The sequence below is a fragment of the Shewanella sp. LZH-2 genome (assembly GCF_016859145.1).
Classification (GTDB): domain Bacteria; phylum Pseudomonadota; class Gammaproteobacteria; order Enterobacterales; family Shewanellaceae; genus Shewanella; species Shewanella xiamenensis.
Genome location: NZ_CP069350.1, coordinates 633906 through 864591 on the forward strand (window position 1 = coordinate 633906; position 230686 = coordinate 864591).

The following is a 230686-nucleotide window of genomic DNA, read 5'->3' on the forward strand; positions in this document are numbered from 1 at the left end:
TGCGCTGGCGCTGGAGCGCGAGGGGCAAATCGCTAAGGTCGAGCGCCTGAATGCTCAAGTGGCCTTAGACAACGCTAAGGTCAATTTAGGCAGCGCCCGCCGCCAGCATGAAATGGCCGTTATCGCCCTATCGCGTATGTTGCAAAGGAGTGATGTCAGCACTAACTCGCCACTGTTTGTGTTACCGCAGGCGCCGTCATTGGGGGACTTGACCCAAATGACCTTAAATCAACACCCAGCGCTTAAGCTACTTGAGGCTAAAGAGGCGCAGGCGAATGGTTTGGTTTCCTTAGAGAAAGGTAAATATCACCCGACTGTGTTTCTCTTTGGTAATTACACCTTATACGAAGATGACAGCTTGTTTTCTAAGGTAGAACCGGACTGGATGGTCGGTGTCGGTGTAAAAGTGCCCTTGCTGAGCCGCGATGGCCGCAGCGGTAAAGTGGAAGCGGCTAAGAGTGCCTTGCTGCAAGCCCGTTACACTAAGGCGCAGACACGCCAAGACTTAAGTTTGCTGCTCGACCAAAGTTACCGCCAGTTATTACAGGCCGAAGAAGAGTTCAAGGCCCTGAATACCTCACTCGAACTGGCCACCGAGAACCTGCGTTTAAGGGAAATCGCCTTTAATCAAGGGCTTTCAACCTCTATTGATAGGGTCGATGCCGAATTAAAACTGAGCGCCGTTAAAACCCAGCAGCTCGGTGCCAGTTATCGCTATGTGCAAGCCTATGCCAGATTAATGGCCATCAGTGGTCAATTAGATGAATTTATCGGTCGCAGTGCCACAGGCACTCAATCGCAGGAGACTATCAATGCGCGCTAACAGAATTCTTGCTCTCACGGCGTTGGTGGCATTAGGCCTTATTTTAGCCTATGGGCTCAAACTGGCTTATAGCCCAAAGCCGAGTGTGTTGCAGGGGCAGATTGAAGCCCGCGAATATAACGTATCCTCTAAGGTGCCAGGACGGGTCGAACAAGTGCTTGTGCGCCGTGGTGATAGTGTCAATGAAGGTGATTTACTGTTTGCTATCCACAGCCCTGAGCTAGATGCCAAGTTGATGCAGGCCGAAGGTGGCCGTGATGCCGCTAAAGCCTTGCAACAAGAGGCAAATAATGGTGCCCGTAGCCAAGAAGTGATGGCAGCTAAAGAGCAATGGCTCAAGGCGCAAGCGGCGGCAACACTGGCAAAAACTACCTATACCCGCGTCGAAAACTTATTTGCCGAAGGTGTTGCTGCACGGCAAAAACGCGATGAAGCCTTTACCCAGTGGCAAGCGGCAAAATACACAGAACAAGCGGCGTTAGCCATGTATCAAATGGCTGAAGAAGGCGCGCGGGTCGAAACCAAAGCCGCTGCGGCGGGGAATGCGCGTATGGCCGAAGGCGCGGTGAAAGAAGTCAGTGCCATTATGGCTGATAGCCAAATGCGTGCGCCTAAATCTGGGGAAATTAGCGAAGTATTATTGCAAGCAGGTGAACTGGCGCCGAGTGGTTTCCCTGTGGTGAGTCTGATTGATATGCAGGACGCTTGGGCGGTATTCCAAGTACGTGAAGATCAACTAAAGCGTTTTAAAAAGGGCGATAAACTGCAATTAACACTGCCAGCGCTGGATAAAACGGTAGAGTTTACTGTCTCCCATATCAGTGTGATGGGGGATTTTGCGACTTGGCGTTCGACCGAAAGCGGCCACGATTTTGATATGCGCACCTTTGAGGTTGAATTACGCCCAACGGCGCCAATTGCTGATCTGCGCGTCGGTATGTCTGTGTTGCTCAGTGCAGAGTAACGACTGTGACCAAGTTACCGAGCGAGCCTAAGCCATTGAGCGAGCATGGCACTAACGCCGATGCGACAGAGTCTGCCTCCGTAGGCTTTATGGCGTTGTTCATGGCATTGGTGCGCCGCGAGCTTAAGGCGCTATGGCGCGATCCTTGGCAACTAGCCCTTATCAGTTACATTCCGTTACTGGGGATTTTGTGCCTGTGGTGGTTATTTAGTGCGGGTTTACCGCGGCAGTTACCCGTGGCGATTGTTGACCAAGACCATAGCCAACTCAGCCGGATGTTGACCCGTCAACTCAAAGCCAATCCTGTGACCGATCCCCAGAGTTTTTCCGATCTCTCCTCGGCCGTCGAGGCTATGCAGCAGGCGCAGGTCTATGCGGTGGTAGTATTTCCCTATGATATGAAAAAGGATTTGCTTACCGGCCATACACCCACAATCGATGTGCGCTACAACAGCCAGTTTTTGCTGGTGGGTAAGCTGTTGTCGAGTCAAATTCAGTTGAGTCTCGGCGATGGGTTGTTGCAGGTCGCAGGCCTTAAGCAACTGATGACTGGCACGCCAAAATCACAAGTGGCGGTGAATTTAAGCCCGGTCAAAAGCCAGACCACGGCATTGTTTAATCGTAACAATAACTACATTGGCTTTTTAGTGCCGCCGGTATTGGTAGCCCTTTGGCAGTTGTTATCTATGCTGGTGATGGCTAACAGCTTAAATCGCGAGTTACACCTTAATGCCGCACAGTCAGAGGAGGGGATCTCCAATCAATTGACCGAGCATTTTTGGCCTAAGGTGTTGGCTAAGATCCTGTTGTTTACGCCTATCTTGATGTTACAGGGTGGGTTTATCCTCGCTTGGTTGTATTTGTATCTGGCCCTGCCTTTTGCGGGCAGTATAGCGCTGCTGCTGTTTGCCCAGTTGATCATGCTGTTGGCGGTATGGAGTTTGGTGTTACTGGTGTTTGTGCTGATGCGTGATAGCGCGCGGGTCATCAGTTTTTGTACCGCATTATTCGCACCAGCCTTTGCCTTTATGGGGATCACTTTTCCTACCCACGAAATGCCACAACTTGCCCAGTGGTGGCGGCTCATTATGCCATCGAGCCATTATATTGAGTCCCATGTGAGTGTGGTCAGTTACGGTGCGACTTGGTCAACGATGGCGCAGCAATTGAGTAGTTATTGGGGATTTATTTGCCTGCTCCCCGTGATTTATGCCTTGGCGAGCAAACTATTGCCGATAACGGTAACCCCCAATTCGGTAGCGGCTGACACCGATACATCTCTATCAGTGAAGGGGCAATAACATGAATTTATGGCAGTTAGTGCTCACTGAATTAAAGGCGATTGTTAGCGATAAGGCTATCGCTGTGACCCTATTTGGCGGTGTGCTGTTTTATTCGGTGCTCTATCCCTTGCCTTATTTGCACCAAGTCCCAACAGAACAGCAGCTTATCGTGGTGGATTTAGACCATTCTTCCCTGAGTCGTCAACTTATTCGCCATGCGGATGCCAGTGCAAAAATCCAAGTGATAGGCCAAGTCGGCTCTATCTCCGAGGCGAAACGCTTTATCGAAACGGGTAAGGCGCACGGTTTATTGGTGATCCCCGAAGGATTTCGCCGCGATTTGTTGCTTGGTAAGGGCGTAACCTTAAGCTACGGCGGTGATGCCAGTTACTTCTTGATTTACTCCGCTGTGGCCGAAGGTCTTGTCAGTGCGGGGATGGATGCAGGTAAGCAAATACAATGGATTGGTATGCTCGCTCAAGGGAAAAATCCTAAAGAGGCCGAACAGAACCTCAACTCGCTGCACTTAAATAGTGTTCCTGCGTTTAACCCAAGCCTAGGCTATACACCTTATGTCGTGCCGGGATTATTTTTACTGATCCTGCATCAAACACTGCTGATCGGTACTGGCATTTTAGGTGCAGGCCAGTGGCGCCATCAGGGCTATTGGCAGCAGGTGTCGCCGCTGCAATTGGTTTGCGGTCGAATTATGGCGTTTATGTTGATTTATATGGTGTTTACCAGCTTTTATGTGGGCTATTGCTATCACTGGTATAACGTCAGTATTCAAGCGAGTTTTGGCCTGGTCGCACTGTGGCTATTACCGTTTTTATTGGCGACGGCGGCGGCCGGAGTCGCGATGAGCACCTTGTTTACCCGCCGCGATTTGCCGACTCAAGTATTGCTGCTCATTTCAATGCCAATTTTGTTTGTCTCCGGCTTTGTCTGGCCGATTGCCTTAATCCCTGAGCCGCTTGTGCTGGGCTCGCAGATGATCCCTGCCGTTCCGGCCATTATGGGCATGTTAGAACTCAATCAAATGGGCGCTAGCTGGGCGAGCGTGTTACCAAAGTGGTTACAGCTTTGGGGCTTGTTTGCGGTATTTTTTGGCTTAGCTCTCTTAGGTATTCACCGCCGGGCGCGGGCTTGGGTTTAGCTTGTGAACTGGTGGCGAGAGTGTGCTTAGGAAGATTTTTAAGGGCGAAATTTTACTTTGGTATTGAATTGCTTGTGAGATGAATCCAAAGATTTGCCCTTTGGCATCACAAGATGCCGCAGGGCTTGTTGTCAAAGTAATATGACCGCAACGCGAGTATTAATGCTTAGTCCACGCATCTTGCCAAGCGCTGCCAGTGCCTGGGGCATAGTAAGGCGCTGAGCCGCTACACCATCCGCTGTTTGGCCAAGGTCGGCATTGGTAAACGCCACCTGCGTTGGTAACAATATCACCGGCTTGGTATTGGGTACCTGCACTGTATGCTGGGTATTCTCCGGGCTCGATACCGCCGTCATCTGCAACTAAGGACAGGGCAAACTGTTGTTTGAGGCTGTTATCTTTGTTGCTGATGATGAGCTGATAAGCTCCTGCGTCGAGTGATGCTCCCTGCAATACCATGGCGCCATTACCATTAATGTTAGCTGTGCTGCTCGCGTGGATGCGCTCATCCTGCACAAGGCTAGCCGTTAATTCCATCGCTTGATTGGTATTGACGTTAAAGTTAATGCTAACTTGCCCTTGGGTGAGTGGGTAGCTCGAGGCTAAACCGCTTATCGTAAAGTTCGGCGTGATAACCGGAGGCAAGCCTGAATCGCAATCACTGTCACCTTGGGATTTCCACACGCCCCATTGACCGGCTAAGTCTGGTTGCTCACCTTGAGTCCACCAACCCGCTAACCAGATTTTGCCTGCGTAGCTAACCGTATCACCGCCTAAGTAAATCTTGCTTGGATTCCATAAATTTTCGCACACTGCACCTTGCTCTTTGACGGTTACGATACGCACTGCGCGGGATTGCTCGCCAGCACTGTCAGTTACGCTGTAGACCAGCTCATATTGGCCGATACGGTCGCTATTGACTTCACCTTCAATACGGATGCTATGGGTCAGATCGCCATCTTCGGCATCGGTGGCGCTAACGCCTGCCATTGGATCGAAGGGGGCTGAGACTGTGATGCTAGTATTATGGATGCCACTCAACTCAGGTTTAGTGTTATACACCTCAACAGTGCGTACTTGCTCCGTAGTGTTGTTATCTGAATCGGTGACTTTATACGTTAGTGGATAAAGGCCAAGTTGCTGAGTATTCACATCACCAGTCACTTGGATGTCGGCCGTCAGATCTTTATCTTCGGCATCATAGGCGCTAACGCCATCCAGTGGATTAAATACGCCACCTAATTTGACCCGAACATGGCCTAGGCCGCTGAAAATGGGTTTGCCGTTTTCTGGCTCTGGTGGGGTAATGTCTTGATTGTGGATGAAGGGCCCGTACGCCTTAATAAATGATTCATTATAGGCTTGGCCTGCAGCATTTTTCCCCATATCCCAGTTGATCGACCATGTCATTACGCCACGGAGTGGCTGCCCTTGATTTTTTAATTGTTCGAATGCGGCAAACAGTTTTTGTGGATCGCTCACATAGCCTGTGGCTGCCGCATCAATATTAGTCGGGATGCCAAAGACCAGTTTGTCATGGGGAATTTTTGTGAACCCATGGCTGCCATTGGCGAGTGCATTAGCGATATGGTAGATAAACTCTTGTTTTAAATTGTCATTATTTTGCGCAATCCAGCCTATACCATCGATATAAATACCATCGCCACCTTGGTTATAAAATTGCGGGTTAATCCAATCGTAATAGCCCTCAAGGGCGTTGATATAAGGTACATATTTCCCGCCGGTGGTGAGGTAGGGGAATTCAGGCGCCATAGTGATTAAAAAGTTTTTCTGCTGCTTACGGTAATGATCTTTAACGATCCTTAGCGCCGCGGGAATGACGATTTGATTGTCTGCAGCGGTGACTGCGGCTTGTTCGAGGTCGATATCAAGCCCATCAAAGCCATATTTTTCAACTAACCGAATGATTTCATTTGCCAGATCTTGCTCTTGGCCATTGCGCAGTTCAATGTGAGCATTCGCGCCACCTAAGGCGATTAATACTGCTCGGCCTTGACGATTGAGCTCACTAATTTGATCAATAAATTGTGCCTCAGTTAACCCAATTGCGGGGTCGAGTTTGAAGGTCGGAATGCTGCCGTTGGCACCATAGCTTTTCATAAATGAAACATCGACAACGTTATATTGCGGATTGACCTGCGCTAAGGTCACACAGGGGGCGATACCACCTTTATAACCTGCGCCATCACACCAGTTATGCCAGTAACCCACGACAACGCCTGCTTGCGGGTTGACCATTGCAGAACCCTCTGCGCTTGCAGGGGCGGCCAACACAGCGGTGGTAAGTGCTATGCAACTAAACAGGGTATTGAATTTAAAAGATTTCATTGAGTCTTGCCTTTTTATCGATAAAAACAACCAAAATAGCCTAAGGTGCTTAAGTTGTGTTTAGTTTGGTGAAAAAACAGTGTTAATTCTGATTAACTGGTGGTTTAAGTGAGCTTTTATTGTTTTTATATGCTTTCTTAGTTCATGGTTATTATGCATAAAGTCTTAAAAATTTATATAAAAAATGATTTTGTGGTTTATTTTATTTGAAGTTCGCATTTATTAGTCATTTGTTTGGCAGTGTCAATTTTGTGGTAAATGTGACTTTTGGCTTTTAGTGTCATCAATGTGATTTAGCAAAGACGTGAAAAGCCAATTTTTGAGACAAAGATAAGGACTGTGAAGCAAACTATGGTTTTTTGCTTGTCTTCCTGCTTGTTTAAGGCGAAAATGCGCGCCGAAAAAATAACCGAGGTATTCAGTGCCTCGGTTATTTTCTTTTTGAATGTATGGGTTTTAAACCAATAGAGGCCGGTAAACATCCGGAAATGATATGAGGTTCGTTTGAACCTACTTTACTGAGGATAATTCAATGGGGCTGTTGTTTACCGGATTTTCGGTCGTTGCCGTCAATCAACATGTTGCGTTAGTCATTCCACCTACTTTACTGGGAGGTGGTGTATGAGCCAACAAAAACCGGGCTTAAAGCAAAGCCTTAATCTGTGGCAGGTGGTTGTGATGGGGCTTGCGTACCTCACGCCTATGGCCGTGTTTGACACCTTCGGAATTGTCTCTGAGATCACCTCTGGCCACGTGGCCACCTCTTACTTGCTCGCATTAGCGGGTATCCTGTTTACCGCTTTTAGCTATGGTCACTTAGTGCGTAAATACCCCTATGCGGGGTCGGCTTATACCTATGCCCAAAAAACCTTTAGCCCAAATGTCGGTTTTATGGTGGGTTGGTCATCGCTACTCGATTACATGTTTATGCCGATGATCAACATGTTATTGGCCAAAATCTACCTTACTGCCATGTTCCCCAACGTTGAGCCTTGGATTTTCATCTTTGGTTTAGTCACCGTCATGACAGTACTCAACCTGAGAGGCATTGATTTAGTTGCGAATTTTAATGGCGTTATCGTATTTGCTCAGATAGCCATTATCTTAGTCTTCATCGGTTTAATGGCCCATAGCTTGTCCCTTGGCGAAGGTGAAGGGGTCATTGCCAGCGTGCGTCCATTCTATTCGGAGCAGATAACCTTAGCGCCGCTCTTTACCGGTGCAACCATTCTGTGTTTCTCCTTCTTAGGCTTTGATGGCTTAAGTTCATTGAGTGAAGAAACCAAGGACGCTAAGCGAGTGATCCCCCGCGCCATTGTACTGACAGCGCTGATTGGCGGGGTGATTTTTGTGAGCGTGTCCTATTTCTTACAACTCTATTTCCCTGATATTTCCCGCTTCCAGCAGTTAGACGCTGTGCTGCCTGAGATTGCCCTGTATGTGGGCGGTAATTTATTCCAGTCTATCGTGCTGGTGGCGACAACGATTGCGGTGCTAGCATCGGGCATGGCGGCTCATGCGGGGGTGGCGCGCATCCTCTATGTGATGGGGCGCGACAATATGCTGCCCAATAAAGGTTTTGGTTATGTTCACCCTAAATGGCGTACTCCGGCATTTAACGTGATTCTGGTGGGGTTACTGGCGCTTTCGGCGGTGTCATTTGATTTAGAAATGGCCTTGGCTTTGGTCAATTTCGGTGCCTTAGTGGCTTTTACCTTCGTTAACCTGTCGGTGATAGTGCAGTTTTATATTAAAGAAAAACGTAATCAATCCCTTAAGGAACATTTGCAGTATTTCATCTTGCCCCTGTGTGGTGCGGCGACCATTGGCGTGCTGTGGATAAACCTCGAGCCTCAGTCCTTAGAACTTGGCTTAATTTGGGGAGCTGTAGGGATGTTGTATTTGGCGCTGCGCAGCCTACGTTTGCGCAAAGCGGTAGAGTTGCAGAGTTAACTAAGGTATTGACTCATAAAGTAACAGCACTGAGGTATGCTAATGTCGTTCGCTTAAGAGTGAACGACATTTTTTTACGCTGACTGGAGACGCCATGTTGTTCGTTTGCAAAACTCGTGGATAAAATTTTCCCAGTTTTGTTGACCCATAGAAAGCAAGGTTAGAGACATTAACTTTTGCTAAATCGCGCCTAGCGCCTAAGGCAATATTCCGAAGTGCGGGGATTGGGGCGTGTTGACTTTCAGGGTTATTTTGCAGCCATATGCTGGCCAAGAGGGTGTTCTGGCAAGCTCTTACTCTTACTTTTAATCATAAGAGCCGCCCGTCATTTGAGTTGAATAACGGTGTGTTATCCCTCGCTTCGCGAGCTAGAGCTTGCTTGAACAGTAAAATGTAATCTCAAAAACTCAACACGCTAGTCTTGGATTTCGCTGCGTAAATATTTAAACAGCTCTTTTGAGGATTTAGACTCAGGACCTTTTGCCAGCTCTTTGGTTGCTTGGCGCACTAAGGTACGCAGTTTTTGTCTGTCCAACTGTGGGTAATGTTCCACTAAGGTTTGGATTTCACCGTCGCCTTGGGTGAGTAAACGCTCACGCATTTTCTCGAACATTTGCAACTTGGCGGTTTCGTTGCTGTTTTTGTTAAGCACGACCGCGAGCGACGCCTTGATAGGTTCAATATCGACGTTACGCATCAGCTTGCCGATATACTGCATATGGCGGCGATAGGCTTCGGTCTTTGGCTTAATCTTATGAGCTTGCTGAATGCTGTCGTACAAGTGCTCGTCCAGCTCGATTTTATCTAGCTGGGTTTTGCTGAGTGAGACCAGTTCCATACCGACTTTTTGAGCCGCTTCGCAGTCACGCTTATCCTCAGTTTTACTGACATAATCGTCGTTACTGTCATAGGGCTGTTTAAAATGTTCTGAATCACCAACAATCTTCATATAGATAAAACCTCAGTTAAATAACGCGCTAATAATAACATCTCCCGCCAAAATTCGCCTAGTTAAAGCGCGATTCAATCAGTAAAGCGCGCAATAAATAATGAGAATGGGATAGGTGTTTGTTATGCTAGCGCCATTGCCTATAACGAAAGAGTTGCTTTGTGTCTTTGAACAGAATCGATAGTGAATTGACCGCGCTGAAAGATGCGGTTGCTGTGGCCCTCGAATATGCGAATAAATTAGGGACAAATGCCGCTGAAGTGGCGATCAGTAAACAACAGGGATTATCGGTTTCAACCCGTTTAAAGGAAGTTGAAACGGTAGAGTTTAATAAAGATGGCGCCCTCGGTATTACGGTTTATCGCGATGGTTGCAAGGGCAGTTCATCTACCTCAGATCTCAGTCCTGAAGCCATTGCTCTTGCGGTTAAAGCGGCAGATGATATCGCACGTTACACCTCGGCCGACCCGTTTAGCGGTTTAGCCGATAAAGCCTTAATGGCGACCGAGATCCGCGATCTTAAACTCTATTATCCTGAAGATATTTCCCCCGACGAATTAGCCCAATTGGCCATTCGCGCCGAAACCGCTGCGCTCGATGCCGATCCACGCATCAATAACTCTGACGGCGCCAGCGCAAACGCCCATACGTCGGTTAAGGTTTACGGTAATAGCCACGGCTTCTTAAATGGTTATTGCAGCTCGCGCTATAGCTTAAGTTGCAGCGTGATCGGTGAAGACAGCGACGGCAATATGCAGCGGGATTACGATTACACTATCGCCCGTAAATTCAATGAGATGCTTTCTCCTGAATCGGTGGGGCTAAAAACCGCTGAGAAAACCGTGAGCCGTTTAGGGGCACGTAAGATTGCCACCACCCGTTTGCCAATATTACTGGCGCCAGAGATTGCGACTGGCTTAATCGGTCATTTGATTGGTGCCATCAGTGGCGGTAGTTTGTATCGTAAATCAAGTTTCTTACTCGATGCCATTCACACCCAAATCTTCCCTGACTGGTTCAATATTGAAGAACAGCCGCATCTATTAGGCGCACTCGCCAGTGCCAACTACGATAGCGAAGGCGTGGCGACCCAAGATAGACGCATTATCGATCGCGGCATATTAGAAACCTATTTACTAACCAGTTATTCGGCGCGCAAATTGAGCCTACCTAACACAGGTCATGCGGGCGGGATTTACAACTGGACGCTGGCGCACACTGGTCAAAGTTTTGATGAGCTAGTCAAAGGCATGGGTACGGGCTTGATTGTCACTGAAGTGATGGGCCAAGGTGTGAATATGGTAACGGGGGATTATTCCCGCGGCGCCGCTGGTTTTTATGTCGAAAATGGTGAAATCCAGTTCCCCGTTGAAGAAATTACCATTGCTGGCAATCTTAAGGATATGTTCCGTGGGATTCAGGCGGTCAGTAAAGACTTCGATTTACGTTCATCTATCCGCACCGGCGGAATTTTATTATCCGAGATGAAGGTCGCGGGTAACTAGCCAGCGGCATATAACGGTTCAGTCAATTGAAACACAAAAGGGCAAATGCAGCTGCATTTGCCCTTTTTGATTTAACTGACCCGCCCTAAATTGCATCACCACTTGTTAGCGGCGGTGCTCATTAGAATTTGTAGCTGGCACTTAATTCAAATGAGCGACCCGAACCTGCGACTTGGCTAAAGCCACCAGTACTATCGGCCTTAAATTCGGCAAGGTTGACACCACCCAGTGGTAGTTCGTAGTAAGTATCAAACAGGTTGTTGATTGCAAGGGTTAAACTCAGCTCTTGCCATTTAACACTGCTGCTTAAATTTAACAGCGAATAGCTGTCGGTCTCATTTTCTAAACGGCGCTCATCGACTTTATCCTTAGTCGCTACCCATTGCCATGATAGGCGGTTTTCCCAATCACCCAGTTGATGGCTAAGGGCTAACTCGGTTTGTAGCGGTTTGATTTGATAAAGTGGCTCATTACCCTCATTACCCTCATCACGCTCGCCGCGGGTGATATCGATCTTACCCAGCATCTGCCATTTTCCGCTGTCGGTATTGGCTAATAGGTAGACCGCACTAAACTTAGCGCCATATAAATTGGCATCTTCGTTGGTGAATTTAAGGATATTGCGTTTACCGCTGGCAAGGCCTGTACGGTTAAAGCTGCCAATCACCTCGGCATCAATATAGTCGGTTACAGCGCTATACCAAGCTGTGGTCGAGAATTGCCATTCATCGCCATTAAACTTGTAGGCCGCGCTCAGAGTATGCGCCGTTTCAGGCTTAAGATCTGGGTTGCCGACATAGCCGTTACCGTCGCCATACCAGCCAATCATAGTGGTTGCCATCACGCCGCGGCCCCAGCTGTAACGCTCGTACAGGTTTGGTGCGCGGTTTTTGCGGGCTAAGCCAAATTCCAATTGTTGTTTGGCCGACAATTGATAACGTGCCAGCAATGTCGCATCGATTAGGTTGTCGTCACGGCTTCTATCCATGGCATTAAAGGCTTTTGCCGCCTCGGCATCCACATTGGGCATGCCCATCATTGGCATATTGCTGTAAGCCTGCACTTCGCCCGTATCTGTGGTGACATATTCATAGCGCACCCCAGCGGATAACCACCAGAGTGGCGTGAGATTTTGCTGCCACTCGCCATAAACTGCGGCGCGGCGGCGCTCACCGTCGTTGATATTGATATAGTCATTGGGGGTCATCATAGTGCCTGGCACCGCTGGCCAAGTATCATCGAGTTGATAGTTATAAAATTCCTGGCCGATGAGTAGCGTGCTGTTATCGCCCATGGGTAGGCGCCAATGCAGTTGGTAGCTGTAATCGCTACCCTCTGTATTCATTGGCATCTTGCCGGTTTTTTCTGGGGTGAAGAAGCCCATTTCATGCTTCACACTGTGCCAGTTTAACTGGGCACTAAACTCGCCGTCGTTGTCTAAATCCCGCAGATAGCGGACTAGGGCACCGTAGCTCTTGTTATCCGTCATATCCATGTATTGGTTAGGAAAACCTTGGAATGGAATTGCTTGGTGCGTTAGCTTAATCGCCAGTTGTTGTGTGTCATCGCGCCATGCCGCTGTTAACGCATGGTTTTGGGCGCGATAAAGGGTGTCTAGTACTTTATCGCCGTGACCATCGTGGTAGCTATTGGCGTCTTCATAGGCGCCTTGATAGCTGAAACTTAGGTCCTTACTGGCAATCCCAGCCTTCGCGCCGAGTAGGAATGCATCGCTGGTGCTGCGGTATCCCGATGAAATCTCGCCGCTTTCGAAGCTGAGGTTGTCGCTGTCGTTAAATTTAGGATTCAGGCTATTAACCTTAATCACCCCAGCGATATTGTCACCGCCCGCACTGACAGGGGACACGCCCGCGACCACTTCGACCGAGCTGATTTGGTTAGCGGAAACATAGGAAAGTGGTGGGTTCATTTGGTTAGCGCAGGAGGCGGTGATATCCGCACCATCGACTAACACTTTAATGCGATCGCCCATCATGCCATTGAGCACAGGCAAGGCGGAAACGCCGCCCGCTTCGGAGAAATCGACGCCTTGGTCTTTCAGCAAAGCATCGGCCGAGCCTAAGGCATTACGGCCAATACTCTGTTCGCCATGGACTTGAATACGTTCAATTTGAGTTTGATTTGTCTCGTCGGCCATGGCCTGTGAGGCAACTGAAGCGCCTAATGCTAAGGTCAGCGCGCTGGCGATTGCGGAGCATTTAAAGCCGTGGGGAATAGTTGAAGCGTTTGCAGCCATCTTATTGTCTTCCATTCACTTAGATAAATTGCGCTGCATTATAAAGATCATCTAAGTGTGACAAGTGCGGCATATTGTCGCAGTGCTTATAAAGATAAAACTGAAATAGCGGCTTTAGGTGCTTGCTAGCGCCAAGATAAAGATAAGCTAGCAGCAAGGTGAGGGTAACAAGCGGCGCGGTTTAACACGCTTTTGGATTAACCGAAGTGATTAAAGTAGATCCGCTGGGTTTCCCCTTCTGCATCCATGGCGGCGAGTGCTTTGGCAAATTCATAGGCCTTTGAATCTTCAGCGAGTACGCTTGGGCTGTTATTCGGACTTAAGGGAAGATCGGCGCGATAGTTAGGGTTATGTTGCCCACGAAAATGGCGGCTTTTTTTCGAAAATCCCAGATACATAGCTTGAGGTTGCTGGCAGCAATTAGGGTGTAGCTTAAATTGGCTTGTATCTCGATTTTTAAGGTAATAACTGATGGTTGCTTGATCGTAGATAAAAAAGTCCCCTTGGCCACTAATAAGGTAATCTAAGGCCTTAGGCACATTGAGTTCAGGCGGTTTACGGACCGACATAGTTTCGGATATGCCATTAAAGTCGTAGCTGCCCGGGGCAATTAATAGCGTCATACCGCTCTGTGATAACTGCTCTAATGAACCAACATTTGCCGCACCCGCTCGGCTAATTCCAATAATGCGCTCCGACAGACCATTAGGAATAAAATAGGTAAATTGGGCACGTTCTTCACTAAAATGCAGCCCAGGATAAAAATCGATATTTCCGAGTTTGAGATCCCGCAAAATACGCAGTTTAGGTGCTCGAATTACCCGTAATTTACATCCCACTCTTTCGGCCGCGACTTGGTAAATATCGTAGTAAAACCCTTGGTTATTAGGTTCCTGTTCGATAAAGGGACGGCGTTCACTGGTGCGATAGCCCATGCTAATAACACACTCTGAGCTTGAAAAAGCCTGCGCTAGGCTGGGGGATAGGATGAGTAATAGGCAAAGTAGGCTCAGTAATGGCCGATAAATCACTGCAAACGGCAAAATTAATCACTCCCTATCCTGTGATTACAAAGGGTAATCGTATCGCTAAATAGCGACTTTAAATGAAGGCTTGTTAGCCTAATGTATTATTTTTGTTGGATTAATCTATCATACTTTTTGATAATAAAAAGAGCGATTCTTTGCGGTTTTGCACAAACTCTGTACATCTTTTTAGATTGGTTTATAGTGTCGCCGCTGGCTGAGAATGATTAACTTGGCCCTTGACCAATATAGGATGAATTGAGGATTAATTGAGGAGTCATTATGACGAAGGTAAATGTGGCAAAAGTAACAACCCTGAGTGCGCAAGAGCATGAAAATGGTCGCGGCACCATTACAGACAATGCACTTAAGGCGCTGGTGACCAGTCCGTTATTTCGGATGCGTACCGAAAAGCCGAAAAAGGGCAAAGGGTCTTATAACCGTAAAGCAGCAAACCGAAAGGGGTATCAGCACAGGGGCGATACCCCTTTCGACTTTATGGGGATGATGTTTTAACGTTTTTGCCGAGTTAGTCCTGATCATTTAATCCCTGCTAGACTCCTCCCTCACATTGCCTTGCGATTTCCTCCTCAATCCCTTTTGTCGCACTATCTAGCCTTCAACTATTGAGAGTTAACCTTCACTTATTGAGAGAATTAGTCAGATTTTGCCCATAAAAAAACGAGCCACAATTGAGACTGTGACTCGTCTTATTAAAGCTTGAATGATTTGAAGGCTTAAGCTTCGACTTCATCCTCTGCATCGGCATCCACTAACTCGGCCCACAGATCGTGCTCGTCCGAGTGAGTGATCACCGCGCGAACTAACATGCCGGGTTCGAGTTCAGTTTCACCGTTGATAAATACCATGCCGTCGATTTCTGGGGCATCGGCGAAGCTACGGCCAATGGCGCCTTCTTCGTCTACGTCATCGATCAGAATATCCATAGTACGGCCAACGAAACGCGCTAAACGCTCAGCGCTGATCTCGGCTTGGACTTCCATAAATCTGTGGTATCTGTCTTCTTTGACGTCTTCACTGATAAGTTCTGCTATGGTGTTGGCGACAGCGCCTTCCACTTCTGAGTACTTGAAGCAGCCAACGCGGTCGAGGCGCGCTTCACGCAGGAAGTCGAGCAGCATTTCGAAGTCTTCTTCGGTTTCACCTGGGAAGCCCACGATAAAGGTTGAGCGGATCACCAAATCTGGGCAGATTTCGCGCCAACGTTGGATGGCTTCTAACTGACGGTCAACACGGCCTGGGCGCTTCATCATCTTCAGGATGCGTGGGCTGGCGTGCTGCATTGGAATGTCTAAGTAAGGCAGAATTAAACCTTCGGCCATTAATGGGATCAGATCGTCAACCCATGGGTATGGGTAGATGTAGTGTAAGCGTACCCATGCGCCCATCTTGCCCAGTTGGCGAGCAAGGCTGGTGATGTCTTGCTTAACTGGCATACCGTTCCAAAAATCGGTGCGGCCGCCCTTGTCTTTACCATAGGCAGAGGTGTCTTGGCTAACGACTAAAATTTCTTGTACGCCAGCTTCAACTAAACGTTTGGCTTCATCTAATACGCTACCTGCGCCGCGGCTATCTAAATCGCCACGCAGTGCAGGGATGATGCAGAAGGTACAACGGTTGTCGCAACCTTCTGAAATTTTTAAGTAAGCGTAATGCTTAGGCGTTAACTTAACCCCAGTTTGTGGGATTAACGAGGTAAATGGGTTGTGCTCAGGTTTTGGCACGTACTTGTGAACGTGCTTTAACACGGCTTCGTAGCTGTGTGGGCCAGTAATTTCGAGCACATCTGGGTGCACTTCACGGATTTGGTTTTCTTTAGCGCCTAAACAGCCCGTTACGATTACTTTGCCGTTTTCTTCTAGGGCTTCGCGCACCGCATCTAAGGATTCTTCAACCGCCGCGTCGATAAAACCACAGGTGTTAACGATTACCAGATCGGCATTGTCGTAGCTGTTGGTGACTTCATAGCCGTCGATGCGTAACTGGGTCAGAATGCGCTCTGAGTCCACGAGGTTTTTTGGACAACCTAAAGACACAAAACCGATGCGATTGCCTGTGGCAGCATTGCCCGTATTAACAGAGTCAGCACTGGCGGCTTCCAATGTTTTGGCAGGGGTCTCAAGCGTGGTAGTTTGCTTAGGATGAAAAGTTTCAACTGTCATGGTGTCTCGCTGATGCTGATAAAAGAGCGCCGTAAAAAGAGCGCGGATTATACCTGAAGTGATTAAAAGGTACAGTGTCTTTGGGTGAAAAGTGTACAGCTAAGAGCGCGTTTCTACCAGTTAGGGACTGACTGGCTTGTATGCGTGCTCGTATGGAAAGTCACAACTGTAGCTTGAGTGCTTGTGGAAGAGGATTTTAGCGATAGGCTGATAAGTTTTGCCAATTTAAAAAGTTTTAAAAAAATTAACCCTTTTTATGTTTACCCGCGTTTATAGGGATAGTTTGTATGATTCGTTTGTATGGCTAGCAGATGGCGAGTCACACTTTTAGCTGATAGCCATCGCATTAGAATCAAGGCAGTCTCGCCTTAAATGATTTAGTTGGAGTTAATAATGAAGCATTCTCTTTTAGCTGTATTAGTGGCTGGTGGTCTTTTCTCTGGTGTATTTACTGCCACCGCAGTGGCTGCCGATGTGGACTTTCCCCATATCGAAACCATGGGCGTAAGCCAAATTCAAGTCGAGCCGGATATGGCTGAGCTTAATGTCGAAGTGGCTGTTACCGAGAAAGACGCTAAGGCGGCTAAAGATAACTCGGATGCGGCGGTGGCGAAATTTATCGCCCGTTTGACGGCCGCGGGGATTACCAAGGAGCAGATCCAAAGCGCCAACTTAAATCTGCAACCCCAATATGTGTATGCGCAGGATAAAGCACCTGAGCTAACTGGTTACACCGCGAGTCGCCAAGTCACTGTGACTATTAACGATTTGGCACGTTTAAATACGATTTTAGACTCCGCCTTAGAGGAGGGGATCAACAGGGTTAATAATATCGCCCTTAAATCGAGTAAAGAGGCCGAGTATGTGGCCAAGGCGCGCCAAGCGGCGATTGTCGATGCCAAACAAAAAGCAGAATCCTTAGCCAAGGGATTTGGGGAAAACCTAGGTAAGATTTGGCAAATTCGTTATTACGATCAACGCCCAGTGCAACCGGTGATGTTACGTATGAACGCTAAGGCCGATGCCATGGGCGCCGCCGAAAGCTATCAATATGGCCAAGTGACTATCGAAGATAGAGTCGAAGTGGTTTATAAACTCAAATAAGTCATAACGAGATGCAATGGATGAGGATTCTTTGGCTCATCCATTGCTGTTATGGGGCGCAATCGGTTAATTCTGAGTCAACATATTTACAATATTGCATGTTTTAACAGAGCAAAGGCACTAAACGCTGGCAAAATTAGCGATTTATCCCCACACTGAGAGAGGATAAGGTTATGGAGACCTATGATGGATTTTCCCTCTCGAATCAAGCAACAAACCTGTATGGACTGTTTAAGTGGTAAGTCACTCGGATTTGAAATTCGTATGGCATTTCAGCCCATTATCGATTGGCCAAATCAGCAGATTTATGGTTATGAAGCCCTAGTGCGCGGCCCAAATGGCGAAGGTGCGGCTTGGGTGTTTGAGCGTATAAACGAAAGCAATAAGTACTACTTTGATCAGGCTTGTCGGGTCAAAGCCATTGAAACCGCCGCTAAGCTTGGCCTTGATAAAATATTAAGTATCAACTTTTTACCTAATGCGGTTTATAACCCTGAAACCTGTATCCGCGCCTCGATTGAAGCCGCCGACCTCTTTGGTTTTAATATTCATAACATCATGTTTGAAGTCACTGAGGGTGAACAAATTGTCGATAGAGCCAAATTGAGCCGTATCTTTGACAGTTACGCTAAACGGGGATTTATCACCGCCATCGACGACTTTGGCAGTGGTTTCGCTGATTTGAGTTGGTTGGAGTTTTTGCGCCCTCAGGTATTAAAACTCGATATGGAGTTGATCAGAGATATCCATTTAGACAAACAAAAACAGTTTGTTATCGATGAGGTGCTCGGGATTTGTCGCACACTTAACACTCAGGTGTTGGCCGAAGGGGTCGAGAGTAAAGCGGAGTTAGACTATCTTGTTGGCCGTGGAATTAACTATTTTCAAGGTTACTACTTCGCCAAACCCCAACTCGAGTATTTAACTACCTTTGACGCCTTAGATTGTTATGCTGCGCTGTAGCATTGTTTTATTGAATTAATGTGCTCCAAGTGCCTTGCACTCAGATTGGTTGTGGAATTGTGTGTATCGGTTCTGGGCTAACTGATATATCATGCGCCACCCTTAATTGCCCATGCCTTCTCTTTGCTGCTATGTCTTCTAACGCGCTTTATACCGATCTATCCGGTTATTACGATTTAATGTGCTCCGATATTAACTATCAACAACAGAGTGCGAGCATCCATCGATTGCATCAGTTCTTAGGGAATAATGGTAAACAACACCTTGATTTAGCCTGTGGCACTGGCCCACATGTAAGGCATTTTATCGACCTTGGTTATCAGTGTAGTGGCCTAGATATTAATCAGCCGATGCTCGATATGGCCATGCGTCGTTGCCCTGAGGCCCAGTTTAATCTGCAAGATATGACGGCCTTTTATCTTGAGCAGCCAGTGGATTTAATTACCTGTTTTTTATATTCCATCCATTACAGTGCGGACATAGAGCGCCTAAAAAGTTGTATCGCCAGTGTGCACAGCGCCCTGAATGACGGCGGGATATTTTGTTTTAACTCGGTTGATAAGCACCGTATCGATAACCGCTTATCGATTAAGCATTTTGCCGAGTTTGAGGGGCATCATTTTGCCTTTGAATCTGGCTGGCATTACAGTGGTCAAGGTGAAAACCAGTCGTTAAATCTAAGCATTGCAAAGCGTCAGCAGCCGTTTACTCAACTCACTGATTTCGAAGCCGATGCCGATACCTCTGCGCATCAGACTGAGTTATGGCAAGACCAACACACTATGGTCGCCACCAGTTTTGCGGAGCTGCAAGCGTTACTCGCGCCGTATTTTGAAGTGCATATCTTTGAACACGATTATGAAAAAATCGTCCCATGGGATTTAAGCTCGGGTAATGCGCTGTTTGTCTGTGTGAAGATTTAACCTTGGGTTGAAGGTGTGACAACTTTCTTTACTTCCATCAGTCTTCTTTAGCTTATTTAGACTGTTGATGGTTTCTTGATAAATTCAAAGTCAAAGTCGTGGGGCTTCATCTCACACTTGTTTATGTAGATGTATTGTCATTGCGGCCTAACGGCCGAGGTGAATCAAAGTCGTGGGGCTTCACCCCACACCCGACCAAAAGGGGAAAAACGCCTGTTCCCCTTTTGGAAATCCCCCGGCGTCCCTAGCGAAGTTACATGCATTGATGAGTGGCTTCGTGCTTATTCGAAAATCGCTAACGCTTCCGATGGTACATCCTGTACCCCGAAAGCTAGCGAGGCATCCATGCCTCGCTCACGCGCTTTTCTTCAACGCCCTTCAGCAACTTCGCCGGGGAGGTGAACTTCTGTGATCTCGGTGTTTGCTGTTAACCCTCAAAGATATGTGCCTGCACCATTTTTAACTCTTCTATCCATATAAAAGATCAAACCCTGGAAGTTCCTTCTGCTTGTTTTTAAATTTTAAAAAAGTGGATTTTATATATTCAGTTATGATGTCACTATTTTCAACGTTGAGTAATTCGTCGAATTTTTTAATGAATTCATTGGTGAATTCTTTATCGTTAAAAATTTGAATTTCATCATTGTAAATAATATTGAGTGAAAGAGATTTTAATGGACTTTTTAGTGCGTGTGAATTTTCATCATGCCATATAATTATTTCAATAAGCTCTTTAATTCCATTTATTTTACTTTTAAATGAAATCGTCCCGCTGGATGATGCGGTGATACTCTTGACGAAATTTATTCCAGCACTAGAATTGATTTTTTCTAATTTATCTAAATTTTTAATGTTGCTAAATTGGGTAATTAAATTGATGATATCAGCTGTCTGGTGCATTATTTTGTTAATTGAAAATGGGCTGTAGTCAAGTTCTCTAGAATCGACGGTGATCCTTAATATATCCGATGGTGATTTATACCAAATGCATAGTTTATCTAGTAACTCAGATATTTTTAACATTACATCTTCGCAACTCACAGAGGGTTTATTAATTTCATTAATGAGTATGTTGTAATATTTTATTATATAAGGCAGTGATGAATCTTGGTTTTCACTGTTTGATTTAGATACTGTCATAGTTGAGCTGTTGGTTTTAAATATTTTATTGTATAACTCTGTTGTTGACTTAAAAGTAATTGTGTTCTTGCTTTTTCTTTCAATATTGATGAGTAAATTCTCAAAAGCTCTAGTATGCATTTGATATTTTTGAAAGCTGATGATGTCGTTCTCATTATCCCACTTGGCTTGCTGTCTATCTTCAAATGATTTTTGGTTTTCAGCTTGTTTTGCAATCTGATCTTGTTGGACTTTGAATTGTTGCATCCCCATTAAAAGGATGCCTAAGGTGCCAAAGCCTGCGACCATTGAAAAAACGCCAGATAATAAAGAACCAAAAGTACTCCAATCTTCGTTATAAGTTGATAGACGGCAATTTAAATCATGTGGATTTGATAATAATGAAAAACAGCCCATCTTATATGCGTAAATCGCCAAGATGATCAATGCTATTATTAGTCCGATACACCCAAGAATCGCTAACGCTAGAAGCCAAAAATTTAATGTATATTTATTGCTAAATTTATTCATGTAACATCCTTATTCTACAATTAGTTAGCGAATTTTGATCATTTTAGTCTGATCGACTTTAGATGGTCTACACAGTTGCATGATATTTATTATCAAAGATGGAACACGCATATCTTTTTTTAGTAAATCACAGACAACACTAATCCGGCAGGGAGTTCACCATCCCCTCGGAGTTGCCGCAGGGCATTTGCGTTCGTTGCGTGAGCGAGGCATGGATGCCGAGATAGCGTCAGTCGAATCAGGGACGAGCGTCTGACGCGATAGCATAAGGACGCTAAATGCCCAAGGGGCTTTCAACTCCGTTAGGGGCGTCTTGGAGCATCCAAGGAGGATAGGACGAGCAGTCCTCCTTGGTCGGGTGTGGGGTGAAGCCCCACGACTTTGATTTTACTTTCAAAACAATCAGACAAAGTTTGATGAAAACAAAAAAGGCGCCTAAGCGCCTTTTCTACATTCTGGGGTTAAGGAAAAACTCCCTACCTCATCGAAATCTGATTAAACAATCAGATCATACTCTTCACGTAGGATCTTAATAATATCTGCCTTTGGATTGGCTGGCAGCGGGATTGCCGCGCCGGTCACCTTCTCGGCGATGCCGGTGTAAGTGCGTGACACTTGCATCATCGCCTCTAATGGCAGGGCATTATCACGGGCGAGGGCTTCGCGCTCTGGCATTCTGTCCTTGTTGAGCAGAATATCCGGATCGGGGAAATGATTTAACAGGAACTGACGGAAACCTTCCTTAGAGTTTTCAAGGATTTTACCATCGCGGTAGGCGGCGCCGTCCCAAATGCGGGATGAATCGGGGGTGCCTACTTCATCCATGTAGATCAGTTTTGAGTTACCGTTTTTATCGGTCACATAACCAAACTCGAACTTGGTATCCACAAATACTTGGTCAAGGTCGGCCAGTGCTTTAGCTATCACCTTAAAGCCATCTTTTAACAGCTTCTCGTACAGGTCGATATCTTCTACCTTTTCAAAACCAAAGGCTTGGTAGTTGGCTTCGATATCGCTGCGGCTGATGTTCACATCATCCTGCGCGGGTACACCGGGGATCCCAGTTAAAATACCTTTGGTCGAAGGGGTGATCAGCAAATCTGGCAGTTTTTGATCTTTCTCTAAGCCTTCTGGCAGTGTGATACCGCAGAATACGCGCTCGCCCTTAGAGTAGGCGCGCCACATGGAGCCAGTAATGTATTGGCGGCAAATGGCTTCAACTTTAATTGGGCGGGCTTTTTGGACTATCCAAACGAAGGGATGCGGAATATCTAAAATATGGCTGTCGGCTAAACCGTTGTCGGCAAATAACTTAAACCAATGATTAGAAATGGCATTTAATGCCGCGCCTTTACCTGGGATGCCTTTTAATCCGCCTTCACCGTGGAAGATGCAGTCAAAGGCGGAGATGCGATCGCTAATCACCATAATGGCAAGCGGCGTATCTTCGGGCACATTGTAGCCCTTGGTGTTGATTAAACGGCGGCTGTCGGCGTCGGTTAGCCAGTAAACGCTACGTACCTTGCCGCTATGAACTGGACTATCGGTGCGGATGGGCAAATCGTTGTTTACGGCTAATACGGAATCAGCAAGACTCATGACGAGTATTCCTTTGGATAGAGAGTGTAGGGACGAGTTTTTTATTCGTTGCGGTGTGCTTAAGCATAAGATGCTTAGCCACCTTTTTATTATTGACCAATAGCTTATTGCTCAGTTTGCGTAAAGCCTTGGTGAAGGTTAAGCGTAAAGCGAATAGTGGATTTTCGGGCGATGGGGAGAATAACGTTTGTCTAGATATGGGGTGAAAATGAAACGCAGAGCAAGGTTGGCGCCAGAGTAATACTGGTCTGCTCAAGCGGGGAAACCCCGTGCCATTTTGCTCGAAAAGGCTAACCATTAATCCCAGAGAACCTTGTTAGACAGCCGCGAAAAGTGGCGCCATTTTACCTTTATTCGCAAAATTTTCCACGGCTATTTGTGCGCATCTGTGCGGCGTGTCGGCACAAAGTGAAGGCTGGTAAAAGTAAAAGCTGAAAATGCCTAAAGCGGGAGCGTCGCTCGCAAGCGTTTGAAGCTAGATTGTGGAGCTAGGTTGTTGAGCATAAGTGCTAAGCCTATATTCGATTTATGCCAATTTAGCCATGTAGTGAGTGGCGTTAATCGGGGTATTATCTGCGGCTATAGTGCATCAGCTTGAGGCGCCGCTTCTCGCTTTAACAGCTATTTGTTGTAGATTCAAAAAGACAATTTGCCTATCAGGACGTGCCTAAGCCGTGATGGGGAGTATGGAGCGAGTATGACGACAGATGCAAAAATGCCAATGATGGCGCGCGTAGCCTCACAGGGGCGGTATTTTTTCTCGCAGCAATTTATCGCCTTAGCCGAGAGCCAAAGCCAGTGGCTGGACCTTGAGTTTGAAGAATGCGAGTTCCACGATTGCCAATTTAGCGACAGCACATTCCGTAACTGCAAGTTTATCGATTGCCGTTTTGTGGGTTGTAATTTGAGCTTGCTCAAGGTGCCCTTAAGCCAATTTAACGGTGTGAGTTTTGAAGAATGTAAATTGGTCGGCATAGACTGGACCCGTGCTGCTTGGCCTAGATTATCCTTTGCGGCACCTTTTAGCTTTAGAACCTGCATCTTAAACGACTGCTCTTTTATGGGCCTTAAGCTCGATGAAATGGTGCTTGAGGGCTGTAAGGCGCAGGATGTGGATTTTCGTGAGGGCAAGTTTAATCGCGCTAACTTTAGTTACAGCGATTTTCGCCACAGCTTATTTGGCCGCACCGAGTTAATGGAGGCGGATTTCTCCGAGGCAACCGATTACGACATTGATATTTTTAATAACAAAATTAAAGGTGCCAAGTTTAGTCGCGATGAAGCGATTCGGCTGTTAAATGGCTTAGATATTACCTTGGTGGATTGACCTTATACCAACCTCATACTGACCTCATATCAGCACCTGTTCGCGCTAATCGGTGCTGGTATTTTATCCTTTTAAATTAACGGGTTTATTGTGACAGCGATATCGCGGTATCACTTTTTAACTTATTGTTTTTAAAATTGCTTTTAGGTTTTTTGATAACTTTTTATTGTGGTGCGTATTGTAAAAATACCTCAAGCGTACGCATCGATACGGCCAATCAACACTATTGATCTTATTCACGAATTTTTAGAACAATTTTAACTTTTAGTTGCCACAGATCACACTCAACTTGCCTATGTGGTTTACCACAATATCCGCCTACTCCTTAAGGGATAACAATCACTCCGGAACAGCAAAATGCCAGCGTTTCTTAAGGCATTGGCATTAATAACTAAAAACCTGTGAGCAAATTTAGTGTTTCACCGCAGTGGTGACCCAAAGCCTAAGTTTGCGTGTGCCAATTGGCGCATAAGGGTGGATGAGTGTGATGGAGGTAACCATGATTGAGCTTAATAGGCGAACTTTTTTAAAGGGCGCAGGGGCCAGCGGTGCAACATGTGCATTAGCTAGCTTATTGCCGGGCAGTTTAGCGGCATTAGAGAGCAAGCAGCTTAAGGGCATGGGCAAAGAAATTGCCAGTATCTGTGAGATGTGCTCGACCCGCTGCCCGATTTCAGCGCGGGTGATTGAAGGTAAAAACGTCTTTATCAGCGGTAATAAGGCGGCTAAATCCTTTGGCGGTAAAGTCTGTGCCCGCGGCGGTGCTGGTCATAGTTTGCTGTACGATCCACAGCGGATTGTTAAACCGCTAAAACGGGTTGGCGAGCGTGGCGAGGGTAAATGGGCTGAAATCAGTTGGGATGAAGCCTATCAACTGATTGCCGATAATCTCACTAAAATCAAGCAAGCTCACGGCCCAGAGGCGGTAGCGTTTTCCTCTAAATCTGGCTCGCAAGAAAAACACTTATTCCACCTCGCCACGGCGTTTGGTAGCCCAAATACCTTTACCCATGCATCTACTTGCCCCGGCGGTTATGAAATTGCTGCTATGGCCATGTTTGGCACTAAGGTGAAACGCGATTTAAGTAACTCAAAATACATTATTAACTTCGGCCATAACCTGTACGAAGGTATCAACATGTCCGAAACCCGTGGCATGATGGCGGCGCAAATGGATAAAGGCGCTAAGTTGGTGGTGTTCGAGCCAAGATTCTCTGTGGTTGCCGATAAAGCCGATGAATGGTACGCGATTCGTCCTGGTACCGACGTGGCCGTCGCTTTAGCCTTATGCCATGTATTGATTGAAGAAAACCTTTACGACAAGGCCTTTGTTGAGCGTTATGTCGAAGGCTTTGACACCTTTGCCGCTGAAGTAAAAGCCTATACCCCTGAGTGGGCCGAAACGATCTCCGATGTGCCCGCCAAAGATATTCGCCGTATTGCCCGTGAATATGCGGCTAAAGCGCCCCATGCTGTAGTGGATTTTGGTCACAGAGCCACCTTTACCACCGAAGAGTTTGAAATGCGCCGCGCGCTTTACGCTGCCAACATCTTGATTGGTAATATCGAGCGTAAGGGCGGTATCTACCTTGGTCAAAAGCCTGGTGATTATAACAAGCTCGCGGGTGAAGATGTGGCTCCTGTGCTGGGTAAGCCCGGCGTAAAAGATATGCCAAAGCCTGCGGCAAAACGTATCGACCAAGTGGAAGAACAGTACGCCATGATGTGGTCTGCGGGCGGGATTTATCAAACCGTCCTCGATGCGACCTTAAGCGCGGTGCCTTATCAGTTACATGGCTGGGTGATGTCCCGTACTAACCCAATGCAAACCATGACCGACAGAGCGCGAGTGGTCGAAGCCTTGAAAAAGCTCGACTTTGTTGCCGTGTGCGATGTGTATATCAGTGAAACCGCGGCCTATGCCGATGTGATTTTACCTGAGTCTACCTACCTTGAGCGCGATGAGGAAATCGCTGACAAGTCAGGTAAAAACCCTGCCTACTATGTGCGCCAACGGGTAGTCGAAACCCTAGGCGACACTCGTCCGTCATGGCAAATCTTTAAGGATATTGGCCACAAACTGGGGCTGAGTGAATTCTATCCATGGGAAAACATGGAGACCCTGCAACTGTTGCAGGTAAACCGCGACACAGAGCTGCTGCGCCGGATCAAAGACGAAGGTTTTGTCAGCTTCGGTAAGCCGATTATGTTGCGCGAACCTAAAATGGTGGCCGAATTTACCAAGGCCTATGCCAATGCCAAACCTGCGGATGAAGACGGCACCTACGGCAGTTTACTCAGCTTTAAAACCCCAAGCGGCAAGATTGAATTGACCTCCGCCAAGGTTGAAGCCATGGCGCCAGGACGTGGTGTCATTAAATTCCGCGAAGTGCAGCTTAAAAAGCCAAATGAACTCTACTTTATCCAAGGTAAGGTGGCGGTGCATACCAATGGCGCGACCCACAATGTGCCCATGCTGGCAAATTTGATGTCGGATAACGCCGTGTGGGTTCACCCAGATACCGCGAGCAAATTAGGCATCAGCAATGGCGACCCTATCCGCTTAACCAGCAGTGTAGGTACAGAGGAAGGCCATGCGTTAGTCACCCCAGGCATTCGCCCCGATACCGTGTTTGCTTATATGGGCTTTGGTTCTAAAAACAAAGAGTTGGTTAGAGCGACAGGCAAAGGTATCCACTGCGGAAACTTACTGCCCCACGTTACCGCACCTGTGTGTGGTATGACGGTACACACCACTGGCGTCACGCTGGCAAAACGCTAATTGGAGGCTCAAATGACGAAAAGATATGTGATGGTGCACGATGAGAACAAGTGCATCGGCTGCCAAGCCTGTAACGTGGCTTGCCGCAGTGAAAACGGCGTTCCAGAAGGGGTGACCCGTTTGCAGGTGAGAGTCGAAGGACCCTATGGCGAAATGCCCAATCTGCACTTTAAGTACCATAGGGTGTCTTGCCAGCAGTGTGAAGATGCGCCTTGTGTGAAGGTGTGTCCAACGGGCGCGGCCTACGTGGGCGAAGATGGCATTGTTTCCATCCACGGCGACAAGTGTGTGGGTTGTATGTACTGCGTGGCGGCGTGTCCCTACAAAGTGCGTTTTATGAATCCCGAAACCAAAGTGGCTGACAAGTGTAACTTCTGTAAGGACACGCGTTTGGCCCGGGGTGAAGAGCCTGCCTGTGTGACTGTGTGCCCGACCGATGCCTTGGTGTTTGGCGATGCTAACGATCCACAAAGTGAAGTGGCCACACTGCTCAACACTAAGATCACTTACCAAGATAAGACCCATTTAGGCACTAAACCTAGGGTATATCGCGTTCCTACCAAAAGAGGGGGGATTTGATTATGAACAATACTTGGGGCGATATGGCGCAATATGCTCCCGTCACTTGGCACTGGGTCATCGCCGTGTATCTATTTATGGCGGGTTTATCCGCCGGAAGTTTGCTGATTGGCATTGGTTTGCGTTGGTTCAATCAGGAACAAACGCAAGTTGAGAGCAATATCCTCAAGGCCGCGGCGATTATTGGCCCTGTGGCAATCAGCTTAGGCTTAGCTTGTTTAGTGTTTGATTTAACTAAGCCTTTCCACTTTTGGTTGATCTTAATTAACTACAACTTCCAGTCCGTTATGGCGATTGGGGTATTAGCGCTGCTGGCTTACTCACCCTTGGCATTTGCCTACGCGATTTTAGTACTGCGTGACGATTTGCCAAAGTGGGGCTTAGGTTTCCTCGCGCCTATCGCTAAGTTGCTGATGCCCTTTAGAAAGCTGATTGAAGTGCTATTGTTTGTCCTCGCCATTGGTGTGGGCGCTTACACTGGCTTCTTAATCTCGGCGATGAATGCCTATCCGATGCTAAACACTGCGGTATTGCCTGCACTGTTCTTGGTATCTGGTTTATCAGCGGGTGCGGCGGCCAATGCGGTGCTGGCGCTGGTGATGTTCAAAACCGATAGCCACGACAAGACCTTAGCTAAAATGCATGGCTTAGAGCTGCCAGTGATGGCCATCGAAATCATGTTCCTGTTTATGTTGTTCTGTGCCTTGTACTTTAAAGGCGGTGCGGCGGCTGCGGCGCTGGCATCACTCACCTCTGGCGTGTGGGCAAGCGTATTCTGGATTGGTGTCGTCGGGATTGGCTTTGGTGTGCCATTGCTGTTTATGCTGCTTCCCGCAGCGACTCGCCACACTAAGGGCGCAATGATTATGGTGGCCTGTGCCAGCTTAACTGGCGTGCTCGCCCTGAGACACTTTATTGTGTATGCAGGCCAAAGCTACCTGAGCTAAGTGATGTTAGCGAATGCTCTAACCCATGGCATTCAAACTAGCGCAACAAATATGAGTATTACTTTAATACGATTAAGTGATACTCAAATGGGTTACAACACGCATCCCTGCAAGCAAAAAGCACCGGTAACGGTGCTTTTTTATGGCGGCAATTGGCAGAGGATTATTGCGGTAATTATTGCGGCAATAGCTCAATCACAGATTTCACCGTAAGCACTAAGGCGCTGATAGCGCAGAGGGCTAAGGTCGCCATCTTGGTCTTATGTTTATCAATACTGCCTACCAGTTTGCCCGCCACGAGATAGCCTAAAAAGACCGAGGGCAATAGCATTAGCGACAGCCAAAAGTGCTTGATTTCGAGTAAGCCCGTCACCCCAAGAATCGCCAAGGCAATGGTCGAACTAAAGATAAAGAAGGCCGATAACGCTGCGCGAAACTGCGAAGCATCCTTACCCGCCAATAAAATCGCCATCGGAGGGCCACCAATGGCGGCGATATTGCCAAAGATCCCCGAGACGACTCCCGCGCCAAACAGAGTCGCTTTGTTCACCGGCAGGCTGAATTTATACAAACTGAGCACCACGGCGACCGCCACAATGGCCGCAATCGCCAAACCAAGAATCGGCTGCGGCGCAAACAGTAATAGGCTAGCACCGATAAAACCTCCGGGTACTCGACCGATGAGCGCGTATTGCAAGCCATTGAATTCTAAATGGCCGCGTTCACGCAATAGGGTGAGTAGCGCGATGGAAAATCCCATCACAATCACGGGGGCAGGCACTAATTGGGGATCGACGATATACAGCAACGGACTGGCGACCACGGCTAAGCCAAACCCAATCAGACTCTGGGTGAGGGCACCTAAAAACACAATCACAGACGCGATAGCAAGCGTTTGTGGATCGATCAAGGAGAACATAGGATTCCATCAAAACAAAATAGGGATCGTTACTTTAACCCACCACGCCGGATGAGCATTAACGATCCCTAATAATTAGTTACGGCAGGATTATGGACGCTTAAGCGTTATTCCATGTCTTCCCACTCGATCCCCATTTCGTCCATCAACCGCTTCGCTTCAGCGGGGATGCTGTCTGGGCACTCTTTCGACAGATCGGCATCATCAGGCAGAGGCTGGCCGGTGTAGGCATGCAAAAATGCTTCGCACAACAGTTCGCTATTCGTTGCGTGGCGCAGGTTGTTGACCTGACGACGCGTACGTTCATCCGTGAGGACTTTTAGCACTTTGAGCGGAATAGACACAGTAATTTTCTTTACTTGTTCATTCTTCTTGCCATGTTCAGCATAGGGGCTGATGTATTCCCCATTCCATTCAGTCATTGACTCACCTGTTATAACGCTAAATTCGGGGCAGATTTTAAACCCTTACAGATTACAGTCAAATTATTGCTACTATTTCTTAGTGATTGCAAACAGATTTCTTTATGTTTAGACGTCTAAACGTCTTAACGCCTATTGACGATACCACTGGGCTTAGGTACATTTAGACGTCCAGACATCTCTATCAGTCTACCGAATTTAGGAGTCCACCCATGGCAGAGCGTCAATTAGCCACACTGGCAGTGCGTCAGGGTATCGAAAGCGATACTCAATATGGCGCAGTTGTGCCACCGATTTATTTGTCGACTAATTACGCCTTCGATGGTCATAAAAATCCTCGCGAATTTGATTACAGCCGTTCCGGCAATCCTACCCGCAGCATCTTAGGCGATGCCTTAGCTAAGCTGGAAAAGGGCGCAACCGGTATCGTGACTTGTACTGGCATGGCAGCCATTACCTTAGTGACCACTTTACTGGGCCCAGATGATTTACTGGTGGTGCCCCACGATTGCTACGGTGGCTCTTACCGTTTATTCACCAACCTCGCGAAAAAAGGCCAATTTAAACTGCTGGTGGTCGATCAAACCGACAGCCAAGCACTTGAGCAAGCGATTGCCCAGCAGCCTAAAATGGTGTGGATTGAAACCCCATCCAACCCATTACTGCGGGTGGTTGATATCGAAGCTATTGCCAAGGCAAGCCACGCCGTAGGTGCGTTAGTGATAGTGGACAACACTTTCCTCTCGCCGATTTTGCAGCAACCGCTATTGCTCGGCGCCGATATCGTTATCCACTCCACCACTAAATACATTAATGGCCATAGCGATGTGGTGGGCGGCGCGGTGATCGCCAAAGACCCTCAACTCGGTGAGATCTTACATTGGTGGTCGAACACCTTAGGCTTAACCGGTTCTGCCTTTGACAGTTATCAAACCCTGCGCGGCCTGCGTACTTTAGCTGTGCGCATTCGTGAGCACCAAAGTAATGCCGAGCGGATTGTGGAGTTACTGAGTAACAGCCCCGTCGTGAGTAAAGTGTATTACCCAGGTCTTGCGGATCATCCCGGCCATGCCATTGCCGCCAAGCAACAAAAAGGTTTTGGCGCTATGCTGAGTTTTGAGCTTAAGGGCGGCGAGGCCGAAGTGGTCGCCTTTTTAGATGCGTTAAGTTTATTCAGCGTGGCTGAGAGTTTAGGTGGCGTTGAGAGTCTCGTAGCCGTGCCCGCGACCATGACCCACAGGGCGATGGAGCCGCAGGCGCGTTTTGAAGCTGGCATTAAAGACACCCTATTACGTTTGTCGGTTGGTATTGAAGATGCCGACGACTTAGTTGCAGATATTCAAGCAGGATTGGCCGCCGTAGCGGCTTGTCAGTAGAGGAATAATAGATGGCACGTTGTCACTTACATAAATTTGGTGGTTCCAGCTTAGCCGATGCCGATTGTTACCGCCGAGTCGCCCATATTCTGTTAACCCATGGCCATAGTGATGATCTAGTGGTGGTGTCTGCCGCGGGTAAAACCACTAACTTTTTATATAAATTATTGTCCCTGCGCGATAGCAACCAATTATGGCAAGAAGAATTACAAGTCCTTATCAGCTATCAGCAAGGCTTGATTGAGCAATTATTATCTAACGAGCAAGCGCGGGATTTACGCGAGCGTTTAACCACGGATAAAGCTCAGTTAATCAGTCTATTATCTTTAGATGTACGCAACGATTACCAAATTAACCATGTGGTGAGTTTTGGTGAGCGTTGGTCGGCGCGCCTGATGGCAGCGCTGCTGCGTGAATCGGGCGTGGCCGCAAGCCATGTGGATGCCTGCTCGATTTTAGTGGCAGATGAGGCCGCCGTGCCGCAAATCCGTGTGCAAGAATCCCGCGCTAAAGTACAAGCCTTACTGGCCGCACACCCTAACGAGCGCCTAGTGATCACCGGTTTTATCTGCGCCAACGAGCGTGGCGATACCTTGCTATTGGGTCGCAATGGCTCTGACTTTAGCGCCAGCTTAATTGCCAGCCTTGCCGACATTGAGCGCGTGACCATTTGGACCGACGTTGAAGGGGTATTTAACGCCGATCCGAATAAGATCAACGATGCGAAATTACTCAAGAGCATGTCCCTCGCCGAAGCCGACCGCTTGGCGCGTTTAGGCTCGCCAGTACTCCATTCACGCACCTTACAGCCGCTGTTTAACACTGAGGTGAGCCTAGCCGTGCGTTCAAGCTACGCCTCCCATACCGACTTTACCCTGATTGCGCCGCACAGCTCCTCGGCGAGTGCGCCCGTGGTGACCAACCTCAATGCTGTGGTGTTATTTGGCTTTAAGATTGCGGGTGATGTGGCCAGTCTGCTCGAGCAATTGGTGGAGGCGGGATTAACGCCGCTGGCACATTGGGTATCGGCGCATCAACGGCTTGAGCTTGCCTATACCGCTGAAAACCAAAAACAAGTACAAAAATTATTGGATGCGCAGGCCGAAGCCCTCGGCATTAAAGATCTGCAAATTAATACCGAACTCGGTTTAGTGGCGTTGGTGAGTGCCGATGCCGAGCATTATCGCCGTAGCTTTGCCCGTTTACTGAGCCGCGACGCTAAGCCCTTGTTCAGTGGTGACTTAAGTTTGGTGACTTTAGTGCCACAGTCGCAGGTTAATCTGCTGACGCAAAAAGTGCATCGCCGCTGTGCTGGCCCGCGTAAACGCATTGGCGTATTGCTGCTGGGTGTGGGCAATATTGGCGAGGCGTGGGTGAAGCTGTTTAAGTCAGTTTCTCCCTCGTTAAATCAAGAGCTTGAAGCGCAAGTCGAGTTAGTCGGTCTGGTTACTTCCAGTAAAGCCCTGATTAAGTCTACGGGGGTGGATCTGGAAAGCTGGCAGCAGGAATTTGATACAGAAGCGACTCCTTGGCAGTACGAGCATCTATTTGAACAATTAGAACAACTTAACTGTGATGAACTGATTGCATTAGACATCAGCGCCAGCGCCAGTTTAACCCTGCAATACCCAGAGTTTTTCGAGCGCGGCATTCATATGGTCAGCGCAAACAAACTCGCGGGTTCTGGCCCGCTGCCTTTTTATCGGGAATTGAAGGAACAACTCGGTTATCGCCGTCTATTCTGGCGTTATAACGCTAGCTGTGGCGCGGGCTTACCTATTCAGCACGCCTTAAACGATTTGCGTAACAGTGGCGATAGCGTTGAAGCCGTTGGCGGGATTTTCTCTGGCACCCTGTGTTGGTTATTCGAGAAATACGATACCAGCAAACCTTTCTCGGAATTAGTGATTGAAGCACGTGGCCTAGGGATTACCGAACCCGATCCTCGGGACGATCTTTCTGGTCGCGATATGCAGCGCAAGTTGCTGATTTTAGCCCGTGAAATCGGCCTAGAAATCGAGCTTGAGGATATTGAGCTGCGCTCTTTAGTGCCCGCCCATTTAGCGGATATTCCACTGGAGCAATTCCTTGCCCGTATCGGTGAGCTGGATGATGAATTGCTGCAACAATACGGCGCAGCGGCGGAGCAAAACAAGGTACTCAGATATGTCGCCTCCTTGGACAATAGCGGCGCGACCCTAAAAGCCGAGGTGGGATTACAGTGGATTGATGCGAGCCACCCCTACGCCAACCTCACGCCCGGTGACAATGTGTTTGTGATCCGCTCAGCCTTCTATCAAGGTAATCCTTTGATTATCCGTGGACCTGGTGCGGGCCGCGAAGTGACGGCAGCAGCTGTACAATCGGATCTAACACAGATCTGCCGCGATCTGCTGCAAGAATAGATTTAAATTCAAAAGCTTAAAGGACTCATTTGAGTCCTTTTTTATTGGCGAAGATAAGGACTAAAATCAAGGTGATCAACGAGGGATAAGAAAATGCCAAAAATGGGGATTTTTTGGCTTGACTTAACAGCCAGTTTCTCTAGTATATGGACATATAGACGTCCAAACGTCCATATGGATTAAACTACTGCATTAATAGTCGTACCAGTCGCGATAAGTGTCGCACTCGGGCGGTTGAGGAAATACACATGGCTTTTCATCACGCACAACATTCACATTCGCTAAACCAAAGTTTGTCTGAACTTAATGGCGATATTAATGTTTCTTTTGAATTTTTCCCGCCATCAACCCCCGAAATGGAACAGATCCTGTGGAACTCTATTCGTCGTTTAGAGCCGCTGAATCCTAAGTTTGTCTCAGTAACCTATGGGGCAAACTCGGGCGTGCGTGACCGTACCCACGGCGTAATTGAACGTATTCAACAAGAAACCAACCTAGTTGCTGCGCCGCACTTAACCTTAGTGGATGCGAGTGATGAAGAGCTGTTAGATCTGGCAAAGCATTACTGGAAATCGGGTATTCGCGATATTGTGGCGCTGCGTGGCGACTTGCCAGCGGGTAGCCCAAAACCGACTCGCTTTGCGGTGGATCTAGTGCGCCTGCTGCGCTCAGTGGCCGACTTTGATATTTCGGTCGCCGCTTACCCAGAAGTGCACCCAGATGCGGCTAACGCTCAGGCGGATTTGATTAACCTTAAGCGTAAAATCGATGCCGGTGCCAGCCGCGCTATTACTCAGTTTTTCTTCGATGTGGAATCTTACCTGCGTTTCCGTGACCGCTGCGTTGCGGCAGGGATTGATGTCGAAATCGTACCCGGTATTTTACCCGTGACTAACTTTACCCAGTTAAAGCGTTTTGCGGGCATGACCAATGTGAGCTTACCAAGCTGGTTACATAAGCAGTTCGATGGCCTTGAAAATGATGCCGGAACCCGTCAGCTGGTGGGCGCTAACGTGGCGATTGATATGGTGAAAGTGTTGTCCCGCGAAGGGGTGAAGGATTTCCACTTCTACACCTTAAACCGTGCGGAATTGACCTATGCGATTTGCCATACCTTAGGGGTTCGCCCAAAGGCGGTATAACGTTAACAGCATAAAAAAACGCCGCTATTTAGCGGCGTTTTGTTTTGCTTGAATCCTAAATCCTAAATCCTAAATCCTAAACTGAGCGAGAAGTGTGGTTAAGCGCATCGACAACTGTGCTAACTCGTCTCCCGCCCGCGCCGTTTGCTCGGCACTCTCGGTGGCATTGGTCGTAATATCATTAATATTATTGACGTTTTTATTGATTTCCGCCGACACAGCACATTGCTCGTTGGCAGCGCTAGCGATTTGAATGTTCATTTGACTAATGGTGGATACGGCCTGGGTAATGGCTTCGAGCGCTTCCCCCGCCTCGTGCACCAACGAAACACAGTTTTGCGTGGTGGCGGTACTGGTATTCATGGTACTGACGGTGGATTTGGCACTCTGTTGCAAGGCTTCAATCATCTGCTGAATTTCGCTGGTTGAAGCTTGAGTACGGCTGGCGAGCGTACGTACTTCATCTGCCACCACCGCAAAACCACGGCCTTGTTCACCCGCACGGGCGGCCTCAATGGCGGCATTGAGGGCGAGCAAATTGGTTTGATCGGCAATATTACGGATAACGACTAATACCGAGTCAATCTGCGCGGTATTACGCTCAAGTTCGTTGATGGCCGTGGCGGCATGGGCTATTTCATCCGCCAGCAGACTTATAGTCGAAATGACCTTTTCAACCAGCAACTTACCATGTTCAGTTGACTCGCTGGCGTGGGTTGCTGCGTCGGCGGCATCAGTCGCATTGTGGGCAACTTCTTGTACTGTTGCCGCCATTTCATTCATGGCGGTGGCGACTTGTTCGGTCTCGAGGTGTTGCCGTTTTGCCATTTGCTGAGTTTCATGGGTAATGGCAGACATTTCTTCGGCCGATGTCGCCAGTAAGCTGGTGGAGTCTGATACTTGAGCAACGGTGGCGTGGATCTTTTCGGCAAAGCGGTTAAAGGCAAGTGCAAGCTGCGCGATTTCGTCTTTGCTCTTCACTTCAATCCGGCGGGTTAAATCGCCTTCACCTTCGGCAATGTCATTGAGCGCATTGGTTGTTTCGGCAATCGGGCGGGTAATACTCTTAGCGATAAACCAGGCAATGGCGGTGCCAATTAGGAAGGCGATAAAGCCTATCAAAATGAGTTTAAAGCGAATATCGGACATCGCTTGCTCAGAATGGCTTCTGTCCAGTGCAATATCCAGCACACCAAAGGTTTTGCCCGAGTAGTCTTTCATCCCATGACGATACAGGGCGTAGCTCTTGCCGTCTAAATCGATGGTGCGAATCACTTCAGTACCTTGCATTACCTTGTTGAGTTCGCTGGAGGCGCTGGTGTCGGTGGTAAAGGTGCCACCAAAGGGGACAAAGTTGCCATCCTTAGGCAGCAAAAGAGTTATCTCTGCTTGGTAGGCATTTTTAAAATTGTCGAAGAAGGGCTGTCCAAATGACATACCAAACTCCACCGAGCCCGTATGTTGTCCTTGGTAATTCATCGGCACGAGGCCGCGGATACCTAAGCCCTCAACCCCGTATTCTAAGCCGCTGAGGGGCTGCTTTTGGGTGTTGGTTTCGACAATGGTTTTACGGATTGCGGTGAGGTCATCACCAAATTTTTCAGGGCGATGTAGGCGTAAAAACGAGGTCGCGGGTGGGATGTGAAACTGAAATTGCTGCACGGCAAAATCTTGTTTAAGGCGCGTAAATAGCGGTTGGGTGCGTTGAAGTAGTGCTTCACGGTCACGCTCGGCAAAGTTACTTTGGATCTCAGGTGTGAGTGAGATTAAGGTTGCCATCGCCTGTGCTCTTTGTCCCGATGAGACGATATTTGCCACCGCGGTTTCGTATAACTTATGTAATTCCCGTTGCTCAGACTCCCTTATTTGGCGACTGAATTCTGATAGCACCAGCGGCATGATAAAGCTCATCACCGCAAATAGCAGTAGGCTGATGCCTAACACTATCCGAGTGCTAATGTTTAAATTCTTCACAGTAAACCTCCCAGTATTCGTATGTCTGTCTGAATATCTTTTTGAATATTATAGAGATACTGCTTTTTATATTTGCGAGCGGGTGAACCTTTTTCAGTTGTTTTTCGGTTTTTTGCGGATTTCGTGGCAGCGTGCACAGATCTTTTCTGAGCAGAAAATATTTACTTAGCCTGCTAACTAAGTATAATGCTTAGCAGGCTAAGTAAATGAGTAAGCATCATGTATAAAGAACTCGAGCGCTTAAAGGAGTTATCCCTCGCGGAACATTTAGGTCGCCTGCACCGCTTATGGCGTACCGTGGCGGATGTGGAATTAGCACCACTTGGGTTAACCCATCCTCGATGGACCGCGTTGTGGAAGTTATTGCGTCTAGGTGACAACGTGAGCCAAAAGGTGTTAGCGGATGCGCTGGAAATTGAATTGGCTTCTTTGATGCGTACCTTAGGGCAACTTGAGGAGCAAGGTTTAGTCGAGCGTCATTGCTGCACTAAAGATAAGCGCGCCCGAATCGTGTCGCTAACACCCGCCGGTAAAGACGTATTAAAGCAAGTAGAAGCGCGGATTATCCATGTGCGCGGTGAATTATTAGCGGGCATTAGCGCCACTGAGCTTGGCGAGTTTGAACGCATCATTAGCCTAATTAGTGAAAACGCCTTAGCCAAGTTGGCTAAGAGCACAGATATTCTTGAGTGAGAAATAAGATGACACCGGATCAACAATTTGCCCGTCTTGTCAAAATCGCTATGCTCGGTTTTGTGGCCGTGTTTGGCTATTTTATGTTTGCCGACACTATGATGCCATTAACCCCACAGGCTATGGCAACCCGTGTAGTGACTAAGGTGACTCCACAGATCAGCGGCAAGATTCAAACGATTAATGTGAAAAATAACCAAGTGGTCGCCAAAGGCGATTTACTGTTTCAAGTCGACCCAGCGCCCTTTGAGTTGGCTGTGTCACATGCCAAATTGGCCCTAGAACAAGTGCGTCAGGATAATGCCGAACTTGATGCTGCACTCTTAGCCGCTAAAGCAGAAGTGAATGCGAGTGTGACGACTGCACAACAAAAACGCCGTGAAGCCAAACGTTTAGATGCGCTTTATGCGACCCATGGCGTTTCGCAGCAGTTGCGTGATCAAGCCGATAGTGATGCGGACGCCGCCGAGGCGAATGTGTTAGCCGCTAATGCTCGCCTCGATAAACTCAAAGTGAGCCGTGGTCTCTATGGCGAAGATAACCTTAGAGTTCGCCAAGCGATGAATGCGTTAGAGCAAGCTGAGTTGAATCTGTCTTACACCCAAATCCGTGCCGACCAAGATGGAGTGGTGACCAACCTGCAACTTGAAGTGGGCAGTTTTGCCGCTGTGGGCCAACCACTACTCGCCTTAGTCTCTGATAAATTGGATATTATTGCCGATTTTCGCGAAAAAACCTTAAGGGGTGTGAATGCTGCTTATCCCGCATTAATCGCCTTTGACGGTGAGCCTGGTCGTTTGTATCACGCCCAAGTGAGCAGTGTCGATGCAGGGGTGAGTGCGGGGCAGTTTGATGCCAATGGTCGTTTAGCCGCGCCGCAGGAGTCAGACCGTTGGGTGCGTGATGCGCAGCGCCTAAGACTGCATTTAGTCTTAGATGACAGTGTGTCAGACAACAGTGCAATGAATAACCTACCCGCAGGGGCGCGCGCCACTGTGCAATTGCTGCCCGACAATACGCTATTTAGCCTGCTAGCCAAGGTGCAGATTAAGGTCATTAGCCTGCTCCATTACATCTATTAATATCAAGGCAATTTGCATGTTGTTACGCCACAATCCATTAACCGCCAATGATTTACGCCAGTGCTTGCGCATTGCCACTGGCGGTACCATTGGTTTTACCCTGTGTAAGCTCTTTGGTTGGAGTAATGGGGTGTTTTTTACCGTAACCCCAATGTTATTACTGGGTTTAGTCCCTGTGATAAGTGGCCATGCGGTAAGGCAATTATTGGCATCATCTGCCATTGCGGGGCTTGAAGTCGGCCTGCTCGGAGGCTTCTTCGGTAGCCACCCAGGCATGATGACACCTATTGTTTTCCTGCTGTTTTTGTATCGTTTTGCGGCGATGTCCCGTGGTAGCCTGTTCCTCTTTGGTGCCAATGGCGTGCTGAGTTTAAGCATTATGCTGCACTTTGCCAGCTATCCGGGCACAGATCTGAATGATCTGATTTTTAGTAACTTTTGGGCGACAGGGCTATCAGTCATCATCGCCTATTTAATGACTGCACTTTGGCCGGATGTTGAACCCCGCGCCGCCTATCAACCCGGCCCCAAAGCGCCGCACCGTATGCGCCATGAGGCGTTGCTCGGTGCCAGCATTGCCACGCTCTCTTTCTTAGTGTTTCAGATTTTCAATCTGCGTGATTCGATGTCGGCGCAGGCAACCACCTTGCTACTTTTATTCCCCATGCATTGGAACGGGGCGTTGGATTATGCCCGTAAACGTGCCATTGGCACCTTGCTTGGGGTGTCTTTTGGGGTGATGGTGCAACTCTTTCTCTACGATTGGTCAGGATTGTTGATCCTGATTGTACCGCTGCTGTGGCTTGGCCTTATGTTGTTTGCGCAGGTCCATGTGAAGGAGGCGAGCGGATCGGGTGTCGGTTTTGGCGCCATGACGACGTTAGGGATTTTGTTTGGGCAATATTTAACTCCAGGTAACGACTTAATTTTTAGTGCCCTGTATCGGGTGAGCAGTATTTTTGTGGCGATAGTGGCGACGTTATTCCTCTGTTATCTGCTGCATAAGTTATTGAATAGCTTTGAAGCAACCCGATTTGGTTACTAAAAGGTTAATATTAGATTTTTTTAATGCTTGTTCCGCTTCCGTGCAAGGAGTATGGTGTTTCGATACGTTTAGTGTGAGCTAAACGTAGAACGCACCACTCAATTATCTCTTTTTTAACGACCTTGTTTTAGCCGTTAACGCGGTTTTTCAAGCGTTTTCGTGTGACTCAAGGTTTGTTCAAGGATAGAAAATGAATAATAAAATTAAAACATTAGCCAAAAGCATCGCGCTCATTAGCGGCTGTGCCTTGACCTCTGTCGCCATCGCTAACACGGCAACTATCCCGCCAGCGGGACAAATCTGCGTGACTTGCCACGGCGTCGAAGGTGAGGGCATTGAGCCACTTGGCCCTCGCTTGGCCGGACTCTCAAAAGAATATATCACCACCCAATTGCAGCATTTTCAGGCGGGTGTACGCCAAAACGCGACCATGATGCCGATGGCGATGACACTGCAAGGTGATGGTATTGAGCAAGTGGCGAGTTATTTCTCCGCCAAATCTCCTAAGACTGAGATTAAGCCTGTGCTTAGGGGCGAACAAATCACCTTTAGTGATGATACCGCGCGCTTAGCCTATCAAGGTGATTGGTCTCGCGGCTTACCAGCCTGTGTCACATGCCATGGCCCCTCTGGATTAGGTGGCGGTTTGTTCCCGCGTTTAGCGGGTCAGCAGGCCAGCTATATCAAGACGCAACTGTTGGCGTGGCAAGCTGGCACACGTAAGGGAGATGTGGACGGCATGATGGCCAATGTGGCTAACAAGCTGACCGCCGCCGAGGTGGATGCCTTAGCGAACTACTTTGCGAATTTGAAATAAGGAGCCGGCCATGAAATCTTCTGCCATCTTACTATTGGTCGCAATGGGCGTGCTGACAACTCAAGTGCAAGCGGCGCAAGAATTACCTGATAAACAGGCGCCATTGCCCTCAGTCCCTAAAAACCCAGATCAAACCTATCTTACGCCTAGACCCTTAAGTGCGATTCCCGAAGGTGCCTTTGGCGATAAAGTACGCTTGGGTTATCAGCTATTTGTGAATACCCAGCAGTTAAGAGATAAGTATGTGGGTAACGAGCTTAACTGTGCTAACTGCCATATGGATGCGGGCCGTAAGGCGAATGCGTCACCGGTATGGGGCGCCTATTTTGCGTATCCCGCGTATCGTAAAAAAGACGATAAAGTAAATACCTTTCAAGAGCGGATACAAGGATGCTTTAACTATTCCATGAATGGTAAAGCCCCCGCTGCGGGCAGCCCCGAACTGGTTGCGCTATCGGCATATGCCTACTGGTTAGGGATGAGTGGTTTAATGGATGCGGCGAACCTCGATGGTCCAGTGCCAGAACTTAGCGATACCGAATTGGTTAAAGGCGCCAAACGTGAGGATTTCTCGCTGCCAGACGCCCTAGCCAAAGCCATGACAGTGGAGCAACGCGCGAATCTGCCCGGCCGTGGTTATCCTGAGATCCCAAAACCTGAACTTGCGTTCTCACCCGAGCGCGGCAAAGCCGTGTATACCGCCCATTGCCAAGCGTGCCATGGCGCCGATGGTCAAGGCCAAGCGATTGCCGGTGTTTACTCTCTGCCACCATTATGGGGCCCAATGAGTTACAACTGGGGCGCGGGGATGCACAGGGTCAATACAGCCGCATTCTTCATTTATGAAAACATGCCTTTCGGTAAGAGCATGCAGTTGACTAACCAACAAGCTTGGGACGTTGCCGCTTACATCAACTCCCATGAACGGCCACAGGACCCCCGCAATAAGGGCGATGTGAAACAAGCGCAGGAAAAATACCATAATGACAACGACTATTACGGTGTCGACGTCAATGGCAAAGTGCTTGGCACCGCCTCTTATCCGGTATTTCCGAAAAAGTCCTAGTTGAGTCGCTTTGATTCCGTGCTCGCGTTATGAGGTAAACCGAGTCACTAGATTAGACAGAAAAGCCAGCAAGCTTAAAGTTTGCTGGCTTTTTTATTGGTCAATTGTACCGGGTCATTTGGGTTTTACGTTGAAGGGGTCTTAGTATTTGCAGGTATTAACGTATAGGCTTGTCATGGCATTCGCTCGTCGACTCGCAGCCAGTCCATCCTTGGATGCTCGACCGCCCCGTCCTTGGGGCGGACGGTCGCCTCGCTAACCACCATGACTCGTCTTTCGGGCATCGGTGTGGTCTCTTGGTTACTAGCTAGGTGATTTGTTGAGTTGGTTTATTAAACTGTAAGCGTAATTATTTGGAAAATTGATGTTTTAATATTATTTAACATGTCGCATCATTTTAATTCTTAGTTAGATAAGTTTTCGTCATGCTGGTTCAGATTGCATTTTGAAGCTAGTTCATTGTAATTTATTGATTGTGTTTAATATTCAGTATATTTAACACTTTATTACTTTTGTGTAGGGTTTCAAGGACAGATCTAGGTAATGGGCCGTTATACATACATTCGGCACAAGGAGCTTTTATGGATGCGATTAGTTGGGGATTTATCGGTACTGTTGTAGGTGCAATTGTAGGTGCGACAGCAAGTATTGTTACTACGGCAATAACCACTTGGAATACATATAAAATTTCAGAGAATTCTAAAGTCCAAGATAGAGAGGAACGTGCTAGATCATTTCAAAGAGAAACATTACTTGAGCTACAAATTGTAATGCGAAATTATATGAGGGCTAGTACATTAGTGTATTTTGCTGATAGGAAAAATTTTCAAGAGTCTGGTGAATGGGGAAAGTATGCTTTGCCTGATGAGTTAACAGAGCAATTGTTAGATTTAAATTCTGAAACATCGATTCTGATACAACGAATTTCAAATGATGAGTTACGAAATAACCTAATTGAGTTAAAAGATGTCGTGACTAAGAGTCAACTTGCTAATAGTGAGATAACTGCAAGCCAATATCATGAAGCATGTGTAACACTATATGAAAATGTTAACAATGAGTTGGGAAAAATCTTACGATGCTCATATTAAAGTATCTATTGTAAGGTATTGAAAACCATATTTTAATTTAGATGTTGTATGACAGTTCTACCGAAAGGGGATTACCGAGCCTCAGCCCTTACCCGAACCTCAGTTCAATGCCGCGCAGCTTTGCCCTCTATGCCAAGGGGCGAATCAGTGTGCCATGACTCTTGGGGCAGATATCAGTGACTGTTGGTGTGCTAAGCAGGCGTTTCCGAAGTTGACTCAATTACTGTCTGGCGATTTGGTGGTGGGGTTATCGACCGGCGATGCAGTAGGGCTAAGTGCTGATAAGTTAGCGCAACTATTATCGCAGCCCGCGACGGCTTGTATTTGTGAAGCTAGGAAAAAGTTGGGACAGGCACAGATTTTTGGGGATTAATATAAGACCAAGGCCAGTCTCTAATGCATGTAACTTCGCTAGGGGCGTCTTGGAGAATCCAAGGGCGAAGGTCAACGGCCGTTTTGAGCGCGAGATAGGGATATCGAGCAGGTAGTTTAATATGGACGTTTTTGATACGACGAGCAGTCCTCCTTGGTCGACTCTTTATTAAAAAATCAGGGGGTGAAACCCCACGACTTTGATTCACCTCGGCCGTAAGGCCGCAATCAATAATCATTGTGCTAAACAGAGCCAATATGGAAGCCCCACGACTTGTAAACTAAAGCATTCAAACGCATAGTTTGGAAAGCTATAAAGTCTAACTTTGGTGTAAATCAACTCAGCTTGAGTTGCAAAAAACATTATTATTTCTGCGTTATCACTCCGATGCCATAAGGATTACCGTGCCTAAGCACTTACAAGACGTTCAGTTCGATACCGCGCAACTGTGCCCTTTATGCCAAGGGGCGAATCAGTGTGCAATGACTCTTGGCGCCGAGATCAGTGACTGTTGGTGTGCTAAGCAGAGGTTTCCTAATCTGACTCAATTGCTATCTGGCGATTTGGCGGCAGGCTTATCAACAGACGCTACAGTAGGGCTGAGTGCTGATAAGTTAGCGCAACTATTATCGCAGCCTGCGACGGCTTGTATTTGTGAGACTTGTTTAAGCCGGATAAAGCGAGGGCTAGTTGCTTCAGTTACTTCAGAAAATAAAAACAGCCCATCGGGATTAGGCGATGGGCTGGGATATGAGGTGAAGTAACTGATTAAGACTTATCGGTGAAATAGTCTATACGCACAGTCGTTTGTGCTGGCACGGGCTTGCCATGTTCAAACTTAGGCGCATAGCGCCATTCTTCGATCATTTTCAGTGTGGATTTTTCAAATAGTACACCGCCTTTGGATTCGAGCACTTCAGGATTTTTCACAAATCCCATCTCATCAACTGTGAAGTTAAGGGTCACATAGCCACTTTTACGTTGCATGAGGTAGGACTTAGGGTATTTGGGCACCGTGCGAAATAGCGGTTGCTGTTCCTGCGTGTCGGCCCAAGGGCGCATTTTGCCGATGGCGATACAGTGGGCGGTGGACTCGTCACGCTTTCCTTGGCGCTCATACAGTTCGACTAAATAAGCGTGGGCGCTTAAGGCATAGGGATGGCTAAAGTTAAGGGCGTCAAACTGCTTAACCACTTCTAAAAGCAACGGAATCGCCTTGTCATCATGCTTTTCGGCATATTCAACGGCACCGACGACATAGGTGGCTTTGACTCTGTCGAGGGCATTTTCGGGCAGGATTTCTTTGTAAGTTTCATAGGCCTCGAAGGCATAGTCTCTTACCTTAGCAGTGTACAATTCTGTGTTGCTGAGACGAGTAAAGGCTGCCATTTTTATATTCGCCAACAGCTTTTTATTTGCAGTTTTTTCAGCAATTTCAATAGCATCTTCAAAAACCCCCTTCGCCACAGTCAGCTTAGGTGAGGTTTCCGCTGCGCCGAGTAGTGGGTCGATAAGCTCAGCTGCATGCTCGCCGTAATGCTTTTTATAATTGCTTAATGCGAGTTGATATAACTCATTCGCCTTAGCTGTTTTTGGCAAATTCTTTTCTTCAAATGGGTAAGGGGCGACTTGCTTCTCTATCGCTCCTGCCCAGTTCATGGCGAGGTTAGCTAAGTCGACACTGTCCTTGGCATATTGAGCTTCGCCCAATTCGAAGGCCCTTTTGGCACTGGCTTTTATTTGGTCGTTATCACCTTGTTTGAGTGCGGCTTGGTAGTCACTGTAGGCTTGGTAAAAGCTGTTTTCCGAGGCGGTTAAAGGTAACGAAGTACTTAAGGCTAAAGCAAATAGACTGGCTAAGGGTAATATTTTTCCGTCTAACATCTTGTATATCATTATGTTTAGTTTCTTCGGATAGTACAAATGTTTCACTCTTGATACAAGTTTGTTTTCGGCAGTTGGTCGCTTGGGGGGCGCTAAGAAGGTAAGCCTTTGCCTACCTTCTTACTTTGCCGATGGGCTTGGCACCCTTTAGGCAGAGACTTATTTAGTCACAAACTGCAAATCAAACTGGCCTAGCTCGCCGTAGTGGAATTGGCAGGTTTGATTGAGTGGCAAATCTAATACCCCCGCATAGGAGCCAGTAATCACATATTGTCCTCGGGTTAAGCCAATCCCTTGGGCGGATAAAAAGTTAACTAACCAATAAAGCCCAGCCTTAGGGAAACCGTTCGGATGAACAGCGGCTTTTTGCAGTGTTTCGTTCTGTTGCTGCTCGTTATGGGCAATTGCAACGCTTAGGGCGAAATGGGTTGTTTCTATCTTGGCTGGTGCAAGTAGTTCTGGCCCTAACCATAGACCTTGATTGACTAAGCCATCGGCGAGGGCGTCGAAGTGATTGGCTTCGCTTGGGTTTTGGTAGCGACTTTTGATAAGTTCTAAGGCGAGGCGGGTTTTACCTAGGGCGGCGTCGATTTCTGCCTCAGAATAGGGCGTGGCACGTGGCGGTAAATCGCTGCCGATTTCAAAGGCGAGCTCAGGCTCGACACGGGCTAGCCCTTTGCTTGAAGGATAAAGCGGGCAATCGGCGGTTTCGATATACACATCGTGTTGATAGATGGGCGCCACTACGGTTTTTTCTGCCGTTGGGAGTAGACACTTCCAACCCGCAATCGGGTTGCCTTGGGCGCTAAATTGCTGGGCAATCGCTTGTTGGATGGCAAAGGCGTGGGGGAAATCCTTGGGCCTTAACGCTTCTTGCAACAGGGCGCCCGCTTCACCTTTAGCGCGGCGCTGCGCGAGTTCTTGTGCTGCGGTGTTAATGGACTCAAGCTGTGCTTTCGTGTCTATTGGTGACATTTTTTATCCTAACTGACTTATTTTTAAAGACTTATACAGAGTGGTTTATGCCGCAATAAATGTGCACATAAGGTATCAATTGACTCTATAAATCCAATCTGGGCCAAAAAAGAAATTGTGCTCAATATACCTTTTTGTGTCGGCAAAGGCTTGATAAAACTTATCTTCAAATGCTGAGCATTTATCGCCGAGCAAGATTGATTGAGTGTCAGCTTAACTATCCAATCAGGCTGATAAGTTAATCGCTTTTTAGGCTAGATCTTAGCGCGGTGCGGTGCCAGAATGGCGTTCCTTTCTGCTGTACTACTGGGACTTTTCCGTGAATCAAAGCCACTCTGGATCCTTGGCAAATAACCATGCTCAATTGGGGTTATTGTTTATTTCTGTTGCCGTGCTGTTTTGGGGGATTTTACCTATAGCACTTAAGCTATCGGGGAGTTTTATCGACCCGGTGACGTTGACTTGGTTTCGGTTTTTGGTGGCGCTCTTGGTCAGTATTTTGGTGCAGTGGAGTGCCGGGAGTTTGAAACAGTTTGCGGCGCTCGATGCCAAGGTTTGGCTCAGGCTTATCCTCGCCGGACTGTTTTTAATGCTTAACTATGTGTCATTCGTCTATTCCCTCGACTATTTAGCCCCGGGCGCGGCGCAGCTTAATTTTCAAACCTCGCCATTTTTCCTCGCTTTTGGCGGCGTGTTATTTTTTAAAGAACGCCTCAATGCGGTGCAGCTCAGTTGTTTTGCCGCTTTAGCCTTAGGGATGTTAATGTTTTTCCATCCCTTTTTAGATTTTTCCGCCACCGATAATCATGAGATCTGGCTTGGGGTGATGATAGTGCAGTTTTCGGCATTGTCATGGACCACCTACGCACTGCTGCAAAAGTCACTGTTGAACCGTTTGTCTCCCGCCAACGTACTCTTGGTTATCTATGCCTTAGGTATTTTTGCGATGGCGCCCTTTAGCGACTTTAGCCAATTTGCGCAAATGGATAGCTTTGACTGGCAAGTGGCGCTGTTTTGCGCCGCCAATACCTTGATTGCCTACGGTTGTTTTGGGCAATCGATGAAGTATTGGCCGACGGCACAGGTGAGCGCCATGTTGGCGTTAACGCCAGTATTTAGCTTTAGTGCCACGGCGTTAGTGGTGAGTATCGGTTGGTGGCCTGACGTGTTTAAGGCCGATGAGTTAGATGCTTTATCGCTCTTTGGCATAGGTGTGATTATTGTCTCTGTGATGGTGGTGCAGTTGCTGCCCCTGTATCGCCAGCGCCGCGCGAGACGTTTACAACCCATTTAACTGGCAGCTGAATAGGTATCCTAGTGATCACACGCCTGACCGATATTGAATTAGAACAGATCCGCGGGGTTATCTTCGATCTCGACGGTACGCTTGCCCATTCAAACCCTGACTTTAAAGGCTTAAGAGCGGCATTAGGTATTGGATCGGGTACCGATATTCTCGAGCATATACATAGTCTCGACACCACTATGGCCAAGATGCAGGCGCTGGAAATTGTCCATGACTATGAGCTTGCCAGCTCGCGCCAAGCGAGCTGGATTGAAGGCGCGCAGGCGTTGATTGCGTTTTTAAAGATGCGGCAACTGCCTCTCGCGATTTTGACCCGCAATATGCCCGAGGCGGCCAAAATCACCATCGAAAAACTCGGTATTGATATCCACTTAGTGCTGACCCGTTACGATGCCGAGCCTAAGCCTCACCCGCAGGGGATCCACTTGATTTGCGAGCAATGGCAGTTGAATCCGGCGGACATCTTGTATGTGGGGGATTATCTATTTGATCTGCAAACCGCGCAAAACGCCGGTAGCCGCTGCGCCCTCTATTGCCCAGAAGACGTGCCGGACTATGCCCACGCGGCGGATTTACTCATTGGCAATTATCAGAGTTTTATTGAAGCTTGGGCAGTGGCAATCCCAAAAGACTAAGTGCACACGATGCCAGATTGATAAGGTTTTATATCACTTTATGTCAATTCTCACTCGATGTGTTTGCGGTTAGGGAATCTTGCTTATCTTGTTTTAGCCCAAGCCGAATACTGTCGACTAATGCCACTAACCAGCAGAGTAAAAAGCCATAGAGCAGTTCATTGGCATTGGCAATTGTGGTCTGGGTTTGTTGGGTGATTTCGGCAGAAATCACCCCGATATCAAGCGATAAGGTGCCGTTTTGAATATCTAAGGCGATGACTTGTGCCACTTGGTAGATTTGCATGAGTAGCAGCACAAGGCTCACGACCGCTAAGCTAAAAAACACCAGTGCAGTGCGTTTAAGTTTTAGGTAAAAATGGCCGCTGCCGGGGGCGACAAAGGCGGATAAAAGACCAGCGCTAAGAGCTTTTTTCATCGAAATACACTAATTGTATTGCTAAAGACTACGCCGACACTAATAGACATGCTGGCTTAAGTGCAAGTTAATTTGCCATGGCGACTAACAATCCAATAAACCCCGCAAACAGGGTACAACCGACGAGCACCATGATTAATAAAGTCTTATCTTCGCGGCATGACTTAGCGAGCTCGGGCAGTGCCGAGATAAATGGGTAAGTTATCAGTGCTAAAAAATCCATTTTTGTCCTTAAGTTAGGCATCCACGTATTGACTATAACTGCTCGAAATATCAACTGGCCAGTGAAGTTTGAGCAGAAGCGATTTTTAGATAACAAAAAAGGAGCCGAGGCTCCTTTTTTATGCGCTTGACCTAAGGGTTTAGGTTTGCGGATTACTCTTCGCGTGGTTTACGTGGTCTGCGCTCGCCTGCTGGCTTGTCTGAACGAGGTTTGCGGTCAGCAAATGGCTTGTCACCCGACGCTGCACGTGGCTTACGATCACCGGCTGGGCGGTCGCTACGTGGACGACGGTCGCTACGGGCACCACGGCCAGAGTCAACAAAGACTTGGTCGCCAGCTTCACGGATATTCAATGGCTTACCACACACACGCACTTTCTTCAGGTGTTGTAGTACATCTTTTGGCATGCCGTCTGGCAGGTCAACAGTTGTCACTGAATCATAAAGTTGGATTGCACCGATATAACGGCTGTCGATATTGGCTTCGTTTGCGATAGCACCAACGATATTGCCTACACCTACGCCATTTTCACGACCTACGTCGATCACATAACGGCACATTTTCAGGTCTGGATTGTCTTTTAACGCTTCAGCGCTGCCTAAGCTTGCTGGCATTGGACGAGATTCACGGCTGCGTCGTTCGCCACGGTCAGCACCGCGGTCTGAACTACGTTCGCTACGCTCACTGCGTTCATCACGAACACGTTCTTGAATCGCAGGTAATTGCAGTGGACGTTCTTGCTGAACTTGGTGCAGTAGGGCCGCTGCGAGCAGATCGGTATCTACTTCAAGTTGCTGGCATAACTGAGCAACGGCTTCACGCATAAATTCGAGATCGTTGTTCATAGTTTGAGCAAGCTGCTCACCTAAGCGTGACAGGCGACGTTCTGCAACGGTTTCTGGGCTTGGTACTTTCATTGGCGAAATACGGCTGTTAGTCGCACGCTCGATAGTGCGCAGCATACGCATTTCACGGCTAGTGACGAACAGAATTGCCATACCATTACGACCTGCGCGGCCAGTACGACCAATGCGGTGAACGTAAGCTTCTGTATCGTATGGGATATCGTAGTTTACTACGTGGCCAATACGCTCAACGTCTAGACCACGGGCCGCAACGTCAGTCGCGATCAGGATGTCTAGCTTGCCGTTTTTGAGTTGTTCAACTGCACGCTCACGGGCTTGTTGGTTCATATCACCATGTAAAGGTGATGATGCATAGCCACGGGCTTCAAGTTTTTCAGCTAATTCAACGCATGAGTTACGAGTACGAACGAAGATGATGATACCTTCAGTATTTTCAACTTCTAACACGCGTACTAACGCTTCTAATTTATTGTGCTGTGATACCTGTACGAAACGTTGTTCGATTGACTCAACTGTCGTTTGGCTAGACTCGATACGCACATGCACAGGGCTACGTAAATGCTGGTTAGCAACACGTTTAATTTGCTCTGGCATAGTGGCCGAGAATAGTGCTAATTGGCGCTCGCTTGGCGTGTGCTCAAGGATCCATTCGATATCATCGATGAAGCCCATTTTTAGCATTTCGTCGGCTTCATCGAGCACGAGTGCTTTTAATGAATCGAGTTTTAACGTGCCACGACGCATATGGTCCATTACACGACCAGGCGTACCCACGATAACTTGTGGACCACGTTTGAGGGCATTCAACTGTTGTTGCATGCTTTGACCACCGTAGATCGGCAGTACATGGAAATTCTTAATAAATTTGGCATAGCTACTGAACGCTTCAGCAACTTGAACCGCAAGTTCACGCGTTGGCGCTAATACTAAAATTTGTGGTGTGGTTTGGCTGGTGACTTTATTCAGCAGGGGCAGCGCGAAGGCGCCAGTTTTACCTGTACCAGTTTGCGCTTGACCTAAAATATCTTTGCCAGCCATAAGTGGATCAATACTGGCTGATTGGATTGGCGTTGGTTTTTCATAACCTAGCTCGTCAAGAGCACGCAACAAATTCTCGGATAGGCCGAGTTCACGGAAAGTTCTTTCATCGGATGACATTGAGTTGTAGCCTTGTGGATGCGCGCGGATTGGCGCTTAAGTTTCACAGACAGAAAATCAACCCCGTGTCGATTTCCCGCGAACGACGGATTATAGCAGCATATAAGCCGCTTTACCAATCCGGATAAGGATAAATCCACCGTTTGAGAAGGTTTTTTCGCAAAAACTGAGCAAGAAACGCGCCACTTCGGCTAATTTTTCAAAAAGTTGCCATCGAGTTTAATTAATTCAAAAGCCGATTCCGCTACAGCGGCGAGAAAAACATAGTCCAAGGTCTCGTAGGTATCCTCCGGCGTATGATATTGCGGATGGGTGGGCACACCAAAATATAGCCAAGGGATTTTAGCCTGATGAAAGGGATAATGATCCGATGCTCTTAGCCAATTGGTGCTCTGGATACTTCTCCCCACAGGCTTAGGGTGACTGAGTTTGATGCACAGGCCGTTAGATTGATTCAACATTGGCCTAAATTGAGGAAATTGATAAAAGTTGCGGCTGCCCTCAAGGTAAATCGCGTAAGGGCGACTTGGGTGGCCAATCATATCCAGATTGAGCATCAGTTCAAATTGCGCTTCAGGCATTCGCTGCTTGAGTTGCTCCACTAAGGCAGTACTGCCAAACAGTCCAGGTTCTTCGGCATCGGTCGCGACAAACATTAAGTTAATGTTGGGGAGTGAGTCGGGTGCAGCGCGTTGCCAGTGGTTGGCGATGGCGAGTAATGCGGCAACGCCGGAGGCATTGTCATCGGCACCGTGGTAAACCTTGCCGCCACTCATGCCGAGATGATCATAGTGGGCGACTACAATACGCCATTTATCCGTAGGTTGTCGCGCTGGCGCTAAGGCGACCAGATTGCTTCCCACCTCTTGGCTAAATAGGGTGGAATATTCGAATGGAACCTCGAAGGTTGTTCCCCAAGGTTTAAGGCCTAGTTGTTGAAACTGGCGGTTTAAATAGTCGCGCGCCTTGGCTGCGCCTTCTGTTTGGGTTTTACGCCCCATTAATTCTGCTGAGCTGAGTGTTGCTACTGTTTGCTTAAGATCTGCGGGGGCTGCCCAATTCAATCCAATCGCCTCAGGTGAGCAAGTATATTCGGCAGGTTGGCTAGTACAGGCCATGAGTCCCATACATAGGCTAAGGGTAAAAAAGCGCAATAAGCCCGTGCATGGAGACCAAGAGCGGATGATTGCAGTGAGTGCGTGTGCCAAATTGCCCATGATTATCCTTAAGGTTGGCAATAGGAACGATCATTCCTAAGCCTAACAGGGATTTAGCTAGAGTGCATGGGCCCTAATGTGGATTTAATCTAATACCTGGATCTCGGGGGAGAGCGCCGCCTCTTGGTGCGGGCTTAAATTAAAGTGCTCTAAGCCTGAGACCAAATGTGTGCGCGAGCACAGGGTGACCTGAGTATTTTTGGTGAGTCCACCTTGGGCAAGCGTGGTGACTCGGCCATCGGGTAATGCCAGCAGGCTATTTTCTGCGGTGCTATTTAAGACAGTAACTTGTAAGCGTGTGGGTTGACCGATAATCGGATCGATAGCCGCGATAGCAAGTGCGAATAGCATTAGTCCTAAACAGGTAATGAGCATGACATTAACGCGACTTAAGCTGGTTAAGTTGGGGCGATGTTCTAACAAAATATCCTCCTCGATGGAGTGCGCCTTGGGAGTATTTCCCCAAGGCGTCGTTGAGGTTGAAGCCTTACCTGATTATGACTGCGTTGCTAGTTGTGCATCCCGCTCCAGCAGCGGCTTTAAGAAGCGTGCCGTGTGTGAGGTCGGATGCAAGGCTACTTCTTCTGGTGTGCCTGTGGCGAGGATTGTACCGCCGCCACCGCCGCCTTCAGGGCCTAAGTCGATAATCCAGTCTGCGGTTTTAATCACATCCAGATTATGCTCAATCACCACAATCGTGTTGCCGTGGGATTTGAGTCGATGCAGTACATCCAGCAGCAATTGGATATCGGCAAAGTGCAGGCCTGTGGTTGGTTCATCCAATATATACAAGGTCTTACCGGTATCGCGTTTAGAGAGTTCCTTGGCCAGTTTTACCCTTTGGGCCTCACCGCCAGATAGCGTCGTCGCGCTTTGACCTAACCGCACGTAAGACAAACCCACATCCATTAGGGTTTGCAGTTTGCGGGCAATCGCAGGCACGGCATCGAAAAATTCGCGGGCATCTTCCACCGTCATTTGCAGCACTTCGTGGATGTTCTTACCCTTGTAGCGCACCTCTAAGGTTTCGCGGTTATAACGTTTGCCCTTACAGGCATCGCAGGGCACATACACATCGGGCAGGAAGTGCATTTCGACTTTAATTAAGCCATCGCCTTGGCAGGCCTCGCAGCGACCACCTTTGACGTTAAAGGAGAAGCGCCCGACCTGATAACCACGGGTACGGGATTCCTGCGTTCCGGCAAAAATCTCCCGAATTGGGGTAAAGATGCCAGTATAAGTGGCGGGGTTAGAGCGTGGTGTGCGGCCAATCGGGCTTTGGTCGATATCGACCACTTTATCGCATTGCTCCATGCCGACAATGCGATCGTAAGGCGCAGGCTCATCGACGGTGGCGCCGTTGAGTTGTTTGTGGGCAATTCTAAAGAAGGTGTCGTTAATCAGCGTCGATTTACCTGAGCCCGATACTCCAGTCACACAGGTGAATAATCCCACAGGGATGGTTAAATCTACATTACGTAGGTTATTGCCGCGGGCGCCGTAGAGCTCAATCACTTGTTTCGGGTCGAACGGCGTACGTGGAGTGCTGATATGAATATTGCGTTTACCCGAAATGTACTGCCCAGTGACGGACTCGTCGCAGGCGATAATTTTCTCAATCGGACCGTCGCAAATCACTTCACCACCATGGACGCCAGCGCCTGGGCCGATATCGATAATATGATCCGCCATACGAATCGCGTCTTCATCGTGCTCTACCACAATCACTGTGTTGCCTAAATCCCGCAGGTGGATCAGAGTTTGCAGCAGACGCTCGTTATCCCGCTGGTGCAAGCCGATAGAAGGCTCATCGAGCACATACATTACGCCGACAAGCCCGGCACCAATTTGGCTGGCTAAGCGAATACGCTGCGCTTCACCGCCCGAGAGGGTCTCGGCCGAGCGTGATAGGCTTAAATAGTTAAGGCCGACATTGACGAGGAAACCTAAACGGTCGCGCACTTCCTTGAGGATTTTTTCAGCAATTTGTGCTTTTTGGCCGTTGAACTCGAGTTTGTCAAAATAATCTAGGGCTTCACCAATTGACCAAACGGTCAGTTTCGGCAAGTTAAGATCGCCAATAAACACGTGACGGGCTTCTTCACGCAAACGCGAGCCGCCACAGCTTTGGCAAGCTTGGGTGTTGATAAACTTGGCCAACTCATCGCGCACCGCGTTACTTTCGGTCTCACGGTAACGCCGGTCCATATTATTTAAGATGCCTTCGAAGGGATGATTGCGCACCACCACATCACCACGGTCGTTGATGTATTTGAAGGCGATGCTGTCTTTACCTGAACCGTAGAGAACGATTTTTCTCACCTTATCCGACAACTGTTCGAAGGGAACTTCGACATCGAACTTATAGTGGTCGGCCAGCGAACTTAGCATCTGGAAGTAATAGAAGTTACGTCTATCCCAGCCGCGAATCGCGCCGCCAGCCAGGGATAACTCAGGGTTAGTGATCACTCTGTCAGGATCGAAAAACTGTTGTACCCCTAAACCATCGCAGGTTGGGCAAGCACCTGCTGGGTTGTTAAAGGAGAAAATCCGTGGCTCAAGCTCCGCCATCGAGTAACCACAGTGCGGGCAAGCAAAGTTGGCCGAGAAGATTAATTCTTCAGTGGCGCCTTCATCCATGCTGGCGACCACGGCAATCCCACCCGAGAGTTCGAGCGCGGTTTCAAAGGATTCGGCGAGGCGCTGCTGGATATCGCTGCGGACTTTAAAGCGATCGACCACCACTTCGATGGTGTGCTTAACGTGTAAGTCGAGGGTTGGTGGATCGGTTAAATCGCAGACTTCACCGTCGATACGGGCGCGGATATAACCTTGAGCGGATAAACCCTCGAGTAATTTAACGTGCTCACCCTTACGGCCGTTGACCACGGGCGCCAGCAGCATTAAGCGGCTATCCTCGGGCATTTCTAACACTTTATCGACCATCTGGCTCACGGTTTGCGCCGCCAGCGGTTGGCCATGAGTCGGGCAGCGCGGTTCGCCCACGCGGGCAAACAGCAGACGTAGATAGTCGTAAATTTCGGTGATTGTACCCACAGTCGAGCGTGGGTTATGGGAGGTTGATTTTTGTTCGATGGAAATCGCCGGGCTTAAGCCTTCGATATGGTCGACATCGGGCTTTTCCATCAAGCTTAAGAATTGGCGGGCATAGGCAGAAAGAGACTCAACGTAACGTCGTTGGCCTTCGGCATATAAAGTATCAAATGCTAGGGAAGATTTGCCTGATCCCGATAACCCTGTGATAACGATTAACTTATCCCTTGGGATAGTCAGGTTGATATTTTTGAGATTGTGGGTCCGTGCGCCGCGTATTTCAATCTTATCCATCTATCGCTCAAGTCTTATGCTTAAAAAAATGAGCCTAAGTATCGCACAGTTCGGCGGCTGAGTTTAGTCGATTCTGTGATCTCTATTCTGGGTTGGCGGTAAGCCAATGCTTGGCCGTGGTCGATATAATCGTGATGAACCTAGCGAATTAACTAAGATTAATCCAAGTATGAGGGCAAGCCTAAGCTTATCTCTGTAAGTATCAAGTTAACTATTTGTAGCGAATCGACTTTTAGATAAGCCTTTAAAATAAAGACCTAAGGCCGTAACCGTGCCTTTTAAACGGCGTCGCGATGGGGCTGGACAACCCGTTAACTACGAGTGCTTAGGACGGTTTTTCCTTTTGAGCAAATGCTTTGTGGTGTGCTAACATGCGCCCCCTAAAAGACTTCAATCCAAGGCAAAATCATGGGTAACAACGGACTTTCAGGAACCGAGACAAGAGTCGCGTTTTCTTTAGCCAGTGTATTTGGTTTACGCATGATGGGCTTGTTTATGATCATGCCCGTCTTTGCACTTTATGGTCGGCATTTAGAAGGTTTTTCACCCCTTTGGGTGGGCATTGCCATCGGTGCTTATGGCTTAACTCAGGCCATTTTACAGATCCCTATGGGGATTTTATCAGACAAATATGGCCGTAAACCTGTCATTCTTGCAGGCTTAGTGGTGTTTGCCATCGGCAGTTTAATTGCCGCCAATGCTGAGACTATCTATGGCGTGGTGTTTGGCCGTGCTGTACAAGGAATGGGCGCGATTGCGGCCGCTGTGCTGGCGCTTGCGGCTGACTTAACACGGGATGAGCAACGTACCAAGGTCATGGCGATTATTGGTATGTGTATCGGTGGCTCGTTTGCACTGTCGTTACTGGTTGGCCCGATTGTGGCGCAGCATTTAGGCTTATCAGGGTTATTCTTTTTAACTGCTGGGCTTGCGGTGTTAGGCATGTTGATTGTGCAGTTATTGGTGCCCAATCCCATTTCCCACGCACCTAAGGGCGATACCTTAGCGGCGCCCGCGAAGCTTAAGCGCATGTTGACCGATCCGCAGCTGTTTAGGCTCGATGCGGGGATCTTTATTCTGCACTTAGTGTTAACCGCCGTGTTTGTCGCCTTGCCACTCGACTTAGTCGATGCGGGTCTGGTGAAAGAAAAACATTGGATGCTGTATTTCCCTGCGTTTGTGGGCGCATTCTTCTTGATGGTGCCGTTAATCATCATCGGGGTGAAGCGCAAGAATACTAAGGCGATGTTTCAAATTGCTTTAGTGATCATGATGTTTGCCCTTGCGGCCATGGCGATTTTTTCGAACAACCTCTGGGTATTGAGCGTGGCCGTGCTGCTGTTTTTTACTGGCTTTAACTACCTTGAGGCGTCGCTGCCGAGTTTGATTGCGAAATTCTGCCCCGTGGGTGAAAAAGGCTCGGCGATGGGTGTTTATTCGACCAGCCAATTCTTCGGGGCCTTTTGTGGCGGTATGCTCGGTGGCGGTGCGTACCAATTAGTCGGTGCCGTGGGCGTGTTTATTGTCGCGTTGGTGTTAATGGGCATTTGGTTATTGCTCACCTTAGGGATGGAAAATCCTGTACTGCTTAAGAGTTACACCTTAGAGGCTGCCGTTAAAGACAAAACCCAAGCCCGTGATATGGCGGCGCAACTGTCACAATTGATGGGTGTGGTTGAAGCGATTGTGGTGCTAGACGAGAAAGTCGCTTATCTCAAAGTTGACGAGCATTTCGATTTAAGAGAAGCCCGAGCTGTGTTAGGCTCTGCTCAATAATATGTGTTATTGCCGCGAATACTTAGGGATGCGGATTTTCCCTTGCGGCAACAATTATAAACAACATACTGAATTAACAGATTATTTAAAGAATCGCAGGAGATTTCAATGGCCAGTCGTGGTGTTAACAAGGTAATTTTGGTTGGCAATTTGGGACAAGATCCAGAAGTGCGTTATATGCCAAACGGTAACGCAGTCGCAAACATCACCGTTGCGACCAGCGAATCGTGGAAAGACCAACAAGGTCAACAGCAAGAACGTACTGAATGGCACCGTGTGGTTCTGTTTGGCAAGTTGGCTGAAATTACGGGTGAGTACCTGCGTAAAGGTTCACAGGTTTACCTCGAAGGTAAATTGCAAACGCGTAAGTGGAAAGACCAAAGCGGTCAAGATCGTTACAGCACTGAAGTGGTTATCGACCAAAGCGGTAGCATGCAAATGTTAGGCGGCCGTAACCAAGGTCAAGGCCAAGGTGCCCCAATGGGTGGTATGCCACAAAACGGCGGTTACCAATCAGCCCCACAACAAGCTGCTCCTGCGCAAAATCAATACGCGCCAGCACCGCAAGCGGCTCCAGCTTACCAAGCACCAGCGCCACAACCTCAATCTGGCTACAATCAGCAGCCAGCTCAGCAAAGCTATGGTCAGCAACAGGCGCAGCCTCACGCTCAGCCACAGCAGGGCGGTTATGCGCCTAAACCGGCAGCTCCAGCGTATCAAGCGCCAGCTGCACCTGCGCAGCGTCCAGCGCCACAGCCACAACAAAACTTCACTCCAGATTTGGATGATGGTTGGGACGACGATATCCCGTTCTAATTTTCCAACTTTTACAGTGGAAACATAGTTTTTTAAAAGCCCTGCAATATTTTGCAGGGCTTTTTGTTTATATGTGGCTTATCTTTCTTTGAATAATTTTATTTACTTAATTGTTAACAGTTGTTGCTGTTTAGGGTAGATTGTTTGAGTCCGCTAAAGGGCTTGAACTTTTGAAAATAAATTAACGTTATGACGACTACTAAAAGAAAGGAATTCTTCCATGGAAGATGTAATAAGTCAGGAAAATAATCCATTAAAGAGCGATGAAAAACAAATAACAGTAGATAGCAATATTCATAGAGTACCACTGTTTCATGTTTCACTTGCTAAATTTGTTATTATGTTTTTTGCTACCTTTGGTCTATATCAAATATACTGGTTTTATAAGCAATGGCAGGCATTAAAAGAGTATTATGATTTAGATGCATGGCCAATTGCTCGATGCATTTTTACGGTATTTTTTACACACTCTTTGTTTGTTTATGTTAATGAATATATTAAAGAAGATAATAGAAGTTATCGTTGGAATCATTCTGCTTTGGCGACAGTTTACGTTTTACTTGTCGTAGTCTCTAGTGTTCTCAATCAAATTGAGACTTTACCGACATCTTTGATTTTAATTTCTATTGTTATACCTTTAGCCGTTTTGTATCCATTGTATGAAGCTCAAAAAGCAATTAACTTTGCGCTTGAACCTTTAGACTACGAGGATAATTCAAGTTTAACTTGGTTGAATTGGGTTTGGATTGTTCTTTTTGGTTTTTATTGGGCTATGGTTATCTATGCATTAACTGTGTTAATCAGACTAGCTTAATTTAGAATAGAACAGGCTTTAATTAAGCCTGTTCTGAATTAACAATATGCGATAGAGGAATATCTTTTTATAAAGTTAACAACGAGTTTTCCCTCATATACTTTCAATTTCTAATGTCGTTTTCTCTATTAATGCATGTTTTTTGATATTTTAAGTACGCTGTAAGGTATTGATTTTGTGACTTAAAGCGTTTTTGTGGTTATAGTAAAAAGTCAATTTATCAGTATTGAGGTAAGCATTTTCTCCGGTTAATGAATCGAATGTTGGAGAGAAAGTGAATTTTTATGAGCAATTTCAAGAAAATCCAGTTTAAACGCCTATGGCTATGGCTGCTATTCATCAGTGTGGCATTACCATTAAGTGCAACTGAAGCGCCTCTGTGGTCTGAGTCGGCTAACCTGCCTTTAAGCGAACGAGTGCACAGTGGCACGCTTGCTAATGGGATGCACTACCTGTTAGTGAACAACAAAACCCCTGAGCAAGCCGTGATTGTCCGTATGCGGGTGGATGTAGGCTCGGTGATGGAAACAGATGCCGAGCAGGGTCTGGTGCATTTTTTAGAGCATATGGCGTTTAATGGATCTACGGGACTCGCGGCGGGGGAGATGATCCCTACCTTACAACGCATAGGTTTAAGTTTTGGGGCTGATACCAATGCGGTGACTGAATTCCAGCAAACGGTTTATCAGTTTAATTTACCGAGCAATAGCCAAGATAAAGTCGATACCGCTTTGTTTTTAATGCGCGAAATCGCCAGTAATTTGTTGCTTGACCCCGCGCTAATCGAGCGCGAAAAAGCGGTGGTCTTGTCTGAACTGCGTGAACGCAGTAGTGCCGATTTAGAAAACTATCGCCACCAGTTAGCCTTTTTAATGCCGCAAACCTTGCTGTCGCAGCGCTTTCCTGTGGGAGAGGCGACGAGCATTCAAAATGCGAATCGTGAAACGTTATTATCCCTCTATCAGCGTTTTTATACGCCATCGCGTACCACCTTAATCGTGGTGGGTGATATCGATGTCGGTCGTATCGAGCAAAAGATCAAGCAGCAATTTATCGACTGGAAAGCTGCGCCACAGGCTGCAGGGGTTAAGGCACAATCCATAGGTGTGGTGCAGGCTAAAACCGCTGTTGAGGCGGCGGCATTTTTTGATCCAAGCCTGCAAACCTCGGTTTCGTTAGGCATGTTAACACCTCAAACACCGCAACCAGATACGCCTGCAATGCGTGAGCAGGAGATGTTATTAGATATTGCCCACGGCATTTTGTATCGTCGTTTAGAGTCACAGTTGCTCCATAGCCAAGGTTTGTATGGCGTAAGCTTACAAATCGGCCCGCAATACAATATTGCCTACGGCACGCAAATGACGCTGGGAACGCAGGAAAACAACTGGCAGCAAGGGCTTACGTTGTTGGAACAAACACTACGTCAGGCGCTGGAATTTGGCTTTAGCCAACAAGAAATCGATCAGCAACTTAAACGAATTCACAAGGGCTATCAGCTCAGTGCCGCAGGCAGTAACACTATCCACAGTGTGAACATTGCCGACAGCTTAGTGAGTGCAGTAGCGAGCAGGCGCGTGCCTGTAGAGCCAGAGTGGCAATTGGCGATGTTTGAAAAACTAATGCCGAGTATTACGCCGCAAAAACTGCATCAGTTGTTTAAACAGACTTGGGAAGGGACGCCTTATCTGTATCTAACCAATAACAAACCCATTGAAAATATTGAAAAGCAACTCTTAGCCGCCTACAACGCGAGCCAAAAGCAAGCCGTAAAAGCGCCCGAAACCAAGAGTATTGCCGAGTTTGGCTATAGTCAATTTGGTGAGGCCGGACAGATTGTGGCCGATCAGCGCGATGCCACAACTGGCATACGAAAGCTAGAGTTTGCTAACGGTGTGCGTCTCAATTTAAAACCTACATCCTTTAATCAGGGGCTGACGTTGGTGAGTCTCAATATCGGCTTTGGTGAGGTGCCATTCCCCGAGCTAGATGGTTTGTCTTACCTGTTTAATAGCGCCTTTGTGCAGGGCGGTTTGGGACTTCACGATTTAGACAGCTTGCAGGAGATTTTTGCAGGCCAAGATATCTCGGTCAGTTTGAGTTTACGTGAGCAGAGTTTTGGTGGCGAGATCAGCACCAATGCAGCAGAGCTTCGCACTCAATTAGGGGTACTGACGGCCTATTTAGTCGACCCGGGGATGGATAAGCAAGCCGAGCAGTTATTCCGTGAGCAAGTGATTGCCGAGCAGCAGAGCATTCATAGCAATCCACAACTGGAGTTTTCGAATCAATTTGCGCGAATTGCCCATAATGGCGACAAACGTTATGGCTACGGCAACCCTGATGAAATCCTCAAGCGTCAGTTTACTGAACTCGCACCCAGCTTCCATTCTGCGGTGCAGCAAGGGGCGATTGAGCTGGCCATCGTGGGTGATTTTGATGAGGACAAAGCCATTGCTGAGGTTGCACAAACCTTAGGAGCGATTTCCCGTCAGCCGATCCCTAAGGGGCAGACTATCGTGCCTGTGTTTCCCAACGTGCCAGCACAAATGAGCCTGACGCATTATGGTCAGGTCGATATGGCGGCGCTGGCGCAGGTGTGGCCGACAGCGGATATGAGTAATCCCCGTGAGTTGGTGGGTTTAGGTTTGCTCGAGCAGGTACTAAGTATCTTACTTACCGAGAATGTGCGTGAGAAAGCGGGGGCAAGTTATTCGCCTTCTGCATTCTCATATAATGATTTAAATCCAACGGGATATGGTTATCTCGGCCTATTTAGTGTGACCACCACTGCCATGTTGCCTGAGGTGGCTAAGCATTATGCCGCCGCAGTTAAGCAGGTTAAAACGCCTTCGGGGATCAGTGAGGATTTGCTCAATCGCGCCCGTCAGCCGGTGCTGGAGTGGATGCAGATGGCGCCGCAAAGTAATAACTTCTGGTTAGATTTGGCCTCAACCGCCCAAAGCCAGCCGGAGCGTTTTGCGACCTTTAACCAACGCTTGGCGTTGGTACAGCAGATCTCGCCCGCCGAGTTAAGCCAATTGGCGCAGAAATACCTCAAGGATGATAAGCGGTTAACTATCGAAACCTTACCTGCACCCGTCACGGCTCCGTGAGCCATTAAACCGCAATTTATCTGAAGACCTACCTCCTGTGATACTCGTGTCACAAGAGGTTTGGTTTTTATTGGTGATTGAAATATTTGTCGGTCGCAATTGGAAAAAACAGTTGTCGAAAATGCCACTCACGCTTAAGCGAAACCCGCATTAGGCTAAGCGCCATATTCTTGTAGAGTGGTGATGTGAGTGGTGATGTGATGTTTCGATATCTGTTATGTAGTTTTGGCTTGGTCCTAATGTACCCGACGGGGATCGATATGTACTTAGTCGGGTTGCCGCAAATTGCTAATGAACTCGGGGCGAGTGAGGCGCAGCTGCACATTGCTTTTTCTGTGTATCTTGCTGGCATGGCGACGACTATGCTGTTTGCGGGCAGTTTAGCCGATAGGATTGGGCGTAAACCCATTACACTTTTTGGCGCCTTACTGTTCGCGCTAGCCTCCTACTTTGCGGCGGGCTCACAGACCAGTGATCTGTTTTTAATCGCGCGCTTTGCGCAAGGCATTGGTGCGGGTTGTTGTTATGTTGTCGCGTTCGCGATTTTGCGTGATGTCTTAGACGATAAACGCCGAGCCAAAGTGCTCTCAATGGTGAATGGCGTGACCTGTATTATCCCTGTGATCGCGCCTGTGATTGGCCACTTAATCATGCTTAAGTTTCCATGGCCTAGCCTGTTTTACACTATGGCGGCGATGGGATTACTGGTATTCGCTCTTTGTCTATTGGTATTGCGTGAAACCCATTCTAAAGCAGCATTTCACACGCAAGCTTTGCCAAGTGCGCAAAGGGAATCCTTTAAACAAGGCTTTTTTATCAGTCGCCTGGTCATAACAACCTTAGGTGTGACCACGATTTTAAGCTATGTGAATGTGTCTCCAATGCTGATTATGGGGCAGATGGGGTTTGACCGTGGCCAATATTCCAATACCATGGCAATGATGGCATTGGTGAGTATGTTAGCCTCATTTTCGACGCCCTTTTTGCTTAACCAGTTTAAAGAAAAATCATTAATTTTGTTCTCCCAAGGGTTATTCGTTGCGGCCGCCTTAGTGTTTATCTTGACTCAATTGGGCGGGGTTAGTCATTCATTTAACCTCTTAGGGTTTGCTTTTGTTTGTTCTGGTTTTTCAATTGGATTTGGGGTGACCATGAGTCAGGCGCTTAGCCCATTTGTGGCTCGGGCAGGAGTGGCCAGCTCATTACTGGGGATTGCCCAAGTGTGTACTTCAGCTTTGTATATTTGGGTGATGGGTCTGCTCGAAGTGAGCGCGATTAATATATTATTAGCTATCCTCAGCGTTGGTGCGCTGGTAAGCATCACGCTAATGTTAGCGGTGCCTAAAATGTCGGAAATGGTAGTTAATGAGCAAATCCCTGAGTCGGCTTGACCTCAATCTGTTGTTTACTTTTCAGCTGCTATCGCAGGAGCGGAGCGTGTCTAAGGCCGCTAAAAAGCTCAATGTTACGCCATCGACCGTGAGTAAATCCTTGGCGAAATTGCGTGATTGGTTTGACGACCCACTATTTATTAAAACGCCCCAGGGATTGCAGCTCACGCCATTGGCCCAAAGCATGGAGCAAGACTTAGCCGATTGGTTACAAATGGGCAAACAGCTTATGGGCAAGCGCGGGGACGATATGGCAAAAGGGCTCAGTTTTGAGCTAATGCTTGAGTCACCTTTATCGCTCATTATGCTTAATCAATTAACACAGGCGATTTACCAACACTACCCTGATGCAAAAGTAAAAGTACGAAATTGGGATTATGATTCACTAGAGGCCATTATTCGCGGTGAGGCAGACATAGGTTTTACTGGCCGAGAAAGTCATCCTCGCTCCAAGGAGTCCCTTGATTTATTGCCTTATTTTATCGATTTTGAGGTTTTATTTACTGATCTTCCTCAGGTGTATTTACGCCGCGATCATCCCGCCTTGCAGGAAGAGTGGAATATAGACACTTTCTTAAAATACCAGCATATCAATATCTTGTGGGAAAAGAGTGAAACCTGGGCCTTGGATGATGTGCTTATTGAGCTTGGGTTAAGTCGCAATATTGTGCTGACCTTGGCCAGTTTTGAGCAGTCATTGTTTGTCGCTGCAGAGCCTCACCACAGCATGCTGGCAATAGCACCGCAATATTGTGAGCAATATGCCCGCCAATTACACCCTGACTTAGTCACTCGCCCGATCCCGATAAGTGGCGAATATCTTAATAAACTCGCCATTCCTTTTACTTTGATTTGGCATAAGAGAAACAGCCACAACCCCAAAATTACTTGGTTGCGAAGCAAGATAAAAGCGATTTATCAGCCGCATGCGCGTGATTAAGGCTGTTATTTACTGTATTAACTTTGTTGGGGGGTACCCAATTGCTGGCAAATATATTGGATGCACAGTTCTCGCTGTTGGCACCATAGCCCGTAGCTGATGGGGATAAGTTTAATCCCCGCGCGCTGTAACAGTTTATACAGTTCAATCTCGAAAAAGTCCGCCCAAGGCCCTGGGTAACCGATTAAATCTATTGCTAAATATTGGTTACCATAGCGACACAGAATGTCCAGTTCTAGCCCTGCCATATGGTAGGCGCGCCAGACTGTTATGCCTTTTGCTTCAATCGCCTGTGCCACCGACTGGCCGAAGCTATCGAGGGAGTCGACATAATTGTGCGCCGCTTGAAATTGGCCCGCCGATGCTAAGTAAGTTGCCAGTAAATTATTGTTGGGGAGCTCATGCGCTTGTACCGATAAAAATAGCCACTGCATTTGTTTAGCGCGGGTGATGGCGACATTGAACATATCTTCGCGATTTAAATACACGGCGGCGCGGCTGTCGTTGGCCGTAATGCTAAACGACAGCAGCATAATATCGCGCTCTTCCCCTTGAAAACCAAAGGGCGTGGCAATCCGTAATTGATGACGTTCTATTTGCTGCGTGCTAAAACGCGTGAGGATTTGCTGGGATAAATACTCCGTCTGATTGCGAAAACAGGAGAGCACTCCAATGCTGGCGGGCACTAATGCATTCTCTTGTTCATCAATCAGTTGAGCTAACTTTTCAATTAATGCCTCCGCTTCTATGGCGTTAATTCCTTTACTATCACGGCTGCCAGTCACCTGGACTCGGTGTAAGTGCCCTGAACTTGTGCAGGGTCTGTGCTGCATAATCTTCAGCATACCTTGATAAAACTGCTGATTACTAAATTGGATCAGCTCAGGTTTACTCCGAAAATGCTCATTTAAAAACACCACTTGGGATTGGCTCGCGAGGGATTGCGATACTAAGTCGAGCATACTGGCATCACGGTAGCTCATTAGGCCGCGGCAATCCGCAGCAAGTCCGAGTTGCGTTTGGATTTGGGTTTGCTTTGCGCGGGATAAAAACGAGAAATGGCGCAGCTGTTTGCTGTCGCCCACCACCAGTGCTGCTTTTGCCCGCTGCAAGGCCGGTAAACAGGCGGCAATATTGGCTTGAGTGGCTTCATCAATAATCACTAGATCAAACATTTGCTGCTCCATGGGCAGCACTTTATGCAAGCTGGCAAGGCTCGATAACCAAATGGGAAAGGTTTGTTTTAAGGCATCAAAATCTGTCTTGTAGAAACCATCGAGTTGCTTAGCGGATTGCCGAGCGCGAAGTGCACTGGCAAAACTCACCAGCGTACTGCGCTTATGTTTGAGCAATTGGTTTAATCGATAGTTAGTGGCCAATTGTAAGTATTTGAGGCTTAAGTCTTCTTTTTGGGCGATGAGGGCGGTTAATTTATCGAGCACATCCCATTGCTGAGCAAACTGTTTGATCCCGGCACGGTAAGCCCAGTTGTAAAATCCTAAGCGCCAGCGCGATTGTCCTTGTTGTAAGGTCGCCAGTTTTTGGCCGCGACGTATGGCGTGGCGGCAATGGTGTATAAAACCGGCTTCCATTTTGGTTTGCGCGCGAGTCACAGTATTAAGTTGCTGTTTTGCACTTAATAGCAACCTATCCGAGATGGTTTCATCAGTCGCAGGATGCTGACCATGAAGCATTTCATCTATCTGGTTTTTAAGGACTTTAATAAACTGCGGTGAGCCAGCTCGAATAAGACTGCTCCCAAGCTGGAATTGTTGCTGCAACTTGTCGGCAATCACATCAACGGCAACGTCGGTGTGGGCGACGATGAGGACAGATTTGCCCCTTAATACCTGCTCCGCCGCCACTGTGGCGATGGTGTAACTTTTACCCGTTCCCGGAGGGCCCGATATTTGCCCCAAAGTATGGTTGGCCGCCACCTTTAAGGCTTGAATTTGCGCGCGGCTTAATAGCCCTGGAAGATAAGCCTCTTGTGTCTCTATACTGGCGTTAACGTTATTGATGCCAGTTGGGGGCGTGTCCGCAAAGAGTGCTTGAAGCGGTGCAGAGAGTGAGGGTGCTGTAATGAGATTGTCGAGTTCGTGCAATATGCCGCGACTGGCCTGCGAACGCTCTGCAAGAATAATTTGGCTGCGACTAACCATAAACTGCCCACGTTTACGGCTAAGCTGAGTGAATTCAGCCTCATCGATCAGCTTGGGAAAATGCAATAAATGACTGGTATCAACATCGGCTTGGCCTGCCCGCAGCCAAGCTATCCAGCCACTGACATCCGTTGGATTATCGCGTAACTCTTGGCTTAGGCTATGTCCTTCAACGACTAATTTTTCTAACAGGGCTTCGTTGATGGTGAATAGCCCGCCGCCAGAGAAGCTGTTATTAGATTCGAGGTAAATGTTATCGCCATCGGCCTGTAACTGGCATTCACGGTACAGCAGTGGCGTCACGACTTTACGTTTTTCGCCATTAAGCTCGATTGTGCCGCAGAAAAACAGACAACAGTGCAATAATACTTTTTCACGTAGATACAAGGCACTACGCGCCATTAATGCCGAGGCAGGAGCAAATGGCACCGGCAAGCGAGGCAGAAAGCCACTGCTTAACTCGTCTTCACCTTGGAGCAATAGCTTTTCTTGCTCAGCAAGTTTGTGGCTAGACCAGAGATTGATTTCGGCACTATCGTGTTGAAAACATTGTTTGTAGTAGTTGAGAATCCCTTGCAAACCCTATCCATCCCTAAGGCTTAATTGGCGATGCGAGAGTAACCCAATCGTATAAGACGAACAAGGTTGTCACGTATCTTGGGATGGAGCCAAAGCAGGTTAAAGTCCGAACGTCTGTGCTTCAAGCCAAATAATTTTTAGCGTAAAAGAAGTTATTTGAGTTGTAAGTAAACGTATCGCAAAAGGTATTTGTATCAATTCAGCGCCCGAAAAATGTGATTTGTATCAATATTAGCCTGGTTGCTGAAATGTTTGTTAAGTGTTTGAGTTTGTGAAATATTTGTTTTTGTTTTGAGTGGAAATTGCCATTGTTGTCATTGTATAACTGCGTAGACTGAACTGAAATTTTGTCTGCAAATGAGGGATACAATGCTTAACAATAAACTCAAAGGATTCGCAGTAATGACCTTCGCCTGTTTAGGGGTTACCGCTTGTGGTGGCTCTGATAACGACAAGGATGAGGATACCTCTAAAACTGATACCTATGTGCAATTTTACAACGCGACAGTTGGCAGCACTGATACCGCGCTGAAGATTGGCGATAAAACCTATGAAAGTGTGAGTTACGCCGATGCGATGCCACGCTTTACATCAACTCCCGGTGTGAGTGCGGTAGAGGTGATGGGTAAGGATGCGGCAAATAAAGATATTTCGCTCTACAAAGAGAATATTGATTTAAAAACGGCAACTGATCATTTCTTTGTATTACATGGGGATTTTGCCTCGCCAGCCCTTTTGAATATCAATTACTCGCGTACCGAGCTCGATAACCAAAACGCCGAAGCAGACAAGAGCAAAATGCAGCTGTTGATTGCCCATACCGCAACCAATGCTCCAGCGTACGATGCGTATATTGCCAAGGCGGATAAAGGCTTTGCCGATGCGGTGATGCTTGGTAGCGTCTCCTATGGTGAGGTTTCAACGCCACAAATTTTGGATACCGGCGACTACAAAATTTATCTGACCGCGGCGGGTACGACCAATATCAGCTACACCACGGCGAGTATTAACTTTAAAACCAAGGTGCCCTATAAGTTGATTTTAAGGGAAAGCTTTGGCGCATCAGCGGCTAAAATCAGCTTAGACAGCGTCGACTCAACCACCAATGTGCGTAACCATGTCGCCCTCGAAAGCAGTGTTGATTTCAGAGTATTCAATGGCTTGGCTGCACATAATGTTGATGTGAAAGTGGTGAGTAGTAAACAAGAAGCGCTATTTAGCAATGTGGCCCCCTTTGGCGTAACAGCCTATAAAGGTGCCGAGTTTAATGACTTTGGCGTGAGCGTATTTGACCATACTAGCCAAGCGAAATTGCTCGATAATGTGCTAATCACCCTTAATCAAGATGATATTAAAACCATCTTTATTTACGAGCAGGGCAGCCAAGTGAAGGCGATGGAGATGAAACAAACTCAAACGCCAAGTCCCTACAGCTTCAAGTTCGATATCGTCAGTTTTGCCGATAAGAGTAACTTGACTTTGTACTTCTTAAAGGCGAACGACACTATTGATACGGCAACCTATAAAATCAGTGCGGTTAATCCGACAGCACCGCAATCATTAGTGGTGCCTAAAGGTGAGTATTCTATCAAGGTCATCTCGGTCGAAAATGGCTCAAAAACGGTGGTTTACGCCTCTGATATGATCGATTTTAATAATCAAGATAACGTCACTATGGTGCTGAATAAGGATGCCTCAACTAGCTTTGGCTATAACCTAGTTAAGCTTTAATCGCAGCGGTTGAGCTGTAAATAAATTGGGCAATAAAAAAGCACTACCTAGGTAGTGCTTTTTCGTTTTAACAGTCTCTATTCTGACAGTTTTAGCTCTTGGCCGGGTTTAATAATGCTCTTGGCATTGAGCTGGTTCCACTTCATTAAATCGGCGAGTTTCACCTTGTTTTTACGCGCGATTTTATCCAGTGAATCCCCTGATTTTACTTTGTAGGTTTTGGCTTTAGCCGCTGGTTTCTCGGTCGATTTTGAGGTGGCGGCTTTAGTGCTACTCGCATTCGCTTTGGTCGATGATTTGTCGGTTTTAGCCTTAGCTTTTGCGGGCTCTGGCTCATTATCATTAGCCGCCATTGGCGTTAATAGCGTGAGCTCTTGGCCGACTTTTAGGCGATCAGAGGTCAGATTATTTGCCTGTTTTAACTCTTTGACTGATAAATCAAATCTAGCCGCGATCGAACCTAAGCTATCACCGGATTTCACGATATAGGTTTGGCTGTCGTAACGTTTTTGAACATAGAGCTTGTGCTGATTTTCTTGATAGTGGCCAATGTTTTCAATCGGCAGGGCAATTTGGTATTTGCCTTTACTGGGGATCACGTTTTGACGGTATCCTGGGTTATAGGTTTTGAACTCCGCTTTAGTGAGTCCCGCAGCATTGGCGATTTGGCTTATTTCAACGCCATTGGGAGCGGGTAAGCGTTCCAAAAATGGGCGGTTTGCAATTGGCATTACTTTGAGATTGTAATGGCTTGGGGCGCGGATAATTTGGATAAATGCCAGCCACTTAGGCACGGTTTGTACTTGGCGAGCTGGAATATTCAGCGACCAGAAATCCGTAGGTTTGCCTTTAGCTTTGTTTCTATCGATAGCGGCTTTAATCACTAATTCGCCACTGTTGTAGCCCGCAACGGCGTTAATCCAGTCGTTACCTAAGGTGTCGTGTAAATGCTGTAAATAGTCGAGTACGGCATCGGTCGAGGCCAATGCATCTTTGCGACCATCGTAGGCTGAGTTGATCGTTAGGCCAAAGTTTCGGCCCGTAGCGGGGATCATTTGCCAAAGTCCGGCGGGGCCATTTGCTTGCGCCAGCGGGTTATAACCACTTTCGACAATTGGTAATAGTGCCAGTTCTAGTGGCATATTGCGGGCTTCGAGTTGACTCACAATATAGTATAAAAATGGCTCGGCACGCTGGGTCACCTGAGTCATAAACTTTTGCTTGTCATCGAAAAAGTTACGCTGTTTGCGCACTTCTGCATCGTCATGCACATCAATAGTACGGGCGTGTTGAATTTTCTCCCATACATCGGCATAGCGCTCGTCGACAACCTCTTTTTTATCATGATGAGATTGTGTGGTATCTCCGCTATCACCTTCAGCTTCTGGAGCTGTGGTGGCAAATTCCATGGGCGAGGTTTGCGCCGACGTTGTCGCACAGCCACTGAGTTGGGCTGTCAACATGGCGATCATTAGCACTGCTAATGCACTCGGTTGGCGAAAGGTTTTCCGCATGATTATCCTGTCATTTTTGCTAACTTGGCGTTATACCCAAACAGCCTAACTCGATGCAGGCTTCTGTGTTTAAGACTGCCGAAACGGAGTGTTTGTGTACGCCATTTCTGTATTGCAGCAATTCAAAATGTGGTCGACATTTGTCCTTGATGCACCTTGAATGAGAGCACCCTAGGCGCTCTGAAACTGATATCTTTAGGTTGCTTGGGTATAGATAATGTTGCACATGCTAATCTGTTTTGCGGTTTCTGGATAGCTTTGCTGATAATTTGACCACCTAGGTCACATTTAGATTTACCACTAAATAAGCTAACATAGCAGCGATTTTTCATTGATGTGGGTTAGAGTGTGCAGACGTTAACGCAGTTAAAAGCAGGGCAATTACAAGGGGTTACTCGATTACAGTTGGTTGAAAACCTCACTGAATTTCCGCAGGAAATCTTTGATTTAGCCGATACGCTGGAGATCCTCGATTTATCCAATAACCAGTTAAGTTCACTGCCCGATGATTTATATCGTTTAACCCATCTAAAGATTTTGTTTGCCTCCAATAATCGTTTTGAAGTGCTGCCAGAAGTGTTAGGTCAGTGCCCCAAACTGGAGATGATTGGCTTTAAGGCTAACCAAATTCGTGTTGTGCCAGAGGCATCGTTGCCCCCACAAACCCGTTGGTTGATTTTAACGGATAACCAAATCACCGCCTTGCCCGAGCGTATGGGGCAGTTGCATCGTCTGCAAAAATTAGCCTTGGCTGGCAATCGCTTAACTTCGCTGCCCGCATCTATGGCCCAATGCCATAACTTAGAATTAGTACGTTTGTCGGCTAATCAACTGCAAGCGCTGCCAAACTGGGTGCTTAAGCTACCCAAACTCACTTGGCTGGCGTTTGCGGGCAATCCTTTTAGCCATACTTTGGTTGATCCCCATGCCGATGTGGCGAGTATGCCAAATGTGACATTAGCGGACATTGAGCTCGGTGAAAAACTAGGTGAGGGGGCTTCTGGCATTATTTACCAAGGTCGTTGGTTAAATCCTGCTATGGTGGCTGCTACTGGGTGCGAACATATTGCGGTTAAGTTATTTAAGGGAGAGGTGACCAGTGATGGCTATCCTGCCGATGAGCTGGATTGTTGTTTAACTACGGGCGCACATCCAAATCTCATCAAAGTCTTAGCGCATATCAGTCAACAGGATCAACTTGGTTTAGTGATGGAACTGATTCCTCAAGGATTTAGTAACTTAGGTTTACCGCCATCCCTAGCGACTTGTACCCGAGACACCTTTAAAGCGGGGACCGAATTTAGCCTGAAGGGCATAACTGAAATCGCTTTGCAATTAGCTGACACCCTAGCGCATATGCACGGGAAACAAGTGAGCCATGGTGATGTCTATGCCCATAATATGATGGTTAATCAGCAAATGGCGCTGTTGTTCGGTGACTTTGGCGCCGCCTCAAACTTAGCAAAATTGCCTACATCGGAACGTGATGCCATGCAGGCTATTGAGGTGCGGGCCCTAGGGTGTTTACTTGATGACTTATTGCCCTTCGCCGATAACGATGAAGGCGACGCGCTGCGAGTTCAACTGCGGCAGTTAAAAGCACTCTGTATGCAGCCGGCGTTATCTTGTCGCCCACGCTTTAGTGATATCGTGAAGACATTAGCTGCACTGCGCTAAGTTTACGTATGTGGCATGCAGCAAATGCAAGGGATCATGGGGTGAAAACCAACGCAGAGACATTTAATCAAGAGCGACTAAATCTCATCAGCAATGGAGAGCTGGCATTATGAGTTCGATTTCAAAACTGGTTTGGCTAAGCTTATGCTTAAGCTCGTTTCTCTCGGCGCCCGTTTGGGCTGGATTTTGGGATAGCCTGTGGCAGCGAGAGTTGCCTGTTGACCAAACTACACCACCCAAGAATGCACAGCGTTTTGAGTTTATGGGGAGTTTACCTGCTCATACCCAACTAGAACTTGTGGGTTATTACACTTCCTCTCTTTGTACCCGCAAAGAAATCCGTTTCCCGAATGGTGATATTGCCAATCCCTATCGCGCCACACTGAATAAAAGCTCGGTATTGCGTCAATCGCTTGAAAGTGGCGCTGTCGCTAAACCATTCACCCTTACGTTAGCCTTGCAAGGGGGCGGAGATTGCGATTGGCAGTTGGAGGACTTAGTCCTTGACCTTAACTTGATGCCAAGTCATCCCATATGGCAAAGGGTTAAGTCATTAAAAGACAACTATTTACATACGTCACCATTATTAACATCGAGCGAGCCACCGGCCAAAGCTTCGCCCCATGATGGATTTTATTTAAGCCAAGAGCTAACTATCGAACCCATACTTGCTGGCAGTGAAGAAGATACTAATCTGGTTGCCGAGTTACCGCTTACCCTTAATCCTGTGTATTACCCAGTGGTTATCTATAGCCCCAAAACAGATAGCCCCTTTGAGGTAAAGCTTAAGAGTAATTTGCAGTCGACCAGCAGTTTATGGTCGAGCAGTGCAACGCAAATGGTGCGTTTCGATAAAGAGGCTGTGCTGCGGGTGCAGTTTAATCCAGAGGTTTTGCCTGATTATCAAGTGAATGTGTGGCGCCAAGCTGACGATATTTCGGTGCATTACCCCGATGGTACCGAATATCGTTATCCGCGTGGAGATGTGCATCTCTATGCCTATGGTAAGCCTGAATCTATGCTCAATACCTTAAGCGCAAGCACCAAGGCCGAAGATAAGCGATTGCTAGCGCACATCTATTGGGCAGGTCATGCACTGGCGCAGGATAAAGAAAAAGCGCGTAAATTCTACCGAGAGGCGGCCGAGGGTGATGACTTAATTGCTATTCAGTGGATGCAATCACAGGCCGCCTATGCGGGGGAGGTTGAGCAGAGCCAATATTGGTTACAACGTGCGGCTAGGCTTGGGGATATGGATGCCAAAATGGCACTTATTCGTAAGCCCTTTGAGACCATACTGCAAGGCAAGTCAAATACCGCCGAGGCAAAAAGCGCAGAAGTTAAGGCTTGGGAGCAGTTAAAACAGTTGGTTAGTCAAGGTGTGCCAGAGGCTATGAGTATGATGGCTCTCTACCAAGTATTGCCTTGGTCGCCCTACCATGATGCAGCGGCGGCATTAGCCAATTATCGCTTGAGTGTGCAGGCTGACCCCGCTTTGGCCCTTAGCGCTGCCAGTGATTACTATTATTGGCTAGAGGATTTTGAACAAAGCCAAGAGTTTTGGGAGATTGCCGCCGAGCGGGATTTGTATGCTGCCGCAGAATATGCCGATATCTTATTGAAACCAGCGCAGCGCAACCCACAAAGAGCTCGTTATTGGCTTGATAAGGTTGCCTCTCAAGGTGAAAAGCAAGGTATTCAACAAGATGTGCTTGGTAAGGCTTATTTTCAATTGGCCAGTTTACTCGATGCTGGAGAGGGCGGCGATGCCGACCCTAAGCATGCACAAATCCTGTACCAGCAAAGTCTCGTATTGGCTGAGCGTTTTTCAAATGATTATGCCGCTCAAGCGAAAGAAAGACTCAAATCCCTTGAAGAGCGCCTGTAGCTAAGTTAACAGGGATAACTCGATAACAGGCTTATTCAAGTCATAGGCAAGACAGGGAGATTAAGCTATGGCTTTTCAATTTGATACCTATCGTTTTAATACCGAAGATGCGATTCAAGTGTGTGTAGGTGCCTTTGCGCTCGCTGTGCCCATCGGTTTTTCTGAAGAGGCATGGCAACTCGGAGAAACCTTACCACTACTGAATTTGCTGATGTTATTTGGTTTGTCGTTGCTGTTTCTCGGAGCGTTTACTTACCAGAGTGTGTTCCAACAGAATATTCGTCACCGCCTGCCGGTATTTATTTTCCGGATTATTATTGCCTATTTGATAAGTGCTTGTGTCGTCAGTTTAGTGCTCTTGTGTCTCGATAAGTTGCCCTTAATTGACGACACCATGACTTCCTTTAAACGGATTATCGTGATTAGTATGCCCGCTTCTATGGGAGCGATTGTAGTAGATAGCTTTGATAAGGAATAAGTTTGGGCTGATGTCATGACTTTTGTCACTGGTGCATTTAGGTTATGTTGCTCATACTGGAACCCAATAGATCGATTGTAAAAGGACGCATTATGAACCCAGCAACCCTTGCATTACTTATCCCGATTTTTGCCATTGTGGGAGGATATGCGGTCGCGATTATGAAAATCCGCGAGCGCGGTAGTTCTGCCAATAATAAGCTTCAGGCAGATAACCAGTTGTTACATATTGAACTTGATAAACTTCGCGAACGGGTTGAAGTATTAGAGCAGCTAGTTACCGATGAGAGTTTTCAATTAAAGCGTGAATTTAAGCGAGTCTAGTCCTAACAAATATGGTCATGGTGCAGCCGAGTGCCATGACTCTAGCTTGTATCTGGTTGCTTAAGTCATCGGGTGAGTAAAATGCCAAAACTGAGGTAGACTCGTGACCATTATGTTGTTAGCCCAATGTTGAGCCATTAAAGAACGAGTGAATATGTTTCTATCGCCTTATTTTTCAAAGCAAAATCAATCAATTTCTGTTTCTGCACAACAAGCCAGTGACTTCGCTAAAAAAATCGCTCAAGACTTTAACCCTATCCACGATGTGGGCGCAAAACGTTTTTGTGTGCCTGGCGATTTGTTATTTGCCTTAGTCTTAACCCAGTATGGGCTAAGCCAAAGCATGAAGTTTACCTTTGCTGGCATGGTCGGTGATGGGGTTGAGTTGCAATTTCCTGAACAAGTGAACGACAGCTTTTCGATTTGCGATAACCGCGATAAAACCTATTTACATGTCACTCGCCAAGGTGATGCTAGCCGTTGTGATGCACAAACCGAATCTTTTATTCGTAATTATGTGGCCTTCTCAGGACACAATTTTATCGACATTCTGATGCCCTTGATGAAACAACATCAAGTGATGATCAATCCTGAGCGTCCCTTAGTCATCTACGAAAGCATGTCATTCGACTTGACGACACTCGACTTTGTTGAAGTAAACCTATCGCTTGTAGAACAAGAGCTTAAGATTGATGGCAAGCGTGGCGATGTGACGCTGCACTTTGAACTGCACAGCGGCGATATCTTAGTCGGTACCGGAATTAAAACCTTAGTGATGAGTGGCCTTCGCCCCTACGAAGAGGCGCAAATGCAGCAGATGTGTGCCGCTTACGAAGGGCGCAAAACCGAGTTTTAATTGAGTCTGAGGCCCGCTTTATCGCTCAGGTCTCTAGGGCGAGATAATTTGGGATAAAGAGTGGTTTGGGATAAGGCTTGAACTTGATCCCAAACCAAGGCGCTTTAATGCTAACTATGCTGCTCATCAATCGACAGTTGGGACACGGTATTTGCCACATTTTCTGCGCCAGTACGAATATTCCCCATCACAGCGGTCACTTCAACGAGTTGTTGTTTACCTTGCTCGGCAATTCGCTCTACCTCGTTCATCATGCTGGTGGCACTCGCAGTAAGTTGGCTGTTTTTGTCGACGACCGCTGCAATTTCACTGGTGGATTTACTGGTTCTTGCGGCAAGCTGACGTACCTCATCGGCCACCACGGCAAAGCCTCGTCCTTGTTCACCTGCTCTGGCAGCTTCGATCGCGGCATTAAGTGCGAGTAGGTTTGTCTGGTCGGCAATGGAGCTAATTGTTGCGACAATCGCTTGAATACTTTGGGATTGCTCATTAAGTTGAGTGATTGATTTGGTCGTTTTTAATGTCTGCTCCGCGATGGAGTTTGAGGTATTTACCGTCGCATCGAGGAGTTTAACGCCTTGAATGGCTTGTTCTACCGTGAGTTGCGATGTCTCAAGTGCGATATCCGCCGCTTGTCGCACGGCTTTGCTTTGCTCAATTCTTTTGGTGATATTACTAGCAAATTTAATGACTTTAACTACTTTGCCATTTTCATTCAACACAGGGTTATAAACGGCTTCTAACCAAACGGAATCTCCATAGGCATTCTTGCGTTCGAATAGCCCTTGTTTATACCTGCCGTGTTTTAGCTCATCCCAAAAGTGCGGATTTTGCTGGTAAAAGGCATCGAAACAGAATATTCGATGATGTTTTCCCACGATTTGCGCTGCTTGATAGCCCATGGTTTTAAGGAATTTTTCATTTACCTGCAAAATAGTGCCATCGGGTTTAAATTCAATGACAGCTTGAGCACGATCTAACGCAGTAAAAATCGCGATTTGATCATCAAGTTTGTGTTTATCTTGGGTGATGTCAGAGGCAATTTTCATAATTTTGATGACTTTGCCGTCCATCTTGATCGGAAAATAAGTAGCCCTTAACCAGACCTCTTCGCCATCTTTACGGAACCGTTGAAAATTGCCTTCTTTAGGTTGGCCTGATTTTAGGCTTGTCCAAAACTGCTGGTAGCTAGGTGAATTGGCTAATTCTGAGGAGCAGAATAATCTATGGTGTTTGCCGACGATCTCATGCAGGCTATAACCTATTTCATTCAAAAATATATGGTTAGCATCAATGACAACGCCTTCTGGCGAGAATTCGATAGTGGCAATACAATCCTTTATTGAGTCAATAGTGGCTTCAGCTTCCTTGCGTTTAGTTTCACTGATTTCAAGGCTTTTACGTAATGAAGAATTAAACACTGAAGTACTCCTAATGAGTTTGGCAAACTCAAAAACGGCTATGCGACATAATGCCCAAAAATCTGAACCACATGGATAGTGTTAAATATAGCTAGGATTTTAGTCGTTGCTTGATTTCTGAGTCATTTATTAACACGTAGAATACTCCCAAAGAGTTGGGTTAGATCATTTTTTATAAAACTGGGCAGGATAAATTGATAGCCAAGGTAACCTCCTTGTTACCTTGGCTTAGGGGTTAAGCGATTTTTTCTATTTTGGCTGGGAGTCCTTGCCGCGCTGAGGCGCCGCTGGCCCAGTCCACCAGCGGATAGCGCCCATGGCGGCTTGGGTCGAACAGATTCAAGTCGTTCATATTGACTCCGACGCGGATCAGCGGATTGGCGGCAATCTTTTTATCATCGATGACTATATCCCGCGCGCCTAACTCCTTATGGCCATAACCGTGCTCGATGGCAATGCAGTCGGGATGTACGCCCGCCACACATTCCACCAAAGCCACCACACTGCCATTAGGCGTGCTGATCTTAACCGTGTCTCCGGTTTTAATGCCAAAACGGGTGGCGGTTTGCTCATTGATGCGCACCGGATTATTGGGGTGTACTTGGCGTAAACGGTCCGAACCTATACTCATCGAACTCATGGTGTGCGACTTATAACTGCTGATCAGCAGCGGCCACTGTGACTTATCGAATGCTTGCTCCAAGGGCGTGCCGTTGGCGATCGCAGGGTGATAACGCCGTGGACAGCCACTCATATATTCGCCGCTTAAGCTATTGCGCCGACTGCCCACCTCTGGGTTCCACAGCATTAAGGGTTTTGGCCAAACCTTGCTGGGGTTGCCCGCCTCGTCGCGACTGGCGCTGATATTCTCAAAGCGGCCGCCACGGGCAAATAAGTAACTGACTTTTTTGACCTCTTCGGGTTTGAGTCTGGCATTGAGTTCCGCTTGAATGCGCCCAACACCACTGAAGTACATATCTTCGGCAGTGATATCGGCAACGGGTTTACCCAGGTAAGCCACGTTTGCCGCGCCGTAGAGCGAAAAGTCAGCCGCGCGAGTCAGCGGGTGTAGACTGCCATCGGCGGCCTTGACCGCATTGGCTCCAAAACCGGGCAGATTAAGTTTTATCGCCACTTGGCTAAGGAAGGATTCCATACAAATCACATCGCCATCGGCGGTTTTGGCGACCCTCGGCTCGACAATCGGCCAGCGGCCGGTGGCTTCTTTGGTGAGTGTGCCGTGCCACGCGGCGCTCCAGCCCCAAGATTCATAGGTTAAGGTGTCGGGCACTATGTAGTCCGACAGCGCAGAGGTCTCATTGATAAAGCTGTCGATACTGATAAATAGCGGTAATACTTTGGGATCTTTTAATTGTTCACCAATGGCTTTGCCGAGACCCGCCTGACCATAAATGGGGTTGCCCATATGGTTGATCCACGCCTTGAGTCGATAGGGATAACCGTGCACCGCCGCGGTTAAATGTTCGCCCAGCAGGGGCGATGAGATGGGGAACCAAGGCTCCTTCGACGGATAGGGCGATTCTCCCGCTTCGATTTTACGGCGATACTCAGAGGTTTTTTCGTAGGGGAACTTAGAGCGGGAAAGGAATACGCCCTTAGGTTCGACCATGCCGTCAAAGTCCTGCAAATTGTACCTTGGGCCAGCACCAAAGGCGGGGAAGGTGCCGCCCTTAGCTATCGCACCGCCCTTAAGATTTAGGTTACCAATCATGGCGTTAAGCATCATGATCGCCCATGCACTGTAAAAACCGTTTGCACTCATAGTGCCGCCGTGGGAGATCACCGCTGCCTTAGTGCCATGGCTAGTAAACTTGTGGGCAAGTGCGGCAATTTGCGCCTCGCTGATATCGCACTCCTTGGCGTAGTCGGCCATCTCGACACTGCGCGCGGCTTCACTGAGTAGCTGAAAACTGGATTTCACGCTCAGCTCACCCTTTGGCGTATTCACGCTTTGCTCAACCTCAAGTTGCGCCTTGGCGCATTGTCCGACTGGTAGAATCTGCCCAGTAGCGGCATCGACAACCAGTGGAGAATCCTGCTCGCCATAGGCTTTGCCTTCGAAGGGCAAGCCGAGATCGCTGGCATACAAATATTGGCCGTATCTGGGGTGATTTGGCGTGCTGATGATTAGGAAGCTGGCATTACTAAAGCCTCGGTAGCCTGCTGCTTTCGCCGCCTCGGCATTGGGCGCGGTTAAAAACGCACTGGCGTAGCGCTGGTTATCGATAATCCAGCGCAGCATGCCCATAGCGAGGGCGGAGTCGGTCGCGGGGCGGATTGGCAGCCAAGTATTGTTACCTGCACAGGGTTGGTTCGAGGTGTTGGGCAGCATGGGCGATACCACCACATAACTAAATTCCCGCCCATCGACCCGAGCGTTGGCCAACTGCCGTGCTTGGCGTTTAAAAGGATTGCCCGACTGCTGTGGCGAGGTGCCGATAAACAGCAAAAACTCGCTATTGTCCCAGTCGGGCTTAAGGTGGGCGTATTTCTTTAAATCGTCGAGCAGGGCACCCGCACCTGCGCGATAGGTAAAGCCGCAATAGGCGCCGTGGTTGGCAAAATTTCGCGTGCCGAAGCTATTGAAGGTAAAGCGTTTAATGATCACATCTCGGCCTTCATCCGAGGCGTTTGACACTAAGAGCTGGTTGGCCTTGGGGCCATATTCAGGATTATGGGTATCGAGTGGCGTGCTGATATCGCGAATTGCCCTTAAGCCTTCGACATGCCCCTCACCAAATAAGTCACCGCCATCGACAACCTCGGTCAGCAGTTGCTCGAAACTAATGCTTTGCCATTGCCCACTGCCGCGCGGCCCGACCCGTTTAAGGCATTGGGTGACGCGATAGGGACTATCTAGTTGTTCTAACATGGCATTGCCACGGGCGCAGGCGGTGGAACGCCCTTGTAAGCCCTGCTCTTGATAGGCGCTTAAGCCGACTAAGGCGGTTTTGATCGGGGTATCGAAGTCGATATGTTCCCGCGCCGAGAGCGGATGATAGGGATTGCCGCTGATGCGGAGAATTTTATCTGTCTTATTATCGATACGGGCTCGCACGCCACACTTGGTCCAGCAGCCGAGACACATGGTATTGGCGATGCGTTGTTCATCGTTGCCAATCAGCTGGCCTGAGGTTAAATCCACTTTATATTCAGGGGCTAGCGAATTGCCATGGATGGGATCTTGGGTGGTTTTTCCCGAACTACCATGCACGACCCCTTTGCCCATTTGCGCTAAGGTATGGCTGTAACCTGCGGCAAATAATCCCACGCCACCCGTCACAGCTGCGCCTTTGATAAAACGACGTTTACTCTTATCCATTACGGACTCCTTAATGCGGTAACTTCTTAATATGGAAGGTGCTGTGGCTCACAAGGCCTGATGGGCTGAGCGAGGTTGATAGCGAATAAATTCAGACACTAACACCATCAATGCGATCCAGAGACCAAAGGTGCCCGCAATACCTAATAGCCCCTCTGGCCCCCAAGGCAGTTGGTAGAAATAAGTGCCCGCGCCGTATTTTGGGTCGGTTTGCGCTTGGATAAGTACAATCCAGCGAAATCCCCATGCCAGATGCACCGCCGTTAAACTGACGACTAATATCAATACCGAGGGGAGGCGGCGTACTGCCAGAACTAAGGCCAGCAGAGCTAGGGTGACTAAGACCCAGATGGCGGCGAGTTGCCAGCTTGGGCTGGTGTCTAATAACAGCGCAGCTTCGTGCGCCGAGCTTTTATCGAATAAGGCCCAGCCGATAAGACACAGGGCGAAGAGACCAAAGCTTGCCCTAACCCATTGCAACAACCTGTCTTGGGTGCTGGCTTGATAACCGTGCAAAACACGATTGAGCAGGGCGAGAGTACCGCAGGCGGCGAGCAGGGCACTGGTTGCCATCAATGGCGGCAACCAATAGGTATGCCAGAGCGGCCGTGCTTTAATCGCCATGGTTTCCATTCCGGTATAAAGCGCAATGGAACACGCACTTAATGTGGCGATTAGCGCAATGGGTTTCAGCCATTTATCACTGCTCCAATTGCCGAACCTGAGCCATTGACCGATACGGCTTAACCAATCCGCTTCTTGAGCAGAATTTGCCAGAGAAGAGTGTGCCTGAGGCAAGTAGGGCCGCAGTAACAACCAAGCAAACACTAGACTCGTGCCCGAAAATATCGGCAGTAAAAAAGCGCCGTACCACATCCACGAATGCGGTCTGATTTGGGCATAGAAATGCCATGCCCGCAGCGGTTGGTGCAGGTCAGCAAGTAGCGCAATAGGCGCGACTATGCCGGCGGTAAGCATCAAACAGGCGCAGAGTTTGAGCAGTCTGGCATCGGTTTGTTTCGCGCTAAATAAATGGATGGTCGCCACCCACACACTGGCATAGGCCAAACCCATCAGAAAAAAGTATTGCACCGCCCAAGGCAGCCAAGTGATGGCAATATCGGGGGTAAAGATTTCTTTAATGACCATGGTGGATCTCCTCGCCAGTGTCAGTCAGTAGGGTGCGAACGGGGGCTTGGCCGTTGATACGATCTTCAAAGGCGCTATTCATGCCGATATAAAATACTCTGGGGGCCGTATTGGCATCGGGCTTGAGTACCTTGATATCTGTCTTATTGGCTGTAAGTAACTGACTGATTTGACTATTAGGATCGTTCAGATCGCCAATCACCCTCGCTTCACCAACGCAGGTTTCGACACAGGCGGGCAGTAGTCCAGCTTCGAGCCTATGGGCGCAGAAGGTGCATTTATCGGCACTGTTGGTCTCATGGTTGATAAAGCGGGCATCGTAGGGGCAAGCCTGCACACAGTATCCGCAACCGACGCACCATTCGTTGTTGACGACCACAATGCCATCTGGGCGTTGGAAAGTGGCTCCCGTGGGACAAATAGGAATGCAAGGCGGGTTCTCACAGTGATTACACAGTCTTGGCAGCATTAAAAATGCGGGTAGCGTGGTAGCATCCTGTTGTGACACTTCGTATTGCTGTACCGTGGTACGAAATTGCCCCAAGGGTGGCAGGTTTTCGAAGGTGCACGCCACGGTGCAGGCTTGGCAACCAACGCAGCGGCGCAAATCGATGACCATACCGTAGCGTTTGCCTGTAGGTGCAGGTTCAGTCTGTTGTGCCTGCACTTGCACGACGGGAATGAGCGCGGCGCCGACACTCACGCTGGCCATTTTTCCGAGAAACTGACGTTTACTCTTGTCCATAGGATTTCCTTCACTCTTACAGATAAAACGGGTCGAAGACCGCGGGTTTAGCGTTAAGCGCATTCTGTAAAAGGGGAGGCGGCATCTCTATAGTGGTTTTCCACATATCGGATAGGGACTTGATCTAGCGCAATAAATATCAGTTAGAATGACCTTTAAGAGTTTAGGGGTTATTGTTTAGGATTGAATCTTAAAGCTTAGGAGAATGGATACAGTGTTGGGTTTTGTCGTATCAACCAATGGCTGGCGAATGGCGGTGAAACTCGTCATCGTATTGTTTAGCCTACTGAGTATCTCAGCCATGGCAGAAGTTTTGGCCACTCAAGATAAGACTGTAGGCGCATTAACTGTTGCTCCCGCGGGAGAGTTGATGGATGAAGCTGGCGCTAACTATCAAGTGGTCGATGTCGGCGTATTGGCTATACGGGGCTATAAGAGCACAGTCAATCGTTGGCAACCTTTGATGGGCTGGCTAGAGTCGCAAATACCTAACAGTTACTTTAGATTGCATCCCTTAAGCCTTGAAGAATTAGCCAAAGGCGTTGAAACCGAAGCTCTTGACTTTGTTATCACTAACCCTGGGCAGTCGGTGATGTTGGCGCGGCAATTTTCCCTGTCTTGGCTCGCTACCCTTCGAAGCCCAATCAATAATGGCGCTGCGATGCAGGTGGGGTCTGCGCTGGTGGTCAAAGCCGATTCGCCCTATCAGACCTTAAAAGATCTTAAGGACAAGCGACTCGGGATTGTCTCTAAAAATGCCTTCGGCGGTTATCTCACTTTAGTTTATGAGGCGCAGCTTAAGGGGGTAGATTTACCCCATTTTGTAGGAGAAATTATTCCCTTAGGTTTTCCACTCGATAACCTTATTTATCAGCTCGGTGCGACAGATAAGCCAAGCGATAAATCCCCCAGTTTAGATGCGGCAATTGTGCCCGTATGTCAGCTTGAGCAAATGCAGGCCGAAGGTTTGATCAAGCTGCAAAATTATCGGGTGCTCGATAATCAGGCGCCTGCGGGGTTTCATTGCCAAGTCTCGAGTCGGTTATATCCCAACTGGTCTATGGCTAAAACCAACCGTGCGACCCAATCCCTCGCAAAACAGGTGACTCAAGCCCTACTAGCATTACCCGAAGACAGCCCCGCCGCTAAAGCCGCCGAATCTGCGGGTTGGACCACGGCCGTGAGTCAACTGGCGATAGATCAACTGCTTAAAGATCTGGATATGCACCCACTGCAAGCCCCTTGGTGGCAGCGGGCATGGCAATGGGTAAAACTGCATCAACATTGGGCTTGGTTTGCGTTGACCATATTGGTATTGCTCAATGTCTACCATTTCTGGCTCGAATACCGCTTTAGCCGCCGCGGCCGAGAGTTAATCAATACCCAGAGGCAACTCAGTGAAAACCGTGCCCTGCTGGAGCACGCTCAGCGCATTGCGATTGCGGGGGAGCTTGGGGCGAGCCTCTCCCACGAACTCAACCAACCTTTGGCGGCGATTGGCCATTATTGCCATGGCGCCGAGGTACGTTTACAGCGTGGGACGAGTCCAGAAGAATTACAATCCGTGCTGACTTTAATCCAGCAAGAAGTCAGCCGCGCCGACAGTATTATCAGCCGTTTACGTAATTTATTGAAAAAGCGGCCTGTGTCTAAGCAGCCTCTGTATTTACATCAGTTAGTGAATGATACTGCGCCGCTGCTCGCCTATGAGCTGGAGCAGCACCATATCCAGCTTTCAACCAATGTGAGCGGCGAAGCCTATCAATTGCCTTTAGATGAAGTGGGCATGCAGCAACTATTGCTCAACCTGTTGAAAAATGCCGCCGATGCCTGTGTGCAACGCCAACAGAGCGAGGTCGATGCATCGAAACCCTATCAGCCCACGATTGATATCGATCTGCGTTACCAAGAACACAAGCTACTGCTCACGGTCACAGACAATGGCACAGGTTTAACTGAGGATGCCAATCTGCTGATGCAAGCCTTTTATTCGACTAAGTCCGAGGGCTTAGGGCTAGGGCTGGTGATTTGCCGTGATATCGCCGAGAGTCATGGTGGCCGTTTTAGCCTCGAAACCGCTTTAAGTGGCGGCTGCCAAGCGCAGGTAGCCTTACCCCGTAAGTTTGATGGAGCACCAGCATGAGCCACGAATTGCCCGTGTATTTAATCGATGATGATGAGTCGGTGCGCCGCTCGCTGCGGTTTATGCTCGAAAGCTATGGCTTGAATATCCGCGATTTTGACAGCGCCGAGGCATTTTTTGCCGCCATCGATTTAAGCCGGCCGGGCTGCGCCTTAGTCGATGTGCGTATGCCGGGCTTAAGTGGGCCGCAGTTACATGCGCAATTAGTGCAGCACAATAGTCCGCTGGCGGTAATTTATTTGACTGGCCATGGCGATGTGCCCATGGCGGTGGAGGCGCTAAAACGCGGGGCGGTGGATTTTTTCCAAAAGCCCGCCGATGGCGCTAAGCTCGCGGACGCTGTGGTAAAAGCCTTGGCGAATGCCAAGTCGCATTATCAAGATAACCAATATCTTCAGACTTATCAGTCGCTCACACCGCGGGAGCGGGAAATCCTTACCCTGATCGCCAAAGGCTATAAGAATCAGGAGATCGCCGATACGCTGTGCATCGCCATGCGTACGGTCGAAATTCACCGTGCGAACTTAATGAAAGGCATGCAGGTCAGCTCGCTCGCTGAGATGATGTTAATCTACGGCCGGATTGCCGATCGCCTTCCCCCCGCATAAAACTCCCCTTTGTTGGGGCGAATTGGCGTATCCTTGGCCGTTTGATGTGAGCTAACGCATTCAGCCCTAGGTGCTTAATTGCCAAGGCTCGACGATTGCCTTATTTTAGGGGCTTAATTTTAAGGCCACGATTTTTAACATCACCATGTTTGAAGTTCGATGCCGCTTTTGGATGACCTTATCGTTCGCTTTTACATAAGGTGCTCCCGTTTGGATAAGGAATGAAATGCCAAGCTTGATTCGTATTGTGCTGATTGATACGCACCTTCCGGGCGTTGTGGAACTCGCCCTCAATGGCCATACCAATATTTGTGGTACTAACGCCTCGGGTAAAACCACGCTACAACGTTTAGTGCCGGTATTTTATGGCGAATATCCTAGCCGCGTGGTGCCTTCAACCCGCGATAGTTTCGAGCGTTGGTACTTGCCACACGATTCAAGCTACATCATTTACGAATACCAAAAGGCCGATGGCTTGCTCTATCAAGCAGTGCTGGCGTCGGCGGGTGATGGCAAAGGCGTGAACTACCGCTTTATCGCCAAGGGTTTTGAGTTAAGTGATTATATTAAATCGCAAAATGGTGACACTATTTTATGTCATAACATGGCAGAACTTGGCCGTGATTTAAAACGCCAGGGCGTAGCTACCACCAACTTGCTTAACACCCGCGAATACCGCGCCATTATTCAAAACGACCGCACCCTGTTGAGTACGGGTAGCAACCGCAGCGAACTGCGAGCCTATGCGCGCCAATTTGCCCTGTGTGACGGCGAGCATTCACTGCGCCATATCGAAAAGCTCGCTAAAGCGGTGCACTCCAAAGAAGGCAAAATGGAAACGGTCAAATCCATGATCGCCGCCATTTTGGAAGAAGACGGGGTAAATCCACCTAGCTCACGCTTAAACCCACAGCGCGTCGAGGCGTGGATCCGCGAGAGCCAGTTAATCCAAGGCTTTGAAGTGATCCGCCCCGAGTTTGAAAAGCTCGAGCAGGAATTTAACCAATTACTCAGCGCCGAGATGCGTCTCTCGAGTCTGTCCCGTGGCTATCGCAATGATGAAACCCTAGAGGCCGATCGGTTAGAGATCCAACAAACCCTGTCTAAGGAGCTGAATTTAAAGCTTCGAATGTTGGACGACGAATGGAAAGAAGTGCGTGACGAGCTTAACCTCGACCTATCCGCCGCCAAGGGTGACGTAGCCAAGTGCGAGTACGAGTTAGATGCCATTGAAGATCAGCACGGCGCCTTTTTAGATGCCAATATCGAGCAAGCTAAGGCCGACCTGGATATGCTGCCAAACTGGCGCGCTGACATGGAAAACTTAAGCGAGCGCCATAAGTTACAAACCGAAAAACACCAAGATATTGAAGCGGCTTACAATGCCCGTCGCAGCAAAATTGGCGAGCAGTTAAACCGCGAGCTTGAAGGTTTGCACGCCGAACAGGACAAACAGCGCGAAGCGCGCGATAAGCAGCGTGAAGTGGCAAGAGCCGATCTCGATGCCCTCGAAGCCCAATGGCGCAGCCAAATGGATGCGGGCAAGGCGAGCTTTAGCGAGCAGGAATATCAATTCAAACTCAATGCCGCCGAGCTTAAGTTACGTGTCGATGGCGTAACCTACACCGAGGAAGAAAAGTTAAGCCTTGCGATTTTCGACGAGCGGATTCACCGCGCCGACGAAGAGCAAGAAAGCTGCAATGCCAAGGTGGAGCGCTTAACTAGCGATGAGCGTAAGCTGCGCGCCAAACGCGACCAAGCCAACGAAGCACTGCGTATCGCCAGCCTGCGGGTTAACGAGCGCCAAACTGCGCTCGATGAACTGCACCATATGCTGTTCCCGCAGTCCCATACTTTACTTGAGTTCCTGCGTAAGGAAGCCCAAGGTTGGGAGCAAAGTCTGGGTAAAGTGATTGCGCCAGAGTTACTGCATCGCACCGATTTACACCCAAGTGTGATGGGCGAGAGTGACACCCTGTTTGGGGTGCATTTGGATCTTAAAGCCATCGATGTGCCTGAATATGCAGCCTCCGAGCAGGAATTGCGTATTCGCTTGAGTAAGGCCGAAGAAGCGCTGCAAAGCGCGCAGGAATTACAGGCCGAGGCCGAATCACAGCTGGTGGCGATTAACGGTGAGCTGGATAAACTCAGCCGCGAACTGACCTTTGCTCGCACGGCTTACAAGAATAGCCGCGATGATTTACGTCGTCTGTTCGATGAAAAACGCGGTGAGCAGGACAAGATCAACAAGGCGCTGGCCGAGCGTAAAGCCTTTGCCCAGCAGCGCTTAACTCAGCTCGATGGCGAGTTAAAGCAGCTTAAGCATCAACATCAGCTCTGGCTCGAAGAGCAAAAAGAGCAGGCGCTCGAAGCGCGGATGGAAAAACAAGCCTACTGGCAGGAAGTCATTGGCGCGCTCGACAATCAACTCGGGCAAATTAAGGCCACTATCGATGCCCGCCGCGAAAGCGCTAAGGCCGAGCAAAAAGCCTGTGAAACCTGGTACAAAAACGAGCTTAAATCCCGCGGTGTGGATGAGGACAATATCCTTAAACTCAAGCAACAAATCCGTGAGCTTGAAACCAAAATCAGCCGCGCCGAGCAGCGTCGCAGCGAAGTATTGCGCTTTGACGATTGGTATCAACACACTTGGCTTATTCGTAAGCCCAAGCTGCAAACCCAGTTAAGTGACGTTAAACGCGCCGCCTCGGAAATCGACCAGCAGCTTAAAGCCAAGACTCAAGAAGTGAAGACCCGCCGTCAACAACTCGAGACCGAGCGCAAGGCCTCGGATGCGGCCCAGATTGAAGCCTCTGAAAACTTAACTAAACTGCGCGCCGTGATGCGTAAGTTGGCGGAGCTGAAACTGCCCGCCAACAATGAAGAAGCCCAAGGTAGCCTCGGCGAGCGTTTGCGTCAGGGCGAAGATTTACTGCTAAAACGCGATTATCTGATGGGCTCGGTTAAGCAATATGTGGAGCATTTCGACTCTGTGATTGCCAGCAAGTCAGGTTCAGGCTTAGCCGAAACCTGGGAGCGTGCCCGCGAAGAGTCGAGCTTTATCAACGACAAAGGTATTCGTCTGCTGGATTACCGCAAGCTTGTGCCGCAGCTTGAACAGCTACTCAATGTTATTGTGCCGCAATCCATTATGGCGCTGCGTGAACAGGGGCGGATCTTCGGTGTTGATTTAACCGCCTTTTACGATGTGCTTGCCGATATCGACCGTCGTATCGCTTCGCAAAGTGCGCGCATTACCCGCGAAGTGGGCGAGGAGTTATTCCTCGATGGCGTGTCCGAATCTGCGGTTCGTATTCGTTCTAAGATCAGTGAATTAGAGTTTTGGCCCGAGCTTGAGCAGTTTGTTAAAGCCTTCAAAAATTGGAAAGCCGACGGCTTTAATGGCTTACCCGATGAGGAATACACCAACAGCATGCGCCGCGCCTTGGATATTATTGGCCGCGCGGCCTTAACTGGCGGCATTTCAAAGCTGCTTGAAATCGAGCTGCGCCTCAAAGAGGGTAATAGCGATTTGATTATCCGCACCGACAGACAGCTGAACGAATCCTCGAGCCACGGCATGGCTTACCTGATTTTATGTAAGTTCCTGTTGGCATTTACGCGCTTGCTACGTGGCCGTGCCGATGTGACCATTCACTGGCCAATTGACGAGCTGGGCACGCTGCACCACACCAACGTGAAGAAGATTTTCGATGCCTGTGGTAACAACAATATCAGCGTGTTAGGCGCCTTCCCGAACCCAGAGTCAGAAGTGCTGAACCTGTTTGAGCACCGTTACATTATTAATAAACAAACTAAGAAGTTGCAGGTGGTGAAGCCCAAAGCCAATCCGATTGCCGATTTGTTGAGTAAACGCCTGAGCAAGGAGGCCATCTAATGAGTGCCATGAATGAGTCAAACCAAACCGTCTTAGTCGGCACGGGCGCCATTATCGAACTCTTGCTCAAGGGCGAATTTATTTGCCGCACCACCAATGAAGATGGCTGGCGCGCATTGAAAAATAACAGCACCCGCGAGCGGGTCGAGGCTTATCTAAATCAAATCAACCGCACCGTGGCCTCGGCCGCCGAGGGTGATGTGTTTTTCTGTGGTTATTTGCAGTTAGGCGAGAGCGAGCGCAAGGTGATTTCATCGCAGTTTAAGGATATTTGTCAGGCACTTATTCCTATGGTGGAGTGGCTGGTATTAGTGCAGGAAGCCAGCGGCCAAGATGCCCCCTTAAGCGAAGGTGCGCCAGTACGGTTAACCGAGCTGCAAAGCCGAATTGAAGATACGCCCGCGTTTCGTGAGCAGTTGGCCAAACTCAGCCAATACCGCTTATTCGGCTCAACCAGTACCAATAGTGATGCGCAAATTAAGTTAGTGTTCAAACGCTTAGTGGAGCTTGGCTATCTGGTGCGCCCCAACGTTGAAAAGCAAATTTATATCGCGACGGGCAAGCTGGATTATCTGTACGAAGTGATCCGTTTTATTGACGAAACTGAAGGCCTAAGCCTAGAGGCGCAGGCGGAAACGGCGACCCAGCGGGATTTACTATGATGCTTTGGACAATCATCTGCGGTGTAAACCAAGGAGGCCGTGATGAGCAGTAACTTACATCAGGCTGGGGTTAAGCTACTCAAGCAGTTAGGCCGCCATGCTGACATCATTATGGACGCCTATTTAGCGGGCTCGCTCAATGAAGATGCCCATGATCCCGCCGTGGTTGAAAAACTCAAACAGGCAGGGATTTTATGGCGCCCAGAGCCAGACCAAGAGCTGCGCCTTAAACGCTCGGTGCGCGCCTTGCTCGAAGAAGGCTTAAGTGATGAGCGCAATCGCCAAATCGACTCCAATGTCGGCTCGGCGCTCGCCACCATTAAAACCTTGGCCGACCACTATAAAGAGGCGCGCCATAGCTCAGATTACAGCGCTGCCGAGGCGTATCTGTCTGATTTAAGTGAGCATGTGTATAGCTTTGCCGACAGTTTGCGCTATTCGATCCGCGTGTTGTGGGGGCGCATCAACAACGAGTTCGGTTATGTCGGTACCATTAACGCTAAGATCCGCGAAAACGAACTCGCCCAGAGCCAAGTGTCTGAATTGCTCAATGGTTTGGAGATGTTCCAGTTTAGCGAATTAGGCGAAATCGCCGGTGATATTCGTGAGCTGCGTAAGCTGCTTGTGACCACCTTGCAGGAAACCATGAGCGACTGCGCCCAGGAGCTCAGTGTGGTGCAGGGACGGTTGCTGGAACTTCTCGGTCGCTTTAGGCAAATTCGTGGTCGTACCCGCTTGCTTAAGGGCTGGTTACTGTACACCGATTTGCATCCGGATTACCGCCCTGCGGACCATGTGTCCCACAAGGAAATCCCGAGTCTTTTCAATCGCGCCGAAGTGTTATTGGCACCAGCGTCTGTGGATGTGCATAACGCCAGCCAAGAGCTTGAGTTGATGAATATCGTCGCCCATATCAAGTCGATTAGTCGTCAGGGCGTGATAGAAACTGTACGCGAGCATGATGTCAGTGTATCGCTTACCCAAAGCGAAGACTTTGATATTCCTGATAATCCACTCAAGCAAGCGGTCGATACTTACTTTGTCGATGTGATTGAGTCGGGCTTACGTCAATCGGCGCTCGATTACTTAGTCGAAAAAGCCCTGCCGTGGGATGCCGAAAGCTGGATTTATCAAGTGATTGGCGGCTACGAAGGCCTGCCCGATGAGCATAAGGCTTACTTCGAGTTAGAGCCCTTAGGCGAACCTCACCCCATCTACAGCGGTAACTTTATTATCCGCGATGTGGAATTATGGCTCGCCTAGGTAAGCAGCAGTTGCAACTCTTGGAGAGCGTTTATCTTAATCGCGCTCCAAGGGTAAAACTTAGCCCGAATTGGCGAACGATTTACCGCGAGTTAGAAGTAGGCGAGCTGGATGGTGCGGAAAAATATTTGTGTTTTGCGCCACGGGATTTTGAGTTGCTGCGCCAAGGCGTATTGGCAAAAGAGGGCGTGGATTTACAGGCACTGGACTTTAATCTAGACCGCATCACCATGTCCGCCCAAAGCCAGAATGAGAAGCTGGCGAACATCCGCCCCGAAGCCGAGTATGTTTTGTTGAAGTATCTCGGTTTTGAATCGCCACCCTTGGGGATGTCTGCACGGGCCTCATTACGTACTCCCTTAGATGAGGCGCAAATCCATTGCGATGAGCTTGATGTTAACGCCATCTTAGTGGTTGAAAACCTAGATATATTCGATGCAATAACCCAAGCGCGCTTACCTGCCGAACTTAGCCGCATTATGGTGATTTACCGTGGCAGCGGCCACCATTCCCCCATCGGTGTGCGGCAGTTTTTACAGGCGATGGCGGGTAAAATGCCGATTATTGCCTTTACCGATCTCGACCCCGCAGGGCTGCAAATTGCCCATACCTTAACGGGCATGACCCATTGTATCGTGCCGCAGTTAGCGCTTTTTGCGCCCAGCGAGTTACTCGCTATCCCACAGATTAATTCCGCTGATGACTTTGCCAAGCAAGCGCCTCAGGCTAAATATTTACAGTCAGCCGACTTAAAAAATTGGCAGCAATTAAGCCGTTGGTTAATTCAGCAACGCATTAGCATTAAACATGTAACCGACCTAGTGATGTGAGAAATCGAGATTAGCCGGGAATGGCTGAAATCACGTGAGCAATTCCCTTTGTTTATGCGGGTTTGACGGGTGTTTAACGAGGCTTTAAAAGATTGGCTAGCTAAATGAGAAATTGAGATGGCGTGCATTCATAATTAGCTGCACGCCGCCTATATGAGAATTACTTCACGTCCTTACCTATCCACACAACCTTGCCCACCACACTCAGTAGACCAAGTTCCGCAACAGGCACTCGCTGCTCTCTATACTCTTTATTGTCGCTAATGATCGTGATGCTGCCATCGATATGGACTTGAACACGCTTAGCAAACAAATCATCCCCAATGCGCAGGACAAAAATACTGCCGTCAGAAAGATTTGCGTCAGTGATATCCACTAGGATCGAGTCACCAGAATGGATCGTTGGTTCCATTGAGTCACCCTTCGCGAAAACCACCCGCAGGTTTTCAGGCTGTAACCCTCGGTAACGCAACCATTTCGATCTAAAGGCTAGCTTGCGCCTTACTCGTTCATTATCCCACTGTGCACCATGGCCTGTACTCACTTGAGTATGGTACCCATCGATAAGTGCATATTCTTCTGAGAACTCTTCAGTCTTACAAATCACACTTTCATATGCCGCAGTTTCGCCTGGGAATTTTGGGCCTTCACCAGTGCATAGCCATTCGAGATTGACATTATAACGGCGAGCAATACGAACCATCTTATCAAACGAGGGCATAGTCGACTGAGTAAACCACTTACGAACACCGCCTTCTGAGGTGTCGATAGCATTGGCAAATGCTCTGAGGCTTTCGTCGCCCATCAGTTCTTTAAGACGCTCTCCAAAGCTTTCTATTCCAGCCGACGGAAAAGAAAGTGCACTTTCTTTTTTAGTGTTCACTTTAAATTTAAATAAAGCGCTTTTCTATCAACGCCTTACCCTCTGTGGCCAATGGGCCGTTAAATAATTCAAAAGAAAGTTACTAAAAGACGTTGAAATGCGTCTTTTAGTATCGTATCGTTCTTATATCGCGCATTTGGCAAGTTGCGCAATGCGCGAGTAATCATGTTAACACGGAAAAATACCATGAAAATAGAGAATGCCAATCACATCCATGCAGCGCTAAGAGCGCAAGGGCTAACAAGCCGTGCATGGGCTGTCTCTAAAGGCTTCAATCCGAGAACCGTTCAGGACTGCATCAAGATGTTTGCACCCTGTAAACAGCGTAAACCAAAACGCGCTTTATCTCGCAAGATAATTGAAGAAATCAGCAAAACCATTGGCTGCGACTTGTTGAGGGAAGAACATGAATAAAGCATGGTTCAGCCCCCAAGAGCTTCTGCAATTACCTGGCATGCCCACAACCGTTCAGGGTATCAGGTTTAAAGCAAAGACAGAAAGCTGGGAGTCCAGAAAGAAAGAGGGTAGCAAAGGATTTGAATACCATCTTGGTAGCCTTCCACCTATCACTCAGGCGCATCTTCGTCAGCAAGCCGTAAAAAATACGACAAGCCGAGAAGTCGCAGCCGCACGCCAATTGATAGCAACGCCAGCAAGTCAGCTGGTTAAAAAAACGGAATTACAACAGCAATTTTTAACGCTGCCTAAAGCGAAACAACAAGTCGCGATGGAGCGCCTGCAGCTACTCAATGATATGGCAAATTTCATCACACCCTTTGTTGAAGCTGGTCGCCGCACCGAAGGTGTCATGGTATTCGCTAAGCAGTGCAATCAATCAAAAGCCACCCTATATCGCTGGCAAAAAGCCTATGACGAAAAAGGATTAATGGGCCTGGTCGATACTCGGGGCGGTGCGCAAGTCAGCGTGATGGAAGAGCAAAAAGACCTGCAACAATTCTTAATTGCTTTAGTCACGGGCAAGCCGCATTTGCTCGAAAAATACAAAGTCCAGCAGCAAGAAGCACAAAAGAAAGCCGCAGAACATGGCTGGATTGTCCCTTCAATTGGCTCAATCCGTCGTTGGATACGTCGCTGGCATAGCGACAACATCGCCGCGTTTACCGCGCTAACCAATCCCGATGCGTACAATAATTCGCACCGCCCACTCTACGGCACTATGTACCCATGGCTCAGTGGCCCTAATCAAGTTTGGGAGTTCGACAGCACACCAACGGATGTCATGCTTAATGCCCACGGCAAACTGCGTCGTTATGCCGTTGTGGCCGCGGTTGATGTGTATACCCGCCGCCCCATGGTTTTAGTCACTCCAACTTCTAACGCCGAAGGCATCTGCCTATTACTGCGTCGCTGCCTACTCAACTGGGGCATGCTGGAAGCTGATGGGGTAGCGCGTACCGACAACGGTACTGACTACGTCAGCCTAAGAGTGAGTGGCATTTTCGATATCTTAGGTATCGACCAATCCCGCACCCGCCCATTTAGTGGATGGGAAAAGCCCTATATCGAGCGTTTCTTCGGCACATTAAGCCGCGCCCTGTTTGAGTTATTGCCTGCTTATATTGGCCATAACGTCAGTGATCGTCAGCAAATCGAATCTGCCAAAGCCTTTGCCCAACGGATTGGCGGCAAAAACAAGGCCGCCAATAAAGAAGAAGCTTTATCAGTGGCCATGACGCCAGAAGCACTGCAAAAGATGATCGATGACTGGATTCAATATGACTACATGCACCAGGTGCATGAAGGCTTTAAAGGCGCGTTAAAAGGCAAAACGCCCTTTACCGTCATGAGCGAAAGCGCCTATGTCGCTAACCGTGTCGCTAATCCCCATGCCCTCGACTTATTACTTAACCATGTCGGCGATGCCACTGTGATTCGCGGTAGCGTGAGTGCAGGCAATATCCGCTATACCGCCCCCGAACTTCAAGAAAGTCTCTGGGACAGAAAACGGGTGCGCGTATTCCTCGATCCTTCCGATGTGGGCCGCGCAACCTTATATGCCCTTGATAACTGGCAGCAATGCGTCGATGCGGTGAATTTAGATCTGATTGGTCGTGATATCGATCCGGCAGCTTTCCGCAAAGCTCGCAATGAAGATAAGAAAGTCCTCGCCAGTTTCCGCCGTGCAGCACGGGAGCTACAAGAAAAATTTGGCATCGATACCTTGGCTGCCGAAGGCTTGGCCAAAGCCGCAGCCGAACGTGGCAGCCTAACCAGTTTTGCCCCTAAACCAACTACCACCGATAACCCCGCACTGGCGGCACTTGCACAAGTAAATAGCCAAGCCAGCAGCGATAGCGATCAGCAACTCGCCAGCTTAAGCCACCAAGCTCAAGCCATTAGCGAGGCAGCCCAAAGGGTTAACCAAAACCACGCTACGGTCATGCGCACCGAACACGAAAAAGCCGAAGAGTTAACCCTAGCAACGCTTGAGCGTGAGCTAAGTGAGCGTGAAAAGTTATGGCTTAAAGAATATCGCCTCAAATACCGCATGTTTGCCGCAAGGCTCGACAGGCAATTAGAGGCTGTAAAAAAAGCCGCCAAGTAGGATTGGCGGCTTTGGGAAGGGACGAGAGAGTCCTATTTAAAACTTTGTTTACCGCTATGGAGTATAGATTATGAAAGAGAAAATTGTCGAAGTTAAAAACGTACTAGCCTGCTTAGAGTTAATGGAAAACCTTAAAGGGCGTTCATCTATCACGCCTGGCATTGGTTTAATCCATGGCCCATCAGGCTTTGGCAAAACCACTACAACTTGCTGGCTTATTAATCAACTAGGGGCGATGAATGCCATTTATGTACGTTGTTATGCCACCGATACCCCATCCTCATTTATTTCGCGAGTCATGGGTGAGCTGGGGGCAGAAATGCTTTATCCACTGCGCAAGAGCGTTGATTTTATCGTCGAGCGTATGAACGAACGCCAGTTACCACTGTTTATCGACGAGGCCGACCATATTGTCGGCCAAAGCAAAATCATGGAAACCATTCGCGATCTCTATGACGCCACCGAACAGCCAGTAGTGCTAGTGGGCATGGAAGAAATCGCCCGCCGTATTAGCCACCGCAAGCAGCTTTTCAACCGTGTATCTGAATGGGTGGAGTTTCAACCCGCCGATTTATCCGACGTCCACACCTTTGCAACCGAACTACTCGATGACCGTATTACCGTCGCCGACGACCTACTTGAACATATCCGCAAACGCAGTGGTGGTGAGGTTCGCCGGATTTTAATCGCCCTTGAGAAAATCGAGCGTCGGGCCATCGCAAATGAAATGGATGTAATCACACTCGACAACTGGGGTGATCAGCCACTGTTCTTAGAATTTAGGCGCTAACCAAACCCACGCCACTTAGAGCAAATACGGGTTTCGGTCATTTTAGGGATAGATCATGACGAACAATACTGAACTAGCTTGGCGATGGGTGCAGCGCCAACCAAGTTTTACTAAGGAAGAGCTAGCCGCAGCCACAGGGCTGACGTTAAAGCAGTGCTCAACCATCGTATATGCACTTCAAAAGCGCGATGACATTAAAGTGATTTCGCAAGAAGAAACCACTAAAAGGGGGCCAAAACCAAAGCGTTACGCCGTTGTTAGTCAAGGCAAGTTTGCCCAGTCAAAGCGCCGCCATGGTGATAGCCAGCAACGTGTATGGCAATCCATGCGTATCTTACGCAACTTCACATACTCGGATTTAGTCGCTACAGCAGAGGTGAGCAAAGGTATTGCTAATTCATTTTGTAACCTGTTGATGCGGTTTGGTTATGTCCGCCAAATCCGTGCAAACCCTACTAACTTACCCGTGCAAGAACGTAGCGGACAGTACGCTGTTTACCGCCTTGTTAAAGATACAGGACCAATTGCACCCAAGAGGCAGGACATCTTCTTGTTTGATGCCAACCTAAAGGAGTACCTACATGCAGTGGCTTAAGGTGATGGCCGAACAGGTCGAACTGTATGGCCAAAGAGCGGTAGCGGAAAAGCTTAAGCTTTCACGCACTACCGTTAGCCTAGTTCTCAACCACAAATACCCAGGCGATATGGCTCGCATCCAAAAGCTGGTGGAAGGGGCATACATGAACAGCACAGTGCTTTGCCCTGTGCTGGGAGAAATTCCATTAAATGAATGTCTCGCACATCAAAGTAATACCCGCACCACGGGAAGCCCCTACCGGATCAAGTTGTATAAAGCCTGCCGAGGAGGCTGTGCGCATTCAACCTTGAATGTCACCCCCGCATTTAGTGTACAGCCCACGCTAATAAATCGCCGAAACGAATATGACGCCGAAGGGGCGATTCGTCGCCTACAGCTGCAGGCGGGGGAGGATAAATCGGTACTGATTAACCTACTCAAAGACGAGCTGAAACACCTTGGAACCAAGTTTAATCGAGTGATGAAGGAACAAAACTGATGAGACACCACAACCCAAAATTCGATGTGATTAGCGCCCTAAGACTACGCGGCATGACGGTGATCCACTCAGGCGTAAAAGTCGTGCAAATCGACAAGCCGAGTGCCGATTTTCGCCGCATGGCCGTGGACATTATTGAAAACATCAAAGGCATTCGTCGCCGCTGCCGAGCGGTGCAATTTAATGGTGTAACCGTTCGTTGGAATGAGGAGTAACAACATGACCAGTCAACAAATTAACCAGCAGATCCCCGCAGGCTATCGCAAAAATGCAGTAGGGGATCTCGTACATGAAGATCGTATTAAGCCCGTAGACAAGCTGCGTGATGAGGTGGTCAAGACCATCGTCAATAACGCCAAGTTGCTGCGCCAATCGATGACTGAATTCAAGCTAACCACCATGGCAAATATCAATGACTTTGTGGAGCTGTCCTCATCGGAGTATGGCACTAAGTTCGGCGGTGCTAAGGGCAATATTCTGCTTACTTCCTTTGACGGCCAATACCAAGTGCGCCGCGCCGTGGGTGAGCACCGCGTATTTGATGAGCGCATTCAAACCGCAAAAACCTTGATTGATGACTGCATTAAAAGCTGGAGTGGTGGCGCGGATACCCGCCTGATGGCCATGGTTGAGCATGCCTTTAGAGTTAACCAGCAAGGCCGCATCGACGTTAATCAAGTGCTCAGTCTGCGCCAGTTGGATATTGATGATCCTAACTGGAAACAGGCCATGGATGCCATTGCCGACGCCATTCAAATCACTGGAACTAGCCAGTATCTGCGCTTATACGAGCGCCAACCCAATGGCAAATACACTCAACTCCCACTGGATATCAGCACGCTTTAGAGGCGCAAGGAGCACAACATGACCCAAGGTATTCAACACCTACTCAACGAGAACCAAGCCGCCTTAGACCGTGTGGCTTTTAAACTGCGGATTGCAGCGCTGTTAGAAGCCAATTACGAAACCCTACGCAGTGAACTCAGTGCCATGGCGGCCGACACGCCCCACCAATGCTTGCTGGTCGGTGCCGCATTGCTTAACGAACTGCGTGGATTTAGCCACGAATTTGCGGGAGAAAAGCGCCGCGTGATTAGCTTTTTTATAAAGCGATCACTTCGGAACACTCAAGCATAACCAAGCGAAACCCGCCCCATTCATGGGGCGCGGTCTGTCTAATGTAGTGATTAGGCACTGATGAGCAGCTAACCCAAGTACACCGATTTAAAGAGCGAGCAAATGACCCCTTACGCAAAACGCTTACTGAAATATGCCATTGCCAACTGTCCAGCCCGGCCAGTGCGTAAAGGTAAAAGCAAAGCCGAATTGCTGGCAGATCGCGAGCAATGGGCGGTGAACTATTTGAACGGGGCATTAGGCCATGGTTGGCCACAACGTAGAAGCCAACCTAAAGCCATTCGCGTGCTAGTGAGTGAATCAGCAACGACAACCGATGAGGATGACGAATAATGCTAGAAATTAATCAACAAGCTCCAGCGCCAGTAGCTCTACATAAGAAGCGCCTAATAACCTTAATCAATGTGGCTAAGGGATCATTGCGGCTTGACGAGGCTATCTACCGCGCCATATTAAAACACGCTACGGGTAAGGATTCCTTAAGGGCTATGAACTTACCCGAGCTTGAGCAGGCGCTAGAAGTGTTTAAACAAAAGGGCTTTAAACCTACGTTAAACAGCCATAAAAAGCGCCGTTTAAGCCCTGCAGCTGGCAGCAGTAAAGTGGCCTCTATCGATAAAATCCGCGCCATTTGGATCACCATGGGCCACCACTTAGTGATCCAGGATAACAGTGAGTCAGCCCTCGATGCCTATGTGCGCCGCATGACGTTACGCAGCCACATTGCCAATAACCAAACCCAAGGCGTGGATGCCACCGCTTGGATGACAGAGCAGCAAGCCTACAAGGTATTAGAAAGCCTTAAAAACTGGCATAAGCGCGTGTTAATTGAGCGCATTATTGCCCGTGGTGAGCGGTTAAAAATGAATGAAAAAGGCACACAGCCAGCCGCCTATGAGTCCATCGTTGCACAGTATGAGGGCCATGGTTATGAGTAAACATAGGCAAGATGCTGTAAGCGTTCCTGATAGCCAGCTGGATTTACTGTCCACCAGTGCCGCCGAGTTGGAACAAGCACTCGAAACCTTAGCCACGCTTAAACCCGATGAGCGCGAGGACTTTATTCGTCGCTGGCCTTCAACCCTGCAAAGTCTATGCGACGTGATGCGCCAAACTCTAAAGCAATATGAAATTGATAATGCCGATAATGTCAGTGAAGCCCTAGCCACTAGCCTAAGTGCCTACCTAGGCGGGCGTGATATTTATATCCCCAATGGCGATCGCCTTAAGGATGCACTGCGGGATATCCGTATTTGGCGCGAGTTTAAGGGCAATAACTTAGAGCAGTTAAGCCGCCAATATGGTCTAACCGAGCGCAGGATCAGCCAGATTGTGGCGGAGCAAAGGGCGGCATTTGTGGCAAGGAAGCAGAGGAGATTGTTTTAGATGGCCATAATGTAACATATTGTTTCGTAAGTGGTAATTGTGATGATGGTATTTTGGCGGTTAAGCTTGGCCAGTTAATATAGGAGAGCATACTTTTTAAGACATAACTTATTGACAGATAAGTCAGTCTTAAAAGCTGAATCTCATTATATTAGGAATATTAAATGCACGTGTTTTTGACTCAGAACTTAAAAGCATTCCAAGTAAAAAATGCTAAGCATGTCATATATGCACATGAAAACCTTAAAGATGAGGTTTATATTGGCCAGAGTAGGTGTATGGTCAATCGTTGGAATGAGCACCAACAAATCGCAAATTCAAAAAATCATCCAGAATACGAGCAAAAATTTAAAAAAGCACTCCGAGAACATAAGCACTGGAGGCACTATATTGTTGCTATCGCCAGCAATCAAGAAGAAGCCGACAATGTGGAATCTGCAGCAATAGCATATTATAAACCTTCCTTAAATTCACATCCTGGGCCAAGTAAAAACACTAAGGATATTTATGGTTTTGTACCATTAAATACCAATGGTCGAGAAATAACCATGGAAGGAAAAGCGATTAAAAGACACATGACGCAAGAACGATTTACAGATAGCGAGCGAAAATCAATACGCTGTAAAGTAATCCGAAAAGTTGGTAAATCTTATGTGAGCTTTGAATGCATAAAAGATGGTTTTAGAGTTAATATTGCTTTTGAAAAAAGAGCTGGTTTCAAACCCGGAGACACAGTCTTGATAAGTCATACAGCAAAAGGTAAAACATTTTATACAACAACTGATCACAGTGACGTGATGTTAGTCTAGTGGCACTAAAGTTAATGGTGTGACAAGGTTATTCTATAGAAGATAATTTTTATGGGCTTTCAGTTTAAGCCCTGTTTTTTCTAATTTATTGACGTTAGAATCAACTAATCTTTACAGGGATCTCAAACAGTTAGGATGTTGATGCATGGTGAAATGGAAATTACTTGGAAGTATTGTTTTACTGTGTAGTGCAAGCGTTAATGCAGAAATTTACAAATGCACAGTCGGTGGCGTGGAGACATTCAGCCAAGTTCCATGCGCTGAAGATGCCCAGCCTATAAGTGTTACTCCTCCGGCAAAACTATCCTCAGATACAGCTAACGAAGCAGAATTGATCGACCAATGCGTTGCTTACTTTAAACGTGCTGGTGATTTTAAAGATCCCGATTCCATCAAGGTCGAAGGTCATTTCTTTGATTGGCTTCAGGATGACAGTGGTGCACGCAGAGTTTTACAGCTAAAGATTAACGCAAAAAACAGCTATGGAGCATACGCAGGTGGAGAGTACCACCCATGCTTTTTGAACTATAGCGGAACTAAGCTGAGTGAAAATCAGCGTTTGATTTATAAATAAAAAAATATTTAATTTTATATAGTTAGTATTTTTTGTGTCGTTCATCTTAAGTCGCTGCAATGGAATGTATTTAACTAAGGACGTCGTTATGGGAACTGGTTCAAGATATGCGTTAGAAGTCGAGGAAGAAAGATACCTTGAAGCTAGATACATATGGGTAAGAGAACAATTAGGTGATGATGCTGATGATGCTAGTGACGAGTGGTTAGCATTGGAAGAAGAATTTCAAGAAGAATATGACAATAAACGTGAAGCTGCAGAAAGGGATTTTGAAGATAAAATGAATAGACAACAATACATACAAAATATTTGTGAACATTTTCAGATCCCTGCTTTAGTTCACTTTACTCAATTAGCTAATTTAGAAGGTATTTTAACAAACGGTCTGCTTTCTAGGGAGAGAGTTGAAGGTATTGCAGAGATAAATGATGAGCTACGACTTGATGGGCGACGAAATTATATTTCTACCTCTATCAGTTTTCCTAATTGCAAAATGTTTTATAGATACCGTCAGCAAAAGGGAGGCTTGTGGTGTGTCTTGCTTATTAGAAAGGAGGTTCTCTGGGAGCTTGACTGTTTGTTTTGTAAGTTCAATGCTGCTGACCACCGCATTTCAGCCCAAGATGCTAACTTTCTTGCGAACCCTGAACAGTTGTCAGGGATGTATGATGAAATTCCAGAATTTGGTACTCGGATTGAAAATAAATTGAAAGTGTTTGATCCCACAGATGTTCAAGCCGAAGTTTTAGTGAGAGAACTAATTTCGAATAATTACATTATGGGTATTGTATTTCCAGATAGGCCTTCTTTAAATAGGTATGCGCCCCTTTGTCAGGGTAAACAACTTTTTGAGCATAGCAGAAATAAAGGTTTTTTTGCTACTCGCAGTTACAATAGAAGATAACTATGGCAATTCGACCAATATTTATCCCCATGTTCGATCGAGTTGGTGTGATGGAGAAACCTGTGGAGTTCAAATGGCACTCAGGTTTGGCACCTTCTCAAAAGAAAAAATCAATTTTAGAGTTGCATTTAAAAGCTGCGGATCTTGGGGTAAGTCGTGTCCTTGAAATATCAAGTAAATCGGAGGCATCTTTAGGAATCAACCTAAGCGCATTTAACTTAACTATAACAACTAGAAAGTATGCTCGAACACTTACAGTTGAGACCGCATTTCAGGGGAGCAAAGTTTTTGAAAAGGGTGGTCCTTATACTGATTTGTTTGGTCTAGATTCACATTCGGCTAAGAAGGACATTCGGTTGCAAGAGTCTGGAAATCTAATTGGATTTAAGTTTTTTGCTTTCAAGTTTCCATTAGTACCTCGAACATTTTTCTACGACTGGTTGTACATTAATGCTCTGATGCAGCATGAAAATTTACGTAATGAGTTATCAGAATACGATGGATTTAGTGATATTGAATTTAATCCAAAGAAGTCAATCAATTGCCAAGCTCATGCGGTTGCATTATACCTTAGCTTAAAGGTAAATAACCTATTAAAGCAATCGCTTAAGTCGCCTGATGCTTTTTTGTATAATTGTAGAGAGCATTATGAAAATCAATCTAGAAATGTAGCCGTTCAGGCCTCTATATTTTAAGCATATAGTTTACTAATCCCGAAACCTTTCCAATCCGCTCCAAACCCTTAAACCGAGACAATGAACCCATGTTCACTGTCTCGGTTTTTTTATGGCCTTCATTTCACACAACAAGGTGCGCAGCGGCGTTAATAGCATGCCGATCGCGAACACGCGACCCTCTGGCTTTCACATCAGTCGCATTCAAAACCGTGTCTATCGGCAATGCGCTTTAGACGGCTTTAATGCCCGCCTTCGTGCTGAGTTAGCAGCGCACTTAGCCGCAGAACAGGCAGGCAATGTGCCTGCAACTAAGGTTACTACCGATCTTGAACAAAAAGTCCCACTTTATAGCCACAGCGCCACCCGCCAGAGTTATTACTCCCAGGGCTGGCATGGCGTCACCTATCTACACATTTTAAAAGCCCGCGAACAACGCAAGGCACAAGCTATAGAGGTGCCGAATGAACAGTAAACTCAAGGCGTTTTTAATGGCCGCAGGCTTAAGCTCGGCGGCGATTACTGGCGCGCAGCTTACCGATAAATGGGAGGGCAATAGCCTAACAGTTTATGTAGATGCGGTGGGCGTTCTCACCGCTTGCCGTGGCCATACAAGCAAAGACTTAAAGCTTGGGCAAATCTTTACCGAGCAGCAATGCATGGAGATTTTTGCCAAGGATATCGCCCGTGCCGATAAGCAGCTGCTGCAACTCACGGCCCCTGTAAATCTCACTGACGGCGAGCACGCGGCTTACCTGTCGTTTATGCATTGGGCGGGATACGGCAACTTTGCCAGCTCAACTCTGCGTAAAAAGTTACTTGCGGGGGATCGTGTGGGAGCCTGCATGGAGTTAACCCAGGCATGTTCTACCAACTCCCCCACGCCTCAACATCCAGCGGGTGAGCGCGTCTGTAATGGTTGGACCTATGGCACCCGCCTAGGTGTCAAAGTGCGCCTAAATGGGCTGATTAAACGCCGAGCAGAAGAGCAAGCGCTATGCCTTAAACAACTGGGCTTAAGCGAGTCGGGCCTCGCGCTATCAGTGGGGAGTGCTCAATGAATCCCTCACAAATCATAAGCACGGTGCAGTGGTTATTTCTGTCGCTTGCCATTGTCATTATTGGGCTTATGTACCAGCAGCAACAAAGCACTAAAAGCCAACTCGCTCAAGCGTTGGCTGATAATGCCACCCTGCAACTGAGTGCCGACACCCTAGCGGTATGGCTGCAAGATGCCAACCTTGAACGCTTTGCCCTTAAAACTGAAGGCGAAACCCTTGCCCAGCAGGTGCAAAGCGTTGAGCAGCAAAAGGCCGCGTTAGCTACCCGCAATCAAGACCTTAATCACCAACTGACCCAGCTACTTGAGGACGCCCAAGATGAACAAACGCAAGCATGGCGTGTGGCTGCTGTGCCTAACGATGTTGTGCGGGTGTATCACAGCGCCGCCCGATGTGCGTTACGTGCCAACTTACAAGACCCAGTATGTGTTGCCGCCCGAAGTACTGATGCGCGAGTGCAACGTCACTCAGGTTCCGCCACAGGTATTGCAGTGCCTGCAAACCCAGAAGGAACAGTGCCTATCCAACTCAAAGTCAGCGGGGCTAATGCTCTCGCTACTCACTGATTTAGGGCAATGCAACCTTGACTGGCAAGCCCTGCACGATTGGCGGCAACGACACCAAACAGACCAAACAAAATAAGCCAAATATTAGGAATAGGCATGGACGAAAACGATTGGGCGAGCACGATGGAAACCCGCGAGCGTGATGCTTGCATTGATGCCGCCCGCCAAAAACAACAGCCTCAGGGCAATGGTATTTGCATTGATTGCCTTGAGGCTGTGGAGCCAGAACGACACACAGCCCAGCGCTGTATCAGTTGCCAACAGGATGAAGATAAGCGCCAAAAGCAGCGCTATGGGACGCGTTTATGATCGAATCGTTATTTGAATTTTTCGGCAAATATTGGGGCTTTATTGGCAGCGTGATTAGCGTTTTATGCGCCCTGTTAATGGCGTGGTTTAGCACCCGCTTTACCCCGCGAATCGAGCACGAAAAGGTGGTCCAAAAGGTGGCCGAAATCGACAAGCGCCTAAGCGAAACCGAAATGCAATTGGAGTACATGCCGACCCGCGACGAACTGCATGCCCTAGATAAAACCCTCGAAGGCTTAGGTGCTCGCTTTGGTGCAATGGAGCAAGGCATTAGGCGACTCGAAACCAAGACCGACATGCTACTCGAAAATGAACTATCTCAAATACCAAAGGGAGGCCATTAATGGCGATGCAGCAAATTATCAATGAGCACCAACGCCTAGTGGTGCTTCGATTACTGACCGAGGCGGGAGCCTTCGCACTCAATGAGTCCATCTTACAAGATGGCTTGATTGCCTATGGCCTCGATATTAGCCGCGACTCGTTAAAGGTGCAGCTGGCTTGGCTGGTCGAGCAAGGGCTAATTAAAACTGAGTTAGTGGGTAAAGTGACCACCGCCACCCTAACAGGTCGCGGCCAAGATGTAGCCACAGGCCGCGCAACAGTGCCAGGCGTTAAGCGTCCACGGGCGGGAGAATAGCCATGGCAGCATTCCATACCGACAGTCCCACTCGAGGCCGCCGCTCAAAGGTGGATTTGCTGCCTGCAAATATCCGCAAACGCCTCGATGCTGGGCTGCGCGATGGCTCTATTCAGCAGACTGAGTTACTTGAAGAAATCAATGCCCTTATCAAAGCAGCAGGGCTGCCTAAGGATAATCTTCTGTCTCGCGCTGGCATTAACCGCTATGCCACCAAGATGGAGGCCGTGGGTAAATCCTTAAGGGAAATGCGTGAGATCACCCAAGTGTGGACGGCAGAACTGGGCGACAAACCCACGGGCGAAGTAACCAAACTGATCCTTGAAATGGCCCGTTCACAGCTATTTAAAGCCCTGTTAAACGAGTCTGAAACGGGCGAAGGTGCCGACGTTGGCATGATTAAAGATGCCATGCTAGCGGTGCAGCGGCTTGAGGCTGCCGCCATGGCCAGCCATAAGCGCGAGAAAGAGATCCGCCAAGCCTTTGCTGCTGAGGCTGCCAATGCCGCTGAGAAGGTGGCCAAGTCAGCTGGCTTGACCCGCGAGGCCGTGGCCAAGCTAAAAAATGAAATCTTGGGTATTGCATAATGACGATTAAAAGCAAAGTTCTCGGTGTGGCCACAGCGGTAGCGTTAGCCATCACGCCAACGGCAAGCAGCTTTGATCCCTCGTATGAGGCAAGTTGCTTAAGCCGCTTCGACCCTAAAGAAGTCCTGCTCGGGTACCAAAAGCGCTGGATAGCCGATGAGTCGCCGCTCAAGATTGCCGAAAAATCCCGCCGCACCGGCTTAACGTGGGCCGAAGCCGCCGACGCGGCACTGACCGCAGGCGCAGCCCGTGGTCAAGGAGGGACTAACCACTTTTATGTGGGTAGTAATAAGGAGATGGCACGTGAGTTTATCGATGCTGCGGCCATGTGGGCCAAGGTTTTCGACAAAGCAGCGGGCGAAATCCAAGAGGAAATGTTTGTCGATGATGGCCAAGATGGCAAAGAGATCCTGACCTTTGCCATTTACTTTGCTTCGGGCTTTAAAATCCAAGCGCTCAGCTCAAACCCATCTAACCTGCGCGGTATGCAAGGCAATGTCACCATTGACGAGGCCGCATTCCACGACCGTTTAGCCGAAGTCCTTAAGGCTGCACTGGCACTGACAATGTGGGGCGCGAAAGTGCGCCTAATCTCTACCCACAACGGTATCGATAACCTATTTAACGAGCTAATTAACGATTCCCGCGCAGGCAAAAAAGACTACAGCATTCACCGTGTTACCTTGGACGATGCCTGCGTCGAGGGGCTTTATCAACGTATCTGCCAAATCCGTGGCATCCCGTGGAGCCAAGCGGCTGAGGATGAGTGGAAAGCAAAGCTACTCAAAGCTACGGCCACCGAAGAGGACGCGCTGGAAGAGTACTTCTGCGTACCTAAATCGGGCGGCGGATCATACCTTAGCCGCGCTTTGATTGAATCGCGCATGGCAAGTGTTGAACACAGTGGCCCTGTGGTTCGGCTTGAGAAAAAGAACGACTTTGGTGAATGGCCTGAGGGGTTACGAACTGCCGAGATCGCTGACTGGTGCAGTAGTGAGCTACTGCCCATACTGCTTACTCTCGACCAGTCACGCCCCCATGTCTTTGGAGAGGACTTTGCCCGCAGTGGCGACTTAACCGTGATCGATGTGGGCGAAATAGCCCAAGACTTGCACATTAAAACCAAGCTGCAGGTCGAGCTTAAAAATATTCCCTTTCGCCAACAAGAGCAGATCCTGTTTTACATTGTGGATCGCCTTCCGCGCTTGCGCGGTGGTGCTATGGATGCACGCGGTAATGGCCAAGCACTGGCTGAGTACGCCAGAGACCGTTACGGCTCCGAGGTGATCGAATGTGTCATGCTGTCGGAGAGCTTTTACCGCGAACAGATGCCGCGCTTTAAGTCCCACTTTGAAGATGCACTGCTCACTATTCCCCGTGATGACGATACCCGTGCCGACTTGCAAGCGCTGGTGATTAACAAACGTGGCACCCCATGCCTTGGTGATGTGCGCACAGGCAAAGAAAAAGAACGCCACGGCGATGCTGCGATCAGTTTATTCCTGATGGTCTACGCCACCACGCTCGATGGTGCGCCCATCGAATTTACCCCTATCCCTAAGAGTGATCACCGCAATCCTAATGCCCATGCAAGTGCCCATGAGGATGATGATCATCAACTGCAGCGAGGTTGCTGGTAATGCAAGAGAAAACAACAGAATCACGGATTTTAGACGTCAGTGGTCGCCCCTTTAAACAGCGTGAGGCCAAGGAGCTACAAACCGATGATGTGCGCCTAGCAGGGCTGCACCGCACCTTTAGCAACCATCCTAGCAGCGGGTTAACCCCCGCCAGTGCTGCCAGTATTTTACTGAGTGCCGAGCAAGGCGATCTTATCGCCCAATGTGAGTTAGCCGAGGATATCGAAGAGAAAGACGGCCATCTATTTGCTGAACTGGATAAGCGCAAACGGGCACTTCTCGGTGTGGATTTTTATCTTGTGCCACCACGCAACCCAAGCGCGCAAGAAAAGCAGGATACCGAGTACTTGCAAGAAATGCTGGAGGAAGGCAACTGGCTTAAGTCACTGATTAAGTCGATGAGTGATGCCATTCTTAAGGGATTTAGCATGCACGAACTTGCCTGGTCGCGTGAGCTGGGCGAGTGGTTTATCGAGGTGCCAGAGTATCGCGATCCCTCGTGGTTTATGACCCACCCCGACCACCGCAACGAGCTGCGCCTACGTGACTCAAGTGTTGAGGGGGCAGAGTTGTGGCCCTTTGGTTGGATCAAGCATATTCACCCCGCCAAGTCGGGCTATGTAAGCCGCAGTGGTTTGGTGCGCCAGTTGATTTGGCCATTCATTTTTAAAAACTACAGCGTGCGTGACTTGGCCGAGTTCCTTGAGATCTACGGTTTACCGCTGCGCATTGGTCAGTATCCAGCGGGAGCCAACGACGCGGAAAAGCGCGCCCTATTAAACGCGGTAATGAGCATTGGCCACAATGCGGGCGGCATTATGCCCAAGGGCATGGTGATGGATTTTCATAGCGCCGCCACAGGCCAAGCCGATCCGTTTGAACTCATGATGACATGGGCTGAAAAGACCATGAGCAAGGTGATTTTGGGCGGCACCTTAACCACCCAAGCCGATGGTAAAAGCTCCACCAATGCGTTGGGTAATGTGCATAACGAAGTGCGCCAAGAGCTACGTGATGCCGACCTTGCGCTGATTGCCGAGACCTTAACCCGCGATTTAATTGCGCCCCTCTATGCGCTTAACTGCAAAAGCTACCACAGCCATCGCCGCCACCCGCGCTTAGTGTTTGATACCACCGAGGCTGAAGATTTACGCGCCTTGGCCTATCCGCTGCGGGCGTTTGTGAGTATGGGCATGCAGATCCCGCAAAACTGGCTACATGAAAAGACCCGTATCCCTAAGCCTGCCAATGGCGAAGCCGTGCTGGTCATTCAACAGGACGATCCTAATGCTGGTAATGAAAATCCGCAGACGGCCTTGGCTGCGCTCTATGCGAAAGAGGAGGCCGCTAAGCAACCGGATGCCTTGTTAAATGAACCTAGCCAAACCGCCTTAGATAAGGCGCTCGATGCACTCACCCAAGGCCAAATGAGTGAAGCCTATATGGCGATGGTAGAGCCATTACTGGCACAACTGCAGAGCGAGCCGGAGCAGCTGCGCGCCCAGTTGGAACAGGACTATCCCAACATGGATACCGAGCAGCTTACCGAAACACTCGCGCGGTTAATGTTTGTCGCAGAACTGTGGGGTATGGCTAATGCCTAAACCCCAAATGCCTACACAGAGAGTGCCTGAAGCCGTTGATTTAAGCATTGCTATTAACCAACCCCCCGCCGATGCAGTGGCTTATTTTCGTGCCAAGGGTTTTGCCATCAGTGACGATTGGCAAGATGTATGGACCCGCGCCCATGCCCGTGCGTTTACGGTGGCCAAGGCTACCCAAATGGATGTGCTCACGGCGATCCGCAATGAGGTTGATGCGGCCCTAAGCCAAGGGTTAACCGCTAAGCAGTTTCAGGCCAACCTTAAACCGCAGCTTGAAAAGCTCGGGTGGTGGGGTAAAAAGGAAGTCGATGGCCGAGAGGTACAGCTGGGCAGCCCTTATCGCTTAAACACTATCTACCGTCAAAATCTGCAAACCGCATATATGGCTGGGCGCTATCGGCGCATGTTGTCGCGTACTAAAACCCACCCCTATTGGCAGTATGTGGCGATAGATGATGGTCAAACACGGCCAGCCCATGCGCGGCTGAGGGGTAAAGTGTTCCGCTTTGACGACCCAATATGGGACATTATCTATCCCCCAAATGGTTGGGGCTGTCGTTGCCGCGTTCGGGCACTTACCGAGGCGCAGGTGAAGGCCATGGGCCTGACGGTGGAAAATGGCGAAGGCTATATCTACCGCTTTGATACCGAGACAGTTGCGCGCGGCACGGGTGAGGTATTGACCGTGCCCCATGCACGGATCGATCTGCCCGATGGCAGCAGCATGAGCCCCGATTTAGGCTGGGCCTATAATCCAGGCGAAGCCGCCTTTGGTACCGATGTGGCCGTGGCTAAAAAGCTTGGCAGTATTCAATCCATCGATACTCGCGCCCAGTTTATTCAAACACTCAATAACAGCCCACTGCGCCAAGCCCAGTTTGCCCAGTGGACGGATGAAGTACTCGCTACTCATCCAGGACAAAAACGGCGTCCAGGCTTAGACGTTCAGGCGTTAGGTTTTATGACGCCCTCTATTCAAGCTGCGGTAACTGCACGTTTAGGGGCAGAACCCACGGCGTTACTTGCCATTGGTGAGAAGCAGCTGGTGCACGCAGATAGCCCGCGTCATATCAAAGAGGGGGTGGCATTAACTCGGGATGAGTATCAGCAATTACCCTTGATGTTGGCACAACCCGAGGCCGTACTGTGGGATAGCAAGAACCAGAATTTGTTGTATGTCTATGCCACTGAGGATGATGGCCGTAAGGTTAAAGTGATCATTAATAGCGCGTGGAAGATGAAGCGCCAGCAAGCAATGGATGCGGTGATCAACGTTTATAAGATCAATGCGCTGGACTTAAAGCACGGACAGTATGAACTGTTAGAGGGCAAGCTGGAGGAATAGCGGACGATATGGTGGGAGTCGAACCCACATACACACGACTTACGCCTAAGCGCTTAATCGAGTCTGCTTTACCAATTAAGAGTACACATCGTTCGCTAGTTCAGTATATCACTGTAGCCTGCGGTTAACAGTGTGAAGGATGAAAAATGAACAAGGTAGAAATCGTCTTAAGTGATTCACCCGTGCTGCAAGTACTCGGGAGTTTGCTGGATAAGCTCGATGACTTAAGCGAACCCATGAACGATATTGCCGCCGTGCTAGAGTCAGCCACAGAAGGCGCATTTGAGGCCGAGGCCGATCCCGTAACAGGTCAAGCTTGGCAATCCTTAAGTGATGCCTACCTCAAAGCCAACCCCAAACGCCAAGGCGGTAAGATACTGCAGGCCAGTGCTGGCGGACTCGCTGCCAGCATCACGGCCGACAGCGGCGACTTTTGGGCGGCGATTGGTAGCAATAAAATCTATGCCGCTATTCACCAGTTCGGCGGCACCGACGATATGCCCGCAGGCCCAGCAGGGATTCCTGCACGGCCATACCTAGGTGTAAGCCGTGAGGATGAACAGTCCATGTTAGGGATCTTGGGGGCCTACTTATCTTAAACAAAGCATCCTAAACATTGCAGTTTGCTCTAACGTCCTAAAACGCGATTTAAGCGGTGCTCTGCTCAACTTTGTATTACGGCTTATCCAAAAACCATTTAAACGATTTAAGAAGGATTTAAACGGGGTTTAAACTGGGTTATGCTCGCTTTGAACAGCTAATAAGCAAAAATTACAGGAGGTTGCATGAACTTGATTAAAACTTTTGAGCTTGAAACTGGAGGGGGAACGACTCAGCCAGATAGTGGAGAAGGCGGTGCAGCCGTGAAGTCAGAGCAGACGACGGTTAACGGAAATCAGCCTGCCACCGCATCTACTAGTCAAAAGGCAGGAGCTGATTTTATTCTCCCGCTGATGATTCTCGTTCTGTTAGCTGTTAAGTGGTGGTTCAATTGCAAGAGAAGTTAAAACATCTATTGGGTGGCATATCTTTCGGTTCTGTTTTTACTAAACCACTATGGATTATCTACTTCATTATTTCTTATGGCTTAGCATTTTGGTTACTTTTGCAAAATGAAGGGTATATAGACAAGCTTGTAAAGTTTACGAATGTTCTCTCAAACATTGCGACGGTAGTTGGTGTATTCGTCGCAGTTAATGTGGCACTAACATGGAAAAGACAAGTTAAGGCTCCAATGAAATACAATCAGCTAGTCAACTTTAGACAGGAATTTGTCCTCGTAGATACTACTTATAGACAAGTTGTAGATACTATTTCAGTACTGTTTCACAGAAAACAATATGACCCAAATTTCACTGCGGACGAGATCCAACTTGATTTTCTAAAAAAGAAAAAAGAAGAATTATCTAAACTAAATAGCAGTTTACATGAGAATGCTAAAGTTATTGACTCATTTTTTTTAACTGAAAATCAATGCCAAGAATCAGTAAGTCTCGCTAGTTTAACGTTCCTGTTCAAGAGGAGGGTTCATTATTATTTTGGTCTACTTGAAGGTAATCGTGGACTCGAGTATATCGATGATTGTAAAAAGGATAGCCTTTCTTGCTTATCTGAGATTAATAAATTGTTAATCGATTATGAAGAAAAAATATAACTTAATTGTCAATTTTTATAACTAGAGAATACCGCTATGGAAAAGGAATTTATCGGACTATTAGGCGTTGTTGTTGGCTTCATGCTAAATCTGGCCTATGGAGCATGGGATAAACGAAACCAGCGAAAACAAGAACAGTACTATCTTGCTGTTATGGTAACTATGCACCTTGATAGATTTTTTGATGAAGCCGTTTTTGTTTGTGGTGATAACGGGCAACCGAATCAAGATGGTTACTATTACCCTAAGGTAGTATCTCCAAAAATCGAGTTACCAAGCAAAGATGTTGATTGGCGTAGTCTACCACAAGAACTCATGAGGGAAATTCTGTGGTTGCCTGAGCGTATTCATGATGCAGAAGGATATATTGATGGTGTACGTGAGCATGCGGCATTCCCTCCTGATTTTGAGGAGTTCTTTGAAGCTAGGCAATATGAATTTGCAAAGTTAGCATTGTTGGCAAATAAGTTATCTATCAAGCTAAGGAAAGTAGCCAAATTACCTTTGAGAACAATTGGGGATCAGTACTATGATCCGGTTACAAGCATGATAAAGCTTGTCGCCGAGATTGATAAACGTCGAGATGACCGTGCCATTACAAGTCGAAGGATGTCTGAACGGATATTAGCAACGAAATCTGCAACTAATTAATCCCGAAACCTTTCCAATCCGCTAGTTAGCTCCACTCGATCATGATGGGCACTCCAATGTTATTGAGAGTGCCATTGTGTTAAAAGCTAAATCCATCAACAAAGCTTAAAGCGTTTCTAAATCGACCAGAATGATGAAGGCGTGGTTGACACTACTATTAATGCGAGCTCGCATCTCTTTCTCTGATTTGTGCATCAATCTCTAACAACAAGGTTTTTATGCTTTCGTTTGGCTGAAAATTATAGAACTTGCTAAGTAGTGTTGTAGCATTTGCAAGGTAAGGTAACGCATAAAGCATTGAGCTAGATTCTTTTAAGTATGCTATGGATAAATGGCCAAGTTGAATTAGTTGTATTTCCAAAGCCTTTCCAACGATCTTAATTGGATTTGGATTATCACTCCTAAAATATTCATTTACATAGCCCATATCTAGTTTAACATTCGTATGACTATTTAATATATTGTCAAAGGTGATGCCTTGCGATGAATCACCGAAAACTGGGGTATGAACATGAGTTGTGAGAAGATCGTTGATAATATCAAGTTGAGCTTTTAACACTCCCTGTAATTCAGTCAGTTTTGCATCTTGCTTTAAATGAGTCACCTGAGCTTCCATCGCTTGACGACTCAATGCTGCTTCTTTTTGGGTTTCTTCCAGTACTTGGCGGGTAAGAGCCAGTTCATCCATCTGATACTTTAATGACCAAACTAGTAGACTAACTGTAGCAAAACCAAGGATTGGGTTTAGCACGCCTCCAAAGTAATCCCCAAAGGCACCAAAGTCACCTTTATCCCCGATACCCCCGTGGAAGTTTAAAAAGTAAAAAGCCACCAAACAAACCGCAACAATAGCCAGAAACACAATGAGCCATTTAAAAGACTTCTCTGTTCGAGGTGTTTGTGCCTGCTCGGCTTGGAGTTGCTTAAGGGGATTGGTGGTCATACGCCGTCCTTGGATATCAAAATGAGGCCATCATTCTAAGTCGATGCCGTTCAAAGCGTAAAGTGCTAAAACGCATTTTAAGAGGGTAGTTCTCAACTTGGTACAGCGGCTTAACACAAAACCACTTAAACGCTTTAACGATGATTTAAATGGGCTTTAAATTGGGTTATGATGCCCCTTTAATTAGGTAGGTATCGGTTTGAAGGGAGTCAGGAATGCATTGGTTTGATATTAAGCGGCCTTTGTATAAAAATGGTTGGACTTGGTTGGCGGTTTTTATTCCGCTATTGGTGGCGTCAGTTATAGCTGCATTAATAAATAATGAAAATAATTTAAATTATTACCCTTCATTCACTAAAGTTGCGCTTGACAATTTTTTTACATATCAAAAATTCCCCTTGGCCATCTTTTCTCTTATTTTCCCTTCAATAGGATTAGTCGTTGCAGCTCACCGCTCAGCATTAACCATACAGCAAATGCAGAAAATCGATGCCCAAATTCAGGCTACTGAAACCCAGAATAAGTTTGCGAATTACTACAAACATCGCGAAGAGTTTTTTAAGTTTTTAGATATGTTGGAGAAGTCGTTTAATGTGGTCTTTAACGAAAGAAATAAATTGTATAAAAACCTATATCCATCAAATAGACAAGAAAACTTAGATGTGAAAAGTCATCCTTGTAAAGATGGGTATTTGATGATGCACTTTCGTTCTGAAATAAATAAGTTAGTATCGTATACTTTCAAATGCATGATGAAGCTAGATGAGATCGAGAATGACCCAAAGGTTTCCACTGGGAATGGTAATTATTTTGCACTGGAGAACTTCTACATCGAACTTATTCGCATATGTGATAAGTATCTCAACTTTAAACCAATCAAGGTCACTGATGAAGACAAATCAAATGTTAAATGGATTCAATTAAACATCCGTAACATTAAACAATGGGATATAGGCATACCCGTTAAGGATAATAACCCATTACATTTTTATGATGATGTTTGTAGTATCTTCGATGAGTTGTTGGTTTTTACATATTTAAGCGAAAAACTCGATCACTTGAGTTATTTTGAGGCTCAGGTACGGGATAAAGTGGAGAAGCAATACAGTATTTTAACTCATAGCTCGAATTAATCCCGAAACCTTTCCAATCCGCTAGTTAGCTCCACTCGATCATGATGGGCACTCCAATGTTATTGAGAGTGCCATTGTGCCAAAGTCCAAACCAAAAACCACTATCGCCATTGGTGTTGCTGCGCTAAGTAGCACCATAGCGATTAACCCAAACACCACGGGCGTTCTGTTCGGTGAAGATGGCTATATTCAGGCATTACCTGATGGCCATTTTGCTGCCGTCGATGGTCGCCCCGATGATGTGCCGGGTGGTAAGTGGTTGATGGATGCAGCGGCCTTTGCGGCCCTAAAAGCGAATACCCCCCATAAAGCTGGTGATCTGGTTATTGACTACGAACACCAAACCCTCAACAAAGAACAAAATGGCCAGCCTGCGCCTGCTTCTGGCTGGTTCAATATCGATGATGTGCAATATCGCCAAGGGCAGGGCTTGTTTATTAAGCCACGCTTTACCGATAACGCTATCGCCTACCTTAACGCTAAGGAATATCGCTATTTCTCCCTAGTGTTTGGTTACGACAAGGCCACTGGCCGCCCGCAATTTATTCACTCCGCCGCATTAACCAACCGCCCAGGCGTTGATGGCATGTTGCCACTCGCATCGCTGGCCGCATTGGCTGCTCTTAATACAAGCCTCAATCCAGACCAACCTAGCCAATCCACCGACACGGAGGAACTCCATGTGAACCCATTACTGAAAAAAATCTTAGCTGCCCTTGGGGTAGATGTGCCCGAGGCTGCAACGGCCTTAACGGCGGAGCAAGAGGTCGCGGCGCTATCTGCGCTCGATACGCTAACCACAGCCGCAAATAGCGTGGATGGCCTTAAGCAAGAGGTTGCTGCCTTAAGTGCCAAATCTCAACAGGTACAGTCGCCAGCCATTGACCTAACTAAGTACGTGCCCATTGCCACAGTGAATGCACTGCGCGAGCAGCTGGTGGCGCTGACTGCTGAAAACGGTGTGCTTACGGTTGAACAAACCGTTAAAGCGGCGATCGATGAGGGCAAAGCCTTTGAGTGTGAGCGCCAATATCTTATCGACCTAGGTAAGCAATCCATGGCGGCACTCACCGCCAACTTGGGTGAGCGTGTGGCTATTGCCGCATTAACAGCCAAGCAAACCACCACAGTTCCCGATCCTAGCAAGGACAAGGACACCAAACTCGCGGCACTGACTGCCGACCAAATCAAACTGGCCGATTCTTGGGGCATGTCGCACGCTGACTTTGCTAAAGCATTAGCCGCTGAACAGGAGCAAAAATAATGGCCGCGATTAATGCTGCAGTATTACAAGCCCTGCGCACTATGGTGCGTAGCGAGTTTCAAAATGCTTTGACCAAGACTGAGCCACTGTATTTAAAAATTGCCTCAGTCGTGCCAAGCAATACTAAGTCCAACACCTATGGCTGGTTAGGCTCGATGCCGACGATGCGGGAGTGGATTGGTGCCCGTGTAATCAACTCCATCAAGGAGCACGGTTACTCAATCACTAACCGTACCTTTGAAACCACCATTGGGATCAGCCGCGATGATGTAGAGGATGAGGTTATCGGTACCTATAAGCCTATGGTGCAAGCCTTAGCGCAGGAAGGTGAAGAGTTTCCCGACGATTTGGTGTTCGAGCTATTAGCCGCTGGTTTTAGCACCTTGTGTTACGACGGGCAGAACTTTTTTGATACCGACCACCCCGTTAACGAAAAGCACGATGGCACTGGGGCCAATGTTTCAGTGGCCAATATGGTCCTAGATGCGGCCTATACTGGGGAGCCTTGGTTCTTACTCGATACGACCCGCCCACTTAAGCCTGTGATCTTCCAAGAGCGCCGCAAGCTGGATTTAAACACCTTGTTTAATCCAACTGATCCTGCGGTATGGACTCACAACGAGTTCCAGTTCGGTACCGATATGCGCTGTGAAGTAGGCTTTGGCTTCTGGCAAATGGCCTTTGCTAACAAGCGCGCCCTCAACGCCACCAACCTGTGGGACAGCATCGAGAAGATGAAAGCCTTCAAACGTGATGGCGGTAAGAAACTCAAGATCCGTCCAACTTTGTTGGTTGTTCCAAGTTCGCTGGAACAGGCCGCCACTAAGTTACTGACCAGAGAGCTTATTGATGAGAACGGCACCACGGTGGAGAACGAGCTGAAAGGCAAGGTCGAGCTGTTAGTGGTTCCGCAGTTGTAAGCGTCAATCGAATCGGCACAGGGACGTGCCACCCAATCACTGTGTTTTCACTTTACGAGGTAGCAATGAAATGGCCCAAGTTTCTGATCAAACTCAAGAGCAAGTTTCAGTCCTTATGGTGGTTAGTCGTCAGCCCAATGGCTATCGCCGTGCGGGGTTGGCCTTCAACAAAGGCGATAACCCTTTGTCGCTGGCCGAGCTGTCGGATGAACAAGTCGCAGCGATTAAAGCTGATATCCGCTTTAAGGTTTTCGAGACCTCAATGGCAGTGGATTCGCCGGGGAGTCTGGACATTCCAAACGGTGATACGTCACTAACCAGCCAAGACACCACAGCGCCAGTGCCGCTCAGTTTTTCCGAGGCGATTACCAAGCTCGACAAGGCAAACAATGAGCACTTTACCTCAAGTGGTAAGCCGCAGTGCAGTGCTCTTGAAGCCTTGATAGGGCAACCCATTAGTGCCGCTGAACGCGATGCGCAATGGGCTGCATTTACCGCTAACACAGCAGGTGAATAACCATGGCGCAAGTGATGTACGCCACCTCTGGCAATATGCTCAGCCGCTTTGGTGAGCAGGATTTAACCCTGCTTACTGAACGTGAGGACAGCGTGCCAGGGGAAATCAATCTCGCTTTGCTGGAGCAAGCGCTGCGCGATGCATCAGCTGAGATTGATGGCTATATCGCGGGCCGTTACGTGCTGCCGTTAACCACTGTTCCCGCCGTATTGGAGCGTAACTGCTGCGATATCGCCCGTTACTTTTTGTATGGCGATAAAGCCCCTGAACAAGTCGAGAAACGCTACAACGCCGTGGTGAAGTTTTTAACCGCAGTGAGTAAGGGCGATATCAGTTTAGGGCTGGCCGAGACGGGCGAAACCGCAGGCCAAAGCGAGCTAGTTATCAGCATCGAAAGCGCGGGCAGTGTGTTTGGTCGCAAGTCTGCTAAGGGGTTTATCTGATGTTTGAGATTAAAGATAACTACTTGGCTGCGGGTGATGCATTAACCCAATTGCTGGAGCCATTAGTCACTAGCCAGAAGCTGAAAAAGGTCTATCAAGCCAATGAGCTAAGCGAAGTGGATGAGCGTAGCCAAATCACCCCCGCCGCCCATGTGCTGTATCTGGGTGATGGCTTGCAAGAGACCGCACAAGGCGGCAACAGCAGCCAAGTTAAGCAGACCTGGCTTGTGGTACTGGCGTGCCGTTTATCCATCCACGAACGCCCCGCAGGTGAGCTGCTAGTCAGCCTATTAAACGCGGTGGTGGGCAAGTCCGCTCAGGTTGATGGCCAGATGCTTGGCCCCTTTGTGCGCGTTAACAGTGCTGTTAAACCCCGTTTCACTAAAAGCCATGGTTATTACCCCATGGCGTTAAGTGTGATTTTACGATTCAAACCTTAACAACCGAAGAGGATTTCACCATGAGTGGATTATTAGTCGCAGGCAACTTCTTTGTTGACCGCTTAAATGCCCAAGGGCAATCAACGGGGATCATTGGCCCCATTAACACCACTAAGCTCACTATCAAAGCCGATGCCGATGAAAAAGTGCGTGGCAGTCGCAAGAAGGAAAGCTACGGCCAAGCCTTAAGCGTGGTGAATATTGCCAAGCCAGTTGAGGTGGAATGGTCGTTCGACGATCAACCCGCCGAACTGATCGCCATGGCACTGCTTGGCGATACCCAAGTGGTCAACTCGGGCAGCGGTACCTTAACCGATGAGGCCGTGACCTTACCTGATAATCAGCGTTGGGTGCAGTTACCTAAAACTAACTTTGCCACTCTAGGGTTTGCGGTAAAGAAAGACGCGACCACCTTAGTGCTGGGCACTGACTATGAGGTTAATTATGCCCTCGGTTTAGTGCGTGCCCTTAAAGGCGGTGCGGTCGAAGCAGGTGGTGCAGTGACTGTATCAGGCCAGCATAACGCGATTAGCGGTACCTTGGTGCGCGGTGGTATTAAGGCCCAAACCCGTGCACGCGTGTTCGGGGAAGGTACCAACTTAGAAACAGGCAAGCCCATTAAGCTCGATATTTTCGATGCCAGCTTAAAACCCACAGCTGCATTGGACTTTGCCGCCAGTGAGTTTGTGAGTGCCACCCTTGCGGGTAAAGCCCAGTTAGTCGCGGGTAAGGACCATCCGTTCGAGTACCTAGAGTTGGATACCTAAGCGGTTTTGCTTAACCCAAGGGCATGGCCGTATTTCGCCATGCCCTTTAATCACCCTTTAACCGCCATTTAAACACCGAATATTTAGATACTAACGAGAGCATTAACGAGATAACCATGGCTGATAAAACCTTAGAACTCGCCCTGCGGATCGTGGCCGAAGCCACGGGCAAGCAGCATATTGCCGCCTTGGTCGATGAGCTTAAGCGCATCGGGGCCGAGTCGGATGCGGCGAATCCTAAGACACAAGCCTTAGCCGATGAAATTGATAGCGTTAGCGACGCCAGTCAAGCGGGCGCGAATCAAGTTGATGAACTCAAAAACAGCCTTGATCCCTTAAGTAATCAGCTCGACCAAGTTGCCCAAAGCGGCCGCAATACTCGCACGCAAACCGAGCAGCTCACTAATGAGCTTAAGCCCTTAGCCACTGGGCTGGATGATGTTGGCGATAGCAGCCAATCGACCAGCCAAAAGGCCAATGCCTTAGCCAATAAGCTCGATGAGCTGGCTAATCAGCAAGACCTAATCAATACCTTTAAGCGCTCCCGCAATGAGCTTGAGCAGCAAGAGCTTGCAGTGACGGCGGCGGCCTTAGCACTGCAGGACTTAAAGCAGCGTGCCAGCCAAACGGATGCCCCCTTTGTGCAGCTGGCCCGCTCCATCGATGTGGCCGAAAAAGAGCTGGAGCAGATGCGCACCGAGTTGGCGCAGCAATCGGCCAGCCACACTAAGCTGCAAAATGCCTTATCCAAATCGGGCATTGACTATAACAACCTCACCACCGCACAGCGCAAGTTAAGTAGCGAATTTGACGGTACTGGCCGCAATGTCGATAAGTTTGCTAATCAGCTAGATAAAGGCAATGCCAGTGCCCGCGATCATGCTGCCAGCCTGCGTGGTGTGATCGGCCAAGTGACCGCCTTGGCGGGTGCATATGTGGGCTTTGACCGCGTAGCCCAAGCCGTTAAAGACATCTTTGCCACAGGGGATCAATTCGAGCGCCTAGGCGTGCAGATGAATGCCGTGATGGGCAGCTTTGAATCTGGCCGCCAAGCGACCGCTTGGGTAAAGCAGTTCGCCATCGATGTGCCACTGCAACTCAATGAAGTTAACCAAGCGTTTGTAAAAGCCAAAGCTTTTGGCCTTGACCCGATGAACGGCACCATGAAGGCGATTGTGGATCAAGCCTTTAAACTCGGTGGAGGGTTTCAAGAAGTCGAGGGGATCACCTTGGCTTTGGGCCAAGCCTGGGCAAAACAGAAATTACAGGGCGAGGAGATCCTGCAACTGATTGAGCGCGGCGTTCCTGTGTGGGACATGCTGGCGAAAGTCACGGGCAAGAATAGCCTCGAACTAGAGAAGTTAAGCAGCCAAGGCAAACTGGGGCGCGATGTTATCCAAGCCCTTATCGATGAGATGGGCCGCGCCAGCAACGGCAGCGCCGCCGCGCAAATGGCTTTACTCAGTGGCCAAGTTTCTAACCTTAAAGATAATCTCACAAACTTTTACGACTTAGTGGCGCAATCGGGCGCGCTTGATTGGCTTAAGGGGCAAATCAGCCAGCTAAACCAAGAGTTTGCTGCCATGGCAAGCGACGGCCGTTTACAGCAATGGGCGCAGCAAATCAGCGATACCATCGTGAGCATTGGCTCTGCGGTGCAAGATGGCGCGGCCATGCTGTACCACTACCGCGATGAAATCGGGTTTGTGGCTAAGGCATTTTTAGCCTTAAAAGTTGGTAGCTATTTTAGTGATGTTATCACGGGTGCTAATGCCGCCATTGGTGCAATGCGCTTGTATACCGGAGCCATTGCAGGCACAACAGTCGCCAGTGAAACTGCCACCTTAGCGGCAGGTAAGTTAAAAGCCGCTTTAGCCGCCGCAGCTAAGGCTGGTTTGTATCTAGCATTAATCAATGAGTTGGTTGAATTGGCTCGGGTGTACCAAGAGCTACTGATCGCCGAAGAAGCCTTGGCTAAATCCAAACGTACAGCAGCGGCTAGCGCAAAACAGTTGGCGTTTTCCCTTAAGGATTTAAGCGAGCAAACGGGCGTAGCTTTTACCACTATGGCCGAGTTCAACAAGGCAGTGGATGACGGCAAGCTGATTTATGACGATGCCAGCGGTAAATGGAAGAACGCCGCCAAAGCTATGGAGGAAGTCAAGCAAACTGCGGTTGAGGTGGTTGAGCCGATTAAGCTGACCGTCGATGAAGCGCTGCGCCTGACTTTAACCTTAAGCGATCAGGTTAAAACCCTTGATGATGTTAAAGGCGGTATGGGCGGATTTATTCGCCAAATTGATGCGGCCTTAGAACCTTTAAAAGCAGCGGGATCAGAGTATGCGGGCCATGTAAAACTGCTCACAGAACTGCGGGCAAAATTTGAGGAGCAGCAAAGCTACCTCGATGCCACGGCCAAAGGGACTGCAGCGTTAGAGCAAGCCTATAAAGACTTAGGCATCACCAGCAGCCAAGCCTTGATTGAGGCGACCAATAAGGCTGAGGCTGCTTTTAATCTTATCCGTAATAACCGCGAACCGCTTGAGCAGCAAAAGGATGCATTTTTAGCGTGGGCAAAAGCCGCGCTCACGGCTGCCGAAGCCACTGGTGCTGTGGTTCCCGAATCCCTAAAGGCGCAGGCGGCAACCCTTGGACTCTCTAAAGAGTTAAGTGATCTGACGGCTAAGCAGTACGGCTATAGCGATAGCATTAAAGAACTCTCACCTGAACAGGCGAAGTTAAGCCGTGCCGTTGCCGAAACCGAAGCGCGCTTAAAACAATGCCGTGATGTGATGAATAGCTCGACGGTATCGAGCAAAGAAAAATCCAAAGCGCAACAGGAACTCATTAACCTGCAGGGCAAGCTGAGTGTGCAAACTCAGCAGCTTAGCGAAGTACAAGCGCTTGAGGCTGCTAACTATGAGCAGATCAAAAGTAAGTATGCCGCAGTGAGTGATGAGATGCTGAGGCTCGAAAAAGCCTATAAGGATGGCGGCATTACTGCTGAGGAGTACCTGCAGCAAAAAGAACGCCTAGTGCAAGTGCTCAACGTACTGCAACGCCTAATGGGCGGCTTGCAAGATGGTGAGCAAGAGACTGACGAACAAGTCAAAGAGACCAACAAAACCTTAGCTGAGCAGCGCCAAGAGCTTGAGCAATTAGAGGAAACCACTGGCCGCGCCACTGAGTATGTCAACCTATTTGCGGGTGCGTATGCTCACCTCAATAAGCAATTTAGCTTTAACCAAGACAGCACCGAAAAGCTTAATGCTCGGCTCGATGAGCTGACCAAAAGCATTATGAACAATATGCGGGTAAATACTGGCTTTTGGGGCGTGCTGGCACAGCTCAGTAACCAAGCCTTTATCCGCGAAAAGCAGATCATTAATGAAACCTTGCTGACGCGTAAGTGGGCTGAGGAGCTTGAAAGCTCGACGATAACCCTTAGTCGGGTGAATCAAATCAGTCGCGAGTCCGGCTATTTAATCCGTGAATTAGGTGATGAAGAACTTAAGCCGCTGCAGTCCGCCATTGATGCAACCCGCAATCGGATTCTTGGCCTGCGTGACGATATCAACGCGACCTTGGGCAGTCTCAAAGATGAGATGGATCAGCTCAACAATAACCAAGCTGCTATCGAAAAGCGCCGCTATGAGCAGCAACAGGCCGAGCTTAAGGCGCAGCTCGATGCTGCCCGAACCGCCCAGGATAATGAGTCCATTGCCAGTGCCCAAGAAGCCCTGCAACTCAGTCAGCAAATCTACGCCACCAAACTAAAACAAATCGAAGCCGAGGCTGCTGAACGTAACGCACGGGCTAAAGATAGCGTATCAAGCAGCGCCAGTACCGCGACGAATTCCACGCGCAGCAATGCCAGCCAAGCGCCAGCGCCATCGGTCAACAATCCAAACACTGGCGGCAGTGTGCAGGTGTATCGACTAGAACTGGTGATGCCCTCGGGTAATGTGCTGAAGGCTGATTTATTGGATGAGTTTAAGCAACTGTTTTTAGGCGAACTTGAACAGATTAAGGCGACATCATGATCACCCTAGACACTATTCAACTACCGCAATTTATTTGGCTTAACCGTATCGGTTATACGCCCTTTGTTTGCACGAGTGAGTTTGCCCTCGATGGTTCGCAGCATATCGAAGTAGCGGCTAAACAGGCTGGGCGTTCCATTGTGTTATTCAGTGATGGCGAATCCATCAACCTATTTGAAGCCCTTGAAAACCACGCCAGCACGAAAGGGGCGACAAGCTTCAATCTGGATATTAACGGCACGGTATTTAACGTGATTTGGGATTACCGCGAACAAGCCATTAGCGGTGCTCCAGCCATTAACTACAGCGACAGCGCCCCCGATGCTGTTGATGCCATCACCCTCAAGTTAATCACTGTTTAAAGGCTATTTAATATGGCAACTTCCCCGACTCCAATTTCCCGCGATAGCTTAAAAATATTCAAGCCTGAACTGTTAGGTTCAAGCAATGAGGCTGGCGGCCAGCGCACGAACAACGCTGTGCAATCAGGGCAGATTAACGAACTGTTTGATGCTATCTCTGATATCGATCATGCCCAATCGAGTATCGAAATAGCCAAGGCGTTCCCCACGCTTTACACCAATGATACGGGCAAGCTTAAGCAGGCCCATGTGTTTTTCAGTGAGCCGCCCCTCGATCCGCTGGTAAACGTGTTTATGATTGAATCCCCCGCGCTTAATGATGCGTCCCGCATGACCGATATGAAAGAAATTATCGAATCATCGGTTACTGCAGGGGAATTAATTCGTGAAGGCGGCCCCGGCTTTCTGGTGAATCAAAACTCGTTTTCCTCCGATTATTTGCAGTCGTCATACCGCTTTAATGACCGCGACTACTGGAAAACCACCTATCTCGCCGTGGGCCAAGTAATTTGTATTACCGTGGAATATACCGGGGTAGAGAATGCCGACTGGCCACGTAAAACCCATTTTTGCAAAGTGATTGGCACTCGAATTGTTAACGGCGAAGTGGGTACCGTGGTATTTTCGCCGCCGATCCCCTTTGCCACCCCTTGGGCATCGCTGTTGGTTAATGGTCAAACCAAGTGTACTAAGTTGCGCTTATCTAACACCGCATCACCGCTTAAGTTCCATGGTGTGACTAAATTAACCGCCGTAGCCAATGGGGTAAATTTGGCCGTGGGGGCGACACAGTTATCCTTGCTGCCAGCCATTACCACCATACTGCCAAAGCCGGGCAATACCATTGTGGGCGGCAGTGAGAATGGGGATGCCACGGTAAGCCAAGTGATCCGCAAAGTGATCACTCAACCCGCCAGTAAAGGCACCTATAGCTATACCTTTACGACCCCGGATTTATTAACTGATGATAATGGCCTAGTTGCCGTTTCCACGGTACCTACGGCGAGTATGGGCGGGTATAACAGCTACATTCAATCGGTGACGGTTGGCACGGGTAATATCACAGTAACATTAAATTCAAACGTAAATTTTAATAATGCGGCAACCGCAAGCCTGTTTTATGTGTCGTCCTATAAGTACAGCATCTATTCAAGTGTTAACCCGTTCCCCGTGAATAAACAACTGACAGTCGGCAGTATTAAGGGCCGTGCGGTGTTTGCTGATGCCAACTATGCCGCCCAAGATGTGTATGAAAGGGTTAGTGGCGATAGCACCATAGGCAAGCTTTATGATGGCACTGAACTCTTAGCCACCATTAACTACTTAACAGGCGCGGTGACTAAGCAAGTGGTTAGCCGTGGCGAGTTTACCTTTACCTATGCCGGATTGGTCGAATCGAGCGCCGCAGCGGCCGCAGGCGACAGTGCCGCAAAATTTACCTTGGCCGTGCCTAATCCCTTATTAGAAAGCTTTTATGTGCAAGTTGAGCGCATCTCAGACCGTGCGCTGATTAGCGCCTCTGCCAATGCTCAAGGTGTGGTTGCGGGTAGCGGCATTACTGGCAACATTAGCAGTGGTATTGTCGAACTGACCTTTAGCGCCCCAGTGGATTTAACCACATTACGTTATGACATTAGCGACCAAGTACGGCAACTGCCACCGGCTGAGATTTACGGCCTTAATCCGCTGCGTATTCCTAACGATGGTATTGTGAATATGTTCCGCCAGTGGGGCACCGTGGCAATCTCACACTCACAAGTGCAGCAAGTTACCGCCACGCCTGGCACTGTTTATAACATTCGCCAAAACGCCGCCTTTAGCGACATTACCGATGCTAATGGGGCGAGCCTATGGACCAGCGGAAATACCCATTTCACTGTTAATAAGGCTGCAGGCACTGTCACCATTAACAGCGACTTTGCCGGATTCGCTGCGCCCTTTGTGTTAACCGATGTGATTAGCGAACTGGCATTAGTCTCAAGCTTTACCCAAAACGCTATCGTTCTGGCCAAACCATTAACCCGTGAATATCCGATAGGGGCCACAGTGGCCAGTGTGCAAATCCTTGGCGACCTGCAGGCCCGTGTAGGCCAAGTGCGCGATATGACCGCATGGGCCAATAACTGGGATGTTGATGGCGACCAAGCCACAGGCAATTACAACGCAGTGGATTACCCGATAGAGGTGAAAAACAACACCGCAGTAAACGAGGATTGGGCATTGATTATGACCAGCCCAACGGCGTTCCGCTGCGTAGGTCGCCGCCTCGGCCAAATTGGTTTAGGTGACACACTCAATGATTTTGCCCCAATCAATCCAGTGACCAATAGCCCGTACTTTGTGCTCAGAAAAGGCGGTTGGGGCGGTGGCTGGCAAACAGGGGAAGTGCTGCGCTTCCCAACCTTTGCCGCCTCAAAACCTATCATGCTGCTGCGTAATGTGCAGGTTGGCCACAGTCAAATCACCAAAGATAAAGCCGTGCTGTCATTCTTTGGCAACGAGTCATAGGAGTAAATGCAATGGGATTACCAGTAACAGTTTATCGCTACACAGACCCAGGTGCACCGCAGTTGGTTAATGCTACCCCCTCAGAGTGGATTAATATTCTTAAAAAATGCCTAGTCGAAGGTTATGGAAATAAAGCCCCACTTGGCTGGACATTAGCGTTTGAGAATGCTGGAACACAAAAGGTAGCTTTCCGAAATTCAATTGCCAATGGTGGTTCTGGTGGCTATTTTCAATTTTGGTCTATTACTGGTGGTAATAACTCACAACAAGGCTGTTATATAAAATGCGCAGGGGATATGTCTGGTTTAGATGTATTTACTAAAGCCTGTGGCCTTAGAGCCACAACACTTTCAAACTCTGGTAAGGGCTGGGAAATTATAGGTACCTCAAGGGGATTCTACTTAATACAGCATAGGACTGATTCAATAAAGATGCAGGTTGCTGCTAACACTATTTATTGGTGTTACTTCATTGGTGATATTCATAGTTTTTACCCTAATGATGTGAACTGTTTTTCACTTATTTCAGGTAATAGCACTGGTGGTGATTTAACTACGATACCCGCTGGTAGTGTTATTGGTTGGAGTGGGACACTTTATGCCCAGTTGTATGCTGTTGATGGTGCCAATGCCAGCAGAATGTATGCAGCGACCCTTCCTTTTTCCAACGGAAGCCAGAATACTTCCCCATTTACTAACGATGCTGAGGCATCGAACCTACAGCATAATTTTGTCATGCCGTATTTAGAAATCTCATACAACGCCAATGATGCTAGTGGGGTTCCTGCAAATATCAGCCCGTCATTGCCTGTATGTCGCGGAACTGCCCCGGGAATGAGTGTGTCATCATTTCTTGGTTACATTAATAATGATTGGCCAGTAGATAGAGTTTTTGATGGGAAAACTTACACTTTACTAAGAGGTGTTTTTGTCAATAAATTATGGATTAATACTGGTGAATGGTATGCCTAAAATTATTGATGTAAAGCCTGCAAAATCATCTGTTTATCATCAAGCCGTGGTAGACATTAAAGTTGATAATAACGCAGAGCGATTAATTGTAATGAATCGCTTAACATGCGAAATTTATTATGTTTTCAATTGCAATCAAGTGAAAGATATTAAACTGATAACGCCATTGGAACATGCGACAAGCAATCTGTTATTGGTTGGTATACTCGATAATGACCTCAACTATAACGCTAAGTTTTTAGATGGTCGGCAAGCCGATTTAATTAACGGTAATCAAGTGACGATCCGCCCATGACAGCCATTGTTATCAGTTTTGATACACCATGGATTGCGGCCGCTTCACCTATTGTTCTTAGTTTTACCGATGAACCTACGCCAGAAGTACCAGAGGTACCCATTAGCCCGGGTACCATTGGCCTTATGTGTGGCATAGGTATTGCGGTTGGGCCCAGTGTTGCACAGCTACTCAGCATCGAGTCAGCCACCCAAAGCCATGCCACGCAAATCAGGCCACAATGGCAAGTTGGCCATGTGGCGCAAATGGTAACGGCCGCGTGGCAAGCTAAGGCATTAATGGGCATTACCGCCTCAGTAGTGTGGCGCTGGAATGACCTAGTGCCATGTAATGTTGATGTGCTGTGGTTGGTCCCAGATTTACATGCGGTGCAAGCTACTAGCCTATGGCTATCGCCAGAAGCGGTGCAAACCCGCGTTGCCATGCCATGGCGACAACCAGCAGCAACAGCGCGAATTATCGCATTGGGTTTACTGCAACGTGAGTTAGTCGCGACTGAGGTTAAGCTTGCCCACACAAATATTCGTGCAGCAGGCGACATGAAAGGAATCGCTTGGGGGCCACATGCGGCGCGGTGGGTGTGCTCGAGTAAGTATCGACCACCCAAAGGCAAAGTCACCATTAACTTTAGTGATCCTTGGAAAGATGCCGCGAGTCCTATTGTGATCAACTTTACCCCTTCACCAAATATTTGTTACTGGGACGATGGCGGCGGCCTGATAGGCACTAACCCATCATTACCCACCATTGATTTTAAGATCTCCATTGAACCGCAAATTAGAAGGAGTTATCTCATGCAGCCGCAAATTAGTTGTATTCGGGTAAGTGACGGTGCTGCGGTGGTGCTGAAATCGGTCTCTATCGCTAAGTCGCGTTCCCAATGGTCGAGCAGTGGCACTGTGGTGTTTTCATCCCGCATCGATGCCGAGCGTGCGGCCAATGAGTTACTAAAAATCAGCATTAACGGTTATGACTTTTATCTGCTGTGTGAGTCCCCTAACGAGTCCAAAGGCTTTGGTAAGCAAAGCTTTAGTGCCACTTGCCGAGGTCGTTTAGCGCTACTTGCCAGCCCACATAAGAAGGCTAGCAATTATGTGAATATGGCCTCCCGCAGTTTTATCGGTTTGATGTCTGACATTGTGGCCAATACGGGCTGGTCGATTGCCAGCCGGATCTCCGATTTTACCATCCCCGCGAATGCCTTTAGTTATGCCGCTAAAACTCCCGCAGAAGCGCTGAATATGATGGCGGCGGGGATTGGGGCCATGCTCGATGTGAATGATGAAACCCAAACGATTACCGTGATCCCCCAATGGCCCGTGGTGCCTTGGAATACCGCAACTGCGGTGCCCGACGTGATTTTACACGATGGCGTGATCCTCGATTTTAGCGAGCAAGTGGACATTCGACCCGATGCTAATGCGGTGTTTGTAAGGGGAGAGCAACAGGGCGTTGCAGCAAAAGTGAAACGCTTCGGGACTGCTGGCGACAACTTTTGTGTTGATATAGTGGACAAGTTAATTACTGATAACCAAGCCGCCAGAATGCGAGGTACCACTGAGTTAGCCAATGCGGGTAATAAAGTGCAAACCTCAATACGCACTAAGGTGTTAGCGGATTTACCACCCATGCGCCCAGGCATGTTGATTGGGGTTCGTAAAGGTGCCGAGGTGTTTAAGTCGGTCTGTGAGGCATGGAGTATTAGCGCGTCGGTGAGTGAATCTACTGGCCAAGTGACAGTGAATCAAATCGTGAATTTACTGAGGAATAAAGCTGCTAGTGGAGTCACCGCATGAGCAATATCTACCAACGCTTAGCGAACCTAAACCCTAAGCCGCAACGCAGTGTGGCGACTGTAGTTAACGTGGCTAATGGCAGTACGACAGTGCAACACGCCGATGGCAGTTATCAAACCGTATTAGGTGATTCAGTTGCCAGCGGCAAAGTGTATATCGTAGATGGGCAGATCCAAGGCCAAGCCGCCGATCTGACTTATGTAGAAATAGAGATTTAAAAGAGAGCGGTCTGGCAATGCTACCAACATTACCAGACCGTCAACACACAGGATAACACCCTGTGAGCCAACCAAGGCTCCCTCACCGCGTCGACACGGCGAACCGAGCCTAGCATAAAAAATCCTAAAAAAGGAGGCTCACATGCCAAAACCGATCATCCCTTGGATGGGTGGTAAGCGTAGATTAGTTAAAGAGATTTTACCGTTATTCCCTGAGCATCATACCTATGTGGAGCCATTCTGCGGTGGTGCAGCGATGTTCTTCAGCAAAGACGAAGCACGGGTCGAAGTGGTAAATGATATGAATGGTGATTTGGTGAATCTTTATCGAGTCATTAAACATCATTTAGAGGAGTTTATTAGGCACTTTAAATGGGCGTTAATCAGCCGTGAAGAGTTCCTATGGCAGAAGAATACTAACCCTGAAACCTTAACCGATATTCAGCGAGCGAGCCGATTCTACTATCTGCAAAAGCTGGCGTTTGGCGGCAAGGTATCTGGTCAGAACTTTGGGAGTTCAGCATCACGCCCAGCTGGTTTGAACTTATTGCGAATAGAGGAAGATCTCAGTATTGCGCATCTTCGACTCGCGAGAACCTATATCGAGCGGTTGGACTGGGTGGAATGTGTAAGACGATACGATAAGCCTGAAACCTTGTTCTATTTAGACCCGCCTTACTGGAGTACCGCAGGCTATGGCGTAGAGTTTGGGCTAGAGCAATATGCTTTGATGGCCGAGCTGGCGAAGACTATCAAAGGCAAGATGGTGATCAGCGTTAACGACATCCCCGAAATGCGAGAGGCATTTGCCGGGTTACAAATGAAGACCCTAGGCATTAAATACACGGTAGGTGGTTCAGGCCGTTCAGGGGAGCAGCAAGAGCTACTGATCTGGAATTGGTAGACATATATAAGAAGGCCCTCTTAATGAGGGCCTTTGCTTTTTCTCATATAGGCAACACCATTTCTCACTTCGGGCGGCGCGCTACAAAACAGCAGCACCTGCTGTCGCATCGGCTTGAGCTAGTGCTACTGGCATATTGTTAGTTGTTATCCTTCCCCATCTCTCTGTTAAGTTCGATATCTGTAGTTTTTAATACTATTTAAAGTATTTATTCAGTTTTTAAATCTAGTCTTATTCGGTATCAATCGATTAATTGTGTTTATTTGGTTTAAATAGTGTTTAATTTTTGATTTTTTAACTTATGTATTAATAGCGTGATTATTAATCGATGATTTTATTTTTCTTATAAATCATAATGTTAAAAATTTTTTGTGATGAGTTTGGCTTAATTGAAAATGAAATAAGTAAATTTATTCATTGAATTTGCTGCCAGCATGTTTCACTATCCCCGCCTGAACTTAAAAGGGAATGGCGATGTTGCTCATTAGGGAAGATGAATATCAAAAGATGAGCTATCTGGGAAAACGATCAGCATGATGAAATCACTTTCGACACGGATCTTTATCGGTCTATTTGCGGGACTTATTCTTGGCACTTTAGTGCAGTATTTTTTAAACGATATTGGCTTTTTTTCAGGCAATTTAGTCGAATTGGCTAGCGGCGTCGGCACTATGTTCGTCAACATGATCATGATGTTGGTCGTACCTCTGGTATTTGTCAGTATCGTTTGTGGTGTGTGCGAGTTGCAGGACTTAAAAAGCTTTGGGCGCCTTGGCGGCAAAACCTTCGGCTTTTACATCATTAATACTGTGGTCGCCATCTCGACCGCTCTGTTAGTGGTGCTACTGCTCGACCCTGGTAAAGGCGTCGATATGAGCAGCACCGATGGTGTCGCCATTACCGCGACCGAACTCCCCAGCTTAATGGCGCTGTTGATTGATATTGTGCCGCGTAATCCGGTAGCGGCTTTTATGTCGGGCAATATGCTACAAGTGATCTTTATGGCGCTGATGTTAGGTGGAGTGATGAAGTCCCTCGGCGAGCATGTGGCTGGTGCGGTACAAGGCTTTCAAACCGCCAATAAAATCATGATGAAGCTGATTTCTGTGGTGATGAGTCTTGCGCCTTTCGGGGTGTTTGCGCTGATGTTTAAGTTAGGTGCTACCTTAGATGCCGCGGTATTTATGAGTGTGCTCGAATACCTAGTGATCATTCTAGCCCTGCTGTTGTTGTGGATTTTTGTGGTCTATCCGTTGGCGGTCGGTATGTTTACACCGATTTCGGCTAAGGCCTTTCGGGCGAAGACGCAGGAGCAAGTGCTGTTTTCACTGTCTACCGCCAGCTCCAATGCCACGATTCCTGTGACTATGCGTACCTTGACTGAAAAACTCGGGGTTAACCGCGCAGTGGCTGGCTTTGGCGTACCGCTCGGGGCGACCATGAATATGGGCGGCGTGGCGATTTATATCACGATTGCGATTTTCTTTGTTGCCAATGCCTTCGGTATGCCAATCACCAGCGAGCAATTGCCATCGCTGCTATTTAGTATCTTTTTATTATCGGTTGGCGCGGGTGGGGTACCCGGTGGCGGTATGGTGATGATTGGCGTGTTAATCCATCAAATGGGTTTACCGATTGAAGCCTTTGCGATTGTGGCGGCGCTGGATCGCATCATCGATATGGTGCTGACCTCTTGCAACGTAGTGGGCGATACCGCGGTATTGACCATAGTCGATCAAACCGAAAAAGTGCATGAGCTTGAGTTAGCCAAGAATTAACGTCCTCAAGCATCTTTTTAAATACTAAAGCCACTGATTAAAGTGGCTTTTTTGTTAAATAAATCAGGATTGATATTGGTCTATTTACTTGCCTTTTGTTGTTGCGACAACAATCAATCCTCTGAGCTTGTTCAGCCTAAATACGGCCTTTATTTGAGCTAAAAAGTAGCTAGTCCCAAGGTGAGTTGTTACAAATCCATAGAGTACTTTTATCAAATTAAAAGTGGCTAAATAAATGAAACTTCAACCATACTGATTTATACGCTTGAATCACTTGGAATATTAGGAGGCACCATGGCTGGATTTTGGCAGACAGTCGGAGGCCGATTACTCAGCATTCCGTTACTCGCATTGTTGGGCTTTGTGGTATTGGGTCTAATGGAGCTAAATACCCTTAACCAGAGTTTGATTAAGGGGAGGGAAGATCGTGTTGTGGCGATTATTGATAGTGGCCTGAGCGTCGTTAAACATTATCAAGCTCTGGAGCAAAGCGGTTCGTTAAGCACTGAACAGGCGCAGCAGCAGGCCATGGCGACCATTAAGGCCATTCGTTATGATGGCGCGGAATATATTTGGATTAACGATACCGGTCGGCCTATACCCAAAATGGTTATGCATCCAACGGTATCGGCTCTGGACGGTACCGTATTGGATCGGCCAAACTTTTATCACGCCACCTTAATGCGTAACCGTGATGGCAGCCAACAACAGCCCCTCAATAATGCTAACTTGTTCGTCAGTTTTGTTGACGTGATCACCCGTTATGGCAATGGCTTTGTTGAATACCAATGGCCTAAACCCATAAAAGGCGGGGGAGTAACCGAGGAGCGCTACGCTAAGTTGTCTTACGTGGCTAAGGATGATAAATGGGGTTGGGTGCTGGGTTCTGGTCTTTATATTGATGATGTTAAGGAGGCCTTTTGGGCGGTGGCTATCCGAGTTGGATTAGTTGTCGTGGTTATTATGGCGCTGACCATAGGTGTGTCGTTATTTATCCGTCGCTGGTTATTACAGGCACTCGGCGGAGAACTGGCGACAACAAAAGCACTGGTACAGCAGGTCGCAGCAGGGGATTTTTCGGTGAACTTTGGCTTGAAAGCGGGAGATCACGATAGCCTGTTAGCGGCATTAAGTGGTCTTATCAAGCAATTACGCAATATTATCGGTCAACAGTCGTCGATGGCAGAGCAATTGGTCGAGCAATCTGAAGCGCTAGATCATACCAGCCAACAGACACAGCACATTTTACAAAATGTGATGGATCAAACTGCCCAAGTCGCCACCGCGGTAAATGAAATGACCTCGACCTGTGAGGACATGGCTCGCAGCGCGACTATGGCCGCTAAAGCGACAAGGGACGCCGACAATGAAGCTCAAAATGGGGTAATGTCTGTCGGGCAAACGATAACAGCGATTGATGCGCTTAAACTGAAACTGGAGCAAGTCTCTGATGTGATCGGGCAGTTATCTAAACGTGGTGATGAAATCGGCGCGGTCACCGATGTTATTGGTGCTATTGCGGAGCAGACCAATCTATTGGCTTTAAATGCTGCGATAGAAGCGGCACGTGCAGGCGAAATGGGGCGGGGTTTTGCGGTGGTGGCAGATGAAGTTCGCACTCTTGCTAGCCGCTCTCAAGCGTCAACTCAGGACATTAATAGGCGTATTCAAGGTATTCAGCAAGACTCTGTCAACGCTGTGCAATCAATGGCGCAAAGCCGAACCGAAACAGAACAGACAATTGCCTGTTCTCAACGGGCCAATGAGGCACTAACGCGTATTAACGCCGCGGTGTCGAGCATTACCGATGTGAATGACCAACTTGCTAGCGCAACAGAACAACTAGCCGTTGTGTCGGGGACGATTAATCAGAATATGGAAAATATTGCGCAGGCGGTAGAAAACACCAATATCAAATCTTCAGAATTATCGACTGCTAGCCATCAACTGCGGAAAATGGCTAGTGAGATGAAAACATCTCTGAGTCGTTTTAGGTTATAAAGGGCTGATAACTATAAATGTTGATGGTGCTGCTAAGTTAATACCAGGTTTTACCTAGGCTGGAGTGAAAGGGGCGGGAACTGATGTTCACTTCCCGCCCGTATTGCATGCTTATTTGCGGGTCATTTTATCCAAATAGCCCATGGCAAAAGCGGATAATACAAAGGTGATGTGAATTAACAGGTACCACATGATTTTGTCATTATCGATGTTCTTCACATCCATAAAGATTTTCAGCAGGTGGATCGACGAAATCGCCACAATCGACGCCGCCACTTTGTTTTTCAGTGAGCCTGAATCTAATTTACCCAGCCAACTGAGCTTCTCACTGTCTTCACCCACATCCAGCTGCGAGACAAAATTCTCATAGCCAGAAAACATCACCATCACAATCAAGCCGCCCACGAGGGTGATATCAATTAAAGACAGGGTCACCAGCACCAGATCCACTTCGGTCATCGTAAAAATGATTGGCAGAATATGGAAGATTTCTTGGAAGAATTTAATGCCTAAGCCCAATAGCACTAGACTCAGCCCTAAATAGATCGGCGCCATAATCCAGCGTGATGCATACATGAGTCTTTCAAATATTTTTTCCATTTGGAGTAAACCCTTAGTGGTTAAAGCACAAAAATCGAATCTATGATGCTAAAACAATAACATACTGGGTTAACGCCGCGCTATCGGCCAATCGCAAAGGCGTGAGGTATATGCAGCTAAGCCCAAGTTGCGGGCTTAGCTGATTTGGTTTTTGCAGTCTTACAGCCAAGGTGAGTTAGGTTAGTGGGGTTAACTATCCCATCTTATCCCTTGCGGCTTCTGGCTAAAGCATTAACTCATTGCCTGCCGCAGGCTTTCGCACTGTTACACCAGTGACTCGCTGTAAATACGTCCCTGTAAGCTCTACTAAAACATCCTGTTTTAGAAGGTCACTGGTGCAACAATGCCAGTTTTGGTGTAACCATTGAGTGAAAAGTTATACTTGTGCTGTTTTTTGATGCCTCGCTCACGCAACGAACGTCAATGCCCTGCGGCAACTTCGCAGGGGATGGTGAACTTCTTTTGCCTTGGTGTTAGCTGTTAGTCCTAAAGATTTGTGCCTGCCTATCTTTCCCCTCTCCTGTTTTTTGAATGACATTTGTCATCCGTAATTGCTGACAACTCACACTGCCGTGATTTAGCGGATGCAGGGATACTTAAGCCATACCAACAAGGAGGCTTAATCATGCAACATCAATCACTGGATCAACAACTTATCGAATACCGCCAAAAACGTGCTTTAGCTATGCCCTTATCAGGCATGATTGTATGGACGCTATTGTTTATCTTGAGTTTTATTCTGCCAGCATCGCAAATGGTGATGACAACATTTATCGGCACGGGTTCTATTGTCTATCTTGCTATGGGAGTCTCGCGTCTTACTGGTGAAAATATCTCCTTCAAGAAAAGCACTGATCGTAATTGGTTTGAGACTGTGTTTTTGGCTGCCATGGGGATGAGTTTTTTAACCTTTAGCATCAGTATTCCCTTTTTTATGGAAAACTATTTAGCCTTGCCCTTCGCCCTCGCCGTGCAAACAGGATTAATGTGGTTGGTTTTCGGCGTTTTAGCGGCGCAAAAGGTGGCGATTGTACATGCAATTGTGCGCACTGTAGCTTGCGTGGCAGCTTTTATGTTGTGGCCTGAGTTGAGTTTTCAGCTTCAACCTTTGATTGTGGTGGTATGTTATGGGTTTTCGATTCCATTAATGGAACGTCGTTGGAAGATTCAGCAAAATCTTTGTGTTGCAAGTTAGTTGGGTGTTTCAGTTTCCACTGACGTGTAGAAGAGCAATACGGCCTAACGGCCGAGGTGAATCAACGTCATGGGGCTTCACCCCACACCCGATAATAATGCTGGTTTGTTTAGTGTTTGAATTGGCAAGGTTATCGCTGTGGGTATGTGAATGATTGCGGCCTTTCGGCCGAGGTAAATCAAAGTCGCGGGGCTTCACCCCCCTGATTTTTTAATAAAGAGTCGACCAAGAGGGGATCAACAGCAATTCCCTCTTGGATCTTTGTTAACAAGAGTCCTTGCCGAACAACGTCCATGTCTAACTGCCAGTTCGCCATCCATGGCTCTCGTTCGTAACGCTGCTATTCAGCACTCACCCTAGCGAAGTTACATGCATTGACTCTCTATTTATAAAGCAGGGCTTCATGCTTATTCGAAAATCACTAACACTTCCGAAGGCTCCGCTTTACATCCATGTAAAGCACTCCAGTTCGGCAGTCCCTGCCTCTCGCTCATAAGCGCAAAAATCACCGATTTTCATTCGCCCATGTACCTGCGAAAGCTAGCTCGCCATCCTTGGCGAGACTCACGCAATTTGTCTATTCGCCCTGCGGCAACTTCGAGGGGAGGGGGAAACTACTGTGAACTCGGCGTTTGCTGTTAGTCTCAAAAGAGTTACGCCTGTCCCATCTTTCGTATCTTTCCTCTAATCCTTAGTGATTCAAGGTCATTTTTTCTAGTTTGTCTTAACTAGATATTTAAGATGGAAAACCAGTAATAAGCTGGTTCTGTAAGAGCAAAGTAGACAATGTGGGCTAATATAAATCCTACTGTGACTATAAAATCAACGACGTGTAATACCACTTTCTGATGTGTGATACGTTTGAAGATTAAATCAAATGTATTCTTGACTGTTGTATGTAAAAAATTATATTCGCAAATAATCTGTTTTTGTTTTCTTTTGGTTTCATAATTCACTGCGTTTAATGTGTGCTTCTGATTTCGAAGCACCAAGTCAATTAATACAACGAAAATCCACACTCCAATCAAAACAGCAGTGTTAATCCAAAACAGGTCGTTAATCTCTCTAGTGGATTTCAACTGTGTGGCGACAATGACTGTTGCCACAGGTATCCCAAGGATCTGGTTCTGAATATCTGAAAATATTTTGTTGATTTTTGCGAGTTCTTCTAGCTTGGTCACTTCAAGTTGATCTACTACTTTTTCGTAAGAAAAATCAGAAGCAAATATTGCGTAACCTTCATCTAGTTGTTTGAAAATGTCCGGAAGTTCATTTAATAACTTCGCGAATCTATGTTCTTCTGTGGTTTTTTTGTACTTTTGGAATATAACTTTTTCAAGAATTCTTAACTTCTGCTCTTTGTGGATAGGACTCTCAAAAAAGCTCAGCAATTTAGATAAAGAATCCTGATTAATTTGTTCAATATCGTTAGTCACATATTGAACGGGCAAAATAAATTTACCGTTATTAACAAATACCAATTGCTGTGTATCTTTGTCCAGATAAGCCGCAACAAGTCCCAGTAGCTCAACTAATTTCAATACAGAAAGGTATTTATCAACTATTGCAGGGCCGTTTTCATCTTCAGAATACCAAGCATTTTCAATTAAGTAGAATCGGGATTTTTGGATTTTACCTTTTCGGAATTGCAACACATCGTCAAAGCTATCAGCTAGAAGCCCAAGTCCTATTCTTGGATCTGATAGCTCCAGTTTAACTCTAGTACCGACCGTTAACGTTTCGATATCAAAAGATTGAAGGAGATGTACACCTGTATTAGTTGAGTCTGCTAAGGCTGATTTGAGTAGCTCTAATTCTCCCGTATCAGCCGCAGTAAAGTATCCTTTTCTGCCATCGAAAAGTTCAACATTTTTGTATAGTTTACTAAGTGTCTTAAGATTCATCGTCTTCATTTTCAGCTGTTTCAGCTAATAGTTCTTCTCTTAAGTCATCAGGAATGTTTGTTAATATAATTCTTTGATTTTTATGGTCATATTCGACATGACCATTTTTGATTGCAGTTCTTGAAAAATTTAGCTTCCAGAACTGAGATTTTCCTTCGAAGTTTACCAATCCTTTTGCTGCTCGTCGATCAGGGACAAATCCATCTGACAAACTAAATTCTTCGCGCGATAAAGTAGCTGTAAGTGCAGAAGGAGCATCTGGCCAACAGTGATTGGCCAGAGCAGTCAAGCTGAGGGGAGTATTTTTGGGTAACTGAATTATAAATTGATGAGCTCTTTCCAAAAACTCCCCTCTAGATTCAACTCCCATTTGTTGCTCGGTTGCAAAAGTATCTAATGCTGTAACGAGCTTCTGAGTCTCAACAAGTGGTTTTAATATGTCGTTGCAACCAATAAATACTTTAAAGTAATCAGCGATATCACTTCGTCCCTTGAGAAAACTAATGTAACGCTCTCCCCCAGCTTGCCAAGCATTCAAGTCTATGCGACCAGCTACACGTAAGTGACTTAAATCAAGATGAACACTGTCAATAACATCTAGGCCATCTGTAATAGCCGTACCTACTGTTTCAGTAACAATTGCTACTAGCAAATAATGAACATCGCCTACGCTAATTTTTGCAAAAAGTACATAACCTCCCGTTGCTAATAGTTCTTCTCCAGCTTTATTGGCTAAGCGTACCATTAGTTTTTCCGATAACGTTTTAAAGTCGTACTTAACTTCTAGGGCGTGATGTCGAATATATCGTTGTACGGGATACTCATCCTCATCTGGTTCGAAACACCCAAATGCTTTACCTGTGCTACTTGAGTAAAGGTTGTAAAGGTGATCTACTAGCCTTTGCACTGACTTGTTTACTGGCAATAATGTTTCGCGTAACTCTTTGTCTGCACCTTTGACGTGTTGTTTTTTTATTAGCTTGTGTACGATACATTCTGTAATAACGTTCTGAACTGTAGCTACATTTTCAGCCATCAATTTTTTCCTTTACTTATCATTATATTTTCGAATCTGTTACACCATATTGGTATTTTGCGTGCGAAAGCTGGGTCACTCACGAATCTCTGTTTATTCTATTTATCATGCGCTTAACCTTTATTTGAAGCTGTAACTTAGAACAAATTTTTTTCCAAGCTTTAAATCACTTGTGAGCTATGACTGCAATCTTGGCAGGTGAGGGTATAGCTTTGGTTGCGTTTTTGTATTTTGATATTTTTGCTTTGGCACTGTGGGCATGCTTGTTTCATTGGCGTGTTTTTGGTGCATTGATTGCATTTTATGTAATAACCAAACTTACCGTACATTGGAGTGTAGTTTGTTGATTCTCCGCAATGTTTACAGCGAAGGATACTGTTTATTGTGGGTTGCTCTATTGCTTGGTTTTTTACTTCTGCCACTTTGTTAACGTCAAAGGAGGCAACAGGCTCTTTGACTTGTCGTGTTTCAGTGGGAGGTATTTCAGTTGTTGCTTGATATGGGTCTATATGTCGATCGATTAAGAATTTAGCAATTGAATTAAGCTCTTCTTGATTAAAATCTGGGCGGGTATCACTCACATTTATCAGTCGGAAGAATTTGCTTTTAAGATTCATGATCTTTTCAAGCTTTTCGACTAAAAACTCTGTCTTAACTAACAGTTCTGAAACTGCCGCAGGCATAGTTTCTCTATTGATCACGGCATCGCTTGAGACCGCGCATAAATGATCCCAGCAACGCATACCAAAGGTTTGTTGTTTTATGCCGAGTAACTTACCGAGAATTTCACTTCGATGCTGTTTTAGCATCTCTTTAAGCAGCGATTGTTGCAGTTCAACTTGCTTAATTGGTGATGCCATACCAAACCAGTGATAGCCGTGACTGCGAGTCCATTCGCCATGTTGGTTTACTTCTACATGACCTTTTATGCTCTTAGACTCAATTAAAACAAAACCATAGGGATAAATAATTAGGTGATCAATTTGCGCGGTTTCGTTGTTAAAGGTGAATCGAAAATCATTGATGACTAACACTTCTGGATGATCTTTGAAAGCGCGGCGCAGATAGAAGGCAACGTCCTGTTCTTGTTTTTGACCCGCAATCGTTTGTGGTGTTTGGGTATTTTGCAGTGTTTTAGTTTTCAGAATCATTTATCAACAGCATCCATTCATAACTTGATAATAATCAGCCTCATAATACTCACTTTGCCATTGAAAGATAAAGACAAAAATCGCTAAACGTTAACGTTGGTCAAAGATGAAAGATCGAATAGGCACAGATTTTTGGGGATTCACCGCCAACACAGAAGTTATAGAAGTTCACCTTCCCCTGCGAAGTTGCTGAAGGGCGTTGAAGAAAATCGCGTGACGCAGACAGGACGTCTGCGTAGCTTTCGGGGGGAAGGGACGCCCCATCGGAAGCGTTAGCGATTTTTGAATAAGCACGAAGCCACTAACCAATGCATGTAACTTCGCTAGGGGCGGCAAGGGAGATCCAAGAGGGAATTGCTGTTGATCCCCTCTTGGTCGGGTGTGGGTTGAAGCCCCACGACGTTAAACTTCTCGGCCGTAAGGCCGCAATTACTCCGGCCGTCAGGCCGCATTTTAAAATGAATGTCGCATTAAGCGACAATAAAAAAGCCACTGTGGTCAGTGGCTTTTATCTGAAAAATCAAAACCTAAGCGATTCGGCTTAGTCTAAATCAGGTTCTTCGCGCTCTTTATTTACGAGAATCCGAACCATGGTAGCTTAGGCAAGCATCCACTTCATTGGCGCTACCAAGGATAACCGCTACGCGTTGGTGAATTTGCGTTGGTTGAATATCCAAAATGGTTTCATAACCGGTAGAGGCTTTACCGCCAGCTTGCTCGACTAACAAGGCCATTGGGTTGGCTTCGTACATTAAACGCAGCTTGTATGGCTTTTTCGGATCTTTATTGTCGGTTGGGTAAGTAAAGATACCGCCGCGAGAAAGTACGCGGTGCACGTCGCCCACCATGGCGGCAATCCAGCGCATGTTGAAGGATTTTTCGCGCGGGCCAATTTTGCCTAGCAGTAAATCGGCGATATAGGTCTGCATTGGCGCTTCCCAAAAACGCTGGTTCGACATGTTAATGGCGAACTCTTGTGTGTCTGGGCTGATGCACATGGCCGCGTTGGTCAGTAAAAATTCGTTGGTTTCTGGGTGCAGGGTAAAGAGTTGCACACCTTGGCCTGTGGTGAGGGCGAGCATGGTTGATGGGCCGTAGAGCACATAACCTGCGGCTAACTGATTGCGGCCAGATTGTAGGAAGCTCGCCTCGGTTAACTCACCCTGTGGTGCGGGTAAAACGGAGAAAATTGTGCCAACAAGTGAGTTGATATCGATATTCGATGAACCATCTAGAGGGTCGAAACATACCAGATATTGACCACTGGCGCTGACTTCAACCACATGATCTTCTTCCTCAGAGGCTAAGCCGCGCACTGTACCGTCGGCTTTTAATGCATCTTTGAGCATATCGTTGGTGATGATATCCAGTTTCTTCTGGGTTTCACCTTGCACGTTTTCCTGTTCGGTCGCGCCTAACACACCGGCTAAGGCACCGTGACGCACGGCATGGCTGATGGCTTTGGAGGTGTCGGCTAAGGTCAAAATCAGTTGCGCGAGGGATTCGTTCACTGCCTTTGAGGTTAAGTGCTGGGCAAGAGTCTGCATGTTAGGTCCTTTAGGGGTTCAACATTGAGGTCAATTTCATTATTTGCCGCGAATAATAACTCAGTTAGTCGACAATTTCAGCGATGTTGCTGTGGGTTTTACGCAATTTAGGTTGTTACCGTTATCTGTTATCGCAAGGCGATGTTAGTTATCTTGAAAATTGAGCTAACCGCAGGAGTTTGCCTGCTAATTTGTATCTGTATATTGCCTGCGCTTTTTATTTAGGCTGTGCCTTGGCACAATGGCGGCAGTTTTTTAATCGCCACCTAAAGGCGAATATGCTTCCAAGGAATAATAATGACTAAAAATGGGTTAGCTTCTTCCCTGCGCTCGGTGACATTGGGCGCCTCATCCCTACTGATAGCGAGTCAACTGGCCATGGTTTCTAGCGCGATATTTACCCCCGCCTATGCACTTGAGGGCGGCACAACGCCGCTGACTATCGAGCGCATGAATGCGTCTCCTGCCTTGGCGGGTACGAGCCCCCGTGGATTAAAATTATCACCCGATGGCCAAAGGGTGACTTATCTGGCTGGACGTAAAGATAACCAAAACTTTTACGATCTCTGGCAAATGGATGTGAAGACGGGCGAATCTAGCCTGTTGCTGAATGCCGATAAGTTGGCGAGCAATGAACTGTCCGATGAAGAAAAGGCCCGCCGCGAGCGCCAACGTATTTATGGCGACGGCATTATGGAATATTTCTGGGCGGACGATAGCAAGGCGCTGTTGATCCCTGCCTCGGGTAATTTGTATTACTTCTCCTTAGCGGATAGCAGCGTTAGCCAACTGCCGATAGGCGAGGGCTTTGCCACCGATGCGCGCCTATCGCCCAAGGGGAATTTTGTGTCCTTCGTGCGGGATCAAAATTTGTATGTGCTCAATTTAGCGACTAAAAAGCTTGAGGCCATGACTACAGACGGTGGCGGCGCGATTAAAAATGCCATGGCGGAATTTGTCGCCCAAGAAGAAATGGACCGCATGACGGGTTACTGGTGGGCGCCCGATGAGTCGGCCATTGCCTTTACCCGTATCGATGAGTCTGGCGTTGAGTTAGTCACCCGCAACGAAATCTACGCCGATGGCATTAAGCTTACCGAGCAGCGTTATCCGGCGGCGGGCAAAAACAATGTCGAGATCCAACTGGGCGTTGTGACCCTTAATAATAAAGGTATCAATTGGGTCACCTTAAGCGATGATAAAAACAAGGATATTTATCTGCCTCGCGTCGATTGGTTGCCCGATAGCAAGCATTTATCCTTTCAATGGCAGAGCCGCGATCAACAAAAATTAGACCTGCAACTGGTTGCCTTAGATTCGCTGACCAAGCCGAAAACCTTAGTCAAAGAGCGCAGCGATGCTTGGGTGAATCTTAACAACGACCTGCACTTCTTAAAGCAACAATCGGCCTTTATTTGGGCCTCGGAGCGTGACGGCTTTAATCATCTGTATTTGTTTGACCTAAAAGGTAAGCTGAAGACACAACTGACCAAGGGTAATTGGGCAGTCGATGGGCTGGAATATATCGATGAAACCGCAGGTTGGGTGTATTTCACCGGCCGTAAAGATACCCCAATCGAAAAGCATCTTTACCGCGTGCCGTTAGCGGGTGGCAAGGTTGAGCGCGTGAGCCGCGAGGCGGGGATGCACGATCCGGTATTTGCCGATAATCAAAGCGTGTATCTCGATTATTTCAATAGCTTATCTCAGCCACCACAGATCAGTTTACACGGTGATAAGGGCCAACATTTGGCGTGGGTAGAGCAGAACCAAGTCAAAGCGGGCCATCCTCTGTATGACTATGCTGGCCTTTGGCAACTGCCTGAGTTTAAAGAGCTAAAAGCCGAAGACGGTCAAATCTTACAAACGCGTCTCTTTAAACCTGTGCCCTTCGATGCGAACAAAAAGTACCCCGTAGTAGTGCGCGTATATGGCGGCCCACATGCGCAGTTGGTGACGAATAGTTGGAGTGAGCAGGATTACTTTACCCAATACTTAGTGCAGCAAGGTTATGTGGTATTTCAACTGGATAACCGCGGCAGTGCCCACAGAGGCACTCAGTTTGAGCAAGTGATTTACCGTCACTTGGGCGAAGCGGAAGTGAACGACCAAAAGGTTGGCGTCGATTATCTGCGCAGCTTGCCCTTTATCGATAGCGATAATGTGGCGATTTATGGCCACAGCTACGGCGGTTATATGGCCTTGATGAGTCTATTTAAGGCGCCGGATTACTTTAAAGCCGCGATTTCGGGCGCGCCCGTCACCGATTGGCGCTTGTATGACACTCATTACACCGAGCGTTATCTCGCCCATCCTGCGACTAATGAACAAGGTTACGAAGCCAGTAGCGTGTTCCCCTATGTGAAAAACTATCAGTCGGGGCTATTGATGTACCACGGCATGGCCGACGATAACGTGTTGTTTGAAAACAGTACTCGCGTCTATAAGGCGTTGCAGGACGAAGGCAAGTTGTTTCAAATGATTGATTATCCAGGTTCTAAGCATTCGATGCGCGGTGAGAAAGTGCGTAATCACTTATACCGCTCGCTGGCGGATTTCCTCGATAGACAGCTTAAAAGCGGTAAATAACTCAGCGTTAGGTTGGCATTTATATCAGACTGGTATTTATGTCAGAGTGGCGTTTTTTAAAAGAGTGGGGCAACATCCCCACTCTTTTTTATTTTGTATGATTCTGAGTTAAGCCTATTTATTTAACAGTACGCTGCTTAGTTTAATCACAACACACTCAAAACTTATCTGGCGCTTAATATTCCAGTTCACTGAGTTGTAATTTGGATTTCCAGTTTGCTTTAGCTAAAACCTTTTTTGCAGAGATAAAAAAACCAGATCCTAGGATCTGGTTTTTTATGGCGTTCAAACGGTAAGTTGAAGATTAGTCTTCTAAGTTACCGCAGAAACGGTAGCCTTCACCGTGAATGGTAGCGATGATTTCTGGCGTATCTGGCAAGCTTTCGAAGTGCTTACGAATACGACGGATAGTCACGTCAACAGTACGGTCGTGTGGCTTTAACTCACGGCCAGTCATCTTCATCAGTAGATCGGCACGAGTTAAGATTTTGCCTGGGTTTTCAACAAAGTGCAGCATAGCGCGGAATTCGCTACGTGGCAGTTTGTAAGATTCACCCTGTGGGCTGACGAGAGAACGGCTGTTGATCTCTAGGCTCCAATCGTTAAAACGATAGTATTCTACAGAGCTCTTTTCTTCGACTTCATTGCCTGCGCTATTAACACGAGTCAGAAGGTTGCGAGCACGAATCGTCAATTCACGAGGGTTGAACGGCTTGGTAATATAATCGTCCGCGCCAATTTCAAGTCCAAGGATTTTGTCGACTTCGTTGTCACGGCCTGTTAAGAAGATCAGACCGATGTTGTTGATTTCACGTAATTCACGTGCCAACAACAGACCATTTTTACCTGGTAGGTTAATGTCCATAACCACGAGGTTAATTTTGTTTTCCTGCATAGCCTTATGCATTTCTGCGCCATCATTGGCCTCAGTTACCACATACCCTTCTGCCTCGAAAATACTTCTTAGCGTGTTACGGGTAACGGCTTCATCTTCAACGATCAGAATGTGCGGATTTTGCATATTAAGTACCTAAATTTTAACCAATATTCTAACCATAAGAATCACTTACATCGGATTCTTATATTCATAAAATGTTGATACTTCCACTTACTGCTCTGTGCTTCAAAGGGAAGATCTTCACGGCTACACGTCAGGATGTATATAAGTGAACGTTTAAAGTGTAATACGATAAAACGTAACCAGTATCAACTTCGATAAGCAATAGTTAAAAATAGTTCCTTAACTATTGTTTTTTTTAAAATGTTTAAATGATAAATCAAATGTAGAACACATTTTAAAAGATGTCTGGCCAGCATAAGGTGATTTCGCAGAGGAATCTAACAAACCCTTGTCAAGATTAAGCAAACTTAATGTTATCTGCTTAACTGGCCAATGACGACATTGTACTCGTTTTAGGCATTTGTTAACAAATGAAATGTTAACAAATTTCAGGCTGAGACGCTGATTTACCATGATATTTACTTTAGTCATTGATTAGTATAACTAATGTATTTTTAATTCTTGTGAGCCAGTTCACGCCTCTTTGGATTTTTTAGGCTCTCTGTTAAACTAGCGCGGGTTCATTTTTCGACTAGACTACCAATGGACAACATGACTCAAGATTTGTGGCAGCATTATCAAACGCCGTTGTTTTTGCTTACTCAAGCATTATCCTGTGATTTTTCCTTTGCTGTAATTACCGCCCATAATCCCGCTTCAACCCCCCTCACTCCCAGCCAAAACCGATTACTCGACCGCCAACTTCTACGTGAAATTGAATTATTAGGCAGTCCCTATCGTGCACTGATTGGGGCATCGCCAGATTTATCCCATATGGAGAAGAGCTGGGCCGTGTTTATTGATCGCAGCATGGCCTTGCAGTTGGGGAAAAAGTTTAATCAATACGCTATCTACATGGTGGAACAGGGCGAGGTGAGTTTAGTGCCTTGTACATTAGCCGGGCAAACAGAGGTGTGTTTAGGTCGATTTAACGACTATGTGCGTTTGGTTTATGAGCTACCGGACTTGGTCACCTAACCGCGATTGACGCTTTTAATCGCTCCTCTGGCTAAGCTTTGCTGATCTCACGGCAAGGCTAGTTTGTTTTTCTTCTTTGCTAGATCTGATTGATTTTTCCCTATTCTCGTTTGGCATAAGTCGCAAACGTTTTAAATTCCCATTGTTTTTAAATGCGTTTATTGAATTTGTATATAGTGTGTGAAATTAGCATTGACTTCATTAGGGGTTTATTGCTACTTTTTTCGTCCCTTTCCGGCGGAAAGGAACAGAAGAGGAGCGTTAACTAGGTAGTCAGTCAGAGGAGCACAAACTCCAGCGATGATTGATGAGGGAGATTAACGCCGAGGCATAGATATGGTTGCTGCATGTTTATGTCGGTCGCTTAGGCTGAATCCTAACGATTGTCACCTGTAATTGGTGGAGAGCTTCTGGTGACGATTGCTGTTTCCCTTCTATTGGGGTGCGTATCATTGAGCACCAGGCTCTTCGAACGAAGTTAGTTCGGAGCGTAATCATGTTAGTTAATCAATATCTTATCCTAGTTTGTGCCGTGTCTTCTGCTTCTGCGGAGGTGCGCTAATGTCTCTTGTTGTCGCAAAATTTGGTGGTACTTCAGTCGCCGATTACGGTGCAATGAATCGCTGCGCCGATATCGTACTGGGCAATCCCGATTGCCGTTTAGTGGTGGTTAGCGCCTCCAGTGGCGTGACGAACCTGTTGGTTGAACTGACCCAAGAGTCAATAAACGACGATGGTCGCTTACAACGATTAAAGCAAATTGCGCAGATTCAATACGCTATCTTAGATAAACTCGGTCGCCCTAACGATGTTGCTGCCGCATTAGATAAGCTGTTAAGCCGTATGGCGGTATTAAGCGAAGCGCTGGCGTCCCAGCGCAGTAAGGCCACCATGGATGAGTTATTGTCCCTTGGCGAGCAGTGTTCGTCGGCATTATTTGCGGCGGTATTGCGCGAAAAAGGCGCCAACTCAAGTGCCTTCGATGTGCGCCGTGTGTTGCGCACCGACAGCCATTTTGGCCGCGCCGAGCCACAGGTTGAGCAAATTGCTTTGCTATCGAGTGAGCATTTACTGCCGCTGTTATCTGAGCAAGTGATTGTGACTCAAGGTTTTATTGGCTCCGATGAAGCGGGGCAAACCACAACTCTCGGCCGTGGCGGTAGCGACTATTCTGCGGCACTGTTAGCCGAAGCGTTAAAAGCCTCAGCGGTTGAGATTTGGACCGATGTGGCCGGGATTTATACGACCGATCCGCGCCTCGCGCCAAATGCCCATCCGATTGCCGAAATCAGCTTTAACGAAGCCGCCGAAATGGCGACCTTTGGCGCTAAAGTATTACATCCTGCGACGATTCTTCCGGCCGTGCGCCAACAAATTCAAGTGTTTGTCGGTTCAAGCAAGGAGCCTGAAAAGGGTGGCACTTGGATCCGCCATCAGGTTGAAGATGCACCCGTGTTCCGCGCGGTGGCGCTGCGCCGCGACCAGACGCTACTCAATCTGCACAGCCTACAAATGCTGCATGCGCAGGGCTTCTTGGCGGAAACCTTTGCCACATTGGCAAGACACAAGATCAGTGTGGATTTGATTACCACCTCCGAAGTTAACGTATCGCTCACTCTAGATAAAACCGGATCCGATTCAAGCGGACAAGGTTTATTAAGTGAAGCGTTACTGCAAGAATTATCGCAACATTGCCGCGTGCGCGTGGAGGATGGTTTAGCATTGGTGGCGATTATCGGTAATCGCATCGCTACGACTGCGGGTATTTGTCGCCGCGTGTTTGAAGTGCTCGAACCCCATAATGTGCGCATGATCTGCCAAGGTGCCAGCCCGCATAACTTGTGTGTGTTAGTGGCCGAATCCGAAGCGGCACAAGTGGTTAAAGCGTTGCACGAAAATTTGTTTGAAGGCGTTTAGTATGTTGCCGACGACATCGTCTCTGCAAATTGGGGAGCTTGCCGCAGGGCAGGCTCTGACGCTGCCGATTTATCACTTCAAGCCAAGTGGTCACGTATCTGGCCCTAAAGTGTATATTCAGGCTAATGTCCATGGCGCTGAGGTGCAAGGCAATGCGGTGATTTATCAATTGATGAAACAGTTGGAAAATTGCCACATCTTAGGTGAGATTACCTTAGTGCCCTTGGCTAATCCGCTGGGGATTAATCAAAAAAGCGGTGAGTTTACATTGGGGCGTTTTGACCCTATCACTGGCGTAAACTGGAATCGTGAGTACTTAAATCACGCGATAGATTTACCCGCTTGGTACAGCGAGCATGCCGAGCTTAGCGATAGCGAACTTATTCAAGCATATCGCAGCACCTTGATTGAAGCTTGCCAGCAGCGGTTACGTAATGATTGGGGTGTGACCACGGGCCACAGATTGGCGGTTAGCTTACAGGCTATGGCCCATGCGGCGGATATAGTGCTCGATCTGCATACTGGGCCTAAATCCTGTAAACATTTGTATTGCCCTGAATATGATATTGCCGCGGCGCAGTTTTTCACGATTCCTTACACACTGGTGATCCCCAATAGTTTTGGTGGCGCAATGGATGAGGCGGCATTTTGTCCTTGGTGGCAATTGAGTGAAGTGGCAAAAGCGCAGGGGCGGGATCTCAATATCGCCGTTTCAGCTTTTACCTTGGAACTGGCGAGCCAAGAACGCATTTGCCTTGAGGATGCTTTAGTCGATGCTAAAGGCATTTTGGCCTATTTAAGCCATCGAGGGGTGATTGCCGAGCAAGTGGAACCCGTTAAGATGCCGCGTTTTGGCTGTTATCTTAAGGATTACAAAAAGTACCATGCGCCTATGGCGGGCTTGGTGGAATATGTGGCGCCCGTGGGAGAGCCGCTTGCAGCGGGTGAGACCTTAGTCAATCTGCTGCGACTCGACTTATATGGCAGTGCGCAGGAGCTGACGGCACTCAGTTTGCCGCAGGATTGTGTGCCTATACTCCATTTTGCTTCGGCGTCGGTGCATCAAGGCACAGAGCTCTATAAAGTCATGACCAATCTGTTTGAATTGCCATATTAACGGCAATCAGCAAAACAAAACGCCAATCTCGAGATTGGCGTTTTTTATTACAGTCTACAACCACTTAAAGCGATAGAAGAGCGCCATTTGCAGGGCAACCAGCGATATTAAAATACCGCAGAAGGTCGCAAAAGCCCATGCGTTATCCGCACCGGGAATACCGCCGATATTGACCCCAAGCAAACCGGTTAAAAAGCCCAGCGGTAAGAAAATTGCCGAGACTAAGGATAAGAAATACAAGCGCTTGTTTAGCTGCTCCGATTGCTGGCTGAGTAACTCTTCCTGGGTCACATTGGCCCTATCACGCAGTGCATCTAAGTCTTCAATTGTGCGAATAAGCTTATCCGTGGTTTCGCGCATCTTAAGTTTTTCGGGCTCATTAAACAGCACAAATTGATCGGACAGCATCTTAGTGAAGGCTTCTTTCTGTGGGCCTAAATAGCGGCGCAAGGCTACGGTTTGTCGGCGTAGTTCAGCAATATCAGTACGTAAATCTTTAACATTGCCAGAAACAACTTGTTCTTCTAATTCTGAAAGTTGCTCCTCTAGCGTATCGATAAAATCGACTTTACGTGTAGTCAGTTTTTCACAAATGGCGAGGAGAAAATCTCCTGTGGTGGTGGGGCCTGTGCCTTCCATGATCAGTTCAGCCACATCTTTAACCGATTGCAACTCGCGATCACAGGTGGAAATAATGCGCTGTCTATCGGCGTAAATTCGCACGGCGACCATATCTTCAGGTGCTGAGTTTGGATTTAAGTTAATACCGCGCAGTGCCAGTAATACGCCTTCCCCTGCCAATACGGTTCGAGGGCGAGTATCTTGGGCGAGCAGGGCATCGGTTTCGACTTTATTAAGACCGCTGTTTAACACCCAATGGCGAGCCTTTTTGTGGCGATAACGTAGGTGTACCCAAATCAACCCGTCCTTAGGGTCCCAATTTTCAAGTTGTTCTGGGCTTAAGGTTGAGCCAGCTCGTGCGCCGCTAAGCACTATGCTATAGATAAATCCTTCGTGCATGTCACATTCCATCTCATGCTAAATCATCGGATAAAGCTAACTGATTTTACAGTGGAAATGAAGCCTAGCGTCGTTTCCTCTCACAATAACCTCGGCGCTAGATGAGTAAATTGCTGGCCAAGCAACTTATGATGAAATAGATTAAAATTAGCCTTAGTTGTAATGTATTGAGAAGATAAAATGGAATATGAATTTCGGCGTAACAGTTTGACTGGCACGTATTTAGCCAGCTTTAGCATGGACCATGAGGTACTGGGCCAATGGTTTTCAGAAGAGTTGGGGCCTGAGTTAGCCAAAATTCAGCAAGTGCTCGATATTATCAAAGAAATTCAAACAGGTAAGCGAGTTTCTTGGCGTTTTATCGGCAAAGATATTACCTTAGATCTGGATGAGGAGCAGGCACGAATTTACGCTAATGCTTTAGGATTTGAGCAGGATTATGAACTCGAAGAGGCGATGTCCCTCTATGATGCTGAATCTGAGGCTTACTGTGGGCTAGAAGATTTAGAAGAAGCGCTACTTAGTTGGTATGAATTTGTGCAAAAAGGGCTATAACCGCTCGCTGTGAATATCAACAAATAATAAAGGCAATCTATTGATTGCCTTTATTATTTAATGGAGTAAGTCTATCACTTATCCAATATCAATTGTTCAAATATCTTACCGCCATTTCGGTTCTCGACTTGGCATTAGCTTTACGCAACAGGTTTTTGACATGCACTTTCACAGTGCCTTCACTGATGTGTAAATGCTCTGAAATCATACGATTACTTAATCCTTCCGCCAGTTGTTGCAGGATCTGTAGCTCCCTTGGGGTGAGGCTTGAAATCCATTCTTGTTCATCGGCGGCATTTTTGAGTTCATAGAGATATTCTTCAACTTCTTCGCTGATCACTCTGTGGCCTGACATGGCATTTTTGAGTTTATCGAGCAGCAAATCTGGCTCGGTATCTTTGAGTAAGTAACCGTCAGCTCCCGCACGTAATAGGCGAATAACATCTTGTTTTGCATCTGAAACGGTTAAGATCACGATTCGTGAGGTCACGCCTTCTTGGCGCATGGCATTGAGGGTATCGAGGCCAGTCATTCCCTTCATATTGAGATCGAGCAAGACGATGTCAGGTTCATCAGTTACTACGGCGCTTAAAGCATCTAAACCACTACCCACTTCACCGAAGAGGTTAAAGTCTGGATCTGAGGCGATCAATTGGCAGATACCTTTACGTAAGAGAGGGTGATCATCGACCACCAGAACAGAATAAGGTTTACCCATGTGTAGGCTCCTGTTGAGAAGGGAAGATTAAAGTGACTTTGGTGCCCTGTGATAAATTGGATGTGCTATGGGGTTCAAGGGGCGAGTCTGGATTTTCTGGCTCTAGCTGTCCAGTGATTCCTTTGCGACTAGTTTGCGGATCATTGCTGCTAAATACAACCGTGCCGCCTAATTTGCTGGCACGTTCATGCATGATGCCTATGCCGAAGTGCTGATCCCGTTCTTTAATATGGCCAATACCTACACCATCATCACTTACACTGATATTAACCATACCATGCTCATCTTTATAACAGCGAATATTGATATGGCTAGCACGGGCATGTTTGATAGCGTTGAGCGTTGCTTCTCGGGTGATCTGCAAAATATGGATATGTTGTTTCGCCTCTAGCCATTGAGGGGAAAGCTTATAATCGAGGTGGATCTTGATATCGGTTTTTGCTCTGAGCTGCTCAAGCATTGCTTCCATCGCATTCTTCAGATTGGGCTCCTTAATGGTTAATCTGAAGGTGGATAGTAACTCTCGGAGTTGTACATAGGCTGTACTAACCCCTTCGTTGATCTCTGTGAGTTGTCCCTCAATGGTAGGATTGCGGCAGCTAAGATCTAAATTTTTGCGCAGCAAGCTAATTTGGATTTTTAGGAAAGAAAGCACTTGCCCGAGTGAATCATGTAATTCCCTTGCGATAACACCACGTTCTTCCATTAGGGCTAACTGCTGTCTTTGTTCGGTAGCGTTATGAATAACGATGGAGCGAGTAAGCATAATGGCAAAGTTTTTAAACAACGGAGTATTAATATCTTGGGTTGAGATAAGCTCTAAATAACCTAAATCAGCCTGCTCAAATTGTAGCGGAAAGCGGATGTTGTTGTGAGCGCCTTCTGGCCAGCCACCATCGGCTTCTACGACTTCGAGCTCCTGCTCAGGGTATTGGATAATCAGCCTCAAATACTCGATCGACTCATAATCTTTTAGCTGATTTAATGCTGCTTTGAGGGCCTTATAGTCCAGCTTATTGGCATTAAGTGTTAACAGAGTGTCGTATAAAAAGGCCAGTTCATTATTCGCCCGTGTCAGTGCTAAGGTTTTTTCGGCCACTTGTGACTCTAAGTTACCGTAGAGTGTGGCTAGCTCTCGCGCGGTTTTTTGCAGTGCATCGGTCAGAGCCGTGAGTTCAATATATTCGGTTTCGGGCATTTCGATTTCAAAGTTACCCTTAGAAATCGTATTGGCGGACTCCATCAATTGTTGCAAGGGTACAACGACTTTGCGTTTAGTAAAGCGCACCGCTAAAAAGGCGATAACCAGCATCAGCCCAAGCCCAAAAATTTGGCTCGCCGCGAGAAGGCGCAACTTAAAAGCGGCATGATGCTCCATCTCCAATACCAATAAATCAATAGTATCGACAAAGTCCTTGAGTGAGGCGGCGTAGTCGCGGGAGTTTTCCTGCTCGATGTAATATTTCATTACTAGCCACTTATCGATAACAAGTTGATATTGCTCGGCTATTTTTTTCTGACTGAGCCAGCCTGTGGAGGGTTGTAGTGCCTCAGAATGCAGCGTATTTTCAAATTCAGTGATTTTTTCTTGGGCAGCTTCACTGCCTGAGTTGGCGTAGAACATCAGCCGGTAGCTTTGCATCCGCAGTGAACCAGAGGCGTTGATGGCTTTTGCATCCCCTAGGCTGTAAGACAAATTGATGATTGCGAAGATCGCTAGGCTGCTAGAAAGCAAAATCAGTACTAACATTAAACCCAGAATTTTTGAGGTAAGGCTTCCTCGTTTCATATGTCTAATACCTACCTTGTGACGCTTGAGCTAATGTTACTTTAGCCGTGTTTTTACATTAGAAAATAATGTATTACATTAACAAAAACATAAAAGTGTGAACAACAACACTATTACATTTTGATCTAGCGCAAATTTCGTTTCAGATACCCCCTAAGAGGTATATTTTTAGCAGTATTTAGCTACTAACTTTGACCTTGGAGATGTCGTGACTCACTAAAATAATGCAACACGGAGATGAGATGATGAAGAAGATGACAGGTAAGTCCTTTGCACTGAGTGCATTGGTTGCCGCCAGCTTCATGGCGGCGAGTGCGATGGCGAGTGATAAAACTGAGCCTCGCAATGAAGTTTATAAAGATAAATTTAAAAATCAATATAATAGCTGGCATGACACTGCAAAGAGTGAAGAGCTTGTTGATGCGTTAGCACAGGACCCGAATATGGTTATTCTGTGGGCGGGCTATGGTTTTGCTAAAGATTACAACGCACCTCGCGGCCATATGTATGCCGTGACTGATGTGCGTAATACTCTGCGTACAGGCGCTCCAGCCAATGCGGAAGATGGCCCAATGCCAATGGCCTGTTGGAGCTGTAAGAGCCCAGACGTACCTCGCTTAATCGAAGAGCAAGGTGAAGATGGTTACTTCAAAGGTAAATGGGCCAAAGGTGGTCCAGAAGTGACCAATACTATTGGCTGTGGCGATTGCCATGAAAAAGGCTCTCCAAAATTACGTATTTCTCGTCCTTATGTTGACCGTGCTATGGAGGCTATTGGCACTCCATTTGACAAAGCATCCAAGAAAGACAAGCAATCAATGGTTTGCGGTCAGTGTCACGTTGAATACTATTTCGAGAAGAAAGACGACCGTAAAGGTTTCGTGAAATTCCCTTGGGATATGGGCGTAACCGTTGAGCAAATGGAAGTTTACTATGATGGTATTGAGTTCTCTGATTGGACTCATGCACTGTCTAAAACACCAATGTTAAAAGCACAGCACCCTGAGTACGAAACTTGGAAGATGGGTATTCATGGTAAAAATAATGTCAGTTGCGTTGACTGTCATATGCCTAAAGTGACTAGCCCTGAAGGTAAGAAGTTCACTGACCATAAAGTCGGTAACCCATTCGATCGTTTCGAAGAAACCTGTGCAACTTGCCATAGCCAAACGAAAGAATTCTTAGTGGGTGTCACTAATGAGCGCAAAGCTAAAGTTAAAGAAATGAAACTTAAAGCGGAAGAGCAATTAGTGAAGGCGCACTTCGAAGCTGCTAAAGCATGGGAATTAGGTGCTACTGAAGCTGAAATGAAGCCAATTTTGACTGACATCCGCCACGCTCAATGGCGCTGGGATTTAGCCATTGCTTCGCACGGTGTTGCCGCTCACGCTCCTGAAGAAGCGCTACGAGTGTTGGGTACATCTGTTAATAAAGCCGCTGATGCTCGTGTTAAGTTAGCACAGTTGTTAGCGAAAAAAGGTTTAACCGATCCTGTCGCTATCCCTGATATTTCGACTAAAGCGAAAGCTCAGGCGGTACTGGGTATGGACATGGAAAAACTGAATGCAGAGAAAGAAGCATTCAAAAAAGACATGTTACCTAAGTGGGATGCCGAAGCGAAAAAACGCGAAGCGACTTACAAGTAATTATTGTTGAATATGAGCTAACCTCTCATAGTAAAGCCCCCGCAATCGAGGTTGCGGGGGCTTTTTATTAGCGATTTTGCTCAGCCATTATTTCTTATGGGGGCTCAGATTGTTAATCTCATTTCGTTATCTTTAACGGCCCTGTTGGACGTTGAATGCAGCTTGCTCTAACGGTTTTTCTATCACTATCTCGCAGTAAAGCCCGTGACCTAACTATTCGTTGTCCTTAGTTTTCCAGCAATTTTGGTGACGCCCTGATTTACTCCTATCGATTGTTGTATCTGTAAATAACCGACTTTTTGAGACAGTTGGAGTACGAAGTTTTAGGGCATGGTAGGCTCATCCATTAAGCACATGGTTATTGATTCACTATAATCATTTTATCCCTTAGCTGTTTTTTATCAGCGTTCAACCTGTGGGGTTGTAAGGTTTTTGTTATTTTTTCGGTAAAATGTCTTAAGCTTTTGATAAGAATTTCTCCTTATCCTCGAAGCTATGATTTTGGTGATTGGATAAATAAGTGCATCAGAATATGAAAAGCAATGTTAGGACGACATTTCTTCAGTTTGCAAAGGGATATTTGTTTGTTCCATGGCTCGTATTTACGGTAATTATTTTGGGGCTTGAATGGACTCATGCTGATATGCGCTTTGCCAGCCTATTATTCAATTGGCAGGGAGGTGTCAGTTCTTGGCCTTTACGAGGGCATTGGCTTACCGAAAGTATCTTGCATGTGACAGGACGTAATCTGGTGATTTTGTTCGCCATAGCGGTTGTTGCTTGCATTGGCCTAAGCTTTCGACTTGAGACGTTGCGTGTTTATCGTAAAGGTTTTATCTATTTATTCTGTAGTGTTCTTGCTAGCGTGTTGTTGGTTCGCTTAGGTAAGAGTTTCACTCATATGACTTGCCCTTGGGATGTCATTGAATTTGGTGGGCGTATGATGCATAGCTCTCTATTTGCACGCTTACCAGAAGGGGCTGAGTTTGGTCAGTGTTTTCCTGGAGGGCATTCAAGTGGCGGTTTTGCATGGGTGGCGAGTTATTTTGTGCTTAAGGAATACAATCCCCGTTACGCAAAGTTTGGCTTACTGTTTGGAATTGGATTAGGGACTATTTTTGGTTTTGCCCAAGAACTGCGCGGTGCTCATTTTTTAAGTCATGACTTATGGAGTTTGGCGATTGCGTGGACCTCAGCAAGCCTGCTTTATTATAGTTTTTTCTTACGTGTTCCTAAGGTTAAAAACAGTAACGTCGCGAACAAAGTCAGCCTTATCGATACTAAAGTTTTCGAAAAAGGCATCTCTAAGTGATTATATGGGTTAACTTTTCAATTAGAACCTAAATTGAAAACGAATATCTCCATGGCGCAGACGTAAACTTTCGTCCAGAAGATGGTTCTTCTCATTCAATAAAATATTTTTTTGCCTTAGTAATTCGGCTTTGTCGGTGAGATTGTTTAGTTTGTTGTTGATACTGCTAATCTCGCTGTCGATAGCATTTAAGCGATCGGCTATTTCTGCTAAACGTTTATTAATCAGATATTGTTCATGTCCTTGATTGTAGCGTTCAACAAATTGATTGTTATTACAGACGCCGTAGTAATATTCTCCCGCCAAACCAATACGGTAACCATTTTCTGGCAAACAATAACTCATTAATCCTTGTTGATATCCTTGCTGCCATTGCGTCGCATCAACCTTGAGATTAAATTCACGGCAGTCCTGTTGATATTGGTTGAGCCTACTCGCAGCAGCACCGCGGTTACCATCGGCTAAGCCAGTGGCGTACCAGTCATTATCACGGCATTCTTCGAGTGAAAGACTCGTGCATTGAGTGAGGGAGAGGGCTGTCAGAGCGAGTGCAAAGTTTAGGTATCGCATTTTATTATCAAAAGAGTTGCAAAAGTGGCATCAGCATAAAGCTTAGTACTGAGGAGATCTAGCGCTATATTTCGCCCTTTGTGCGGTTATTTCGCAGCACCAAGCTGGCTTGGTTACCCTATCTTTATCACAACATACTCGGTGGATAGTGCTAACGGGTTGAGTTTGTGATAATTTAATACTTTCAATAGCTTGGGGTAACACTTTGGCGATATCCCCTCATTTTTGCTCAAAATAGGCATTGATACCCCATAACAAACGTGGAAAACCATTTTAAGAGTATTCTTAAGGTGGTTAATGCTTGGGTAACGGCTTAAAGTCGCCGTCACTTACGGCAGTGTGATCTCGTTGTGTGTTTAATGGTTGTGGGATTTAACATGTTGCTGATGAAGCGAGCAGGTATTTGTTTGGGGCAATCAAGGAGATAATGTGCCGTTCTCTGCAAATGTATTGGCTTTAAATCCACCATTTTTTGCTCTTGTGTTCCTACGCTAGGTGCTTTAGTTTTTACTGAAGTCGGGTATGCTTACCCTCATTTTGTTATTCATTATTGGTAGAAGGCTGCTTTATATATGAAGATTTGCCCGGCACATTCCATCTTAGGCCTAACTAAGGTATAAGGTCGGTATGAAAACTCCTAAACGAATCCAACCACTGGTTGATGAAGGACTGGTTGATGAAGTCATCAGCCAGTTAATGAGCGGTAAAGAAGCTACTGTGTACGTTGTGCGCTGTGGTGAAGATATTCGCTGCGCTAAAGTTTACAAGGAAGCGGACAAACGTAGTTTTAAGCAGGCGGTGGTTTACCAAGAGGGGCGTAAAGTCCGAAATAGCCGTCGCGCTCGGGCAATGGAAAAAGGTTCTAAATTTGGCCGTGAGCAAATGGAAGAAGTCTGGCAAAACGCTGAGGTAGATGCATTGTTTCGCTTGGCTGATGCCGGAGTGCGAGTACCAACTCCTTACGGTTGCTACGATGGTGTGTTACTCATGGAATTAGTCACCGATAGTGAAGGTCATGTTGCGCCTCGCCTTAATGATGTCAGCCTTAGCGCTGAGAAAGCTATACATGACCACGCTTTAGTGATGACTTATGTCAAGCGTATGCTTTGCGCAGGCTTAGTCCATGGTGACTTGTCCGAATTTAATGTCCTAGTCGATGATCAAGGCCCTGTCATTATTGATTTACCCCAAGCGGTAGATGCGGCAGCGAATAATCATGCTAAATGGATGTTGGAGCGGGATGTCAATAACATGACGCAATATTATGGCCAGTACGCACCTGAATTGCTCAAGACTCAATACGCGAAAGAAATGTGGGCCTTATTTGAGGCGGGTCAGTTAAAGCCTGATACGCAGCTAACAGGTCATTTTACTGAAGTATTAGTCGATGCCGACGTCAGTTCTGTCTTGGATGAAATTCAAGCTGCCTATGAAGAGGCTCAGGAGCGCAAGCAGCGACTTCAAGAAGCCAATGAAGATTATTAGTAGAATATTCTTCAATAAAATAGACGCCTTATGAGCGTCTTTTTTATTGGAATTAATTGCCTAGTGCGAGTGTTAAAGCCTGTGGCATTGCCATCCTTGGCACAGGCGTTATGCCCCTTCCTTTCCATTGAACCACTCAATAAAAGGACAAGACCAAAGGGAGAAATATGTTGATGGGCCACAGAGCACTATCGACATATTAATCTTTGGGGGAGACAACTCCCTCGAGCCTTGCCGAAACCTTCCCAATAACACAGCCATCCGTGGCGCGCTATCCTAGTCTAGCGCTGGATCGTCATTGATCCGTGAATAAAAGGACAAGACCCGAGAGGGTAATATGTTCATGACTTGGGGGAGCACAATTCACATATTTGATCTTTGGGGGAGATAGCTCCCTCTAAAGCCTTGTCAAAACCTACCTCTTTTTCTCTTGCAACACTTTGAGTGTTAAGTTGACAGAGTCGGACAGTAAACAGCACAGTTATTATTGTTATTTTGTACGATTTATATCTTAGGTCGTTGGGGAGCGATAATAGATACCCATCCGACTCTGTCTAAACTGTTATTTATTGCTAATCCAATTAATTGGATGACAAGGCCGGACGTAAAAGGGCGCTGTTATTATTGTTTTTAGCACAACTTTCATATCGCGTTAGACCTACAGGGCAATATGCAATGGGGTCCGGCCTTGTCTATAAGGGCACTGGGCGAGGTTACCTCAACCTATATCGTGCGTAATTCACTGTTTAGCTGCTTAATACGTTTCTGCAGCTGGGCAATTTCAATTATTAAGGCGCATTCACGTTGCTGCGGCTGTTGCTCACTTTCCCTTACCCACTGGTAAACCGCTTTAGCCGAAAGACCATACTGTCGTGCGACATCAGAGAGTAATCTGCCTTTGACTTTTACTTCAAAAATAACGTCAGGTTTAAGATTATGATTGACGATTCCCATGGCCTATCCCTTTTCACTTTATGCTATCTGTATGCGCTTTAACGGGTTCTTTGGGGGTATTCCTTCATGATTATTGGCGCTGCTCTATATCCCACTGACTATGTCCTATATGGCGTAGGGACAACCATTCGTGGTGACAATGACTAATGAGTTTCATCAGATGTTTCATCTCTTCCTCCTCAATCCACTTAGGGATTGTGCTTCGATTAACATGCCTCACAACGGGCACTTAGATTAACGTCCATTGATGTCAAACAGCTTACTTAGGTATCGAGTGAGTTACGCTTGGGGTCTCTACTCTTCTACCTATTTATTAGTATGTAAAATCCGTGCCAATTTTTTAATGTATAAATTAATGTTTAAAATCAATTTATTGGGTTTATGTTTCAAACGATTGGCTTTAGAAGTTATGTCAGAAACGGTGCAGCTTGCACTATTTCAGTGCTTTTACTCTAAATGTTGCATGAATAAGCCAAAGATGTTTTGGTTTGGTGTTTTTTGCGATTAAATTACTCATAAACTGAGCAAAGAAACGATTAAAGATTGTCTCGAAAGAGAATGCTTATATACTGCGATTTTTTCATGGTGTTTTTGGCGATTTACCACGCCCTTTGCCTTTCAAAGGCAAATCTCATCAATCATGTTATGAGGTCATAATGATGAAGCCTTCTCTGATTAAATCATTGCCAGCATCTAAGCTTGCTATTGTGGTTATGGCTAGCGCCTTGATTGCGTCAGGCTGTTCGACTGTCAACCCCTATACCAACGAACAACAAACGGCAAAAGCGACTACGGGGGCGCTAATTGGTGCCGTTGCTGGAGCTGCCGTTGGTGTAGCCTCGTCAAGTAAGAGTGACCGCGGTAAAGGAGCTTTAATTGGTGCAGCCTCTGGCGCCGCCCTAGGTGGTGGTATTGGCTACTACATGGACGTACAAGAAACCAAATTACGCCAACAACTCGCTTCCACGGGAGTTAGCGTAACTCGCAGTGGTGACAATATTATTCTTAATATGCCAAATGAAGTGACTTTTGGTGTGGATCAAACCGAGCTGAGTGAGGGTGCTAAGCGGGTACTGAACTCTGTTGCGCTGGTGGCGAAGGAGTATAGTAAGACCCAACTTAACGTGTTGGGTTATACCGACAGCAGCGGCTCAGATTCATACAATTTACGTTTATCACAGGTACGAGCCAGCGAAGTAGGGAACTACTTGATGAGTAAAGGCGTGGCTTCCGCTCGCGTAAAGTCTAAGGGAATGGGTGAATCGAGTCCAATCGCATCCAATGCTAGTGCCGAGGGACGCGCGCAAAACCGTCGCGTGGAGATAGTGTTGACCCCAACGGGTCAATAATCATTCATCAAGGTTAAAGTCGCCTGCGGGCGACTTTTTATTTTATCCTAAGGGACAAATTGTCCTTCCGTTATCTATCTTGAGTGATCTTGTCCGCAATCATCTCTATTTGGGCTTATCAGGCGAGTATTCGACTTGATCCTGCCGGTATTTTCCCGTTTTGTATGTAGTTAGTTAAATTATGATAACTATTTCGCAGAGCCAAAGGAGAGCAATTATGGCAAAACAGGGCTTAGTACTGGCATTCAGTTTAGGGACTACAGTGATGGCAGGGATGGTACAAGGTGCGCCAATGAACACTGAGGCGACAGCCCCTATTGAACTAAGAGCCGCGGGCAGTTTAAAGGCGGCGATGAACGATATTATTGCGGCTTACCAAGCGAAATCCCAAGCTAATGTGGCAGCGCAGTATGCGCCTTCGGGTTTATTGCTTAAGCGGATCCAAGAGGGGGAGCGAGTTGATATTTTTGCCTCGGCGAATATGAAACACCCGCAGGCCTTAGTCGATGCGGGAGTGGGTCTACAGGTGCAAATGTTTGCCCGTAACCAGCTCTGCGCCATTGCTCAAGCGGAAGTGCCACTCACTAGCGCGAACTTATTAGACACCCTGCTCGCGTCGCAAATTAAGCTTGGTACATCAACGCCAAAAGCCGATCCCGCTGGCGACTACGCTTGGGCAGTGTTTGCGAAAGCCGAGGCTTTAAAACCCAATGCGAAAACTATATTAGAAACCAAAGCCATGCAGCTAACTGGTGGGCCTGAGAGTGCTAAACCGCCCAAGGATCGTAATCCCTATGCTTGGGTGATGGAAAATAAGCAGGCGGATGTGTTCTTAACCTATTGCACCAATGCGGTGCTGGCACAAAAAGAAGTGCCGAGCCTTAAGATTATCGATTTACCGCCAGAGTTAGCCATTGGCGCCGACTATGGCCTATTGGTGTTAAAGGATGCCAATAGTGCAGCCGCACCTTTAGCCGAGTTTATTTTATCCCCTGAAGGACAGGCAATTTTGAGCAGTTATGGTTTTCAGCCGCCTAAAAAATAATGTCTAATGGACTCATTAAAAATGGCGCGAAATAGCGCCATTTTTGTTGCTCGCTTTAGCAAGGCTTGGGCCAGTGCTAGTGCATTAAATATAAAGTCGCTAATCCTAAGAAGGCAAACAGACCTATCACATCGGTGACTGTGGTGAGCACCATACCGCCCGCTAACGCCGGATCTACTTTTAAGCGCTTTAAGATCAGCGGAATACTGGCGCCTGCTAGTCCTGCGACTGTCATATTGATGAGCATTGCACCGCCAATCAGGCTGGCAAGCGCCATATCATCTTTCCAAACTAATACCGCGATAAACACTAACATCGACCACATTAAGCCATTCAAAAAGCCAATCGCGAGCTCTTTGCCTATCAGCCAGCGGGCATTACTTTGGCCAATATGGCCTAGGGCTATCCCGCGGATTACTAGGGCCAAGGTTTGATTACCTGCGACGCCGCCCATGCTCGGTACAATCGTCATTAAAATCGCAATCGTGGCAAACTGTTCAATAGTGCCCTCAAACATATTGCTGACAGAGGCCGCCAGCAGAGCCGCAAATAGGTTGATAGTGAGCCAGAGCGAACGGCGGAAGGTACTTTTGAGTACTGGGGCGAAGGTGTCTTCATCATCGTCCATCCCCGCCATTCCCATCATAGAGTGCTCGGCGTCTTCACGGATAACATCCACCACGTCATCGATGGTGATCCGGCCGAGCAACTTGCCCTCACTATCGACCACGGGCGCTGACACCCAGTCATGGCGTTCGAACAGTTGTGCCACTTCACTGTCGGACATGCCCACGGGAATGCTCTCGATATCGGTATCGATAATGCTGCTGATATGAGTATTGGGATCGCAGGTGAGCAGATCCGCAAGTTTGACCCCTCCAAGCACGCGATCGTGTTTATCCACCACGTATAAAGTATCGGTAGTGTCGGGCAGGTTGCCCCGTTGGCGCAGATAACGCAGTACCACATCGATATTGACATCGGGTCTTAAGGTTACTGTGTCGGTGTTCATTAAGCTGCCTGCGGTCTCATCGGGATAAGAGAGCGCTTGCTCGACTCGCTGACGGTTTTGCAGACTCATCGACTGTAATACTTGTTTATACACAGTATCTGGCAGGCTTCGCAGAATATACGCCAGATCGTCCGTATCCATGCTGGCGGTAGCCTTGGCGACTCGCTCAGGACTCATAGTGCTGATCAGCGGGTCTTTTAACTCTTCGCTGAGTTCATCGAGAATATCCCCGAGCTGATCTTGATCGACAAGTTGCCATAACACTTGCCGAGCTTTGGGAGGTGACGATTCTAAAATCAATGCGATATCTGACGGCGCCATATTTTGTAGCATTTGCCTGACATGCACAAACATACCACTGTTGAGGGCTTGACTCAGTTGGTCGAGACGGTGTTCGGCTTGTAAACTGTCTGAGGCTTCTACAGGCATGTTTCCTCCATGGCGGCGGTGGATGGGTTGGCGTTTAGCTATTGAGGACTTAAGCCAAAGCGCAGCAGTACATTGTAATTTAGCGCACGGGAGGGCGTCGAGTCACAAATGTGTTTTACTGGTATAAGGTGCTGAAATCAAAACCAAACAGGATACTGAATACCGGCAGGGATCATCGAGATGATACCATCAGCAGGCTTCGTCAAACTTAGCGTCGATAAGGGCACAAATGGCATTAAGTGCAGGCTCGGCATCCGGGCCTTCGGCGATGAGGGTGATGGTTTTACCCATGCCCGTCTCGAGCATGAGTAGACCCAATACACTGGCGGCAGAGGCCTGTTTTTCACCTTGGATCAGCGTAATGCTGGCATCAAACTCAGAGGCTAATACCACGAGCTTTGTGGCGGCACGGGCATGTAAGCCGAGTTTATTGCAGATGGTGACTTGGCGCTCAAGTTTTGGCATGGCTCAACTCTCGATGGCGCGCATTGACTTTATGTTTGCCATTACTAAAACGTTTAGCTAGTTGCTCGGCTACATAGACTGAGCGGTGTTGGCCACCTGTGCAACCAATCGCAATCGTCAGATAGCTACGATTATTGCGCTCTAAATGGGGCAACCAGGTTTCGAGCAAATTCTCGATTTGCCAGATGAACTTATTCACCAGTGGCTGGCGATTTAAAAACTCCGCTACGGGTTCATCTAAACCGGTGAGAGGTCTAAGTTCCGGTTCCCAATGGGGATTTGGCAAAAAGCGCACATCAAACATAAAGTCAGCTTCGGTCGGCATACCATGCTTAAAACCGAAGGACTCGAAGTTGATCACCAGTTCCTTATCGACACTGCCAAGGAGTATTTGCCGCACTTGGTCGCTGAGTTCATAGATATTCAGATTCGAGGTATCTATATAGTGATCCATCTGCTGTGACAGGGGCTCGAGCAATTTGCCTTCAAGCTTGATGGCTTCTTGCAGTGACACTCGGCTCTTCGATAAGGGATGTAAGCGCCGCGTTTCACTGTAGCGTTTGAGCAACACTTTATCGCTGGAGTTTAAGAAGAAGCTGGTGAGTTCAGTGCCCGTAGGCAGGCTGGCAAGCTGTTTAACCAGCACTTTGTCTTGCTCTGGTAAATTGCGCACGTCAACACTGATAGCAACGAGATCGTTACTGCCTTTGAGCTGTTCAAGCAAACTGCCAATCAAAGGCAAAGGCAAATTATCGACACAATAGTAGCCGAGATCTTCAAGCACTCTAAGTGCGACCGATTTGCCTGAGCCTGAACGCCCTGACACTATGACCAGTTTCATCCAATGATTACCTGATAGAGTTCCGTTTCATCATGCGTCTTGCGCAATTGTTTTAATATTTGCTTGTCACTGAGCTTTTCAGCCATGCATGACAAGGTACTTAGGTGCTGCTGACATTGGTCGGCAGGCACGAGTAGTGCAAATAAAATATCGACGGGTTGTTTATCGATAGCATCAAAGGCTATCGGCTCCTCACATTTTATCAATATCGCTATGGGTTGTGTTATATCGGTTAATCGACCATGTGGAATGGCGATACCGTTACCTATACCTGTGCTACCCATCTTTTCGCGCGCCACGAGGCTTTCGAAGATCTCTTGAGATGAGAGGGTGGGGTACTGGGCAGCGGCTAAGTCGCTGATGAGTTCCAGTACCTTTTTCTTACTGCCCGGAGTGGCGCAGGTTGTGCACTCCGGCCGCAGTATGGTACGAAGTTCCATTGCTAGTGTTTTGTTAACTTCTCTTTGTGTTTAATAACCTGACGATCAAGTTTATCAATCAGGACGTCTATGGCAGCATACATATCTGCATGCTCTGAAGTCGCGAAGACTTCACCACCGGTGAGGTTGATTCTCGCTTCGGCAATCTGTTGCATTTTCTCAACATTGAGCACAACGTGCACATTATTGATCTGTTCGAAATGACGTTCAAGTTTTGAAAACTTTTCCTCAACATATGCCCGTAACGATTCAGTAATCTCGATATGGTGTCCACTTAGGTTTATTTGCATAGAAACGTCCTCCGATACTCACAATAGGCTATAAACTTTTACGCTGATTGGAAGGGGGAATAAGCATCGCTTCTCGGTACTTCGCAATGGTTCTGCGCGCAACGTTAATTCCCTGTTCTGCCAGAAGTTGAGCCATCTTGCTGTCGCTTAATGGTTTTTTCTGGTTTTCCGCTGCAACCAGTTTCTTAATGAAAGCTCTGATTGCTGTGGATGAGCACTCACCGCCATCATCCGTCCCGACGTGGCTTGAGAAGAAATATTTTAGTTCAAAAAGTCCTTTTGGGGTATGCATGTATTTTTGTGTGGTCACCCGTGAAATGGTGGACTCATGCATCTCTACCGCCTCGGCGATATCGTTTAGGACCATAGGTTTCATGGCTTCTTCACCGTATTCGAAGAAACCCTGTTGGTATTGCACTATGCAGTTTGCCACCTTGAGCAGTGTTTCGTTACGGCTTTCAAGGCTTTTAATAAACCACTTGGCTTCTTGCAGATGGCCACGAATAAATTGGCTATCAGCTTGATTTTTTGAACTTCGGGCCATTGCTGCATATTGCTGATTTACGTTGATTTTTGGCATGCAGTCAGGGTTTAATTCGACCACCCAACGGCCGTTTTTCTTCGACACCGATACATCGGGGATCACATATTCTTCATCGACAGGGGTGATGAGTAAACCGGGACGAGGGTTCAAGGTTTGGATCAGCGCAATACTGTCCCTTAACTCGTCCTCTTTCAGTTTGGTCTTACGCATTAACAGCCTAAAGTCGCGAGCGGCGATCAGATCTAAATGATCTTTGATCAGCATGCGGGCGTTTTCGATGTGAGGGGTATCAGGCGAAAAATGAGATAGCTGGATCAGTAAACATTCGCTTAAATCCCTTGCCGCGACACCAACGGGGTCGAAGTGTTGAATACGCTTGAGCACGGCTTCAACTTCGTCGAGTTCAATCTCGGGATTGCCCATGGCTTCGAGGATATCTTCAGTGCTTTGAGTGAGATAACCTTGATCGTCGATGGCATCAATAATCGCGGTGGCAATGGCTAAATCGGTTTCAGAGAAGGGCGTGAGGTTTTTTTGCCATTCTAAATGTTCGTACAACCCCTCGCTAGTTTCCCCTTGGAAGGGCATGTCATCTTCACGGCTGGCGCCAGAACCTGAGTTTGGCGATGCGGTAAAGACTTCATCCCAAGTGGTATCCATGGGTAACTCTTCGGGCAGAGATTCTTTGGTCAGCGACTCGGCAATGTCCACGGTGGAATTATCTTGTTCCTGTGGCTGGGCAGTCGTTTCGCTAAAGTCGGTATCGGCGATATCTTGCTTACGTTCGCTAGGCGCGTCAAATTGCTCCTCTTCCAGCTCGAGAAGAGGATTAGAGTCTAAGGCTTGCTGGATTTCTTGTTGCAGTTCCAATGACGACAGTTGCAGCAGGCGAATGGCCTGCTGAAGTTGTGGCGTCATGGTTAACTGTTGACCCAGTTTGAGCTGGAGTGACGCTTTCATGTTACCGCTGATCCCTAGGTTATTATTGTGAGTTTAGGTCGCTTGATATCATATGGATGGAGCCTAGCGCTCTCAAATTCAAGGCTTATTAGCTTTGTTTTAGTAACTATAGCCTGAATTGTTCACCTAAGTACACAGCCCTAACTTGCTGATTGTCTAAGATCTCTGCGGGTGTGCCCTCGGCAATAAGATTACCGTGACTCACAATGTAAGCATGTTCACAGACGTCTAAGGTCTCGCGCACATTGTGGTCAGTGATCAGTACACCAAGGCCTCGGCTTTTAAGCTGCTCGATAATTTTCTTGATATCGATAACGGAGATCGGATCAACGCCCGCAAAGGGCTCATCAAGCAGAATAAACTTGGGGTTGGCCGCTAAGGCGCGGGCAATTTCGACGCGTCGACGTTCACCGCCCGATAAGGACATGCCTTGGCTGTCACGAATATGGGTGATATGGAACTCTTCTAGCAGTTGCTCTAGTGCTTCTTCGCGCTGGTCACTATTGAGCTCTTTACGGGTTTGCAGTACCGCCATGATGTTGTCGTGTACGGTTAATTTACGAAAGATACTCGCTTCCTGTGGTAGGTAACCAATACCTTTGCGGGCACGCAGATGCATAGGATCGGCGGTTAAATCATCATCGTCGATAAAGATATGGCCTTTATCGCTTTTAACTAAGCCCACGACCATGTAAAAGGTGGTGGTTTTACCCGCACCGTTAGGGCCGAGTAGACCGACGACTTGACCCGTTTTTACTGTCAGGCTGACATCTTTGACAACCTGGCGGCTTTTATAACTCTTGGCGAGATTCTGTGCTTTTAAGGTGATTTGGGTCATTTAGAATCCTGTTTTTTCACAGGTTTATCTGTTGGTGTATTTTTGAGTTCTTCCTGATAATTATCAGGTTGAATAATGGTAATTACGCGATCATCACCATTGCCGCTACTTTCGGCGATCAGTTTTTGCTGAATAATATCGTAACGAATTAAATTGCCTGTAACTTGACTACCCGCTTGGTCTAGGGTCGCTGTACCAGTTAGGGTCAACGTCCGAGTGGCCATTTCATAGCGAATCTCTTTGGCGCTAGCAGATGCAGGGCGGCCATCATCAAGGATTTGGCTGTAGGTTGCTGGATTTCCTGTAGCCAGTAAGACTTTACTATTTTCGCCTTCGACAGAAAATGCACGGAGTTGATCCGCATGGATTTTAATTGAGCCTTGAACAACTTCAACGGGGCCGAAGAAAATGATCTGATTGTTTTTAATGTCCGCAGTTTGACTGACGGCTTTAATTTTCACTTCTTGCTGTAAGTCACCGATCTTGGCGAAGGCATTCATGCTTATCATTAGCATTAGGCTGGCAAGTAATATGTTATTTTGCTTCATAGGTTCCTACTACCTGACTGGTCAATTGCACTTCCTGCGCGTTAAGGTCGGCATAAAGGCCTTGCCCTTGAATATTAAAATCTTTCCCTGTGACGTAAATGATGCGGTCAGAGGTCATTATCATTGTGTTGAGATCGAGTTCTAAAAAACTGGTGGACAAGGTTTGTATCGGTTCACCAGGGCTGATGGCATCGATAATAACATTATTTTCTAATACAACCTTGCCAGTATCTTTGTTGAGTCGACCTTGATCGGCTCTGATCTGCCATTTTGCTTTACCTTGGTCGGGATACACAAGATAGACAGGCTGAATAAAGTCGGTTTGGTTTTTAAGCTCATAGTGTTCCATGTGCTTTGCCGTGACGCGACTATTGACTTGTCCTTGCTCGTTAAACTCGATGCTGCGCAGATCTTCGATAATGTAGTCGGGTCGGTTTGAATCGTTCAGGCTGCTATCGGTATCGCCACCGCGTTTTTGTTGGACCTGCCAATACAGCACGAGTGCAGTACCAAAAAAAGCAATAATGGCGAGGGTCACACGACTCATATGCTCATCCCATGGGCTGAGGTAAATTTGTTTTGACTCAGAAGTAACAGATCTGTCAGCTCTCTGAGCGCACCATGACCACCATTTAACTGGGTCACAAAATGGGCGTGTTGGCGCACATAGGGATGTCCATCGGCGACACAGACGGCAAGACCGACGACATTCATCACTGGCAGGTCGACAATATCATCACCGATATAGGCAACTTCTTCTGGTGTGACATTGTAGAGCGACAGCAGTTCTTCATAGGGGACAAATTTATTATCCACACCTTGATAAATATGGGTTACACCGAGGGCCGTCATGCGGTTTTCAACAATTTTAGACTGGCGGCCTGTTATCACGGCCAGATTAAAGCCACTGGTCAATAATGAACGCACACCATAACCATCGCGGGTATGGAAGGCTTTGAGCTCTTCACCCGAGTTGCTTAAATAAATGCGGCCGTCAGAAAATACCCCGTCCACATCGCAGATCAGCAGTTTAATTTTTTGCGCTCTTTGCCACACATCATCGCTGATCGGGCCGTAAAATCCTTGCTGTGGCATTAAATGACTCCCGCTTTAACCATATCGAGCATATTGAGCGCACCGACAGGATGATTGTCTTTATCTATCACTATCAGGCCGTTGATATTTTTTGAGTCCATCACTTGCAGCGCCTGTGCTGCCAAGACGTTTTCAGTAATTGTGACACAGTTTCGCGTCATCACATCGGCGATAGGCGTGGTGCGTAGGTTGACTTGGGCATCGATAACGCGGCGTAGGTCGCCGTCGGTAAAAATACCCACGAGTTTGTTTTGTTCATCGATCACCGCCGTCATGCCTAGGCCCTTCTTGGATATTTCATACAGGGCATCGGTAATACAGATATCGTGTTTGACGAGTGGTAAGTCATCGCCGCTATGCATGACATTACTGACTTTTAACAGTAGCTTACGCCCTAGGGCACCGCCTGGGTGAGACATGGCAAAGTCTTCCCGAGTAAAGCCTTTGGCTTGCAGCAGCGCAATGGCCATCGCATCACCCATCACTAAGGTTGCGGTGGTGCTCGAGGTTGGCGCAAGCCCGAGCGGACAGGCTTCTTCAGGCACTTCAATACATAAATGAATTTTGGCCAAACGTGCCATCGTGGACTCTGGTTTGCCAGTCATAGCAATCACGGGAATGGCTTTACGTTGGATAACAGGCATCAGTGCGAGGATTTCGCTCGATTCACCCGAGTTCGAAATGGCGAGGATAATATCATTATCAGAGAGTACGCCTAAGTCGCCATGGCTGGCTTCGCCTGGATGCACAAAGAAGGCAGGGGTGCCAGTGCTGGCGAGGGTAGCAGAGATTTTATTACCAATATGGCCAGATTTCCCCATCCCCATCACGATGACTTTGCCGGTGCAGTTGAGGATTAACTCGCAGGCTTGGGCGAATTCAACGGAATCGACATATTGATAAAGATTGTCGAGGGCCGATTTTTCAATATCGATGACTTTACAGCCCCACTGGCGCAATTGTGATTGGTCTACCATGTCTATCTCTCTTCTTGCATTGTCTTTGTCGCCCCGTCTGGGATTGGAATAGCACAATTTGGTACGCGATAAAGATGATAAAATTAACGGCTTGTTACTTTGAGTCGCATGCTATTGTTTAAGCTCTGCGCCTAGGCATTAGGGCAGAATATATCGTTTAGCCATTGAATGCCTTGAGCAATATCATCGTCTTTGGTATTTCCCTTTTGCCACCCGCAGTGAGTAAGGTAACTATGATGGCCAGTTTGATGCTTAATTGCAGAACTCAATAGCGTTTTTAAGTTAAGTTGTACTCACATTATCTTTGTATCAATTAGCTTATGTCTTGACCGTTTACAAAACCATTTTGCTAATTTATCAACACAGGTGAAAACATTAAGTAACACTTTAGCTTCACAGAGCGAAAACTTAGGGCGCATTCTCGCTGGAAATGAGGCAAATTGAAAGTATCGCAGGACGATAGTGTCGATTCTGTTGTAGGTTAAAGCGCAATTACGTACAATTTGCGGCTCTTCGATTGGTCTGGGCAGGAAGCGTAGGCCACCTCTTTTCAAATATCGGAATCAAGCATGACTCAAGAACAAACGCCGTTGGTTGAGATCCGTCATTTGGGCTTTCGCCGTGGCCAGCGTGTCATATATGAAGATATTAGCCTGTCTATCCCTAGGGGCAAAGTCACCGCCATTATGGGACCGAGTGGTATAGGTAAGACCACCTTGCTCAAGCTTATCGGCGGCCAATTAACACCCGATAGCGGCCAAGTGTTGTTCGATGGACAGGATGTGCATGCGGCGAGCCGTAGCGAATTATTCGAACTGCGCAAGCGCATGAGTATGTTGTTTCAAAGTGGCGCATTATTCACCGATATTAACGTCTTCGATAACGTTGCCTTTGCGCTGCGTGAACATTCAGGCCTGCCCGAAGAGATTATTCGGACTATCGTGCTGATGAAACTTGAGGCCGTTGGGCTGCGGGGCGCCGCGCAAATGATGCCCAGCGAGTTATCCGGTGGGATGCAGCGCCGCGCTGCCTTAGCTCGGGCGATAGCCCTTGAGCCAGAAATGGTCATGTACGATGAACCCTTTGCCGGACAAGACCCTATTTCTATGGGCGTGCTGGTTAAGCTTATCCGCGAACTTTCCGATGCACTTAATTTAACCTCGGTTGTGGTGTCCCACGATGTGGATGAAGTGCTCGGGATTGCAGATTATGTGTATGTGGTTGCAGATAAAAAAGTTATTGCCCATGGCACGCCTGAAGAGTTAAAGCATGCGGATAATCCGCAGCTCAAGCAGTTTATTCAAGGTGCGCCAGATGGCCCTGTGCCGTTCCATTATCCGGCAAAGGATTACCAGCAAGAATTATTGGCAAAAGGAGTTGGCAAGTGAAGTTATTAGATAGTATTGCCGACCTTGGCCGCAGCGCTATCGAGTTAGTGCTCGGTTTTGGCCGTGCAGGCCTGATGCTGTGGGGCGCGATTGTTCGTTGGCCTCGGGTGCGTAAAGGTTTTCCATTATTAGTGCGCCAAATCTATGTGGTCGGCGTACAATCTATGGTCATTATTGTGGTCTCCGGCCTGTTTATCGGCATGGTATTGGCGCTGCAGGGCTACAACATCTTAGTCGGGTTTGGTACGGAGGAGAGTTTAGGCCCGATGGTGGCCTTAAGTTTACTGCGTGAACTCGGTCCTGTGGTCACAGCGCTATTATTTGCTGGCCGCGCAGGTTCGGCACTCACCGCCGAAATCGGTCTGATGAAGAGTACCGAGCAGTTATCCAGCTTAGAGATGATGGCGATTGACCCACTGCGGCAAATCATTGCGCCACGTTTTTGGGCTGGAGTGATCAGCATGCCGTTGTTGGCGCTGATGTTTACTGCGGTAGGTATTTATGGCGGCCATTTAGTGGGCGTGGAATGGAAGGGGATCGATGGTGGTGCCTTCTGGTCGATTCTGCAAGCCTCGGTCGAATGGCGCCAAGACATAGTGAACTGCCTGATTAAGAGCGGCGTGTTTGCCGTGGTGGTGACTTGGATTGCCTTATACCGCGGCTATCAAGTGGTGCCGAATCCAGAAGGGATAAGCCGTGCAACTACTTCAACTGTGGTGCAATCGAGCCTCGCCGTATTGGCATTGGACTTTTTACTAACAGCCCTGATGTTTGGCCGCTAACGGATTGCAGCGCCAAGGATACAGATAGACGGATTAACAGAGTGGTAACTGAGCATGTTGACACGAAAAATTGAATTATTAGTGGGTGTGTTTCTCTTAACGGGCTTAGCGGCCTTTTTGGTGTTGGTGTTTAAAGTCGCCAATATCGAAGTGCAGACCAGCGACAGTAGCTATACCCTCACCGCCAACTTCACCAATATCGGTGGCTTGAAGGTACGCTCTCCGGTCAAGGTTGGCGGCGTCGTGGTTGGCCGCGTGAGTAAGATTGATTTAGACCCAGTCAAACTGGTGGCTGTGGTGACGATTGTGATGGACAAGCGTTTCGATAAATTTCCTGAAACCAGTAGCTTAGCTATTTTAACTTCAGGTTTGCTCGGTGAGCAGTTCCTCGGATTAACACCGGGCTTTGTCGATGATGACGTGAGTATGCTTAAGGATGGCGACAAAATTGACGATACTCGCTCAGCATTAGTGTTAGAAGATCTGATTGGTCAGTTCTTATATAGTATGGGTTCAAAGGATAAATAGGGGTTACCGCTATGTTTAAACGCTTATCGCGCTTATTACTGCCGTTAGTATGGATGTTTACTGCAACGACCGCACTGGCGGATGACGCTCAGGTTAACACTATGGATCCTTATGCCATGGTGAAATCTGTTGCCAACAAAACCTTCGATCGGTTCCACAAAGACAAGGCGTTGATTGACGCCGATGCGGATCATCTCAAGGTGATTGTGCGTGAAGAATTAATGCCTTACATCGACTATAAATACGCCTCTTACAAAGTGTTAGGTCAGTATTTAAAAGAGTCGACTGAAGATCAGCGCAATCGTTTCGTCGATGCTTTTGAAGGCTACTTAGTTTCAACCTATGCCCAAGCTTTTACCGAATACACTAACCAAAAAGTGGAGTTTTCGCCTGGTAGTGATTTCAGCAATGAGAAGATTGTCGATGTAAACGTACAGATTATCGAAGCGGGTCGTCCGCCGATTAAGTTGTTGTTTAAAGTTCGTCGCCTCAAGGATGACTCTTGGAAGGCGTTTGACCTAGTCGCTGAAGGCGTGAGTTTGCTGTCCTCTAAGCAATCTGAAATCTCGAACCTTATCCGCCAACAGGGGATTGATTCAGTGATTAAGATGCTGGAAGAGCGCACCAAAGACAAAGTGACTAAAAAGCCTAAAGCAGGGAAGTAAGCGCCGTGGTTGAATTTGTGCAACAGGGTAACATTTGCCACCTAAAAGGGCGTTTATCACAGGAGCAAGTGGTCGAGCTATGGCCGCAAAGGCAAAGCCTGTTAAGCCAAGATACCCAAATGTTGTCGCTCGCCGAACTGGAATACAGCGACAGTGCTGGTGTGGCATTTTTGCTGGCGTTAGTGCGCCAGCATGGCACGCCACTGAAGCTGTGCTCGGCATCGGAGCAGTTAAAAAAATTAATCGATTTATATGATTTACAATCCTTCTTCACCGAAGAAGCGAATTGAAAAGGTACCGAATTTCATGGAATGCAGCTTAATAGAACAGATTTTACGTGACGCGTTAGCCCTCGATGAAGTGCACGCCAGCTCCGATGGCAGCCACTACAAAGTGATTGCCGTGGGTGAATGTTTTGACGGTATGAGCCGCGTAAAACAACAACAAGCCATTTATGCACCCCTGATGAGCTATATCGCCAGCGGTGAGTTACATGCATTAACGATTAAAACTTTCACGCCGACTCAATGGAAACGCGAGAAAATTTTCAACAGCTAGTAGTGAGGAAAAGTGGATAAATTAGCGATTCAAGCAAGCCCTCCGCTTGCTGGTGATGTGATTATTTCCGGTGCCAAAAACGCTGCGCTGCCGATTCTAATGGCAGGCGTGTTAGCCGAAACTGACTTTGTGGTCTCGAACGTCCCTAATTTGCGTGATGTGAGCACCAGCTGCAAATTGCTGCGTTGCCTAGGCGCCGATGTGGATGAGTTGGGCGAAGGTAAGATCCGTATTTCGACCAAGAACCTTAATGAGTTTTGTGCTCCTTACGACCTCGTTAAGACCATGCGTGCCTCGATTCTGATCCTTGGGCCGTTATTAGCCCGCTATGGCACCGCAGACGTATCATTACCCGGTGGCTGCGCCATTGGTGCTCGTCCAGTAAACCTTCACTTACATGGCCTCGAAATGATGGGCGCCAAGATTGAAGTGAAAGAAGGTTATATCAAGGCCCGTGTCGATGGTCGCTTAAAGGGCGCGCATATTTTTATGGACATGGTGAGCGTAGGCGCGACCGAAAACCTATTGATGGCCGCGGCACTTGCCGATGGCGAAACCGTGATTGAAAACGCGGCCCGTGAACCAGAAGTGATCGACTTAGCTAACTGTTTGATTGCCATGGGCGCGAAGATCACCGGTGTGGGCAGTGCCACACTGCGTATTCAAGGGGTTGAGCGTCTGCAGGGCTGTGAGTACCGAGTGATGCCGGATCGTATTGAAACCGGTTCATTCCTTGTTGCCGCCGCTGTGACCCGTGGTCGTATCCGTTGCTTAAAGGCAGACCCAGCTTCGTTAGAGTCTGTTATCGCGAAACTCGAAGATGCGGGTGCCAAGATCACTACAGGTGAAGATTGGATTGAGCTCGATATGGAAGGCAAGCGTCCAAAAGCGGTAAATATCAAGACGGCACCATATCCTGGTTTCCCAACCGATATGCAGGCACAGTTCTGCGTGCTCAACGTATTAGCCCAGGGCACTGCGACCATTACCGAAACCATCTTCGAAAACCGCTTTATGCACGTGCCAGAACTTATCCGTATGGGCGCGACCATGGAGCTTGAAGGCAATACCTGCATTATCCAAGGCATTGAGTCTTTGAGTGGTGCACAGGTAATGGCGACGGATTTACGTGCGTCGGCAAGCTTGGTGATTGCAGGCTTAGTCGCCGATGGTAAAACCATTGTCGATCGCATCTATCACTTAGATCGCGGCTATGAGCATATCGAGCAGAAGTTCCAAGGGTTGGGCGCGCATGTAGAGCGTGTGCAATAACATTTGCGTAGGACTAGCTCCTAATAAAAAACCAGCCAAGTGCTTAATGCCGATCAGTTAAGACAGATCGCTTGACGATCTCGCTGAAAAGATCAAAATCCGATGACCTCATGTCATCGGATTTTTTATGCAACTCTCAGAAGCACTCGCCCGTACTCATATTACCCGCCTAACCGAATTCACCTGCTTAGCAGATGTGTTAGAACCTGAGTTAATTCAATCTTGCCTAGACTCTCAGGGCGTTGCGACGTTAAGACGGCGTAAATTGCCGATGGACGCGATGATTTGGGCCGTTATCGGAATGGCTTTGTTCCGAGGGGAGTCTGTTCGGTCACTCATCAACAAACTCGACATTGTTTTGCCGCAAGAGATTGATTATGTTGCACGCAGTGCCGTGACTCAGGCGCGTAAACGATTGGGCAGTGAGGTTATTAGAGAAGTCTTTAGCCGCAGCGCCAATACCTGGCACGCGAGAGCTGAACATCCTCATTGGTGCGGCCTTAACTTGTATGGTGTTGACGGTGTCGTGTGGCGGACACCCGATAGTGTCCAAAATCAAGCCGCCTTTGCGCGTACCGCAAACGCTTCAGGCGAAGCGGCTTATCCGCAAATTCGCATGGTTTGCTTGATGGAATTAAGCAGCCATTTATTGGTCAACAGCGCCTTTGATTCGGTTGCCGAAAATGAAATGAACTTAGCGTCTCAGCTCATTCCTAGCATTCCCAATCACAGCCTAACCCTATTTGACCGAGGATTTTACTCGCTCGGCCTGCTGCACGCTTGGCAGCAAGCGCAACCTGATAGCCACTGGTTGTTGCCACTGAAGAAAGGCACTCAATATGAAGTAGTGCGAACGCTGGGGAAACATGACCAGTGGGTGAAACTCACCACGACACCTCAAGCCAGAAAGAAATGGCCGCAGCTCCCTGACACCCTTGAAGCACGTTTATTGACTAAGATAGTGAAAGGTAAGTCAGTCGCCATTTTGACCTCGTTGACAGACCCGATGCGTTACCCCAGCGAAGACATCGTCGACTTATATGCCCATCGATGGGAAATCGAACTGGGCTACAGAGAGATGAAACAACATCTGTTGGAGAGTCGTTTTACGCTCCGCAGTCAACTACCGGAGCTGGTGACTCAAGAGTTATGGGGCGTGCTACTGGCCTATAATCTCATTAGATATAAGATGTTGCTGATGGCTAAAAGCTTGTCATCGGTCCATCCCAATCAACTGAGTTTTCGGGATGCGGCGAGTTATATCATCTTCAAGTTGACACAACTGTCATCACAAACACCGGGGAATGTCCCGAGAGACGTATTGGATATAGAACGAAATGCACGGCAATTTAAGCTGGATGGTAAACGGGAAAGGGCATATCCACGAGTCCTTAAAATGAGCAAAAACAAGTTTCCGGTTAGACCAAAGAAAAATGCCGTTCACTCTTAAGTGAACGGCATTAAGCCAAGTGCTGGTTTTTTATTGAGCGCAATTTATTTAGGTAAAAAGGAAAGAGACATCTAAATGCTGGATCTGATTGATGGATGAGTCATGGCATTTGCTCGACGACTCGCAGCGAGTCCTTCCTTGGATGCTCGACCGCCCCATCCATGGGGCGGACGGTCGTCTCGCTAATCACCATGGCTTTCCCTTTTAGCATCGGTGTAGTCTGCAGGTTTTAAAGAAACACACAGCATGCTTTGGGACATTTCTAAGTTAGACTTTTAGCTCGAATTAGTGAGTTTCGAATTAAGATTTCTATGGTATTGCCCTGTTAATGAGTGTCAACACTACCACTAAACTACTGTGCCATGAAAATGAAACATAACCTTGGAATTTGACGCTATCACCGCTCTTAATCCATTTAGAGGGGGCTTAGAAAACCATATCGAGCAGTGAAATTAGTCAGGTACAGAATAATGAACAGCCTCGAAAAACTCTATAGTTGTGTACTCACTTAAATACTTCATAATGCTTAGGCTACATTAGCCCACGAGCATATTTCGTCCGCTAAACCACTAACAGAAGTATGTCCACCAACTGAAATACCCTGCTTATTCATGTGCCACCGAAATTTATCAAGCGAGTTATCAATAGATATCACTTGCTCTTTACTTAACTTCTCGACTTCATCCCCGGGCATTAGTATAAAAACTGACGCTTTAGTTCCTTTGCCTAATTTAACCGCCGCCTCGACATCTCTAGCTGCTTTTAACAAGTTTAGTTCTATTCTTTGGACACTAGAATAAACAGCAGAAGCAAGCCCACCAACAAGTATTTTATTGTCCCTGAATGGTACGAATAATTCATGAGAGCCGAAGCTATCATTAATAAATATTGAACTTTCAGCAGGAACAAACTCTTCAAATTGCAACGCTGCTTTTATTCTTAACTCATCAACTAAGCTGGTATAAAGCTTATCTGTATTAATAGAGTTAAATCGTTTTTCATTACCAGAAACACGTATTTTTTTCTGCAAGTGAACCGTCTGTTCAAAAAGACTAGTTAAAATCTCATCAATAGAAAAACCTTGCGCATAACCAGAGTTATCATAGGTAATCTGTGGGATTGGAGATACTTTTTTATTTTGACGCAAGCTTTCGCCAACTATAGATGTAACAAGCTCTACATGGTAAATGCCTCGCTCACCATACAAACACTTCACTCTTTCAAAATAGCTCAACAATCTGCTATGGACTCGCCCATCCTCTACAAAACCTACGCCAATATTGAGTTTTTCACCAGTAGCCAAATCAGGAGTCCACCTGATATTGAACCACTGACCTTTTATTAGATTTCTATTAGTACTTTGTCCCAACAGTTTTTCAAGATTATTCATTTATGCCACCAATAATCCTGTTTTGTTCTTAATTCTTGAAACACTTAGATTTGCACGGGCTTCAAGGAAATGCTGAAGGTGTGATGAACAATCTTCATCAAGTAATGCGTCACACCACTTAATCAACTCTTGATGGGCTTTTTTAAAAGCCTCTGGATGGTGTTTGCTTGATTCAACTAATGAAGCAGATAAAGGTAATGGATAGTTGTTTTGATATAAACCATCAAGCAGTTTGTTTGTATATACATTCTCAACGATTAAATTTTCTTTAGTCCACTTCTCTGAAACAGGTACATTACCATGGTCAATGACGTAAAAGTCATTGTATCCTTTAATCGTAATATTTCCTGTATTTCTGTCTTGATTAGCAACCCAATCATCAAATGCCAGCATAATTGGAAAAGACTTCCATTTCTTCAATATCTCTATACATTGGCTATATGTAGCCATATCACCCATTTTTAGGTATGTATTGGGAGTTGTCCCAGACTCTTCACTTGCCCACCCCCAATAGTAGTCACCAGAACACTCAAAGTCCCCCTTGAAATTGTTCTCTATAACTTCTTTAGGTATTTGTATAACTGCAACTTTCTTAGGTTGCGGGATACCAGTGGCATGAGCAACTAGGTAACCAGTAATTTCGTTGATTAAGCCCCTTGAATGACATTTGGGGTACACTTTTACATAGAAACGTCCAGCTTTATTGTCAATCCACTTAACACTTGCCAAATGTGTCGCTGCCATTCGTCCATCAGAAGTATGCTCCAGTGGAGCTATATATTTATCAAACGATAAAATTTGAACTATATCGTTCATTATAATTTCCTTTTCTATTCTTATATGACAGTTTTTTATCCATACAAAGATGTGGAAAACTTTAGCATCAGCAAATGCAGTTGCATATTTTTTCCTCGCGAGTGGTTTAAGTGGATCTTGTAGAGCTTTAGTTCTGTAGACACTTTGTGTCATTACTAAAATTTAGTCAATGCTACGATGCTAGAGTTAGCTTGGGATCATGCTGCAAACTGACAACAAAGTTATCTTGAGGCAAAAGTAAGTGAAAAATCGCAGTGCGAGATAAATAGCTCTACCATTTGAGGGATAAGGTAATAGGTGTTTTTGGGATGACTTAGAATGAGGTTTTACATGCCTCATTCTGAGATTAACAAGGTCAGTTACTGAGCTTAATTATCGACGACGACCTTCTCATCGATAATAACGGGTAGTTCTTGCTGTTTACCTTGGCGAATAACCGTCATCATGATTTTCTTGCCGGGCGTAGTTTCGGCAATCCTATCCATCAGCATTTCGACCCCAGGCACATCTTCGTCGCCGTATTTGATGATTACATCCCTTGGTTGTAGCTGCGCTCGTGCCGCTGGACCATTAGGATCGACACCAGTAACTAATACACCACGTAAATCGGGCAGGTTGAGGATTTGTGCCACAACTGGGTTAATCGGTTCGCCAGAGATCCCTAAGGCACCACGGATCACACGACCATTTTTAATTAGCTTACCCATAATGCTGTGGGCCAGTTTAATTGGGATCGCGAAGTTAATGCCGTGGCCGCCACCTTCGCCGCCCACTTGGAAGGCGGCGGTGTTGATACCAATCAGGCTACCATTAGTGTCGATTAAGGCGCCGCCTGAGTTACCGGCGTTAATCGCGGCATCTGTCTGTAAAAAGTCTAAATAACCCGAACTCAAGCCGTTACGACCTGTGGCGCTGATAATACCTTGGGTAATGGTTTGCCCAAGGTTATAAGGGTTACCAATGGCTAATACCACATCACCAACCTGTGGGGGGCTGTCGAGATTGACTGGCACAGTAGGAAGATTATCGCCTTCGATCTTAAGCACTGAAAGATCGGTTTCGGGATCAAAACCTACGACTTCCGAGGTGAATTTGCGACCATCTTGTAGGGCGACAACAATTTCATCGGCTTTTTTAATGACATGATAATTCGTGAGAATATAGCCTTCTTTACTCATGATCACCCCAGATCCTAAACCTTGGAGTGAGCCAGAATTCAATGGACGGCTCTGATCGATACTTAAGCTGTAAATATTGACTACGGCAGGTGCTGCGCGGCGCACTGCCTTAGCAAAGGACAGTTCAACTGTATTATTACCGCGGTTTTGCAGAAGTGAATTGCCAAGACTCTTATTATCGAAGTAGTGAGTCACCAATAAAAACATGGCCGCCATGATAAGGCCGAAAAGCACGGCTTTACCGAGATATAACAGGGTTTCTTTTATTGTCATGGCAGGCTAAATATTGAAAAAGGTGAGTTAGATTAACATGTTTAACAAGTTAAAGCATAGGGAACGCGCGTTCCCTATGCTGATCCGCATCTGATAATGGGATATAAATCAGACCGGCGTATCGATTAACGCAGTACTAGGTACAATAAGCTCTTACCACGTAGGATCTTCAGGGCTACAGCACCTTCTTGATCTTTGAGCTGTTCCTTGAGTGATTTGAGATCTTTCACCGCAGAACGATTGATACCGACAATCAAATCGCCTTTTTGCAGACCACTCATTGCCGCAGGCGAGCCTTGCGCGACATCGGTAATTTCAACCCCTTTAGAGGCATTTTCTAATGAGGCTCCTTGCAACATAGGATGTACAGCACCAGCCGCTTTTTCAGTGGTTTGGCTAGCTTCGCCTAAGGTGACACTCACGGTCTTCTTATCACCATCACGGATAAGGCCCAGTTCGACCTTGGCGCCTGCGCCCATGGTCGCGACTTTAGCGCGTAGCTCTTGGAACGACTTAATTGCTCGTCCATCGACGCTGACGATAATATCGCCCGCCTTAATACCTGCTTTTTCGGCGGCACTGCCCGCGCTGACTTCATTTACAAAGCCGCCGTGTTGAGTGTCTAAACCAAAGCCTTGGGCAAGTTGGCTATCTAAATCACGGCCAGCAATCCCCAGTACGCCGCGGCGAACTTCACCATGCTCGGCAATTTGTGCCACGAGGTTCTTCACCATATTTGCGGGAATCGCAAAACCGATACCCACGTTACCGCCGTTAGGCGCGACGATAGCTGTGTTAATACCGATCAGCTCGCCTTTAAGGTTAACCAATGCGCCGCCTGAGTTACCACTGTTGATGGCTGCGTCGGTTTGGATAAAGTTTTCAAGCATTTCAATGCCTAAACCACTACGGCCTAGGGCACTGACAATCCCTGAGGTCACGGTTTGTCCTAGACCGAAGGGGTTACCAATAGCCACGGCAAAGTCACCAACACGCAGCTCATCTGAGTCGGAGGTTTTAATTGCGACCAAATTTTTAGCTTCGATTTGCAGTAAGGCAATGTCGGATTCTGAGTCGGTACCAATCAATTTGGCTTTGACTTCACGGCCGTCATGTAAGCCAACTTGGATATCATCGGCACCGTCAATCACATGGTTATTGGTGACAATATAGCCTTTGTCAGCATCGATAATAACACCAGAGCCTAAGCCTCTAAATGGACGCTCTTGTACTTGTTCCTGCGGTGCATTCGGGCCGAAGAAATAGCGGAACACATCCGGAACGCGTTGTTTAGAAACATGGGTGCCGGAAACCGCTACAGAAACCACTGCGGGAGTCGTGCGCTCTAGCATAGGCGCAAGACTGGGTATGGGTTGTCCCTCAACAGATTGCGGAATAGCGGCCTGTGAAACCGCAGGCATCATTGTCAGGGTTGCGGCTAACATTGCGGCTGAAAGTACAGATAATTTCGTTTTCATCTATTCATAACTCCAAATAAGGGATCAAGGATCTGGATGTAATGCGTCGTCAGTTTGTGTCCGCACCAGATCAAATCTGTATCGGTACCGGCTATTTGCCTAGGTAACCTTTCGGACACGCACCTCATTGAAAAAGTTCATCAATATTAACAAAGGTTAATTTCTTAACGGTTATTTTATCAACATTTTATTGACTGTAACTGAAGTGAAACCTGTGGGCTTTTAAGGTATTTTTCAAGCCCCAATAACTTCCAATCATTGAGTTTAATCAGCTAACAGCATAGTTCTTCCTAATCAGTTTTATCATATTAAGCCGTTGTGCTAGGCCTCTCCGCGAGCTCACTACAGATCCAAGTTGATAGGGTATAAATATATGCTGCGTCATCTTGGCCGTGTTAATATCGACGCAGTTTTTCCAAAGGATAAAAGAGAATAATAACGTGCCCCAGTTAAGCCCTTGGCAGCATTATCAAAAAGATCTTACTCGTGATGGTTTTTCCCATGATCCGGCGCAGGAAATGGCGGTAAAGGCGCTGCAGCGCGTTTATGAGGATCTCACCGCAGCCGAAGAGCCTAACTCTTTATTTGGTAAGCTATTGACTTCTTTTGGCTTAAAGTCGGCACCCGCGCCTACAAAAGGGCTTTATCTTTGGGGAGGCGTAGGCCGCGGCAAAACCTATTTGATGGACACCTTCTTTGATGCATTACCTGGTAATCAAAAGTTAAGGGCGCACTTTCATCGTTTTATGCATCAACTGCATTTAGATTTAGACACCCTTAAAGGTACGCGCGATCCATTATTAGTGATTGCCAAACAAATGGCGGCAAAATATAAAGTCATTTGTTTTGATGAGTTTTTCGTGTCAGATATCACTGACGCTATGTTACTTGGCACCTTATTCCAAGCGCTCTTTAAAGAAGGCGTGGTCTTAGTGGCTACCTCAAATATCATCCCCGATGACCTATATAAAAATGGGTTGCAACGGGCGCGATTTCTTCCTGCGATCGCGCTGATCAATCAGCATTGTGAAGTATTAAATGTGGATTCGGGGATCGACTACCGTCTACGGACGTTAGAGCAGGCGGAAATTTACCACTATCCACTTGATGAGCAGGCCGATACTAACTTACTGCGTTATTTCCGTCAGTTAGCGCCTGAGGCCGATATTTCAACTGACGCGATTGAAATTGAAGGCCGTGAAATATCCATTCGCCAACAGGCGCAAGGCGTCTTACTGGCGGATTTTAGAGCCTTATGTGATGGCCCCCGTAGTCAGCGGGATTATATGGAACTGGCGCGGATTTATCATACCGTGCTGGTGAGTGGCATTGAGCAAATGGGCGCATTTTTAACGGGTGATGATATCGCCAGACGCTTTTTGGCCATGGTGGATGAGTTTTACGAACGAAACGTTAAATTGATCGTGTCCGCGCAGGTGCCGTTAGAAGACATTTATGCCGATGGCTTATTGAGTTTTGAATTCAGACGTTGTCGTTCCCGTTTGATTGAAATGCAATCCCACGATTACTTAAAATCAGAGCATTTACCCTAAGTCTTAGACTATTGCAGAGCGTGCTTTGCGGGGTTTTTCTCGACAAATCTTCAGTGGCTCATTCCTTAGCGTAGTAATGAGCCACATCGATCGAATTTTTATGATTTTTGTCAAAATATCAGGTGATTTTTAACTCACGTTTGTCTATAATCCGCCACCTGCCCACGTTACTCCACCAAACTAGGTGGAAGTTGTACGCCGAGTTAAGTACTCGAAGGGGTACTGAAAGGCAATTTTGTGTTGTTTGTCATTGCAAGCAACATGTGAGACAGAAAATTAACTTTGGGTTTTTGTAATAATGAAGACTTTTACTGCTACACCAGAAACTGTAACTCGTGACTGGTTCGTCGTTGATGCAGACGGCAAAACTTTAGGTCGTATCGCTACCGAAATCGCTCTGCGTTTACGCGGTAAGCACAAGCCTGAATACACTCCTCACGTTGACACTGGTGATTACATCATCGTTATCAACGCTGAGAAAGTTACTGTTACTGGTAACAAAGCGCAAGGCAAGACGTACTACTCGCACTCAGGCTTCCCTGGTGGCATTAAGCAAATCAGCTTTGAAAAGCTGCAAGCTCATAAGCCAGAAATGATCATCGAGAAAGCAGTTAAGGGTATGTTACCAAAAGGTCCACTGGGCCGTGCCATGTTCCGTAAACTGAAAGTTTACGCTGGCGCAGAACATAACCACGCTGCACAACAACCTCAAGTTCTTGATATCTAAACGGGATTAAGCAAATGGCTGCAACTCAGTACTACGGCACTGGCCGTCGCAAAACCTCTACAGCACGCGTATTCGCTAAAGCTGGTAGTGGCAACATCGTTGTAAATCAACGTCCTTTGGACCAATACTTTGGTCGTGAAACTGCTCGTATGGTTGTTCGTCAACCATTAGAGTTAGTTGAAATGACTGACAAGCTGGACATCTATGTAACTGTTAAAGGCGGTGGTATCACTGGCCAAGCAGGTGCAATCCGTCACGGTATCACTCGTGCCCTGATGCAATTAGATGAAGCTCTGCGTCCATCATTACGTTCTGCTGGTTTCGTTACCCGTGACGCTCGTAAAGTTGAGCGTAAGAAAGTGGGTCTACGTAAAGCACGTCGTAAGCCACAATTCTCTAAGCGTTAATACGTTTTGGAATCTCAAAAAACCCAGCTTATGCTGGGTTTTTTATTGCCTAAAATTGGTTATCCTCGTATTAATCACCGATTTTTAGGGTAGAAAAAGCTAAGAGAGAGGAAGATGAGCTTACAGTTATTTATGATAGCCATGGCACTGGTGTTGATTTTGGAAGGTGTGGGACCATTGTTATTCCCCAATAAATGGCGCCGATATTTAAATGAACTTTCCAATCAAAATCAGCAAGTTTTGCGTCGAATCGGTGGCTCATTAGTCACTGCTGGTTTGGTCATTTTGATTATTTTTTCATAAATGCCTTACCACTTGCGGTTTAAAATCTGTTAGAATTCTTTTTTAACCACAACCTTGCAGCAAACAATGGGCAAAAACGTAGTTGTTCTCGGCACTCAATGGGGTGACGAAGGAAAAGGTAAGATTGTCGACCTTCTAACAGAACAGGCAAAATATGTAGTTCGCTACCAGGGCGGTCATAACGCAGGTCACACCTTAGTGATCAATGGCGATAAAACCGTACTTCATCTGATCCCATCAGGCATCCTACGCGACAATGTTAAATGCATTATCGGTAATGGTGTGGTGCTCGCACCCGACGCACTGATGAAAGAAATCAACATGCTCAAAGAGCGTGGCATTCCTGTTGAGGAACGTCTGCTGATTTCTGAAGCATGTCCGCTGATCCTACCATTCCACTGTGCCTTAGACATCGCTCGCGAAAAAGCGCGCGGTAACAAAGCTATTGGTACTACGGGTCGTGGTATTGGTCCTGCGTATGAAGATAAGATTTCCCGTCGCGGTCTGCGTGTGGGCGATCTGTTCAATGCTGAACTATTTGCTGAAAAGCTGAAAGAAGTTATGGCATATCATAACTTTATGCTGACAGAGTACTACAAAGTTGACGCCGTAGATTACGAGCAAACACTTAGCGATGCGTTAGCCTTAGCTGACTATCTGAAGAGCATGTGTGTTGACGTGACTGAACTTTTGGATAACGCGCGTAAAGCGGGTGAGCCAATCCTGTTCGAAGGCGCACAAGGTACACTGTTAGACATTGACCACGGTACTTATCCGTTTGTGACTTCGTCAAATACGACCGCAGGTGGTGTGGCGACAGGCAGCGGCTTTGGTCCACGTCATTTAGACTATGTCTTAGGTATCATGAAGGCATACACCACTCGCGTTGGTGCTGGTCCTTTCCCAACTGAACTCTTATGTGAAGTGGGTGATCATTTAGGGACTAAAGGTCATGAATTTGGTGCGACTACTGGTCGTAAACGTCGTCCAGGTTGGTTAGATGCAGTGGCAATGCGCCGCGCAGTACAAATCAACAGCGTAAGCGGCTTCTGCTTAACAAAGTTAGACGTACTTGATGGCCTGAAAGAAGTGAAGATCTGTGTGGGTTATCAACATCCAGATGGCACTATCTCCAAAGTTACGCCATTAGCAGCTGAAGGTTATGAGCAGGTCACTCCTGTTTATGAAACTATGCCAGGCTGGAGCGAGTCAACTTTCGGTGCGACCTCTTTAGATCAGTTACCGCAAGCAGCTATCAACTACATCAAGCGTATTGAAGAGTTGTTAGAAACGCCGATCGACATCATTTCTACCGGTCCAGACCGTAATGAGACGATGATTTTAGTTAGCCCGTTTAACTAAAATCGTAGAGGCCGTGTTTCACGGCCTTTTCACCCTCTGCTGTTCCTTCCTGTTTGCTTTCGTGGTTAGAAATTCGGCTCGAGCTCAAGAAATAGGTTATACTGCCGATGCAAGTATTCACCTTATTGTCATTGAGAGTCGTTATGCTACGTACTGCATTAGTTGCGCTGCTGCCCTTAGTATCTTCAATGTGCTTTGCTGAAACACAGGCGGTGGATATTTATTCTCAAGATCAATTGCTTGAAATGATCCGCGGTGAAAAGTATTTGGCAAGAGTCAAACAAGATGACTGTCAGTTAGTGCAAGACATCGAAGCGCGCGCTGAAGTCTTAAAGCAGCCCCTGTATCAGTTTTTGTGGGGAGAAATGCTCAACCACGGAACCTGTGTAAAAGCCAATGCGGTCAAAGGGATGGGGTTATTGCGTGATGCAGCTGAGCAGGGCAGCCCCGAGGCTATGGTGAAACTTGCCGAATATTATCAAAATGGTAAGTTTGTTATTCGTAATAAAGACCGTGCGGTCAATTATTTATTGCCAGCGGCAGCGAGCGGTAGTTTAGCCGCGCGGATGATGCTGGTCCGTTTATACGGTGAAGGTTATGGTAGTCCAAGAGACTATGAAATGGCCTATAACTGGTTATACAACAATGTATTTACCGATGAGGCGACTAAGAAAAAAGCCTTGTCATTACTGCAGGTGTTAGCCGCTAAAATGCCCGCCAGTGCAGTGGCGCGGGCCCAGCAAGAGCACTTGCGAACCCGTTGAGTTGTCTCTACTGATTGAGACAAAAATATTGGATATTGAATGATCAAAGACCCTCATTTCGAGCGTGAACAGGATAAGTACGAAAACCCTATCCCAAGTCGTGAGTATATTATCGAGTACTTACGTTCTCAAAAATCACCTATTACCCGTGACAGCATCGCTGCTGCACTACAGATCCATGATGAAGAGCAATTAGAAGCCCTGCGCCGCCGTTTACGGGCGATGGAGCGCGACGGTGAATTGGTATTTACCCGCGGTCAAAGCTACGGCTTACCTGAAAAAATGGATCTGATCCCCGGCATTGTTCTTGGGCACAGAGAAGGCTACGGCTTCTTCAAACCTGACGAAGGTGGCGACGATTTATTTATCTCAAATCGCGACATGCTGATGTATTTCCATGGCGATAAAGTGCTGGCACAAAAAGCCGGTATGGATCGTAAAGGTCGTCGTGAAGCCCGTATTGTCCGTTTGATCCAGCCCCGTAGTGCTGCGATTGTTGGTCGATTCCATGTCGACAGTGGCATGGCATTTGTGATTGCCGATGATAAGCGCATTACCCAAGAAATTTTAATCGCTAGTGAAGATCGCAATGGCGCCCGTCAAGGCGATGTGGTGGTGGTAGAATTAACCCGTCGTCCCGGTCGATTTGTTAAAGCCGCAGGCAAAGTGACCGAAGTGCTTGGCAAGCAAATGGCACCGGGAATGGAAATCGAAATAGCCCTACGCAATTACGATCTTCCCCATACGTGGTCGGCCGCCATTGAAAAGAAACTGCGCCGTATTCCCGATGAAGTGACTGAGTCTGATAAAGTGGGTCGTGTCGATCTGCGTGATCTACCCTTAGTGACCATCGATGGTGAAGATGCCCGAGACTTTGACGATGCTGTTTATGCCGAAGCTAAACCCAGTGGTGGCTGGCGTCTGTGGGTGGCGATTGCCGATGTAAGCTATTATGTACGCACCGATTCGGCCTTAGATACTGAAGCCCGTGCCCGTGGTAACTCGGTGTACTTCCCATCGCAAGTGATCCCAATGTTGCCGGAGAAAATCTCTAACGGCTTGTGTTCACTCAATCCTCATGTTGACCGCCTGTGTATGGTTGCAGAGATGACGGTTTCAGCCCGTGGTAAGTTATCGGGTTATAAGTTTTATCCCGCGGTGATGCATTCACATGCGCGTTTCACTTACACCCAAGTGGCAGCCATGCTCGAAGGCGGACCGATTGCGCCTGAACATGAAGCACTCTTTCCACATCTTCAATGCTTACAGTCGCTTTATTTAGCGCTTGATGAACAGCGCGCAGAGCGCGGTGCGATAGCATTTGAGACGATAGAAACGCAGTTTATTTTTAACGAACAGCGCAAGATCGATAAGATTGTGCCAAGAGCGCGTAATCAAGCTCATAAAATCATTGAAGAATGTATGATTTTGGCGAACGTGTCTGCCGCTAAGTTTGTGAAAAAGCATAAGGGTGAAATCCTCTATCGAGTGCACGAGTCGCCCTCTGAGCAGAAACTGGCAAACTTTAAAGAGTTTTTAGCTGAGCGTGGTTTGAGCATGGGCGGTGGGCTTGAGCCAACGCCTGCAGATTATCAAAATGTGATGTTGCAGATTGCCGGCCGTCCCGATGCTGAACTTATTCAAGTGATGTTGCTGCGCTCTATGCGCCAAGCTATATACACGCCTGATAACGAAGGCCATTTTGGTTTGGCTCTGGAAGAATACGCGCATTTTACCTCGCCTATTCGTCGTTATCCTGACTTAGTGCTGCACCGAGTGATCCGCTATTTGTTGGCGAAAGAAAAAGGTGAAGCCAATGAGAAATGGACTCCCGATGGTGGCTACCACTATCAACTCGATGAATTAGATAAATTAGGCGAAGAATGTTCTACGACTGAACGCCGCGCCGATGAAGCAACACGTGATGTAAGCGACTGGCTTAAATGTGAATTTATGCAGGACCATGTGGGTGACACCTTCGAGGCCGTGATAGCCTCTGTCACTAACTTTGGTTTATTCGTTCGCTTAAATGACTTATTTATCGATGGCTTAGTGCATATTTCTAGTCTGGGCAGCGATTATTACCAGTTCGATCCTATGCGTCAGCGTTTGATTGGTGAGCACACAGGTCAAATCTATCAAGTGGGTGACCCCGTTACGGTAAAAGTGGCCGCGGTAAACTTGGATGATAGACAGATTGACTTAGTCATGATTGGCGACAGTGGTAAAGGCGGTCGCCGCAAGGCGGCACCTAGTCGAGAAAAACCCATGACAGCCCGTGAGCGGGTAAACCGCGAAGGCGCGAAAATGGCGAAAACGGCTAAATCGACTGGCGTTAAAGCGAAAGCGGGTTCAGACAAAGCGCCGAGTAAGTCTAAGTCTAAAGCGGGCACTAAGCCTAAGAAAAGCGTAAAAGATACGGCGAAAAAGCCAAAGGCCGCGAAGCGGAGCACGAGAAAGAAGTAAATGAAAAAACAAGATATTATTTTTGGGATCCACGCAGTTGAAGCGCTGTTAAAACACAGCCCTGAGCGCATTATTGAACTTTGGCTGTTGCAGGGCCGTGAGGATGAGCGTTTAACCCCGCTGATCCGTCAAGCGAAAGCCTTTGGCACGAGCATTCAAGTGACTTCACGCAAAGTGTTGGACGAGAAAGCCGAAAGTACTCAGCACCAAGGTATTATTGCCCGTGTGAAAGCGGCTAAAATCCTTGGTGAGCATGACTTAGATGAGCTGTTAGCTAAGACCGACTTACCGTTTTTATTGATTTTAGATGGCGTTACCGATCCGCATAACCTAGGTGCCTGCTTACGTAACGCCGATGCGGCGGGCGTGCAGGGCATTATTGTGCCAAAGGATAACTCCGTTGGCTTAACGGCTGTGGTCAGTAAGGTCGCTTGCGGCGCAGCTGAAACCGTGCCGTTATTCCAAGTAACTAACCTCGCCCGCACTATGCGCCATCTGCAGGAAAAGGGCGTGTGGATTGTCGGCACGGCGGGTGAAGCGGATTGCGAGCTTTATCAAGCCGATCTTAAAGGGCCATTAGCGATTGCGATGGGCGCCGAAGGCAAAGGTTTACGCCGCTTAAGTCGTGAATGTTGCGATACTTTAGTTTCGATTCCGATGGCGGGAAGCGTCTCTAGCTTAAACGTGTCGGTTGCCACGGGTATTTGCCTATTCGAAGCTGTGCGTCAACGCCGTAGTTAATTGATATATATCAATAAAAAAGACGGGTGAGCCCGTCTTTTTTATTGCCTAAATCAGCCCTTAATTGGTTTTAATTGCATCGAGGTTGGATTCGTCCACCTCGTTTGTCTCATCGTGGATAAAGCTGGGCGCTGAGTGAAATTCAAACTCGAATGTTAGCTGTTGCTCGTTATCATTCTCTGCATCTTTAACAAGGGCATCGGCACCTAAATCTTCTTCATCTTCCTGCTGTGTTGGTGTCATGTGTTCCTGCACCGATTCAACATCCACCCTCGGGTCAAGCGCCGCAGCCAGTGGTGAGGAGACTAAGTCACCGGTCGCCATGATGTAGTCTTGGGTGACATTGGTTTCGGTTTTTTGCTGTGAGTGAACATAACGTAGCCGTAAAAACAGGATTAAGGTACAGGCCGACATAAAGCCATAGAGCATGCTGTTGCCAAACCATTGCATAAGAGTCGAGGCGATTAATGGGCCGATGCTGGCGCCCATGCCAAAGGTGAGCAAAATGGTTGCCGATAGTCCTACCCTTTCACTTTGCTCGACACGGGAATTAGCCAGTGCGGTTGCCAAGGGATAGAAGGTAAAGCCAAGAATGCCGAACAGAAACGTCATCACCAGTGAGAGTGTCGGATGATAGGGAGTGAGGGCGATAGCTAATGCTAAGATACCAAGCAGTACGCAGTTGATGCGGATCAGGCGACTGCGGGACATAATGTCAGATAATTTTCCCATTGGCCATTGGGCGAGTAGGCCCGCGAGAATGGTTGCTGTCATATAGGTGGCCACCTTCTCGGGCGGTAAACCTAAGTTGCTCGCATAAGCAGGCGCCAAGCCGTAAAAGGAGCCGACAATCATGCTGCCAATGGCAATGGTCGTGAGTGCCTGCGGCGCTTTGCGCCAATAGTGAGCAATTTTTAAGGGGGCGGGCACCAGTGGTGCTGGGTGAATACGCCGCGTTAAAGAAATCGGGACAATACACAGGGCAAAGCAGATGGCGATCAGTAACAGCGGCTCTAGACCGAGTTCAGGATAGAGGCTGATGGCACCTTGGCCCAAGATCAAACCGAAGTAAGAGACGATCATGTAGCTGGCAAACACTGTGCCGCGTTGGCTGCTTTCAGCCTGTTCATTGAGCCAACTTTCGAGCACCATGTATTGGCACATCATCCCCATACCGACGATAAGTCTTAGCAGGATCCAAATCGCCAACTCATCTACGAGTGCATGACCCAGTGCGGAGGCGGCAACGATCCCAGCACTAGCGACAAAGGCACGGATATGTCCTACTTGGGCGATTAGCCGGTGGCCAATCTTAGATCCTGCGACAAGGCCGACATAGTAGGCCGACATCATGCTACCTATCCACAACTGCGGAACATGCATCACCGAGAGCCTAAGGCCTAAATATGTGGTGAGTAAACCGCCAGCCAGCACTGTTAATAACGTCGTGCTATATAAAGAGGCGAAAGTACGTAGCGGGTTTGTCATTAACTGCTCCTTGTATGATTGCCAGGGAGAGTATATCAGCAGTCGGTGTTTATTCCGTGTTGCAAAATGTTGGAATTTATCGACTAATTTATCGTTTTTATGTGTGGGTCACTAAATTGTGCTGAAATGGGATTTGGCTGAGTGGGGAATTGTTGTGCCAGCCAAATCGTTTTATTGCTTGTTTATCTAAAGGTATACAGTAAGTTAAAGGTGGTGATGGTATCCGTCTGCTGGCTGCCCTCAGGAACCACTTCGGTGAACTTGATGTTCATGCCGATTTTAAAGGCCCAATCCTGAAATACTAAATTTTTGTAGTTCATATCGAGAGTCAGGGTATTGTTATTTTCGCCCACCTCGGCGGTGAGATCGGCATTGATACTGGTGTATTCCTGTAATTTTTGAGAAAACTTTGCCGCAGTACGTAGGATCACATCCTTTTCGGGAGCGGGGTCTGGCTCTGCGACTGACTCGGCAGGCAAGTTGTATCGATAACCTGGGCCGATTTCGAGACTGAGTTTGGTCTTGTAGCTACTAATTGCGTTAAAACCATAACCCGAAGAAAGAGTTGAGATTTGGGTATAACTACCAAACTGATCCCAAGTGAAGTCGCCACGGCCGAAGATATAACCTTTGTTGAGTTTATAGTTGCTTTGAAGCTGGAGTTCGTACTTTTCGGAGGTGGTTTGATTTTTTTCAGAAGCAAAATACGCTTTTAGCGTCGCTTCCTGCTTAGTTTGTTTAGTATCGTAAATCAGTTGGGTTCGACCATTAAAACTGCTCGATTCGGTATTGCCTGTGTTCAATTGTAAGCCAGCTTCGACTTCTGCAGTCAAATCACTTGGTGGCTCCTGATAATCGGGAGGAACAAGCGCAAGTGCAGGAAAAGATAGGCAAAAAAAACTCAAAGGGGCGATAACTTTTAGCATTGCTCGTAACATTAGTATGGGTTCTTGAGTGGCCGGTGTCTGATATCCGAATAGGGGTGAGGCGTCATCATACCTGTATTGGGTGTTGAGGCAAAGTTATTGCTTGAGTTTCGCGTCTGCTTTCTGTACTATCTCGCGCTCAAATCAGTCACTATTTTCGTTCCTTGCCTCTATTTGGTTTGACTGAGCCAATAACGAGGCTACATAACCGTAAGGAGCAATAAATGCGTCATTACGAAATCGTATTTATGGTTCACCCAGATCAAAGTGAACAAGTACCAGGTATGATTGAGCGTTACACCGGTGTTATCACCGAAGCTAACGGCAAAATCCACCGTTTAGAAGATTGGGGCCGTCGTCAACTGGCTTACCCAATCCAAGATCTGCATAAAGCTCACTATGTTCTGATGAACGTTGAAGCACCAGCAGAGACGATTGAAGAGCTAGAAACTGCTTTCCGTTTCAACGACGCAGTTCTGCGTAACATGGTAATGCGTACTAAAGTTGCCGTTACTGAAGCATCTCCAATGGCGAAAGCTAAAGATGAGCGCGATTCACGTCGTGGCCCAGCTGGCGACCGCTCATATGATGAAGCTAACGCTGAAGAAATCGCTGAGTAAGTTTTTCTGTGACCACCAATAACTTGGTGTTGTCAGGAACCATAACCCGTTCCAGACGCTTTAAAAGCCCAGCAGGCATTGCACATAGTGTGATCATGCTAGAACACAAATCGCAGCGTTATGAAGCAGATATGCTCCGCAATGTCTACGTTCAAATACAAGTGATATTGAGTGGACCACGTTTTGAAAGCGTGGCAGATAATCTGAAAGCAGGTATGGAAGTACAAGTACAAGGTTTTATGACGCTTCAACAGGGGCGAAATGGCCAAAATCGCTTAGTCATCCATGCCGAAAATGTCGAATTGAAAACTTAGGAGACTGTCAAATGGCACGTTATTTCCGTCGTCGCAAGTTCTGCCGTTTCACCGCTGAAGGTGTTGCAGAAATTGATTACAAAGATATCGTTACTTTAAAGAACTACATCACTGAAAGCGGCAAAATCGTTCCAAGCCGTATCACTGGTACTAGTGCTAAATATCAGCGTCAACTAGCTCGCGCTATCAAGCGTGCTCGTTATCTTTCTCTACTGCCATACACTGATTTACATCAGTAATTGCAGTATTCCTAATCGAATATAGAGGATTTGATAATGAACGTTATTCTGCTTGATAAAATCGCTAACCTGGGTAACCTGGGTGACCAAGTTGCAGTTAAAGCTGGTTACGCTCGTAACTACCTGCTGCCACAAGGTAAAGCTGTTGTTGCTAACGAAAGCAACGTTAAAGTATTTGAAGCTCGTCGCGCTGAATTAGAAGCTAAAATCGCTGCTGATCTGGCTGCTGCTAACCAACGTGCTGAGAAAATCGCTGCTCTGGAAGCTGTTGTTATTGCTTCTAAAGCGGGTGATGAAGGCAAACTGTTTGGTTCAGTTGGCAACCGTGACATCGCTGATGCAGTAACTGCTGCTGGCGTTGAACTGGCTAAATCAGAAGTTCGTTTACCATTAGGCGCTCTGCGTACTACTGGCGACTTCGAAGTTGAAGTTCAGTTACACACTGAAGTTAAAGCTGTTGTTAAAGTTTCTATCGTTGCAGAAGCTTAATTACATACTGCTTTAAACTAAAAAAACACCGCTTAGGCGGTGTTTTTTTATGGGCGCGATTTAGCATTGCTGTGTGAGTGGCTGTTTGTCACGTATTAACGCTAATCAGGCGTAGCCACTTGAGTGCAGCCAAGCCAGACGCTAAAACACATACGCTATTGCTGAGGATTGCGGTTAAAAGGCGCAAGCACTCGCGGTAGCACGCCCTGCAATTTAGAAATTGCTACACCATAGTTAGTGATGGGCACCTGCCGCCGTTGACATTCACGGATGCGACGGAGCATTTCATTGCGGTTAAACATACAAGCGCCGCAGTGGATGACGAGGGCATATTGTTCTAAATCATCGGGAAAGTCGTGCCCAGATGTAACTACAAACTGGAGTTGTTTGCCAGTGTAGCTATTTATCCAGCGGGGAAGTTTAACTCGGCCAATATCGTCCTCCTGCACATTGTGACTACAGGCTTCGGCGATGAGCACTTTATTACCATCTTGCAATTTATCTAAAGCATCAGCTCCCGCAGCGAGAACGGCTAAATCGCCTTTAAATCGGGCAAATAAGGTTGAGAAGGTGGTGAGAGGGACTGCGTCTGGCACTGTGGCGGCGACTTGCTTAATCGCTTGAGCATCAGAAATCACCAGCTTAGGCGTAACCACTGATAATGCCTGCGTTAGTTCTGTTTCTTTGACGACCATTGCGATGGCGCTGTGATCAAGCGCCTCACGCAGTATCTGCACCTGTGGCAGGATCAATCGTCCCTTAGGTGCGGCCATATCAATAGGGACGACACAGAGAATGACATCCCCCGCTTGGTAGAGATCGCCCGCTAGGAGCGGCTCCTGCTTATACTCCGCAGGTGCTAATTCGACCATCAACTGCTTAAGCTGTTTACCCGCAAGACCTGTTGCGGCTGACACCACAATAAACGGTAAGGATTGAGTCTGGCAAAAGGCAATATCCTCAGCTTTGGGGAGGCAGATATCGGCCTTATTGAATACCACAAGTATTGGTATTTCTAATTGCTGTATTTCGTCAATTAATGCCATGTCTGAAGGGCACAGCCCGTGCTCATCAACGACTAAGAGTGCCATATCGGAGCGAAACAACACTCTGCGAGTGGCGCTCACTCGCATCATTCCTAATGTCCCTTCATCGTCTATGCCAGCGGTATCGTAAAAGGTCACCGGCCCTAAGGGTTGTAACTCATAGGCCTTGGCCACGGCATCTGTGGTTGTGCCTTTAATATCGGATACTATCGAGATTTGTTGCCCTGCGATCATATTAAGTAGGGAGGATTTCCCCGAATTACGCCGACCGACCAAGGCGATATGGTAGCGCATTCCTCTTGGTGCCGATTGGGTTTGGCTATGCTCTTGTGGATTAATGCCTTGACACATATTGGGTCCTTTTTGAATCACCACGGCTAAAGGAGGGGATTAGCCCGTGGCGTTGAATTTGCTGGCAGACTTGGTTAAGTCGCTCTGCTGCTGGGTTTTGTTGCTGGTTTTTTCCTGGATAGATGCTGTAATCGCCACTGACTTGTGCTGGGGTGAAGGAGGGCATAAGCACATTACATCCGCGTTTGAGTGCCAGTTCCCTTGCGCCTTTTTCGAGGGCGTCGAGGGAACTGGTGGCAGGAATATTCGCCCCCGGATTCATCAGTCGCAAAATAGCGCTAACCCTATGACTCTTAAGGGCGCTGCCATTGGGGGAAGTCGAAAACGGTGTTTGGTGATGGGCAATAAAGGGGCCGCAGGCCAGCATATCGAGCTGCAACTCCGATAAATGCTGAATATCACACGCTAAAATCGCATCAGTCATTCCCGGTAAATCGACAATAATCCCTGAGCCAGTTTGATATCCCAGAGACTTAAGATAATTGAGCCTTGCAATGCGCTCGTCAAAATTGGCTTTAGGGCGACACCGAGCAAAGAGGGCGCGGTCAAAGGTTTCCATCTTGAGCAAATAGCGATCTGCGCCCGCCTCGCGCCATTTTTCCAGCTCTTGATGTTTGCGATCACCCAGTGACAGAGTGATTGCTAGATTGTGGTGACGTTTAATTTCAGTAATAAGGGCACTAATACGATTGCCGCTGTAGTTAAAGTCATCCCCCGATTGCAGCACCACAGTACCTAGTCCCAGCTCGGCAATGCTATCCACTGCGTTAAGGATTTCTTCGTTCGAGAGTCGATAGCGTGTTACCTGCCGATTTTCGCTTCGTAAACCACAGTAATGGCAGTGGTTACGACAGTGATTCGAAAACTCGACAATGCCGCGTAAATACACCTGTTGATTAAATTGCAATTCAGTGGCGAGCTGGGCGCGACTAAATAACCATTCATCGTCTTGCCCCTGAAGTAGCGAAAGGATTTCGGCATAGGAAAACGCTGTGGACTTAAGCAACGTCGGTTTAACGGACGTTGACTGAGTCACTGGCACTGGCTGGCTAGGGCGAGTGATCATTAGTTACGCCCTTTATCTAGCTCAATCAAGCTCTGATACCAAAGATCGCCCACTGCGCGGCGGCATTCATCAACATAACGGCCTAGGGCTACTTCTACCGCTGAGTTTTGCTCACTGGGGATGCCTGTATCAAACCAATCGATTAAGCTGTTTGGCGCAAGACCTAAAGCAAGGATGTCAAACTCCAACCAAAGTCCTTGAGCCGAGGTGCAATTACTGTGGGCGTAGTGGCCGACAAAGAGTCTATCGCCAATCAGCAATATAGGTTGCAGTGGTAGCGCTTGGGTTGAAACTAAATTGACTGTCTCAGGATACTGCGTTTTAAGCTCGGCGCACCAGTGGCGGGAAATATCATACAGCTGCTCAACCTCTTGCAGCGGCATCTCGGGCCTTAGGATGGTGGCAAACTCATCCCGCCATAGACGAGTGGGCTCAAGCTTAATCAGGGTGAGTTGCTTTAAGCTGGCGTTTTGTAGCCGCTGCAATAACAACTGCCCTACGGCATTATCGGCAAAATTACTGTAAATGGCCGCGTGTAGCACGATTTCATCAGCGCGTTCTATCGCATTGAGTAAGGCGCTAGTGTTAAGGCCGAAATGCAACTGCACGCCGAGATCTGAGAATAGATAAGATGCCATTTATAGATAGATATCCCGTTCACCCGCATCGGTTTTTTGCAAGCAGCCGCGCACATTGCGCGCCCGTGACGGGCTCATTTTAGCCAGTTCTCGCTCTATCAGGGCGTTACCGGCCTCGCGAGTCTTTTCACTGGCGTAATCGTTCAAATATTCCTTAAAGGTGATCAAGGCATTGGGCTGGCAGAATTTGCCAATAAACTGCTGTTTGGCTAATCCCATAAAGTGATCGCCAGTTCGTCCTTTGCGGTAACAACCCGTGCAGAAAGAGGGAATAGCATCTGAATCAGTCACTAGCTCATAAATAATATCGTCCATCTCTCGTTGATCACCAAGGCTGAATTGCTCGGCATCATGTTGATTTTGTTTGCTGTCTTGATAGCCACCCGGTGCGGTACGCGAGCCTGCGCTGATTTGTGAAACCCCGAGTTCTAACAGTTCTTTGCGCAGCGCCGCACTTTCCCGCGTGCTCATAATCAGCCCGGTATAAGGCACGGCAAGGCGAGTGATGGCAACAATGCGCTTAAAGCAGTCATCATCGACCTCATAGGGCGGTTTTTCACTGATAGCCGAACCATGGGCAGGTTCAATCCGCGGAAAGGAGATGGTATGTGGGCCAACGCCACAATCTTTTTCGAGCTGCTGAACATGGGTGAGCATGGCGAGCAGCTCAAATCTATGATCATACAGGCCAAAGAGCGCACCGATACCGACATCGTCAATTCCTGCTTCCATCGCCCTGTGCATGGCGTAGAGGCGGTATAAAAAGTCGGTTTTTTTACCTTTAAGATGGACTTGGCTGTAGGTGTCTTGATGATAGGTTTCTTGAAAGCATTGATAAGTGCCTATCGCCGCAGTTTTAAGTTGCTTAAAGTCCTCCACACTCATTGGCGCGCAGTTGACGTTGATACGACGAATTTCTCCGCCCTTGCCCTGCTTAACGCTGTACATGGTTTGAATACTTTCAACAATGGCCTGCACATTATTGCGTGGATGCTCGCCATAAACGGCAAGGATCCGTTTGTGACCCATTTCTTCAAGGATCGTAACCTCTTGGCGGATCTCATCCTGTTTTAAGGTTTTACGTTTGAGCTCATGGTTATCGGCGTTAAAGCCACAATAACTACAACTGTTGGCGCAATGGTTGGATACATACAGCGGCGCAAACATCACAATCCGATTGCCGTAAATGGTGTTCTTAATCTCACGGGCGACGGTAAAGAGTGCTTCATCCAAGGCCTTATCTTGGTTTTGCAGCAAAATGGCGGTCTCGCTAATGCTTAAGCCTTCACACTGGCGCGCCTTGTCGAGAATGGCGAGGACTTGCTCGCGACTTGGATTACTGGCGTCTTCAATGGTCTGCCAAATCGCTTTATCGTCGATAAAGCTGACGTTGGGATTATAGTCAGTGACGGTAATGGAATGATGCTCGTGTGTGCTCATGGTTATCTATGCCCTTGAGTATGAATGCGAAAATGCGGCAGTTGTGAGCAACTGCCGCTGGAGACTTAGCTATTTGCTTGTCAGTTGTTCACCGTTAGTGGCGACGGGGGCAATTTCATTTTTAACCCACAGAGGGGTGTACTCAGCGGCATCATGGTAAGGCACATTACCGTGGAGCATCATGGCCTTGAAATCATCAAAGCGGTACACCGCGAGGAAAAGATGCACGGGTAAAAAGGCGGTTAACACTAAGCCTGACACTAAATGAGCCTGACCTAAAAACCACACTATATCCCGCGGCGCAGCGTGGGGGATAAGCCATAGCACTAGACCTGAGAGGATAAGCACTGTGCCGCCAATCAGTACGCAGGCACCAAAGAGTTTTTGGCCTGAGTTGTATTTGTTCATCGGTGGAATAGGCACTTTTTTACCCAGTAAGAATTTCTGTGGGTAGCCGCCTAACACCATAAACCATTTCACATCGCGCCCTGAGAAACTAAACACACGGGCGATAAACAGTACCACTCGATCGAATGCCATGATGGTAAATGCCACGGCATCGAGGGCCATAACAATCCCTGCAATAATGTGCACATCATAGGTTAGCTGCATACCTTCTTGGGAAAGCGGTTTAAAAAACAATAACAAACCTGTCGCGGCTAATGGCAAAAAGCTGAGCAGCAGGATGTAGTGGAAGATCCTGACGTTTAGCGGATGTTTTAAAATGGGTCTCATATCATGTTCTTGATGCATTTCTCATCTCCAATCAAGAGCTTAATTTAGTGCGATCGACAAAGTGGGTGTGTAGCAGCTCGTGGGACATATGTCCTAATGGCTCGCCACCGAACTCTTTGTAGTACTTTTCAACCGCTGGGTTGGCGTGGCTGACACGTTTTTTCGCTAGGCTATCGTCCTTATATAACCCTTGGCTTCTGGCCTTAATGTATTCATTCCGGCGCTCAAGCTTGCTGGTAAACCAGCCGATAGGGATCGCGAGTGCAGCCACAAACGCGGCGCCAACGGCCATAAATTTACGGCGTGACAGAAAGAAACTGTCCTCGGCAAATAGGTGTTTTTTCTTGTTCATTTTTGTTTCCCGTTAAATGTTACCTAACCAAGAAGAGCCTTTACCCTCAATAGGTTGACCTCCACCGTTAACGCAACCACCTGCGCAGTTCATCACCTCAATAAAGTGGTAGGGAGAGGTGCCTGCCATCACATCGCGCAGCACGGGTTCGATGTTGTTGCCCATGTCATGCACTACGGCGACATTGACGGTCACATTTTGTTTAAGCTGGGTATCAAACAGGCTGACTGAGGCCGATTTCACCCCTTTTAGTCCACGTACGGGTTCAAATTCCAACTTAGCCATTTCAGCGCCAGTCAGCACTTTATGGGCGGTACGCAGTGCCGCTTCCATCACCCCGCCGGTTGTTCCAAAAATAGTGCCCGCGCCGGTGTATTCCGAGAACAAACTATCACCTTGATATTCCGCGGTATTAGCGAGATTGATATCAAGCAGTTTGAGTAACTGTGCCATTTCCCTTGTGGTGAGCACGGCATCAATATCTTGGTACGAAGGCGTGTTAGCCCCGTGTTCCTGATGATATTGCCAAGCAGAGTTAAATTCGGGGCGTGAGGCTTCGAGTTTTTTCGAGGTACAAGGCATCACAGAGACGGTGAAAATATTCTCCGGCTGCATTTGATACACCTTGGCGCCGTAAGTTTTGGCAACCGTTCCGGCCATTTGCTGGGGCGATTTGGCGGTTGACAGGTTGGGTAAAAGTGCAGGGTAGCGGGTTTCGAGGTAGCGTACCCAGCCCGGGCAGCAGGAGGTGAACTGCGGCAATGCACCTGCATTTTCTTCACCTTTCACATTGGCATGGAGGCGATGAATAAACTCACTGCCTTCTTCCATAATGGTGAGATCGGCGGCAAAGTTACAATCAAAAATCTTAAAGCCCGCCTGATTCATGGCGCCATAGAGTTTACCTGTCACCAGTTCGCCCGTGCCTAAGCCAAATTCTTCACCAATCGCCACCCGTACCGCAGGGGCGATAATGCCAACGACGGTGGTATTCTTATCGGCGAGTTTTTTAATCACGGTTTCAAGGGCGCTGTGGGTTTCTTCAATGGCGCTAAAGGGGCAGTTGATTAAACACTGTCCGCAACTTAAACATTTATCTTCATCGATAGAGTGCGCTGCACCCGAGGCACCATTAATGGCGTGGGTTGGGCAGAACTGTTTGCAAGCATCACATCCTTTGCATTTGGATGCATTAATCTTGATCAGCCCTTGGATTTCTCCTGGTTGATAAGTTGTCGCTGTCATAGAATTTTGCGTTCCTCATTTTCAACCTGAATTATATTTTCAGTGTTATTTAATGTGTTTGTTAAGTGCTTATGTTGACGGTTACATTTAATTTGTGAAATTTTAGGCGGTTGGATGATAGGAAATTGAACCTATGAAAAACATGATGGTGATCAAGTTTTATGGTTTTTGATAAAACAGGTGTTTTTAATAGTTTTATTTGCGTTTTTTGAGTTTTTTTGAGAAATAAAAATAACAATCTTGGTTAGTTTTATAGTGGTGATTTTTATATTTTTTATTTAAATACAGTGTGTTATTTTTCTTTTTGTGTTTGCCTACCACTATTTGTGATGTTTTAAAGGCTTAGATTGAAATTTGTTGGTTAATGTGGCTTTTATCACTGGATTTTATTTTTAGGTTGGACAAATTGTCCATGTGTAGTCTTGCTTTAAATAATACTAATTAAGACGCTTTGATTGAGTTTTTGGTGAATTGATAATGCGGTAGATCACAAATTGATAAATTACATAAAATAAAAACCGTCCAAGGAATATTTCTTGGACGGTTTTTAAAGATGCTTAATTTATGTGGATTAAATTAATTGGATTAATATCAGCTAATTTTATTATCAATTAATTCTGAATATTAATTTTATATTAATTTCTCACTAAATCGAGTTCCTTAATTAAATTATCGGCATGGTCGACTTCATCCATCATCCACAGGATATATCGAATATCCACGTGTACGGCGCGGGTGATGGTGGGGTTGAAGAACCAATCTTTAGTAATGGCTTCATAGGTGGAATCGAAGTTCAGGCCGACGAGTTCGCCTTTGCCGTTAAAGACGGGCGAGCCCGAGTTACCGCCAGTGGTATCCACGCTCGACAGGAAGTTAACCGGCACAGAGTTAAATTCTTCTGGCTTGTCTAAGCAAGAGAACAGACGGCAAATCCAGCCACGGGGATCTTGATAGACAGATTTCACTAAGTGATCGCCAAAACGCTGCTCATGGATTGCATCGAGCAGTTTTTTCGGTGCGTTATAGGGCTCAACGCCAGTGTGCTTAGCTACTATCCCATCAAGACGTGTAAATGGCTGTTTGTACAGCGCATCGCGGGATTGATAACCATCGACCATACCGTAGCTGATGCGTAGCGTACCGTTAGCATCGGGATACACTGGCCAATTGTTGGCTTTGTAGTAGTCGATAACGGCTGCCATGTAGGCTGGGCGAGCGGTAGATAATTTACCTGCAAGGATTTTTTCTGCTTTTTCCTGGGCCATATTGGTGTCATACAGCGCGACAGCAAGGCGGATAAACGGATCGCTGCTGGTTTCGAAGGCCTTGGCATCGGCGTCCATCCAGGCCAAACGTTGCGCTTGGTCTGTCAGAGTGGTCAGCGAATATAAACCATCGAGTTTAGCAGCTAAACTGACGTTTTTATCGTCTAAATTCAGCATATTGTCTAAGGCCGCAACACGGTTTGGCTGCGATAAATAAGCATTTAAATCTTGTAACCAGAGGGTTTTATCGACTTTGACATCAAAACTAGAGTCGATACGTTTTAAGCGCGAGCTGAACATGGCTAAGTCGCGCTCTTGGTAACCGATTTCACGCTCGGCATCGCTCTTTTGCTTTTCTTTCGCTAAGCGGTAGAGGTTGTTGGCCGCAGTGAGCAGTGTGCTCGATTGGGCGTTGGTGAAGTAATAATTGGTTTGGGTTTGCAGTTGCTGCTCCGCCAGTAACACTTCTAGTTCGCTGATAAGATTTTGATTAAGGCTAGGGTTTTTCTTTAACCAAGCCAGAAAGTCATCTTCACGTTGCTGCTTAATGCCGACGATATCCGTGGCTTTAAAGCCCGCCAGCAGACCGTTGAGCTTTTTCATCCGGTTCGCCATAGACGCCATATTGCCCGCATATTTAATCGCGATGTCGGCATCTTCCTGACCCATGGCTTCGATAGTATCAATCTGTAATTGATAGCGTTTTGCCTGAGTTGGATACAACCAATCACTGGCAAATTTAAGCTCGCTAGTGAGATTGTAACGGTTGGTCGTGCCAGGATAGCCTGCCACAAAAACGCCATCGCCAGCTTTCACGCCATCGGCGTTCACTTTTAAATAGCTTTTGGGCGTATAAGGAATGTTATCTTCGCTGAAAGCCGCAGGTTTTCCGTCTTTACCCACATAAGCCCGTAGGAAGGCAAAATCACCCGAGTGGCGTGGATACTCGTAGTTATCAATATCACCACCGTAACCACCAACACTTTCAGGTGGTGCATACACTAGGCGCACATCGCGGATCATCAATTGCTTGATGAGGTAATATTCCAAGCCATTGTGGAAGCTGCGAACGTTACAGCGGTAGTTATCATCGGCTTCACAGCTTTTGATTAAGGCTTTACTGTGATTCTCAATCTCTTCGTAGCGTTTGAGTGGATCTTGGCTTAAGTCTTTAGTTACCTCAGCGGTGACATTGGTCACGGCTTCGGTGATGTATAAACGCTCATTGGGACCGGCCGACGGTTCTTTATCCATTGAGCTGGCTAAAAAGCCTTGTTCGAGATAGTTATGCTCTTTCTTAGTGTTATATTGTATCGCCTTGTAGGCACAATGATGGTTTGTCACAACTAGCCCTTGGGGCGAGACAAAACTGGCGGTACAATAGCCCAGCCCGACAACGGCGTTCATTGGATAACTGGTGAGATCGGCCAGCTTATCTGCGGGAATATCGATTCCACGCGCGCTGAGTTTGTCTGCAATAGAAGGCATTTGATAAGGTTGCCATTGCCCTTCATCGGCTGTTGCAATGCCAGAGGTCAGTACTAAGGCTGCAACCAATGCAATACGCATGTTCTTTCCTTATTTTTAGTTTGAGTATCCGTTGGGTGAGATAACAGGCCAGTGTAAACCACCTGTTTGCTTGACGGGGTTTTATATCATATTTTGTTAAGTTGTTGGAAATCGGGAGTGTTAATGTCACAACAAGGTGCTTTTAAGCCTAAGAGTAAGCCAAGGGATTTGCAGGTCGATAGCCTCAAGCTACCGCCGCATTCAATTGAGGCTGAACAATCGGTATTAGGCGGCCTCATGTTAGACGCCGACGCTTGGGATAAAGTGGCTGAAACCGTAGTGAAGGAGGATTTTTATTCTCGCTCGCACCGGATGATTTTCGCCGCCATGCACCGTTTAGTCGAAACAGGCCAACCTATCGACTTAATTACGGTTTCTGAACAGCTTGAGCTTGAAAACCAACTTGAAGAAGCGGGCGGCTTTGCCTACTTGGGCGAGATTGCCAAAAACACCCCGAGTGCGGGCAACATTGTTTCCTATGCTGAAATTGTCCGTGAGCGCGCAGTCGTACGCGAGATGATCCGCGTTGCCCATGAGATTGCCGATGCGGGTTATAACCCTGAAGGCCGCGATTCCAGCGCTCTACTCGATTTAGCTGAGAGCAAAGTCTTTAAAATTGCTGAGCAGCGCACCAATGCTAACGAAGGCCCTGAAGGCATCAAAACCATTCTGGAAAAAACCGTTGATAAGATTGAGCAGCTCTACAACAACCCACACAACGGTGTGACAGGGGTATCGAGTGGCTTTACTGATCTCGATAAAATGACAGCAGGCTTTCAATCCGGCGACTTGATCATCGTGGCGGCGCGTCCGTCGATGGGGAAAACGACCTTTGCGATGAACCTGTGCGAACAGGCGGCGATGAATGAAGACAAGCCCGTGCTTATTTTCAGCCTCGAGATGCCCTCAGAACAGATCATGATGCGTATGTTGGCCTCTTTAGGGCGCGTTGATCAAACCAAAATCCGTACCGGACAACTCGATGATGAGGATTGGGCGCGGGTATCCTCGACCATGGGCATTATGCTTGAGCAAGGTAAGATGTATATCGATGATGGTTCAGGCTTAACGCCGACCGAAGTGCGCAGCCGTGCCCGTCGTATTGCCCGCGAGCATGGCGGATTATCGATGATCATGGTCGACTACTTGCAGCTGATGCAAGTGCCGGCATTATCGGACAATCGTACCCTTGAAATTGCTGAAATCTCTCGTTCTCTTAAGGCATTAGCTAAAGAATTAGAAATCCCCGTTATCGCACTTTCCCAGCTTAACCGCTCGCTCGAACAACGTGCCGATAAACGCCCTGTGAACTCGGACTTACGTGAATCAGGTTCTATTGAGCAGGATGCGGATCTCATCATGTTTATTTACCGTGATGAGGTGTATAACAACGACTCTCCCGATAAGGGCACGGCGGAAATCATTATCGGTAAACAGCGTAACGGTCCCATTGGACGTGTGCGCTTGACCTTCCAAGGCCAGTTTTCCCGTTTTGATAACTATGCAGGTCCTCAGTTTGAAGAAGATTAATTCCCGGTGTTAGAAGATAAGCAAAGCTTATGTATTCTTTTTATTTCCAGACTTTTCCAAATAGACAAGGCAAATTTTGAAACCTTTTCCTCGAGCAGAAATTAGCAGTACTGCACTGCAAAACAACCTCGCCGTTTTACGCCAACAGGCGAGCAGCAGCCAAGTGATGGCGGTGGTGAAAGCCAATGGTTATGGTCATGGATTATTAAATGTCGCTCATTGTTTACATACTGCCGATGGCTTCGGCTTAGCCCGTTTGGAAGAGGCATTAGAACTGCGCGAAGGTGGTATTAAGGCGCGTTTATTATTGCTGGAGGGCTTTTTTCGCAGCACCGACTTACCTTTGTTGGTGGAGCACGATATCGATACTGTGGTGCACCACGAATCGCAAATCGAGATGTTAGAACAGGCAAACTTAACGAAGCCTGTCACCGTGTGGCTAAAAGTCGATTCGGGGATGCATCGTTTAGGGGTCACGCCTGAACAATTCACTGCGGTTTATGCTCGTTTGGCAGCTTGCGAAAATGTTGCCAAACCTGTTCATTTGATGACCCACTTTGCCTGTGCCGATGAACCAGATAATCATTACACTCAAGTACAAATGCAAACCTTTAACCAGTTAACTGCGGATTTACCTGGGTTTAGAACCTTAGCCAACTCGGCGGGTGCGCTTTATTGGCCTAAAAGCCAAGGGGATTGGATCCGTCCAGGCATTGCGCTCTATGGCGTATCTCCTGTCACAGGAGATTGCGGTGCGAACCATGGTTTGATCCCCGCAATGAACTTAGTCTCACGTTTGATCGCGGTGCGCGATCATAAAGCGGGTCAACCCGTAGGTTATGGTTGTTACTGGACAGCCAAACAAGATACTCGCCTTGGCGTTGTCGCTATTGGCTATGGTGATGGCTATCCGCGGAATGCGCCTGAAGGCACGCCTGTATGGATTAATGGTCGCCGAGTGCCGATTGTTGGTCGCGTATCTATGGATATGTTAACCGTAGATTTAGGCCAAGATGCGGCGGATCAAGTCGGTGATGATGTGCTACTTTGGGGGCAGGCTTTACCCGTAGAGGAGGTGGCCGAACACATTGGTACCATCGCCTATGAATTAGTGACTAAACTGACTCCAAGAGTAGCTGTTTGCCTAGCATAGTTTGCTCAAATTAGAGTGACAAAACGGCGCTAATGCGCCGTTTTTCTTTATTTAGCATACAGTTAATCGATTTACTGATTTGGCTATTAGGTTCGCTCTAGTCGAGCAAAGCGTACCCGTTACAGCCAACCAAACATCCAATGTTTTCCTACAAACTTATGATATTTAATTAATTTTCGAAGCAAACTTCGATAAATGCAGTTCCGTAAGAACTGGTAAATGGCATGATAATTTTGGTGCCGTTGGCTTTATGGGAAATTGTATGCCCTTGACCTGAAACGACCATTGGTGTTGCCATTTCGAATTCGTAACCCTTTTGTCCTAAAAGATTTTTTGCGCCCCCCGTAACCATATTAGTGATTTCACCCACCAGATCGGTTACTTCTTCATTTATTTTGCCGGGGTTTTCGCCCAGCATATTTTGCATGATTTGCAGTACCAGTTTTTGCTCAAACGTAATTGAAAGTGAGCCTTTGGTTTGTGGCCCAACCATACCAATCAAACCTGATACATCGCCTTTGGCTAAGTTGTCAGTTTTGATTTGGGGTTTACCTGGCGTGAGCTCTAGGCTTGCCATTGTCGAAATAACATTGAGCAGCGACTGCAAAAAAGGATTAATAAAATTGACGTTCATGCTTCAGTGTGTCCTCTTATGAACTTAAGCCTTATGGTCACCACGTAATTAAGGGTAGTCGAAAAGTGGCTTGACCACAGCAATCTTAATCACACTCTATCAGCTTAGATGACACAAATGGAAATGTGAGGTTAATTTCACGATTTTCTTGTTATTTATCGTAAAAGTCTTTTTACCAAAAGCCACGCTACAAGCGGTAAAATTCTGCATGTCCCCTCAATGAGTCCAAAGGCACGTTTCCACCGAAAGGTTGATGATTCGAATGAGCATGCCGTTAGGCTATGAGTGCGATAGCTTGAATGTATGCGAAAGATTTTTGAAGGAAATTTTCATTTCTATCATAGGCGTATCTTTAACCCTACCAATGTAGCTACAGTCGTTTTGCTGTGCCTAACAACTATAAACGGCTTAAACTGTGATTTACATTAAATTATAATGTAAATGATAATAATTATTGATCACAAAAATAATTTTACATATATTAGCGGGCGATTAACAGGTGGGGGACATCTGTTACAGGGTTTAGTCCGCAACAGGAATGCTTTAAATGAAATTTGCAAAACGTCGCAATGGTCGAGTCACGCTTGGTGCCCATGTTTTAGGTTCGTTAACCATAGGGATGGCGGTTTCTGCTATCCCTGCTATGGCCGCGGAGCAGGCACAAGTCGCAGATAAAAAAGTTGAACATATTGAGGTCAATGGTGAGTACTTGGGTTATAACACCCGCAAAGTACAATCGGGTAAATTTACCGAAGACCTGCTCAATACTGCGAAAACTGTAACAGTCATCAATCAAGATCTGATCAAAGATATGGGCGCGCAGAGTTTTACTGATGCGCTACGAGCGACGCCTGGTATTACCTTGGGTACTGGCGAAGGGGGAAACCCCTACGGTGATAGACCGTTTATTCGTGGATACGATGCTCAATCCTCCACTTTTATCAATGGTATGCGTAATGTGGGTTCACAAAGCCGTGAAACCTTTAACATTGAACAAATTGAAGTCCTGAAAGGCCCAAGCTCTGTCTATAACGGCCGTGGCGCGGTTGGCGGTAGCATTAACATTGTGACCAAAAAAGCTCAGGCTGAAGATTTTATTAACGCCGATGTTGCCGTGGGGACTGATGCCCTCAAACGTGCCAATGTTGATATTAACCATGTGATTACCGATGAAGCTGCGGTTCGTGTCAACATGATGGCTCACGATGCTGACACTCCTGGGCGTGATGAGGTCACAGGTAATCGTTGGGGCGTTGCACCGTCAGTTACTTTTGGGTTAACGACGCCAACTAAAGTGACCCTTGAATATTATCATTTTGAAAACCATGATATTCCTGATTATGGTATTCCCTACGATCAGGCGACAGGCAAACCTGCCGATGTCGATCCCGACAATTTCTATGGCTTATTATCGCGGGATTTTCGCGATACGATGGACGATACTGCTTCGGTGTTGATCAGCCATGATTTTAACAACGACATGCAGTTCACTTCGACGTCTATCTATAGCCGTAACAGCAATTACTATATTGTGACTAACCCAGACGACACCACTGGCAACGTGGCTAATGGTTATGTTTGGCGAAACACTAAGTCGCGCCATTCGGTCACTAAAACCCTAGCGACTCAATTGCAGCTCTCGGGTGAAGCAAAACTCGCAGGAATGACGAACCGTTTTGCAGTCGGTACTGAACTCAGTAACGAACGTACTAGCAATTTGAGTTACACCGTCGATACGGGCAATGGTCGCAACGCGGGTTGTAATCAGGCAATGCTGGATAACTACAACTGTACGTTGCTGGATAACCCGAATCCCCACGATCCTTGGGTTGGTTCGATTACACTCGGTACCGATGCGACAGTGACTGAAACCGATACTCGCTCTATCTATGCCTTTAATACGATTGAGTTAACTGAAGCATGGATGGTTAACGCAGGTATCCGCTGGGATGACTATAACACCAGTGCTGAGAACTCAACCTCTCGATTCAGCAATGATGCTGATTTCTTCAACTACCAATTGTCGGTGCTATATAAGCCCGCAGAAAATGGCAGTATCTACGCTGCGTGGGGCACTTCCTCAAACCCACCTGGCACGTCTAACGGAGATGGGGCAGATCGTCTTGGCAGCACTAACGCCGATTTAGAACCAGAAGACACCGAAAGCTACGAGTTAGGCACTAAATGGGATCTTTGGGAGGGGCGTTTATCTCTGAATGGTTCTGTATTCCAAATCGAGAAAAACAATGCCCGCGTTGCGACCTCTGGCGATCGTAATGCACCGCAGGAAAACGTCGGTGAGCAAAAAGTCAAAGGCTTTGAAATCGGCTTTTCCGGTGACTTTACTAAAGATTGGCATGGTTTTGGTGGTTATACGTATTTGGATGCGACCCTCGAAAGCAATGGTTACAACGCAGCGCAAAATGGTAATCGCTTCCCTAATACAGCCAAAAATAGCCTTAATTTATTCACCACTTACGATATTACCGAGCAGTTAACGGTCGGCACGGGTGCCTATTATATGGACAAAGTGTATGGCAATACGGCTAACACGCTGTCGATTCCATCCTACTGGCGTTTTGATTTGACTTCATCTTATAAAATGAGTGAATTCTTGACCTTACGCCTGAACGTTCAAAATCTAACGGATGAGCGTTATTACGATAAGGCTTATACTGCACACTTTGCGAATATGGCGCCTGGACGTTTGGTGATGTTAAGTGCTGATATGCACTTTTAATATCAGTGAATGACGATTTGAATGGCAGCCCTAGGGCTGCCTTTGATGTTTATGCTTTCCTTAAGGTTTGAAGATGCTTATTGAAATTCCTCATGTTTTTTCAAAACAAGAAGTCAATCAGTTACGGGAGCAGCTCGATGCTCGCACTTGGATTGATGGCAATCAAACATCAGGCGTGATGGCGAGTACCCGTAAGCGCAATCAGCAGTTGGATAAAGACGATCCTGTTGCGATTGGCATCGGTGAATTGATTATGGAGCGCTTGTTAGCTCATCCTTTATTTGTCTCGGCAGCACTTCCATTACAGTTTTATCCGCCCTTGTTTAATCGTTATCAAGGTGGAGAAACCTTTGGCTATCATATCGATAATGCAATTCGCTCGACGAGTGACGGTATGGTGCGTACCGATCTGTCTGCCACCTTATTTTTAAGCGAACCAGACACTTATCAAGGTGGTGAGCTGGTCATCCAAGATACCTATGGCCAGCAAAGCATTAAGCTGGCGGCGGGATCTTTGGTGTTATACCCGTCAACGAGTTTACATCAGGTTACGCCTGTCACATCAGGTGAGCGAACCGCCGCCTTTATGTGGCTACAGAGCATGGTGCGCGATGAGGGGCAGCGCCGCTTGTTATTTCAACTCGATCAATCGATTCAATCTTTGACGTTGCAGGCCGCGCCTGAACAAGAGCTGTTTAATCTAACGGGTGTTTATCATAACTTGCTCAGGCGTTGGAGCGAGTTGTAGCTTTGGTGCAGAGTCGGCTCCTGTTCCTGCATTATCTCCACAAAGCAGGCGGTTTAGGGTATAATCCCGCTTGCTCTGAGGGGCAATAAAACAGTAAACGTTAACTCGTTTACTGTTTTTCCATTTTTAAGCTTAAGGCTTATTGGCAATCTGCGACTCAAATTAGGACTCTTGGCTCCTCTGAGTGGCAACTTATTCGCAAATTTTAATTACTTGAGTCGATAGTCACGTGTTGAAAAATAATCTTAATGATGGTCTACAGCTCGACCGCACCTTTTCCATTGCACCGATGCTCGATTGGACGGATCGTCATTACCGTTATTTTGCGCGTTTAATGTCGGCCAATGCCTTACTGTATACCGAGATGGTGACCACCGGCGCGATTTTGCATGGCCGTGGCGATTATCTTGCCTATAACCAAGAGGAACATCCTCTGGCATTGCAGTTGGGTGGCTCGAATCCTGCTGAACTTGCTCGCTGCGCCAAACTTGCCGCCGAGCGCGGTTATGATGAAGTGAACCTCAATGTGGGCTGTCCTTCGGATCGGGTGCAAAATGGTCGCTTTGGAGCCTGTTTGATGGCTGAACCTGAGCTGGTGGCTGAATGTGTCGATGCCATGAAGCAAGTGGTTGATATTCCTGTGACGGTAAAAACGCGCATCGGAATCGATGAGCAGGATAGCTATGAGTTTTTGACTCACTTTATTGATACTGTCATGGCTAAGGGCTGTGGTGAGTTTATTATCCATGCGCGTAAGGCTTGGCTGCAAGGCTTAAGCCCGAAAGAGAATCGTGAGATCCCGCCCTTAGACTACGAACGTGTGTATCAGCTCAAACGTGATTATCCGATGCTTAATATCAGCATTAACGGTGGCATCACTAGCCTTGAACAGGCCCAAACCCACTTGCAGCACTTAGATGGTGTGATGGTTGGACGTGAGGCTTACCAGAATCCTTATATGTTGTCGCAGGTTGACCAACTGCTCTGCGGCAGCCAGAAGACGGTGATTAGCCGTGAGGCTGTGATTGAGGCGATGGTGCCCTATATCGAGGCTCACTTGCAGGCGGGCGGACGCCTAAATCATATCACTCGCCATATGATTGGCTTATTCCAAGGTTTGCCTGGTGCCCGTGCGTGGCGTCGTTATTTAAGCGAAAACGCCCATAAAAACGGTGCGGGCATAGAGGTGGTAAAGCAGGCTTATTTGAGTATTCAAACAGAAATAATTGCTCAATAATCATTCGATTTAAAAAGTGGTGAGATTCACTAAACGTTGTAGTATTTTTCACCACTTTACCTTTCCTAAATATCTCGCTTATCTCGTTCTAGCTTAAAATAAATTTTTAAATCTAATTAAATTAGTGTGTTAAGTCTTATTTGATAAGTTGGCACGCCCTTTGTAATAGTCCCTATGTCAAGTTAATCAATCGAAAGGGACGACATCATGTTTACTTCAAATGTTAAAAAATCAGTTCAAGCAAGTGTGTTATTCGGTGCATTAATGGCGAGTGTTACAGCACATGCTGAAGCGGCTCCTGTATCTGATGTTATGAGCGCCATTGAGCAAACTCTTAGCACCCAAGCGCAGGAGTTGTTAGTGAATACAAAGCGTGAATTGGTGTTATCGCTACAAACGCAACTGGCTGAAAGTATCTATGACTTTAATAGTCAACTAACACTGAGCGCGGATACCCAAACTGATTCGGCAACCACAGGTGAATTGAGCGCGAATAAGTAAGGATCTGCCTATGTGGTTTGTAGCACCTCTAATGACTCTGCTACTGCTACCAGTGATTAGCCTCGCGTTGTTTTCAGGCATTATCTGCTGGTTTCAGTGGCATAGTGTCAGCGATAAGTAACTCATAAAATTTTGGAGTTCAAAATGAAACGAGCGCAAATACGAATGAACAATTCACAACGTTTGGTCTGTGGTGTTGCATCAGGTATGGCGTGGCAATTTGGTTGGTCCTGTTTTTGGACGCGAGTGGTATGGGCGGGGGCAATTCTGTTTATGCCAGGCGTGAGTCTACTGGTGTATTTTGTGTTGGCTTTGCTTGTAGAACAATGGAAAAGACCGATTTAAGCCAAGTTTTTGTACTCTAGATTGTGGGACATTAATGGGACAGCCTATACACGTTTATGGCCACAATCGTTAGCGAGATGCTATCAACAAGAGGGCACATTGACCCTCATGCCAATAATGAGCACTTGCTAAGTGAGTATCACTTTTTAAGAAAAGCCTGGAATCTGGCTTTTGCTTCATCACTTTTAAGTCTTGCACTAAATTGTTCTAATTCTTGATGCATTTGGTGTTGCACACGGTTTTTATGTGGTCGCATCAACTGACGGGTAATTTGCAGCGCCTGCGGAGGTTGATTGGCTAGTTTTTTCGCTTGGTTAAAGGCATAAACCAATAACTCTTCTTGGGCGATCACATCGTTAATGATGTTCAGTCTGTGGGCGGTATCAGCATCAAAACTTTCTCCGAGCAGCAATAATTCAGCTGCTTTTTGATAACCCACTAATTCGGGTAGGAGTAAACTCGCGCCCGCTTCAGGGACCAAGGCTAAATTAACAAAGGGCAGTTGAAACTTAGCTGTATTGTCTGCGTAAACTAAATCGCAATGCAGTAGCACAGTGGTACCAATACCAACAGCCGCACCAGAAACGGCAGCGACCAGTGGTTTTTTGAGCTCTAATAAACAAAATAAGAAGCGTACCGCAGGATGGTTTGGCCCTAAGTCACTATTTTTCAAAAAGTCTGCAACATCATTGCCCGAGGTGAAACAATTATCTTCACCATGGAGCATAAAGGCACGAATGTCGTTGTCTGCTTCACCTTCGATCAGGTATTCTGTCAGTTGTTTATACATTTTAAGATCAAGTGCATTGCGTTTATCTGGGCGATTAAAGCTGATAACACGAACGCCCTGATCATCCCGAACCTGTATATGACTCATGGGTTGTTTTCCTTTACGACGACATTGGGTAGACATGGAGTTTAAGACATTGAAACCGATATTCAAACAGATGTTTAATTGTGTTGCCTTATCCTGTGCTTCATTTTCTGTTTTCGCCAACGTAGTGATGACTGAAGGTCATGTACGTGCAATGCCTGATACCGTTCCAAATACTGCCGCTTACTTTACGCTCGAAAATCACAACGATAAAGCCGTACGCTTGATTGGCGTGACAACCGACGTAGCGAACGAAGCGCAATTGCATACCATTATTGAAGAGCAAGGTATGGTAAAAATGCGCCATGTTGAAGGCTTTGATATTCCATCCCATGGAAAATTAACCCTGATGCCATCGGGGGAGCATGTCATGCTAATTGGGCTTAAGGCTCCATTAGTGTTAGATCAGCAAGTTAAGCTGCAATTAGAGTTTAACGATGGCGAAAAAATGACGATTACATTGCCTGTCGCTAAGCAGGCCGAGAATGCTGCTGAACCCGAGCATCATCACCATCATTAAGGAGTCGCTTGATGCAAATCACATGGAAGAAGGTCACTGGAGTTAGTTTATGCGTTGTTTTAATTGGTTATGTTGTGAGTGTCTGGTGGAGTATCGAGCCTGATCCGCTGACGCCACAACAGCTTACTGCCACAGAAAAGAATGTTGTTGGTTATGCGACCACAACCTCTTTGATTATGACCGTTGAAACGCTGCTGGATAAGCAAGGTGGTTGGCTATCGAATGATGTTATGCCACCCTCAATCTTTATGGATAACATGCCCGCCTTTGAGTATGGCGCTTTAGAGCAAGCGCGTGATTTGGCGCTGATTATGCGTAAAGAGTTTAGCCGTTCACAGTCGCAATCTACCGCTGATAAAGATTTGAGTGAAGCGCAGGCTAAGTTAAACATCGACCATACCAGTTGGTTAGTGCCGAGTGCTGAAAGCGAATACCGCGATGGTATTAAGCTACTTAAGTTGTACCGGGCGCGAATGATGGATCCGAATAATCAAGATGCACAGTTTTATGCCCGCGCAGATAACCTTAATGAGTGGCTCAAAGAAGTGCAAAAACGTTTAGGCAGTATGTCGCAACGGTTATCTGCAAGTGTAGGTCAAGAACGTCTTAACACCGATTTAGCGGGGGATAATGCTGCGCGTCAATCAACCCCTAATTTAGCCAGCCATCAGGTGAAAACCAGCTGGTGGAAAATTGATGATGTGTTTTATGAGAGCCGTGGCGCCTCATGGGCATTACTGAATTTTATGCGTGCAGTTGAAGTCGATTTTGCTGACGTGCTGAAAAAGAAAAATGCTGAAGTGAGCCTAAAACAGATCATTCGTGAACTAGAGGCAACTCAGCAAACGGTTTGGAGCCCTGTTGTGCTTAATGGCAGTGGTTTCGGTCTAGTCGCTAATCATTCATTGGTTATGGCTAACTATGTATCCCGTGCAAATGCCGCGGTGATTGATTTAACGAACTTGCTATCTCAAGGTTAATTATGAAAAAAATACTCCTGGCCAGTGCAGTATTAGGCTGCATAATGGCTACATCAGCTCACGCAGCCACTGTGGTTGGTTTTAAAATAGGTGGCGATTATTGGCGCGCCGATACTAGCGGTACTTTTTCCGATAAAGGTCAGCCACAACAAGGTTTTGACTACAGCTCATCAGCGCAGGGTAGCTATTGGTTTGCCGTTGAACACCCACTGCCTTTTGTGCCAAATCTGAAAATTCGTGAAAACAGTCTTGATCAAAAAGGTAGCTTGGCGAACGCTGATTTCAGCTTTAATGGTCATGATTTTAAAGGTAATGTGACCAGTTATACCGATCTGAGCAACACCGATTTTGTGTTGTATTACGAACTGCTGGATAACGATATTTTATCTTTTGATTTGGGCGCAGCTTATAAGTTGATGAATGGCTCTCTGCGTGTCCAAGATGCAGGTCATCCAGAAGAGAAAGACGTAGATAGCGGAATTGTTATGGGGTACGCCAGTACCCATGTGAGCATGCCGGGTTTAGGCTTATTTGGCTTTGCAGATTTAATGCTTGGGGTGAATGAGTCGAATGTACACGATTATGCGGTCGGTTTAGGCTGGCAGTTTGATGGTGTTGCGGTGGATACCCGTGTGCGCGTTGGCTATCGTGAGTTTGCCTTTGATGTGAATAATTTCTCTGGCATTAGTGCTGACTCAAAGTTTGATGGCTATTTCGCTGGCGTCGAAATTGACTTCTAAGTCGTAATTCTGACAATAAAAAACCGCCAATCTTGGCGGTTTTTTATTGGACAATATTGCTTAACTTATTCAGCTTTTAGGCCGTTGTTAATAGCAATAACATCATCTTCGTTTAATGTACCCGCTGCTTGTTTCAGTGCAACAATCGAGTTGATGTAGCTGTAACGCGCATCTGATAATTTACGTTTTGAGTCGTACAGATCGCGTGTACGGTTCAATACGTCAACAATAGTACGAGTACCAACTTCGAAGCCTGCTTGCGTAGCCTTTAATGCACTTTCAGATGAAATTACAGACTGTTCGTAAGCACGGATAGAGCTGATTGACGCCCCCACGTTGTTGTAGTTATTACGAACGTTTTTCACTACGCTACGGTAGGTTTGTTCCAACTTCTCGCTTGCCTCAACATATTGGAACTGCGCTTCTTTGACTTGTGATGAGACTTTAAAGCCTTCAAAAATCGGAATACTTAAGTTAATGCCTGCGCTCATGTTGTCAAAATCAGGTTCATTCGAATTACCTAATTTTTGCTCTAAACCTTTGCTATAACCAGCATTTAAGCTTAGTGATGGCATATGGCCTGCTTTATAGAGGCTAATGGTCTCTTGAGCGATATCTTTGCCAATACGTTGAGTCATTAGATCGACGCTATTGGTCTCGGCAATTTTTAACCAATCACTAGATGAACTCGGTGCTGGTGTGACTGCTGAGAAGCGGTTAGTGTCGAGTACGTTTAAGGCTTTGTGATCGATACCCGTGATTTCGCGCAGTGCTTCATAACTATTGGCAAGGGTATTTTCTGCCAAAATTTCAGAGGCTGAGGCTAAGTCATATTGTGCTTGAGCTTCATGAACGTCAGTAATCGCAGTTAAACCAACGGCAAAACGTTGTTTAGTTTGCTCAAGTTGACGCTCAATCGCGCGTTTTTCTGCACCTTGGAACTCGTAGTTATCTTTGGCCGTTAATACATCAAAGTAGGCTTTAGTCACGCGAGTGATCAAATTTTGCAGTGCCGATGCATAGGTTGAGTCAGCTTGAGAAGCGGCTTTCTCCGCAAGGCTTAAACCTACCCAAGCACTATGGTCATAAATGACTTGATTGAGCTTTAGGTTGCCAGTCAGGCCGCTGCTATCATCTCGAGGATCATTCCATGCCTTGTCATAACCCACGTTTGCACTGATAGTCGGTAACAGTGGCGCACGATTTTGTTCAATCTTTTCAAACAAAGCGTTACGTTGCGCTTGCGCTTGCAACACGAGTGGGTCACTTGTCAGTGCCTGTTGATAAATTTGCAGTAAATCATCTGCTTGAACCGCAGGAGCGGAAGCGGCTAGAGTTAATGCTACGCATAGAGAACGGATCTTAAATTTCATTTGCTGTCCTTATTAGACAAAATCTCCAAAAGGAGAAATATATAACTTCGTTTAGACTAAGTAATGCCTTTACCAAGGCGGTTTGCGCTTCCCGACGCTTCCCGATACAGCTAAAACTTAATGACGTAGAGTCTAAAAACTCCCACACGTTCAAGTCAACTGCGAAGTGTAACAGATTTTATTTAAAAATGAGCCAAATTGCCTTGATAATAGGCGAAAATTTAACTGTTAAGGATAAGATATGAAGCCTCAGGTTTTTTCGCAAACAGATATTGAAATCCTCGAAAAAAAATCGCTATATCAAGGCTTTTTTGCCTTAGAGCAATTTACCTTCAAACATAAGCTATTTGCTGGAGGCTGGAGTCAGCCAGTCACCCGTGAGGTCTTTGAACGTGGCCATGCAGTCGTTGTGCTGCCCTATGACCCTAAGTGCGATAAGGTTGTGTTGATTGAGCAAGTTAGGTTTCCTGCATTAGCAACAACTAAATCTCCTTGGCTTATGGAGTTAGTCGCGGGTATGATTGCGCCCGACGAAACGCCAGAGGATGTAGCGCACCGCGAATTGTTAGAAGAAACTGGCTTGACCGCTCGCCACATCCGTTTTGTGAGCAGTTATCTTGCAAGCCCTGGTGGCAGTACTGAACGTTTCTATTTTTATTGGGCTGAGGTGGATTCATCACAAGCTCAAGGTTTGCATGGATTAGCTGACGAACACGAAGATATTCGATTGCATGTTGTAGACCGTGAGGTTGCCTATCACGGTGTCGTTAATGGCGAAATAGACAATGCATCGACCGTTATTGGATTGCAGTGGCTGCAATTAAACTATAAGCAACTGGTTTAGGTTGGAAAAGGTTTGGCGCATTCAACATCACATCAAAAACCGCGTTATCAACCCAACGTGAGCGACTTTTTAGCGCTATGCGGGCGTAACTATGGCTATATGCAAAAGTGGTTGCCACTGGATATTGCTGTAGGTCAATCTTGGCAACTTGAAGGTGAATTTGGTGTATTAGTTATCCGTATTTTAGAAAATACCAAATATACTCAATTAGTTGAAATCTCACGCCCACTACAAATAGTGGAGTTTGTTAATATTCCCAAGGTGTTAGTGAGAATTTATCATGATGCTAAATTAGCAGAAGTGTTAACTGGTCAACAGATTTACCAACTGCGCCCAGTGTATGATTATCCCAATTTACGTATGTATCATAGTGATGAGAAGTACCAGGTAAATGCATTCCTGGGAGAATTATTGAAGATTGGTGGCCAACAACGTTTGGTTTGCCAGTCTTAGAATTGGGTATTCAATGTGCTGAAAGAGGCTATCTCTTACTCTGTAGCTGATGAAAATGTGCGCATAGTGCAAGTCACCGACCCGCACCTCTTTGCCGATCCTGAAGCTCAGCTACTTGGTGTTAATACCAGCAAAAGTTTGGCCGCGGTACTCAATACGATCCGTGCCGTTAATTACCCTGCGCATCTTATGCTTGCCACAGGTGATTTAAGTCAAGATTATTCCCCTGAGTCCTATCGCCAATTTGTGTCAGCGGTCGCCCCGCTCAATTTACCTTGCCATTATCTTCCGGGTAATCATGATGATCCGCGGATCATGTTTTTGCATATGCAGGGCGAGCGGATTTTTGGCCAGCAACGTATCTTAGTTGGTAAATGGCAAATTTTGATGCTGGATTCCACCGTGAGAGGAAAACCTGGTGGTCATATGGCCGCGAGTCAATTCGAACTCATTGAACAGGCTATAGCCGCACATCCAGACCGCCATACTTTACTGGTGATGCATCATAATCCTATTTTGGTTAATTGTGCTTGGTTAGACCAACACTGCATGGATAATGGGACGGAATTTTTAAAGTGTGTCGCTCAATACCCGCAGGTCAAAGCTTTGCTGTGGGGCCATGTGCATCAACAATTGGATAGCCTTTACGATGGTCCACATGGTGCGTTGCAATTAATGGCGACACCTTCTACTTGTATCCAGTTTAAACCGCAATCGCCTTATTTTGCCCTCGATGGACTGCAACCCGGTTATCGTTTGCTGGAGCTCAAGGCCGATGGTAGCATCAGCACTAATGTGTATCGCGTACCGGGAAATCTGTTTTCCCCCGATAAAGATTCCAGCGGTTATTAACGCGAGTGACCGCAGCTTGAGGAACTATGCTGCTCTATATTCACGGATTCAACAGTTCTCCTTTCTCTGATAAAGCGGTGATGACGGCACAATATATGGCCGAGCATCACCCGTCCCTCACTTTTCATCAGCCACAGTTACCCAATACACCCAAAGCAGCGATGGCCTTACTACAGCGCTATGTTGAGGAGGCTTTGCAAGCGGGTGAGCCGCTTAACTATATTGGCTCGTCCTTAGGGGGTTATTTTGCCAGTTACTTGGCTGAGCATTATGGTGGCCGAGCCGTGTTGGTGAATCCGGCAGTAAAACCCTTTGAACTGTTTGATGAATTTATGGGGCCGCAATTTAACCCTTATACCGAAGAGCATTATCAGGTATTGCCAGAGCATAAGCAGGAAGTGACTGAATTTAATACGACTGTTATCCGCAATCCCGATCGTTTTTTGGTACTATTGCAAACGGGCGATGAAGTGCTGGATTATCGCGAAGCGCTACATAAATATCATCATTGCCAATTACGGATTGAATCCGGTGGTGATCACAGTTTTGTGGGTTATGAGCGATATCTGCAAACTGTAAGCCAATTTTTACACTTACCTTGACAAATCGTCATCCACAGCCGCAACATGGCCGGATATAACAACCTATAGCGTACACTATGACTAATCAATACACCTCTGACGCCATTGAAGTTCTTAACGGACTTGACCCAGTTAAACGCCGTCCAGGTATGTATACCGATACCAGCCGACCTAACCATTTAGGCCAAGAGGTCATAGATAACAGTGTCGATGAAGCCTTAGCTGGCCATGCCACTAAAATCGAAGTTGTGCTCCACACAGATAACTCGCTGGAAGTCACTGACGATGGTCGTGGTATGCCAGTGGATATCCATCCCGAAGAAGGTATTCCAGGGGTCGAGCTGATCCTGACTAAACTGCATGCCGGCGGTAAATTTTCAAATAAAAATTATCAATTCTCTGGTGGTTTGCATGGTGTAGGGATTTCAGTGGTTAACGCCCTGTCTCGCAGAGTTGAAGTCACTGTGCGCAGAGATGGCCAAGTGTATGATATGGCTTTCGAAAATGGCTTTAAAGTCGAAGAACTACGAGTCAGTGGTACCTGCGGTCGGCGCAATACCGGTACTCGAGTACATTTTTGGCCTGATGCGAGTTATTTTGATTCGGCGAATTTCTCCAATTCCAAACTTATTTATTTACTGCGTGCCAAAGCAGTATTGTGCCCCGGTCTTAGAATTAAATTCACTAATAAGCACACTAACGAAGTGCATGAGTGGTACTACGAGAGTGGCTTAACCGATTATCTTAAGACGGCGGTAGGCGATAATATCATGCTGCCGGAAGAGCCTTTTATCGGTAGTTTTAAGGGGCAAATTGAGGCGGCAGATTGGGCTATTACCTGGTTGCCAGAGGGCGGGGAGTCGATCAACGAAAGTTATGTCAACTTGATCCCAACGCCATTGGGTGGCACCCATGTGAATGGCTTTCGCCAAGGTTTGTTGGAGTCGATGCGTGAGTTTTGTGAGTTTCGTAATCTCATCCCCCGCGGGATTAAGCTCTCTCCTGAGGATATTTGGGATCGCGCAGCCTTCATTCTGTCAGTGAAAATGCAAGACCCGCAGTTTGCGGGACAAACCAAAGAGAAGCTTTCGAGCCGTCAAAGCTCAGCCTTTGTTTCAGGTATCGTGCGTGATGCATTTTCGCTTTGGTTAAATTCGAATACCGAATTAGCCGAGTCATTGGCTGAAATGTGTATTAATAACGCGCAAAAACGCTTAAAAGCAGCCAAAAAAGTCGCCCGTAAAAAAGTCACATCAGGTCCCGCATTACCGGGTAAATTGACCGATTGTAGTGGCCAAGATCCAATGCGCGGCGAACTCTTCCTTGTGGAAGGGGATTCTGCGGGAGGCAGTGCTAAACAGGCTAGAGACCGTGAGTTTCAAGCTATTATGCCGCTACGTGGTAAAATCTTAAATACGTGGGAAGTGGATGCATCTCAGGTATTAGCGTCGCAGGAAGTACATGATATTTCGGTGGCAATTGGTTGTGATCCCGATAGCAATGATATTTCTGAGTTAAGGTATGGCAAAATCTGCATCCTCGCCGACGCCGATTCCGATGGATTGCATATTGCGACTTTACTCTGTGCACTGTTTCTGAAACATTACCGAGTGTTGGTTGAGCAGGGGCATGTTTATATCGCCATGCCGCCACTGTTTCGTATCGATATAGGTAAAGATGTTTATTACGCTTTAGATGAGGCTGAAAAAGAAGGTATTCTCGATCGTATCAGCGCTGAGAATAAAAAAGGTAAAGTTCAAGTAACGCGCTTTAAAGGTCTGGGTGAAATGAATCCACTGCAATTGCGTGAAACGACAATGGACCCTAATACTCGCCGTTTAGTGCAGTTAACTATTGATGATGCGGAAGAAACTGATTCTCTTATGGATATGCTGTTAGCTAAGAAGCGTTCACCCGATCGTAAAAACTGGCTCGAAGATAAGGGTGACATGGCGGTACTTTAATGTTGTGCACTATTGCCGATAACAATAACACTTAGGCATAAAGAAAATTACCATGTTGTATATTAAAACGAATAATTATAAATGTTTAAAGGTGTTCTCTGCCTATTGGACCCTACTGGTGAGTCTGGCTTTGTTACCGATCCAGACGGCGATTGCAGGGTCTCAGTCGATCATGATTACCGTCTCAAAGGGATTTGGTTTATCGCTCTATGCTTCCGATCTTGGGGATGCCAAACAGATTGCGATGGGGGCAAATGGCACCTTATTTGTCGGCTCCAATAAGAGTGGCACAGTGCATGCGCTTGTTGATAGTAATCAAGATGGTCGTGTAGACAAGCGTTATGTCATCGCCAAGGGGTTAGAGTCTCCCGATGCGATCGCCTTCCATAATGGTGATCTGTTTGTGGCAACTGAAAACCGAATTGTCCGCTTTATTGATATCGAGCAGCGCTTACGCCGTCCAAGTCGTCCTAAAGAGATTTATAGCGATTTACCAGAGTCAGATAAGAAAAGTGCACGAGCGATGAATTTTGGTCCTGATGGCAGGCTCTATGTCTCTATCGGTGCACCTTGTAACGTGTGTGAAGCGAGCGCGCCCTATAGCAGTATTATTGCGATTAATGTGGATACCGGCGCCAGTGAGCAAATTGCGTCAGGTATTCGCGATGTGACAGGTTTTGACTGGTCTCCTCAAGACGGCAAATTGTGGTTTGCCGATCAAGGACGCGATTGGATGGGCGATAACTTACCCCCCGATGAGATTAACCGCATCGATGTGGCGGGCAGCCATTATGGCTTTCCGTATTTACACGCATCATCCGTGGTCGAACCTGCCTATGAAAAGCCAAAAAATTTAAAAATTTCTGTACCGATATACGAACTGCCTGCACACGTTGCGCCAACGGGACTGGCATTTTACCGTGGTAAGCAATTCCCAGAAATCTATCATAACCAATTGTTTGTTGCTGAAAATGGTTCTTGGAACCGTTCAAGCAAAGTCGGTTATCAAATCGTCATGTTGAAGCTTGAGAACCAACAGGTGGTCAGTCGCGAAACCGTAGTGAGTTTTCTCGACGGTGAGTTTCCTGTCGCCCGCCCCTATGGATTATTGTCCGGTGAAGATGGGGCCATGTACATCTCGGATGATTTGAAAGGTAACCTGTATCGACTGTTCTATAGGGATGGCGATAATACTGAAGAACCACAGGAACTAGAAGAAAATGAGTGACGCAATCAAGTTAAGCTTGGATGGCGTAGAGCAGATGCCATTGCGGCGCTTTACCGAAGAAGCTTATCTGAATTATTCCATGTACGTCATTATGGACCGAGCCTTACCCCATATTGGTGATGGCCTTAAACCCGTACAACGACGGATTATTTATGCTATGAGCGAGCTTGGTTTATCGGCTCAATCAAAGCATAAAAAATCAGCTCGTACAGTGGGTGACGTATTAGGTAAGTACCATCCCCATGGCGATAGTGCCTGTTATGAGGCGATGGTGCTGATGGCGCAGCCATTTTCCTATCGTTATCCACTCGTAGATGGTCAAGGAAATTGGGGGGCACCAGATGATCCTAAGTCATTTGCAGCAATGCGTTATACCGAGGCGCGCCTGTCGAAGTTTTCTGAGCTGTTATTATCTGAGCTGGGACAAGGTACGGTTGACTGGGGGGCAAACTTCGATGGCACGTTAAAAGAGCCCAAAGTGCTGCCTGCACGTTTACCTCATATTTTGCTCAACGGCATCACTGGTATTGCGGTGGGCATGGCGACAGATATACCGCCACATAATGCCAGAGAGTTAGTGAATGCCTGCGTTGCGCTTTTGGACGATCCGAAACTCGACCTTGCGCAGTTGATGGCCTATGTGCCAGGGCCTGATTATCCTACAGAAGCTGAGATCATCACCCCGTCTGCCGATATTGCCAAAATCTATGAAACTGGGCGGGGCTCCTTAAAAGCCCGTGCGGTTTATACTGTCGAAGCCGGTGAAATAGTGATCACCGCGCTACCACATCAGGCGGGTAGTGGTAAGATTTTAGAGCAGATTGCTGCTCAAATGCAGGCGAAAAAATTGCCTATGGTTGCTGACTTGCGTGATGAGTCTGACCATGAAAATCCCGTTCGCTTAGTGATTGTACCGCGCTCAAATCGCGTCGATTGCGATCAACTGATGGCGCACTTGTTTGCGACTACCGATCTTGAGAAAAGTTTTAGGGTAAACCTTAACGTACTGGGCCTTGATGGTCGTCCAAGAGTTAAGGGCCTAAAAGACTTACTCACCGAATGGCTTGAGTTTCGTGTCGATACCGTAAGACGTCGCCTAGAATATCGTTTAGATAAAGTGTTGGCGCGTTTACATATCCTTGAAGCGTTAATGATCGCTTTTCTCAATATTGATGAAGTCATTGAGATCATTCGTTTTCATGATGAGCCCAAAGCGGAGTTGATGGCGCGTTTTAACCTGACAGACAAGCAGGCTGAGGCCATCCTCGAGTTAAAATTACGCCATTTAGCTAAGTTAGAAGAATTTAAGATCAAGGCTGAGCAGGACGAACTCGAAGCTGAACGTGAAAAGTTAGAGCAATTATTAGGTTCTGAGCGCCGTTTAAAAACCTTAATTAAGAAAGAATTAATCCAAGATGGTGAGACCTATGGCGATGATCGCCGCTCTCCTATTGTAGAACGCCATGAGTCCCGCGCCTTAACAGAGCAAGAGCTTACCCCGAGTGAACCTGTGACTGTGGTGTTATCAGAAAAAGGTTGGGTGCGTTGTGCTAAGGGCCATGATATTGATGCCGAGTCTTTATCCTATAAGGCGGGCGATCAATATCTCTGTAGTGCCATCGGGCGTAGTAATCAGGTGGCAGTGTTTATTGACTCATCCGGTCGCGCCTTTGCCACCGATAGTCATAGTCTGCCATCGGCTCGTACCCAAGGTGAGCCCATTACTACGCGCTTTAATATGGCATCTGGTGAGACCATGCAGCATGTTATTTTGGGGGAAGACGAGCAATGCTTCCTCTTAGCAACCGATGCAGGTTATGGCTTTATTTGTACTTTCAATGACATGGTGTCTCGTAATAAGGCGGGTAAAGCGCTATTGAGTTTACCGACGAATGCCAAGTCTTTATCACCCAAACCGATTGATCGTAATCGAGAGATGTCTATCCTTGCCATCACCAATGAAGGTCGTATGCTACTGTTTTCATTGGAAGCATTGCCGCAATTATCTAAGGGTAAAGGTAATAAGATTATCGGTATTCCAAGCGAGCGCGCTAAAAACCGTGAAGAGTTAATGACACATTTACAACTTGTGCCAGCAGATACTCCAGTTACCTTGTGGGCGGGTAAGCGCAAACTCACACTTAAACCAAGTGATTTAGAGCATTATCGCGGTGAGCGCGGACGTCGTGGGGCAAAATTACCACGTGGATTACAGCGTGTTGATAGTGTGGAATTAGGCGAAGGTGCTGAGGTCTTGCCTAGCATTTAACTGTTAATTTGAGGCTGCGTAAGAGGTAGCCAGCTCAAGTTATCAAAACCGTTAATCAAAGCCACTCAAGTTTCACTGGAGTGGCTTTTTTATTCTCAGAGTTATGCGCTACAGAGTCACTTTTCTTAAATACAAGGCATAAAAAAACCTACCGCTTGCGGTAGGTTTTTATTAGCGAATATCCGTAAGGATATTAGAAGTCGTAACGTACACCAACAGAGAATACGTTGTCGTCTTGTAGGTCTACTTTGTTACCTGCTACGACATGGTCACCACGGTACATTGCGTATTGACCGTATACCATAGTTGATTTAGAGAAACGGTAGTCAGCACCCACGTTGAAGTTTTGTACGCTGATGTCTGCGCCTTTTAACAGGTTTGTACCAGTGGTAACGTTTTTGTAGTAGTTACCAAAGCCCGTTTCATCAAAGCCGTATTCGGCTTTCAGGTTAACACCGTTTAAAGTGTAAACAACGTTAACAAAGTAAGTGTTACCATCTACTGAGCTATCAGTTACGCTTTCAGAGTTTTGGAATAAACCACCCACTTTGAAATCGCCAAATTTAACTTGTGCTACACCACGGTATGCATCAACACCCGCAATACCTTTGTTATAGGCAACTGCTAAATAGTAGTTTTGATCTTTGAACTTGCTATCACCCAGAGTTGCACTCAGAGCGTATAAGCTTTCGGTGGTTTTTGCAGTAGTGTCGTTATCATCGAACAGGTAAGTGGCGTTTAAGGTCACTAAATCAGCGATTTTTGGTGAGTAGTACCATACACCATCTGCGCTACGAGTTTGTGCGCTGACTAAACGGTCGATATCGGCGTTGGTGTTACCAAATACGTCTACGTTACCTTCTGCTTGCTTAAATACTGTGTCATTACGACCCACTAATACAGTACCTGCATTAGTTTTTAAACCTAAGAAAGTGTTACGAGCTTTGAACACATCACCTGAGCCAGAAGTGTTTTCAACTTGGAATTCCATTTGATAAACAACATCATAGCCATCAGCGATTTTCTCAGTACCTTTAACACCTAACAGTGAGAAGTTGTTTTCTAAATAGGTACCAGCATTGTTTTCATCAGCATAGTTTTTAGTATCAACACCATTGGTGCCTGATTGTAGAGTTGCACCTGTTTCAGTATTAGTTAATGCAAGCTCTAAACGACCATAGAAGCTTGGGCCTTCGGCTAGCGCACCGAATGAAGCCAGCGCTAATACTGATGCAACTGATGCAGAGATGAATGTCTTTTTCATGTTTTGTGCTCCCTCGAACCTAAGTTCTTATCCATTTTTCATGGTTTTTGTGTGGTTTAACACGTTTGTTACAGAAATAAGTAACAAAGTTGCCGCCGATTTTTACAGTTTTATGCCTTGCAGGCTGTGTCATAGATCAAGTTTTTAGCTCTCCTTGCCTGTATTCGGGGTTTTTTAGGACATTTCCCTATCACTTGACCGAAAATCGGCGTGTAAGAGATAAAACTGTATTTTTGGCATACTACTAAAGAGGTATGCGAAGTGCTGTAGCATATACAGACCGGCGGGCCTAACTGTAGCATATACTAATGTTGTCGCAAGTTTGTCATATACGCGTGAGTTGGTGTTATTGGGTACCGAGTACAATAAAAAAAACAAGTAAAGTTACTTTTTAGCAACAAAATACCTGAGGAGATGTTGTTAAATATGTTTAAAATCAAAGGTTTAATTGTTGTTGATGATCTATTGTTTAGATATTGTATTAACTCAGCTAGCATAAGCATTAGTTCAATGCGATAGCCATGATCCTAGACCATAGTATTAGGGCGTATTGACGTTTTGAGTGTGAATTTTGTTCGTTCTGGCAAGCTTGTGCTTGCGAAACGTGGAATGATTATTGACGAGTAAAGCCGTCAATCAACGTGGGTTTAGCGCTTACATTTGCATTCGTGCAAACATGTCTGCTCAGTGCCTTAGGAAAGCCAAGTGCTTTACTTTAAAATCTAGCTGTATCTTTTAGCTCATGGGTTGAGTTTGATTTCGGTTTTTGGCTTAAATCGTTTAGAATCTTCGGCGCATTTTTCATGCATTATGCTGCGTTGGTAAGTGTTTCTCCTCCTTCTCGTTGCGGCTGGGTTCGCTAGATATATAAAGGTAAGTATTGATGACTGAAGCCTATCAAAATCGCTTTGGTGGCATAGGCCGCTTGTACGGGCAAAAAGCGCTTGCGAAATTTGCAGCATCTCATGTCGTGGTAATTGGTATTGGTGGTGTGGGCACTTGGGCGGCTGAGGCATTGGCAAGGAGTGGTATTGGTCAAATTACCTTAATTGATTTAGATGATATCTGCGTGACCAATACTAACCGTCAAATTCATGCGCTTACCTCAACTATTGGCGATTCTAAGGTTGTAGTTATGGCCAAACGGATCCGCGAGATTAATCCTGATTGCCAAGTCAATGAAGTAGAAGATTTTATTACGGTCGACAATCTGGGTGACTATTTACTAGGTTCTCAGTCAGGCGGCAATATTGATTATGTTGTTGATTGTATTGATGCGGTAAAACAAAAAGCAGCGCTTATTGCTTGGTGTAAACGTCAAAAAATCAAGATTGTGACCGTAGGTGGTGCTGGTGGGCAAGTTGATCCAACTCAGATCCAACTGACTGATTTGGCTAAGACCTATCAAGATCCGTTGCTTGCAAAAGTGCGTAATATTTTGCGCCGCGAATATAACTTCTCCAAAAATGTACAACGTCGTTTTGCTGTGGATGCCGTTTTTTCTAGTGAACAGCTCGTTTACCCTCAAGCTGATGGCTCGGTTTGTAGTACCAAAGCCACCGCCGATGGTAGCATGCGGATGGATTGTGCTTCGGGGTTTGGTGCTGTGACTATGGTCACTGGTACTTTTGGATTTGTAGCGGCGAGCCGTGTCCTTTCTCGGTTGGCACAATTAGCTAACGAATAATCCAATTTGTATGTTTTTGTTCTAAATATTTTCAAATAGTGAACTCGTGGTGAGTGGTTATCTTAGGCGCATCGCATTGGTTAAGAGGAATGCGAATGTTAAATTGCGCGCCGCCAAGTGAAGAGTCTGCTTGATAGCTCATTGAACCTTTTAACAAGGTGACTGCATTAAAGGCGGCGGATAAACCTAATCCCGTGCCGCCTTTACTTCTATTGGTGGTAAAGAAAGGCTCGAACATATGTTCAGCGACTTCAGGGGGGATTGCGACGCCATTATTTTGGATGCTGATATTCACAAAGCCCTGCTCAATACTGGCGGAGATTTGTATCTGATTATCTTCTCGGTCTTGAAATGCATGGGTATAAGCGTTGGACAATATATTACTGACGATTTGGTTTAATAGACTCACATTAGTTTGAATATTTAAGTTGGGATCGACTTGCAGGTCGGTTTTTGCGTTGAGTTTAGGATGCATTATCAAGCTAGACGCTAAAATCTCTTTAAGCTGCCTTTGCAGATTGATGCACTGATGCTCTTCGTGGCTGCGGTCGATAGCAATAGTCTTGAATTTTTGAATTAGGCTGCTGGCTTTGGTGATATTACGAACTATAAGCTCACAGCTTTGTTGATACTCGTCCAAAATCGCATTGATTTCGTCGAGTGTCGCGTGCTCACTATGGATAAGCTCAATGAGTTCTTCTATATGATTTAATTGTGCGCTGGCCGCCGTTAAGCAAATACCAATGGGGGTATTAATTTCGTGCGCCACACCAGACACTAATCCTCCTAAGGCGGCCATTTTTTCCTGTTCAACTAACACCTGCTGTGCGCGCTTTAGAGCGGCTAAGGATTGCTCTAACTCTTGGGTTCGCTCTTTAACTTGTCTTGCTAGTTCTTCCTTATAACTACGTTCGAGTTTCAGTAAACGCTCTCTATCTTCTAATGCTGTTTGTAACTCTGCTTTAGAACTTTTCAGTGCTTCAAATGAGTTGCGAAGTTGCCCTTGCATGCTGTTAATCGCATCAGCAACTTGTTTAAACTCATCGATTTTCTCCTTACGTTCAAATTGAAGGGGTTCGAAGTCCGCGTCTAAGTTAATCCGTTTGCAGTATTTACTGAGTTTATCGAGATGTTTAGTGATGTTGTACCAAACTAAAAATAGAATAAATCCAGCGACTAAGAAGGTTTTTATGCCATTGGAGAGTAAAATAAGGATGGCTTTATCGTAAAGGCGGTCATAAATAGCATCCATGTCTACTTGTACTTCTAAAGTACCAACGTTGATATTGTCGGTCGGTGATTTATACACCAGAGGAAAGATTTTATTTAAAGTATGAGTTGGTTTTGGGGTTCCTCCGTTCCACGACTGGCCACTATCATCTTTGATTGAAATGTAGTTAATATCAGGTAGTTGGATGAGACCATTTAGTTGGGTGTTAATCAGTCTTTCATCTATTACCCAAATACTTGCGGCTAATACATCCAGGTTAGCTTTCTCGATATTAGAAAATACCCGATCAATCCGACTAACATCGCCACGATAATCGCTAATGAGTTGGTAGGCTGTCGTCATTAGTGTGATTAAGGAGCTGAATAGCACAATTGACAAGGTGAGGTGCCTACCAATCGGGCTTTTTATAAATTGACTGAAGAATGTCAGCATCTTAAATAATCTTTATCTGATAGCAAGTTGGATGCTTATAAGCATAGACTCAAGCTTAAAAAATTTCGCATGTTATCCCAGTGAAAAATCCCTCAATATTGAACAAAGCAATGGCATCAAACTTGCTTGGTCTTGGCTAAGTTCAATTTTTTGTCACTGGGATAACACTATGATTAAACTCAAATTCGATTCAGTGAAGTTGTTTAGCCCTAAGAAGGTAATGTTTCGGGTTATGCTGTGGCTAATGGTGAGTTGTGCGGTTTTATTGGCGATGCCGTCAAATATTCTTACTTTGCTGGCACTGGATAAGTTTGTACCCGAGCACGCACATTTTGTCGGGCTTGGACTTATTATCTCGATCGCGTATTTTTTAACTCAGTTATTGAACTTGGGATTAGATGAGTCGATTCGTCATTTAAGTGATAAGCGCATCACCGAGACCATTGAAGCAAAAGTTAATTTGCTGGATCGTGCAGAGCGAGCATTATTACGAGAATTCTTTTTGCAAGGAGCCACTATTTTGACATTGCCGCAAAACGAACCCGCGGTAAAAAGTTTGCTCAGTGCCTGTATCCTCGAATGTTTAGGTAATGAACGTCATTACGCAATCCAAGGGCCCACAGCAGACTATAAAATTTCGATGAAAGCACGTATCTACTTAAATCGGGGCGTTTTACGTTTACCAGCAGGGGAACCAAGTGAAGAAGAAATGCAACATCTGATTAAAGCGCGCCCGCAGTTTCTCAATGGCTTAGTTCAAAACCGTAAACACGCAGCTTAAGTGTAGCGTTGGCTATAGCGCAAAATTACAGGCATAAAAAATGGGGGTTAATGGAACCCCCATAACAACGTGCAATTTTTACAAGCTACAATGAACAGAATAACAATTTGGAAGCAAAAACTACGATTGTTGCGCTGACTTCACGATAAACATCCAAGTGATATAAGAAATTATCCCTATAGTGCTAAAGATAACGATCATTGAAAGTAAACCAATTGGGTTACCGAACATTAAATCTAACCAAAATGCCATGATTGAAATCCTCTTTCTTGTGAAGTCATCCATACACTAGCGCTCTTACTGTCAGCAAATACTGATCCTGATCAATAAAAAATCGACGTCCTAAAACAATCTTGTAACCAAAGATTAACCCTGTGATCTACTTCAAATTTAGCGGGTGATGAAATTTTATCAAACTCAATCTTTTGGGCTTTGTTTCTTACTTCATTCGGGACTAGTCTTAAGAGTAGTAACTATTAAGTGATACCAAGAACAAGGTATTTGCTAATCCGTTTTAGCATTGATTGAAGTTAGACTGCATTTTTGAAGGAGCCAAAAATGGCTAGCACCACTGTTAAAAAGGGCACTATGGGATATGGTATTATTTTCGCTCCTATGGTCTTACTTTTATATCCCCTTTATTGTTTGCTTAGTAGCGCGCATTGGGTTGCAACCTTATGTTTAATCGCACTTGCCCTTATTCTATTTTTTAACATTAACAAACTTATCCGTAATCTGAGGCACCTCGAGCGTGCGGCTCATCACTTGGGTGACGGTGATTTGAGTTACCAGCTTGATGAGAAAGATGCGGGAGTGTTTCACACTGT

At 47.0% G+C, this 230686-nt stretch carries 210 protein-coding genes, 1 tRNA gene, 1 other RNA gene and 1 riboswitch (2 of these 213 only partly in view); of the genes, 143 read left to right on the forward strand and 69 right to left on the reverse strand.

Annotated elements, in window-relative coordinates; genetic code table 11:
• The 4 genes from JM642_RS02925 to JM642_RS02940 form a co-directional block, all read left to right on the forward strand.
• Positions 1-823, forward strand: the 3' portion of a protein-coding gene (locus JM642_RS02925) for a TolC family protein (RefSeq protein ID WP_203432695.1). It extends 596 nt beyond the left edge of the window; only the last 823 of its 1419 coding nucleotides appear in the window; the start codon falls outside the window, past its left edge; the stop codon is at positions 821-823.
• The gene (locus JM642_RS02930; RefSeq protein ID WP_037430615.1) at positions 813-1787 is read left to right on the forward strand and encodes an efflux RND transporter periplasmic adaptor subunit; all 975 of its coding nucleotides are present in this window, start codon (positions 813-815) and stop codon (positions 1785-1787) included. Before JM642_RS02925 ends, JM642_RS02930 begins: the two co-directional genes overlap by 11 nt.
• Positions 1788-1876: 89 nt before the next feature.
• Positions 1877-3088, forward strand: a complete 1212-nt coding sequence (locus JM642_RS02935; protein WP_069455393.1) for an ABC transporter permease — start codon at positions 1877-1879, stop codon at positions 3086-3088.
• Between the two features lies 1 nt (position 3089).
• Positions 3090-4226, forward strand: a complete 1137-nt coding sequence (locus JM642_RS02940; protein WP_203432697.1) for an ABC transporter permease — start codon at positions 3090-3092, stop codon at positions 4224-4226.
• A 159-nt stretch (positions 4227-4385) separates the two neighbouring features.
• On the opposite strand, the gene JM642_RS20450 is transcribed toward JM642_RS02940, so the two are convergent.
• Positions 4386-6575: an immunoglobulin-like domain-containing protein gene (locus tag JM642_RS20450; protein ID WP_203432699.1), complete on the reverse strand. Its 2190-nt coding sequence runs from the start codon at positions 6573-6575 to the stop codon at positions 4386-4388.
• A gap of 621 nt (positions 6576-7196) precedes the next feature.
• Between JM642_RS20450 and JM642_RS02950 the strand changes: the two genes are divergently transcribed.
• The gene (locus JM642_RS02950) at positions 7197-8528 is read left to right on the forward strand and encodes an APC family permease (RefSeq protein WP_037422470.1); all 1332 of its coding nucleotides are present in this window, start codon (positions 7197-7199) and stop codon (positions 8526-8528) included.
• Between the two features lie 415 nt (positions 8529-8943).
• Here JM642_RS02950 and yjgA read toward each other — a convergent pair whose 3' ends face one another.
• On the reverse strand, positions 8944-9477 hold the full coding sequence (yjgA, locus tag JM642_RS02955) for a ribosome biogenesis factor YjgA (protein WP_037422477.1): 534 nt from the start codon (positions 9475-9477) through the stop codon (positions 8944-8946).
• A 161-nt stretch (positions 9478-9638) separates the two neighbouring features.
• Here yjgA and pmbA point away from each other — a divergent pair, with 161 nt between their 5' ends.
• Complete coding sequence (gene pmbA / locus JM642_RS02960; protein ID WP_188871805.1) at positions 9639-10982, forward strand: metalloprotease PmbA; 1344 nt, start codon at positions 9639-9641, stop codon at positions 10980-10982.
• Between the two features lie 121 nt (positions 10983-11103).
• On the opposite strand, the gene JM642_RS02965 is transcribed toward pmbA, so the two are convergent.
• Together JM642_RS02965 and JM642_RS02970 are read right to left on the reverse strand one after the other, a co-directional pair.
• Complete coding sequence (locus JM642_RS02965) at positions 11104-13239, reverse strand: TonB-dependent receptor (RefSeq protein WP_239000482.1); 2136 nt, start codon at positions 13237-13239, stop codon at positions 11104-11106.
• A 197-nt stretch (positions 13240-13436) separates the two neighbouring features.
• A complete protein-coding gene (locus tag JM642_RS02970; protein WP_037422483.1) occupies positions 13437-14282 on the reverse strand; it encodes a transporter substrate-binding domain-containing protein in 846 nt (281 codons plus the stop codon).
• A gap of 264 nt (positions 14283-14546) precedes the next feature.
• On the opposite strand from JM642_RS02970, the gene JM642_RS02975 reads away from it, so the two are divergent.
• Positions 14547-14780 carry a ribosome alternative rescue factor ArfA gene (locus tag JM642_RS02975; protein WP_203432703.1) on the forward strand — a complete coding sequence of 78 codons (234 nt, stop codon included), beginning with the start codon at positions 14547-14549 and terminating at the stop codon, positions 14778-14780.
• A 221-nt stretch (positions 14781-15001) separates the two neighbouring features.
• Here the strand turns inward: JM642_RS02975 and rimO are convergent, their stop codons facing one another.
• Positions 15002-16447 carry a 30S ribosomal protein S12 methylthiotransferase RimO gene (gene rimO / locus JM642_RS02980; protein WP_037422487.1) on the reverse strand — a complete coding sequence of 482 codons (1446 nt, stop codon included), beginning with the start codon at positions 16445-16447 and terminating at the stop codon, positions 15002-15004.
• Between the two features lie 393 nt (positions 16448-16840).
• Here rimO and JM642_RS02985 point away from each other — a divergent pair, with 393 nt between their 5' ends.
• The 3 genes from JM642_RS02985 to JM642_RS02995 all read left to right on the forward strand — a co-directional run bounded on the left by JM642_RS02985 (position 16841) and on the right by JM642_RS02995 (position 19437).
• Positions 16841-17551, forward strand: a complete 711-nt coding sequence (locus JM642_RS02985; protein ID WP_037422489.1) for an oxidative stress defense protein — start codon at positions 16841-16843, stop codon at positions 17549-17551.
• 186 nt (positions 17552-17737) lie between these two features.
• Positions 17738-18514: an EAL domain-containing protein gene (locus JM642_RS02990; RefSeq protein WP_144344896.1), complete on the forward strand. Its 777-nt coding sequence runs from the start codon at positions 17738-17740 to the stop codon at positions 18512-18514.
• 131 nt (positions 18515-18645) lie between these two features.
• Complete coding sequence (locus JM642_RS02995) at positions 18646-19437, forward strand: class I SAM-dependent methyltransferase (RefSeq protein ID WP_169548789.1); 792 nt, start codon at positions 18646-18648, stop codon at positions 19435-19437.
• Between the two features lie 468 nt (positions 19438-19905).
• Here JM642_RS02995 and JM642_RS03000 read toward each other — a convergent pair whose 3' ends face one another.
• Complete coding sequence (locus JM642_RS03000) at positions 19906-21087, reverse strand: hypothetical protein (RefSeq protein WP_203432705.1); 1182 nt, start codon at positions 21085-21087, stop codon at positions 19906-19908.
• 495 nt (positions 21088-21582) lie between these two features.
• Entirely contained in the window at positions 21583-22686 is a 1104-nt protein-coding gene (locus JM642_RS03005) for a phosphoribosylaminoimidazolesuccinocarboxamide synthase (RefSeq protein WP_203432707.1), read from the reverse strand.
• Positions 22687-23383: 697 nt separating this feature from the next.
• Here JM642_RS03005 and JM642_RS03010 point away from each other — a divergent pair.
• The 4 genes from JM642_RS03010 to nrfD (JM642_RS03025) all read left to right on the forward strand — a co-directional run bounded on the left by JM642_RS03010 (position 23384) and on the right by nrfD (JM642_RS03025) (position 28321).
• A complete protein-coding gene (locus JM642_RS03010) occupies positions 23384-24013 on the forward strand; it encodes a pentapeptide repeat-containing protein (protein ID WP_169548793.1) in 630 nt (209 codons plus the stop codon).
• A 499-nt stretch (positions 24014-24512) separates the two neighbouring features.
• The gene (gene phsA / locus JM642_RS03015) at positions 24513-26795 is read left to right on the forward strand and encodes a thiosulfate reductase PhsA (RefSeq protein ID WP_203432709.1); all 2283 of its coding nucleotides are present in this window, start codon (positions 24513-24515) and stop codon (positions 26793-26795) included.
• 12 nt (positions 26796-26807) lie between these two features.
• A complete protein-coding gene (locus JM642_RS03020; protein ID WP_011073773.1) occupies positions 26808-27374 on the forward strand; it encodes a 4Fe-4S dicluster domain-containing protein in 567 nt (188 codons plus the stop codon).
• Between the two features lie 2 nt (positions 27375-27376).
• A complete protein-coding gene (gene nrfD, locus JM642_RS03025; protein WP_203432711.1) occupies positions 27377-28321 on the forward strand; it encodes an NrfD/PsrC family molybdoenzyme membrane anchor subunit in 945 nt (314 codons plus the stop codon).
• 175 nt (positions 28322-28496) lie between these two features.
• Here nrfD (JM642_RS03025) and JM642_RS03030 read toward each other — a convergent pair whose 3' ends face one another.
• Together JM642_RS03030 and metJ are read right to left on the reverse strand one after the other, a co-directional pair.
• Positions 28497-29240 carry a sulfite exporter TauE/SafE family protein gene (locus JM642_RS03030; protein WP_203432713.1) on the reverse strand — a complete coding sequence of 248 codons (744 nt, stop codon included), beginning with the start codon at positions 29238-29240 and terminating at the stop codon, positions 28497-28499.
• A 107-nt stretch (positions 29241-29347) separates the two neighbouring features.
• Complete coding sequence (gene metJ, locus JM642_RS03035; protein WP_011073770.1) at positions 29348-29662, reverse strand: met regulon transcriptional regulator MetJ; 315 nt, start codon at positions 29660-29662, stop codon at positions 29348-29350.
• 212 nt (positions 29663-29874) lie between these two features.
• On the opposite strand from metJ, the gene metB reads away from it, so the two are divergent.
• The 3 genes from metB (at position 29875) to metF (ending at position 34585) form a co-directional block, all read left to right on the forward strand.
• Positions 29875-31038: a cystathionine gamma-synthase gene (gene metB, locus JM642_RS03040; RefSeq protein WP_203432714.1), complete on the forward strand. Its 1164-nt coding sequence runs from the start codon at positions 29875-29877 to the stop codon at positions 31036-31038.
• A gap of 11 nt (positions 31039-31049) precedes the next feature.
• The gene (locus JM642_RS03045; protein WP_203432716.1) at positions 31050-33443 is read left to right on the forward strand and encodes a bifunctional aspartate kinase/homoserine dehydrogenase II; all 2394 of its coding nucleotides are present in this window, start codon (positions 31050-31052) and stop codon (positions 33441-33443) included.
• 248 nt (positions 33444-33691) lie between these two features.
• Positions 33692-34585: a methylenetetrahydrofolate reductase gene (gene metF, locus JM642_RS03050; protein ID WP_037422525.1), complete on the forward strand. Its 894-nt coding sequence runs from the start codon at positions 33692-33694 to the stop codon at positions 34583-34585.
• Between the two features lie 69 nt (positions 34586-34654).
• Here the strand turns inward: metF and JM642_RS03055 are convergent, their stop codons facing one another.
• Complete coding sequence (locus tag JM642_RS03055) at positions 34655-36559, reverse strand: methyl-accepting chemotaxis protein (RefSeq protein ID WP_203432718.1); 1905 nt, start codon at positions 36557-36559, stop codon at positions 34655-34657.
• Positions 36560-36778: 219 nt separating this feature from the next.
• Here JM642_RS03055 and slyA point away from each other — a divergent pair, with 219 nt between their 5' ends.
• From slyA to JM642_RS03095, 8 genes are all read left to right on the forward strand, one after another.
• Positions 36779-37252, forward strand: coding sequence for a transcriptional regulator SlyA (slyA, locus tag JM642_RS03060; protein WP_037422531.1), 474 nt, complete (start codon positions 36779-36781; stop codon positions 37250-37252).
• 8 nt (positions 37253-37260) lie between these two features.
• The gene (locus tag JM642_RS03065; protein ID WP_055647065.1) at positions 37261-38334 is read left to right on the forward strand and encodes an HlyD family secretion protein; all 1074 of its coding nucleotides are present in this window, start codon (positions 37261-37263) and stop codon (positions 38332-38334) included.
• Positions 38335-38350: 16 nt separating this feature from the next.
• On the forward strand, positions 38351-39379 hold the full coding sequence (locus tag JM642_RS03070) for a DUF2955 domain-containing protein (protein WP_172591354.1): 1029 nt from the start codon (positions 38351-38353) through the stop codon (positions 39377-39379).
• A gap of 190 nt (positions 39380-39569) precedes the next feature.
• The gene (locus JM642_RS03075) at positions 39570-40196 is read left to right on the forward strand and encodes a c-type cytochrome (protein WP_172591355.1); all 627 of its coding nucleotides are present in this window, start codon (positions 39570-39572) and stop codon (positions 40194-40196) included.
• A 10-nt stretch (positions 40197-40206) separates the two neighbouring features.
• Positions 40207-41262, forward strand: coding sequence for a c-type cytochrome (locus JM642_RS03080; RefSeq protein WP_203432720.1), 1056 nt, complete (start codon positions 40207-40209; stop codon positions 41260-41262).
• 581 nt (positions 41263-41843) lie between these two features.
• Positions 41844-42353 carry a hypothetical protein gene (locus tag JM642_RS03085; protein WP_203432722.1) on the forward strand — a complete coding sequence of 170 codons (510 nt, stop codon included), beginning with the start codon at positions 41844-41846 and terminating at the stop codon, positions 42351-42353.
• Positions 42354-42423: 70 nt separating this feature from the next.
• Positions 42424-42726 carry a cysteine-rich CWC family protein gene (locus JM642_RS03090; protein WP_203433718.1) on the forward strand — a complete coding sequence of 101 codons (303 nt, stop codon included), beginning with the start codon at positions 42424-42426 and terminating at the stop codon, positions 42724-42726.
• A 404-nt stretch (positions 42727-43130) separates the two neighbouring features.
• On the forward strand, positions 43131-43490 hold the full coding sequence (locus tag JM642_RS03095) for a cysteine-rich CWC family protein (protein WP_203432724.1): 360 nt from the start codon (positions 43131-43133) through the stop codon (positions 43488-43490).
• A gap of 4 nt (positions 43491-43494) precedes the next feature.
• Here the strand turns inward: JM642_RS03095 and JM642_RS03100 are convergent, their stop codons facing one another.
• Both JM642_RS03100 and JM642_RS03105 read right to left on the reverse strand, forming a co-directional pair.
• The gene (locus tag JM642_RS03100; protein ID WP_203432726.1) at positions 43495-44610 is read right to left on the reverse strand and encodes an energy transducer TonB; all 1116 of its coding nucleotides are present in this window, start codon (positions 44608-44610) and stop codon (positions 43495-43497) included.
• A 159-nt stretch (positions 44611-44769) separates the two neighbouring features.
• Entirely contained in the window at positions 44770-45585 is an 816-nt protein-coding gene (locus tag JM642_RS03105; RefSeq protein ID WP_203432728.1) for a hydratase, read from the reverse strand.
• A 319-nt stretch (positions 45586-45904) separates the two neighbouring features.
• Here JM642_RS03105 and JM642_RS03110 point away from each other — a divergent pair, with 319 nt between their 5' ends.
• Positions 45905-46879: a DMT family transporter gene (locus JM642_RS03110; RefSeq protein WP_069454236.1), complete on the forward strand. Its 975-nt coding sequence runs from the start codon at positions 45905-45907 to the stop codon at positions 46877-46879.
• Between the two features lie 23 nt (positions 46880-46902).
• Positions 46903-47526: an HAD-IA family hydrolase gene (locus JM642_RS03115; protein ID WP_203432729.1), complete on the forward strand. Its 624-nt coding sequence runs from the start codon at positions 46903-46905 to the stop codon at positions 47524-47526.
• A 43-nt stretch (positions 47527-47569) separates the two neighbouring features.
• Here the strand turns inward: JM642_RS03115 and JM642_RS03120 are convergent, their stop codons facing one another.
• The 6 genes from JM642_RS03120 to uvrA form a co-directional block, all read right to left on the reverse strand.
• Positions 47570-47944: a hypothetical protein gene (locus tag JM642_RS03120; protein WP_203432731.1), complete on the reverse strand. Its 375-nt coding sequence runs from the start codon at positions 47942-47944 to the stop codon at positions 47570-47572.
• A 67-nt stretch (positions 47945-48011) separates the two neighbouring features.
• On the reverse strand, positions 48012-48167 hold the full coding sequence (locus JM642_RS03125; RefSeq protein WP_156143179.1) for a hypothetical protein: 156 nt from the start codon (positions 48165-48167) through the stop codon (positions 48012-48014).
• Positions 48168-48319: 152 nt separating this feature from the next.
• Entirely contained in the window at positions 48320-50191 is a 1872-nt protein-coding gene (locus tag JM642_RS03130; protein WP_037422567.1) for a DEAD/DEAH box helicase, read from the reverse strand.
• A gap of 191 nt (positions 50192-50382) precedes the next feature.
• Positions 50383-51408, reverse strand: a complete 1026-nt coding sequence (locus tag JM642_RS03135; RefSeq protein ID WP_203432733.1) for a M28 family peptidase — start codon at positions 51406-51408, stop codon at positions 50383-50385.
• Between the two features lie 84 nt (positions 51409-51492).
• The gene (locus JM642_RS03140) at positions 51493-51831 is read right to left on the reverse strand and encodes a hypothetical protein (protein WP_239000484.1); all 339 of its coding nucleotides are present in this window, start codon (positions 51829-51831) and stop codon (positions 51493-51495) included.
• Between the two features lie 72 nt (positions 51832-51903).
• On the reverse strand, positions 51904-54756 hold the full coding sequence (gene uvrA, locus JM642_RS03145) for an excinuclease ABC subunit UvrA (RefSeq protein WP_055647927.1): 2853 nt from the start codon (positions 54754-54756) through the stop codon (positions 51904-51906).
• 408 nt (positions 54757-55164) lie between these two features.
• On the opposite strand from uvrA, the gene JM642_RS03150 reads away from it, so the two are divergent.
• From JM642_RS03150 to yidZ, 6 genes are all read left to right on the forward strand, one after another.
• Positions 55165-56532, forward strand: a complete 1368-nt coding sequence (locus tag JM642_RS03150) for an MFS transporter (RefSeq protein ID WP_037422579.1) — start codon at positions 55165-55167, stop codon at positions 56530-56532.
• A gap of 108 nt (positions 56533-56640) precedes the next feature.
• Positions 56641-57348, forward strand: a complete 708-nt coding sequence (gene ssb, locus JM642_RS03155; protein ID WP_037422582.1) for a single-stranded DNA-binding protein — start codon at positions 56641-56643, stop codon at positions 57346-57348.
• A 220-nt stretch (positions 57349-57568) separates the two neighbouring features.
• A complete protein-coding gene (locus JM642_RS03160; RefSeq protein WP_047536355.1) occupies positions 57569-58162 on the forward strand; it encodes a hypothetical protein in 594 nt (197 codons plus the stop codon).
• A gap of 284 nt (positions 58163-58446) precedes the next feature.
• Entirely contained in the window at positions 58447-61278 is a 2832-nt protein-coding gene (locus tag JM642_RS03165) for a M16 family metallopeptidase (RefSeq protein ID WP_203432735.1), read from the forward strand.
• A gap of 200 nt (positions 61279-61478) precedes the next feature.
• Positions 61479-62669: an MFS transporter gene (locus JM642_RS03170; RefSeq protein ID WP_203432737.1), complete on the forward strand. Its 1191-nt coding sequence runs from the start codon at positions 61479-61481 to the stop codon at positions 62667-62669.
• A complete protein-coding gene (gene yidZ, locus JM642_RS03175) occupies positions 62644-63609 on the forward strand; it encodes an HTH-type transcriptional regulator YidZ (RefSeq protein ID WP_203432739.1) in 966 nt (321 codons plus the stop codon). Before JM642_RS03170 ends, yidZ begins: the two co-directional genes overlap by 26 nt.
• Positions 63610-63626: 17 nt before the next feature.
• Here yidZ and JM642_RS03180 read toward each other — a convergent pair whose 3' ends face one another.
• Complete coding sequence (locus JM642_RS03180) at positions 63627-66350, reverse strand: DEAD/DEAH box helicase (protein WP_203432741.1); 2724 nt, start codon at positions 66348-66350, stop codon at positions 63627-63629.
• 369 nt (positions 66351-66719) lie between these two features.
• On the opposite strand from JM642_RS03180, the gene JM642_RS03185 reads away from it, so the two are divergent.
• Positions 66720-68081, forward strand: a complete 1362-nt coding sequence (locus JM642_RS03185; RefSeq protein ID WP_203432743.1) for a DUF4397 domain-containing protein — start codon at positions 66720-66722, stop codon at positions 68079-68081.
• Between the two features lie 77 nt (positions 68082-68158).
• Here JM642_RS03185 and JM642_RS03190 read toward each other — a convergent pair whose 3' ends face one another.
• Positions 68159-69595 carry a LysM peptidoglycan-binding domain-containing protein gene (locus tag JM642_RS03190; protein WP_203432745.1) on the reverse strand — a complete coding sequence of 479 codons (1437 nt, stop codon included), beginning with the start codon at positions 69593-69595 and terminating at the stop codon, positions 68159-68161.
• 348 nt (positions 69596-69943) lie between these two features.
• Between JM642_RS03190 and JM642_RS03195 the strand changes: the two genes are divergently transcribed.
• The 5 genes from JM642_RS03195 (at position 69944) to JM642_RS03215 (ending at position 74817) form a co-directional block, all read left to right on the forward strand.
• The gene (locus JM642_RS03195) at positions 69944-71272 is read left to right on the forward strand and encodes a leucine-rich repeat-containing protein kinase family protein (RefSeq protein WP_203432747.1); all 1329 of its coding nucleotides are present in this window, start codon (positions 69944-69946) and stop codon (positions 71270-71272) included.
• A 109-nt stretch (positions 71273-71381) separates the two neighbouring features.
• Entirely contained in the window at positions 71382-73160 is a 1779-nt protein-coding gene (locus JM642_RS03200; protein WP_203432749.1) for a sel1 repeat family protein, read from the forward strand.
• A 67-nt stretch (positions 73161-73227) separates the two neighbouring features.
• Positions 73228-73638: a DUF2391 family protein gene (locus JM642_RS03205; RefSeq protein WP_037431171.1), complete on the forward strand. Its 411-nt coding sequence runs from the start codon at positions 73228-73230 to the stop codon at positions 73636-73638.
• A 92-nt stretch (positions 73639-73730) separates the two neighbouring features.
• Positions 73731-73961, forward strand: coding sequence for a hypothetical protein (locus JM642_RS03210; RefSeq protein WP_037421910.1), 231 nt, complete (start codon positions 73731-73733; stop codon positions 73959-73961).
• Between the two features lie 154 nt (positions 73962-74115).
• On the forward strand, positions 74116-74817 hold the full coding sequence (locus tag JM642_RS03215; protein ID WP_037421914.1) for a DUF3581 family protein: 702 nt from the start codon (positions 74116-74118) through the stop codon (positions 74815-74817).
• A gap of 110 nt (positions 74818-74927) precedes the next feature.
• Here the strand turns inward: JM642_RS03215 and JM642_RS20455 are convergent, their stop codons facing one another.
• From JM642_RS20455 to dsrO, 4 genes are all read right to left on the reverse strand, one after another.
• On the reverse strand, positions 74928-76238 hold the full coding sequence (locus JM642_RS20455; protein ID WP_203432750.1) for a PAS domain-containing methyl-accepting chemotaxis protein: 1311 nt from the start codon (positions 76236-76238) through the stop codon (positions 74928-74930).
• Between the two features lie 235 nt (positions 76239-76473).
• The gene (locus tag JM642_RS03225; RefSeq protein WP_203432751.1) at positions 76474-79581 is read right to left on the reverse strand and encodes a tetrathionate reductase subunit A; all 3108 of its coding nucleotides are present in this window, start codon (positions 79579-79581) and stop codon (positions 76474-76476) included.
• Between the two features lie 48 nt (positions 79582-79629).
• The gene (gene nrfD / locus JM642_RS03230) at positions 79630-80730 is read right to left on the reverse strand and encodes an NrfD/PsrC family molybdoenzyme membrane anchor subunit (RefSeq protein ID WP_203432753.1); all 1101 of its coding nucleotides are present in this window, start codon (positions 80728-80730) and stop codon (positions 79630-79632) included.
• Positions 80720-81475 (reverse strand): sulfate reduction electron transfer complex DsrMKJOP subunit DsrO, encoded by a 756-nt coding sequence (dsrO, locus tag JM642_RS03235; protein ID WP_203432755.1) that lies wholly within the window; start codon positions 81473-81475, stop codon positions 80720-80722. The genes nrfD (JM642_RS03230) and dsrO overlap by 11 nt, the downstream gene beginning before the upstream one ends.
• Before the next feature lie 205 nt (positions 81476-81680).
• On the opposite strand from dsrO, the gene JM642_RS03240 reads away from it, so the two are divergent.
• From JM642_RS03240 to JM642_RS03265, 6 genes are all read left to right on the forward strand, one after another.
• A complete protein-coding gene (locus tag JM642_RS03240; RefSeq protein ID WP_203432757.1) occupies positions 81681-83618 on the forward strand; it encodes a PhnD/SsuA/transferrin family substrate-binding protein in 1938 nt (645 codons plus the stop codon).
• The gene (locus JM642_RS03245) at positions 83615-84226 is read left to right on the forward strand and encodes a response regulator (RefSeq protein WP_203432759.1); all 612 of its coding nucleotides are present in this window, start codon (positions 83615-83617) and stop codon (positions 84224-84226) included. The genes JM642_RS03240 and JM642_RS03245 overlap by 4 nt, the downstream gene beginning before the upstream one ends.
• Positions 84227-84452: 226 nt before the next feature.
• A complete protein-coding gene (locus tag JM642_RS03250; RefSeq protein WP_203432761.1) occupies positions 84453-88124 on the forward strand; it encodes an ATP-binding protein in 3672 nt (1223 codons plus the stop codon).
• A gap of 8 nt (positions 88125-88132) precedes the next feature.
• Positions 88133-88786 carry a hypothetical protein gene (locus tag JM642_RS03255; protein WP_037422308.1) on the forward strand — a complete coding sequence of 218 codons (654 nt, stop codon included), beginning with the start codon at positions 88133-88135 and terminating at the stop codon, positions 88784-88786.
• Positions 88787-88828: 42 nt separating this feature from the next.
• Positions 88829-90049 (forward strand): phosphoenolpyruvate carboxylase, encoded by a 1221-nt coding sequence (locus JM642_RS03260; protein ID WP_144344877.1) that lies wholly within the window; start codon positions 88829-88831, stop codon positions 90047-90049.
• Positions 90037-90879, forward strand: coding sequence for a hypothetical protein (locus tag JM642_RS03265; RefSeq protein WP_203432763.1), 843 nt, complete (start codon positions 90037-90039; stop codon positions 90877-90879). The genes JM642_RS03260 and JM642_RS03265 overlap by 13 nt, the downstream gene beginning before the upstream one ends.
• A 160-nt stretch (positions 90880-91039) precedes the next feature.
• Here JM642_RS03265 and JM642_RS03270 read toward each other — a convergent pair whose 3' ends face one another.
• On the reverse strand, positions 91040-91762 hold the full coding sequence (locus JM642_RS03270) for an XRE family transcriptional regulator (protein WP_011070966.1): 723 nt from the start codon (positions 91760-91762) through the stop codon (positions 91040-91042).
• 186 nt (positions 91763-91948) lie between these two features.
• Between JM642_RS03270 and JM642_RS03275 the strand changes: the two genes are divergently transcribed.
• The 26 genes from JM642_RS03275 to JM642_RS03400 all read left to right on the forward strand — a co-directional run bounded on the left by JM642_RS03275 (position 91949) and on the right by JM642_RS03400 (position 109430).
• A complete protein-coding gene (locus JM642_RS03275; protein WP_011070967.1) occupies positions 91949-92176 on the forward strand; it encodes a Mu phage regulator Ner in 228 nt (75 codons plus the stop codon).
• Positions 92169-94328: a DNA-binding protein gene (locus JM642_RS03280; RefSeq protein WP_203432765.1), complete on the forward strand. Its 2160-nt coding sequence runs from the start codon at positions 92169-92171 to the stop codon at positions 94326-94328. Before JM642_RS03275 ends, JM642_RS03280 begins: the two co-directional genes overlap by 8 nt.
• A 70-nt stretch (positions 94329-94398) precedes the next feature.
• Positions 94399-95118: an ATP-binding protein gene (locus tag JM642_RS03285; RefSeq protein ID WP_144374858.1), complete on the forward strand. Its 720-nt coding sequence runs from the start codon at positions 94399-94401 to the stop codon at positions 95116-95118.
• A 55-nt stretch (positions 95119-95173) separates the two neighbouring features.
• Positions 95174-95713: a hypothetical protein gene (locus JM642_RS03290; RefSeq protein WP_203432767.1), complete on the forward strand. Its 540-nt coding sequence runs from the start codon at positions 95174-95176 to the stop codon at positions 95711-95713.
• Positions 95700-96194: a hypothetical protein gene (locus tag JM642_RS03295; protein ID WP_203432769.1), complete on the forward strand. Its 495-nt coding sequence runs from the start codon at positions 95700-95702 to the stop codon at positions 96192-96194. Before JM642_RS03290 ends, JM642_RS03295 begins: the two co-directional genes overlap by 14 nt.
• Positions 96194-96409 (forward strand): hypothetical protein, encoded by a 216-nt coding sequence (locus tag JM642_RS03300; protein ID WP_011070972.1) that lies wholly within the window; start codon positions 96194-96196, stop codon positions 96407-96409. Before JM642_RS03295 ends, JM642_RS03300 begins: the two co-directional genes overlap by 1 nt.
• 4 nt (positions 96410-96413) lie before the next feature.
• Complete coding sequence (locus JM642_RS03305) at positions 96414-97040, forward strand: DUF3164 family protein (protein WP_203432771.1); 627 nt, start codon at positions 96414-96416, stop codon at positions 97038-97040.
• 18 nt (positions 97041-97058) lie between these two features.
• Entirely contained in the window at positions 97059-97331 is a 273-nt protein-coding gene (locus JM642_RS03310) for a hypothetical protein (RefSeq protein ID WP_203432773.1), read from the forward strand.
• 2 nt (positions 97332-97333) lie between these two features.
• Positions 97334-97405, forward strand: an RNA gene (locus tag JM642_RS03315) — hammerhead ribozyme type II.
• 28 nt (positions 97406-97433) lie between these two features.
• Positions 97434-97664 carry a hypothetical protein gene (locus JM642_RS03320; protein WP_203432775.1) on the forward strand — a complete coding sequence of 77 codons (231 nt, stop codon included), beginning with the start codon at positions 97434-97436 and terminating at the stop codon, positions 97662-97664.
• Complete coding sequence (locus JM642_RS03325; protein WP_203432777.1) at positions 97664-98269, forward strand: regulatory protein GemA; 606 nt, start codon at positions 97664-97666, stop codon at positions 98267-98269. Before JM642_RS03320 ends, JM642_RS03325 begins: the two co-directional genes overlap by 1 nt.
• Positions 98262-98717, forward strand: a complete 456-nt coding sequence (locus tag JM642_RS03330) for a Mor transcription activator family protein (RefSeq protein ID WP_203432779.1) — start codon at positions 98262-98264, stop codon at positions 98715-98717. The genes JM642_RS03325 and JM642_RS03330 overlap by 8 nt, the downstream gene beginning before the upstream one ends.
• 164 nt (positions 98718-98881) lie before the next feature.
• Positions 98882-99526, forward strand: coding sequence for a GIY-YIG nuclease family protein (locus tag JM642_RS03335; protein ID WP_203432781.1), 645 nt, complete (start codon positions 98882-98884; stop codon positions 99524-99526).
• Between the two features lie 145 nt (positions 99527-99671).
• Positions 99672-100100, forward strand: a complete 429-nt coding sequence (locus JM642_RS03340) for a DUF4124 domain-containing protein (protein ID WP_203432783.1) — start codon at positions 99672-99674, stop codon at positions 100098-100100.
• A gap of 88 nt (positions 100101-100188) precedes the next feature.
• On the forward strand, positions 100189-101004 hold the full coding sequence (locus JM642_RS03345) for a DarT ssDNA thymidine ADP-ribosyltransferase family protein (protein ID WP_203432785.1): 816 nt from the start codon (positions 100189-100191) through the stop codon (positions 101002-101004).
• Positions 101005-101006: 2 nt separating this feature from the next.
• Positions 101007-101699 carry a hypothetical protein gene (locus JM642_RS03350; protein WP_203432787.1) on the forward strand — a complete coding sequence of 231 codons (693 nt, stop codon included), beginning with the start codon at positions 101007-101009 and terminating at the stop codon, positions 101697-101699.
• Between the two features lie 136 nt (positions 101700-101835).
• The gene (locus JM642_RS03355) at positions 101836-102153 is read left to right on the forward strand and encodes a hypothetical protein (protein WP_239000485.1); all 318 of its coding nucleotides are present in this window, start codon (positions 101836-101838) and stop codon (positions 102151-102153) included.
• The gene (locus JM642_RS03360) at positions 102143-102739 is read left to right on the forward strand and encodes a lysozyme (RefSeq protein WP_203432791.1); all 597 of its coding nucleotides are present in this window, start codon (positions 102143-102145) and stop codon (positions 102737-102739) included. Before JM642_RS03355 ends, JM642_RS03360 begins: the two co-directional genes overlap by 11 nt.
• A complete protein-coding gene (locus JM642_RS03365; RefSeq protein WP_203432793.1) occupies positions 102736-103305 on the forward strand; it encodes a hypothetical protein in 570 nt (189 codons plus the stop codon). Before JM642_RS03360 ends, JM642_RS03365 begins: the two co-directional genes overlap by 4 nt.
• 96 nt (positions 103306-103401) lie before the next feature.
• On the forward strand, positions 103402-103614 hold the full coding sequence (locus JM642_RS03370) for a hypothetical protein (RefSeq protein WP_203432795.1): 213 nt from the start codon (positions 103402-103404) through the stop codon (positions 103612-103614).
• A complete protein-coding gene (locus tag JM642_RS03375; protein WP_203432797.1) occupies positions 103611-103958 on the forward strand; it encodes a DUF2730 domain-containing protein in 348 nt (115 codons plus the stop codon). Before JM642_RS03370 ends, JM642_RS03375 begins: the two co-directional genes overlap by 4 nt.
• Positions 103958-104254: a helix-turn-helix transcriptional regulator gene (locus JM642_RS03380; RefSeq protein WP_203432799.1), complete on the forward strand. Its 297-nt coding sequence runs from the start codon at positions 103958-103960 to the stop codon at positions 104252-104254. Before JM642_RS03375 ends, JM642_RS03380 begins: the two co-directional genes overlap by 1 nt.
• A gap of 2 nt (positions 104255-104256) precedes the next feature.
• Complete coding sequence (locus JM642_RS03385; RefSeq protein WP_203432801.1) at positions 104257-104841, forward strand: DUF3486 family protein; 585 nt, start codon at positions 104257-104259, stop codon at positions 104839-104841.
• Entirely contained in the window at positions 104841-106481 is a 1641-nt protein-coding gene (locus JM642_RS03390; RefSeq protein ID WP_203432803.1) for a hypothetical protein, read from the forward strand. The genes JM642_RS03385 and JM642_RS03390 overlap by 1 nt, the downstream gene beginning before the upstream one ends.
• Positions 106481-108085 carry a DUF935 domain-containing protein gene (locus JM642_RS03395; protein WP_203432805.1) on the forward strand — a complete coding sequence of 535 codons (1605 nt, stop codon included), beginning with the start codon at positions 106481-106483 and terminating at the stop codon, positions 108083-108085. Before JM642_RS03390 ends, JM642_RS03395 begins: the two co-directional genes overlap by 1 nt.
• A 7-nt stretch (positions 108086-108092) precedes the next feature.
• Entirely contained in the window at positions 108093-109430 is a 1338-nt protein-coding gene (locus JM642_RS03400; RefSeq protein ID WP_203433721.1) for a phage minor head protein, read from the forward strand.
• Between the two features lie 3 nt (positions 109431-109433).
• Here JM642_RS03400 and JM642_RS03405 read toward each other — a convergent pair.
• Positions 109434-109521: transfer RNA gene (locus JM642_RS03405), tRNA-OTHER, on the reverse strand.
• A gap of 55 nt (positions 109522-109576) precedes the next feature.
• Between JM642_RS03405 and JM642_RS03410 the strand changes: the two genes are divergently transcribed.
• From JM642_RS03410 to JM642_RS03425, 4 genes are all read left to right on the forward strand, one after another.
• The gene (locus JM642_RS03410; RefSeq protein WP_203432807.1) at positions 109577-110029 is read left to right on the forward strand and encodes a phage virion morphogenesis protein; all 453 of its coding nucleotides are present in this window, start codon (positions 109577-109579) and stop codon (positions 110027-110029) included.
• 186 nt (positions 110030-110215) lie between these two features.
• Entirely contained in the window at positions 110216-110437 is a 222-nt protein-coding gene (locus JM642_RS03415; protein ID WP_203432809.1) for a hypothetical protein, read from the forward strand.
• On the forward strand, positions 110422-111084 hold the full coding sequence (locus JM642_RS03420) for a hypothetical protein (protein ID WP_203432811.1): 663 nt from the start codon (positions 110422-110424) through the stop codon (positions 111082-111084). The genes JM642_RS03415 and JM642_RS03420 overlap by 16 nt, the downstream gene beginning before the upstream one ends.
• Positions 111085-111120: 36 nt before the next feature.
• Positions 111121-111735, forward strand: coding sequence for a hypothetical protein (locus JM642_RS03425; protein WP_203432813.1), 615 nt, complete (start codon positions 111121-111123; stop codon positions 111733-111735).
• A 157-nt stretch (positions 111736-111892) separates the two neighbouring features.
• On the opposite strand, the gene JM642_RS03430 is transcribed toward JM642_RS03425, so the two are convergent.
• Entirely contained in the window at positions 111893-112678 is a 786-nt protein-coding gene (locus JM642_RS03430; RefSeq protein ID WP_203432815.1) for a hypothetical protein, read from the reverse strand.
• 215 nt (positions 112679-112893) lie between these two features.
• Here JM642_RS03430 and JM642_RS03435 point away from each other — a divergent pair, with 215 nt between their 5' ends.
• The 17 genes from JM642_RS03435 to JM642_RS03515 all read left to right on the forward strand — a co-directional run bounded on the left by JM642_RS03435 (position 112894) and on the right by JM642_RS03515 (position 133038).
• Positions 112894-113811, forward strand: coding sequence for a hypothetical protein (locus JM642_RS03435; protein ID WP_203432817.1), 918 nt, complete (start codon positions 112894-112896; stop codon positions 113809-113811).
• A 76-nt stretch (positions 113812-113887) separates the two neighbouring features.
• Complete coding sequence (locus JM642_RS03440; protein WP_203432819.1) at positions 113888-115075, forward strand: phage protease; 1188 nt, start codon at positions 113888-113890, stop codon at positions 115073-115075.
• Positions 115075-115995, forward strand: coding sequence for a Mu-like prophage major head subunit gpT family protein (locus tag JM642_RS03445; protein ID WP_203432821.1), 921 nt, complete (start codon positions 115075-115077; stop codon positions 115993-115995). The genes JM642_RS03440 and JM642_RS03445 overlap by 1 nt, the downstream gene beginning before the upstream one ends.
• Before the next feature lie 70 nt (positions 115996-116065).
• Positions 116066-116512, forward strand: a complete 447-nt coding sequence (locus tag JM642_RS03450) for an HI1506-related protein (protein WP_203432823.1) — start codon at positions 116066-116068, stop codon at positions 116510-116512.
• Between the two features lie 2 nt (positions 116513-116514).
• On the forward strand, positions 116515-116955 hold the full coding sequence (locus JM642_RS03455) for a DUF1320 domain-containing protein (RefSeq protein ID WP_203432825.1): 441 nt from the start codon (positions 116515-116517) through the stop codon (positions 116953-116955).
• Complete coding sequence (locus JM642_RS03460; protein ID WP_203432827.1) at positions 116955-117395, forward strand: hypothetical protein; 441 nt, start codon at positions 116955-116957, stop codon at positions 117393-117395. The genes JM642_RS03455 and JM642_RS03460 overlap by 1 nt, the downstream gene beginning before the upstream one ends.
• Before the next feature lie 20 nt (positions 117396-117415).
• Positions 117416-118162: a hypothetical protein gene (locus tag JM642_RS03465; RefSeq protein ID WP_203432829.1), complete on the forward strand. Its 747-nt coding sequence runs from the start codon at positions 117416-117418 to the stop codon at positions 118160-118162.
• 116 nt (positions 118163-118278) lie between these two features.
• Positions 118279-122205: a tape measure protein gene (locus JM642_RS03470; RefSeq protein ID WP_203432831.1), complete on the forward strand. Its 3927-nt coding sequence runs from the start codon at positions 118279-118281 to the stop codon at positions 122203-122205.
• Positions 122202-122567, forward strand: a complete 366-nt coding sequence (locus JM642_RS03475) for a hypothetical protein (protein ID WP_203432832.1) — start codon at positions 122202-122204, stop codon at positions 122565-122567. Before JM642_RS03470 ends, JM642_RS03475 begins: the two co-directional genes overlap by 4 nt.
• A 12-nt stretch (positions 122568-122579) precedes the next feature.
• Positions 122580-125075 carry a hypothetical protein gene (locus JM642_RS03480; RefSeq protein ID WP_203432834.1) on the forward strand — a complete coding sequence of 832 codons (2496 nt, stop codon included), beginning with the start codon at positions 122580-122582 and terminating at the stop codon, positions 125073-125075.
• Between the two features lie 11 nt (positions 125076-125086).
• On the forward strand, positions 125087-126046 hold the full coding sequence (locus JM642_RS03485) for a hypothetical protein (RefSeq protein ID WP_203432836.1): 960 nt from the start codon (positions 125087-125089) through the stop codon (positions 126044-126046).
• Positions 126039-126341 (forward strand): hypothetical protein, encoded by a 303-nt coding sequence (locus tag JM642_RS03490; RefSeq protein WP_203432838.1) that lies wholly within the window; start codon positions 126039-126041, stop codon positions 126339-126341. The genes JM642_RS03485 and JM642_RS03490 overlap by 8 nt, the downstream gene beginning before the upstream one ends.
• Positions 126338-128137 carry a hypothetical protein gene (locus JM642_RS03495; RefSeq protein ID WP_203432840.1) on the forward strand — a complete coding sequence of 600 codons (1800 nt, stop codon included), beginning with the start codon at positions 126338-126340 and terminating at the stop codon, positions 128135-128137. The genes JM642_RS03490 and JM642_RS03495 overlap by 4 nt, the downstream gene beginning before the upstream one ends.
• Positions 128134-128355 (forward strand): hypothetical protein, encoded by a 222-nt coding sequence (locus tag JM642_RS03500; RefSeq protein ID WP_203432842.1) that lies wholly within the window; start codon positions 128134-128136, stop codon positions 128353-128355. The genes JM642_RS03495 and JM642_RS03500 overlap by 4 nt, the downstream gene beginning before the upstream one ends.
• 142 nt (positions 128356-128497) lie before the next feature.
• Positions 128498-129259 carry a DNA adenine methylase gene (locus JM642_RS03505; RefSeq protein WP_203432844.1) on the forward strand — a complete coding sequence of 254 codons (762 nt, stop codon included), beginning with the start codon at positions 128498-128500 and terminating at the stop codon, positions 129257-129259.
• Positions 129260-129792: 533 nt separating this feature from the next.
• On the forward strand, positions 129793-131037 hold the full coding sequence (locus JM642_RS03510; RefSeq protein WP_037429840.1) for a dicarboxylate/amino acid:cation symporter: 1245 nt from the start codon (positions 129793-129795) through the stop codon (positions 131035-131037).
• Positions 131038-131331: 294 nt separating this feature from the next.
• Positions 131332-133038: a methyl-accepting chemotaxis protein gene (locus tag JM642_RS03515; protein ID WP_203432846.1), complete on the forward strand. Its 1707-nt coding sequence runs from the start codon at positions 131332-131334 to the stop codon at positions 133036-133038.
• 111 nt (positions 133039-133149) lie between these two features.
• Here JM642_RS03515 and JM642_RS03520 read toward each other — a convergent pair whose 3' ends face one another.
• Entirely contained in the window at positions 133150-133638 is a 489-nt protein-coding gene (locus JM642_RS03520) for a TIGR00645 family protein (protein ID WP_037429841.1), read from the reverse strand.
• A gap of 625 nt (positions 133639-134263) precedes the next feature.
• Between JM642_RS03520 and JM642_RS03525 the strand changes: the two genes are divergently transcribed.
• On the forward strand, positions 134264-134833 hold the full coding sequence (locus JM642_RS03525) for a hypothetical protein (protein ID WP_099457458.1): 570 nt from the start codon (positions 134264-134266) through the stop codon (positions 134831-134833).
• A gap of 728 nt (positions 134834-135561) precedes the next feature.
• Here the strand turns inward: JM642_RS03525 and JM642_RS03530 are convergent.
• The 4 genes from JM642_RS03530 to JM642_RS03545 form a co-directional block, all read right to left on the reverse strand.
• Complete coding sequence (locus JM642_RS03530; protein WP_203432848.1) at positions 135562-136746, reverse strand: hypothetical protein; 1185 nt, start codon at positions 136744-136746, stop codon at positions 135562-135564.
• On the reverse strand, positions 136727-137773 hold the full coding sequence (locus tag JM642_RS03535) for a nucleoid-associated protein (protein WP_203432850.1): 1047 nt from the start codon (positions 137771-137773) through the stop codon (positions 136727-136729). Before JM642_RS03535 ends, JM642_RS03530 begins: the two co-directional genes overlap by 20 nt.
• A gap of 161 nt (positions 137774-137934) precedes the next feature.
• Positions 137935-138924 (reverse strand): nuclease-related domain-containing protein, encoded by a 990-nt coding sequence (locus JM642_RS03540; protein ID WP_203432852.1) that lies wholly within the window; start codon positions 138922-138924, stop codon positions 137935-137937.
• Between the two features lie 569 nt (positions 138925-139493).
• Entirely contained in the window at positions 139494-140471 is a 978-nt protein-coding gene (locus JM642_RS03545) for a class 1 fructose-bisphosphatase (protein ID WP_203432854.1), read from the reverse strand.
• A gap of 297 nt (positions 140472-140768) precedes the next feature.
• On the opposite strand from JM642_RS03545, the gene JM642_RS03550 reads away from it, so the two are divergent.
• Positions 140769-143060, forward strand: a complete 2292-nt coding sequence (locus JM642_RS03550) for a S9 family peptidase (RefSeq protein WP_203432856.1) — start codon at positions 140769-140771, stop codon at positions 143058-143060.
• A 304-nt stretch (positions 143061-143364) separates the two neighbouring features.
• On the opposite strand, the gene arcA is transcribed toward JM642_RS03550, so the two are convergent.
• A complete protein-coding gene (gene arcA / locus JM642_RS03555) occupies positions 143365-144081 on the reverse strand; it encodes a two-component system response regulator ArcA (RefSeq protein WP_007644695.1) in 717 nt (238 codons plus the stop codon).
• A gap of 582 nt (positions 144082-144663) precedes the next feature.
• Here arcA and JM642_RS03560 point away from each other — a divergent pair.
• From JM642_RS03560 to JM642_RS03570, 3 genes are all read left to right on the forward strand, one after another.
• On the forward strand, positions 144664-145098 hold the full coding sequence (locus JM642_RS03560; protein WP_037421961.1) for a DUF3293 domain-containing protein: 435 nt from the start codon (positions 144664-144666) through the stop codon (positions 145096-145098).
• Between the two features lie 243 nt (positions 145099-145341).
• Positions 145342-145516, forward strand: a riboswitch (Lysine riboswitch).
• Between the two features lie 143 nt (positions 145517-145659).
• Complete coding sequence (gene lysC, locus JM642_RS03565) at positions 145660-147015, forward strand: lysine-sensitive aspartokinase 3 (RefSeq protein ID WP_037421964.1); 1356 nt, start codon at positions 145660-145662, stop codon at positions 147013-147015.
• Between the two features lies 1 nt (position 147016).
• Positions 147017-148132 carry a succinylglutamate desuccinylase/aspartoacylase family protein gene (locus JM642_RS03570; RefSeq protein WP_037421967.1) on the forward strand — a complete coding sequence of 372 codons (1116 nt, stop codon included), beginning with the start codon at positions 147017-147019 and terminating at the stop codon, positions 148130-148132.
• 54 nt (positions 148133-148186) lie between these two features.
• Here JM642_RS03570 and JM642_RS03575 read toward each other — a convergent pair whose 3' ends face one another.
• Positions 148187-149152: a zinc transporter ZntB gene (locus JM642_RS03575; protein ID WP_203432858.1), complete on the reverse strand. Its 966-nt coding sequence runs from the start codon at positions 149150-149152 to the stop codon at positions 148187-148189.
• A gap of 180 nt (positions 149153-149332) precedes the next feature.
• On the opposite strand from JM642_RS03575, the gene JM642_RS03580 reads away from it, so the two are divergent.
• Entirely contained in the window at positions 149333-149707 is a 375-nt protein-coding gene (locus JM642_RS03580; RefSeq protein ID WP_037421973.1) for a YacL family protein, read from the forward strand.
• 88 nt (positions 149708-149795) lie between these two features.
• On the opposite strand, the gene JM642_RS03585 is transcribed toward JM642_RS03580, so the two are convergent.
• Complete coding sequence (locus JM642_RS03585; protein ID WP_037421976.1) at positions 149796-150425, reverse strand: response regulator; 630 nt, start codon at positions 150423-150425, stop codon at positions 149796-149798.
• Positions 150418-152214 carry a nitrate/nitrite two-component system sensor histidine kinase NarQ gene (gene narQ, locus JM642_RS03590; protein ID WP_203432860.1) on the reverse strand — a complete coding sequence of 599 codons (1797 nt, stop codon included), beginning with the start codon at positions 152212-152214 and terminating at the stop codon, positions 150418-150420. The genes JM642_RS03585 and narQ overlap by 8 nt, the downstream gene beginning before the upstream one ends.
• A gap of 242 nt (positions 152215-152456) precedes the next feature.
• Here narQ and nrfA point away from each other — a divergent pair, with 242 nt between their 5' ends.
• Positions 152457-153860 (forward strand): ammonia-forming nitrite reductase cytochrome c552 subunit, encoded by a 1404-nt coding sequence (gene nrfA / locus JM642_RS03595; protein ID WP_037421983.1) that lies wholly within the window; start codon positions 152457-152459, stop codon positions 153858-153860.
• A gap of 532 nt (positions 153861-154392) precedes the next feature.
• On the forward strand, positions 154393-155172 hold the full coding sequence (locus JM642_RS03600) for a phosphatase PAP2 family protein (RefSeq protein ID WP_203432862.1): 780 nt from the start codon (positions 154393-154395) through the stop codon (positions 155170-155172).
• 21 nt (positions 155173-155193) lie between these two features.
• Here the strand turns inward: JM642_RS03600 and JM642_RS03605 are convergent, their stop codons facing one another.
• Positions 155194-155742 carry a DUF2799 domain-containing protein gene (locus tag JM642_RS03605; protein WP_037430136.1) on the reverse strand — a complete coding sequence of 183 codons (549 nt, stop codon included), beginning with the start codon at positions 155740-155742 and terminating at the stop codon, positions 155194-155196.
• 627 nt (positions 155743-156369) lie between these two features.
• On the opposite strand from JM642_RS03605, the gene JM642_RS03610 reads away from it, so the two are divergent.
• Entirely contained in the window at positions 156370-157227 is an 858-nt protein-coding gene (locus JM642_RS03610) for a PA4780 family RIO1-like protein kinase (protein ID WP_037421993.1), read from the forward strand.
• 723 nt (positions 157228-157950) lie between these two features.
• Here JM642_RS03610 and JM642_RS03615 read toward each other — a convergent pair.
• A complete protein-coding gene (locus tag JM642_RS03615) occupies positions 157951-158181 on the reverse strand; it encodes a transposase (protein ID WP_203432864.1) in 231 nt (76 codons plus the stop codon).
• A gap of 656 nt (positions 158182-158837) precedes the next feature.
• Between JM642_RS03615 and JM642_RS03620 the strand changes: the two genes are divergently transcribed.
• Positions 158838-159530 carry an OmpA family protein gene (locus JM642_RS03620; protein ID WP_037430137.1) on the forward strand — a complete coding sequence of 231 codons (693 nt, stop codon included), beginning with the start codon at positions 158838-158840 and terminating at the stop codon, positions 159528-159530.
• Positions 159531-159747: 217 nt separating this feature from the next.
• Positions 159748-160575, forward strand: a complete 828-nt coding sequence (locus tag JM642_RS03625; protein WP_203432866.1) for a molybdate ABC transporter substrate-binding protein — start codon at positions 159748-159750, stop codon at positions 160573-160575.
• Between the two features lie 76 nt (positions 160576-160651).
• On the opposite strand, the gene mgtE is transcribed toward JM642_RS03625, so the two are convergent.
• The 11 genes from mgtE to JM642_RS03680 all read right to left on the reverse strand — a co-directional run bounded on the left by mgtE (position 160652) and on the right by JM642_RS03680 (position 169014).
• Positions 160652-162016 carry a magnesium transporter gene (gene mgtE / locus JM642_RS03630; protein ID WP_037431332.1) on the reverse strand — a complete coding sequence of 455 codons (1365 nt, stop codon included), beginning with the start codon at positions 162014-162016 and terminating at the stop codon, positions 160652-160654.
• A gap of 189 nt (positions 162017-162205) precedes the next feature.
• Positions 162206-162481: an HPr family phosphocarrier protein gene (locus JM642_RS03635; protein WP_011627201.1), complete on the reverse strand. Its 276-nt coding sequence runs from the start codon at positions 162479-162481 to the stop codon at positions 162206-162208.
• Positions 162468-163322: an RNase adapter RapZ gene (gene rapZ, locus JM642_RS03640; RefSeq protein WP_037422011.1), complete on the reverse strand. Its 855-nt coding sequence runs from the start codon at positions 163320-163322 to the stop codon at positions 162468-162470. The genes JM642_RS03635 and rapZ overlap by 14 nt, the downstream gene beginning before the upstream one ends.
• The gene (gene ptsN, locus JM642_RS03645) at positions 163319-163762 is read right to left on the reverse strand and encodes a PTS IIA-like nitrogen regulatory protein PtsN (RefSeq protein WP_037422014.1); all 444 of its coding nucleotides are present in this window, start codon (positions 163760-163762) and stop codon (positions 163319-163321) included. Before ptsN ends, rapZ begins: the two co-directional genes overlap by 4 nt.
• A gap of 2 nt (positions 163763-163764) precedes the next feature.
• Entirely contained in the window at positions 163765-164052 is a 288-nt protein-coding gene (gene hpf, locus JM642_RS03650; protein WP_007650503.1) for a ribosome hibernation promoting factor, read from the reverse strand.
• A gap of 28 nt (positions 164053-164080) precedes the next feature.
• Positions 164081-165556 (reverse strand): RNA polymerase factor sigma-54, encoded by a 1476-nt coding sequence (locus JM642_RS03655; RefSeq protein WP_037431329.1) that lies wholly within the window; start codon positions 165554-165556, stop codon positions 164081-164083.
• Positions 165557-165662: 106 nt separating this feature from the next.
• Positions 165663-166394, reverse strand: a complete 732-nt coding sequence (gene lptB, locus JM642_RS03660; protein ID WP_037422019.1) for an LPS export ABC transporter ATP-binding protein — start codon at positions 166392-166394, stop codon at positions 165663-165665.
• Positions 166391-166942, reverse strand: a complete 552-nt coding sequence (lptA, locus tag JM642_RS03665) for a lipopolysaccharide transport periplasmic protein LptA (RefSeq protein WP_037422024.1) — start codon at positions 166940-166942, stop codon at positions 166391-166393. The genes lptB and lptA overlap by 4 nt, the downstream gene beginning before the upstream one ends.
• A complete protein-coding gene (gene lptC / locus JM642_RS03670; protein ID WP_203432868.1) occupies positions 166929-167489 on the reverse strand; it encodes an LPS export ABC transporter periplasmic protein LptC in 561 nt (186 codons plus the stop codon). The genes lptA and lptC overlap by 14 nt, the downstream gene beginning before the upstream one ends.
• Complete coding sequence (gene kdsC / locus JM642_RS03675; RefSeq protein WP_037422031.1) at positions 167486-168037, reverse strand: 3-deoxy-manno-octulosonate-8-phosphatase KdsC; 552 nt, start codon at positions 168035-168037, stop codon at positions 167486-167488. Before kdsC ends, lptC begins: the two co-directional genes overlap by 4 nt.
• Positions 168037-169014 carry a KpsF/GutQ family sugar-phosphate isomerase gene (locus JM642_RS03680; RefSeq protein WP_037422034.1) on the reverse strand — a complete coding sequence of 326 codons (978 nt, stop codon included), beginning with the start codon at positions 169012-169014 and terminating at the stop codon, positions 168037-168039. Before JM642_RS03680 ends, kdsC begins: the two co-directional genes overlap by 1 nt.
• Before the next feature lie 569 nt (positions 169015-169583).
• On the opposite strand from JM642_RS03680, the gene mlaF reads away from it, so the two are divergent.
• The 8 genes from mlaF to JM642_RS03720 all read left to right on the forward strand — a co-directional run bounded on the left by mlaF (position 169584) and on the right by JM642_RS03720 (position 175657).
• Positions 169584-170402 carry a phospholipid ABC transporter ATP-binding protein MlaF gene (gene mlaF / locus JM642_RS03685; RefSeq protein WP_037427130.1) on the forward strand — a complete coding sequence of 273 codons (819 nt, stop codon included), beginning with the start codon at positions 169584-169586 and terminating at the stop codon, positions 170400-170402.
• Positions 170399-171184: a lipid asymmetry maintenance ABC transporter permease subunit MlaE gene (mlaE, locus tag JM642_RS03690; RefSeq protein ID WP_037427131.1), complete on the forward strand. Its 786-nt coding sequence runs from the start codon at positions 170399-170401 to the stop codon at positions 171182-171184. Before mlaF ends, mlaE begins: the two co-directional genes overlap by 4 nt.
• 54 nt (positions 171185-171238) lie before the next feature.
• Positions 171239-171712: an outer membrane lipid asymmetry maintenance protein MlaD gene (gene mlaD, locus JM642_RS03695; RefSeq protein ID WP_037427133.1), complete on the forward strand. Its 474-nt coding sequence runs from the start codon at positions 171239-171241 to the stop codon at positions 171710-171712.
• An 11-nt stretch (positions 171713-171723) separates the two neighbouring features.
• The gene (locus JM642_RS03700) at positions 171724-172377 is read left to right on the forward strand and encodes an ABC transporter substrate-binding protein (RefSeq protein ID WP_037427135.1); all 654 of its coding nucleotides are present in this window, start codon (positions 171724-171726) and stop codon (positions 172375-172377) included.
• A 5-nt stretch (positions 172378-172382) separates the two neighbouring features.
• On the forward strand, positions 172383-172667 hold the full coding sequence (locus JM642_RS03705) for an STAS domain-containing protein (protein ID WP_047538719.1): 285 nt from the start codon (positions 172383-172385) through the stop codon (positions 172665-172667).
• A gap of 16 nt (positions 172668-172683) precedes the next feature.
• On the forward strand, positions 172684-172935 hold the full coding sequence (locus tag JM642_RS03710) for a BolA family protein (protein WP_011621481.1): 252 nt from the start codon (positions 172684-172686) through the stop codon (positions 172933-172935).
• A 12-nt stretch (positions 172936-172947) separates the two neighbouring features.
• Positions 172948-174207, forward strand: a complete 1260-nt coding sequence (gene murA, locus JM642_RS03715; RefSeq protein WP_011073687.1) for a UDP-N-acetylglucosamine 1-carboxyvinyltransferase — start codon at positions 172948-172950, stop codon at positions 174205-174207.
• A 127-nt stretch (positions 174208-174334) separates the two neighbouring features.
• Positions 174335-175657, forward strand: a complete 1323-nt coding sequence (locus JM642_RS03720) for an IS4-like element ISSba6 family transposase (protein ID WP_203432870.1) — start codon at positions 174335-174337, stop codon at positions 175655-175657.
• Between the two features lie 526 nt (positions 175658-176183).
• Here JM642_RS03720 and JM642_RS03725 read toward each other — a convergent pair.
• The 4 genes from JM642_RS03725 to degQ form a co-directional block, all read right to left on the reverse strand.
• Entirely contained in the window at positions 176184-177047 is an 864-nt protein-coding gene (locus JM642_RS03725) for a hypothetical protein (protein ID WP_203432872.1), read from the reverse strand.
• Positions 177048-177863, reverse strand: coding sequence for a HipA family kinase (locus JM642_RS03730; RefSeq protein ID WP_203432874.1), 816 nt, complete (start codon positions 177861-177863; stop codon positions 177048-177050).
• 368 nt (positions 177864-178231) lie between these two features.
• On the reverse strand, positions 178232-179314 hold the full coding sequence (gene degS, locus JM642_RS03735; RefSeq protein WP_037427151.1) for an outer membrane-stress sensor serine endopeptidase DegS: 1083 nt from the start codon (positions 179312-179314) through the stop codon (positions 178232-178234).
• A gap of 125 nt (positions 179315-179439) precedes the next feature.
• A complete protein-coding gene (gene degQ / locus JM642_RS03740) occupies positions 179440-180792 on the reverse strand; it encodes a Do family serine endopeptidase DegQ (RefSeq protein WP_203432876.1) in 1353 nt (450 codons plus the stop codon).
• 440 nt (positions 180793-181232) lie between these two features.
• On the opposite strand from degQ, the gene zapE reads away from it, so the two are divergent.
• From zapE to rlmB, 8 genes are all read left to right on the forward strand, one after another.
• Complete coding sequence (gene zapE / locus JM642_RS03745) at positions 181233-182345, forward strand: cell division protein ZapE (RefSeq protein ID WP_203432878.1); 1113 nt, start codon at positions 181233-181235, stop codon at positions 182343-182345.
• Between the two features lie 298 nt (positions 182346-182643).
• On the forward strand, positions 182644-183072 hold the full coding sequence (gene rplM, locus JM642_RS03750; protein ID WP_011073682.1) for a 50S ribosomal protein L13: 429 nt from the start codon (positions 182644-182646) through the stop codon (positions 183070-183072).
• A gap of 14 nt (positions 183073-183086) precedes the next feature.
• The gene (gene rpsI, locus JM642_RS03755; RefSeq protein WP_006083052.1) at positions 183087-183479 is read left to right on the forward strand and encodes a 30S ribosomal protein S9; all 393 of its coding nucleotides are present in this window, start codon (positions 183087-183089) and stop codon (positions 183477-183479) included.
• A 114-nt stretch (positions 183480-183593) separates the two neighbouring features.
• Entirely contained in the window at positions 183594-183782 is a 189-nt protein-coding gene (locus JM642_RS03760; protein ID WP_203432880.1) for a DUF2065 domain-containing protein, read from the forward strand.
• A 66-nt stretch (positions 183783-183848) separates the two neighbouring features.
• Positions 183849-185144, forward strand: a complete 1296-nt coding sequence (locus JM642_RS03765) for an adenylosuccinate synthase (protein WP_055647687.1) — start codon at positions 183849-183851, stop codon at positions 185142-185144.
• Between the two features lie 107 nt (positions 185145-185251).
• The gene (motX, locus tag JM642_RS03770; protein WP_082389636.1) at positions 185252-185908 is read left to right on the forward strand and encodes a flagellar protein MotX; all 657 of its coding nucleotides are present in this window, start codon (positions 185252-185254) and stop codon (positions 185906-185908) included.
• A 39-nt stretch (positions 185909-185947) separates the two neighbouring features.
• On the forward strand, positions 185948-188374 hold the full coding sequence (gene rnr, locus JM642_RS03775) for a ribonuclease R (protein WP_203432882.1): 2427 nt from the start codon (positions 185948-185950) through the stop codon (positions 188372-188374).
• Positions 188375-189115, forward strand: a complete 741-nt coding sequence (gene rlmB / locus JM642_RS03780; RefSeq protein ID WP_037422079.1) for a 23S rRNA (guanosine(2251)-2'-O)-methyltransferase RlmB — start codon at positions 188375-188377, stop codon at positions 189113-189115.
• A 60-nt stretch (positions 189116-189175) separates the two neighbouring features.
• Here rlmB and JM642_RS03785 read toward each other — a convergent pair whose 3' ends face one another.
• Both JM642_RS03785 and JM642_RS03790 read right to left on the reverse strand, forming a co-directional pair.
• The gene (locus tag JM642_RS03785) at positions 189176-190603 is read right to left on the reverse strand and encodes an MFS transporter (protein WP_203432884.1); all 1428 of its coding nucleotides are present in this window, start codon (positions 190601-190603) and stop codon (positions 189176-189178) included.
• A gap of 182 nt (positions 190604-190785) precedes the next feature.
• Positions 190786-191529 (reverse strand): DUF481 domain-containing protein, encoded by a 744-nt coding sequence (locus tag JM642_RS03790; protein WP_069454269.1) that lies wholly within the window; start codon positions 191527-191529, stop codon positions 190786-190788.
• A gap of 224 nt (positions 191530-191753) precedes the next feature.
• Between JM642_RS03790 and rpsF the strand changes: the two genes are divergently transcribed.
• From rpsF to rplI, 4 genes are read left to right on the forward strand one after another with little or no spacing between them, the layout of a single operon-like run.
• The gene (gene rpsF / locus JM642_RS03795; protein ID WP_011623998.1) at positions 191754-192149 is read left to right on the forward strand and encodes a 30S ribosomal protein S6; all 396 of its coding nucleotides are present in this window, start codon (positions 191754-191756) and stop codon (positions 192147-192149) included.
• Positions 192150-192157: 8 nt separating this feature from the next.
• A complete protein-coding gene (gene priB, locus JM642_RS03800) occupies positions 192158-192463 on the forward strand; it encodes a primosomal replication protein N (RefSeq protein ID WP_069454270.1) in 306 nt (101 codons plus the stop codon).
• Positions 192464-192474: 11 nt separating this feature from the next.
• Positions 192475-192702 (forward strand): 30S ribosomal protein S18, encoded by a 228-nt coding sequence (gene rpsR, locus JM642_RS03805; RefSeq protein WP_006083042.1) that lies wholly within the window; start codon positions 192475-192477, stop codon positions 192700-192702.
• A 36-nt stretch (positions 192703-192738) separates the two neighbouring features.
• The gene (gene rplI, locus JM642_RS03810; protein WP_037422085.1) at positions 192739-193191 is read left to right on the forward strand and encodes a 50S ribosomal protein L9; all 453 of its coding nucleotides are present in this window, start codon (positions 192739-192741) and stop codon (positions 193189-193191) included.
• A gap of 155 nt (positions 193192-193346) precedes the next feature.
• On the opposite strand, the gene hydF is transcribed toward rplI, so the two are convergent.
• The 8 genes from hydF to JM642_RS03850 all read right to left on the reverse strand — a co-directional run bounded on the left by hydF (position 193347) and on the right by JM642_RS03850 (position 202898).
• Positions 193347-194588 (reverse strand): [FeFe] hydrogenase H-cluster maturation GTPase HydF, encoded by a 1242-nt coding sequence (hydF, locus tag JM642_RS03815; RefSeq protein WP_203432885.1) that lies wholly within the window; start codon positions 194586-194588, stop codon positions 193347-193349.
• Complete coding sequence (gene hydE / locus JM642_RS03820; protein ID WP_203432887.1) at positions 194572-195654, reverse strand: [FeFe] hydrogenase H-cluster radical SAM maturase HydE; 1083 nt, start codon at positions 195652-195654, stop codon at positions 194572-194574. Before hydE ends, hydF begins: the two co-directional genes overlap by 17 nt.
• Positions 195654-196292, reverse strand: a complete 639-nt coding sequence (locus JM642_RS03825; RefSeq protein ID WP_203432889.1) for a hypothetical protein — start codon at positions 196290-196292, stop codon at positions 195654-195656. The genes hydE and JM642_RS03825 overlap by 1 nt, the downstream gene beginning before the upstream one ends.
• Positions 196293-197732 carry a [FeFe] hydrogenase H-cluster radical SAM maturase HydG gene (gene hydG, locus JM642_RS03830; RefSeq protein ID WP_099457470.1) on the reverse strand — a complete coding sequence of 480 codons (1440 nt, stop codon included), beginning with the start codon at positions 197730-197732 and terminating at the stop codon, positions 196293-196295. It lies immediately after the preceding gene.
• A gap of 69 nt (positions 197733-197801) precedes the next feature.
• Positions 197802-198485: a cytochrome b/b6 domain-containing protein gene (locus JM642_RS03835; RefSeq protein ID WP_055647693.1), complete on the reverse strand. Its 684-nt coding sequence runs from the start codon at positions 198483-198485 to the stop codon at positions 197802-197804.
• Positions 198486-198498: 13 nt separating this feature from the next.
• A complete protein-coding gene (gene hydB, locus JM642_RS03840) occupies positions 198499-198819 on the reverse strand; it encodes an iron hydrogenase small subunit HydB (protein WP_023268564.1) in 321 nt (106 codons plus the stop codon).
• Positions 198820-198831: 12 nt separating this feature from the next.
• Complete coding sequence (gene hydA, locus JM642_RS03845) at positions 198832-200064, reverse strand: iron hydrogenase large subunit HydA (protein ID WP_055647694.1); 1233 nt, start codon at positions 200062-200064, stop codon at positions 198832-198834.
• 635 nt (positions 200065-200699) lie between these two features.
• On the reverse strand, positions 200700-202898 hold the full coding sequence (locus tag JM642_RS03850) for a S46 family peptidase (protein ID WP_203432890.1): 2199 nt from the start codon (positions 202896-202898) through the stop codon (positions 200700-200702).
• Positions 202899-203021: 123 nt separating this feature from the next.
• Between JM642_RS03850 and dnaB the strand changes: the two genes are divergently transcribed.
• On the forward strand, positions 203022-204428 hold the full coding sequence (gene dnaB, locus JM642_RS03855; RefSeq protein WP_037422109.1) for a replicative DNA helicase: 1407 nt from the start codon (positions 203022-203024) through the stop codon (positions 204426-204428).
• Between the two features lie 76 nt (positions 204429-204504).
• A complete protein-coding gene (gene alr / locus JM642_RS03860; RefSeq protein WP_037422110.1) occupies positions 204505-205581 on the forward strand; it encodes an alanine racemase in 1077 nt (358 codons plus the stop codon).
• Between the two features lie 169 nt (positions 205582-205750).
• Here the strand turns inward: alr and JM642_RS03865 are convergent, their stop codons facing one another.
• Positions 205751-206215 (reverse strand): chemotaxis protein CheX, encoded by a 465-nt coding sequence (locus tag JM642_RS03865; RefSeq protein WP_037422113.1) that lies wholly within the window; start codon positions 206213-206215, stop codon positions 205751-205753.
• 547 nt (positions 206216-206762) lie between these two features.
• Between JM642_RS03865 and JM642_RS03870 the strand changes: the two genes are divergently transcribed.
• The 5 genes from JM642_RS03870 to JM642_RS03890 all read left to right on the forward strand — a co-directional run bounded on the left by JM642_RS03870 (position 206763) and on the right by JM642_RS03890 (position 211786).
• The gene (locus tag JM642_RS03870) at positions 206763-208955 is read left to right on the forward strand and encodes a TonB-dependent siderophore receptor (RefSeq protein WP_203432891.1); all 2193 of its coding nucleotides are present in this window, start codon (positions 206763-206765) and stop codon (positions 208953-208955) included.
• A 73-nt stretch (positions 208956-209028) separates the two neighbouring features.
• Positions 209029-209703, forward strand: a complete 675-nt coding sequence (locus JM642_RS03875) for a Fe2+-dependent dioxygenase (protein ID WP_055647698.1) — start codon at positions 209029-209031, stop codon at positions 209701-209703.
• 229 nt (positions 209704-209932) lie between these two features.
• Positions 209933-210940, forward strand: a complete 1008-nt coding sequence (gene dusA / locus JM642_RS03880) for a tRNA dihydrouridine(20/20a) synthase DusA (protein ID WP_203432892.1) — start codon at positions 209933-209935, stop codon at positions 210938-210940.
• 207 nt (positions 210941-211147) lie between these two features.
• Positions 211148-211441 (forward strand): hypothetical protein, encoded by a 294-nt coding sequence (locus JM642_RS03885; protein ID WP_037422125.1) that lies wholly within the window; start codon positions 211148-211150, stop codon positions 211439-211441.
• A 144-nt stretch (positions 211442-211585) separates the two neighbouring features.
• Positions 211586-211786, forward strand: coding sequence for a PspC domain-containing protein (locus JM642_RS03890; protein WP_037422129.1), 201 nt, complete (start codon positions 211586-211588; stop codon positions 211784-211786).
• A gap of 139 nt (positions 211787-211925) precedes the next feature.
• Here JM642_RS03890 and JM642_RS03895 read toward each other — a convergent pair whose 3' ends face one another.
• Complete coding sequence (locus JM642_RS03895; RefSeq protein ID WP_203432893.1) at positions 211926-212663, reverse strand: enoyl-CoA hydratase-related protein; 738 nt, start codon at positions 212661-212663, stop codon at positions 211926-211928.
• A gap of 34 nt (positions 212664-212697) precedes the next feature.
• On the opposite strand from JM642_RS03895, the gene JM642_RS03900 reads away from it, so the two are divergent.
• From JM642_RS03900 to JM642_RS03910, 3 genes are read left to right on the forward strand one after another with little or no spacing between them, the layout of a single operon-like run.
• Complete coding sequence (locus tag JM642_RS03900) at positions 212698-213180, forward strand: copper chaperone PCu(A)C (RefSeq protein WP_037428023.1); 483 nt, start codon at positions 212698-212700, stop codon at positions 213178-213180.
• Between the two features lie 11 nt (positions 213181-213191).
• Positions 213192-214160, forward strand: a complete 969-nt coding sequence (locus tag JM642_RS03905; protein ID WP_037422138.1) for a DUF2333 family protein — start codon at positions 213192-213194, stop codon at positions 214158-214160.
• Between the two features lie 2 nt (positions 214161-214162).
• Positions 214163-214900 (forward strand): TIGR04219 family outer membrane beta-barrel protein, encoded by a 738-nt coding sequence (locus JM642_RS03910; protein ID WP_037428021.1) that lies wholly within the window; start codon positions 214163-214165, stop codon positions 214898-214900.
• A 65-nt stretch (positions 214901-214965) separates the two neighbouring features.
• Here JM642_RS03910 and tolC read toward each other — a convergent pair whose 3' ends face one another.
• On the reverse strand, positions 214966-216273 hold the full coding sequence (gene tolC / locus JM642_RS03915) for an outer membrane channel protein TolC (RefSeq protein ID WP_037422145.1): 1308 nt from the start codon (positions 216271-216273) through the stop codon (positions 214966-214968).
• Between the two features lie 241 nt (positions 216274-216514).
• On the opposite strand from tolC, the gene nudF reads away from it, so the two are divergent.
• From nudF to parC, 7 genes are read left to right on the forward strand one after another with little or no spacing between them, the layout of a single operon-like run.
• Entirely contained in the window at positions 216515-217117 is a 603-nt protein-coding gene (nudF, locus tag JM642_RS03920) for an ADP-ribose diphosphatase (protein WP_203432894.1), read from the forward strand.
• 12 nt (positions 217118-217129) lie between these two features.
• Complete coding sequence (locus tag JM642_RS03925; protein ID WP_037422150.1) at positions 217130-217570, forward strand: DUF1249 domain-containing protein; 441 nt, start codon at positions 217130-217132, stop codon at positions 217568-217570.
• 15 nt (positions 217571-217585) lie between these two features.
• Complete coding sequence (gene cpdA / locus JM642_RS03930; RefSeq protein ID WP_069454280.1) at positions 217586-218422, forward strand: 3',5'-cyclic-AMP phosphodiesterase; 837 nt, start codon at positions 217586-217588, stop codon at positions 218420-218422.
• A 26-nt stretch (positions 218423-218448) separates the two neighbouring features.
• The gene (locus JM642_RS03935) at positions 218449-219024 is read left to right on the forward strand and encodes a YqiA/YcfP family alpha/beta fold hydrolase (RefSeq protein ID WP_203432895.1); all 576 of its coding nucleotides are present in this window, start codon (positions 218449-218451) and stop codon (positions 219022-219024) included.
• A gap of 56 nt (positions 219025-219080) precedes the next feature.
• Positions 219081-220967, forward strand: coding sequence for a DNA topoisomerase IV subunit B (gene parE, locus JM642_RS03940; RefSeq protein ID WP_037422159.1), 1887 nt, complete (start codon positions 219081-219083; stop codon positions 220965-220967).
• Positions 220968-221019: 52 nt separating this feature from the next.
• Positions 221020-222195 carry a PQQ-dependent sugar dehydrogenase gene (locus JM642_RS03945; protein ID WP_144346011.1) on the forward strand — a complete coding sequence of 392 codons (1176 nt, stop codon included), beginning with the start codon at positions 221020-221022 and terminating at the stop codon, positions 222193-222195.
• Entirely contained in the window at positions 222188-224464 is a 2277-nt protein-coding gene (gene parC, locus JM642_RS03950; protein WP_055647704.1) for a DNA topoisomerase IV subunit A, read from the forward strand. Before JM642_RS03945 ends, parC begins: the two co-directional genes overlap by 8 nt.
• A gap of 193 nt (positions 224465-224657) precedes the next feature.
• On the opposite strand, the gene JM642_RS03955 is transcribed toward parC, so the two are convergent.
• Positions 224658-225728: a porin gene (locus JM642_RS03955; RefSeq protein WP_037428011.1), complete on the reverse strand. Its 1071-nt coding sequence runs from the start codon at positions 225726-225728 to the stop codon at positions 224658-224660.
• An 883-nt stretch (positions 225729-226611) separates the two neighbouring features.
• Here JM642_RS03955 and tcdA point away from each other — a divergent pair.
• Positions 226612-227415 carry a tRNA cyclic N6-threonylcarbamoyladenosine(37) synthase TcdA gene (tcdA, locus tag JM642_RS03960; protein WP_188869396.1) on the forward strand — a complete coding sequence of 268 codons (804 nt, stop codon included), beginning with the start codon at positions 226612-226614 and terminating at the stop codon, positions 227413-227415.
• Positions 227416-227446: 31 nt separating this feature from the next.
• Here the strand turns inward: tcdA and JM642_RS03965 are convergent, their stop codons facing one another.
• Positions 227447-229078 carry an ATP-binding protein gene (locus JM642_RS03965; RefSeq protein ID WP_037428009.1) on the reverse strand — a complete coding sequence of 544 codons (1632 nt, stop codon included), beginning with the start codon at positions 229076-229078 and terminating at the stop codon, positions 227447-227449.
• A 169-nt stretch (positions 229079-229247) separates the two neighbouring features.
• Between JM642_RS03965 and JM642_RS03970 the strand changes: the two genes are divergently transcribed.
• The gene (locus JM642_RS03970; RefSeq protein WP_037422175.1) at positions 229248-229859 is read left to right on the forward strand and encodes a superinfection exclusion B family protein; all 612 of its coding nucleotides are present in this window, start codon (positions 229248-229250) and stop codon (positions 229857-229859) included.
• A 120-nt stretch (positions 229860-229979) separates the two neighbouring features.
• Here JM642_RS03970 and JM642_RS03975 read toward each other — a convergent pair whose 3' ends face one another.
• The gene (locus tag JM642_RS03975; protein WP_011715898.1) at positions 229980-230111 is read right to left on the reverse strand and encodes a DUF3149 domain-containing protein; all 132 of its coding nucleotides are present in this window, start codon (positions 230109-230111) and stop codon (positions 229980-229982) included.
• Positions 230112-230417: 306 nt separating this feature from the next.
• On the opposite strand from JM642_RS03975, the gene JM642_RS03980 reads away from it, so the two are divergent.
• Positions 230418-230686, forward strand: the 5' portion of a protein-coding gene (locus JM642_RS03980; protein ID WP_047539348.1) for a bacteriohemerythrin. 1321 nt of this gene lie beyond the right edge of the window; the window shows 269 of its 1590 coding nt (coding positions 1-269); the start codon lies at positions 230418-230420; its stop codon lies off the right edge, out of view.

Bases quoted from the DNA above. Each gene is read 5' to 3' on its own strand.
- JM642_RS02930 (WP_037430615.1), top strand. From the start codon at position 813: ATGCGCGCTAACAGAATTCTTGCTCTCACGGCGTTGGTGGCATTAGGC.
- JM642_RS02935 (WP_069455393.1), top strand. From the start codon at position 1,877: ATGGCGTTGTTCATGGCATTGGTGCGCCGCGAGCTTAAGGCGCTATGG.
- JM642_RS02940 (WP_203432697.1), top strand. From the start codon at position 3,090: ATGAATTTATGGCAGTTAGTGCTCACTGAATTAAAGGCGATTGTTAGC.
- JM642_RS20450 (WP_203432699.1), bottom strand. From the start codon at position 6,575: ATGAAATCTTTTAAATTCAATACCCTGTTTAGTTGCATAGCACTTACC.
- JM642_RS02950 (WP_037422470.1), top strand. From the start codon at position 7,197: ATGAGCCAACAAAAACCGGGCTTAAAGCAAAGCCTTAATCTGTGGCAG.
- yjgA (WP_037422477.1), bottom strand. From the start codon at position 9,477: ATGAAGATTGTTGGTGATTCAGAACATTTTAAACAGCCCTATGACAGT.
- JM642_RS02965 (WP_239000482.1), bottom strand. From the start codon at position 13,239: ATGGCTGCAAACGCTTCAACTATTCCCCACGGCTTTAAATGCTCCGCA.
- JM642_RS02975 (WP_203432703.1), top strand. From the start codon at position 14,547: ATGACGAAGGTAAATGTGGCAAAAGTAACAACCCTGAGTGCGCAAGAG.
- rimO (WP_037422487.1), bottom strand. From the start codon at position 16,447: ATGACAGTTGAAACTTTTCATCCTAAGCAAACTACCACGCTTGAGACC.
- JM642_RS02985 (WP_037422489.1), top strand. From the start codon at position 16,841: ATGAAGCATTCTCTTTTAGCTGTATTAGTGGCTGGTGGTCTTTTCTCT.
- JM642_RS02990 (WP_144344896.1), top strand. From the start codon at position 17,738: ATGGATTTTCCCTCTCGAATCAAGCAACAAACCTGTATGGACTGTTTA.
- JM642_RS02995 (WP_169548789.1), top strand. From the start codon at position 18,646: ATGTCTTCTAACGCGCTTTATACCGATCTATCCGGTTATTACGATTTA.
- JM642_RS03000 (WP_203432705.1), bottom strand. From the start codon at position 21,087: ATGAATAAATTTAGCAATAAATATACATTAAATTTTTGGCTTCTAGCG.
- JM642_RS03005 (WP_203432707.1), bottom strand. From the start codon at position 22,686: ATGAGTCTTGCTGATTCCGTATTAGCCGTAAACAACGATTTGCCCATC.
- JM642_RS03010 (WP_169548793.1), top strand. From the start codon at position 23,384: ATGACGACAGATGCAAAAATGCCAATGATGGCGCGCGTAGCCTCACAG.
- phsA (WP_203432709.1), top strand. From the start codon at position 24,513: ATGATTGAGCTTAATAGGCGAACTTTTTTAAAGGGCGCAGGGGCCAGC.
- JM642_RS03020 (WP_011073773.1), top strand. From the start codon at position 26,808: ATGACGAAAAGATATGTGATGGTGCACGATGAGAACAAGTGCATCGGC.
- nrfD (WP_203432711.1), top strand. From the start codon at position 27,377: ATGAACAATACTTGGGGCGATATGGCGCAATATGCTCCCGTCACTTGG.
- JM642_RS03030 (WP_203432713.1), bottom strand. From the start codon at position 29,240: ATGTTCTCCTTGATCGATCCACAAACGCTTGCTATCGCGTCTGTGATT.
- metJ (WP_011073770.1), bottom strand. From the start codon at position 29,662: ATGACTGAATGGAATGGGGAATACATCAGCCCCTATGCTGAACATGGC.
- metB (WP_203432714.1), top strand. From the start codon at position 29,875: ATGGCAGAGCGTCAATTAGCCACACTGGCAGTGCGTCAGGGTATCGAA.
- JM642_RS03045 (WP_203432716.1), top strand. From the start codon at position 31,050: ATGGCACGTTGTCACTTACATAAATTTGGTGGTTCCAGCTTAGCCGAT.
- metF (WP_037422525.1), top strand. From the start codon at position 33,692: ATGGCTTTTCATCACGCACAACATTCACATTCGCTAAACCAAAGTTTG.
- slyA (WP_037422531.1), top strand. From the start codon at position 36,779: ATGTATAAAGAACTCGAGCGCTTAAAGGAGTTATCCCTCGCGGAACAT.
- JM642_RS03065 (WP_055647065.1), top strand. From the start codon at position 37,261: ATGACACCGGATCAACAATTTGCCCGTCTTGTCAAAATCGCTATGCTC.
- JM642_RS03070 (WP_172591354.1), top strand. From the start codon at position 38,351: ATGTTGTTACGCCACAATCCATTAACCGCCAATGATTTACGCCAGTGC.
- JM642_RS03075 (WP_172591355.1), top strand. From the start codon at position 39,570: ATGAATAATAAAATTAAAACATTAGCCAAAAGCATCGCGCTCATTAGC.
- JM642_RS03080 (WP_203432720.1), top strand. From the start codon at position 40,207: ATGAAATCTTCTGCCATCTTACTATTGGTCGCAATGGGCGTGCTGACA.
- JM642_RS03085 (WP_203432722.1), top strand. From the start codon at position 41,844: ATGGATGCGATTAGTTGGGGATTTATCGGTACTGTTGTAGGTGCAATT.
- JM642_RS03100 (WP_203432726.1), bottom strand. From the start codon at position 44,610: ATGTTAGACGGAAAAATATTACCCTTAGCCAGTCTATTTGCTTTAGCC.
- JM642_RS03105 (WP_203432728.1), bottom strand. From the start codon at position 45,585: ATGTCACCAATAGACACGAAAGCACAGCTTGAGTCCATTAACACCGCA.
- JM642_RS03120 (WP_203432731.1), bottom strand. From the start codon at position 47,944: ATGAAAAAAGCTCTTAGCGCTGGTCTTTTATCCGCCTTTGTCGCCCCC.
- JM642_RS03125 (WP_156143179.1), bottom strand. From the start codon at position 48,167: ATGGATTTTTTAGCACTGATAACTTACCCATTTATCTCGGCACTGCCC.
- JM642_RS03130 (WP_037422567.1), bottom strand. From the start codon at position 50,191: ATGTCATCCGATGAAAGAACTTTCCGTGAACTCGGCCTATCCGAGAAT.
- JM642_RS03135 (WP_203432733.1), bottom strand. From the start codon at position 51,408: ATGGGCAATTTGGCACACGCACTCACTGCAATCATCCGCTCTTGGTCT.
- uvrA (WP_055647927.1), bottom strand. From the start codon at position 54,756: ATGGATAAGATTGAAATACGCGGCGCACGGACCCACAATCTCAAAAAT.
- JM642_RS03150 (WP_037422579.1), top strand. From the start codon at position 55,165: ATGGGTAACAACGGACTTTCAGGAACCGAGACAAGAGTCGCGTTTTCT.
- ssb (WP_037422582.1), top strand. From the start codon at position 56,641: ATGGCCAGTCGTGGTGTTAACAAGGTAATTTTGGTTGGCAATTTGGGA.
- JM642_RS03160 (WP_047536355.1), top strand. From the start codon at position 57,569: ATGGAAGATGTAATAAGTCAGGAAAATAATCCATTAAAGAGCGATGAA.
- JM642_RS03165 (WP_203432735.1), top strand. From the start codon at position 58,447: ATGAGCAATTTCAAGAAAATCCAGTTTAAACGCCTATGGCTATGGCTG.
- JM642_RS03170 (WP_203432737.1), top strand. From the start codon at position 61,479: ATGTTTCGATATCTGTTATGTAGTTTTGGCTTGGTCCTAATGTACCCG.
- yidZ (WP_203432739.1), top strand. From the start codon at position 62,644: ATGAGCAAATCCCTGAGTCGGCTTGACCTCAATCTGTTGTTTACTTTT.
- JM642_RS03185 (WP_203432743.1), top strand. From the start codon at position 66,720: ATGCTTAACAATAAACTCAAAGGATTCGCAGTAATGACCTTCGCCTGT.
- JM642_RS03190 (WP_203432745.1), bottom strand. From the start codon at position 69,595: ATGCGGAAAACCTTTCGCCAACCGAGTGCATTAGCAGTGCTAATGATC.
- JM642_RS03200 (WP_203432749.1), top strand. From the start codon at position 71,382: ATGAGTTCGATTTCAAAACTGGTTTGGCTAAGCTTATGCTTAAGCTCG.
- JM642_RS03205 (WP_037431171.1), top strand. From the start codon at position 73,228: ATGGCTTTTCAATTTGATACCTATCGTTTTAATACCGAAGATGCGATT.
- JM642_RS03210 (WP_037421910.1), top strand. From the start codon at position 73,731: ATGAACCCAGCAACCCTTGCATTACTTATCCCGATTTTTGCCATTGTG.
- JM642_RS03215 (WP_037421914.1), top strand. From the start codon at position 74,116: ATGTTTCTATCGCCTTATTTTTCAAAGCAAAATCAATCAATTTCTGTT.
- JM642_RS03225 (WP_203432751.1), bottom strand. From the start codon at position 79,581: ATGGATAAGAGTAAACGTCGTTTTATCAAAGGCGCAGCTGTGACGGGT.
- nrfD (WP_203432753.1), bottom strand. From the start codon at position 80,730: ATGGTCATTAAAGAAATCTTTACCCCCGATATTGCCATCACTTGGCTG.
- dsrO (WP_203432755.1), bottom strand. From the start codon at position 81,475: ATGGACAAGAGTAAACGTCAGTTTCTCGGAAAAATGGCCAGCGTGAGT.
- JM642_RS03240 (WP_203432757.1), top strand. From the start codon at position 81,681: ATGGATACAGTGTTGGGTTTTGTCGTATCAACCAATGGCTGGCGAATG.
- JM642_RS03245 (WP_203432759.1), top strand. From the start codon at position 83,615: ATGAGCCACGAATTGCCCGTGTATTTAATCGATGATGATGAGTCGGTG.
- JM642_RS03250 (WP_203432761.1), top strand. From the start codon at position 84,453: ATGCCAAGCTTGATTCGTATTGTGCTGATTGATACGCACCTTCCGGGC.
- JM642_RS03255 (WP_037422308.1), top strand. From the start codon at position 88,133: ATGAATGAGTCAAACCAAACCGTCTTAGTCGGCACGGGCGCCATTATC.
- JM642_RS03260 (WP_144344877.1), top strand. From the start codon at position 88,829: ATGAGCAGTAACTTACATCAGGCTGGGGTTAAGCTACTCAAGCAGTTA.
- JM642_RS03265 (WP_203432763.1), top strand. From the start codon at position 90,037: ATGGCTCGCCTAGGTAAGCAGCAGTTGCAACTCTTGGAGAGCGTTTAT.
- JM642_RS03275 (WP_011070967.1), top strand. From the start codon at position 91,949: ATGAAAATAGAGAATGCCAATCACATCCATGCAGCGCTAAGAGCGCAA.
- JM642_RS03280 (WP_203432765.1), top strand. From the start codon at position 92,169: ATGAATAAAGCATGGTTCAGCCCCCAAGAGCTTCTGCAATTACCTGGC.
- JM642_RS03285 (WP_144374858.1), top strand. From the start codon at position 94,399: ATGAAAGAGAAAATTGTCGAAGTTAAAAACGTACTAGCCTGCTTAGAG.
- JM642_RS03290 (WP_203432767.1), top strand. From the start codon at position 95,174: ATGACGAACAATACTGAACTAGCTTGGCGATGGGTGCAGCGCCAACCA.
- JM642_RS03295 (WP_203432769.1), top strand. From the start codon at position 95,700: ATGCAGTGGCTTAAGGTGATGGCCGAACAGGTCGAACTGTATGGCCAA.
- JM642_RS03300 (WP_011070972.1), top strand. From the start codon at position 96,194: ATGAGACACCACAACCCAAAATTCGATGTGATTAGCGCCCTAAGACTA.
- JM642_RS03305 (WP_203432771.1), top strand. From the start codon at position 96,414: ATGACCAGTCAACAAATTAACCAGCAGATCCCCGCAGGCTATCGCAAA.
- JM642_RS03310 (WP_203432773.1), top strand. From the start codon at position 97,059: ATGACCCAAGGTATTCAACACCTACTCAACGAGAACCAAGCCGCCTTA.
- JM642_RS03320 (WP_203432775.1), top strand. From the start codon at position 97,434: ATGACCCCTTACGCAAAACGCTTACTGAAATATGCCATTGCCAACTGT.
- JM642_RS03325 (WP_203432777.1), top strand. From the start codon at position 97,664: ATGCTAGAAATTAATCAACAAGCTCCAGCGCCAGTAGCTCTACATAAG.
- JM642_RS03330 (WP_203432779.1), top strand. From the start codon at position 98,262: ATGAGTAAACATAGGCAAGATGCTGTAAGCGTTCCTGATAGCCAGCTG.
- JM642_RS03335 (WP_203432781.1), top strand. From the start codon at position 98,882: ATGCACGTGTTTTTGACTCAGAACTTAAAAGCATTCCAAGTAAAAAAT.
- JM642_RS03340 (WP_203432783.1), top strand. From the start codon at position 99,672: ATGGTGAAATGGAAATTACTTGGAAGTATTGTTTTACTGTGTAGTGCA.
- JM642_RS03345 (WP_203432785.1), top strand. From the start codon at position 100,189: ATGGGAACTGGTTCAAGATATGCGTTAGAAGTCGAGGAAGAAAGATAC.
- JM642_RS03350 (WP_203432787.1), top strand. From the start codon at position 101,007: ATGGCAATTCGACCAATATTTATCCCCATGTTCGATCGAGTTGGTGTG.
- JM642_RS03355 (WP_239000485.1), top strand. From the start codon at position 101,836: ATGCCGATCGCGAACACGCGACCCTCTGGCTTTCACATCAGTCGCATT.
- JM642_RS03360 (WP_203432791.1), top strand. From the start codon at position 102,143: ATGAACAGTAAACTCAAGGCGTTTTTAATGGCCGCAGGCTTAAGCTCG.
- JM642_RS03365 (WP_203432793.1), top strand. From the start codon at position 102,736: ATGAATCCCTCACAAATCATAAGCACGGTGCAGTGGTTATTTCTGTCG.
- JM642_RS03370 (WP_203432795.1), top strand. From the start codon at position 103,402: ATGGACGAAAACGATTGGGCGAGCACGATGGAAACCCGCGAGCGTGAT.
- JM642_RS03375 (WP_203432797.1), top strand. From the start codon at position 103,611: ATGATCGAATCGTTATTTGAATTTTTCGGCAAATATTGGGGCTTTATT.
- JM642_RS03380 (WP_203432799.1), top strand. From the start codon at position 103,958: ATGGCGATGCAGCAAATTATCAATGAGCACCAACGCCTAGTGGTGCTT.
- JM642_RS03385 (WP_203432801.1), top strand. From the start codon at position 104,257: ATGGCAGCATTCCATACCGACAGTCCCACTCGAGGCCGCCGCTCAAAG.
- JM642_RS03390 (WP_203432803.1), top strand. From the start codon at position 104,841: ATGACGATTAAAAGCAAAGTTCTCGGTGTGGCCACAGCGGTAGCGTTA.
- JM642_RS03395 (WP_203432805.1), top strand. From the start codon at position 106,481: ATGCAAGAGAAAACAACAGAATCACGGATTTTAGACGTCAGTGGTCGC.
- JM642_RS03400 (WP_203433721.1), top strand. From the start codon at position 108,093: ATGCCTACACAGAGAGTGCCTGAAGCCGTTGATTTAAGCATTGCTATT.
- JM642_RS03410 (WP_203432807.1), top strand. From the start codon at position 109,577: ATGAACAAGGTAGAAATCGTCTTAAGTGATTCACCCGTGCTGCAAGTA.
- JM642_RS03415 (WP_203432809.1), top strand. From the start codon at position 110,216: ATGAACTTGATTAAAACTTTTGAGCTTGAAACTGGAGGGGGAACGACT.
- JM642_RS03425 (WP_203432813.1), top strand. From the start codon at position 111,121: ATGGAAAAGGAATTTATCGGACTATTAGGCGTTGTTGTTGGCTTCATG.
- JM642_RS03430 (WP_203432815.1), bottom strand. From the start codon at position 112,678: ATGACCACCAATCCCCTTAAGCAACTCCAAGCCGAGCAGGCACAAACA.
- JM642_RS03435 (WP_203432817.1), top strand. From the start codon at position 112,894: ATGCATTGGTTTGATATTAAGCGGCCTTTGTATAAAAATGGTTGGACT.
- JM642_RS03445 (WP_203432821.1), top strand. From the start codon at position 115,075: ATGGCCGCGATTAATGCTGCAGTATTACAAGCCCTGCGCACTATGGTG.
- JM642_RS03450 (WP_203432823.1), top strand. From the start codon at position 116,066: ATGGCCCAAGTTTCTGATCAAACTCAAGAGCAAGTTTCAGTCCTTATG.
- JM642_RS03455 (WP_203432825.1), top strand. From the start codon at position 116,515: ATGGCGCAAGTGATGTACGCCACCTCTGGCAATATGCTCAGCCGCTTT.
- JM642_RS03460 (WP_203432827.1), top strand. From the start codon at position 116,955: ATGTTTGAGATTAAAGATAACTACTTGGCTGCGGGTGATGCATTAACC.
- JM642_RS03465 (WP_203432829.1), top strand. From the start codon at position 117,416: ATGAGTGGATTATTAGTCGCAGGCAACTTCTTTGTTGACCGCTTAAAT.
- JM642_RS03470 (WP_203432831.1), top strand. From the start codon at position 118,279: ATGGCTGATAAAACCTTAGAACTCGCCCTGCGGATCGTGGCCGAAGCC.
- JM642_RS03475 (WP_203432832.1), top strand. From the start codon at position 122,202: ATGATCACCCTAGACACTATTCAACTACCGCAATTTATTTGGCTTAAC.
- JM642_RS03480 (WP_203432834.1), top strand. From the start codon at position 122,580: ATGGCAACTTCCCCGACTCCAATTTCCCGCGATAGCTTAAAAATATTC.
- JM642_RS03485 (WP_203432836.1), top strand. From the start codon at position 125,087: ATGGGATTACCAGTAACAGTTTATCGCTACACAGACCCAGGTGCACCG.
- JM642_RS03490 (WP_203432838.1), top strand. From the start codon at position 126,039: ATGCCTAAAATTATTGATGTAAAGCCTGCAAAATCATCTGTTTATCAT.
- JM642_RS03495 (WP_203432840.1), top strand. From the start codon at position 126,338: ATGACAGCCATTGTTATCAGTTTTGATACACCATGGATTGCGGCCGCT.
- JM642_RS03500 (WP_203432842.1), top strand. From the start codon at position 128,134: ATGAGCAATATCTACCAACGCTTAGCGAACCTAAACCCTAAGCCGCAA.
- JM642_RS03505 (WP_203432844.1), top strand. From the start codon at position 128,498: ATGCCAAAACCGATCATCCCTTGGATGGGTGGTAAGCGTAGATTAGTT.
- JM642_RS03510 (WP_037429840.1), top strand. From the start codon at position 129,793: ATGATGAAATCACTTTCGACACGGATCTTTATCGGTCTATTTGCGGGA.
- JM642_RS03515 (WP_203432846.1), top strand. From the start codon at position 131,332: ATGGCTGGATTTTGGCAGACAGTCGGAGGCCGATTACTCAGCATTCCG.
- JM642_RS03520 (WP_037429841.1), bottom strand. From the start codon at position 133,638: ATGGAAAAAATATTTGAAAGACTCATGTATGCATCACGCTGGATTATG.
- JM642_RS03525 (WP_099457458.1), top strand. From the start codon at position 134,264: ATGCAACATCAATCACTGGATCAACAACTTATCGAATACCGCCAAAAA.
- JM642_RS03530 (WP_203432848.1), bottom strand. From the start codon at position 136,746: ATGAAGACGATGAATCTTAAGACACTTAGTAAACTATACAAAAATGTT.
- JM642_RS03535 (WP_203432850.1), bottom strand. From the start codon at position 137,773: ATGGCTGAAAATGTAGCTACAGTTCAGAACGTTATTACAGAATGTATC.
- JM642_RS03540 (WP_203432852.1), bottom strand. From the start codon at position 138,924: ATGATTCTGAAAACTAAAACACTGCAAAATACCCAAACACCACAAACG.
- JM642_RS03545 (WP_203432854.1), bottom strand. From the start codon at position 140,471: ATGCAGACTCTTGCCCAGCACTTAACCTCAAAGGCAGTGAACGAATCC.
- JM642_RS03550 (WP_203432856.1), top strand. From the start codon at position 140,769: ATGACTAAAAATGGGTTAGCTTCTTCCCTGCGCTCGGTGACATTGGGC.
- arcA (WP_007644695.1), bottom strand. From the start codon at position 144,081: ATGCAAAATCCGCACATTCTGATCGTTGAAGATGAAGCCGTTACCCGT.
- JM642_RS03560 (WP_037421961.1), top strand. From the start codon at position 144,664: ATGGACAACATGACTCAAGATTTGTGGCAGCATTATCAAACGCCGTTG.
- lysC (WP_037421964.1), top strand. From the start codon at position 145,660: ATGTCTCTTGTTGTCGCAAAATTTGGTGGTACTTCAGTCGCCGATTAC.
- JM642_RS03570 (WP_037421967.1), top strand. From the start codon at position 147,017: ATGTTGCCGACGACATCGTCTCTGCAAATTGGGGAGCTTGCCGCAGGG.
- JM642_RS03575 (WP_203432858.1), bottom strand. From the start codon at position 149,152: ATGCACGAAGGATTTATCTATAGCATAGTGCTTAGCGGCGCACGAGCT.
- JM642_RS03580 (WP_037421973.1), top strand. From the start codon at position 149,333: ATGGAATATGAATTTCGGCGTAACAGTTTGACTGGCACGTATTTAGCC.
- JM642_RS03585 (WP_037421976.1), bottom strand. From the start codon at position 150,425: ATGGGTAAACCTTATTCTGTTCTGGTGGTCGATGATCACCCTCTCTTA.
- narQ (WP_203432860.1), bottom strand. From the start codon at position 152,214: ATGAAACGAGGAAGCCTTACCTCAAAAATTCTGGGTTTAATGTTAGTA.
- nrfA (WP_037421983.1), top strand. From the start codon at position 152,457: ATGATGAAGAAGATGACAGGTAAGTCCTTTGCACTGAGTGCATTGGTT.
- JM642_RS03600 (WP_203432862.1), top strand. From the start codon at position 154,393: ATGAAAAGCAATGTTAGGACGACATTTCTTCAGTTTGCAAAGGGATAT.
- JM642_RS03605 (WP_037430136.1), bottom strand. From the start codon at position 155,742: ATGCGATACCTAAACTTTGCACTCGCTCTGACAGCCCTCTCCCTCACT.
- JM642_RS03610 (WP_037421993.1), top strand. From the start codon at position 156,370: ATGAAAACTCCTAAACGAATCCAACCACTGGTTGATGAAGGACTGGTT.
- JM642_RS03615 (WP_203432864.1), bottom strand. From the start codon at position 158,181: ATGGGAATCGTCAATCATAATCTTAAACCTGACGTTATTTTTGAAGTA.
- JM642_RS03620 (WP_037430137.1), top strand. From the start codon at position 158,838: ATGATGAAGCCTTCTCTGATTAAATCATTGCCAGCATCTAAGCTTGCT.
- JM642_RS03625 (WP_203432866.1), top strand. From the start codon at position 159,748: ATGGCAAAACAGGGCTTAGTACTGGCATTCAGTTTAGGGACTACAGTG.
- mgtE (WP_037431332.1), bottom strand. From the start codon at position 162,016: ATGCCTGTAGAAGCCTCAGACAGTTTACAAGCCGAACACCGTCTCGAC.
- JM642_RS03635 (WP_011627201.1), bottom strand. From the start codon at position 162,481: ATGCCAAAACTTGAGCGCCAAGTCACCATCTGCAATAAACTCGGCTTA.
- rapZ (WP_037422011.1), bottom strand. From the start codon at position 163,322: ATGAAACTGGTCATAGTGTCAGGGCGTTCAGGCTCAGGCAAATCGGTC.
- ptsN (WP_037422014.1), bottom strand. From the start codon at position 163,762: ATGGAACTTCGTACCATACTGCGGCCGGAGTGCACAACCTGCGCCACT.
- hpf (WP_007650503.1), bottom strand. From the start codon at position 164,052: ATGCAAATAAACCTAAGTGGACACCATATCGAGATTACTGAATCGTTA.
- JM642_RS03655 (WP_037431329.1), bottom strand. From the start codon at position 165,556: ATGAAAGCGTCACTCCAGCTCAAACTGGGTCAACAGTTAACCATGACG.
- lptB (WP_037422019.1), bottom strand. From the start codon at position 166,394: ATGACCCAAATCACCTTAAAAGCACAGAATCTCGCCAAGAGTTATAAA.
- lptA (WP_037422024.1), bottom strand. From the start codon at position 166,942: ATGAAGCAAAATAACATATTACTTGCCAGCCTAATGCTAATGATAAGC.
- lptC (WP_203432868.1), bottom strand. From the start codon at position 167,489: ATGAGTCGTGTGACCCTCGCCATTATTGCTTTTTTTGGTACTGCACTC.
- kdsC (WP_037422031.1), bottom strand. From the start codon at position 168,037: ATGCCACAGCAAGGATTTTACGGCCCGATCAGCGATGATGTGTGGCAA.
- JM642_RS03680 (WP_037422034.1), bottom strand. From the start codon at position 169,014: ATGGTAGACCAATCACAATTGCGCCAGTGGGGCTGTAAAGTCATCGAT.
- mlaF (WP_037427130.1), top strand. From the start codon at position 169,584: ATGACTCAAGAACAAACGCCGTTGGTTGAGATCCGTCATTTGGGCTTT.
- mlaD (WP_037427133.1), top strand. From the start codon at position 171,239: ATGTTGACACGAAAAATTGAATTATTAGTGGGTGTGTTTCTCTTAACG.
- JM642_RS03700 (WP_037427135.1), top strand. From the start codon at position 171,724: ATGTTTAAACGCTTATCGCGCTTATTACTGCCGTTAGTATGGATGTTT.
- JM642_RS03710 (WP_011621481.1), top strand. From the start codon at position 172,684: ATGGAATGCAGCTTAATAGAACAGATTTTACGTGACGCGTTAGCCCTC.
- JM642_RS03720 (WP_203432870.1), top strand. From the start codon at position 174,335: ATGCAACTCTCAGAAGCACTCGCCCGTACTCATATTACCCGCCTAACC.
- JM642_RS03725 (WP_203432872.1), bottom strand. From the start codon at position 177,047: ATGAATAATCTTGAAAAACTGTTGGGACAAAGTACTAATAGAAATCTA.
- JM642_RS03730 (WP_203432874.1), bottom strand. From the start codon at position 177,863: ATGAACGATATAGTTCAAATTTTATCGTTTGATAAATATATAGCTCCA.
- degS (WP_037427151.1), bottom strand. From the start codon at position 179,314: ATGACAATAAAAGAAACCCTGTTATATCTCGGTAAAGCCGTGCTTTTC.
- degQ (WP_203432876.1), bottom strand. From the start codon at position 180,792: ATGAAAACGAAATTATCTGTACTTTCAGCCGCAATGTTAGCCGCAACC.
- rplM (WP_011073682.1), top strand. From the start codon at position 182,644: ATGAAGACTTTTACTGCTACACCAGAAACTGTAACTCGTGACTGGTTC.
- rpsI (WP_006083052.1), top strand. From the start codon at position 183,087: ATGGCTGCAACTCAGTACTACGGCACTGGCCGTCGCAAAACCTCTACA.
- JM642_RS03760 (WP_203432880.1), top strand. From the start codon at position 183,594: ATGAGCTTACAGTTATTTATGATAGCCATGGCACTGGTGTTGATTTTG.
- JM642_RS03765 (WP_055647687.1), top strand. From the start codon at position 183,849: ATGGGCAAAAACGTAGTTGTTCTCGGCACTCAATGGGGTGACGAAGGA.
- motX (WP_082389636.1), top strand. From the start codon at position 185,252: ATGCAAGTATTCACCTTATTGTCATTGAGAGTCGTTATGCTACGTACT.
- rnr (WP_203432882.1), top strand. From the start codon at position 185,948: ATGATCAAAGACCCTCATTTCGAGCGTGAACAGGATAAGTACGAAAAC.
- rlmB (WP_037422079.1), top strand. From the start codon at position 188,375: ATGAAAAAACAAGATATTATTTTTGGGATCCACGCAGTTGAAGCGCTG.
- JM642_RS03785 (WP_203432884.1), bottom strand. From the start codon at position 190,603: ATGACAAACCCGCTACGTACTTTCGCCTCTTTATATAGCACGACGTTA.
- JM642_RS03790 (WP_069454269.1), bottom strand. From the start codon at position 191,529: ATGCTAAAAGTTATCGCCCCTTTGAGTTTTTTTTGCCTATCTTTTCCT.
- rpsF (WP_011623998.1), top strand. From the start codon at position 191,754: ATGCGTCATTACGAAATCGTATTTATGGTTCACCCAGATCAAAGTGAA.
- rpsR (WP_006083042.1), top strand. From the start codon at position 192,475: ATGGCACGTTATTTCCGTCGTCGCAAGTTCTGCCGTTTCACCGCTGAA.
- rplI (WP_037422085.1), top strand. From the start codon at position 192,739: ATGAACGTTATTCTGCTTGATAAAATCGCTAACCTGGGTAACCTGGGT.
- hydF (WP_203432885.1), bottom strand. From the start codon at position 194,588: ATGTGTCAAGGCATTAATCCACAAGAGCATAGCCAAACCCAATCGGCA.
- hydE (WP_203432887.1), bottom strand. From the start codon at position 195,654: ATGATCACTCGCCCTAGCCAGCCAGTGCCAGTGACTCAGTCAACGTCC.
- JM642_RS03825 (WP_203432889.1), bottom strand. From the start codon at position 196,292: ATGGCATCTTATCTATTCTCAGATCTCGGCGTGCAGTTGCATTTCGGC.
- hydG (WP_099457470.1), bottom strand. From the start codon at position 197,732: ATGAGCACACACGAGCATCATTCCATTACCGTCACTGACTATAATCCC.
- JM642_RS03835 (WP_055647693.1), bottom strand. From the start codon at position 198,485: ATGCATCAAGAACATGATATGAGACCCATTTTAAAACATCCGCTAAAC.
- hydB (WP_023268564.1), bottom strand. From the start codon at position 198,819: ATGAACAAGAAAAAACACCTATTTGCCGAGGACAGTTTCTTTCTGTCA.
- hydA (WP_055647694.1), bottom strand. From the start codon at position 200,064: ATGACAGCGACAACTTATCAACCAGGAGAAATCCAAGGGCTGATCAAG.
- JM642_RS03850 (WP_203432890.1), bottom strand. From the start codon at position 202,898: ATGCGTATTGCATTGGTTGCAGCCTTAGTACTGACCTCTGGCATTGCA.
- dnaB (WP_037422109.1), top strand. From the start codon at position 203,022: ATGTCACAACAAGGTGCTTTTAAGCCTAAGAGTAAGCCAAGGGATTTG.
- JM642_RS03865 (WP_037422113.1), bottom strand. From the start codon at position 206,215: ATGAACGTCAATTTTATTAATCCTTTTTTGCAGTCGCTGCTCAATGTT.
- JM642_RS03870 (WP_203432891.1), top strand. From the start codon at position 206,763: ATGAAATTTGCAAAACGTCGCAATGGTCGAGTCACGCTTGGTGCCCAT.
- JM642_RS03875 (WP_055647698.1), top strand. From the start codon at position 209,029: ATGCTTATTGAAATTCCTCATGTTTTTTCAAAACAAGAAGTCAATCAG.
- JM642_RS03885 (WP_037422125.1), top strand. From the start codon at position 211,148: ATGTTTACTTCAAATGTTAAAAAATCAGTTCAAGCAAGTGTGTTATTC.
- JM642_RS03890 (WP_037422129.1), top strand. From the start codon at position 211,586: ATGAAACGAGCGCAAATACGAATGAACAATTCACAACGTTTGGTCTGT.
- JM642_RS03895 (WP_203432893.1), bottom strand. From the start codon at position 212,663: ATGAGTCATATACAGGTTCGGGATGATCAGGGCGTTCGTGTTATCAGC.
- JM642_RS03900 (WP_037428023.1), top strand. From the start codon at position 212,698: ATGGAGTTTAAGACATTGAAACCGATATTCAAACAGATGTTTAATTGT.
- JM642_RS03905 (WP_037422138.1), top strand. From the start codon at position 213,192: ATGCAAATCACATGGAAGAAGGTCACTGGAGTTAGTTTATGCGTTGTT.
- JM642_RS03910 (WP_037428021.1), top strand. From the start codon at position 214,163: ATGAAAAAAATACTCCTGGCCAGTGCAGTATTAGGCTGCATAATGGCT.
- tolC (WP_037422145.1), bottom strand. From the start codon at position 216,273: ATGAAATTTAAGATCCGTTCTCTATGCGTAGCATTAACTCTAGCCGCT.
- nudF (WP_203432894.1), top strand. From the start codon at position 216,515: ATGAAGCCTCAGGTTTTTTCGCAAACAGATATTGAAATCCTCGAAAAA.
- JM642_RS03935 (WP_203432895.1), top strand. From the start codon at position 218,449: ATGCTGCTCTATATTCACGGATTCAACAGTTCTCCTTTCTCTGATAAA.
- parE (WP_037422159.1), top strand. From the start codon at position 219,081: ATGACTAATCAATACACCTCTGACGCCATTGAAGTTCTTAACGGACTT.
- JM642_RS03945 (WP_144346011.1), top strand. From the start codon at position 221,020: ATGTTGTATATTAAAACGAATAATTATAAATGTTTAAAGGTGTTCTCT.
- parC (WP_055647704.1), top strand. From the start codon at position 222,188: ATGAGTGACGCAATCAAGTTAAGCTTGGATGGCGTAGAGCAGATGCCA.
- JM642_RS03955 (WP_037428011.1), bottom strand. From the start codon at position 225,728: ATGAAAAAGACATTCATCTCTGCATCAGTTGCATCAGTATTAGCGCTG.
- tcdA (WP_188869396.1), top strand. From the start codon at position 226,612: ATGACTGAAGCCTATCAAAATCGCTTTGGTGGCATAGGCCGCTTGTAC.
- JM642_RS03965 (WP_037428009.1), bottom strand. From the start codon at position 229,078: ATGCTGACATTCTTCAGTCAATTTATAAAAAGCCCGATTGGTAGGCAC.
- JM642_RS03970 (WP_037422175.1), top strand. From the start codon at position 229,248: ATGATTAAACTCAAATTCGATTCAGTGAAGTTGTTTAGCCCTAAGAAG.
- JM642_RS03975 (WP_011715898.1), bottom strand. From the start codon at position 230,111: ATGGCATTTTGGTTAGATTTAATGTTCGGTAACCCAATTGGTTTACTT.